The following is a 191,101-nucleotide window of genomic DNA, read 5'->3' as shown; positions in this document are numbered from 1 at the left end:
TAACAAGTGACTGTGGTGTCAATCGCATATATTAAGCCACTTTTTCACGCCACGGTTCCTGATTTTTGACCATGGTATTGAGCACCACAATCATCTTTCGCATGCAGGCAACGACGGCCACTTTTGGAATCTTCCCCTGGGCCTTCAAGCGTTCGTAAAAGCGTTTGAAAACGGGATTGCACTGAATGGATGAGAGCATGGCCATGAACATCACGGTTCGGACTCTGGGGCGCCCACCTCGTATCCTCCGTTTGCCATTGAGCTTGCCGCTGTCTCGATTGATGGGTGCGACACCGACCAGTGCGGCGATCTCCTTTCGGTTCAGAGAGCCGAGCTCCGGCAGCTCACTCAGGAAGGTGTAGGCGAGCACTTTTCCGACACCGGGCACACTGGTCATGATGTCCATTTTGGTACGCCAGTGATCCACTTTGGCCACTTCCTGCTCGATTTGTCGGGTGATCGTTTCAATCTGGCTCTGCAGCATCCTGAGTAAGCTTTTAATGGATCGGTGAAGGGGTTTTGGCATGATCTGGAGACGGTTTTTCTCCATGGTGGACATCTCCATAAGCTGAGCCCGCCTGGCCAATAAGTCTCTGATCTTTTGTGATGTTTTGTCCGGGATAGGTCTGAATTCCGGCTTGAGTGTGGCAGCATATTTGGCAATCACCTGGGCATCAATACGGTCAGTTTTGGCGAGCACGCCGATGGCCTGAGCGTAACGTCTGACACTGGTGGGATTGACGACTATGATCGGTAAGCCTGCCTGATTGCAGGCCTGAACCAGGGCATGCTCATGGCGCCCTGTGGCCTCCACCACGATTCGTTCAATATCGTAGTCCTTGAGGATCTTCACGAACCGACGAATGTGGGCTTCGCTATTGGGAATTGAATAAAACTGTCCGGAAGGATGGAGAGCGATATCAAGGTTGGCTTTACCAACGTCGACACCGATATTCAGTGAAGTTTGGATTTCTGTGGTGTTCATAATAAGCTGACTCTGCCTTGCTATACGGGCTCGAGGCCCCGATGACTGTACGAGTTATCGCTTGAGAGTCATGCAGCGCTACGCACTTGTTACCGGTCTCTCGAATGAGGAGCCTGCCAACATCGAGCTGCTGCATGAAGGCCCCCAGCGGCCACTGGGGGTGGGCCTCAATTTACCCAAACACGGCAGAAATTATCCATACAAGGCCAGCCACAGCGACGGCTTTTCCGTTGCGGCTTCGCCTCCACTACAAAGCCGCGCGTGCTGGCGGCGTTATGGGTTCAAAATGTTGCCAACCAAGACTGCTCTGGTTATTTTGTCTGTAAGTTTCCTGTTGTCAGGGTGTGTCGGGATTCATGCAGGATTTGGATTGGAAGAGGGGCCGGAATTAAGTGCTGAGGATTTGTTGCGAGGCGCGCGCCTTTGCCATTTAGAGATAGAGCGTGAAAGCCAATTAAAGCCTGAAAGGTTGCGCTCTCACTTCAGAGACGTAGAAGTCGAAAGTTATAAATCAAAGACTGTCTACAGATTTAATAAAATAAAATATACTAATATGTTAGCGATTAGTGCCGGGGTAACGATTCCTTTATTCTATCATGAGGAAGATTATCAATGTGAAGCAATATACTATAAAAATAAAGATCCGGTTTTTAGGAACTATGAGGAGCCTTATAAATTGACCGGTTTTATATGTGGAGTATATACAGATAATAGTTGGGCATTTCAAGCCGGCTGTGTAAGTGACTACTTTCAGCGCTAGGAGGCACTGGTAGCCCCATAACAAGCGACTGTTGTCGAACGCACCTACGCTAGCGCTCCGGTGCGCCGCAAAGCCAAGACGTTAAATCCTTATCAATATTGAATCCGACGGCTGCGAAAATCTTTGGAATTTCGTTTGAAAAGTACAGGCAGAGCAGGAAGCTATGAAGCGTGTCAGAGAGATTGCAGCAGTACTTGGCGTCTTTATACTTTTGGGGCCGATTTTCGGCGGGCTCACTGTGTTTTCTCTAGCCTCTATCGTCGGTGATGTCCAAAATGAAATGTTTCTGTTTGTGATTGTCTTTTCCTATTTCTTTGGACTAGCTCCAGCAGCGTTGACAGGATTATTGTTTTGTTTTGGCCTGTACAAATTTACGGAAAAGGAATCTGATATTAGTATCCGTCGTGCAGCTTTTCTGGGGTCTTGTTCCGGATCCATCGTAGCACTTGGCGGTATATTTTTATTTGGTTTTGGATATAGCTCACTATCTAGAATTGAAATTGAAGTAGCGATATGTGTTATCGCAACACACTCCATTGCCGGCTGCCTGTGTGGTATTTTCAGCCGTGATTCATGGTCAACTAACAGGAAAATCCGACTTGTTGACTCTGAGCCACTGGAAGGCTGAAGCTGCACATAGTTCTAATTTAACAAGGTGGTTAATGGGACGCCAACTACGCTGCGCTCCGTTGGCGCCTTTTACCACTGGCGTTAAATTAATCCTAGAGTTATTAGTTTTTTTCGACCTAGAGGAATCAAGCATCAAAAGCTTCGCAATTATTTCGATTTTTTCTCTTTAGGATTTATTTCTGCATTTTTTTCAGCAGTATAATTATGAGGAAAATATTGTAGAAGATGACACATGGCTACTTTACAACCCATTGAGAAGAACAATGGTTAAATTGCTAGATTATGCAAAGTCTTGCAGGCCTAACCCCGATATTGAAATTTGGTATAGCCTACTTAATTCAAGCACCAAAGATCTTTATGAATGGCATATGGATCGTATAAAAAGTATATTTGTTTGATACCACAGATTACATTGAACCTCATAAAAGCGCTCATGAAAATTACGTTCACTACATTGATAATATTGAAAAAATTTACGCGCACTGCGAGTTTTAGTCTTTAACATGGCCGCTTTTCAGAGCTACGATCCCGCGGTTAAAGGCGAATATCTCTTCAGATAGGAACGAAGCGCCTATTGGGTCAGCCGACCGCTTCGCAGATGGCCTCGGCATCGTTGTCGTCGTTCTTGCTGCTCTTGCGATAGGGTGCCACGATTCGCGGTGCAATAATTCGAACGTCATGGCCGAGCCTGGTCATCTCCCGCGCCCAGTAGTGGGCGCCCGAGCAGGCTTCCATGCCGATCAGGCACGAAGGTAATTGTGCGAAGAACGGCAACAGCTTGAGTCGATTCACCCGTTTGCGAACCACGACCTTGTTGTGTTGGTCGGTGCCATGAATACTGAACACAGTTTTCGCCAGATCAATGCCAATGGTTGGAACATACATGATGACTCCTCCTGCTTTTGATTCAAGATGTCGAACACCTTCAATGCGGCACATGGATGCCGTGGGAGCAGGGGGAGTCCATATCATTCATTAAGAGGCGGGTAGTAGATGCAACAATCGCAGATTATGGAAGATAAGATTATTTCAGCAGTAAAAGACTTTGCTGACTCGATAAACTCGGGGAGCAAGGTCGTTGCTGACATGTCTTCACTAATAGATGTGACGGATAAGTTGCCTCTTTCGAGTTTTGACTACTGGGAGCGATTGATTCGTTCCGAGTTTTCTTCAGCACTAAGAGAATCAAACGCTCCGAAGTGGAAGGCATGGTCAAAGACTAAAGCATTGATAACTTGGATTGATCTAATTAGCTGGGATGGTTACAGGCGAGAAAAAGCTCTACGAGCCCTGTCGGGGGAGGCACCCAATACATTCTTTTTCTCTCTTGCTGTCCGCAGGCTTAATGATTGGGTGCCTCAAGTTCGTAAGGCCGCAAGGGACAAGCTTCCTGAGATAGCAAGATCGACTGATCCTAAATATGTTGTTGAAGCGCTGTGTGTTGCACTTTCCAATTGGAACTCCTGGGGCAGGATCGAAGAAGCGGATAAAGAGGTGCTTCTTCAAGTCATTTGTGAAGAGGAAATAGCAAAGTCGCTTAGGTCTAAGTTGGTTTTATCAGCTTCTGGGCCTATGCCTTCGCTCTTTTCTCAGCTTGGTCGCACCCCGATACTTGATGGGAAAATTGAAGGAATAGCTGGTTCAGCTATTCAGCCTTGCGTTCGAGCTAAAGCATACCGTAGCTTATTTGAAGGGCGAGTTGTATGGATGGAAGGCCGGAAATGGGAGTGGACCGATATACGATATTGTGAAGGCCGGCTGAAGCCTATCGTTGCTGAACGAAAGTTGAATATTAAAACCCCACTAATCGAATTGCTAAAAAGATCATCTGAAGATCCTTCATCTATCGTTAGACGAGTTTCAGCAGAGATTCTGATACGAGAGCTAGACAGTCTAGGTTCTGTAACTAGGGCTTTTGCTGAGCGATTTGCGTTAGACAAATCTCACCCTGTATCTGAGAGGGGTGAGTTCGCATTAAAGAAACTGGAAGAAGCGGAACGTGCCAATGCCTCTTAGCAAGGTCAAGCACCATCGCGCACTTCGTGCGCTGGACCTCGCTACGCTCGGTCGGTGTTGGCAGCGTTAAAACCAGAAAGCAGGACGTCGTATGCCAAGGATGACACCACACCCAATTTTCCAGCTGATTCTGTCCGCTTCGTTCGTATTCCCCGGACTTGCACTTGCTGGACAAGCTAACCCTGACGACTACATCGGCAGTAAACAGTTGGTCTTGGAAGTCCGATACTGTGAATGCGAGGCCACCAAACCCGATAGTCGTCCATCCGATTTATTACCGGGTTTTCTGGAAGAGTCGAGTATTTTGAGGGTAGCTGTGGCCGCCGAAGATAAGGGCTTTGCTTCGTCCCATGAAGTTTCAATCGGTTTTGAGTTCAGTCGAATCAAAAACTCATCCGGTAAACTCAAGTTCAACTATGCTGGCACATATACCACACGTAGCGGGGATAGTTCGGGCCAAGGGCAGCTCTTGCTGGAGAAGGGTCAATGGGTAAACCTGTTTGGCTCGCTTCACGAGAGTGAAGCCGGGTCGCGCCATGCCAATGTCGCGGTGCGGCTGGTCGAGCCAGATGGTTCCTGATGGCGCTATGTCTACCGACCAGAACGGAGGAACAGATGAAGTCCATTACGACCTCGCTCATGTTTGTCGGGGAGCAGGCCGGGAAAGCCGAGGAGGCAATCAAGTTCTATACCTCTTTATTTCCAGGTTCAGAGATCACCGATATTCAGCGCTACGAAGCTGGTGAGCTCGAACCAGAAGGTTCTGCCAAGATGGCTCGGTTTACGATAAGCGGTACCGAGTTTATGGCGCTGGATAGCCACCTTGACCACCGGTTCAATTTTACACCCTCCATGTCACTGTATGTTGAGTGTGAATCGACGAGCGAAATTGAGGCGGCATTTCGGGCCTTGGCTGAAGGTGGCTCCGAGCTAATGCCTTTGGATAATTATGGTTTTAGTCAAAAATTTGGGTGGTTGAAGGATAGGTATGGGGTGTCCTGGCAGCTCAACCTGTCGAACCAGAATGGCGGCAGCATCAACACATAGCCAAGTTCAGCACTCTGTAGCCTCCGGCTGCCGGACGCTCGCAAGCTCGCGCCGGTTATTGGGGCGTTATACATGAGAAGGAACTCTGATGAGCCTGAAAAATCACTTTGAATTGCTAGCCGCCTACAATCAGTGGATGAACTCGAAGGTTTATGAGGCTGCGGGACAGCTCTCTGCAACCGATCTGGCCAAAGACCGTGGGGCCTTTTTTGGCTCCATCCTGGGTACCCTGAATCACATCCTCGTTGGTGACATCCTCTGGCTCAAACGGTTTGCTACCCATCCGTCCTGCCTGCACTCGTTGCGGGAGGTCGCTGATCTCCAGAATCCGACAAGCCTGGATCAAATACTCTTTGACGATCTTGGTCGCTTATCTGACCAGCGCATCTGGCTGGATCGCCAGATTATTAACTGGATAGCCGAGCTATCCGAAGGCGATCTGGATTTCGTTCTCAGCTACCACGACATCAAAGGCATTCCTGCCAGAAAACGGTATTCGAGCCTGGTTCTTCATTTTTTTAATCATCAAACGCATCATCGAGGGCAGGTTTCTACCTTGCTATCACAGGCGGGAGTGGATATCGGGGTTACTGACCTGTTGGCTCAAATTCCAGAGGAGACTCATCTATAACCAGCCGCTGTTGCCGGACAATTTTTTCACTGCTGGGCCGACCGAGGCCCCACCGGTTGGGCTGGCGAATGGGTACCCCGATTTCCGCACGCGCCTGTATAGATGCCGGATCAGGCAGGCCTTGGCTCCGGTGGATTACGTCGACATTGCTGGTACCACCGGGCACTGGCGGCAATAACCGCCTCCATCGGGGGGCGCGCCAACCCTTGTTCCCGCAGAAAAGCATCGGTGCTTGCGGTGTCAAAGCGGGTGGGTTGGATAAAGTGCAGGGCCTCCGGCCAGGTGTTCATCAGCCGCGGCAGACCGGGCAGGTGTAGCAGGGCGGCGAGTACCGGAATCGGCAGATGGCGCTGGGGCGCCCGCCGGCCCAGCAAGTCGGCTGCGATGGCGAGCATACCCTGCAAATTAGGCGTGGTCGGGTCCAGGGCCAACAACCGTTTCGGGGCGTTGTCACTGGTGGCGGCAACTGCAATCAGTGACGCCAGATGATCCACAGCCACCAGGGGCAGCCAGTGGTCGGGACTGCCCGGGATCATCGCCATGCGCCCCCGGGCCAGGTTGTCGAGCAAGGCAAACAGTGGCTGGCTCGGATCCAGAGCGCCTGTGTGGCTGTGGCCGGCGACAGTGGCGGGTTGGACTTCCACCACGTCCAGATCGCTTTCAGCCGCCAGCGCGCGTACCCGGATTGCCGCTTCCAGTTTGCTGGCCTCATAACCGCCGGCCCGACGGTAAACCCGCCGCCAGTTCACCCGTTCAGGGTTATCGTCGTTGATTCCCAGTCGCAGCAGGTGATCTTGGTTTTCCAGCATGAAGCCGCTGATAAACACCAGGCGGCTGTGGTGACGCCTGGCCAGCTCGGCCACCGCCAGGCTGCCGGCTACATTGGTGCGATGGGCCGTGGCAGGGGCTAGCTGCCAGGCAAAGCGGGCCCCCAGATGAATGATGACCCGGGAAGCGGGCAGGTCCTCCGGCAGGCCCAGGCCGGGCAGATCCAGATCCCCCTGCACGGCATGTAGGCGGTCGCCCTGCCCGCCCAGGGCATTCACCTGTCGGCGCAAGATCGGGAGCTGACTCTCAGGTTGGCGCAATACGGCACACAGGTCGTGACTACGGGTTAACTGGGCACAGACATGGCGGCCGATAAAGCCTGTGGCGCCGGTGATGAACAGGGTCATGGCAGGTCTCCTTGTTAAGGTCTGCCACCACGTTAAAGGGTAGAGTATGCTCTAAGGTCAACACCCGGTTGAGGGAGTATTATGCAGATTGCGGAACTGGAGCAGCGCACTGGGGTGAACCGCCACACCCTGCGCTATTACGAAAAGGCCGGCCTGCTGCAGGAAGTGGAACGGCGCGGCAACAATTACCGGAACTACCCGGAAAAGGCGGTGGAGCGGGTCGCCATGGTCCGTCAGCTCAAGGCGTTGGGCTTTTCCCTGCGCGAGATTCGAGAGGTGCTGGATGCGTTGCGCAGTGACAGCATTGATTGTGAACAGGGCGCGGTGCTGATGGCGGAAAAAAAGGCGGCGGTAGAGGGCAGGATTCGCGAGCTGAAACAGGTCAGCGCCCTGCTTGGCCGTGAACAGCAAAGGCTGGAAGAAAGCGCGGCGGCCTTACGCGAAAGCGGGCGCTGCAAGTAACCAACCGCTTCAGTTCGTTCAACACTCCCCCCGGGTATACTTCGGGCTTCCACCCATAACCAAGGAACAAATCCATGCCCCTGGCTGAAAAAATCTGTCTGCCGCCCTGGATGACGGGCGCGTTTATGGTGTCGCTGATCGTCGAGGAAGTGGGCGGCGCGCTGGTACTGGGCACCGGTGCCATGTTGGGGATCTGGGGAGGCTAAAGGCTTACTTTCCCGACTCGCGGGACTGACCGCGAATGGTGTGGCCCCAAGCCAAGGGATTGGCCTGGATACACCGCTACCATGCTCAGCCCAACCGTCCGTTTCCGACGAACACAGGCTGTATCAGACAGAACCATGACTCCAGAAGAACCACGAAGCTCATTTGTTACCTCCCTTATTGAAGAACAGGCGCCCCAGGAAGTCCTGCAACTCGGCCTGGGTGATTTTGACCTGACGCTGTCGGTCTGCCGTGCGCTTCGTGCCCTGGATAATTCAGCGCTGACACTGCTCACCCCCAACCTTCTTCAGCACTCCGAGTTTCTCAAAGAGACCCGGAAACGGAACGTGGAAACGGTGATGGATCTGGTCGAGCTGAACCGAACGCCCGCCGATGAAGTGCTTCCGGATTTCTATTTCCAGAACCGAGCCATCAATCTGGCCATCATTAACGAAGTGGGTCCATTCGATCAGGCACTGGTGGCCATTTACTACGTCGACAAGATGTTCGTGTCCCGGGGCACCCTGATCATTAACAATGCGGACACCCCGGTGATGAGGAAGCTTTGCCGTTACCTGGTGACCGAGCGTGAATACACGCTTCTGCGAACCCTCGATGGTGTAAAAAACGGATCAGCCCTCACCCGCTTACTTCGCCGCCAATTCAATAAGGCTCCCAGGGTTGTGCAGGACACCGTTAATACCCTCATCAACCCCGACCTGCTCATGCTGGATGACGATCCAGAACTGCAGGGGTCGATGATCGCCCTGACAAGACGTGCGGAGGAAGGCGAGATCGATATGGACTTCGATACCCTGCTGGAATCCATCATGAGTGAGTAAGCCGGGGTCGGCACAACACCTGAAGTGTGCAAACGACGTCACGCGATTGCATGGCAGCGGGCCGGGCGATGGGCTAAGCTCTTGTTTTATCGTTTTTTGGCAAGATGCTGATTAACACCGGGGATACAGGGAGGAACCATGAAACCACGGATCAGTATGATCACTCTGGGTGTGGATGATCTGCCGCGTTCGATCAAGTTCTACGAGCACGGCCTGGGCCTTCCTAGAATGGATTCGCCACCTGAAGTGGCATTTTTTACCCTGAACGGTACCTGGCTCGGCCTGTACGGGCGTGAAGCCCTGGCGGAAGATGCGTCGGTGTCGGGGCCTTCTGAAGGGTTTGCGGGGTTCAGTCTGGCGCACAATGTGAGCTCTGAGCACGAGGTAGACCAGGTCATGGCTCAGGCGGTCGCAGCGGGTGCCGTTGTCACCAAGCCTGCCCAAACAACGGATTGGGGTGGCTACGCCGGTTATTTTTCTGACCCCGATGGTTATCTCTGGGAAATCGCACATAACCCGCTGTTTTGGGTCGGGCCTTCGGATGAGTAATAGATCAATATAAGGGAAAACTTTTGGATCTGGATGAAATAGTTCGACAAGCCGGCGACGAGCGATCAGCAATCGCTCTGAAGGGGTTGCTTCAAAGATTCTTAGACCCGGCCTTTGGAGCCTTGCCAAAGTCAGAGATTGAATTGCTCGTATTGAACGCTCTGGAAGAAGTAGGGGCAATTTCATCTGAGCCCGGGGTATATGAGCTCGTATCGAAGCTTCGTGTTACAAGAACAAAAGCCCGTAAATTAATCTACGAGAGAGAGCTGAGAAGGCTTTCAGTGTCGGAACTGGATTCGCGAGTAAAGAATCTTCTCAAGCGCCCAATTATTCAGAAGTCTGGCGACCAATTCGTTCTAGAAATTGAAAACCCGCTGATATCTGACCATTTACGATCCAAAGTTCAGTTACTCGGCCACGTTTCAGACGGCTCTTTCTCTCCCAGCATCGTCAAATTGCCCCTGGACGCAGTCGTTGCACTGATCGAACTGTACATCCCTGAACATGAACGCCAGGCGGTTAAGGAAGCGCTCATCGCGGCTGGAGCTCCAGACAAGTCCTTTAAAGGTGTGTTGAAAGCTGTCCTCAAAAAGGTTGCTGGTAAAGTCGCATCAGACACCGGGGAGGCATTGCTGGAAAGCGCATCGGAATATATGTCGCCTATTGTTGATGGAGCTGTCGACGGGCTCACAGAGAAAATTTCAGAAGTTTTTCCTGTTGAAGGTGAGAATGGTGGCTAACACGGCCAGCCTGTACGCTCCAGCGAAGCAGACCAGGACACCAAGGCCGCTGGATGGCTGTTCTGCGCAGCATGATTGAAAGCGCAAAATGAAGACGTCACGCGATTACATGACAGTAACAGGATAGATGGACTAAGCTGTTGTTCTGCCTGGTTTATGGGCATGACGCTCGTGAGCGAAAAGTCGTAATAATCAAGCGGTCAGCTTTCGCGATATCGAAGCGTTCTATCTAATTGCTGTCAGGAAACCACAATGACTCTACGAACTCTCCCCTTTTGGCTCGTTGATGTATTCGCTAACCAGCCATTGTCAGGCAATGGACTGAGTGTGTTCTTGCTTGATGACGATTTGCCCAAACATGTCATGCAGAGCATTACTCAGGAAATGCGACAGTTCGAAACAATTTTCCTGCAGCGGACCGATCAATCATCAAAATTCAATGCTCGGATTTTCACAATGGAAGAGGAGCTTTCCTTCGCCGGACACCCAGTCATCGGGGCGGCAGCGATGCTTCATTCTGAGTTCTTCTTGACGGAAGATGAGGTTCGCCTTGAGTTTGTCATTCATGGCCGGAGCATCAACTTGACTAGCCGTCGCCAAGGTGAGTCCTATGTCGCAGAAATGGATCAAGGAACTGCAACCGTTAATCCCCCGATTCCAGCGGAAAGAAATGAAGCCTTTTTAGAGGCGCTGAATCTTTCAATCACTGATCTGGCTCCAAAGCTTCCGTTACAGGTAGTTTCAACGGGACTTCCTTACCTAATCGTGCCTATAACTTCCAACCTTGAACGCGCCCGGATCGTTGCTTCTGACTTTGAGGATTTGTTAGCGACAGTGGGTGCCAAATTTGTTTACGTCTTGGAAGTAAACGAACTCGAAGGACGTACCTGGGAAAATAATGGTAGTGTCGAAGATATCGCCACTGGCAGTGCGGCAGGGCCGGCAGCGGTGTATTTGGTTACACATGGGCGCGCACCCGTAAATGATACCCTTGTTTTGGCGCAGGGACGATTTCTGCATAGGCCAAGCGAGCTTTATGCGACTGTTCAGGCAGGCTCTGAATTGAACGTGACCATAAGGGGTAAAGTCTGTTTGGTTGGCAATGGAACGCTACGACTTCCTAACCAATAGTTCCATTACGTTCCGGGTCTGACGGCCCTCCACCGGACAGCCTGGTCGCCGCTTCCGAACGCTTCGCGCTTGGTTTCCAAGGCACAGATGTATACAGGGAAAGGTTTAAATGAAACTTGATAAGTCACTCTCGATAGCGTTGTTTATGTTCTTATCCGGGTGCTCGCTCTTTACGATCAGTGGCCGACAGGCATATGTGGAAAATCGTTGTGAGCAAGATACTTCTGTTAGCACCAGAGGCCTGAACCACTGCCAGGATGCGGCCAGCATGAATACCTATCACCAGGATTACGAAACCTATCAAAGGGAATACGAGGAACTGTCGAATTAGCCCTATCCCGTTCGACTATGAAGTGCACCTCAAACAACAGGAGCTCATATCATGTCGGCTAACAAGACTGCACTTCCAACTATCGGTACGCTCGAAGACTGGCACAAGGCCCGCCAGGCACTCCTCGTCAAGGAAAAGGAACTGACCCGCGCCCAGGATGCACTGGCCGCCGAGCGCCGCAGACTGCCGATGGTCCCTGTCGAAGACCACTTCACCTTCACCGGGCCGGAGGGGGAGGTTTCGCTGGTTGACCTGTTCCACGGCCGCCGGCAACTGATCGTTTACTGTGCCATGCTGGAGCCCGGCGCAGCGCCCTGCCAGGGCTGTTCAATGGTCATGGACAACATTGGCCACAATATTTCACACGTCAACGCCCGGGACACCACCTTCGTGTTCACCTCACCGGCGCCGCAAAGCGAAATCACCGCCCTGCAGAAGCGGATGGGCTGGGACACGCCCTGGTACACGGATCACGGCCGCCGCTTCGCCGACGCTTTCGATGCGGGAAAAGGGTTTGCGGTGAACGTGTTCATTCGTGATGATGACAACCGTGTATACCGCACCTACTTCACCACGGATCGCGGCGGCGAGCTGTTCGACACCAATTTCCGGTTGCTGGACCTGACACCCTATGGCCGCCAGGAAACCTGGGAAGACTCACCCGAGGGCTGGCCACAGACCCCGCCGTTCGAGTGGTGGCGTATGCACGACGAATACGATACATAACCAGGGATCTCCGATTTGCCCGAGCTAAAGACCGCCGGCCTGTTTTTCATCACGGCCATTGCTGAAATCGTTGGCTGTTACCTGCCGTACCTCTGGCTGCGCGAAGGCAAGACCATCTGGCTTCTGGTGCCAGGGGCTTTGAGCCTCGCCGCCTTTGCCTGGCTGCTGTCATTGCACCCGACTGCCGCTGGCAGGGTGTATGCGGCCTACGGCGGCGTCTATATTTTTACCGCAATACTGTGGTTATGGGCGGTGGACGGCATTCGGCCAACGGTCTGGGATTTCGTGGGCTCATCGGTGGCCATTCTGGGTATGGCGATTATTATGTTTGCACCACGCAGCACCTGATAGGACCCCGCTGAATGATCACTTTTCGTACTCTTACCCTGCTCTTGATGACTTCCGCATTTTCCCTCACCCATGCGAGTCCGTTGCTTGAAGTCGTGAAAACGGTAGAACAACGCCTGGACGCCCGCGTAGGGGTCACCCTCTACGATTCTGCCACCGGAGAAACCTGGGACTATCAGGGCGATGCTCGTTTCCCCATGACCAGCACCTTCAAAACCCTTGCCTGCGCAGCGCTGCTGGCGCGGGTGGATGGAGGGACGGAGGACCTCGATCGACGAGTCACGTTCAACAAAGACGATCTGGTCACCTACTCTCCAGTGACCGAGACGCGCACTGGGGAGCCTGGCATGACACTGGGGGAGATATGTGAGGCTACTATGGCCACCAGTGACAATACGGCGGCCAATCTTGTACTGAATGCCATCGGCGGCCCCGGCAGTGTGACCGGGTTTGTTCGCGATCTGGGGGATAAGATTACGCGGCTGGACCGAACAGAAACCACCCTCAACGAGGCCGCGCCGGGTGATCCGCGAGATACCACAACACCCAATGCGATGGTGGGCAACCTCCGCAAACTCGTGCTGGGCAATGCCCTGGCTACTGATTCCAGGGATAGGCTAATAACCTGGCTCAAGGGTAACCGGGTAAGTGATAACTTACTCCGGTCCGCACTCCCCCGGGACTGGCAAATTGGAGATCGTTCGGGCGCCGGAGGCTACGGCTCACGCTCCATTGCTGCCGTGCTTTGGCCACCCAACCGCGAGCCTCTGGTACTTGCCATCTATATCACCGAAACCGAAGCATCATTCGATGAACGCAATAAGGCCATTGCGGAGATTGGGAGCGTGATTGTAAAGCTCCACTGAACACACCTGGCCCCTTTTGCCAAACCGGTGTGACGGTGGCAGGATAACCGCTTCCTGATTTTGTGCTAGAGGGCGCCATGAATCCGACCATTGAACTTCTCAAGTCACACCGTTCGATCCGTAAGTTCCAGGATCGGAAGATTCCCCGCGAGCTGTTCGAGGAGCTGATTCGTGCCGGCCAGAGTGCCGCCACATCCAGCCACGTGCAGGCTTACTCCATTATCCATGTGGTCAAACCGGAGAACCGTGAGGCCCTGGCGGAGTTGAGTGGTGGCCAGCGCTATGTGGCAGAGTGCTCCGATTTCCTGGTGTTCTGCGCGGACATGAAACGGGCCACGGATGCCGCCGAACGTGCCGGTGCCGAGGTGGTTCGCGGTATGACCGAGCAACTGCTGGTAGCCAGTATCGATACTGCACTGGTCGCCCAGAACATCGCGACAGCAGCGGAATCCGAGGGGCTGGGCCTGTGTTACATCGGCGGCATCCGCAACAATCCGGCCGAGGTGAGCGAATTGCTGCGCCTGCCGGATCATGTCTACCCGGTGTTTGGCATGTGCCTGGGCTATCCGGACCAGAATCCGGAGGTCAAGCCGCGCCTGCCGCTGGCGTCAGTCCTCAAGGAGGACTATTACCAGGATGAGCGCGACCCGGAACTGGTGGCGGAATTCGACGCCACCATGCGCACCTATTACCACGTCCGCACCGGGGGCAATAAGGACACCAACTGGTCGGAACAGCTCAAGCCCCTGTTCACCTCCAAGCTGCGCCCCCATATGCGGGACTTCTTGCGTGGCAAGGGCTTTAAAATGAAATAGCACCGGTGGCCGGGACTGATTAACCGGGCGCTCCCACCAGCGCCCGGTATACGTCCACCATGGCCAGGGTCACCGCTGTGCGGCTGCGCACCGCCGCGTCCCGGGTGGCGGTGAACTCCTGTTCCGCCGTCAGTACTTCAAAGTAGCCGATAAAGCCTTGCTCGTAACGGGTGCGGGCCAGTTCAACCGCTTTCTCCGCATCGGTCATGGCATGCTGCAGGCGCCCTTCCCTTTCCTGTGCACGCTGGTAACGCACCAGTCGAGTCTCCGCTTCCTCCAGCGCTTCCAGTACGGCTTGCTGATAGCTGGCCAGTGCCGCGCGGCTGTCGGCGCCGGCGGCCTCGATGCGGGCCTTGACCTTGCCGTGGTCCAGGAAGGTCCAGTCGATGCCCAGGGCGACACGGCGGGATTCCGCCGGACCGGTGAACAGGTCGCTGGTGTCGGCGGCAACGGAACCTATCAGCCCTCTCAGGGTAAAGCGCGGAAACAGGTCGGCGGTAGCCACGCCAATACGGGCGGTGGCAGCGGCCAGACGGCGCTCCGCAGCGGCAATGTCCGGGCGACGGCGCAGTACGTCCCCGGGGCTGTCCACGGGAATGACCGGCAAGGCTTCAGGGAGTTCGGCCGGAGGCGACAGTGTCTCCACCAGTGCCATCGGCGGCTGGCCGGTCAGCACGGCGATGCGATGCATGGCCGCGCGGATGCCCGCCTGCAGGGTGGGCAATTCAGCGCGGGTACGTTCCAGTTGGGCACGGGCACGCACCTGATCAAACTCGGTGCCCCGGCCTGCCCCTACCCGCGCCTCGACAATGTCCAGGGACTGCTGTTGCAGTGCCACGCTCTGCTGTGCCACCCGATACTGCTGTTGCAGGCCCCGCAATTCGAAGTAACTGCTGGCCAGTTGCCCGGCCAGGGCGACCTGTACCGCACCCAAGTCGGCACCGGCCGCTTCCAGTTCCGCCTGTTGCGCGTCGGTGGCGCGGCGCAGGCGTCCGAACAGGTCCAGTTCCCAGTTGGCGGCCAGACCGGCCTGGTAACGTTGCACCCGTTCCGGCCCTGCGCCCGGGGGTGACTGCTCTATGTCCGCCAGGTATTGCTCGGCGGCGGAGGCACTGGCGGTTACGCTGGGCCATTGCTCCCTTTCGGCGCCGTACAACAGGGCAGCCGCGCGCTCGTAGCGGGCCACGGCCCCTTCCAGGGTGTGGTTGGCGGTCAGGGTCCGGTCGATCAGTTGCGCCAGCAAGGGATCATCAAAACCCTGCCAGAAGCGTTGCTGATCAACACCGGCACTCGCTTGTCGCCCTTGCGAGAAGGCGTCCGGTTCCGGCGTGGCTGGCGCCTGGTAGTCCGGTCCCACGGCGCAACCGGCTAGCAGCGCCAGCGCGCCGGTCATGGTGAGTACTTTAAGCATGGCTACCTCCCGGCACAGCATCTTCATCTTCGTCCTCGTCGCAAATCAGGGTGGAGGTATGGTGACTCTTCAGGCGATGACTGCCGGAGAGCTTGCGCAGGGCCACGTAGAACACCGGCGTCAGGAACAGGCCGAACAGGGTGACCCCGATCATGCCGGCGAACACCGCGGTGCCCAAAGCCTGGCGCACCTCAGCGCCGGCACCGGTGGCCAACACCAACGGCACCACGGCGGCGGTAAAGGTGATGGAGGTCATGATGATGGGCCGCAGCCGCAACCGACAGGCCTCCAGCGCCGCTTCCACCACGCCTCGCCCCTGCAGTTCCAGCTCGCGGGCGAATTCCACGATCAGGATGGCGTTCTTGCAGGCCAGGCCGATCAATACCACCAGCCCCACCTGGACGAAGATGTTGTTGTCACCACCCCCGAACCAGACACCGATCAGCGCCGAGAGCATGCACATGGGCACGATGAGGATCACCGCCAGCGGCAGCGTCCAGCTCTCATACAGCGCCGCCAGCACCAGGAACACCAGCAGGATAGCGAGTGGGAACACCACCAGCGCGGCGTTGCCCTGGGTGGCCTGCTGATAGCTCAGGTCCGTCCATTCGAAGTCCATGCCCGCGGGCAATGTCTCGTTTGCCAGTGCGGTCAGGGTGTCCATGGCCTGCGCCGAAGACAGTACCCGTGGGTCCGCTTCTCCGGCCAGGTCGGCGGCAGGATAGCCGTTATAGCGCAACACCGGGTCCGGTCCGAAGCTCTGTCGGATATCCACCATGGAGCCAATGGGCACCATCTCGCCCTGCTCGTTGCGGGTACGCAGGCGGGCGATGTCCTCCACGCTGTCGCGGTAGGGGGCATCCGCCTGGGCAATCACCTGCCAGGTACGGCCAAAACGGTTGAAGTCGTTGACGTAGGTGGAACCCAGATAGGTCTGCAGGGTAGCGAACAGCTCCGTCAGCGGCACGCCCTGGGCCTTGGCCTTGAGCCGGTCCACTTCCGCGTCCAGCTGTGGCACGTTGGCCTGGTAGCTGCTGATGGGATAGCCCATGCCCGGGGTCTGGCTGATGGCGCCCTGGAACTGGTTCACCGCGTTCTGCAGGGCACCGTAGCCCAGGTTGCCCCGGTCTTCGATGAACAACTGGTAGCCGGAACCATTGCCCAGCCCCAGGATCGGCGGCGGCATGAAGGAAAACGCAAAACCTTCCTTCAGCCCGCTGATTTTCTGGTTGATCTGGGCGTTAATCTCCCCCGCGCTCAGGCTGCGCTCATCAAACGGCTTGAGGGGGAAAAACACCACTCCGGTGTTGGACGTGTTGGTGAATTGCAGCGCATTCAGGCCCGGGAAGGCCACGGCGTTGGCTACACCTTCGGTCTCCATGGCGATATCGGTCACCTGTTGCAGCAACTGGTCGGTGCGCTCCAAAGAGGCCCCTTCCGGCAGTTTCACCCCGGCCATCAGGTACAGCTTGTCCTGAATGGGGATGAAGCCCGGTGGCACCGCTTTGAACATCAGCCCGGTGCCGGTCAGCAACAGCGCATAGACCACAAACACCGCGCCACGCCGGCGCAGGGATCGGGACACGCCACCCTGGTATTTCTCCGCGCTGGCGTTGAAGAAGCGGTTGAAGGGCCGGAACACCCAGCCGAACAGGAAATCGATACCCCTCTGCAGGCGATCCTTGGGAGCGCTATGAGGCTTGAGCAGCATGGCCGCCATCGCCGGTGACAGGGTCAGCGAATTGATGGTGGAAATCACCGTGGAAATGGCGATGGTCACCGCGAACTGCCGGTAGAACTGGCCGGTCACACCTGAAAGGAAGGCCATGGGGATAAACACCGCACACAGCACCAGGCCGATGGCGATGATAGGGCCAGACACTTCCTTCATGGCCTGGTGGGCCGCCGCCAGCGGGCTCCGGCCTTCCTCGATATTACGCTCAACGTTTTCCACCACCACGATGGCGTCGTCCACCACGATGCCGATGGCCAACACCAGCCCAAACAGGGTCAGGGTGTTGATGGAGTACCCCAACAGGTAGAGCGCGCCGAAGGTGCCGATGACTGACACCGGTACCGCCAGCAGCGGAATGATGGACGCCCGCCAGGTCTGCAGGAACAGGGTGACCACCAATACCACCAGCAACACCGCTTCGAGCAGCGTGGCCACTACCGCCTTGATGGAATCACTGACGAAGATGGTGGTGTCGTACACCGCTTCATACTCGACACCCGCGGGGAACCGGTTGGCCAGTTCGTCCATGGTGTCGATCACCTCATCACGGATGTCCAGGGCGTTGGCCCCCGGGGCCTGGAACACACCAATAGCCACGGCGTCCTTGCCATCGAGTTGGGAGCGCAAGGTGTAGTCACCAGCCCCCAGCTCCAGCCGGGCGACGTCTTCCAGCCGCAGAATTTCGCCGTTGTCACCACGCTTGAGCACAATGTCGCCGAACTCTTCCACAGTTTCCAGCCGGCCACGGGCGTTGATCAGGGTCAGGAAGTCGCTGTCCGGCACCGGCTCGGCGCCGATCTGGCCGGCGGATACCTGGACGTTCTGCTCACGCATGGCACGGACCACGTCGCTGGCGGTCAGGCCGCGGGCGGCAATCCGGTCCGGATCCAGCCAGGCGCGCATGGCGTAGTCACCGCCGCCAAAGATCTGGGCATCCCCTACCCCCTGGATACGGGCCAGCCGGTCCCGTACATGCAGCCGGGCGTAGTTGCGCAGGTACAGGGTGTCGTAGGTGCCGTCCGGCGACGTCAGGTGAACCACCATCAGGAAAGTCGGTGACTGCTTCTGGGTGGTCACGCCCTGACGGCGTACCGCCTCCGGCAGCCGCGCCTGCGCCTGACTGACACGATTCTGCACCCGCACGGTGGCATCTTCCGCATCCGTGCCGGGGCGGAAGGTAACGGTCATCTGCAAGACACCGTCAGAACCGGCCACGGACTTGAAGTACATCATGTCCTCGACACCGCTGATGGCTTCCTCCAGCGGTGTCGCCACGGTTTCTGCAATCTCCTTGGGGTTGGCGCCGGGATAGACCGTGCGCACCACCACCGAAGGCGGCACCACTTCCGGGTACTCACTCACTGGCAGGTTGGGGATGGAGATCACCCCGATGGCGAGAATGATAATGGACAGCACCGCCGCGAAAATCGGCCGGTCCACAAAGAAGCGCGAGACATTCATTGCACAGACTCCCCGGCTACCGCAACCGCGGGGCCCTGACTGGCATCCGGTTCCCTCATGGCAACCAGTTGCGGCTTGACCTCCATGCCGGCGCCAAACACTTTCTGAACACCGTTGATGATTACCCGGTCACCGCTGTTGAGGCCTTCCCGGATCACCAGCAGATCCTCCACCTGATGACCGGTGGTCACCTGCTTGGGAGCAACCTGGTTGTTTTCGTCCACCACGTAGACGTATCGACGGTCCTGATCGGTCAGTACCGCCTTGCGGTTGACCAACAGTGCACGGTCCAGCTCGGCCACCGGCATTTCCACCCGGGCAAACTGACCGGGCTTGATCCGACCACCCGGATTGCCTAATACCGCCCGGTATTGCAGGGTGCCGGTACCGGGGTTCAGCCGGTTATCGACAAAATCCAGCAAGCCCTGGTATTGGCGGCCGTTGTCACCCAGGGCAATGCGCACATTACGGGGCTGGTCATTGGCCAGCAGCTGCTGGCTGCTGAATGCGGCCTGTTCATCGGCCTCGAAATAGACGTGCACCGGGTCCACTGACACCACCGTGGTCAGCAGGGTCTGGTCCGCGTTGGCCAGGTTGCCACGGGTCACCAGCGCCCGGCCGGCACGGCCACTCACCGGCGCGGTAACCCGGGTGTATTCCAGGTCCAGCTCCGATGTATCCAGTGCTGCCTGGGCGGCTTCCACCCGGGCGCGGGCACTCATCAACGCGGCGTTGCGCTGATCGTATTCCTCCTGCGAAATGGCCCGGCTCTCCAGCAACGTCTTCGCGCGGCCAGCTTCACTCCTGGCCAGTTCCAGCTGGCTCCTGGCCAACGCCAGATCGGCACGGGCCGCCTGCGCACGGGCCTGATAGGGGCGGGGGTCAATCTGGAACAACAGGTCACCGGCCTGCACCAGCTCCCCTTCCTCAAAGGCTACCTCGTGAATGTAGCCGCTGACCCTGGGCCGCAGGTCCACAGTTTCAGGTGCTTCCACGCGCCCAGTGAACGATTCCCAGAGAGTCACCGGCTCCACAATGACTTCCGCCACATCCACCTCCGGTGGTGGCGGCATCGCCATCGCCTCGTCACTCTGCACATCGCATCCGGACAGTAACACTGTCATCATTACCAGAGCCGGGACCAACACCCGGCCAGGTCCTTTGAAGTTTTTTCCGGTCAGACGTTCCATGATTCCTAGCTCCGCAGTCAGGGGCGCCTTGTGAGCGTTCCCGTTAATCAAGAGATCCGGTCAGATCGCTTGTTAGGTCGGTTGGGGTAGAGGTTTTTCGACATGAAACGGTATATTTCAGTCCCTCTTCCCCGATTGGTCGTCTAACATAAGGAGTGTTGAGTGCAGGAGGGTATCGGGTTACTGCGGGAAGCTTGCCCGATTCTGCCAATGTACCTGTAACCCACACCGCCGGGGCCCAGGGAGCGGGAGAATGACCGTTCGATTTCCATAGTATTTCGCGTCGGTTACAGGCTTTCGGTGTTTTTACCTGGGTTTTCGCACCGGTTGCCGGTTTCTGCGCAGTGATTGCCTGATTCTGCAGAACCTGCTCAAAGGGCATACAGTTCAGGTTTCGAAGGATTATACTGCCGCGAAAGGGAGACGCGACGATGACTGCCACCATTCCTGAGTTTGCCACCAACCTCGCTCTGAACCTGCAGCAGCAACTGGCCCGGGTGGCCGGTCGCTGGACATCACAGCAAGGGATACAGAGTTCCGCCATTGATGGCCTGGAGCTGATTCGTTGCGACCAGCCCTCCAATTGCGGCTCCACCGTCTACGAGCCGTCCCTGTGTTTCGTGATTCAGGGCACCAAGACTATTCTGTTGGGTGACCGGGAAATTACTTATGCACCGCTGACCTATCTGGCCAGTTCCGTCCATCTGCCGGTTCTGGGCAGAATTGTCGACGCCACCCCGGAGCATCCCTACCTGGCGGTGAAGCTCACCGTGGAACCACAGGAAGTGGCGGATCTGGTACTGGAACTGGGCGACAAGGCCCCACCGCTGGATCACCATGGCCCCTGCCCGGAAGTGGAGTGTGGCCTGTGTATTTCGTCGATGGACGAGCGGATGCAGAGCGCGCTTTACCGACTGCTGAGCCTGCTCGATTCCCCCGGAGACATCGCCATACTGGCGCCATTGGCCCGCCGGGAAATCATCTACCGGGCCCTGATCGGAGACATGGGCTCACGCATGCGCAAGTTTGCTGCCGCCGATTCCCAGGCGCACCGGATTTCCACGGTCATTTCAGCGTTGAAGGATCACTACGCAGAGCCCCTGCGTATCCGCGAATTGGCGGACGCGGCAAACATGAGCGAGTCCACCCTGTACCATAGCTTCAAACAGGTCACCCGCATGTCACCGCTGCAATTCCAGAAGAAACTGCGCCTGCACGAAGCCCGGCGCCTGATGCTGGCCGAAGGCCTGGAAGCCGCCACCGCCAGCTATCGGGTCGGCTACGAAAGCCCCTCCCACTTCAGCCGGGAGTACAGCCGCCTGTTTGGCGCACCGCCCAGGGCGGACGTCACCTTCCTGCGCGGGGAACGGAGAGCGCCCGAACCCGTGTAACCGGCCGCACTCAGCCGTAGAACAGCAACGGCACGAACGCCACCAGCACCAGGGATATACCCATGGCAATCAGTGGCATGATGATGCGTTCATGGCGCTGGTAGAAAGTGCCGCCTTCTTGCTGCGCCGCCAGCACTTCCGCTTCGCCGACCACCTGTCGGGTCAGCAGGTGGTTCAGGGCCACCGGCGGGCTCAGGTAGCCCAGTTCGAAGGCCACCAGGGTGACCATCCAGAAGTGAATGGGGTGGATCCCGCTGCTGTAGGCGATGGTGGACACGGTGGCGGTCACCAGGATGACGGCGCCAAAGGCGTCCATGATCATGCCAAGGATCACCAGGATGACAACCATCAGCAGCATTGCGGACCAGGCGCTGTCGAAGGCCTGGGGGAAGGCTTCCATTAGCTGGGAGCGCTCGATAACACCGCCAATACTCACGGACAGCCCAAGCAACAGCAGCAGCGCCCCGATCTCGGCGGTGGTGTCGTTAGTGGCTGACCGCAGGCTGCTTTCCAGGCCCTGGTGCGGAGGCCCCTCACTGGCGCGGCGCGCGCTCTTCTTCAGGGTCACGTGCTCGAACAGCAGTATCGCCAGCATGATCACCGGCAACAGGCGCGGCGCCGAAAACTCGTCCATCTTGACGTCCAGGGCAAAACGGTAAAGCAGCACCACGCCGGCAATCACCAGGGCGTAGGGAATCAGTGGTCGCAGGGCCTGCATCATGGCCGGGAATGCCTCAGCGGACGGTGCCAGATCAAACTTGCTCTGGCGGTTGACCGTCAGCGCCACGGTCATGAACATCATGGCGGTCAGCACGAACACCCAGATACCCCAGCCAAACAGCTCGTCGGTGGTCACCTCCCGGTTAAGATAGGCGATGACTACCACCAGCAGACAGGGGCGTAGCACCACCCCCAGGGAGCCGGACATAGCGGTGGCGGCCAGGGCCAGGTGCCGGCGCGCGCCCGCGGCCCGCAATTCGCTGTAGATTACTGCCCCCGCGGCGATAACGAAAATGCCTGAGGCGCCGGTATAGGCCGTCGGTACCGCCGCCACCAGCACGGCAACCACGGCCAGCATCTCCGGCGGCATCCGCCACGGACGAAACACGTTGAAGACCAGTGTGGCCAGCCGTGTCTGCTTGAGCATCATCCCTACCCAGACGTAGAGCCCGACATTCAGGAACATGTCCGCCAGCTCCATCATCTTGCCGAGATAGATGCCGATGCCGGAGGCATGCCCGATCAGGGCAAAGTAGGTGCCCGAGATCAGACACATCAGGGTATACAGCGGTACCGCCAGGAAAGCCTTGTTGAAGCTGCCGCCGTCCTTCAGGTCATCGGGTACCCGGAACAAACGGTACAGGCTGGCAAGGGTTAGACAGGAAAAACCGATGATCCACAGGTTGTGGAGGAGCAGCGCTTCCGGTGACATGGAGGTGTCGCTGCCCAGGCTCGATTGCCGGAAAATCACGCTGGAGCCCAGCAACATGGCGTTGGCGATGGTCTGCAGAGTATGGGATACGGTGTAATCGAGCCGGGTTTCCATGGCCCGCATGGCAATGTGGTGGCGTGTCAGGGTTGCGGTCACCGCGCACAGCATTACCAGGATCACCAGGATGTAACGCTGGGATTCCAGGCCGAACGCAATCAGGTCGGCAATGAATAACTCAACGGCACGAAAGGCCCGGACACCGGGGGTCAGTTTGTCCTTCAGGTTCTCGTAGCTGGCGAAGCTGGCCTGGCAATCCGCCACCGACCGCTCGATGGCAAGGCGGACATCCGCCGGGTCTTTCTCCTGTTCACCCAGCAATGCCGCCATGGGGTTTTCGGAGCCACCCGGCTCGGACAGCTCCTGCTCAACAGCGGCCTCAATATCGCGGTTGGGATCACAGGTCGGCTGGACCAGGTCGGAGCGAAGCTTGTAGTAGCCACCCCACATCTGCTCCCCTGCCCCCAGCATCTGGTTGTGAATATCACTGCTGGTGGAAAACAGCACCACCGCCAGCAACAGCAGACACGCGGGCAGAGAGGAAAACCACTCCAGCCCGGTACGACGAAAACCAACCTGGGACATAACGGCGCGCCCTGAAGACATCATGGGTTAAAGCAGATCATCCAGATCCATGGTTTCAACGTCTTCCGGCTCGTCATCCCAGAAGGTGCCCAGGCGGCCCATCGGCGTTCGATGGCCGGTGTTCTCAACCCACAGGCGATCGGAAATGGCCACAATCATCTGTGTCGACATGGCATCGACGAAGGCCCACTCCTCGTTCGAAGGCGTTTCCTCAATGGACTCCGCATGACTGCGGATCACGTCACGCAGACGCTCATTGTCGCCCTTGTTCATGGCAGCAATCGCGTGGAAGACATGGCTGAGGCGAACACCCGCTTTTTTACCCTGCCGGTCGGACATCTCCAGCCGCTCGAAGGCGTTCTCGCCCTCTGGCATGGCCCCGGGAATCATCGCCCAAATGGTCGCTCGAAGCGCCATCGGCGCGCCCCACCACTTGTCACTATCCAGACAGCTGGTTGCCCTGCCTACCATAGAGCCCACATTCTTGGGCACACCAATAGCGGAGGTGGATTGGATCTCGGCGTTCAGCGCCTGAAGTCCTGACAACAGGCCCGCCATGTAGATGAATTCGTCCAGGTCGTCATCGAAGTCGGGGCACTCGCCATTACCGGGCTCGCCGTAGTATGCATTGTGATGCTGCCAGCTACGGAAATAGCGCTTGGCAGCCAGGGCGTGAGCACGCTTCTGGCGGATCATCGCGTCTTCAGCGGCATTACCATCCATGTTACCCAGGGCAGCCAGTCCGGTCAGTTCGTGTTCACGGGCCTGCTCATCGGCACAACCAGCGGCCGACAGATACAGCATCACCGCAAGCTGGTCCGGCTCATTGGTTACCCGACCAAACGACATCAACAACGGAGCGGTTGTCTCACTCATGGCGCACCCCATGGCCAGATCATCGGTGCTCAGCAGATAGGGTACGGTATGGTTTCGGGAGAACCCCTGAAGAACATCACCGGTGGTCTTGTAAACCATGTGGTTCACTACCCCACATCCGCTCAGGGCGACGCTGGCAACCACTGCCGCGGTCACGCCACGCAGCTTTGCGATGCCGGGCAACCACTGTCCCGCAGCTTTCTGGAAACGTTTCATAACTTCTGCACCTTCTTTTTTGTTTTCAGAGCAATCGGGCCGCCCGGACCACCGCTTGCGAAGCGTTACCGTTTGTAACCGGGCACGCATTATGGCGGACAAACCTCTGTTTTTATGAGAACCGCACCGCAAATGAACACGGTAAAACGCTATCCTTTATCATCATGGGTTTGCACATTGCAGCCAAACCCACTATAGATTTGTTCAGCCTGCGGCTGGCTTGCCGCCGGTTTGACACCAAAAACGACAACAAGGAGTACCCGATGCGCAAACCTGAACTGGCAGCCGCCATTGCCGACAAGACCGGCCTGACCCGCGAGAAAGCCAGCGAGGTCATTACCGCCGTGACCGACCAGATTTCGGCGGCGGCCTCCAAAGGCGAAGACACCACCCTGATCGGATTCGGCACTTTCAACATCCGCACTCGCGAAGCCCGCGACGGACGCAATCCACAGACCGGCGCCACCATCAAAATACCTGCCAGCAAGACCGTCGGGTTCAAGGCCGGCAAGGCACTGAAAGAGGCGATCAGCTAAGCTGACCGGGCCCGCGAGTGCGGGCCTTCACCCAATCCTCAGGAAGCACACTCAGACCGGGAGCCATCCACCCGGCAACGAATCGCCTTCATCAGCTTGATCGCACGCTCGTCGTATACGTCGTCCTCAAGCAGGGACAACCGCACCTTGCGCAGCATCTTGTCGTATTCCGCCACGTCTTCCTGCGGGGGATGCATCCACACATCTTCCGGAATTTCGGCTTCGGCCTGGGCAATGATCTCGTAGGCCTCATCGATGCGTTTGATGGCCTGGTCGCGAACCATCTGACCTGCGTCATCCGGGAAACGGTCACGATGGATGATGACCTGGAAGTTCATGTACGCCAGCGCATACTTGAACACCCCGCCGTCGGGATTCACGCCCTTGTACAGCTCCAGCGGGGCGTAGGCCACGGCCGGAGCATAGGCCAGATCCACGCTGCCGTTATTAAACTTGCCGGCGAAATTGGCGGAATTGGACCCCACCACGGACGCACCCACGTGGCGCACCATGCGCACCGACGCGTTGTCAAAGTCGAGCGTTGCGATACGCTTGCCCTGCAGCTCTTCCACTGAGTCGATGGAACGATCACGGGTATGCAGATACACCGCGCCGCCGGGGAACACACCCGCCACTTCGTAGGGACCGTCAACCAGGAACTGGCGGGCCTTGGGCTGGCTCAGGGTGTTGTAGAGCAGGCGCATCTCCTCTTCGCCGGGGACCGCACCCATGGCTTCGAGAGTACCGGTGAATTTGTTGAATTCACGGGCGCGCGTGCCCGTCAGCAGGACGGCATCGCACTGGCCGGCCTTGAAATCTTCGGCGGCCACTTTTTCATCCGTGTAGGCACGCAGGTTGAGCTTGATACCCTGCTTCATGGCCTCGGGCTGGAAGGTTTTGGTGATGGCGAACAGCGGACCGTTGGCACCGACCGGGTCAAAGACACAAAAACTTCGTTCGATTATGGATTCTTCGGCCTGACTGACAGGCGCCAGAAACAGACTGGCACACAGGGCGGCAGCGGCTGCCACCCGTTGCGGGAGGTTAGCTGATTTCACGGGGATAACTCCTGAATTATTATTGTCAGACGGCGGGCACATCCTGTTGTACCCGTACATCGTGAGACCCTGACCTGAGATTAGGTCGGGTGTCACAAGAATACGTTGGCACAGGTGCCTGCCTTCAAGGGCTTTTCAGCAACAAGGTGAGAATCTGTGATGGGCTCGACAGAGGCGGGGCAACCTCTGCCGCATTTCCTTGCCGGGGCAACCAGGTCAGAGCACGCCTGGGCCCCAGGCAACGCGACCCTCGCAGAGGGTCAGCTTGACCACGCCGGGAATAGCTTCATCCATCACCGGCGCGTGGCGGCCACCCGACACCAGGCTGTCCTCCCCCGGGGTCCAGGTTGCGTCCGGATCAAAAATACACAGGTCCGCCGCCTCGCCCTGCGCCAGGCTGGCCGACCGCCCGAGGATAGCCGCCGGTCCGGTGGTCATTGCCCGCAGCAACGCGGACCGGGTCAGTTCACCACGTGCCACCAGCATCAGCCCCATGGACAGGGTGCTCTCGATGGTGGACAGGCCCGGTTCGGTCGCTCCCAAAGGCGCCTGTTTGGCGGCAGAATCGTGGGGCTGGTGCTGGCTGACAATGGCATCAATCACACCCTCACGGACACCGGCCAGCAGGGCCTGGCGATCGGACTCGGCCCGCAATGGCGGGCGCAAGTGGAAACGGCTGTCAAACCCGGACAGGGCGTCTTCGGTGAACAGCAACTGGTGCATGGCGACATCGGTGGTGACGGCGATGCCGCGACGGCGGGCATCCGCGACCATTTCCACACTGCGCGCCGACGACAGCTGGCTCAAGTGCAGGCGCACACCGGTTTCCTCCGCCAGCAACAGCATTTCCATCACCGAGGCGGTCTCCGCCACTTCCGGAATCCCCAGCAGGCCAAGGCGTGAGGCTACCAGGCCATCGTGGGCATAACCGTCCGCCGCCAGCGCCTGGTTCTCCGGACTGAACATCACCGTCAACCCGAAGGTTTTGGCGTAAGCCATGCAGCGACGGAGAATGCGCGCATTGCGCACACCACGGCCACCGTTACCCAATGCCACGCAGCCGGCGGAGGACAGGCCCGCCATATCGCTGAGCAGCTCCCCTTCCAGACCCCGGGTCACCGCGCCTACCGGCAGTACCCGGATCGGCGAACGGGCGTGGGCTCCGTCCCGGATCAGATGGGTGACCGCCCCGGAATCATTGACCGGTGACGTCTCCGGTGAGGCGCACACCGTGGTGAAGCCGCCGCGTGCCGCCGCGCGGGTTTCCGAGGCGATGTTGCCTTTCTGCCCGTTGCCAGGCTCCCGCAGGTTGCAGCACAGATCCACCAGGCCCGGCGCGACAATGCTGCCGGCGGCGTCAAAGATCTCATCGGAGTTGACGGTCTCGGCTGCCTTGCCAACAGCGCTGATCACACCATCCGTGATCACAACGGCCGCCTCGGTCAGCTCGTCACTCCCCGGCAGTACCAACCGGCCATTGATGATTTTCAGGGATAGTCCAGGTGTGTTGTTGGTTACCGTCACGCCTGCTCCCTCCCGGCCTGTTTCTGGTTGCGTTCTGAAACCTGCCCGCCCATCGCCATGGACATCACCGCCATACGGATGGCGATGCCGTTGGTGACCTGATTCAGGATCACCGACTGGGGGCCATCGGCCACGGCAGATTCAATTTCCACCCCACGGTTGATCGGCCCCGGGTGCATCACAATGCATTCGGGATGGGCCAGCGCCAGCTTGTCCTGGCTGAGGCCATAGAGGCGATAAAATTCCCTCTCGCTGGGCAGCAGTGCCCCTTCCATCCGCTCTCTCTGAAGTCGCAGCATGATCACTACGTCCAGATCCTTCATGCCTTTTTGCATGTCGTACTCCACAGTGCAGCCCAGGCTTTCCACGTCCCGGGGCAGCAGCGTGCCCGGAGCGATGACCCTGACTTCCGCCGCGCCAAGCTCGTTGAGGGCGCGGATCTGGGAGCGGGCCACGCGGGAATGCAGTACGTCGCCAACGATGGCCACTTTCAGGCCCTCAAAGCCGCCCTTGTGCTGGCGGATGGTGAGCATGTCGAGCATCGCCTGGGTGGGGTGGGCATGGCGACCGTCACCGGCGTTGATGATGGCGACGCCCGGGGTCACGCTCTCGGCGATGAAGTGGGGCGCACCGCTCTGAGAATGGCGCACCACAAACATGTCACTGGCCATGGCCTCCAGGTTGAGCAGGGTGTCCGACAGTGATTCGCCCTTGGAGGTGGCCGAGGTGCTGATATCCAGGTTGAGTACATCGGCGGACAGCCGCTTGGCCGCCAGCTCGAAGGTGCTGCGGGTGCGGGTGCTGGATTCGAAGAACAGGTTCACCACCGTGCGCCCCCGAAGCAGCGGTACTTTCTTGATGGTGCGTTCGCCCACTTCAATGAAGGAATCGGCGGTATCGAGAATGTCAGTCAGCAGGGCGCGATCGAGCCCGTCGAGGGTCAGGAAGTGCCGCAGCTGGCCATCCGTGGTCAGCTGCAGGGATTGGTTTGGAGCTTGGTCTACAGTCATGGGTCGCCTGTTCGCCTGTTCACGAGAGAGTTTCGCGGTGGTTACTGCCCGGTTTCCTGCAATTCGATGCGCAGCGGATCGGGGCCGCGGAGTTTTACCCGCTGATGACTTTCCAGCGCCAGGACCTTGCCGGTGACATCCGGCTGGATCGGCAGCTCCCGGGCACCGAGATCAATCAGTGTGGCAAGAATGATACTGGCCGGGCGGCCATAATCGAAGATCTCATTCATCGCCGCGCGAATGGTGCGCCCACTCATGATGACGTCGTCAATCAGGATGATGTCGCGGTCCTCGGTACTGAACGGCAGGCTGGAAGGCTTCACCTTCGGGTTCAGGCCAATACGGCTGAAGTCGTCCCGGTAAAAGGAGATGTCCAGTTCGCCGTAGGGCTCTTCCAGCTCCAGACGCTTCTTCATGACATCGGCGAGCCAGACGCCGCCGGTACGAATACCGATCAGCGCCGGGGATTCCACGCCCCGGTCGGCCATGATGTCACGCAATCCGGCCTCCAGCTCGTCCAGCAACCGGTTCATATCAAGCAATGCGGTCATTATTCCCTCACTTAACGCCACCGGCTGTGTCCGGCGGGATTTACTGCTGGTGAAACCAGGTTTCCAGGATCAGCACGGCGGCGCGGTCATCCACGCCGTGGCGACCGAAATCGCGGCTGCCGCCACCGGCCATCACCTCACCCTTGGCTTCAAAACTGGTCAGGCGCTCGTCAACCATTTCCACCGGCACGTGAAAGCGACCGTGCAAGCGTTTGCCAAACTTGCGGGCGCGGGCACACATGTCGTTCTCGCTGTCGTCCATGTTCAGGGGCAGGCCGACCACCACGAGGTCCGGCTTCCATTCGTCCAGCAGCTGGCCGATGACGTCCCAGTCCGGAATGCCATCCCGGGCCGGCAACAGGGTCAGGGGCTGGCCGGTGCCCAACAGCTGCTGGCCGGTGGCCACACCGATGCGACGGGTGCCAAAATCAAACGCCATAACCCGGCGGTTACCTGCCTCAGGCATGGCCGATGGACTCGCTCAACTGGTTCAGGTCAATGCCGATCAGCTTCAGCACCGCCTCGTACCGCTTGTCCCAGGGGGTGCGGAACAGAATATCGGTATTGGCCGGGCAGGTCAGCCAGGAGTTACTGCCCAGCTCGCTTTCCAACTGCCCCTCTCCCCAGCCGGCATACCCCAGAGCCACCAGGAATTCTTCCGGCCCCTCTTCACAACCGATGCCTTCCAGGATATCCCGGGAAGTGGTGAGCATGACGTCATCGGTCACCTGGGCGGTGTTGTGCCAGGTAGTGTCGGGTGAATGCAGGACAAAGCCGCGCTCAGGCTGCACCGGGCCACCGCTGAAGACCGGCAGGTCCAGTTCGCCGCCTTCCATGTCCAGTTGCTCGAGGATTTCCCCCAGGTGAATGTCCAGGGGGTGGTTGATCATCAGGCCCAGGGCGCCGTCGTCGGAATGTTCGCACAGGTAGATCACCGCTCCGTGAAAGCGCGGATCCTCAAGGTAGGGAGACGCCACCAGGAAATGGTGACGCAAACTGTTGGGAGAGTGTTTTGATGCCGTCATCCCGATGTCAGCCCCCGTCGCTGGAAAGACCAGGTTCGAATGATTTCAAGCTCGTCGACCTCCTCTCTCATGCTGTCCGGGAACGGCGCGAATGGTGCGGCCATGCGCACGATGCGGATGGCGGCATCATCCAGCACGGTGCTGCCGGAGGATTGCAGAATGGCGACTTCTTTGATTGTGCCATCCTTTTGCAGAGAAACCAGCATTCTCAGTGTGCCATAGATACCGGCCCGCCGCGCTTCCGTTGGATAGTTGATATTGCCGACCCGCGTCACCTTGGTGATCCAGTTCTGGACGTACCAGGCATTGCTTGAGCGCAGAGTAGACGCCGCCGTTACCCTCATGATGCGGGGCTTCTTGGCGTAGGCCTGACGCTGGGCATCAAACCGGGCTTCGAGGCTGGCAATTTCCAGGCTGCGTTCCATCAGACTCTTTTTCTCACGCACCGGCAGCGGCTCTTCCGTCGGTTCCACCGCTTCGTCCGGCTCCCGGATCTGGCGACTGGACGCCGAATCGGTTTTTACAGTCTCGCGATCCTGCTGCTGCACCGGCTCGGTCCGGGACGGCGGCTCCGGCTGAACCTCGGCAATGTCCGGCTGACTGACGTCCGTCGGCTGCGGCGAGGTCATTTCCTGCGCTTCCTCCTCGGTCCCGCTGCCCTGCTGGCTGGTCTGGGCCAGGAAGTCGGCCTCGTCCGGATCGGTTTCATCGTCAAACTGCGACAGGGTGATTTCCATGGTTTGCGCGGAAGAGCGCGGCGACTCCGGCGCGAAGGTAATCCCCAGGACAATCACCGCGTGCACGGCCAGCGCCATGAACAGGGTAAAGGAAAACCGGTCGAAATCACTTACCTGCGCTGCCATTGTTACTTCAACCGCTTCTCGATGGCATCCATCAGCTGCCCGGAAATATCAATACCGAAGGCCGCATCCAGTTCACGGATACAGGTCGGGCTGGTGACGTTGATTTCGGTGAGGTAGTCACCAATCACATCCAGACCCACAAAAATCAGCCCCTTCTCCTTGATGACCGGCGCCACCCGTTCACAGATTTCCCGGTCACGGTCGGTCAGTTCACGACCTTCGCCACGGCCGCCGGCCGCCAGGTTTCCGCGATTCTCGCCCTGGGACGGGATCCGCGCCAGCGCGTAGGGCACAGGTTCGCCGTCAATCAGCAGGATGCGCTTGTCGCCGTTGCTGATTTCGGGAATGAACTTCTGGGCCATGGCCTGGTGGGCACCGTAGTGGGTGAGGGTTTCGATGATCACCCCCAGGTTGGCGTCGTTTTCCTTGACGCGGAAGATGGAACGGCCACCCATACCGTCCACCGGCTTCATGATGATATCGCCATGCTCGGCGTAGAATTCACGGAAGCGGGTGGAGGACCGGGTGACAATCAGCGGCGGGGTCAGGTCCTCGAACTGGGTGGCGAACAGTTTCTCGTTGCAGTCACGCAGGGTCGCGGCGGGATTCACCACCAGCGCGCCCTGCTGTTCGGCGGCTTCCAGAATGTAGGTAGCCATCAGGAATTCCCGGTCCACCGGCGGATCCTGGCGCATAAGGATAACGTCCAGGTCGCCCAGCGCACGGTCCTGGGAAGCGCCGAAGGCGTACCAGTTCTCGGGGTCCATGTGCACCGTCAGGTCACGGGTGTGCGCCCTGGCCTGCCCGCCCTTCAGGTACATGTCCGGGAGCTCCATGTACTCAATCTGCCAACCGCGTTTCTGGGCCGCCAGCAACATCGCCAGCGAGCTGTCTTTCTTGAAGTGGATCTTCTCGATGGGGTCCATCACGATCCCGAGTCGGACTGTCATAATGCCTCTTGAGCTCCAGGGTTAAAAACACGAACCGGTCAGCAGAGCGAAGGATAGATTAAGTGCTATGCTGTGAACACTGATGGTATTGTACCCGAGCTTTGAATGCATCCGCAGAAATCCGGGGTGTATAACGTGACGTTGCGGGCAGAAGTACATTTAGTCACAAAGTTGTGCTTTTTATCCGGCCATCGATCCTCTATAAATGAGCGGGATTTATAGAAGAACCCCAAGGTTTGTGTTAAAAACCCCGTTTAAAATAACGACAGTCGCAGAGCGCAAGGCAGTTGGACAATGGATGACAACTTCGAGAATCTGAAGATTATGGTGATCGACGACAGCAAGACCATCCGTCGCACCGCAGAAACCCTTCTGAAAAAAGTCGGCTGTGAGGTCATCACCGCAACTGACGGCTTTGACGCTCTGGCGAAAATCGCCGATTCCCAGCCGGACATCATTTTTGTCGATATCATGATGCCCCGCCTGGACGGCTATCAGACCTGCGCACTGATCAAGAACAATTCCTCTTTCAAAAAGACGCCGGTCATCATGCTCTCCAGTAAGGACGGTCTGTTTGACAAGGCCAAGGGCCGTATTGTCGGTTCTGATCAGTACCTGACCAAGCCGTTCAGCAAGGACGAGCTGCTCAACACCATCCGCCAATATGTACCCCAGGCGGAACAGTAAATCAGCCGAAGCAAAGAACTATTGAGGAAACCATGGCCCGCATTCTGATTGTTGACGACTCCCCCACCGAGGTTAAGAAAATCTCAAGCATCCTGGAAAAGCACCAGCACGAAGTACTGACTGCTGATAACGGTGCTGACGGCGTAGCCAAGGCCCGCGCTGAAACTCCGGATCTGGTTCTGATGGACGTGGTCATGCCAGGACTGAACGGTTTTCAGGCCACCCGCCAGCTGACCCGTGCTCCGGAAACCGCTTCTATCCCCGTGGTGATCGTGACCACCAAGGATCAGGAAACCGACCGTGTCTGGGGTACCCGTCAGGGCGCCAAGGGCTACCTGGTCAAACCTGTCAAAGAAGATGACCTGATCAAAACAATCAACAGCCTGATTGCCTGATCCCCAACCTTGGAGTACGCATGTCCGCCCAGGCCGCCCCTTTTGCCGTTCTGACGGATATCGCCCAGCGCAGCCGGTCCATGGCGGCCGGCCTGCCGGAACAGCAGGAAGCCGTTGAACTCTGGAATGGCATCGGCTTTGTTCTGGCGGGCGAACGCTATGTGGCGCCCATGGGTGAAGTCACCGAAATCCTTCATGTCCCCCGGTTTACGCACATTCCGGGGGTTCAGCCGTTCATGATGGGGGCCGCCAACGTTCGTGGCCGCCTCCTTCCCCTTGTCGATCTTGCCGGCTTCTTTGATGTCCCACGCTCGTCCCGCAGTCAGCGTGAGCGCCGGGTACTGGTGGTGGAACAGGGTGATGTGTTCAGCGGCCTGGTGGTCGACAGCGTATCCGGGATGCAGTATTTCGCACGGGACAACTTCGTGGCCTCGCCCGGCGATGTCCCTGCGAACGTTCAGCCGTTTGTTAACGGTGGCTATGAACGGAACGAAGAAGTCTGGAAAGTGTTCTCCGCCGCCGACCTGGTGGAAGACGAGCGATTTCTGGACGTTGCGCAGTGGTAAGGGTGATGACCATGGCAGGAGCGTCATCCCTGCAGCCCATGCACGCAGAAGAAAACTTGCCAATATAATGAAAAGGCCGGGAGCCAGAAAATGAAAAACAGAGCCGGAAGATTCAGTATGGGACAGGGAGGCAACAAGCTCGTTGCCGGCCTGATTGCCGCACTGATTGCACTCACCGTCCTGCTTGTTGTGGTCCTGTTCATAATTAACAAGGACAGCCAGAACGATCAGGAATACATCGCCCACGCCTCCGAGCTGCGGGTACTGTCACAGGAAATCGCGAAGAACGCGACGGAAGCCGCAGGCGGTACCGCCGAGGCCTTCGACCAGCTGCGCCGGTCCCGTGATGAGTTCCAGCAACTGTGGTCCTACGTGGTTGACGGTAACCCGGAAACCGGCCTGCCTCCCAGCGAGTTTGCCCGGGAAAGCAGCGTTCAGGCCAACTGGGACGCGGTTCGTGAAAATGCCGACAGTATCCTGTCCACACGGGACGCGGTCCTAGGCCTGCATGAAGTGGCACGAACCCTGAACGAAACCATCCCCCAGCTGCAGGTTGAGTACGATGACATTGTACAGATCCTGCTGGACAACAACGCCCCGGCGGAACAGGTGGCACTGGCCCAGCGCCAGTCCCTGCTGGCCGAGCGTATCGTTCGCTCTGTAAACAACGTACTGTCCGGTGACGAAGACGCGGTTATCGCCGCTGACCGTTTCGGCCGTGACGCCAGCCTCTTTGGTCGCGTACTTGAGGGCCAGATGAACGGCAACCCGGCCATGGGCATCTCCCGCGTAGATGACGAAGACGCCATCTACGGCCTGGAAGCGGTGGGCGAGCTGTTCGAGTTCGTTTCCCAGAACGTTGACGCCATCCTTGAAGCTTCTCCCGACCTCTTCAAGGTGCGTACCGCGGCCTCTGACATCTTCCAGAACTCCCAGATCCTGCTGGACGACATTTCCGTCCTGGCCAACAAGTTTACCGGGCAGGCCGGCTCCCGCCTGATCGGCCCGACCCTGGCCTTTATCATCCTTGCCGGCATGGTCGGTATTGTTGTCCTGATCGGCGTGGTGCTATACCGCGAAGCCCAGGAGCGTCTGGCGACCACCCAGGAACAGAACGAGCAGAACCAGAACGCGATCCTGCGGCTGCTGGACGAACTGGCCGACCTGGCAGATGGTGACCTGACAACTGAGGCCACGGTCACCGAGGACTTTACCGGCGCCATTGCGGACTCCATCAACTACGCGATCGACCAGATGCGCGGTCTGGTACAGGCGATTCGTGGCACAGCGGTACGGGTTGCCTCGGCATCCCAGGAAACCCAGGCCACGGCCATGCACCTGGCCGATGCTTCCGAGCACCAGGCCCAGGAAATTGCCGGCGCCTCTGCGGCGGTGAACGAGATGGCGGTGTCCATCGACCAGGTATCCTCGAACGCGGCTGAATCCTCCGCGGTTGCGGAGCGGTCGGTTGCGATCGCGAAGAAAGGCGCGGAAGTGGTACAGAACACCATCCGCGGCATGGACAACATCCGTGAGCAGATCCAGGAAACGTCCAAGCGGATCAAGCGTCTGGGTGAATCTTCCCAGGAAATCGGTGACATCGTATCGTTGATCAACGACATCGCCGACCAGACCAACATCCTGTCCCTGAACGCCGCTATCCAGGCCTCCATGGCCGGTGACGCGGGCCGGGGCTTCGCGGTGGTTGCGGACGAGGTTCAGCGCCTGGCGGAACGCTCCTCTGCGGCAACCAAGCAGATTGAAGCGCTGGTCAAGACGATCCAGTCGGATACCAACGAAGCGGTTATCTCCATGGAGCACACCACCGCCGAGGTGGTCCGTGGCGCCCGTCTGGCCCAGGACGCGGGTATCGCCCTCGAGGAAATCGAGAACGTATCCATGTCTCTGGCGGAACTGATCCAGAACATCTCCAACGCTGCACGTCAGCAGTCGTCTTCGGCAGCGCACATTTCCAACACGATGAACGTTATCCAGGAAATCACCTCCCAGACCTCCTCCGGTACCAACGCGACTGCGAAGTCGATCGGTAACCTGGCAGAAATGGCGTCCGAGCTGCGGTCCTCCGTTGCCGGCTTCACCCTGCCCGAGGAAGAAGGGGCGGAACAGCAGGAAGAGGAAGACAGCGACGTCCCGGTGGTGGGCTGATCGAATTTCCGAGGCGACTGACGGTTTATGGCTGAAACACGCGACGACCGCTCACCTGCCGAGGGCGTCTGGTCCCTGCGCCGGCTTCCGGAAATGGATGAGGCGCAGTTCAACCAGTGGCAAACATTGCTGGAACAGCGGACCGGAATCACTTTGGCTTCCGGTCGCCGATCCTTTCTTGAGACCAATCTCGGGATCCGGATGCGGGAAATCCGCTGCGACAGTTACCAGGCCTACTACGAAAAAATCGTATCCGGGCCCGATGCCATTGTGGAGTGGGCAACCCTGGTTGACCGCCTGACCGTTCAGGAAACCCGGTTCTTCCGGGACCCTGATGCCTTCCGGTTCGTCTCGGACTTTGTCCTGACCCGGCCAAGGGAGCAGCTGAAACGGCGACCACTGGAAGCCTGGAGTGTCGGCTGCTCCAGCGGGGAAGAGCCCTACACCCTGGCGATGATTCTGAATGAATGCATGACCCAGTTGGCGCTGCCACCGCTGTTCGGGGTAACCGGATCGGACATCAGCAAGCCAGCCATCGAAAGGGCCCGCAAGGGCGTGTTCAATTCCCGCAAGCTGGCGGGCGTGAACAACGATCTCAAGGCCAGGTACTTTCGACCGGCGGAACGAAATGCCGTGGAAATGGCCGAAAGTATCCGGGAACGGGTGTGTTTCACCCAATTGAACGTGCTGGACCTGAACGAGGCTCCCATGCACGGGATGAACATTATCTTCTGCCAGAATCTGCTGATTTATTTCCGGCGCTGGCGTCGGCGAGAAATCGTGAAGCGGCTTGCAGAAAGGCTGGCGCCCGGGGGGTTGCTGGTCCTGGGCCAGGGAGAGCTGACCGACTGGCAGCCCCCTGGCTTACAGAGGGTACCCTCGGAACATGTGCTGGCGTGGATCAAACGCCAGACTGACGAAGAATAACCGGAGTGGTTATGGGCAATCACCATGACAGCATCGCCCTGGACTGGGTTCGGGGCGAAATACAGGACACGCTGACCCAGGGTCAGCAGGCACTGGAAGCGTATGTCGAAAACCGCGACGATACCGCGCGTCTGCGCTTCTGCCTGAACTACCTCCATCAGGTGCATGGCACCCTGCAGATGGTGGAGTTGTATGGCGCTGCCCTGCTTACCGAAGAAATGGAAAAACTCACCCAGGCGGTACTGAACGATACCGTCGGGAGCGTGGACGACGCCGTTGAAGTGCTGATGCAGGCCATCCTGCAACTGCCCCAGTACCTGGAGCACCTTGCGACCAGCAAGGACGATTTCCCCATGGTGCTGCTGCCACTGCTGAATGACCTGCGGGCCGCTCGTGGCGAGTCCCTGCTGTCAGACACCTCCCTGTTCAAGCCTGACTTGAGCCGGTCACAGCAGCGGGCCGCCAGCAATGCGTCACAGCGCCTGCAGGATCCGAAGGTGCTTGGTCATATCCGCAAACTGCGCCAGATGTACCAGTTTGCACTCGCTGGCGTGGTCCGCGAAGCGGATCTGGATGCCCACTTCGATTACATGCAGAAGGTTCTGCAACGACTGATCCGGCTGTGCCAGACAACCCCGAGGGGCGAACTCTGGAAAGCGGCCTCGGCGTTCGTGGAAACCCTGCAAAACCGTATCAACCCGGTGAACACCGCGGTCAAATCCCTGCTACGGGAACTGGACAGCGAGATCCGCCGACTGAGCGACGAGCATGTCGACATCCTTCAGCAGCCGATCCCGGAAGCCCTGTTCAAGCATCTGCTCTACTATGTCGCACGAGCCCGCGATCTGGACACGCCCCGGGTAGCGGAGTTGCGCAAGGACTATCACCTGGAACAGGCGCTGCCGTCGGAAGACGACGTTGATGCCGCCAGGACCCGGGTCTCCGGTCCCGGTCGCGAAGCCATCCACTCGGTAGTCAGCGCCCTCAACGAGGAACTGGCCAAGCTCAAGGATCAGCTCGACCTGTTTGTAAGGGCGGAGCTGAGGCAGAACGATGAGCTGGAAGACCTGTTGCCGGGGCTCAGGCAAGTGGCCAATACCCTCGCAGTGCTCGGCCTCGGCATCCCCCGCAAGGTGGTGACCGACCAGATCGAGCTGGTGGAACGCTTGTCCAGACAGCCCAAGGCTGTCGACGACGGCACTCTGATGGACATTGCCGGGGCGCTGCTTTATGTCGAAGCGAGCCTGGCAGGTCTGGACAGTGACCGTTACCAGGAAACCCACGAATCCGACGATGGTGAACAGGTCATCAACCTTGGCAGCCGTGAACTCGGTGAAGCCAGTGGTGCGCTGTTAAGGGAATCGAGAAACACCCTGGAGCAGGTGAAGACCGCCATCGTCAATTTCATTGCATCCCAGTGGGATGTCCGTGAAATCGAACATGTTCCCGGCCTGTTACACAGCATCCGCGGTGGACTGGGGCTGATTCCCCTGGAGCGCGTGGCCGACATGCTGGGTTCCGCCGAACGCTACGTCACCGATGTGTTATTGGGTGGCAAGCAGGTACCGGACTGGAAACAACTGGATACCCTCGCGGATGCGGTAACCAGCATTGAGTATTACCTGGAACGTCTGGCGGAAGGCATCGGCGAGAACGACAGCATTCTGCACGTCGCCGAGGAAAGCCTGGTGTCCCTGGGCTTCCCCGTGGGTTCCGAGCCAACCTGGCAGCAGCCGTCGGAGGAAGATATTCCGGTGGTCGACAGCGAGGTGACCGCCCCCGAAGAAATGCCACCGGCCGAAGCCAAAGGCTCCGACGAAGAACTGCTGGATGATGAGATTCTCGGTATCTTCGTGGAAGAGGCGGAGGAAGTCCTGCAGACCATCCACGAATTCTATCCGCGTCTGCGCCAGAACCACGATGACCGTGAAGCACTGACGGAAGTGCGCCGTGCGTTCCACACCCTCAAGGGCAGCGGCCGCCTGGTCGGTGCCACCAGCATTGGCGAACTGGCCTGGTCCGTTGAAAACCTGCTGAACCGGGTGATCGACCAGACCATCAGGCCCAACGACGACCTGTTCGCCCTGATCGACGACGTGAACGCCCGCATTCCGTCACTTATCCGCGAATTCCGCGAAGGCCAGTCCGGCGGTGACGTGGTTGAGCTGATCGAACGTGCCGAGGCCATGTCCACCACCCGCAAGACCGACGACGATTCCCCGGCCCCGATCGAGGAAGAAGCGCCGGAGATACGATTGGCCTCGGAGCCACCGGTGGATCACGTTGCCGCTGACGACACCGCCGACGATGACGACCTGATCGATGACGAAATCCTCGAAATCTTCATCGAAGAAGCCGGTGAGGTCCTCGACACCATTCGGGAATACCTGCCCATGCTGCTACGCCAGCATGATGATCGTACCGCGCTGTCGGAAGTGCGTCGCGCCTTCCATACCCTCAAGGGCAGCGGTCGCATGGTGGGTGCACTGGTCGTGGGTGAACTGGCCTGGTCCGTGGAAAACATGCTCAACCGGGTGATTGACGGCAGCATTTTCATGAACGATGACATTGCTGTTCTGCTCGAGGATGTCACCGCAACCCTGCCCGCTCTGGTGGAAGACTTCGAGAAGCGCCAGACACCCAGTCGTGATACCGCGCCCCTGGAAGCGCGCGCCAACTCCCTGGCCAACGGCGAGATTCCGGATGCAGCGGCAATGCCCGTATCCGACCCGGCAGAAACCGCCGATGCGGATAGCACAACGGTCGACACCGAATACGATGACTCGGGCGTGGATCCGGTGCTGCTCGACATTTTCGAGAGCGAAGCCGAAACCCACCTCCAGACTCTGAAGGCATTCCTGGAAGGCGCCGGTGACAAGGCCTCCGTCGCCTACACCGATGATCTTTCCCGCGCCCTTCATACACTCAAGGGCAGTGCACACACGGCGGGCATTGGCCCGATTGCGACCGTGATCACGCCACTGGAACGCTTCGTCAAGGAATCCCGCGCGCAGAACAAGCGAGCGGATCAGGAAATCGTCGGACTGATCGCCGAGGCCTGCGACTTCCTGACCCAGGGGCTCAGCCAGTTACGACAGGATCCACAGGCCCCGCTGGACGGCGCCGACGATTACCTGCAGCGCCTTGATAGCATCACCGCGGAAACCCTGCGCAGCCACACCAGCGTGGATAACGAAGCGCCCCGGCAGCAGCCCGCGCCACAACTGGTTCAGCTGTTCCTGAATGAAGGCCTCGACATTCTGCTGGACGCCGATCGCATTCTGGACGATTGGGCTGCGGATCCGCAGAACACATCCGCCGTCGATAAACTGGGCGCCGAACTGCACCAGTTGACCGAAGGCGCACAGGAAACCGGCCTGACCGATGTGGCCGGCCTGTCCGACGCCCTCGGCCAGACCTATGAGCGTGCCGGTTCCCCGGATTTCACACCGGATGCAGACTTCTTCACCACCGTGCGCGCTGCCCACGAACAACTGATCAACATGATGGATCAGGTGGCTGCCGGGCTGGCGACGGAATCCGGCGAGGAACTGATTGCCGAGCTGGCAGCATTGACCGCCGACCTGAGCGAATCCGGCGAAGCCCGGCCTGATGCGTTTGAGCAGGAATTCACCGGCGACCTGGAAGAAATTGACCTCAGTTTCGACATGGAGGAAGAGGAGCGTCCCGCCGGAGACAGCGAGCAGCCTCCGCTGGTGGAAACCGACGAGGACATGGACAACGAACTCGCGGAGATCTTCCTTGAGGAGGCCCGCGACCTGATCAACAGCTCCGCCGACACACTGCACAACTGGAGTGACAACACCGGCAACCTCGATCTGCTGAGGCTGCTGCAACGTGACCTGCACACCCTCAAGGGTGGTGCGCGGCTGGCGGATATTCCGGCGGTGGGGGATCTGGCCCACGAACTGGAAAGCCTGTTCGAAGGCCTGAGCGAGCAACGACTGTCCATTACCGACGAACTGTCGGATCTGCTGTTCCGCAGCCATGATCGCCTTGCCGGCATGGTGGATGCGCTGGAACAACAGGAGTCACCGCGCCCGGCTCCGGACCTGATCGGCGAGATCCATGCCTACATGGACAACACCCGCGGGTCCCGCCCGGTCACCGACGTCAGCACACCGACCGAGGACGACGACCAACCGCTCCAGGCCGTGCAGGACGAGCCGGAACCGGAAGCCACCGATCTATCGCACCTCGATCCGGAACTGGTGGGCATCTTCCTGGAAGAAGCCTATGACCTGATCAATTCCACCGGCAGTGCCCTGCACAGCTGGAGCGAGGATCCGTCTGACCGGGCGATCGCCGCGGAGCTGCAACGGGATGTGCACACCCTCAAGGGCGGCGCGCGCATGGCCGGCGTTGATGCCATTGGCGACCTGACCCACGTACTGGAAGACCTGTTCGAGAAAGTCGCTGAAGGCCAGCTGGCGGCCAGCAATAGCATGAACGACCTGCTGTTTGCCTGCCATGACCGGCTGGCCCAGATGGTCGAACAGGTCGCCACCCAGAAGCCCTGCCCGCCGGCTGACGAGCTGGTCGCTGAAGTCAAGGCGATCCTCTCCGGCAAACCGGTACCGTCCCGCCAGGACGTGACCGATGCGGCGCCATCCGAGGCCCCGGACAGCGTGACCGAAGCCCTGCCAGAAGCCACCGACGACGAGCTGGTAGGCATCTTCCTGGACGAGGGGCTGGAAATTCACGCCGCCGTCAGCGAGTGCCTGGCGCAGTGGCGGGATGAGCCAGACGAACTCAGTGGTGTGACCCAGCTTCAGCAGGAACTTCATACCCTGAAGGGCGGCGCCCGCCTGTCCGACGTCGACCCCATTGCCGATCTCGCGGAAGCCTGGTCCGATGCCCTTGATCCGCTGATCAGCGGCGCCAGCAACCAGGCCACACTGCTGACACTGAGCGATCAGGCGCTGGACAGCCTGAAAACCATGCTGAACAGCCTGGAAGAAGGCGGCAAGCCAGACCCCGACCCGAAACTGGTGCAGGCCCTGCAGGACGCACACCGGGCAGCCGCGGACGAAACGCCCGTGGAAACGTCCCCGGCAACCACGGACGAAGACGTTGATCCTGAAGTCCTGGACATTTTCCTGGAGGAAGCCGGCGAGATCCTCGACCAGTTGGAACAGCTGCTGGAAGACTGGCGCAAGGAACCGGCCAACCACCACTTCAATCAGGAAGCCCAGCGCGCGCTGCATACCCTCAAGGGGGGCGCTCGCCTGTCACAGCTGAGCGAACTGGGTGACAAGGCCCACGCCTTTGAAACCCGACTGATCGACCTGGGTGGTAACGCCCCGGACGACCAGACCTGGCAAACCATTACTGATGATAACGACGCCATCGTGGCGCTGGTCAACCGAATCCGCGATGGCGTCGGGCAAGGTGGCGCCGTTCCAGCGCCGGCACCCGAGAAGCCGGATGCCGAAGAAAAGCCGGTGGCTCCCGCGGCCGAACCGGCTCCGGCGCCCGAGAAACCGTCTCAACCAGCGCCAGCACCAACGCCGCAAAAGTCAGCGGCCAAGCCCCGCAAGAAAGCGACCGATGTGCAGCGCGCGGCCCAGGAATCCATCCGGGTATCGGCGCCGTTGCTGGACGAGCTGGTTAACCTGGCGGGCGAAACCAGTATTACCCGTGGCCGTCTCGAGCAGCAAAGCAGCGATTTCAGCCACACCCTGGATGAAATGGCGGCCACCATCGAACGTTTGCGCGAGCAGTTGCGGCGGATGGAAATCGAAACCGAGACCCAGATCCTGTTCCGAGCGGAGAAGGAGCACGGACCGGACTACGGCGACGATTTCGACCCCCTGGAAATGGACCGCTATTCCTCCATCCAGCAGCTGTCACGGGCATTGACCGAGTCCTCTTCGGACCTTGCGGACCTGCGTGAGACCCTGTCCGACCGGGTACGGGATACCGAGACCCTGCTGGTACAGCAGTCCCGCATCAACACGGAACTGCAGGAAGGTCTGATGAAGACCCGCATGATTCCGTTCGCTTCCATGGTTCCCCGCCTGCGACGCATCGTGCGCCAGATCAGCGGCGAGCTGGGCAAGAGAGTCGAGTTCGACGTCCGCAACCCGGAAGGGGAAATGGACCGCAACATCCTCGAACGTATGATTGCGCCGCTGGAACATATGCTGCGTAACGCCCTGGACCACGGCATCGAAACGCCGGCTGATCGCAAGAAGTCGGGTAAGCCGGAAACCGGTGAAGTAACCCTGTCACTGACCCGGGAAGGCGGTGATGTGGTACTGCGGATGATCGATGACGGCGCCGGCATTCCCTCCAGCGTGATCCGCGACAAGGCCATTCGCCAGGGCATGCTGTCGGCGGACGAGGACCTGAGCGATCGGGAAGTCCTGCAGTTCATCCTGCAGCCGGGCTTCTCCACCGCCCAGCAGGTAACGCAGATCTCCGGCCGCGGTGTGGGCATGGACGTGGTCGCCAGCGAAATCAAACAGCTGGGCGGCAGCCTCGATATCGACTCCACCGTGGGTCGCGGCACCACCTTCACCGTGCGCCTGCCCTTTACGGTGTCCGTCAACCGGGCCCTGATGGTGTCCACGGGCGAGGATTTCTACGCCATCCCGCTAAACACCATTGAAGGTATTGTGCGGGTCAGCACCTACGAGCTTGAGGAATACTACAAACCGGACGCACCGCTGTATGAGTACGCCGGCCAGCAGTACCGGCTGCAGTACCTGGGCAACCTGCTCAACAGTGATCACCATCCGAAGCTCCAAGGCCAGGCCCTGCCGTTGCCGGTCATTCTGGTTCGCGGCGCGGAGCAACCCATGGCCCTGCAGGTGGACAACCTGATGGGTAGCCGGGAGATCGTGGTGAAATCCCTGGGGCCGCAGTTCAACTCGGTGCGGGGCGTGTCCGGCGCTACCATTCTCGGTGACGGTAACGTGGTGGTGATCCTCGATCTGCCGGCGATGATCCGTTCCGACATCCTGTCCGAGCGCCAGCGCCTGGCCAGCATGGAGAAAGCCCGCGAGTCCGCCCGCTATGAACAGCGCGAAACCGTGGTGATGGTGGTGGACGACTCGGTGACCGTGCGCAAGGTGACCTCACGCTTGCTGGAACGCAACGGCATGGAGGTCATCACCGCCAAGGATGGTCTCGACGCCGTGGCACAGCTACAGGATCACCGCCCGGACATTATCCTGCTGGATATCGAAATGCCCCGGATGGACGGTTTCGAAGTGGCCAGCTTTGTGCGCCATGACGACAACCTGCGGGACACCCCGATCTGCATGATCACCTCACGAACCGGTGAGAAGCACCGCGAACGGGCACTGGCTATTGGTGTCAATGAATACCTCGGCAAGCCATTCCAGGAAACCGAGCTGCTTGACACCATTATCCGGCTGACCGGGAACCAGTGATGGCCGGCCTGTCGCCAGGCCGGCCAAGCGTCGGGATCGTTTCGGACATTGTCCTGCAGCGCCACCGCCTGCAGGCGGCCACGTCGAAGTTTGGTCTCGACGTGTGCTTTTCCGGAGATCCCGATCGCCTGCAGGATTACCCGGAATTTCCGGATGCCAGCCTCTGGCTGGTCACCCTGGAGGATGAAGCGGATCACCCGGTGCTGTTTGACCATCTGCTGGAAAACACTGACGCGCCCGTGCTGTTCGGACTGGACCCGGCGCCAAGGCCCGGCACCACGGACTATTTCCGTTGGGAGCAACGGCTGCTCGGCAAGCTGGAACAGCAACTGGGCCACCTGGAAGAACTGGATTCGGAAGCCAGCCTGGAAGAGCTCGCCGAACAGTCACCAACGGATGCGCCCCAGCTGCCCCATTGGATTCCGGCGGCAGCCCCCGGCTCCATCGCGGAGCAAGTCTGGATACTCGGCGCATCCCTGGGTGGGCCCGCAGCGGTCAAAAGCTTCCTTGACCACCTGCCACCCGGCCTGCCCGTGGGCTTTATCTACGCCCAGCATATCGATGGCAATTTCACCGATGTGCTGACCCGCGTACTCGGCCGCCATGCCCACTATCAGCTCAAGGGCGCGGAGCCCGGTCACCGGGTTCGCAATGGCGACGTTGTGTTATTGCCGGTGGAACGGGAGTGGACGCTGAACACCGAGGGCGCGCTGGTCGAGAAGGAATCACCCTGGCCCGGCCCCTACGGCCCTTCCATCGACCAGGTGCTGCTGAACGTGGGTGATCATTACGGCAGCCGCTGCCATGCTATCCTGTTTTCCGGCATGGGCAACGACGGCGCCATTGCCGCCCCCCTGCTGAAAGCCTATGGCAGCAAGATCTGGGTCCAGGAAAGCAACAGTTGCGGGAACAGCTCCATGCCGGACTCGGTGGCCGCCACCGGCTGCGCATCCTTCGTCGGCACGCCCGAACAGCTGGCCCGGGAACTAGTCAAAACGATTGAAGAATCCTGCCTGCTCAAGGGCCGGCAAAAAAGGGATTCCGCCTGAGGAAATGAGTGATGAGCGATAACAGTCAAACCCTCTCCTGCGTCATGATCCCGATGAACGGCAGACAACTCCTGTTACCCAACGTATCCATTGCCGAGGTGGTGGATTACGCCAGTTCCGATGCCGGCGCCAACACGCCGGAGTGGCTGGTAGGGCACCTGAACTGGCGGGGACTGGACCTGCCGGTCATTTCCTACGACGCCGCCAACGGCGCCACCCTGACCATTCCCGGCGACAACCGCGGCCGCATTGTGGTGCTCAATACCATTGGCAATGAACATCGGCAGGTTCCGTTCATGGCGCTGGTAACCCAGGGCATCCCCAGCCAGGCGCGCCTGAGTGAAGAGCAGATCCGGAAGCTGGATGGTGAAGCCGGTCCCGCCGACCTGATGCAGGTTGAGGTGGAAGGCGATATCGCCTGGATTCCGAATCTGGAGTACCTGGAATCACTGGCCGCTGAAGTCGCTCACTGAGCCGATTCGAAACTTCAGTGATTTGTCGGATTACGCTTTGCTAATCCGACCTACAAAGCGTTGGAATCTGATCGGGCGGACATTTCATCGATACCGGGGCATGGTACTGGCGTTTGCAAATGTTATAATGTTGCAAATTCTCCAGGACAGTGGCCATGCCGACCAGCGCTCTTCCCTATCGCCCGCACAATCACGATGCCTGTGTAGCCCAGGCGCTGGCGGATGCCCGCGCCATCTGCCAGCAACAGAATGCCCGCCTGACGCCCACCCGTGAACGGGTGCTGGAGCTGATCTGGCAATCCCACAAACCCCTGGGCGCCTATGATGTACTCGCCGAGCTGGCGGAAGACGGCCATAACGCCGCTCCACCCACGGTCTACCGGGCGCTGGATTTCCTGCAGCAACATGGCCTGGTCCATCGTATTGCGTCACTGAACTCATTTGTTGGCTGTACCCATGCCGGCAAGCACCACAACGGCATGTTCCTGATCTGCCGCAGTTGCGGCAATGTGCTGGAACTGACCTCTCCGGAAGTGGCCCATGCGGTGTCCACGGCAGCCTCTGCCGAGGCCTTCCAGCCACAAGACGTGATGATCGAGATCGCCGGACTCTGCCCCGGCTGCCGTACGGACGCCCACCATGACTGAACCGCTGGTAACCCTGGAACGCGTAACCGTTGCCTTTGACGACCGCCCGGTGGTGGACCGTGTGGACCTGACAGTCCATCGCGGGGACATCATCACCATTATCGGGCCTAACGGCGCCGGCAAGACTACCCTGATCAAGGCCGTGCTTGGTATCCAGCGAGTCACCGAGGGGTCGGTTAATCTCGCCAGGAACCTGACCGTTGGCTACGTTCCCCAGCATCTGACCCTGGAATCCACCCTGCCACTGACCGTCAAACGCTTTATGGCGCTCAGTGGCCGTTCCCGGGGCGAATGTCTGGCGGCACTGGAAAAAACCGGTGTAGGCCACCTGGTCGATGCCTCCATCCATCACCTGTCCGGCGGCGAAAAGCAGCGCCTGTTACTGGCCCGCGCCCTGGCTCGCAAGCCAGACCTGCTGGTACTCGACGAGCCGGCGCAGGGCGTGGACATCAACGGCCAGGCCGCGCTCTACGACCTCATCCGTCAGCTACGGGACCAGCTTGACTGCGGCGTCATCATGATCTCCCATGACCTCCACCTGGTGATGGCCGCCACCGACAAGGTGATCTGCCTCAATCAGCACATTTGCTGCAGCGGGTACCCGGCGGATATTTCCCACGATCCCGCGTTTATCGAAACCTTTGGCCAGCCGGTGGCGGAGAGCCTGGCGGTGTACCACCATCATCACAATCACCGCCACGACCTGCACGGCGATGTGGTATCCGGGGTGATCACGGACGACAACCACCAGGAGTGCGATCATGCCCATCATTGATGCCATACTGGACGACTTTTTCTGGCGGGCGCTGCTCGGTGGTCTTGGCGTCGCCCTGGTGGCGGGACCGCTTGGCTGCTTCGTGGTGTGGCGCAAAATGGCGTATTTCGGCGATACCCTGGCCCACTCCGCGCTGCTGGGCATTGCCCTGAGCTTCCTGATCAGCGTTCCCCTCAACGTTGGCGTAATCATTACCTGCGTGGTGCTCGCGATTGCCCTGGTACTGCTGGGCCGCAGCCATACACTGGCGACTGACACCCTGCTGGGCATTCTGGCCCACAGCGCGCTGGCCATCGGCCTGGTTACCCTCAGCTTCATGCCTGATGTACGGGTCGACCTGACCGGCCTGCTGTTCGGTGACCTGCTGGCCATGAGCCGCAATGACCTGGTGTGGATCTACGGTGGCGCCCTGCTGATTCTGTTGCTGTTGGTGACGCTCTGGCGCAGCCTGCTGATGAGCACGATCCATGAAGAACTGGCACGGGTGGAAGGCATTCCCGTTGAACGCCTGCGGCTGGTGCTGATGCTGATGTTCTCACTGGTCATCGCGGTGGCCATGAAAATCGTCGGTGTGCTGCTGATCACCGCGTTGCTGATCATCCCCGCCGCCACCGCCCGGCGCCTGGCGAAAAGTCCGGAACACATGACACTGCTGGCGATCGCGTTTGGTTTCGTGGCGGTTGGCGGTGGCCTGACTCTATCCTGGCACCTGGATACGCCCGCCGGGCCGTCGGTGGTCGTCACCGCATTCAGCGTGTTCCTGCTGATCTATGGTGGCGCACGACAGGCTCAGGCCTGAACCCCGGGTTTCCCTAAGGTGCACCGTTGGTCTAAAGTGTAAGTCTGCGGGTGTGTACCTCCATCCACCCCCAGATCCTTACGATCGCCAGACGGACGGAGCCATGGAAAGCACCAGTCTCAACAGGAGTCCGGGACAATTCCTGCGTTCACTGTGGCGCCCCTTCCTGTGGGTGCCACTGGTGGTGCTGATTGCGGGCCTGACCGTCACCGCCTTTACCGCCGAGCAGCTGGCAAACCACACCCGAATTCTTGCGGGACACGCCTATCGCGCCCAGCACGACGCCCTTGTCAGCCACCTGCACGCCCGGGCTGTCGCCCAGTCTCCCGAGCGCCAGGTAGAACAATGGCTGGCGTCGGTGTTTTCCCCACCTTATCCCAACCTGTCGGCGATACGGGTGGACACCCTGGAGCGCCACACCAAGACGCCTCTGTTTCAATCCGGCCCCCTTGTGCCGCTGAACAGCTCGGGCTCGCTGCGCTCGGAAATCAACCTGGAGAATCACCACTGGCTGATCACCACCATGCCGGATAATACCTTGTTCCGGCAGCAGGCCGACAAGGCGCGACTGGTCACCTGGGGAGCCGGCGCGCTGATAACCGCCCTTGGCGTGGCGCTGACGCTGTTGCTGTGCGCGCGAATCCACACACTCCGCAACCAGGTGGACCAGCAACAGCTGGCCACGGAAAAACTGGATCAGCGGCTGGGTAATATTCAGGTGGAAAAATCGATCCTGCGCCAGGCACTGAACGACAGCGAGCAACGCAGCCGCGACCTGGTGGCGCTCTCCGGCGCGATGATCGGGGAACTGGATGAACAGGGCCGCGTTGGTTTCATATCGGCCAACGTCGCCGACTGGCTGGAACGGGCACCCGCCGACCTGTCGGGAACCCCCTTTGAGGAACTGGTCGCCCCCGACAATCAACCCAATTTCCGCAAGGCCCTGGCGGCGGCTCGCAGCGACAAGCAGATGCAGAGAATCGATCTGGCATTGCTGACCGCCGACCACGATGGCAACACCATACCGGCCACCCTCCGCATCCTGGCCCTGCAGGACCCGGTTCACGGCCACACCGGCTACCGCATCAGCGCCACCTAAAGGGCCTTGTGGGAACCGTCACACAGGGGAGCTGTGCCCGTCTGCTTGCAGCCACAAAACCAGATCCACTCCTTTTTCTCCGCGACATATTTTATCGGGGTGAAGCCGGTCCCCTTGTGGGAACCATCGCAAAATGGCTGGGACTGGCTTCGCCCACAGGCGCACCAGAAATAGGTCTTGCCTGCCTCGACCAGAACCGAGCAAGGCGTTGTCCTGGGAATTTCAGGCTTTGCAGAGGCCATGGAAGACTCCTCGTCATTGATGTCACTTCCTCTGGCAGTATAGCCACAATGCGCAACACCGCTGCCAACAGAGGTGGAATAGCGAGGTCCAAACAAGGGCTGGTGGGGTCGCAGAGTCAAAAAATTCAAAGAAACCACCGTTTCTCCTTTTTGACTCTGCGACCCCACCAGCCCGAAACTCCAATACAATAGCGCTACCCGCCGCAGCCCAACCCAAAGAGGGCAAACCTAAAGCGGCCGAACCACCTCAGCCAACCGCCCGGAGGAAACCAACTCCATAAACTCATCCCCCAACCGGTCACTCTCGGCAATCGCCTTACGCCAGGACCGCTCACGTCCTTCATCATCGCCAACGTATTTCTCGAAATCCTTCCGGTCCGGCAGCTTGCGATCCGGCAACGACTCCAGGTACTCCGGTGAAGGCGCCACCAGCAACACATCCTGAAGACGAGTCGCATCGCCGCGACGCCAGGGCAGCGTCTTGTCGAACCAGCCCGGTACCACCTTGTCGGTGAAATGCGGATAAAGAATAATTCCCGGCTGTTCGTAGGGCAGATCCAGGTGATAATCCAGCAGCCCACCATCGCGGTAGACCCCCTCCGGCGCACCGGGGATATTGCGCACACCGGACATCACCATCGGAATGGACGCCGACGCCAACAGCGCAGGCAGTAAATTGTCACGGGTCAGTGCCACTTCATGGCTGGGAAAATCCACCAGCTTCGACACCGGCGCTTTCAGGCGGGCATCGTGAATGATGCCGCGCTCCATAAAGCGACCCAGGTGACGCCGGCTCACCATGTTGGCGCTGATCGCATTCATCAAACCAAGGCTCAGCCTGCCCCGGGTATCGTGCTCCAGCATGCCCCGGCTGCGCACCACAACCACATTGAGTCGATAGAACGGGTGATTCAGCAAATAGTCCTCATGACCACCCAGCAACTCTTCCAGAAACAGGATGCTTTTCCGGCTCACTTCGGCAGTACTCACGCCCTTGGCAAACCGTTGTGAGGTATAAAGATCGGCCAGCCGCGCCAGTTGGGCCTTGGGATCATCAGTAGAGGCAATGGCCGCAAAGCGCCAACTGCCAATGGACGATCCGATGAGCGAACGCTCCTGCGGGACAGCAGGCAACCAGTCTCCGAAGATGGCTTTGTCCAGCCCCGAGATACCCAGGGCTTTAGGGCCACCGGCGGCGCCGGGGATCACATGGACATCGTCCGCCGACAGAGGTTTATCGTGCAGTCGCTGCAGGGCTCGGCGACCGGCCCGGATAGTCAACGCGGGCGATCGGGTATGTATGGCGGTCATGACGGCTCCCTCCTGAAAACCCAGCGAGTTTATCGAACTGTCGGGCTGTCAGCCAGAGAAGACACCACCTCAATCCACTCAATCTAACCCACCTTGCAACACACCGTGCTAGACTTTCTGAAGTCCGGTCATGGAAGCGGGCTCCATAGAACACAACAGCAGGAGTGGGCTGTGAATCCATTTGCATCGTCGGACACATTGGCCGCCAACCCGACTCTCGCGGTCCTGGGTTTTAAACGACAACTGGTCTACCACCTTCATTTCTGGTCCTTCATTGCCGTTGCCCCACTGGTCATGGTGCAGTGGAATCATGGCAACTATCTGCTATCCGCACTGCTGATACTGTTCTGCATCAATGCCCTGCTGGTCATCGCGCTTCTCCGTTTCCGCAACGTCTATTTCCTGAAAGGGCGCCTGTTTCCATTACTGGCGGTTATATGCGCCGCCTATTCCACCACCATCAACGGCCATGCCGGCCTCTACTGGGCCTACCCCGCCGCGACAGCTCTGTTTTTCCTGCTACCACTGCGGGAAGCAGCCGTCTGCAACATCCTGTTTGTTACCGTCATGGCTGTGGTGTCGTTTCTCCAGTTCCCGGAAGCGGATTTCTGGCGTATCACCTTTTCCCTCGGTCTCACCTGCCTGTTTGCGATGATCTTTGCCTGGCTGGTGGGTCGACTTCATGAGGAACTCACGCGCCTGGCGACAACCGATCCGTTGACCGGCTGCCTAAACCGGTCGCAACTGGCGGACATCCTCAACGGGCAGATCCAGATGCGGGAACGGTATGAGCGGGTATCCAGCCTGATTTTGCTGGATATTGACTACTTCAAGACAATCAACGACCAATGGGGGCACCTGGCCGGCGACACAGTGCTGACGGAGTTGTCCGTAAGGATGCGCAGGCGTCTGCGGGAAAGTGACCAGTTATTCCGGATCGGGGGCGAAGAGTTCATGCTGGTATTACCGGAAACCCGCCAGCGGGACGCCGATACCCTGGCCCAGGAACTGCTCACCTGCATCAGCGCTCGCCCTTTCCTGGACGATATCAGTGTCACCGCCAGTGCCAGCGTAGCGGAAGTCGTCAAGGGTGAAACCTGGTCGGTGTGGCTGAATCGCGCCGATCAGGCGCTGTACCTGGCAAAATCCCGGGGCCGCAATCAGGTGGCCAGTGCGCCAAGAACCTTAGATGTATCCGCCCGCCCCGATGACGATCACACCGCAATGATCGCCGATAGCGGACGTTAAATCCGCTTGCGAAAATCCCGGTAAGCCGAGAACACATCCCACGGGCTTTCAAAGTGCGGGTAGTGGCCGATGTTTCGCAAACTGACGACATCCGCATCCGGCACCAGCTCCCGGTAGCGCCTTGCCATGGCCGCGCCCGACACCGGGTCCGACACGCCGGAAATCAGCCGCATGGGCTGGGTTGCGTTCTGCAACGCGCCAACCCAGCGATTGCGGTGGCAACGTCGCTCTTCCATGAAATGAATCAAGTGGTGCAGGATGCCCCGGCCATTGTTGTAGGTGAGCAACTGCCAGAAATCGTCCATATCCTGGTGATCCGGCGGATTGGCCGACCCCAGTAACCGGCGAAAATTGCGCTCAAAGGTGCGACGGTTCAAACCACGGCTTATCAGGCCGCCCAGGGGGCTGCGCAACAGTTTCTGGATAAGCAGCGGGCTATGGACTTCCGGAAACAGCGCGCCATTAAGAAAACAGACACTGGCAATGCGGAACGGTAACGAGCCTTCCTGCTCCCTGGCCAGAAGCTCCTGGGTCACGCTGTCACCGTAATCGTGAGCAAGCAGATGCACCCTCTTCAAGCCCAGGCCGGCAATCCAGCCCTCAAACAGATCTGCCTGGTCCTCAATGCTGTAGTCATAACGCACCGGTTTGTCAGAGAACCCGAACCCCAGCATATCCAGCACCAGCACGTTGTATTGCTGGGTCAGCATCGGCCACATCCGGTTCCAGTCCCAGCTTGCGGTGGGAAAACCATGGAGCAATACCAGCGGTTCTCCCTGCCCCGCCATGCGACTGAATATGGCGTGGCCCTCATAGCTGAACCACTTACCGCCCTGTTGCCACCATTCCAGCGTTCCAGCCTGTTGTTTGCCCCGGGAAGCCGTTGCGTGTCCGGAGATCACCTGATCCATGTCCTGTTCCTGGAAAGAGTTTGCAGCTTAAAACTGTAGAACAAACCGGTGCGGGCCGCCATAGCCACTGATCGAATTTGCGGGCGTCATCCGGGTCATCAGTGGTCTTTTGTGGACGGGTCCACGTAAACCATGGAGATAAACGACGATTTCCCTTAAGCTTCGCCCTGAATCAGACACAGAATACCGGAACCGATTATGAGCAACTCTCTGGAAGATTTGGCCGGCCACTACCGCGATATCATCAATGGTCTTGGGGAAGACACCTCCCGTGAGGGCCTGATGGACACGCCCAAGCGCGCGGCCAAAGCCATGCAGTTCCTGACAAACGGCTATCAGCAGGATCTGGGTGAACTGGTCAACAATGCCGTCTTCGAGTCCGCCATGGATGAAATGGTGATGATTCAGGACATAGAGCTCTACAGTATGTGTGAGCACCATATGCTGCCGTTTATCGGCAAGTGCCATATTGCCTACATGCCACAGGGCAAGGTGCTGGGGCTGTCCAAGTTCGCCCGCATTGTCGACATGTACGCACGCAGGCTGCAGATCCAGGAAAACCTGACCCGGGAAATCGCCGAAGCCATTGAAACCGTCACCGGTGCCAAAGGTGTGGCCGTGGTGATCGAGGCCCAGCATATGTGCATGATGATGCGCGGCGTGGAGAAACAGAACTCCCGCATGAAAACCTCGGTGATGCTGGGTCAGTTCCGCAAATCCCAGGCGACCCGAACCGAATTCCTGCAACTGCTCAGCCACCGGGACTGATCCCATGTCGACCGCTCCCGTAGCCGTGGTGACCGGCGCCGGACGCAGGCTTGGCTACGAGATCAGTGCAGCGCTGATCAAGCGTGGCTACCGGGTGTTTGCCCTGCACCGGACCCCCACCGACGACGTGGACCACCTGGTTCGCGAGGGCGCGACGGCGCTACAGGTCGACCTGGGGGATCCCGAAGCCCTGCAGGCCCGGATTGACGAGATTGCCCGCGACACGGCCAACGTCAGCCTGCTGGTGAACAACGCCTCCACGTTTGAGAGCGACGCTGAAGATCCACTGGAACGGGCGGCTCAGGCTGCCTACCTGTTTCAGGTAAACAGCACGGCTCCCATGCAACTGATGCACGGTCTGTCAGTCCCTCTGGAACAGGCAGCCCTGGCGTTCGGGCGGCCGTCACTGGTCGTCAACATAACCGATATTTTCGCGGAGCGCCCGAATCCGCTCTACAGCGCCTACTGCGCGTCCAAGGCAGCCCTGGCCAACCTGACCCTGAGCTATGCCGCCCTGCTCGCCCCTGATGTACGGGTAAACGCTATTATGCCCGGGCCGATCCGCTTTCTTCCCCGCCACACCGACAGCCAACGGCAGCAGGTGCTGTCAGAAACCCTGCTGGCCCGCGAAGGCGGCTTTCACAGTGTGGTTCTCCAGTTGCTGGCCCTGGTGGACAACGATTTCATCACCGGCGCCCAGATTCCGGTGGATGGTGGCCGGCGCCTGGCCCAGGGTATGGTCAGCCACGTCAAGGGAAACCCGGACTGAGCCATCATTGCGACCGTCAAACAGGTCCCGGTAATAGGGCTCATCAATGTCCGAGCCCGCGAAGCGCCCACTCTCGCTGTACTCCAGAATGTCCACGTCGATGGTGCGGTCCTTGCAGCTGCTGAGCGGGTCGGAACGGTCCCGCCCGAAGGACTCCTCCAGCTGGTTGAGTTCACACTTCAGTTGTTGCGGGGACAACGGGCTGAAGAGCACCGCCAAGGCGTTGAGGAACGAGCGCTCGGTGTCGATGCCCCGGGGGCGGGTGTGGATCACCGGCGACAGCCACAGGGACCCATGGGTATTCAACAGCCTTTCGACCGCCCTGGCCAGGTTGTGTTGCGGTTCAATGTTGCTTCCAAGTCCACACAGGTACCACATGACGGCGTTATCTCAGTAGCTTTCGAATATAGGCACCTACCAATACGGTCACCAGCAGCACTCCGATCATGGATTCCAGGGTCACCAGCATGGAAAGCAGGCCGGTGGCCGGCGGGGCCGGCTCACTCCACTGGCCGTAGAAGCTGCTGATAAAGCTCTGCAGGCTGAGCATCACCGCCTCGCCGGAGCCGACGCCAACGGCCATATACAGCAGCGAGAATATCACCGAGACCATCAGCGCCGTCGCCAGAACATTCCGCAACCGGATGCCCCACCCGAAGACGCCACCGAGCAGGAAGCGACGGGCCCGGCTGGTTTCCTTGTGGTGGCGCATGTGGAAAAACGCGTGATCCTCCTCCCGCAGATGACCGGTGGCGGACATCCAGTTCTTGAAGCGGGTGTAGGCTTCCGCCAGCTGGCGGCGGTCTTCCCGGTCGGGACGAGGCAAACGGGCCCTGGCCAGCAGACCAAAGGGCGGGGGTGTCGTGGATCGCCGGGCGGGGCTGGTCCCGTACACCAGTGACACCGGATCAAACCAGGCCTGTTCCGCGTGAAAGCGGGCCATCTCGATGCTTGGGGTGCCCTCCCCGGGCGCTTCCAGCTCCAGCATCCAGGCCTGGCCCACCGACGACCCGACCAGACTGCAACGCCCCCGGAGCCGGCGACCGGTCATCCGCAGATGGCGGCCCACCAGGGTATCCTCGATAGCAATGCCGGTGTCTTCGTCCACCACTACGACCCGGTCCAGCCAGAGGTCGGCCGCGAGTTCGCAGTTGTCGACCAGGATCGAATCCGCGGTGACGTTTGTCAGGCGTAACTGGTTCAGGTAACTGCGACGGATCTCGACACCGCCGGAGACGGTATAGCCTTCGAAAAACAGTCCTCCCTCAAAGCTATTCCGGCTCAGTTGTTCGGCGTGGTAGCTCTGCCGTCCGATGTAGACACCGCCCAGGGCGGGCTGATCGTTGACCGGCGCTTCGTCCTGCACGGCCATCAGTTGCACCGGCGCCTCGAAACTGCCGTTCAGCGCCAGGCAGCCGCTCAGGGTCATTTCGTTGAGCCAGAGCATGTCATCACTACCACGGGTGCCGAACTCCATCAGCACGGAACAGGCCCGGATACCACGGAAGGAAATACCGCCGGCGCCACTGAAATCACAGTCGAACATCACCACGCTGCCATCCAGGTGGGCGGATTTCAGGCTGAAATGATTGTTGAACTGGCAGTTAAGGCACCACAGGCTGCCCTGAAACCGCGCACGGAGCCAGCGGAAATCACCCGACACCCGGCAATTGATCAGTACCACCGATCCGGCAATGTCCAGATCCGGCTGTTCCGAGCCATCCAGCACCGCATTGGCAATCACCACCACACCTTCCGCCGCACCGATGGCGGCAAGGAACTCAGCGCCGGCAAGGTGGCGTGGCTGATCCGCTGGCAGCTCCAGGCCGTGGCCGTTTACTTCCACCGTTGCCGTCTCGCAGGAGTCCAGCACCTCCCGCACCACCAACGTCTGGCCATCCCGACGATCCCGTCCGAGGCGAACCTGGAACGCCTGACCCACCGTGACTGCCGGGTACCCGGCCCTCTGGAACGGGCGCCAGTGGCTGTAACACAGCGCCTGATCCTCGGTCACCAGCACCAGAAAGCGCCCCGCCTTGAGGTCGGAATGGATGATCCGGGCAACCATTACGTCGTCGGTCAAAGGGCAAACTCCTGTCCCTGCTGCGCAAAGCCGGCAAAGTCCCGTTCCACCTCCGCCCGGTGTTGCTCGAAAGTGTCCTCGTAGCTCATCAGGTACATACGTTCACGCACGGTTTGCGAATAGTTTTCACGGAGTTCGCGAACCGACGCATGCACCGGATTCCAGTCTGACAGGGTGGCGTCATGAAGAATGGTTCGGGGGGCATACCTGGATACCAGCTCGGGAATCGGACGGGTATCGCCACTGAATAATAAATGCTCGTTCAGTACCAGGCCATAGGACGGTTTTTCCGGGGTATGACGGTTCTGGAACGGCCGTAAACGGACTCCTTCGAATTCAAAGGACTGGTCATCCAGCAGGACCACATCGAAAAAATCCGCCAGCTCGGCCGGGCCTTCCCCTACCTGGCCCATCACCCCCTTGAGGGTGTGTTCCCACAGCTCTTCATAAACACCGGGAGGAAGGTACAGAACGGGCTTGAAGCCATAACGGAAACGGCACTCGTACCCCAGACGCTCCAGGCCGAAACAGTGATCTGCGTGGGCATGGGTGATGAAAATAGCGTCCACGTCCGCCAGGGTCAGGCCCCGATCCCGCAACGCGAATTTGATGGTATAACCGGCATCGATCAGCAGGCGACGACCACCGGCCTCCACCATGGCATTATTGTTCCAGTGATCAATCGCTTCGGAGTGGCCAACTCCAAGCATGGTCAAGACTGCCATACTCTGGTCCTTTGTGAGTTACCGGGCGCATCAGACGGGAGAGCACCTTGAACAGCGATCCTATTACATGCAAGCCTTGGCGATCAAAGACCTATAGTATCATCCCCGGACACCGGCGACCGATGACCGGCCGACAACACAAACCGCAACCAGGGTTTACACAGCCATGCCAAGCCAGACACCAGAAGCCATTCGCGCTATCCTGACCAGCATCCGGACCATTGCCCTTGTCGGCGCGAGCAACAAATCCCACCGCCCCAGCCACGAGGTAATGGCTTACCTGCAGGGTCGTGGTTACCGGGTCATTCCGGTGAACCCGCGGCTCGCCGGCCAGCAGCTTCTTGGGGAAACCGTGTACGCCGACCTCAAATCCCTGCCCGAGCCGGTGGACATGGTGGAACTTTTTCTGGCGCCGGAACGGACCGGACCGGTCATCGACGCGGCCATTGAATTCAATATTCCCGTGGTGTGGATGCAGGTTGGCGTAATCAACGAACAGGGTGCCCGGAAAGCGGAGGCCGCCGGCCTGACGGTGGTCATGGATCGGTGCCCCAAACAGGAAATCCCCCGGCTCGGAGTACCGCCCGTCTCCCGAGGGTAGGCCCAGTGTCACGGCGGCCATTCCGCCCGCCACCGCTGCCCTTAATGACCTGTTCGAACCCCCTGCCTTCTGCCATAATCGGGTCAAACAATCCGAGTACTGGCAGCGCCATGTGGTTCAGAGAGCACCTGACCGGAGTAACGTGTGGAAAAACCTGAATCCGTGACAAACAAAGTCGTCAGGGGGCTGCTGCACCCTGTTGTTCCGGTACTGATTCTGATTTTTTTCCTCGGCATTGCCTCCGTCCTGAAATACGGCCTCGACAGGCAGGACGAGCGCCAGATCAACAGCAACCTGACCAATGAGAGTCAGGCCATGGCCAACAGCCTGGAGCGGGAATTCCTGGTTCACGTTGAGGCAGTCCGCCGCATGGCGCAGCGGCTCGAAGCCCGCCCGGATATGACGGAAGAACTCTGGAGCCAGGACGCCAGGAACTACCTGGACGACTTCGGGGTCTATCAGGCTCTGGAGTGGATTGACCGCGAGTTCATCATCCGCTGGCTGGAACCCCTGTCCGGTAACGAAGAGGTAGTGGGTTATAACGTGGCGTTTTCTGCCGAGCGGCGGGCAGCGCTGGAAGCGGCACAGGCCAACGGCACCATTGATATTTCCGGGATAATCGACCTCCGGCAGGGCGGCAAGGGCCTGGTGATCTACGTTCCGGTCTATGCGGGTGAGCGCAACAACGGCTTTATTGCCGGTGTCTTCCAGATGGACACCCTGGCCCGCCACCTGCTCACCAACCGGGTCCTGGACGCCTTCTATGTCCGGATTTCCGATGACGACGCCCCGGCCTACGAACTCAATACCGGCGGGGAATATGCTCGCAATTACGCCCACACGGTGGATGTCGATCTGCCGATGCTGGGCTGGTCACTGACCGTTACCCCGACCACCGACTGGGTCAATAGCCGGAAAAGCATCTGGCCCTGGACCACGTTTATCTCCATTTTGTTCATGGGAGTGCTCACCAGCCTCACCACCCTGCTGGTGCAGTTGGTCCTCAAGCGTAATCGTGCCCTGCTGAAGACCCGCAAGGAACTGGAGTTCGAAATTGACCAGCGCAAGGCGGCGCAACAGGATCTGGCCCGACTGGAATCCACCGACGCCCTCACCGGTCTGGCGAACCGCCGTTTCTTCATGGAAGACCTCAGCCATACCCTCAGCATTGCCGACCGGCAAATGCGCCAGGTCGCACTGGTGATGCTCGACCTCGACCGCTTTCAGATGCTCAATGACACCCTTGGCCACCAGTTCGGGGATGAGCTGCTAATCAAGGTTTCCGAGCGCCTGAACAGCCTGAGCGACGAAAAAGTCCTGGTGGCCTACTCTGGCGGGGATGAGTTTATGATCTGCCAGCAACACGTTGATAGCCTGGACGATGTCATTCATCTGCTGGGGCAGATCAAGCAGTGTTACGCCGAGCCCTTCGAGGTTCAGAATGAGGCCCACTACATCACCGCAACCATGGGCATCGCCATTTATCCCCAGAGCGGGCTGGATACCGATACCCTGCTGCGCAACGCCGACATTGCCCTGTACCGGGCCAAGGAACAGGGGCGCAACACCTACCAGTTCTATACCGAGGGCATGCAGGAACGGGAAGTCATGCGCCTGGAGCTGGACAAGGATCTCAGCCACGCCCTCGCCAACGACGAGTTTGTGCTGCACTACCAGCCCCAGGTTAATCTGGCGGGTGCAGAAATTCTCAGTGCGGAAGCGCTGATACGGTGGCAGCACCCCCGGCGCGGGTTGCTGCCACCAATGGAATTCATCCCACTGGCGGAAGAGAGCGGGCGCATCACCGAAATCGGCCGCTGGGTGGTCATGGCCGCGTGCCAGCAACTGGCCAGATGGCAGGGCACGGCGTTCGAGCACCTGAGGATTGCTGTCAATCTGTCCGGGCGTGAGTTGGACGATGAGCACCTGGTGGATCACATCAGGGAGGCCCTGGAGACCCATAATGTGCCACCGGAACGGCTTGAGGTAGAGCTGACCGAGGAAATCTTCATTCAGAACATCGAACACAACCTCAACCAGCTGTCCAGGCTCCACCAGCTCGGTGTGAGCCTGGCCATCGATGATTTTGGGGTGGGGTATTCATCGCTGGGCTATCTGCGTGACTTCCCGGTCGACCTGCTGAAGATCGACCGCTCGTTCATTACCGAGGTCACCGAGCGTCACGATGACGCAGTGATCACCCGAGCGGTGATCAACCTGGCCCACAACCTCGGCATTCAGGTTGTCGCGGAGGGTGTGGAAACCATGGATCAGCTGACTTTCCTCAAGGATCATCACTGTGACCTGGCCCAGGGCTACCTGATCAGCCGACCGGTTCCTGCCGCTACGCTGGAAAAGGCTCTCACCGAGGGTACCATGGTGACCGGCGTGCCGGTGGATACGCGCATATAGTCAGCCTTTTTAACCATCGCATCTGACCAATTTCCAGCAAGGTAAGACACCATGACAAGCCAATACCTGACCCCGGAACAAGACCGGAAAATCCGCCAGTGGGAGCGCTGGAACCGGAATTATTTTATCTTTGCTTTCGTGGCGCTGACGATCATTCTGGTGTTCAGCAGTCAGTTGGGCTTGTCCAGTGGCGAGAGCTGGGGGCCGCTCGGGGTGCTGATCGCGGCTCTGATCACGCCGATTATTGTGCTTCAGTTGCGGCTGGCGTGTCCGGCCTGTGGTCACAAGATTGGCTGGCAGGCGAAGCTGATGGCGCCAGACCAGTGCAAACACTGCGGTACATTCCTTCGCGCCAAGGGGCAGTAACCTTCCTACCTTAAAAAAACCTTTGACCTGTGAGTTGCTCACAGGTTTTAGGCTATCCTTAAATTCAGGTTTCGGTGATTGCCGCATCGGCGTGGGAAATCCTTCCGAAAACCGCTGTTAATACGTCCCTGTACGCTTGCTCTCCGCCATCCCTGGCTCCGAGCATTTTCGGAAGGATTTCCCACGCCGACGCTACGCAAGCTTTACGCTGCCCGAACCTGCGATTTATCAAAACTGTATGGGAAGGTCCGCCATGAAAGTCAAAGACATTGCTGAGGCCGCCGGCGTAAATCCGGATACCGTGCGGTTCTATACCCGGGAAAACCTGTTGAAGCCGACCCGCAATCCGGACAACAACTACCAGCAGTTCAATGCCGAGGATCTGCGGCGGCTGCGGTTTGCCCGCAAGGCCCGGAAGCTGGGGTTCTCGCTGCCGGAGATCCGGCAGATTCTGGATCAGGCGGACGATCATCATTCGCCGTGTCCGATGGTGCGGGACGTATTTCAGCAGCGGCTGGCTGAGGTGGAACGGGAGATTCGCGAGCTGCAGGAGCTGCGCAATCGGATGACCTCGGCGTTGGTGGCATGGCAGGACATGCCGGATGGTACGCCGGATGGCCACACCATTTGCCGGTTGATCGAACACTGGGAAGAGCCAACGCCCTCTGACGGGCAGGCGATCAGGTTGAGGAGTAACAACGAATGACGGACGCACCTGTGCTACAAACCATGCTCAGTATTTCCGGGGCCTCGTGTCAGAGCTGTGTAAAGAAGATCCGCACTGCCCTGGCACCGCTGACCGGCGACGGGGAGCTGGTGGAAGTGGACCTCGGCAAACAGACGGTAGCCCTGCCGGAAGGCGTGGATGCCGCCGAGGCAGCGCGGATTGTGACAGAAACCGGTTACCCCGCGGAGCCTGTTAGGGAGTCATCAGAATCTGCCATTGGCTGCGCGGACACGACTGAAGACGGCAATAACAACGGTGGCCAGATGGATCATCCATCCAGGGATACCGCCGGGACAGTCGCCAAAGGCGTTCAGGCAGAACCGGCGGCCACCGCAAACGGGCAGATTCACCTGGCCGTGGCCGGCGCTACCTGCGCGTCCTGTGTTAATACTATCGAGAAGGCCTTGATGTCGGTGTCCGGCATCAACCATGCCCATATGAATCTGGCGGACAACACCGCCACTGCCAGCGGCAAGGCCGATCCGGCGGCGCTGATCAAGGCCGTGGAAAGCGCCGGGTATGGCGCCCGTGTGATTGAAGACGAGGACGAGGCCGACGAACGTCGGCAGCAGGAGGATCACAAACAGTATAAGACCCTGCTGGTCAAAATGGGCATCAGTCTGGGTCTGGGCGTGGCGCTGATGGTCTGGGGCATGGGCTTTGGCTCGATGATGGTGACCGCAGACAACCAGGTCACCTGGATCAACCTCGGCATTCTCACCCTGGGCGTAATGATCGCCACCGGCGGCCACTTCTTCGTGGGTGCCTGGAAAGCCCTCCGCCACCATAACGCCAACATGGATACCCTGATTGCCCTGGGTACCGGTACCGCCTGGCTCTATTCCATGGTGGTTGCCAGTGTACCGGATGCCTTGCCGGAAATGGCGCGCCACGTCTATTTTGAGGCCTCCGCGATGATCATCGGCCTGATCAATCTGGGCCAGGCCCTGGAATTGCGGGCCAAGGGCAAGACCTCCGAGGCGGTTCGTCGCCTGCTGGATTTGCGGGCAAAAACCGCGCGAGTGATTCGCGATGGCGAGGAACAGGACATTCCGGTGGAAGACGTCCGTAAAGGCGATCATATTCGCGTGCGGCCCGGTGAGAAGCTGCCCGTGGACGGCGTTATCGCCGAAGGCAGCACCCGCATTGATGAAAGCATGCTCACCGGCGAGCCCATGCCGGTCAGCAAAGGCGAAGGCGACGAAGTCTCCGCCGGCACCCTCAACACCCACGGCTCCATCATCTACGAAGCCACCCGCGTGGGCAGTGACACCGCCCTGGCCCAGATCATCAAGCTGGTGAAAAAGGCCCAGGGCTCGAAGCCCGCCATTGGTCGCCTGGCGGACAAGATCTCCTCGGTGTTCGTGCCCAGCGTGATGCTGATTGCCGTGATCGCGGCGCTGGTCTGGTACAACCTCGGACCGGAACCGGCGGTGGTGCACATGATGGTGGCTGCAACCACCGTTCTGATCATCGCCTGCCCCTGCGCCCTGGGCCTGGCCACGCCGATGTCGGTGATGGTGGGCGTGGGCAAGGCCGCCGAATACGGCGCACTGATTCGCCAGGGTGATGCCCTGCAGACCGCCGGCAAGGTGGACCTGGTGATTCTCGACAAGACCGGCACCATTACCGAGGGTCATCCAGCTGTTACGCGGATACACGCGAGCGATGAAGATGAGCAACGCTTACTGGCGCTGGCGGCAGGCCTGGAACAGCATTCCGAACACCCGCTTGCCGAGGCCATCCTGGGCAAAGCGGAAGAGGACGGTGTGCAGCCCGAGAAAGTCACCGGCTTCGAAGCGCTGAACGGTAAGGGGGTTCAGGGCGAGTTCGACGGCCAGCCCCTGCGCCTGGGCAACCGTCGCTGGCTGGAAGCCGAAGGCCTGTCCGTCGATGCTCTGGCCGACGCGGCCGGGACCATCACCGAGGAGGCCGGCACGCCGCTGTTCCTGGCACTCGGCCAGGACGTGCTCGGGGTCATCGGCGTGGCGGATGCCATCAAACCGGATTCCAAGGCCGCCATCCAGCGCCTGCACGATGCCGGTATCCGCGTGATGATGGTGACTGGAGATGTGGATGCCACCGCCAAAGCCATTTCCGCCAAGGCAGGAATCGACGACTACCGCGCGGAAGTGCTTCCCGAAGACAAGGCCGAAGTAGTCAGCGCCATGCGTGGCAAGGGCTACACCGTGGCCATGGTGGGGGACGGCATCAACGACGCCCCGGCACTGGCGGCCGCCGACGTCGGCTTTGCCATCGGCACTGGTACCGACGTCGCCATTGAAAGCGCCGCCATCACGCTGATGCGCGGCTCCCTGCACGGCGTGCCCGATGCCATCGAGATTTCCCGCGCCACCGTTCGGAACATCCATCAGAACCTGTTTGGCGCCTTTGTGTACAACTCCATGGGTATTCCGGTCGCCGCCGGCCTGCTCTACCCTGTGTGGGGCATACTGATGAGCCCGATCCTGGCCGGCGCCGCCATGTCACTGTCGTCCGTAACCGTGGTCACGAATGCCAATCGCCTGCGGTTGTTCCGAACCAGCCAACAACCCGGCGACCACCAGCAAGAGGAGCGGAACTGATGAGCACACTTCTGGTCAATGCCGGAGGGTTGGTATTGATGGCGGCCATCGTCTGGTGGTTCTGGCTGTCACCTTCTTCCGCCGGCGCCGCCAACGACGATCACAGCCATCATCACTGAGGAAACAGACATGACTCTGCGTAAAAAAGCTCTCGGCCTCACCGCCGCCTTCGGACTCAGCGCCCTGGCCAGCAGCCCGTTGCTGGCCGCAGATGAGGCAGAAAGTATCCATGTGTACAAATCCCCCCACTGCGGCTGCTGCAGTGACTGGATCGACCATCTGGAAGAAAATGGCTTTGACGTCACTGCCACTAACACCGACGACTTGGGCAAAATCAAGGCCGAGGCTGGCCTCCTTGCCGGACTGGGAAGCTGCCACACGGCGTTTGTCGGTGACTATGTGATCGAAGGCCACGTTCCGGCGAATGACATCAAACGCCTGCTGTCCGACGCACCCAAAGCAACTGGCCTGAGTGTTCCGGGCATGCCGGCCGGCTCACCGGGTATGGAAATGGGCGACCGGAAGGACCATTACAAAGTCATCATGTTTAACGAAGATGGCCAGACCCGGGTATTTTCAGAGCATAACCAGTAAGGGTATGACGGGCTTCCGGCGTCGGCTTGCCTGCCGCTCCGCGTGACCCGGGATTGAGCAAGAGGTCTGACGCGTCCGGTCATAACCGGTATACTCCGCCCCTGACATTCATTATTCGCCAGCCAGGTCCTGTTCATGCTCAATGCCGACGCCCTCAGCCAGTTGCGCCAGCTGAAAACCGACATCAAAGAAAACAAGGTGGTCTTTCCCGGCACCGTCAAAGCCACCAACGGACGTTTCGGTTTCGTAGTGCTGGATGAGGGCCGTGACGTGTTCCTGCCGCCGGAGGAAATGCAGAAAGTGCTGCCCGGTGATCGCGTCAACGTCACCGAACAGGAAGGTGACAAGGGTAAAACCCAGGGCGTGGTGGACGAGCTGCTGGACAGCAACCTGACCACCTTTGTCGGCCGTTACCTGATCAAGGGCAAGGGGCATTTCGTGGTACCGGAAACCCCGGGTATCAACCGCTGGATCTTCATTCCACCGAAAGAGCGGATGAACGCCGGGCAAGACGACTTCATTTACTGCCGCATCCACAAACACCCCATCAAGGACGGCAAGGGCCAGGCCAAGATCCTGAAAGTGCTGGGCAAACCCGGCGACACCGGCATTGAGCGCGCGCTCACGCTGGCCACCTTCGATTTGCCGGATGCCTGGCCGGACCCGGTTCAGCAACAGGCGGACGCCCTCAGCGAGGCGACCATCGAGACACGCGCGGGTGATCGTGAGGACCGTACCGATCTGCCCTACGTCACCATCGACGGCCCCGGCACCCAGGACATGGACGATGCCCTGCTGGCCGAGCCCAACGCCACCGGCTGGAAGCTCTCCATCGCCATCGCCGACCCCACAGCGGTGATCGAGCCCGGCAGCGCGGCGGAATCCGAAGCCTTCCGGCGGGCAACCGCCATCTATTTCCCGGGCGAGCCGCTGCCAATGCTGCCGGACAGCCTCAGCACCCGCCTGTGCTCACTGATGCCTGAGGTGAACCGCCTGGCCCTGGTCTGCGATCTGCAGGTCAACAACGACGGCAGCCTGGGTGACTACAGCTTCCACAAGGCAATGATCCAGTCCAAGGGCAAGCTCAGCTATGAGCTGGTATCCAACCTGATCGAAGGCCGCGAGGACGACGACATCAAGGCCCTGCCGGACGCCGTTGCCAACAGCCTCGACCAACTGCACCAGGCCGCCACCGCCCTGCGCAAATGGCGCAGTGAGCACGCACTGCTGAGTGCTGACCGCCCCGAATTCCGTCTGCGGCTGGACGAGAACAAGCGGGTGCGGCTGATCGAGCCGTCAGTGCAGAACGAAGCCCACCGACTGGTGGAGGAATGCATGGTGGCGGCCAACCGCTGTGCCGCGGATTTCCTCAGTCAACAAGGCAAAGGGCTGTTTATTCAGCATCCGGGCCTGCGTAACGACCGCGCCGACAATGTCCGGGCGCTACTCGAAGGCTACGCCCCGGATCTGTCCGCGGTGGATGCCACCTCAGCCGAGGGCTTCCGGGAACTGATGAAACGCACGGAAAACCTGGACGCCGAGGTACCGGTCAAGGCCATCCTCTCCCGCCAGCTCGCACGTGCGGAACTGGCATTCGAGGCAGCGCCTCACCAGGGCATGGGGCTGCCGGCCTACACGACCTTCACCTCGCCCCTGCGCAAGTTCAGCGACTTTTATGTGCACCGGCTGATCAAGGCGGCGCTGTGGCAGGAGCCTCTGGGCGAACTCACGGACGAACAGCTTGCAGCACTGCAGGCCACCCAGATCAATGCCCGCCAGGCCGCCAACAACCTGGAAAGCTGGCTCAAGAGTGATTTCGCCAAATCCCTGGGCTCCGACCCCATGACTGGCGTGATCAGCCGTACCGTGCCCGCCGGATTCTTCGTACGCCTGGACGCCAACGGCCTTGAGGGCTTTGTCAGCTGCCGCACCCTGGATGGCAAATACAGCTTTGATCCCATCACCCTGCGCCTGATTCATAACAAGAACGGTCGCATTTTCCAGCTGGAACAGCCGGTCACCGTTACCTTCGCGGATGTGGACGAGGAACGGAAACAGATCAACTTCAAGCTGGTGAGCGCGGAAGAAATAGCAACGGACAAGGGCACAGACAGCAAAACCACCGGGGCTTGAAAAACCGGGGCGACGGGCGCATCGTAATTGGTAGGAGTTTATTGCACCGACGGAGGTGATCTCCCATGCCCATCAGCCCCGATGAGTTCCTGAAAAAGTACGGTTTCGACGAAGACGACGAGGAGCGGGACCACAGCCTGCGCCATAACGCCATAGAGCACGCCAAGCACCTGCGCCGCCCCCATGCCGGCACGCCCCACGACTGGGAAGAATGGGAGCGTTACAAGCGGGAGCATCCCGATGAGGTCGAAGACGATCAGGGCTGATCACTTCGACCCGACCCCGTTTTATTCCCCGCGACAATCCCGCCCGCGCTCAGGTTTTACAAAGTTTGACACCTGAGAGCATGTCTTTCTTTTCCCTATTTTTCGAAAAACTATTTTAATTTCAATTAGTTATATTTGATGACATCCAGGGCCGGGTTAGCCATATACCCTGTTTAGGGGATTCCGTAACCGCCAGCATGAAGTATCTGTAATGCAACAGGAGAACCGCGTCACAAAATTTGACGCGGTCCGGATACACAGCAACACAGCGGACGGAACGATGAGCAATAAGAAGTCACTACTCGGCGTTATCATACTTTCAACAACTCTCACTGGCTGCCTGGCGACAAACCCGGCCTATATGGGCGGCTCCATGGCAACCGTCAGTCAGGCGGAACTGCAATCCTCACCTCAATTTACCGATGAGGAACTGCAACAACGGCACCAAGCACTGCGCACAAGCTTCCAGCAATTCCGGGCGTCTCCGGACAGTTACTTTGATACCACTGATGCCATCGACTGCGAACTGAACACCGCCGGGCAATGGATGGTGACCCATGGCAAATCCGAGGCTGAAATCAAAGCCATACAGGCCCGCCACGGCGAACAGTTTGAGATGGAGCAAGACACCCGCATTGAATCTGTGAAACTTCTCGAGGGCGAGTGCGTCAATGGCATGCCTGAGGGACCGTTCGTTGGCGTTGGCAGTTACACCCAGACCGTCACCACCGATGCCAGCAGTTCGACAAGCAAAGCAAAGGTACGTACTGAAGCCACTGCCAACAGCGGAGAACTTGAGGGTGAAGCGCGTTTCCTGACCCGCCAGAATTCCGCCAGTTCCTATAACGGTCAGACGGTGAACATCCAGACCCTGACAGCAACCTCCGGCGTCTTTAAAGCAGGCGTCGAATCCGACACCCACCTTATCCTGACTGCCAACCCGGCAGCCAACACCACAACGACCCTGGTTCGCAGGAACCAGCAAACCGCCATGGGGCCGCAAGCCCGGGTCGACAGTTACATGGGCAGCCGGCTCACCAGCTCAACAAACATGCTGAATGATGTCACTCACGGCTGGATGACCAACTACCTGCTCCCCGAGGGCCAACGCAGAACCTGTTTCCAGTATGGCGAAATGGTGGATGACGGCGCCTGCTCCGGCATGACCATGCCCGCTATCGCCGCCAAACCCATGTCCGATGACCTGCTGACCAAAATGGTGCGCCGCGACAATCAGGGTGAATACATGAGCCCGTACACCTCCGATGGGGTTCTGGCTGAATGGGTCAATATCGGCACCAACGCCAGCATGGGCAGTACCGTTGGCTCCGGTGTTGGTGCGGCTGCCGGCAGCATGGTCGCTAATCAGGTACTGGACTCGGTCCCGTTTGCCGGGCTGATAGGCGGCATGATCGGCTCCCAGATGGGCGAGGACGCCGGTCGTGAGGCTGCCATTTCCGCTTCCGGCGGCTGGGAAACCATCCGCGACTCTTCCGACATGAGCTTTGATTCCCTGAGGGACATGGCTGTGTACCTGACGCAGAAATACGGTCGGGAGCCGACTTATGGCGACGCCATGCAAGTAACCCTGCAGGTATACCCGGAACTCGAGGGCGCCCTGGCAACAGCCTACTGATTAACACCGGCGGAGCTCCTGCTCCGCCGGTTCCCTGATTCATCTGACTGGAGTTAATTTATGCGTTCCATCTCCCCATTTGCCAAGGCAGCGGGCCTGGCATTGTCGGTTTCCCTGGCGGCGGGTTGCGCCAGCAATATTGATAACACCCGTGGCGAGGCGACGGTGTATGAAGATGCCTCCACCACCGGCAAGGTTGGCGGTGTCGGCATTGAAAGCCAGGACATTGTCGCGGTTACCGACGAAATGATGCGCGACATGCTGGCCAACCGGATGCTCGCCGGGCGTGATGTCCCGCCGCGCATCATCATTGATAACGAGTACATGCGAAACGAAAGCTCGTCGGTGATCAACACCAACATGCTGACGGACCGTCTGCGCATTGAGCTGAACCGCGCCGCCAATGGCCGCATGATTTTTGTCGGCCGTGAATACGCCGGCATGGTCCAGAAAGAGCGCGACCTGAAACGGGATGGCGCCGTGGATGGCGGCACGATTCGCGAAACCGCCGCCCAGGCCGGAGCGGACTATCGCCTGGCGGGTCGGATTACCTCCCTGGACGCCTCTGATCGCAGTGACGGCACCCAGTCTCGCTACAGCCAGCTCACCTTTGAAATGGTGGATATGGAGCTGGGCACCATCGTCTGGAGCGGGCTCTACGAAATGCGCAAGGCGGGGCGTGATGATGTGGTTTACCGCTAGGAACCGACCGGCACTGCTGGCCAGCGCAATCCTGTCGATGTCGCTGGCGGGTTGCGCCACCGGCCCCAAGACCTACGACCGCGCGAGTCTCTCCGACGAACAGGAGCAGATCATCGCCAGCAAACCCGCCGTGCTTCAGGCGGACTTTCGCAATCTCTATGAGGAAGGCCGCCGTAACGAGGTGCTCAACCTGATGGAGATTGGCCTCAGGGCCTATCGCGCGGGCCATATCGACGAGGCCAGGCGGGCGCTGGATCGTGCACGGGTCAGCATCGAAAGCATCTACGCTGGCGATGATGCTGCCCGCAAAGCTCGCAGCGTCTGGTATGAAGAAGCCGAAAAGGACTTCAAGGGTGAACCCTACGAGCGTTCCATGGTGTACCTCTATCTGGGCCTGACCTTTCTGGAGCAGGGAGACTACGGTAACGCCCGTGCCAGCTTCATTGGCGGCCTGCTCCAGGATGCCTTCGCCGAGGAGGAACAGAACAGCGCGGATTTCGCGGCGCTGATCTACCTGGCCGGCTGGGCGGCCATGCAGATGGACAGCAACAAGCTGGCGGAAGAGCATTTCGAGGAGCTGAAGGCGTTTCGCCCGGACGCCCCCATTCCATCGGAAGAACACAATGCATTGCTGATTGTGGAAACCGGCCACTCCCCCCGCAAGCTGGGGGACGGTGTCGGCCACTATCAGCTGGTTTATCGCCGCGGCAAGAACTTCCCGGATTTTGGCGCCCAGTGGCAGACCAATGACGGCTGGGAAACGGTCTATCCCATGGAGGATATCTATTTCCAGGCTTCCACCCGGGGCGGTCGCGCCATTGACCGCATCGTGGAAGGCCAGGTCCAGTACAAGGAAACCACGCGGGACGTTGGCACCAACCTCAGTGCCGTGAGCCAGAACAACCTACTGGCTGGTGCCAGTGCCGCGGCCGGGGGTGTGATCGGCGCCGGCTTCGCCGCCATCAGCCTGGTCAGCGTGGCGGCCCAAGGCATGTCCGCCTCCGCCAACGTGCGCGCCGACATCCGCTACTGGGAAGCCTTGCCGGACACCCTGCACATCATTCCGGTGACCGCAGAGCCCGGCCAGCAGGTGACGGTGCGCTTCCTGGACAAGAACGGCGAGCCTATCCCCGGCCTGACCGATACCACTGAATTCCACTTCGACGGCCGTGGCCAGGGACTGGCGCTTGCCACGTCCCGGCGGCCCTGACAGGCAAAGGAGAAACCCCATGTTTCGAACACTGATTGCAATGACCGCCGCAACCACCCTGTTGGTGGCCGGCTGCACGTCCATGCCCAGCAGCTCCACCAAACTGGAAGGGCGCACCGCCCCCGTAGAATACAACACCGTGGTGTTCACCGATTACGATCTGAGCCGCACCTGGAATGAAGGCATCATGGGAAGCGGACAAACCTATCGCCTGTCGGTGGAGAACCATGGCCGTCGCCGCACCGAAACCGGCACCACCGAAGTGTTTGCGGTTCTGCGCAATCACACCGACTACGACTACCGCATCGAGGCCCGTACCCAGTTCTTTGACCAGGATGGCGTACCGGTGGACGCCAAACCCACCTGGCAGCGCTCCACCATTCCCGCCAACAGCGTGAGTGCCTATAAGACCCTGTCCACCAGCACCCAACCGCTGAAGTACCGGGTGGAAGTCAGGGAGCTCAAATGATGAAACGACTCCTTGTCGCGGCCATGACGGCCAGCCTGTTACCACTGGCGGCCCAGGCTGCCAGTGACCACGCCCCAGCACCCATGAAAGCGGCGCCTCAGAAACCCCTGACAGCAGACGACCTGATGAACGAGGCCAATGCCTCCCGGCGGTCGGAGTCGGCCGACAGCATTCTTGAGCGCTTTCAGCGGGGTATGGGCCAGAACAATCCCAGAATGGCGGTCTTCTGGAACCGGGAGTTCAACGATCAGGTCAGTGACTGGGCCAGCCGCCGCCGGGTGGTCGTGTCCGGGGCAGGCAGCCTGCGGGGTGAAGTTCCTGAGGGCGATGTGAATCTGGATAGCGACTCCCGCGCTGCGGTTCAGAGCGAAACACGTTCCAGCAGACGTTCTGGCCCCGCCGCACCTGCCTTTGACCTGCAAAGCGGTTTTGTCTCCCAGCTGAACCGCGCCGGGGTCAAAGTTGTCGACCGTGATGCCATCATGCGCATTACCGACAACGCCCTAGAGGATGGCACCTTCGAGCGTCTGTCACCGGACCAGGCACGGCTGGAAATGCGCGCCCTCGACCAGCACGCGGATTACCTGCTGGTACTCAGCGAAGTGGCCTCCGATGACTTCCAGATCCGCGTTCTGAACGTCAAAGACGGCTCGGTCCGCACCATGGTCAGCTCCAACGGCATGCCGCCGGAAACCGAGGAAGACCGCCGCTGGATTGCCACGGAGAACGGTTTCGAGAAACGCGAGAAGCGCTTGTCCATGCGGGATGTGGGGCAGGAATTGGCATTGCAGACTCTGGCGGAATTATAAAATCGACGACTTCCCGGATTTCGGGCCTGCAGTCAGCCGCGAGTGAACAGAGCACAAGCTGATGCCTGTCTGGCGCTTTCGGACCGAATCCAAGTGTTTTTCGAGAACAGCTATTATGATCAAACGCTACATAAAGACAGCGGCATGTTTGTGCCTCACATTGACGATGATGTGGCTTTCGGGCTGCACGACGCCAAATATGAAACTGCAAAATGCATTTATTGGCGAACAGGATATTGGATTGGCAAGACAAGCGCTCGCGGAAGGCGCTGACCCCAACATGGTTTTGTACGACGGCGTTCGTCCTCTACACAAAGCTTTCATTGCTGACAAAGAAGCCTTCATCCGGGGTACTGATAACGACGGCTTTAATAAAGATCTCTTCGAACTTCTCACCTCATACAATGCGAACCTATCCATTAGTCTCGTAGAAAAAGGCGACTTACCCGCAATTTTCTTCGCCAAAACCCTCGAATCCGTGGAGGCCCTCGTGGCCGCTGGAGCCGACGTCAAACAGCGAACCTCTCAAGGTGAGACGGTTCTTCACCATTCGGCATCAATGACGCCCGCTGCCGTGGAACGACTGATGGAATTGGGCGCTGATCCTCACCTGAAAGATAAGCGTGGCGTCTCCGCGATTGACGTCGTCATTTTCGTTCGTGACTCGTCAAAAGAGCGTCTGGGCCAGCTCATCGAAAAAAATTCAGTCACCTTCGCGCAAAGCCAACGCAGACGTGCAATTCGTCTGGAGAGGATTCTGGCACTCATGGAATCGCGAGATTTCGACGAGACTCTTATAGCCAGAGAATACCCTCCTATCGATGACAATAGGCTGGAGCTGGCAAGCAAAAATATTATTCCGGACAATTCAGGAAAGTTTCTGTCCCCCTATACCAGCGACGGAGTCACTGCAGAATGGGTCAATCAGGCAATTAACGCAGGAATAGGGGCCCAGATTGGCTCAACGACTGGTGCAGCTACCGCGGGATCGATCGCAAGAGAACTGGGGGAAAGCTTCGCAGTCGTGGCTGTCGTGAGCATGGCTGGCTCGGCGATTGGCGAGGCTATTGGACGCAGTGCCGCAATAGAAACCTCTGGGGGCTGGGAGCATATCAGAGAGACGTCCGACATGAGCTTTAACTCAATTGAAGATATGCGGCGCTATCTTGAATTGAGGCATGGTAATGACGAGAACTATGAAGATGTTTTTAATGCTACCTCACAGATATATCCCGAACTCGCTGATTAATTCATTACTCCGTAATTTCCCTACTTCCTGTCAGGTCAGAGGACAAATTACTCATGGCACTCTCTGTTAAACATATTGATCAGCGAATCCTGCTGGCACTGCTGGTTGTCTCGGTTTTATTAACTTCGGGGTGTGCCACCCGCACTAACAATAAACTCCACAACGTTCTGATTGATGCGATTGTTTCGGATCCAGATCTCAATGCTGCGGAGCAGGCATTGAAAGAAGGTGCCGATCCTAACTCAACGAATTACAAAGGAGACCGGCCACTTTATGCAGCCTTTGGAAGCTCGGCCCTCTACAACGATTTCAACCAGAAGCTGTTTGACTTGTTAGTGTCCTATGGCGCCGACGTATCTTTGAGCGTCAAGGAAGGTGAGGACATGCCGGCATTGTTCGCCGCAACTTCCTACCCGGCAGTCAAAGCCGTCCTTGATGCGGGTGGGGACATCAATCAAAGAAACGCCAAGGGTGACACAGCACTCCATCATCCCGTTTTCTTTAAATCGCCCGCGGCCATCAGGTTATTAATAAACCGCGGAGCAGATCCAACCTTAATGAATGATAAAGGTCTGTCAGCGATAGAGGCTGTCACTATCAGAAGGGATTCTCACAAACAGGCGTTAACGGCTTCTGAGCCAAATTCATTCCAGCAAGCAAACCATTATCGAAATGTTTCGATTCGGATGGAGAAGGTTCTTGCAGCCATGGAACGGCGCGATTTCAATGAGGAGCTCATCGCCAGGCAATATCCACCAATTGACGACAACCGGCTGGAGCTGGCCAGCGAGGCCGTCATCAATAACAACTCAGGTGAATATCTGTCGCCGTACACCAGCGACGGTGTCACTGCCGAGTGGGTCAACCAGGCCATCAACGCAGGGATCGGTGCCCAGGTAGGAACAGTTGCCGGGGCTGCCACCGCCAGTGTCGTTGCGGAACAGTTCTCCGACAGTTTTGCAGCGGTTGCGCTGGTGGGCATGGCAGGATCCGCGATCGGCGAGGCCGTGGGCCGGCGGGCTGCGATCGAAGCTTCCGGCGGCTGGGAGCACATCAGAGCCACATCCGACATGAGCTTCAACTCACTTGCTGATATGGCCCGATACCTCAGGCTGAAGCATGGCAACGACGAGAATTTTGACGAGGTCTTCACCGCAACCAAACAGGTGTATCCAGACCTCGCTAACTGATTAAACGCTGTCAGATTCACCCAGCATCACAGACAGGCGTTCATCCTTGGCTCGCCACTGGTCGGCGAGCCAATCCTTCACGTTCCTGCGATGCTCCGCATCCGTTGAATAATCCCGCCCCTTCAGGTGTTCCGGTATGGTCGCGGTGTGGATCTCCATTTTCACTTCCCCTACCCGACCACAGATGAAATCCCAGAAGCTGGGCGCTCCCCCGGGGTAGGCAATGGTGACGTCCACCAGCGTCTCGATGGAGTCGCCCATGGCGTCCAGCACGAAGGCAACGCCGCCGGCCTTGGGAGTGAGCAGGTGGGTGTAGGGGGATTTCTGCTTGTCATGCTTGGCCTGGGTGAACCGCGTGCCTTCAACGAAATTCATGACACTGACCGGGGTATAGCGGAACTTTTCGCAGGCCTTGCGGGTGGCCTTGAGATCTTCACCACGCTTCTCGGGATGTTTGATCAGGTAGTCCCGGGTGTAGCGCTTCATGAACGGGAAATCCAGCCCCCACCACGCCAGACCAATCACCGGCACCCAGATCAGCTGCTGCTTCAGGAAGAACTTCAGAAACGGCGCGCGGCGATTGAATACCCGCTGCATGGCGAAGATATCGACCCAGCTCTGGTGGTTACTGAGCACCAGGTACCAGCTTTCCCGCTGCAGATTCTCCGCGCCTTTCACCTCCCAGCGGGTGCCATGGGTCAGTTTCATCCATCCGGTGTTGCAGGCCACCCAGGATTCGGAGATCCAGATAATGACGCGGGTGCAGAGCACGCGGAAGCCCTGGTGTGGGATGACCAGTTTCAACAGCGCCGGTATGTAGAGCAGCAGGCACCAGAACAGAGTGTTGATTCCCAGCAGGATGGAGCTGAGGACGCCGATAATGGGAGCAGGCAGAAAGCTGAGCATGGTGGTCCTGTTTTGGTTGTTGTTTCCAATGGGGTGCAATCATATCAACCAGAATGGTGATTGGGCAGTGGCCCGAAGTGACCGGTCTGCCCTGACTATGTGACGGTGATGCCATAGCTCAATTCAAATTGCAGCGGTAGCCTTCACGAAAACGCCAAGTATCAACGTGAGTTACGAATCCCACTATGGACATCCCCATGCCAAACCTCTTCAAATCCATGGCTGACAAAGCGTCGGGGCTCACCCGGCAAACGGCCCTGTACGCCGGCAATGCCTTCGACCGTGTTTTCCGCGCCGCCAGCTTGGTGCAGGCGGGGCAAACGCCGTTTGAAACGCTGTATACCGATGGACTGGTCAGTCTGCGGTATTACCCGCCGCTGGAGGAGGATTTTATCGAGCTGGATGGCGAGACCATTGCGGTGGAGCGCACCGCTCACAAGACGCCGATTGTGATTGTGCCGCCACTGGCGGTGAATATGCTGATCTACGACCTGTTTCCCCAGCGCAGTCTGGTGCGCTTCCTGCGGGCGAAAGGATTTGAGGTGTACCTGATCGACTGGGGCATCCCGACCCGTCAGCACAGTCACTACAATCTGCACACCTATGTCGCGGAGTTTTTGCCGGCCTATCTGAACCGGGTACGGGAACACAGTGGCGAGCAGGAGTTGTCGCTGCATGGCTGGAGCATGGGCGGCATGTTTACGCTGTTTTACTCCGCCCTTAGCAAGGATCAGCACATCCGCAATGCGGTGGTTCTGGGTTTGCCCATCGACAGTCACGCGTCCGGCCTGATGGGGCTGATGTACCAGCGGGTGGCGGATGTCGCGGATTTTGTGCGCAAGCGCACCGGTTTTCGCATCCACGATGTCAAACCCCACTGGTTTCACACACCGGGCTGGGCCAATACCATCGGTTTCAAGCTGACCAATCCGATCGGCAGTGTGATGGGGTACTGGGAGCTGATTGTGCGGCTGGGTGACCGGGAGTTTGTCAGTAACCACGCGACGACGTCGGCGTTTCTCGACCGGATGGTGGCATACCCGGGCGGGGTTATTCAGGACACGGTGGTGCGGATCTGGATCGACAATCAGCTGTCGCAAGGTGAAATTCAGATTGGTGAAGATGTCGCCCGCCTGGAAAATGTGAATGCCAACTTACTGGCCATCGCCGGTCAGGAGGACACTCTGGCGACACCCGGTGCGGCCAAGCGGGTGATGGATCATGTCAGCTCTGCTGACAAGACGTTCCGCGTGGCGCCCGGCGGGCATATGGGGATTCTGGCAGGCAGCAAGGCGCCTCGGGAAAGCTGGCTGGAACTGGCAGAATGGTTGGCGGAGCGATCTGACTGAGTTTTCATCGTCCGGGTTAGCCGGCAGGGTGCTACTATTAGGGAAGGAAAACTGAAGACACCCTGACCGAAAAGGAAGGATTCCATGCCCCCGAAGTCAGAGGAAACAAAAACCGATTCCGCTCCCCAGGCCGAACGTAAACAACTGGTTGCCATCGCCCGCGACATTGTTCGCAGCGACGGTATGGCCGCACTCACTCTCGAAGCACTGGCGGAGAAAAGCAATACGCCACTGTCGACCGTCGAATCCCTGTTCAGTGACAAACCTGGTCTGATCCGTGCGCTCTACGAGGCCTGGGTGGAAGAATGGCAACGCAGGCTGATGGCAGCCCTCCCCGAGACACCGCCGGAAGCCATGCTGCGACAGGCTGCCCACATCTACCGTGAACTGGCCTGCTCCGATCGCGCCCTGTTCCTGGCGGCCAGCACCCCCATTGCCATTGAGGCCGACCTGTTCGGCGTATTGTCCAGGTCGACCGCGTTTGAGCTGTTTGCCAACTTCCTAAAGACTGGCATGGCCGAGCGCCGATTCCGTGTCACCGCGGATCCCGATGCCACCGTCCGTACCCTGTGGGCCGTGGTGCATGGCGCCGTGCTGCTGGAAATCTGCAGCGGCGACGACGAACTGACCGGCAAGCGGACGCTGGATGAGAGCATCAACCTGATGACCCGGGGGCTACAGCGCTGACGGGCTCCGGAATTCCTTTCTAGAGGTGCTTAAGGGCCGCGGGCAGCTCTGAAAGACTGTTTATTACCGCTGACGGCTCTATGCCCCAGTCTTCAAAGACTTTGTTGGTATCTCTCTGCACCCAGACCGCTTTCAAGCCGGCGGCTCGTGCGCCAATCACGTCCCAGGCATTACTCGATACCAGACATAGCGGTTCGTCCCAGGCTCCCGTTGCCCTTCTGGCATAGGTGTATACGGCCGGGTCAGGTTTGAAACTCTTGATATCGTCAACGGAAACCAGGCCTTCGAACTGATCCAGCAGATTATTATGGCCCAGTACTTTTTCCAATGCCGGATAGCTTCCGTTAGAGAATGCGAACAGCGGATAATCGCCTTTCAGGGCTTTCAGTGCAGGCAATGCATCATCAAACGCCGGCAGGGACAGATACGCGGCCATCAACTCATCCTCTCGCTTCCCGGCCAACGGCAGATCGTGAGTGGCCATGGCGTACCGCAGGGCTTGACGAGTGCAAACACCGAAGTCCTCATAGACCCGCATCAGGCCTTTGCGGAAGGAGAACTCCAGTTGTTTCTCCCGCCAAAGAGCGCTGACGGCCTCTGCGCTTTCACCAGCGTCCTGTTTTAACAGATCCGCCATGCCCATGGGATCGACCAGCGTGCCGTATACATCGAACGCAAGTTTGAGCGTCATGGTGCCTCCTGACATTATTGAGCGATCACTCACCATACACTAGTTCAGGGATCCTACTTTGTGTATGCGACCAGGGTGTAAGTGGATTACACTGCGATCCATGAACGGCATCGATACATTAAACCTCGACACTCGCTCCCTGAGCACCTTTCTGACGGTGCTTGATGAAGGCAGCGTTTCCCGCGCGGCCATTCGCCTGGGGGTCAGCCAGTCGGCCGTGAGTCACACCCTGGACCGGTTGCGCCAGTCACTCGGGGACCCGTTGTTTGTAAAGTCCGGACGCGGCATTGCGCCGACCCAGTACGCGCTGCGGGCGGGGCCCCATATCCGCCAGATACTGGATGACCTGCAGTCCCTGTCCAGCGGACCGCCGTTCACGCCCGCGACCGCGGAGTTCACCTTCACCATCGCCGCCAACGATTACCAGCGTGATCTGCTGTTACCCGGGTTGGTCAGTACCCTGCGGCGGGAGGCTCCAGGCATTCGGCTGCAGGTGATTCCCTCCGGCATTCCGACTGCCGACATGCTCCGCAAGGATGTCTGCGACCTGATCATCTCGCCCCACGCCCCAGAGGCGACGGATATCATGCAACGTGGATTGATGGCCGACCGTATGGTGGTGTTCTACGATCCGGATTACCGCGAGCCGCCACAGGACACGACGGAATACCTCAAGGCGGACCATGTGTCCCTGTTGTTCGCCACCGGTGAAAAGCCGGCTCTGGAAACGTCACTGAACACCCGCGGGCTGACCCGGCGCAATGTGGTCACCGTGTCCAATTTCTCAGGTCTGCCGGAATTCCTGCGTGGTACCGATATGCTGGCTACCGCACCGGAACGTATGAGTAATCACTTACTCAGGGGCTTCGCTTCGGTTCCCCTGCCCTTCGACTTCAAACCTTTCACGCTGCTGATGCTCTGGCACCGCCGCAACCAGAACGACCCCGCCCACCGCTGGCTTCGCAACCAGGTCAACTCCGTGGCGGCGACGATGAATGGTCTAAACGAATAATCAATCGATTTCGTTCATACGTTGTATGAAGCGATAAGCCGTTATCCCTGAGACGCACGGGCGTACACTTCCCTGACTCCGAGTAGGTCGCAGGTAGTGGGGAGGGGCTTTCCGAAACACGCTGTAAATACATCCATGTACGCTCCGCTCCGCCATCCATGGCTCCGCAGGGTTTCGGAAAGCCCCTCCCCACTACCTGCTCGCTCACTTTCAGAACAGACCGAGAAACTTCATGCTTGCGCTGACCAGTGTCTGGACAACGATATTACTTGCTGCCGCTGTAGCCCTAGGGCCGCTGGCCACCGATATGTATCTGCCAGCGCTGCCGCAGATCGGCAGCGATTTCGGCACAGGTACCGATCAGGTACAGCTCACCCTCAGCCTGTACATGATGGGATTTGCACTGGCGCAATTGGTTTGCGGCCCGCTGGCCGACCGCTTTGGCCGCAAACCGATTATGATCGGGGGTTTTCTGCTATTTGCCCTCGCCAGCATTGGGTGTGCCTTCGCCACCAATATCGAAACTCTGATGCTCTGCCGCTTCCTGCAGGCCCTCGGCGGCTCCGCTGGCCCGGTACTGGGCCGAGCCGCGATTCGTGACATCTACACGCCACGTGAGGCTGCACGCATCATGGCCATCCTGGCCAGCATCATGGCTCTGGCGCCAGCGATTGCACCGACCATCGGCGGGTTTATGGTCTCCGGCCTGGGCTGGGCCTCCATTTTCATCGTACTGGCCGGCTATGCACTGATCATGGCCGTGGTGGTGGCCTTCGGCATTCCCGAACCCATGCGCCCGGAATACCGCCAGCCCCTGCGGCTGTGTAGCCTGCTGCGAAACTACCGCACCATCGCGACGGATATCAGCTTTCTCGGCTACACCCTGACCAACGCGCTGATTTTCTCCGGCCTGTTCGCTTTCCTGTCCGGATCGTCCTTCGTGCTGATCGATTTCCTGGGCGTGGAGCCCGAGCACTTCGGACTCTTCTTCGCCTGCATCGTGGTGGGCTACGTCACCGGCAACCTGAGTGCCATCCGCCTCGGCAGCCGGCTGGTACCGGACCAGATCCTGGTACGGGGTCTCACCATCGCCCTGGTTGGTGGCGCGATCATGGCCGGCCTCGCCGTAGCCGAAATTTACAGCGTCTGGGCGGTCATCCTGCCCCAGGCCCTGTTCATGGTCGGCGTCGGTATGGTCCTGCCCCAGACCATGGCCGGCGCCATGGCCAACTTCCCCCACATGGCCGGCTCCGCGTCCGCGCTGTTCGGCTTCACCCAGATGGCCGTCGCCGCTCTGGCGGGCATACTCGTTGGTCACCTGCACGACGGCACTTCCCTGGTCATGGCCACCATCATCGCCGCCAGCGCCGCCGCAGCTCTGGCCAGCTACCTGCTACTGGTTCAGCGACACCCCGCAGTTGGTTTTGAATCACAACCAGTATCGACGCGGTAGTCAGAAGAAAAAAGAGTGCAACTCCCAAGATCGGGATCGGCCAGGACAGCCCTGCCCAAAACTGTGCGGAGCCATGGATGGCGGAGCCCAAGCGTCACAAGGATGTGCCGAAGGAGCGTGTTTTGGGCAGGGCTGTCCTGGCCGATCTTTCCCAATGTTGAAGAGTTTTCAAAACTTGCCATACAGTATGGCGGAGATGCAAAGTCACCCAATCTGAGCTAAACAGAGTAAGCTGTCCTAGCAGAATCCAGACAACAGGAGCATCGCAATGAGCAACGTAACCCTCGATGGTAACCCCATAGAAGTCAGCGGAAAATTCCCCACACCCGGCGACAACGCCCCGCCCTTCACCCTGACAAGCAGCGGCCTGGAAGAAGTCAAACTCGAAAACTGGGCCGGCAAACGCAAAATCCTCAACATCATCCCCAGTATCGACACCGGCGTGTGCGCCGCATCCACCCGCAAATTCAACGAAAAAGCCGGCAGCCTGGACAACACCGTCGTCCTCGTCATCTCCGCCGACCTGCCGTTCGCAGCGGGCCGCTTCTGTGGCGCCGAAGGAATCAAGGACGTCGAAACCCTCTCCACCTTCCGCAACTACAGCTTCCAGCAGGACTATGGCGTTGCCATCCAGAGTGGCCCCCTGGCCGGTCTGTGTTCCCGCGCGGTGGTAGTGCTTGATGAAAGCAACAAGGTATTGCACAGCGAGCTGGTCAGTGAAATCAAAAACGAACCGGATTATGACGCAGCCCTGAAGGTACTTTGATCCTGTTCAGTGTCGGGTTACGCTTCGCTAACCCGACCTACCGTCACTTCAAAGACCTGATCCGAGCACCAGACCACCCGTGAGTACCCCACCCGACAACACCACCCTCGCCCGCCAGCTGTTTTCCATGACCTGGCCCATGCTGTTCGGGGTGCTCTCACTGATGACCTTCCAGTTGACCGACAGTGCCTTTGTGGGTCAGCTGGGGCGTGATCCACTGGCCGCCCTTGGCTTTACCGTTCCCATGCAGCAACTGGTCAGCGGCATGTACGTTGGCCTGGGCATTGCGACCACGGCCATCATTTCCCGTACCCTCGGCCAGAACGACGAACTCAGGGCACAGCGACTGGGCGGACTGGTGATTACCGTGGGTGCGTCCCTGGCGCTGCTGCTGTGCGCGTCGGTCTGGTTGCTACAAACCCACATCCTGACCCTCCTCGGCGCGGAGCAGTCGCTGCTGCCCGTCATCAACGAATACTGGGCGCCCTGGCTGGTGTCCGCCTGGACAGGCGCCATGCTCTACTTCGGATACAGCATCTGCCGCTCCCATGGCGACACCAAGCTGCCGGGCTACCTGATGATCGCCACCAGCCTGCTCAACATCGCGCTGGATCCGCTGTACATCTTCGTTTTTGGCTGGGGGCTTCCCGGAGCAGCCTGGGCAACAATTACGGCCTTTGGCATTGGTGCTCTGGTCATCTACCCGATCCTGTTCCAGCGCCAGTGGATCAGCTTCCAGTTGCGGCAACTCAGCCTTGGCAAGGCACTGAGGCAACTCAACGGAATCATGGCGCCGGCCATGGTCAGCCAGCTGATGCCGCCAGCCTCGGCCATGTTAGCCACGGCCCTGGTGGCGGGATTCGGGTCTGCCGCTGTCGCCGCCTGGGGGCTGGGAACCCGCCTGGAGTTTTTCTCGATCGTGGTGGTGTTGGCGCTGACCATGTCCATGCCGCCGATGATCGGGCGCATGCTGGGGGCCGGCGACATCGGACAGATTCGCAAACTGGTGCGGCTGGCTGTGCGTTTCGTGGTTGGCTGGCAGTTGGCCATTGGCCTGATCTGGGTATTGGCCTCCGGCCTGGTGGCGCAGCTGTTTAGCAGCGATGCCGAAGTGCAGGAGGTGCTGGGCAACTATCTGGTGCGGGTGCCACTCAGTTACAGCGGGCTGGGCGTCTGCATGCTGATGGTGTCGGTGTGCAATGCCCTGGGCCTGTCACTGAGAGCCTTACTGGTTTCCACGTTACGGCTGTTCGTCTGTTTTCTGCCGCTGCTGTGGATCGGGGCGCAGCTCAGTGGCCTTACCGGCCTGATGAGCGGTGCCTTGGTGGGCAATCTGATGGCCGGCGCGATGGCTTACACCTTCTACCGCGCCGGCATGGCTAAACTCCAGCGATCAGGCGAAGCGTGAACGGAAGTCTTCAGGCATTGGCACAACAGCCTTACGCTGGTAGTTGAAGAACACAAAGCCGTACTTGGCCAGTGCTACCGGTTGGCCGCTTTCGGCTTTGCTGACGCGGAATACGAAATCGCCCCCGTACTTGTTGAAGTCCATAAGCCCAACCTCAAATCGCAGCATTTCCGGGAAAAACGATTCGGACTGGTACATGGTGGCCAGGTCAGTAACGATGATCCCCACGCCGTTGTGATCAGCTTCCTGGATGCCGTACTTCACCAGGAACTGGGCCCGAGCTTCCGAGAGCATGGAGATCAGGGCGTCGTTGCCCAAATGATTAGCGCCATTGATGTCGGTGATTCTGACGGGCATTCTGGTTTCAAAGCAGAAGACATCATCCGGGAAAGAGAGCTTTATACGGGCCAAGTTCAAGATCCTGCTGAGAGAAAATTTCAGGGAAACGCCATGATACTTGGTTGCAGCCTTGCCATCACCCCAAGACAGCAAGTCGAACATTGGTTATCTTGAATTAGTTATTGGCGGCCCGCACCGACGCTGGATGAAAGAGGTTGGGAGGCTGCTGTCAAAACTGTGCGGAGCCATGGATGGCGGAGCCCAAGCGTCACATGGATGTGCCGAAGGAGCGTGTTTTGACAGCAGCCTCCCAACCTCTTTCCCGCACCCGGGCCTGACAAACGAGACACAAACGGACATTCTATGGATATTCGCCCTGCTGCCACGCTGGTTCTGACACGCGACACCCCTGAAGGTCTCCAGGTGCTGCTTTTGCAACGCACCTGGGAGGCGGTTTTCATGCCCGGTTATTTTGTGTTTCCCGGCGGCGCGGTGGATGAACAGGAACCTCTCGGTCGCGAACACGCTCTTGGCCCGGCTGATTCGGAAATCAGTCAGACCATGAGTGTCGACGAAGGCGGCGCCGATTATATGCTCGCGGCGGTGCGCGAGTGTTTTGAGGAGGCCGGCATTCTGGTGGCAATGGATGCCGACGGGGCGACGATTGGGGGAGACCATCCGGTTCATGGCGAGCGTCAGGCGCTGTTCAGCGGACAACGGTCTCTGGCGCAGTTGTGTGCGCAGCACGGGTTGGCGATTCCGCTGGATCGGTTGGCGTATCTGGGGCACTGGATCACGCCTCCGGGACCGCCGCGGCGGTTTGATACCCGGTTTTTTGTGACTGTCGCACCAGAAGGCCAGGTGGCCAGCCATGATGGCGTGGAGACCATTGATCATGTGTGGATCAGTCCTGCCCTGGCGTTAGAGGAACACCGCAATGGTGAACGTTTGCTGGGGCTGCCGACGATTCGCACGCTGCGGGTGTTGAGCAGCTTTGATAACGCGGACGCAGTAATGCGCTATGCCCATGCCAATCCGCCGGAGCCTTACCCGGATCAGCCATGGCCGGCGCTGAAGAAGGGCAAGCCGGTGATGCTGGAACCCGGTTCGCCGGCCTATGACGAGGCCGCCAAGCTGGACCCGGAAGGGGAAGGTTCGACCCGGGCGGAGATTGTGCCCGGGGAGCCGGTGGAGATCGCCGCCGGGGTGATCCGGTTGACAGCGCCCAACCCGGGGATGATGACCGGGCCGGGTACCAATACCTATCTGTTCGGCCATGAACGGTTTACGGTGCTGGATCCGGGGCCGGACGATGAAACCCACATTGAGCGCATCCTGGAGCTGACCGGCGGAGTGATTGATCAGGTGGTGGTGACCCATACCCACCGGGATCACTCCCCGGCCACCGCGGCGCTGAAAGCCAGAACCGGATGCCGGGTGTTCGGGTTGCCGGCGCCTGCTGGTGCATCCCAGGATCAGACCTTCGCACCGGACGATGAGCCGGAACACGGCGATCTGATCGTTACCGACGCAGGCATTCTGAAGGCGATTCATACGCCCGGTCACGCCTCAAACCATATCTGCTACCTGCTGTTGGATCAGGAACTGCTGTTTTCCGGGGATCACATCATGCAGGGGTCCACGGTGGTGATTAATCCGCCGGATGGGGATATGAAGGCGTACCTAGAGGCTTTGTACGATTTGCTGGCCGAACCGGTCCGCTATATTGCGCCGGCGCACGGTTTCCTGATGGGGCAACCGGAGGCGGTGATTGATTACCTGATCACCCATCGGCTGGCGCGGGAGCACAAGGTGGCCAAGGCCCTGAAGCAGCTTGCTCCGGTGACTCTTAAGGATCTGACGGCGACGGCTTATGATGACGTGCCGCAGGCTATCCATGGGGTTGCAGCGCGCTCGGCGCTCGCGCACCTGCTGAAACTGAAAGCGGATGGCAAGGCCGCGGAGAAAGGTGATCACTGGTCTGCCATCGGCAGGAGGCAATGAAAAAGCCCGGCGTTGCCCGGGCTTGTCGCTTCCACCTATTTTTTGGCGATGATGTAGACGGCGTGAACGATGCCGGGAATGTAACCGAGAAGGGTCAACAGGATGTTGATCCAGAAGTGCTTGCCGATACCCACCTGCAAAAAGACACCTAACGGCGGTAACAAAATCGCAATCAAAATTCGCAAAAGATCCATACAGTTTACTCCCTTCAGCACGTATAAGTGTCACATGAACGCAAAATGTTGCCTGTAGATCTACTACATAGGCCATTTTGCGGAAATGCACAAAGATTTCATGAAGGTGGCATTAAACCTTTGTCACAGCCGTATTCATGATAGCAGGGGCGCTTTATCCTAGAGGCCGTTTTCGCCGCCGGATCTGGGAGCTGTCCCGATTGGCTGCCGACCTGAGAGGAATTATGCTGTTTAACCGGTTCAAAAACCTGACATTCATCGGCCTGTCACTCGGTGCTCTGATCACCGTGCATCCCGTTTTGGCCGATCAGAACGGAGAGGCCAAGGAAGTCCTGCTGGCAGAGCTCGCAGAGGACGAGAGCGTTGAGGATGTGGAGAACTCCGAGCCCCGCAAAAGCTCACGGGCCGGGTCTGCAAGCGAAAAAGCAGCACAGAGGGACGATCAGGAGGATACCCGTCAGCCGGAGTCTGCTGGGACGGAAAGCAAGAAACCCAAAAAGGTCGCCCCCAACATTGATCTCAAAGAGATCGCTCCCGTCCCTGAGCCGCCCAGGGAAGAAGAGGTCAGTGAATCTGCCGGGGATTCCCTGGAACCCGGCGGGGCCGATGTAAAAATCGAAGTCGCCGATGGCTCAGGCAACGCGCCCGACACTTCGGAAGCTGACAGTAAAGCGGATTCTGAAACAGCAGAACCGGAAGCGGCCAGTACTTTCGAGCTGCTGGGATCCAAAGTCCGTCCTGGCACCTCCACGCGCCTGGCATGGTCACCGAACATACAGATTGCCGGACTGTCGCAGCCTACACCGGTGCTGGTGGTCAATGGCGTCAATGCGGGCCCCACTCTGTGCCTGACCGGCGCGGTTCACGGTGACGAGCTCAACGGCATCGAGATCGTTCGCCGCACGGTCTACGACCTCAACCCCGAGAAACTCTCCGGCCGGGTTGTAGGCATTCCCATCGTCAATCTGCCGGGTTTCCAGCAAGGTACCCGCTACCTGCCGGATCGCCGTGACCTGAATCGCCATTTTCCGGGCAGCCAGGATGGCAGTCTGGCAGATCGCATTGCTCATTCACTGTTTGAGAGCGTGATCCGCAAATGCGACATGTTGGTGGACATCCACACCGGCTCACAAAAGCGCACAAACCTGCCTCAGTTGCGGGCGGACATGAACAATCCGGATGTGGCAGCCTTCACCCGTGGCTTTGACCGCATGGCGGTGGTCCACAGTTCAGGCTCCTCCGGCATGCTACGCACGGCGGCGGTGGAAGCCGGTATTCGTACCGTGACCATGGAAGCTGGCGAATCTCACCGCATTCAGGAACATCAGATTGATGCGGGCGTAAACAGCCTGACCAGCCTGCTGGAAAAGGAAGGCATGATTTCCCGGATGTTCGTCTGGGGAGACCCGGAACCGGTTTACTACGATTCCAACTGGATCCGCGTGCCAAACGGCGGCATCCTGTTCAGTGAAGTGGATCTCGGCGCCCGTGTTTCCGAAGGTGAGGTTCTGGGCTATGTGGCCGACCCTATCACCAACGCCCAGCACCCTATCCGGGCGGCCAGCAACGGTCGCATCATTGGCATGGCCGTGGATCAGGTGGTGATGGCCGGCTTTGCGGCCTACCACGTTGGTACGGAGGCAGAAGTTCCCGGCGAATAGTATGCTACCGGCTTCCGACGTTTTCGAACGACAACAGGAGCTGGCGTGTCTATTCATTCCCCGAAGCCAATATGGCTGGCCTACGTTGGGCTGGTACTGACACCGTTATTCTGGGCAGGCAACGCTGTGGTTGCCAAGGGTGCGGTCGACAGCATCCCGCCCTTGTCCATGTCATTCTGGCGATGGGTGATCGCCCTGGCGGTTATCCTGCCCTTCGGCCTCCCGGGCGTGTTGCGCCACCGTCAGGTTATCCGCCAGTACCTGGGGTCCATGCTTATACTGGCCACCTTCAGCGTGGCAGCGTTCAACTCGCTGCTGTACTACGCCGCCATCACTACCAGTGCCACCAACATTGCCCTGATCAACGCCACCATTCCCATTTTCATTGCCTTGCTGGCCTGGCTGCTCCTGGGTGACCGGACCCGCCCGGTTCAGCTACTGGGCATCCTGTTGGCCGTGCTGGGAATACTGACGGTCGTCGCCCGTGGACAGTTGTCGGTGCTTACGGAACTCGGGGCCCAGCCCGGGGATCTGATCATGGTGGCTGCGGTTTTCAGCTGGGGGCTGTTCTCTGTGCTGCTCAGACGGCAGGCGGTGCCCCTGCCGGCCCTGGTATTCCTGACCACCCAGATCGCCCTGGGCACACTGGTTATATTGCCGTTCTATCTGATAGAGCTGATGTTCTTCAAAGGGGGGTTCGAAGTTGGTCGCGCCACGATCACGCCATTATTGTATTTTGCCTTCTTCCCCGGAATCCTGGCGTACGCATTCTGGAATCACGGCGTGCATCGGGTGGGGCCTGCAAGGGCGGCCATGTTCATGTACCTGACGCCGGTGTTCGCATCGATACTGGCGGGGGTCTTCCTGGGGGAACGGCTGGGGCACTTTCACATCATTGGCGGGCTGTTAATACTGGCAGGACTGTTTCTTGCGACACGTAAAGTGCCCTCAAGCTAACCCGGAGTCAGGGGAATGGTCATCCCCCTGACTCCAACGGAACGTCTGAGGAACCTGTTCGTTCAGCCGGCGTTACGACGGGCACGCAGCCCAATACCAAGCAAGCCCAGTCCCAGCAACGCCAGGGTGCCCGGCTCGGGAACCTGTGACGCCTTGGCAATCAGCTCGATTTTGGCCTTGACCTTGGCACCGTATTTCTTGCCCTCATGCAGGCCAAAAAGATAGCCTTCATTGAATACGGCATCAAACAGGGTGACCCGAAGATGGCCATCGCCCTGGGCGCCAAAGAACAGATCCAGTGAACCGTCCCAGGTGAGTACCCCTTTCTGGAACAGGCCTCCTACCTTGTTCACCCCCACGGTCTCACCATCGATCGATCCGAACAGCACATCGGGCGAAGTGAAACTGAAGTCCACCGAGATCGGATAGGCAACTTCGTCGTCGTCCCCTACATCGGATTCATTGGTCCAGATCTTGAACAAGCTGAAATACTGGCTTTCCCCTTCGCCAAGATTGAACGTGAAAGGATTGTCAGCAATATCTGCGGAGTTAACCACCAGACCCGGATCGTCCGAGTTGAGATTGACGTCATAGCTAGCTGTTATCTGCGCCGCACTTGCCAGTGTTGGGAAAAACAATACGACGGCCAACAACGTGACCAGTGTAATTCTTGGCATACTTGCCTCCCTGGGTTTCCCCATATTCCGTTAATGAGTACCACCCAAAACAAAAGCATCGGCAATGCCAGTTTCTGTCTTTCGCTTTAAAACCAGACGCCTGTGTATTCCTGTAAACCCCACGACAACTGTGGTCGTAAAAAAAGCTGACAAGTCTTCAGGGCACACCCGACTGCTTACCGGAAACGCCGGATGACAGCCGCTTCGATGCGCTCCAGTGCCTGCTCCAGGAGCGGCCGGGGACATCCAATATTCATCCGCATGAAGCCGCGCCCGTTGTCGCCGAAGGTCGCGCCGGGATTCATACCAATGCCCGCGTCCTGCACAAAGAACTGTTTCAGCGCTTTGTCATCCGGTGTCAGCCCACGGCAATCCAGCCAGAGCAGGTAGGTTCCTTCCGGCACCGTCATGGTCACTTCCGGTATCCGCTGCGCCAGAAAGTCCGCCACATAATCGCGATTCTGCTGAAGGTAAGGCATCAGCTCGTCAAGCCAGGGACCACCATGCCGGTAGCCGGCTTCAAAGCCGGTGATGCTGAATGGATTGCATTGCCCCATGTGAAGGGAATCGAAAACTTCCTTCATTGCTCGCCGTCGGTCAGGATCAGGAATCACCAGCGCCGACAGCCCAAGTCCCGGCATGTTGAAGGTCTTGCTCGGGGCAACCGCCGTTACCAGCGCATCGCCGGCTTCCGCCAGGCGGGCAAGCATGCAATGCGTCGGCTTGTCCGGATACACCAGGTCACAGTGAATCTCATCGGACAACACCACCAGGCCGTGTCGGCGGGCGATATCCAGCACAGCCCGCAGTTCCTCATCCGTCCACACCCGGCCTACGGGGTTGTGGGGGGAACACAGCACCAACAGGCGAGCATCGTCACGGGCGGCGCACTGTTCGAGGTGTTCAAAATCCATAGTGTAACGTCCGTCGACACAGTCCAACGGATTTTCAATCACTGTCCGGTCGGTCCGCTTTACTGAACTGAAGAACGGCGGGTAGACCGGCGGCTGAATGATGACTCCCTCACCAGGCTCGGAAAATGCCAGGCACGCTGCATGAAGGGATGGCACCACGCCGGGCGCCATGAGGATCCATTCCCTTTCAATAGTCCAACCATGGCGGTCCCTGTACCAGTCGATCATCGACTGATACAGGGAATCAGGAAACAGGGTGTAGCCGTATATCGGGTGTCGGGCCCGGGTTTCCAGGGCCCGGGTGACCGCCTCCGGTGCCGGGAAATCCATATCCGCCACCCACAGCGGAATCACATCCTCCTTACCAAACACGGCCCGGCGGGCATCGAATTTTACCGAACAGGTCTGTTCGCGGATAACGGACTTGTCGAAATCTATGGGCACGTGGCGCTCCGATCAGTCATGGGGACGGGTTAATGGTCATCATTCTGTGGCAGGAGTCATGACCACCGCAAGCCGTCGCATATCAGAGACATGACCGGTCCGTCTGCGGGTTTAAAGCTTTGGTCGAAGATTCACAGGTTTTCCTTGCCGAACACGGCCAACACTTGCGAACCTAACGGTTTATTGTCCATCGGCTGACCCATAACCCCTGTCGGAGCCTTCGAATGATTGGTCAGATCCTGTCCACGATGTTGCCGGTTTTCCTGATTGCCGGATGTGGCGCACTGTATGGCCGTTATCGCACGCCCGATATCCAGGGATTGAACACCCTGAACATGGAACTGTTCGTCCCCATGCTGGTGTTCGCGGTCCTGGCAGACCAGCAGGCACCACTGCAGGAATACACCAGCCTCGCACTGGCAGCCACCGTGGTGGTACTGGGTTCCGGCATTATCCTCTACCCCCTGGCCCGGGTGCTGAACCTGGATCTGAAAACCTTCCTGCCCCCGATGATGTTCAACAATTCCGGCAACATGGGCATCCCGGTACTGGTGTTCGCCTTTGGTGACGCAGCCCTGCCAGCCGCCATCGTGCTGTTTATAGTGGAGATGCTGCTGCACTTTACCGTGGGCCTCTACATGCTGGACCCGCACACCTCCATCATCAAACGGCTGCGCCTGCCCGTTGTGTTTGCCAGCATTGCCGGCCTGGCCGTCAATTTCGGCGGGGTGCCCATGCCACAGTGGCTGCTGGAAACCCTGAATATGCTCGGTGGCGTATGTATTCCACTGATGCTGTTTACCCTCGGCGTGCGTATGCTGGATGTGGATTTCAGCGACTGGAAACTGGGCATGCTGGGCGCCATTGCCTGTCCGGTCTCGGGTCTGATTCTCGCCTGGCCGATGATTGCCATACTGGATCTTCCGGGCCTTCAGGTGGCCGCCCTGTGGGTGTTCGCGGCTCTCCCGCCAGCGGTTCTCAACTACATGGTGGCAGAGCAGTACCAGCAGGAGCCTCACAAAGTGGCGTCACTGGTGCTGCTCAGCAACCTCGGCAGTCTGGTGGTGATGCCCATTGTACTGGGGCTGGTGTTTGCGGCCGGCTATGTATGATCTTCAGGCCAGAATCCGTTTTTGTTGCTTGCAACTGCCCAGTCTTTGATCGATGGTAAAGGAAGCTTCGTAATAACTGCTCAAATCTGATTGATTTCATTCGTGATACGGAGGTCTGCCCATGAGCGTCCTGCTCCTTCTGATCAGTGCACTGGTCCTGATTTATCTTGGCATTGGTGGCCAAACCGCCGCGGCGGTGATGGTCATCGCCACCGTCGTCGGTTTATTCCAGGATGGCTGGCACCTGCTCAGCATACTGTTTGGTGGTGGTTTGCTCGCCCTGGCTCTGCTGTTGGTTTTCCCCGGTGATCTCCGCCTCGACAAACTGAGCCGCCCACTGCTGGGCTGGGTGCGAAACCGCCTGCCGAAGCTCTCCGAGACGGAATCCGAAGCGCTCAAATCCGGTTCCGTGGACTGGGACGGCGAACTGTTCTCCGGCCAGCCGGAATGGTCAAAGCTGCTGGACGCCAAGCCTGCCCACCTCACTAGCGAAGAACAGGCGTTCCTGGATGGACCGGTGGAAAAACTCTGCGGCATGCTGGACGACTGGAAAATCACCCATGAAAATTACGACCTTCCGGACAAGGTCTGGAAGTTCATCCGCGAGAACGGCTTTTTTGGGCTGATGATTCCCAAGGAACAGGGTGGCAAGGGCTTCTCCCATACCGCCCACTCCGAAATCGTGATGAAAATTTCCACCCGCAGCGTGTCCGCCGCCGTCACCGTGATGGTGCCCAACTCTCTGGGCCCGGGCGAGTTGCTGATGGAATACGGCACAGATACCCAGAAAGAACACTACCTGCCCCGGCTGGCCGGAGGCGAGGAAATTCCCTGCTTTGCCCTGACCTCCCCGGTGGCCGGCTCCGACGCCGGCGCTATCCCCGACAAGGGCATCGTCTGCAAGGGGCAATGGAACGGCGAGGAAGTGCTGGGCCTGAAAGTTACCTGGAACAAACGCTACATCACCCTGGCGCCGGTGGCCACGCTGATTGGCCTGGCCATCAAGGTGTATGACCCGGACAGGCTGATGGGCGATCAGGATGAAATCGGTGTGACCTGCGTGCTCGTGCCGCGTGAAACCGAAGGCGTCAACGCCGGCGCCCGTCACCTGCCGATGAACACTGTGTTCATGAACGGACCCACCTGGGGCAACGACGTGTTTATCCCCATGGAGCAGGTTATTGGCGGTCAGGACATGCTCGGAAAAGGCTGGACGATGCTGCTGGAATGCCTGTCGATTGGTCGCTCGATATCACTACCCGCCCTTGGTACCGGCGCGGGCAAAGTGGCCAGCCTCGCCACCGGTTCCTACGCGCTGACACGGGAGCAGTTTGGCCGTTCCATCAGCCAGTTTGAGGGTGTTCAGGAGGCTCTGGAACCCATTGCCGGCTACACCTACATGATGGACGCCGCTCGCCTGCTCACCTCCGGCATGCTGGACCGGGGCGTACGCCCATCGGTGCCGTCAGCCGTGCTGAAATACCGCAACACTGATCTGATGCGAGAAGTGATCAACCACGCCATGGACGTGGTGGCCGGGCGTGGCGTCATTACCGGCCCCCGCAACTTCCTGGCCCGCGCCTACCAGGCGGTCCCCATCGGCATCACCGTAGAAGGCGCCAACATCCTCACCCGCAGCCTGATGATCTTTGGCCAGGGCGCGATTCGCTGCCATCCGTTCATCGTGGAGGAAATTGAAGCCGCCGGCATGGAAGATGAGGACAAGGCCGCGAAAAAATTCGATGGCATTTTTTACCGCCACATTGCCCACACCACCCGTAATGCCCTGCGGGCGTTTGTTCTGGGGCTGACCCGTGGCTGGCTGGAGCCGGTGCCACGCCAGGGCGACATCCAACCCTGCTACCGCCAGTTGGCCCGCTTCTCCGCCGCCTTCGCGCTGTTGACCGACGTCACCCTGCTGACGGTCGGTGGCGGCCTGAAAGCCCGTCAACGACTGTCCGGACGCATGGCGGACTGCCTGGTGCATCTGTACTACGCCACTGCTGTGATCAAGCAATGGCATGAGGAAGGCTACCCGGACGACCAGCGGCCACTGGTGGAATGGGGCCTGAAAACCTGTCTGCGGGACCTGCAGGACTCCATGCGCGAAGCCATCATCAACTTCCCGGTTCCGGCGCTGCGCTGGCCATTGCGGTTGCTGGTGTTCCCACTGGGCGCTACCGGCCTGAACGGACCCGATGACACGCTCGGCACCACAGTCGCCAACATCATTGTGAAGGATACTCCGGTGCGTCAGCGCGTCAGCCGCGGGGCGTACATCAACACCGATCCGGACGATCCCCTGGGACGGGTACTGAACGCCTATCGCCTGGCCAATGAAACCGCCGAGATGCGTAGCCGGCTCCATGAAGCCATTCGCAACCGCAATGAGGACGAGGTGGATGGTATTGCCCTGTTAATGGGCCACCAACGCAAGGAACTGGTGGACTGGGCCTGCGAGCAGGGCGTTATCAAGGAGGAAGAGTGTGACAAACTGCTGGAAGCACTTGAAGCGCTATACGACGTGATCCGGGTGGACGCCTTCGAGGGCGATGGCCTGAAAGCTCTCGCGCGTTGCGCCAAGGGCAAACGCAAAGTCGTCGAGCGGCCACCCAGGGAAGAGGATTAACCAGGGAAACGTTCTGGCTTCTGAAGGAAGGAAACGAAACACTCGGCGAATGTCGGCACACACAAATGCCCCACCGGATTAACGGGTGGGGCATTTGCATTACTGAGTGTCGGCTTAGCGGCGGCTCATCCGTTGGCCACGCCCAATTTTATACCTACCCTGCTCTGCTGCCGATCGGCTTCCGCTGCCCGCAGTTTCTCACCGCGATATACCAGGTACTCACCAATGGCGAGAGTGATCAGTACGCCAGCGCCAACCTGCAGGGCGAACGCGGTGTCCAATGGTTCGCCGGGAACCCAGAAGAACAACAGGATGGACATCCCCAGAATGGCAATACAGAGTGTGGAAAGCGCGTAACCCATCGCATCACCACCCGGAATTTTGAACGGCCGTGGATGATCGGCATCACTGATACGCAACTTCAAAAACGCGAGGTGCATGGCGATATAGGGTAATAGGAAAATGATGGCACTGAACGAGAACAGGGTCCAAAACAGGTCTTCAAGATTATTGGCCATAAAGCCATAGATCACCATGATCGACGAGCTGATCGTACCGGTCAGAATGGCGGCGCCAACAGGGCTTTTATGCTCCTTGCTCACCCAGCCAAAGATCTCGGGCATCTCTTTTGCGTCGGCCGCTTCCGCCGCCGCACGGTTACCGCCGAGGGTCCAGGTCACCATGGTCGAGAACAGCGTAAATAACGCCATCCCTCCGATCATCAAAGCGAAGGCGTTGCCGAGCTCGCTCCCCCCAAACAGTTCCTGAAGCGTAACCGCCAGGATATCGACCATATCGACATCATCGGCCGGAACCGCGGCGAGCACACCCGCCGTACCGAAGATGTAGAAACCTGCCGCGCAGAGGCCAGCAGCCAGCATCGCACGAGGTATATTGCGTTCGGGATTGATAATCTCGTCACTCTCGGCGCTGATCAGCTCCATGCCCAAACACCCATAAACCACGACCGGCAGGTACACCAGGCCGGCTTGCAGATCGTCCATTGCCGTACCGAAACTGATGTCGTTAACGAAGCCATGCTCCAGGCCGTACGCAATACCAGTACCACCCAGGGTCAAAATAACCGCAAACTTGGTCAACGTACCGATATTCGGAATCCACTTGCTGTAACTGAGGCGGATGCAGTTAGCCCAGGTTGTCAGGGCGCACATACCGATTCCAAGGCCGATCTGTGCCCACAGACTCATGTCGGGGACAAACAGTGCAGCAAAGATGCCGGAGAACATGATGTAAACCGCCGGCATCCACAGTGCGATATTAATCCAGTATTGCCAGGTGATCCGTGCCGCCCAGCGGGTGTTGAAGGCATCGCGTACCCAGGCGTAGATGCCGCCCTGTTCCGGGTAAGAAGTGCCCAGTTCGGCTGTGACCAACGTATTCGGGATCAGAAAAAGGACGATGACAACCAGCCACCAGAAGATAGCCGCAGGACCAACAGCCGCGGTCATGGCGATCTGATCAATCAGCAGAACCGCAGAGACGGCGTAGAGCGTGACGTCCACCGCAGTCAACGTTTTTTTATGACTCAAGGGCTTACTCATAGGGCACCACCTTATTTATTTTTGTCTACTATGGCGCCATTTTCACCTCCCCCCGCCCCCTGATATATACCCTGTTGGGGGGGGGTAGCCGAATGACCCACCTGAACAGGGTATGGTGAGCGCAGCAGGATGTTTCTAGTGTGATGACCAACATCACCAGAAAAAGCCGGCCCGAACTTAGTACCGGCAACCTATTGCAGCAAGGAGTTCGACCATGTCCGATAAAACGTTTTATGCCCCAATGAGCGGCAACGAGATGCCCCGCTTCGGCGGGCCCGCAACCTTTATGCGCCTGCCTGCGGTCGATCTCTCCGAAGAACTGGACGCGGCATTCATCGGCGTACCCTTTGACATCGGCACCTCCAACCGCCCCGGCGCCCGCCTGGCTCCCCGCGAGATCCGTGACGAGTCCCGCATGCTGCGTCCATTCAATGTATCCACCGGCGCCGATCCGTTCAACAGCCTGACCGTCGCTGATATCGGCGACGTACCAATCAACACGTTCAACCTGCAAAAAAGCATCGATATCATCGAAGCGTTTTACGACGATGTATTGGGCTGTGGCGTCGCCCCGCTGACAATGGGTGGCGATCACACCATAGCGCTGCCGATTCTGCGTGCACTGAGGAAGAAACACGGCCCGATCGGCGTGATCCATGTCGACGCGCACGCCGACATCAACGATCACATGTTTGGCGAGTCCATCGCCCACGGCACCCCATTCCGCCGCGCGGTGGAAGAAGGACTGCTCGACGGCAACCGCGTCGTACAGATCGGTCTCCGCGGCACCGGTTATTCGGCCAACGAATACGACTGGTCGCGTGACCAGGGGTTCCGCGTCGTCACCGCCGAGGAATGCTGGCACAAGTCATTGACCCCGCTGATGGAAGAGGTGCGAGAGAAGATCGGCGGCGGTCCGGTCTATATCAGCTTCGATATCGACGGGCTTGACCCTGCATTTGCACCGGGCACAGGCACCGCTGAGGTCGGCGGCCTGACCGTGATGCAGGGCATCGAGATCATCCGCGGCGCCCGCGGGCTGGATATAGTCGGCGCCGACCTGGTTGAAGTCTCGCCACCCTTTGATATGAGCCGCAACACCTCGGTGGTGGCCGCCAACCTGCTCTACGAGATGCTGTGCGTGCTACCCGGGGTTCAGTACAGCAAGCGATAAACCACGCAAACGCAGGCCCTGCCTGCGTTTTTTTCTGTCGCCCAAAGCAGCCAACTTTACTCAACATTCGCACTCTCTCTCACGCTCTACCCTGTTCAGGTACCTACCAAACGAGGGTATTCAATCCCGCCTTACCGTTCAGCAAACTGGTTACATAGCGCTATCAGCGCGATTCCTGAGAAACACAACAAATGAGTGTGACCATGAACGGATTAACGGATGCCCAAAAGGCTTTACTGAGAACAAAGTTCTTTCCCTACTGGTTAGATCACGCCGATGCACCCAAGCCTGAACCGTCACTCAAGGGCAGCACCCAGTGCGATCTGCTGATCGTCGGCGCTGGCTTCACAGGGCTCTGGGCCGCCGTACAGGCAAAAGAGAACAACCCCGAACGTGATGTGGTTCTGATCGAGGCGCAATGCGTTGCCATCGGAGCCTCAGGTCGCCCCGCGGCCATACTGTCGACCTCGGTTATGCATGGCCTGGACAATGCTCAGCGCCTGTTTCCAGACGACATGGACGAACTGGAGCGTCTGGGCAAAGAAAACCTTGACCATTTCCGCGGAACGATCGAACGCTACAACATCGACTGCGATGTCGAATGGGGTGGCGAGCTCACCGTCGCCATCGGTGAAGATGGCCTGGACGACATCAAAAAAGAGTACAAACTCTACAAGCGCTACGGCCACGACGCCTACCTGCTCAACCAGGACCAGGTTCAGTCTGAGGTCAACTCACCGCTGTTCTCCGGTGGACTCTGGTCCAAGAGCCGTAGCGGTACGGTCCACCCCGGAAAGCTGGCCTGGGGCCTTAAGCGCGTGGCGAAAGAACTCGGCGTGAGAATCTACGAATACACCCCTCTGTGCGATACCCGCGCACTGAACCCGGGTGTAAAGGCGGAAACCCCCGAGGGCCTGATCAGAGCCAACAAGGTGCTGCTCGCTACCAACGCCTTTGCCATCAGCGGTAGCAAGATCCGCAAACGGGTCGCTGCGATCCGCGACCGGATCGTTGTCACCGAGCCGCTCACCGATGAGCAGTTGGCCAGTATCGGCTGGAAGCACCGTCAAGGCATCTACGACACCCGCACACAGCTTAACTACATGCGCCTTACCGCCGACAACCGGATCCTGTTTGGCGGTCGGCTGGGGTACTTTTACGAGAATGATACCGACCCGAAAGCGGACAAGACGGCAGAGAACTTTGTCCCCTTGGTCGAAAACTTCTACAAGACCTTCCCGGGTCTGCGCGGCATCAGTTTCAGCCATGCCTGGAGCGGTCCCATCGGCCTGACCACACGGATGGCGGTGCACTTCCAGCGTTACCACAACGGCGACATGGTCTACGCGGGTGGTTACTCCGGTTTCGGCGTCACCGCTACCCGCTTCGGCTCAAGGGTCGGACTGGATATACTCGATGGGAAGGACACGCCCGAGAGCAAACTGGGATTTGCCAGCACGCTGCCGGGCTACATCCCTCCCGAACCGTTCCGCTGGATCGGCGCGAAGATTACCATGTACGCGCTGGATACGGTTGATGCCAAGGGCGGCTGGCGGCATTTGTGGATTCGGCTGGTTGAGAAGATGGGCTTCCCGATCACGCAAAAGGAATTGGGCTGACATCCCAATCGCCTACCACCAACAGCCGGGCCCTGGAGCCCGGCTTTTTTGACTCCGCGACCCCTTTGTTCCAGAGGAACAGAGCGCGCATAAAATGCCGGCTTGGTAGTTCTCCCATAGGATCGCAGGACCATCCAGCTAACTCTGGGTGCGGTTCGAACTGTACGAAGTCACGAATAGACACAAAGTCAGTGAGCGTGGTTTATAATATCAAGTTAGATTGATTATCGAGGCACCCTCACGGGTGCTGGAAGGCTATACTCGTATATCTGCATAATAAACCTATGAATAAAAAACAGTTTTCTATTATTCAATATGTTACCGATGCAGATATCGTTACTGGTAAGGCATTGATTCTAAATAGGGTTCGAAAAAATGGGGAACATCATTCCACCTAAAAAACTATAAAGGATGATAGGTTATGAAATACGACTCGAAAGAATGGCACGAACAAATAGGGTTAGTAATAGACGCAATTGGTTCAAATAAGTTCCCAGACGAGCTAATAAGAGCGATAAAGAAAGTAGTTCCTTACAATCAAATTGTCATAATTTGCTACAAAAACGACGTTGCCCCGGTGTTTTGGCATTCTCAAGTACCAGAAAACAGAAAAGCAGCAGTCATCAATCAATACTTGAATGGATGCTACCTACTTGACCCTTGGTATCATGCATTTTTAAAAGGAATGAATGATGGCCTATTCTTTCTAGAAGATGTTGCACCAGATGACTTTTTTGTAAGTGAGTTTTATCGTGAATATTATCGCGAGATCAAAATTGAGAATGAAGCGGTATTAAATATAAATCTAAGAAGGGATTTACAAATTCAAATATCGATGGGAATAATGGAGAAAGAAATCACCCAAGAAACCAGAAACAACCTATCAATAATATTTCCTTTTATAAAATATTCAGCTATAAAACACTGGGCCCATCATCCTAATTTAGAAGCGCAAGAAAATTCTTCTATAATTCACAGGCACGTTTCATACGTATTCAATAATTTTGGCCAGAATGTTTTGTCAGACCGTGAGAGGGAGGTAGCCCTGCTAATAATACGCGGCTATTCCTTCAAAGCAATCTCTGATGTTCTTGGCCTTGCTTTCGGAACAGTTAAGGTTCACTGCAAGAATATGTACAGAAAACTGGAAATAAACTCACAATCGGAACTTTTTTCTCTATTCATTGATGAAATAAACGCTTCAAGCCCCGAAAACTCTTAATCGCTATGGCTCGCCAGGTTAGCGAAACGCCAGGCGAACCTGACGAGTACGCGTATGAGTTTAAAGAACCGAAAACCCGTATTTCATTCCATATGCAATGAGACTCCGGAATCAAAGCTTGAATCGACCCATTTAGGCGGATTGATTCTTTCAAGTTGTGGTTTGACAATGTCAATCACTGCTTGTTGATGCGGCAATAGATCCTGCTGCCCCCATTGGGCGATTTCCTCGCCAAGTCTATCAACAACGCGACTCTCCAAGCCGCTCAAGGCTTCTATTGTTGCAAGACCACAAAAGGGTACATAACTTTCTGAATATCCACCCTCATGGACAAAGACCATATGTCCTTCACAAAGGTTATCAGCAACCGTAAGAAGCCGATTAGTCATCTCGCGAAAGCATTGGCTGTTGAGAATCATAGGACCCAGTGGGTCGAGTGCTGCGGCATCAAATCCACAAGCCACAACTATCAGCTCTGGTTTAAATTTTTCCAGTGCCGGAATCACAACTTGATCAAGAGTTGCATAGTATGCCCCTATCCCACTTCCAGCCGGCAAAGGAATATTGAGGTTATAGCCTTCTCCTTCTCCTATACCGATCTCATCAACCCCGCCAGAATTTAATGGGAAGTTATTTTCGTGGTGGATTGAGATAGTCAACACATCATCATTATCATAGAACGCGTCTTGCGTCCCATTGCCATGATGGACGTCCCAGTCAATCACAGCAACTCGACGCACTATGTCTTTGGACTGGGCCGCCTTTATTGCAATCGGAATATTCCCTAACAGGCAAAAACCATATCCTTCATTGGCTCTGGCATGGTGCCCAGGAGGCCTGCCTAAAGAGTACGCATTATCGACCAGGCCGGTCATCACTGCCTCAATGGCGTGTATCGCCATGCCTGCTGATTGCCGCGCTATATCAAAGCCACCCGGAGCAAACGGGGCTCCGTCACTTACATCCTCACTGCCCGTCGCATTCAATCGTTGCAAACTTTCAATATACTCAGAGGTATGAAAGCGAATGAGATCTTCAATCTCAGCGGGTTTTGCTTGCAAGGATACCAGCCCATCGCTAACACCACTCACTTCTAGCAGATTTCGGAGCCGCCTCTTTGTTTCTGCATTTTCAAGAGCCTTATCCGGCTGAAAAAATATCCCAGCATCATCATAAATGGAACGATTTCCCGGATCGTGCCACATACAAATTTCGTGATATAAAAATCCGGTTTTCCTTTTCATTTCAGACCCACCCCTATTGGTTATACCCACGCTAATACAACAAAAATCACAGTTGCGATCGTTGCTGCGATCGTGGCATACGGAAGTTGCGTGATTGCATGGCTGTATGGGCTACACCCCACACCTTTTGAGGTAATTACAGTGGCATCACCGAAGAAACAGGCGTGGCTACCAAATACACCAGCAGAGACAAGCGCGCCCATAGTCAAGAGAATATCTGCTTCTATTGCCTGCGCTAACGGGAAAATTATTGGCAGTGCAATCGCGTAAATGCCCCAGAAAGACCCAGTAGCAAAAGTAAGTGCCGAAAGAACAACAAAAGTAATCGCAGGCAGCCACATCCCATTCATGAAGGGGACGACTTGGTCCAGGACAAATGGCGACAACCCGATCTGATCATTCACATGCTGGAGAACAAAAGAGGCAATTACAATACACATCGGCTGGATCATCGAACTGAAACCATCCAAGATCTGATCGACCAAACCTCCAAGCGAGTCAAGCCTTTGAAGCATAAAAAGCGGAACGGTGAAAATGAGAGCAAACACCACACCATTAAGCGTGTTGTAGTCGAAATACCAGGTTCCGAGCATGAATGCTAACAGAGGTAATACGAAGTTTCGGATTTTGGGATTAGCTACTGATCGAACTTGAAGCGATTCGCCTTGGCAAAAAATACCGTTAGCAGCGTCTTCTTCAGCTTTTTTCATAGCACCCAGGGTAGGGATAAATCCCTTGCTGACAATGGGGACCATCAGTACGGCCACCCATGCATAGATCATATAGGGCACAACCTCAATATACCCCTCAAACCCAGAACCCTTCGGGAATACACCATTCGCTTCAAAAAGACCAATAATGAATATTGCCCAAGTTGATATAGGAACAAGAACACACATGGGCGCTGCAGTTGAGTCGACTACATAAGCAAGCATCTGACGTGATATTTTGAACTTATCGCTCAGCTTTTTCATCGAAGTACTAACAGCCAAGGCATTCAGATAATCATCAACAAATATTACAACACCCATTGCCCAACTAGCGAGCAACGTGTGCGAGCGACTCTTAGTAAAACCGCTCACCCAGTCACTAAATGCCTGAGTTCCACCCGAGTAATTGAGGAGAGCTATCAGGCCACCCACCAAAAATGTAATGGTAATAACCCATGCAGTAATGCCATCGCTCAAAACAGCAATATTCGTGTCAATCAGACTTTGAAAAACTGCCGAGGGGTCAATGAGAATAAATCCGGTTACACTTCCTAACAGTAATGACTCAATGGAACGGTGCGTGAGAAGAGCACAACACAAAACGGTTACGACAGGCAGCAATACAAACCACCCATAGTTCCCATCAATTACAACGCTGTTTCCGTAAAACGCAACCCCGACTGCAAAAATGGCAGCCAGCAACTTTAAAATAATGTTAAAGTTGAAATGCGTGCTTGAATGAGCTATTTCAGTACTATTCATATGCATCACTTTATTGTTCTAAATCAAAATAGGCACCGGGATTAAAAGACAAAAATCCGATGTACCAGGCCTTTTTAAAATCTTCCAGCGCCCGTTAGAAGTATTTGGAAACGGACAGGAGCAGAGTATCTTGATTTGCCAAATGACCACTACTTACTTCGTAATTGCCATCAATAGTTGTATCCAGATATGCGATCTCGACATCGACTCCACCAATATTTTTAAGAAATCCTAAAGAGTAATCAGCATATTCGTCGAGACTTAGCGTCATTGGATCATCATACACTTCACCAAATGATGCTCCTGCATGAATCTTAAACACTACATTGCGAGGAAGATCTGCAGTGTAATTAATTTCAACATATTGGTTATTGTTTTCGAGATTCAGATAACTGTCAGCATACCAATACGCTAGACGAAATCCTTCATAATTTAAGCCTAGACCAATCTCTGCAAAATTCTGGTCGATATCATCTCCCGGATACTGGTAGTAGTATAGCGTTGCGTCATAAGTTAATTTTTCTCCTACCCCTCCGGTATATCCTGCCCAAACATCGAACTCGACACTGGCGCCATCATCGAATGCGCTGTTGGTAGGAAAAAAATCTACATTACTAGCCCAGGTTCCAATATAGGCTCCGCTCTCATGGAACCAATCAAAGCCACCTTGAACCGCCACTTGTTCGTTGCTTTGGGAAATCCCCCGATAGCGATAATCAGTAGCTAAAGTCACGTTAGCACTAATGTCTGCATGGACGGCCTCAGAGAACACGAAGGTGCAGAGAAGGGAAAAAGCGAAAATGTTGGCGTTCTTCATAGTAATCTCTTCTTGTTTGGGTTGTCGTGCAAATTTCATATTTAGCGTTACATGGCAAACGGAAATAGGCGATACCCTCATTTCATTAGCGGGAGGGACCGGTATGGCAGGAGTGGTTTCTGAATCTGCAAAACCCAATGTTCAATCAGACCGTCAAGCCGAATCGAAGAACCCTTTCGGATGTGGCAACTGGTTAATCGGCGCCAAGATTACGATGTACGCGCTGGATACGGTTGATGCCAAAGGCGGCTGGCGGCATTTGTGGATTCGGCTGGTTGAGAAGATGGGTTTCCGATCACGCAAAAGGAATTGGGCTGACTCCGCGACCCTTTTGCTCCAGAGCAACAGAGCAAGCCATAAAAAAGGCCGGCGTGATCGTTCTGCAATGGGATAGCAGAACCACCAGGCCGGCCGGAACAGGCAGCTGTGCTGCCCTTCAGCGCTTAGAAACTTCTGGAAACTGTCAACAGAACCGTTTGGTCGTTGCGGAACGGGCCAGTATCGATTTCCTGATCGCTGTCCAGATCGTTAAACAGGTAGGCGAGTGACAGGTCGAGACCAGCGAGGCTGGTGGAGGCGCCAACCGAGAAATCGCTGTAGTCACCGATATCAATCTCGTCCCAATAATCGCCAAAGCTATGACCGGCGTGGAGGTCCAGAGACACCTGGTCGGTCACGGCGTAGCTGTAGTCCAGCGCGACGTAGTGTGCCTCCTCACTCAGATTGACATAGTCGTTGGCGAAGGCGTACTCCAGTTTCAGGTCACCGTAATAGAAGTTCAGGTCTACTTCTGCGTAGTCTGCGTCGGCTGCGTCATAACCCGGGTAGGTGTAATAATACAGGGTCGCATCCCAACTCATCTTGTCATTGATTTCGGCCCAGTAGCCGGCGTACCAGTCGATTTCCAGATTAGCGTCGTCGCCAAAATCGACGTTGCTACCCCAGATGCCGGCATAGAGACCGTTATCGAGGGCCACGTCGATGCTGCCCTGCACCGCTGCGTCACCGGCCGTTTGCGAGATACCGCGGAAACGGTAGTCATTGGTGAAGCTGACAGTGCTCGAAAGCTCGGCTGCCGTGACGGCAGAGGAAAGTAACAGGCACGCCGGTGCCATCCACAATGATTTCATAGGATTCTCCTAGGTGTTGTTTTTAGGTTTGGGGGAGTAAAACCGGGGGCATTGCCCCCCGGGGTTAGGATTAAGAGCAGGGTTATTCCAGGATTTCTTTGCTACGGTGCTGGCGACGCATCTGGAACACCGCGGCAATCACCCCGACCGCCACGGTCAGAATCATCAGCGTGGCCAGGGCGTTCACCTCCGGACTGACGCCCAGGCGGACCTTCGAGAAGATCACCATCGGTAGCGTGCTATCGCCCGGGCCGGAGACAAAGCTGGCGATGACCAGGTCATCCAGTGACAGGGTGAAGGAAAGCAACCAGCCCGAGACGAGAGCCGGCGCGATCAACGGCAGGGTCACCAGGAAGAACAGCGAGGCAGGCCTGGCGCCCAGGTCCATGGCCGCTTCTTCCAGGGTCTCGTCCAGTGATACCAGACGCGACTGCACAACCACGGCCACGTAGGCCAGGCAGAAGGTGGTATGGGCGATGATCACGGTGCCGGTGCCGCGCCCGGAGGGCCAACCGAACATCCCCTCCATGGCCACAAACAGCAGCAACAGGGACAGCCCGGTGATCACTTCCGGCATAACCAAAGGCGCGGTCGTCCAGCCCGACAGAATCATCTTGCCGCGGAAGCGACCGAACCGGGTCAGTACGAAACCGGCCAGCGTACCCAGTACGACCGCCAGCGTGGCGCTGATGACGGCGATCTTCACGCTCACCAGCGCGGCGTCAATAATCTGGTCGTTTTTAAACAGCTCGGCATACCATTTCAATGACCAACCACCCCATACCGTCACCAGCTTGGACTTATTGAAGCTGTAGATGATCAGGGCAATGATCGGCGCATACAGGAACACAAAACCCAGGCCGGCGGACACATTCAGGAAGGTTGAACGACGTTTCATCAGGCGGCCTCCCCCTGTTTTTCGGCGTTGTTACGGATCAGCATGATCGGCAACACCAGCACGATCAGCATCACCGTCGCGACTGCCGAAGCCATGGGCCAGTCCCGGCTGAGGAAAAACTCGTCCCACAATACCCGACCGATCATCAGCGTATCGGAGCCGCCCAGCAGCGCCGGAATGACGAACTCGCCCACCGCCGGAATAAACACCAGCAAGCAGCCGGCAACGACACCGGGCAATGACAGCGGCAGGGTGATAAGGAAGAAGGTTTGCGCGGGCTTGCAGCCCAGGTCTTCCGCTGCCTCAAGCAGGACCCCGTCGAGCTTTTCGAGCGCCGTATAGAGCGGCAACACCATAAACGGCAGGTACGTGTAAACGATGCCGATGTAAACGGCGATATCGGTCTGCAATATCGTCAGCGGAGTGTCGATCAGGCCGATGCTCATCAGAAAGTCATTGACGATGCCGTTCTTCTGCAAGATCCCCATCCAGGCGTAAACCCGGAGCAGAAACGACGTCCAGAACGGCAGGATCACCAGCGACAGTAGCAACGTCCGGGTTGTGCCGTGGCTGCGGGCAATCAGATAGGCCATCGGAAAGCCGATCAACAGGGTGAAGAAGGTGGAGATGGCGGCGATTTTGGCCGAATTGAGGTAAGCCGCCAGGTAGAAATCATCCTCGAACAGGTAGCGGTAATTGTCGAGGTTGATGCTGATCTCTAGCAACGCCTCTTCCAGATCGAGTTCGAACAGCGACGTGTAGGGCGGAATCGCGATCGCCGTCTCGGCAAGCGAGATTTTGAATACGACCAGAAACGGGATAAAGAAAAACACCGCCAGCCACAGACCCGGAATCGAAATGACCGCATAGCGGCCAAACTTGATCTGCCCGAGGCGCTCGAGAATCCGAGCCCTCAGTGAAAGCCCTGTGAGCCGGACTGATTCAGCAATAGTACTCATGACGTCAACACCACGCTGCTGTCTTCGTCCCAGGACAAGTAAACGAGATCATCCCAGGTGAATCTCTCGGCTGCGGCGCGCATCAGATTCGGCTTGGTCACTCTCACTTCAAAACCGTTATCGAGCCTGACCCGAAATAACGACAGGCTGCCCATATAGGCGACGTCTTCAATATTGCCGCGTACACAGTTGTCGCGCTGTTCGGGGTCCTCGTGGCTGATATTTATTTTCTCAGGGCGTACCGCAACACTGACCCCCTGGTTAGCGGCACAGTTGATGCCGTGGTTGTTGGAAAGCGTGGTGCCGGCGTCCCGTGAATCGATCCGGACAGAGCCCGGCGTCTTCTCAACAACTTTACCCTCGAACAGATTCACCGAACCGACAAACTCGGCCACAAAACGACTGTTCGGATATTCGTAGACTTCATGGGGTTCGGCGGTCTGGATAATCTGGCCCTGATTCATCACCCCAATCCGGGTGGCGAGGGTCATCGCCTCTTCCTGGTCATGGGTCACCACCACAAACGTCACACCCAACTCATACTGGAGGTTGATCAGCTCAAACTGGGTTTCTTCACGCAGTTTTTTATCGAGTGCGCCCAGCGGTTCATCCAGCAGCAGCAGTTTGGGCCGCTTGATCAGCGACCGCGCCAACGCAATCCGCTGGCGCTGCCCACCCGACAACTGGTTCGGCTTGCGCTTGCCCAGATGGCCCATCTGCACCATATCCAGCATCTGCGCCACGCGCTGTTTGGTTTCTGAGCGGCTGACGCCCTCGCGACGTAAACCGAACGCGACATTTTCGGTGACGGTCAGATGCGGAAACAAGGCATAGGACTGAAACATCATGTTGACCGGCCGTTTCCACGGCTGAATGCCCGAAGTATCGACACCATCGATCAGGATGCGTCCGCTGGTGGCCGTCTCAAATCCGGCCAACATCCGGAGCAGCGTACTCTTGCCGGAACCGGAGCCGCCCAGCAGGCAGAAAAGCTCGTTTTTGTAGATGTTCAGCGAGATGTTGTCGACTGCCGTAAAATCGCCAAACTTTTTGGTGACGTTTTCGATCTTCACAAAAGGCTCGGCACCTTCCTGGCGCCACAGTGGCACTGAAGCGCCACTGTCAGCGCAAGCTTCCGCCTGCTCCGGTTCAATTGCCGTATATAAACTCATGCTCTTTCCCCTGGAAGTTATTCCGCTGGTGACGAAACCAGCGGCTTGCGCGCTGGCTCGCCGCCGGAATGACAGTGTTCACCGTCCGGTTTTGGTATTGGACCAGGAGCGGTTCAGGATACGGTCGAACTTCGGTGTATGCGCATTCTGCGTAAACAGCTTGGCCTTGACGTCTTCCGAAGGGTAAATGCCCGGGTTGCTGCTGACCTCTTCATCGAGCAGCGGCATAGCGGCGACATTGGGTACCGCGTAGTAGACGTAGTTGGAGATACCGGCCGCCGTGTCGCCTTGCAGCACAAAATCGATGAACTTATGGGCGGCATCCGGGTGCGGGGCATCGGCAGGGATGGCCATCACGTCGAACCAGACCAGGGTTCCTTCGGAGGGAATGGAGTAACCCACATTCACGCCCTGACCCGCTTCTTCAGCACGCCCTTGTGCCTGCAGTACGTCACCGTTGTAGCCCACGGCAAGACAGATTTCGCCGTTGGCCAGGTCGGAGATGTATTTGCTGGAACTGAAGTATTTAATGTGGGGGCGCACGCTCTGCAGCATCGCCTCGGCTTTCTTCAGGTCGCTTTTTTTCTCACTGTTGGGATCAAGCCCCAGGTAGTTCAGCGCCATGGAGACAACTTCGGCAGGGGAATCCAGCATGGCGATGCCACAATCAGCCAGTTTGGCCGCGACATCCGGGTTAAACACCAGATCGAGGCTGTCGACAGGGGTGTCGCCCAGACGCTCTCTGACCTGATCGACGTTGTAGCCAAGACCGATCGTGCCCCAGGCGTAAGGCACGCTATGCTTGTTGCCCGCGTCGTAACGGGCCACCTTTTCCAACATCACCTGATCCAGATTGTCGTAGTTGGAGAGCCGGGACTGATCAACTTCCAGATAGATATCGGCCTGGACGTGCCGCTCCAGGAACGCGCCGGCCGGCACCACCACGTCATAGCCCGTGCCGCCTGACATCAGCTTGGCCTCAAGCACCTCGTTGGAATCGTAGACGTCGTAGTTGACTTCGATGCCGGTCTTTTCGGAGAACGCTTCAATCGCCTCTGGCGCAATATAATCCGACCAGTTGTAGATATTCAGGACCTTGCTTTCGTCGGCCAAAGCCGCACCGGATGTGACACTGACAGAAAGCGCCAGGGCGGCGCCAAGTCGGTTTTTTGTTATAGGCATAATTCTCTCCTGTCGGGTTGTGCGATTCCCTCACGGATGGGGAACGCTTTTAATCATTAGCATGGCTATCTTGACTCCCCACATACCCTTTTAAGGGTAGTGGGCAGGGAAACCAGCCCCTACCCTCAAGAGGGTATGGCGCGCCCGACAGCGCAATGAGTAGCCTGTACCGCTACCAGATTCCTAGCGGAGAGCGACAACATGGAACAACTAAAAGATTGGCAGCAGCTGAGCCAGCGCGCCCGGCTTCACGGTGATTGCTATATCGACGGCCACTTCCGGCCCGCCGAGAGCGGCGAACGTTTCCCTTCGATCAACCCGGCCACGGAACAATGCCTGGTTGAGGTTGCCAGCGGCGACCGTGCCGATATCGACCGTGCCGTCCAATCCGCGCTGGCCGCCTACCAGGCCGGCAGCTGGTCCGAGGCCGCACCGGCCCAGCGCAAGCAGGTTATGCTTCGGCTCGCTGACCTGGTCGAGCAACACGGCAACGAACTGGCTCTGCTGGACAGTCTGGACATGGGCAAGTCGATCCACGAAATGGTCAACGTCGACCTGGCGGAAGCGATCGACTGCATTCGCTGGACCGCCGAATGTATCGACAAGGTCTATGGTGAAATCGCTCCGACGGGCAAGGAAACACTGGGTCTGATCAGCCACGAGCCCGTTGGGGTCGTCGGCGCCATTACACCGTGGAACTTCCCCCTGTTGATGGCCGTGTGGAAGCTCGCGCCAGCGCTCGCCGCCGGCAACTCCCTGGTGCTCAAGCCGTCCGAGAAGAGCTCGCTCAGCATCCTGCGCCTTGCAGAGCTGGCCACGGAAGCCGGCCTCCCTGACGGTGTGTTCAACGTCGTGACCGGGTATGGCCACACGGCAGGAAAAGCTCTGGCCATGCACCACGACGTCAGCGTACTGGCGTTCACCGGTTCGACCCGCGTCGGTGGCATGCTGATGGAGTATGCCGGCCAGTCCAATATGAAACGCGTGTGGATTGAGGCCGGGGGCAAGTCGCCGATGGTGGTTTTCGACGACTGTCAGGATATCGAGTCTGCGGCAGAAGCCGCCGCTGCGGCCATTTTCTCGAACCAGGGGGAAGTCTGTATCGCCTGCTCGCGCCTGTACCTGCAAAACGGTATCAAGGCACGGTTCCTTGACGCCCTGGTCGAAGCCACTGCAGCCTACCGGGTTGGTGATCCGCTAGACCCGGATACCCGCATGGGACCGCTGGTGGACAAGGCGCAACTCGACACCGTCAGCCGCTACATCCAATCCGCCATCGATGAAGGTGGCCGGGTACTCTGCGGCGGCCTACCTGAGTATGTCGAGGGCAAGGGCTTCTACGCCAGGCCGACCATCATCGTCGACGCCCATAACCAGATGACGTTCGTCCGCGAGGAGATCTTCGGCCCGGTACTGGCAGTGTCCGGGTTTGAACAGGAGGACGAAGCGATCCACCTCGCCAATGATACGCCCTACGGCCTCGCCGCATCGATCTGGACCGATAACCTTTCACGCGCACACCGGGTCAGCCGCAAGATCAAGAGTGGCATGGTCTGGGTCAACGGCTGGGGCGAAGGCGACTGCACGATGCCGTTCGGCGGCGTCAAGGCCTCGGGTAACGGCCGGGATAAATCGCTGCACTCGCTGGAGAAGTACACCGACATCAAGAGTGTCTGGATCAGCCTCTGATCGGATACCCGGTCATCACTCAACCGTGCAGTTCGCGCAGGATCTCGATGAAGAGTTCGCGGGCGCGGCTGCTCTTGCGGTGGCTGCGGGTAACCGCAGCCAGCCCCAGCTCGTAGCCCTTTTGCTTGGGCAGGAGCCGACGTAACTGTCCGGCATCTACATAGGGCTGCACGTACTTGTCCGGCATAAAACCGATATAGGCGCCAGACAGGATCATCGCCAGGCGGGCTTCGTAAAAATACGCGATGGCCGACTTGTTCATGTCCGCCAGTTGCTCCCCCACCTCCGCACTCGTCTGTACGCCGGCATGGACCACCTTGGAAGCCAGTACCTGTTGCTCGAATGATTCGTCCTCGACGGCATCGAACAGCGGGTGGTTGTGACTGCAGTACAGATGGCACCGGTCATAGTAGAGCGGGCTGTAATCCATGCCCTCAAACTGACGGTGAAAGGGGACAAAGCCGATATCGGCTTCGTCGTTGAGTATCATCCGCTCGATTTCCGTCAACGCCCGCACATCCAGCAACACGTTGACCTCCGGAGCCTCCTGCGAAAACTTCGCGATCGCTTCGGCAAGTTTGGCCTCGGTATCGAGACAGACAGTATCACTGGCAATAATCTTCAACTCACCGGTCAACGCGACGTGCAGGGCATCGATGCCGGCACGGAAGGTTTCGAGTGACGAAAACAGCTCCTTCATCAGCTCGTAGACCTCGATGCCCTCTTCGGTCAGGGCGAAACCGGCGCGCCCGCGTCGGCAGAGCTTCAGGTTCAGCCGTTGCTCAAGGTTGGCGATATGAATGCTGATCGTTGAACGGCCGATATTGAGCTCGGTCTCAGCCGCCGCAAAGCCGCCGCACTCCACCACCGACTTGAACACCCGCAACAGGCGGATCTCATAGTCCGCCACCTGCCCCAGCTTGACGCCCAACGTCTTCTTCAATTGTTTTACCCCAATCAACGTTTACAAATAAAGATGAACATTTATCACACTATAGTAGTCGCCCTATGATTGCTAACCAATAGCCCATTCCGGCAATGACACAGCAATGGAAACACAACGGGGGACCGCCATGAGTCTGACAATCAACAACGCCGCGCTGTTTCAGCAGCATGCCTTTATCAACGGCCAGTGGTGTGACGCTGAGACGGGCGACCGTTTCGACGTTACCAACCCAAGCACCCTGGAAAAAATCGCCGACGTGCCCAACCTGGGAGTGGCGGAAACCACGGCCGCGATCGATGCCGCCGACCAGGCACTGCCAGCCTGGCGGGCACTGACCGCCAAGGAGCGCAGCGCCCGCCTGCGTGCCTGGTACGAGCTGATTATGGCCAATCAGGAAGACCTGGCCAAACTGATGACCAGTGAGCAGGGTAAGCCGCTCGCCGAAGCCCGCGGTGAAGTGGCTTATGGCGCCTCGTTTATCGAATGGTTCGCCGAAGAAGCCAAGCGGGTATACGGCGACGTGATCCCGGCCCATGGCCCCGACAAACGCATTGTCACGCTCAAACAGCCTATTGGCGTGGTCGCGGCGATCACCCCGTGGAATTTCCCGATCGCAATGATCACCCGCAAGGCAGGCCCGGCACTGGCTGCCGGCTGCACCGTCGTGGTCAAGCCCGGCGAGCACACGCCCCTTTCGGCGTTGGCGCTGGCCGAACTAAGCCGCCAGGCCGGCATCCCGGCTGGTGTGTTTAACGTCGTCACTACGCTGAAGTCTCCTGTCGTCGGGAAAGTCCTGTGCAACGATTCCCGCGTGCGCAAGCTTTCATTCACCGGATCGACCCCCGTCGGCAAACTGCTGATGCGTCAGTGCGCCGAGACCGTCAAAAAAGTCTCCCTGGAGCTGGGCGGCAACGCACCCTTTATCGTGTTCGACGATGCCGATCTGGACGCCGCGGTTGCCGGCGTCATGGCCTCCAAGTTCCGCAATGCCGGTCAGACCTGCGTGTGCACCAATCGCATCCTGGTGCAGGACGGCGTCCACGACCGCTTTGTCGAAAAACTCAACCAGGCGGTGGCAAAGCTCACGCTGGGCGACGGTTTCGGTGAAGGTGTCACCACCGGTCCGCTGATCAATGCAAGCGCGGTCGCCAAGGTCGAGCGGCTGGTAGGCGATGCGCTCGCCGCCGGCGCCGAATTGAACCAGCCAAGCGGCAAGGGCGAACTGAACGACAACTTCTACGCCCCGGCCGTGCTGACCGGCGTGACCACCGACATGGTGATCGCCAACGAAGAGATTTTCGGCCCTGTCGCGACGGTATTCCGATTCAGCGACGAAAACGAAGCGGTCCGTATCGCCAACGACACCCCGTTTGGCCTGGCAGCCTACTTCTACGCCCGCGACATAGGCCGCGTATGGCGGGTCGCCGAGGCCCTGGAGTACGGCATGGTCGGCATTAACGAAGGGCTGATCTCGACCGAAGTCGCTCCGTTTGGCGGTATCAAGGAGTCCGGCATCGGCCGCGAAGGCTCCCGCTACGGCATCGAAGACTTTGTCGAGATCAAGTACCTGTGCATGGGCGGCATTTGATCCGCTCGTCGCCCGAGTTCTTCACTAAATAACGAACAACTGAGGTTAGCTCCATGAACAATGCATCTCTGCAACAGCGCAAGGACAACGCATTCGCCCGCGGTCAGGGTACCCTGACCCATGCTTACATCGAGAAAGCCCGTAACGCCGAGTTGTGGGACGTGGAAGGTAAACGTTACATCGACCTGGGCAGCGGTATCGCCGTGGTCAACACCGGCCATAACCATCCCAAAGTTCAGGCGGCTGTTCAGGCCCAACTGGAAAAGTTCAGCCACACCTGCGTTATGGTGACCCCGTACGAGTCTGCCGTTGAACTGGCCGAAAAGCTGAACGACGCCGCTCCGGGCGACACCCCGAAAAAGACCGTCTTTGTCACCACAGGCGCGGAAGCGGTCGAAAACTGCGTCAAGATTGCCCGTGCCCATACCGGTCGCAGCGGCGTCATTGCGTTCCAGGGCGGCTTCCATGGTCGCACCAATCTGACCATGGGACTGACCGGCAAGATCGCACCCTACAAGGCCGGTTTCGGACCGTTCCCGGGTGAGATCTACCACGCCCCTTACCCTAACGAGTACCACGGGGTCTCCACAGAGGATTCACTGGCCGCGCTGAACATGCTGTTCACCTGCGATATCGAACCCAGCCGTGTCGCTGCCATCATCATCGAGCCCGTTCAGGGCGAGGGTGGCTTCTACCCGGCCCCGCCCGCGTTCATGCAGGCGCTGCGCAAGCTGTGCGATCAGCACGGCATCCTGCTGATCGCCGACGAGATCCAGACCGGCTTCGCGCGCACCGGTAAGATGTTCGCCAGCGAATACGCCGGTATCGAACCCGACCTGATGACCATGGCCAAAGGGATTGCCGGAGGTTTCCCGATCGCCGCGGTGGTCGGCAAGGCCGAGGTTATGGACTCACCGCTACCCGGCGGCCTGGGCGGCACCTACGGCGGCTCACCCATCGGCTGCGCGGCGGCCCTGGCCGTTCTCGACGTGATCAAGGAAGAGCAACTGTGCGAGCGTGCCGTCCACGTGGGTGACCGTATCGTCGAGCGCCTGCACGGTCTGCAGACCAAATACCCGCAGACGATTGGCAACATCCGCAACCTCGGCGCGATGATCGCCATGGAGCTGGTCAGCGACGGGGACGTCAATCAGCCCAATGCGGAGCTGACCAAGGCGCTGGTCGGTGAGGCCGCCAGGCAGGGACTGGTTCTGCTGTCCTGTGGTATCCGTGGCAATGTCATCCGATTCCTGCCGGCACTGACCATTACCGATGCGCTGATCAGCGAAAGCATGGACCTGCTGGAGCAGACGTTCGACGCCCTGATGTAGGCCCGAACGCTCAACACTCTCTGAAATCAGGAGCCGCGCCGCGGCTCTTGTCCTTACACAATTCTGTTATGGCACTGTGAGGGTATTGCTATGTCTGAAAACAACCAAAACAACCAGATTCTGAATCAACCTGCGGTCTCGGAAGATAACTGGGCGACGCGCCTGATCGAGACTGGAGGAGCCCTGGCGACCCCGTATCAGCAGGCATTCTCCAGTGCCTACCGCGAACATGTGGCGCCTGCCCAGGCGGTTGAGGATATCCGTTTAATCAACGAATTGAACGAGCCCGACCAACTGACCAGCAGCTTTGCCCAGAGCCACCACCCCGACCCGAGACGGTTTCGTTTCCGCCTGATCAGCCGGGCGGATTCACTGTCCCTGTCAGACGTGGTGCCGATCCTGGAAAACCTGGGCGTCAAGGTCATCGACGGCTATCCGTTTGCCGTCAACCGCGCCGACGGTTGCCGCTTCTGGATTCACGACTTCACGCTCTGCGCCACAGAAGCTGTCGAGCTGGAGCAGGCCCAACCGCTGTTTCGTGACGCTTTCCACCGCATCTGGCACAACGCTGCCGAGAACGATGAGTTCAACCGCCTGGTGCTGATGGCCGGCATGGACTGGCGCCAGGTCGCCTTGCTGCGCGCCTATGCCCGCTACATTCGCCAGATTCGTTTCGGGTTCAGCCAGCCGTTCATTGCCGACGTGCTCTGTCGACACATCAACATCAGCAGACGGTTGGTGACCCTGTTCGAGCAGCGCTTTGATCCCCGACAGGATGATGCCGCATCCGCCAGTGAAACTACCCGGCAACACATCGTGGATGCACTGGAGCAGGTCGAGAACCTCGATGAGGACCGTATTATCCGGCGCTTCCTTGAACTGATCCTCGCCACGTTGCGCACCAACTACTTCCAGCCGACCCCGGAGGGGAATCTCAAGGACTACTTTGCCTTCAAGCTGGATCCGTGCGCCATCAGCGAGCTGCCGCTGCCGCGTCCCAAGTACGAGGTGTTTGTGTACTCCCCCCGGATGGAAGGGATCCACCTGCGTGCCGGTAAGGTCGCCCGTGGCGGGCTGCGCTGGTCCGACCGCAGCGAAGATTACCGCACCGAAGTCCTGGGCCTGGTCAAAGCGCAACAGGTGAAAAACTCCGTCATCGTGCCCATGGGCGCCAAGGGCTGCTTCATCGCCAAACAGCTGCCGACCGATGGCAGCCGGGAGCAGCTGCATGCCGAGGGCGTTGCCTGCTATCAGACCTACATTCGTGGCTTGCTGGACATCGCCGACAACCTGCTTGAAGGGAAGGTCGTCCCCCCCACCGCCGTCGTTCGTTACGACGATGACGATCCCTATCTGGTGGTCGCGGCGGACAAGGGCACCGCAACCTTTTCCGACATCGCCAACGAGATCGCAGCTGAGTATGGCTTCTGGCTGGGCGACGCTTTCGCGTCCGGGGGCAGTCAGGGCTACGACCACAAAGGCATGGGAATCACCGCGCGTGGCGCCTGGGAATCGGTCAAGCGTCATTTCCGCGAGCGCGGGCTGGACAGCCAGCGTGACGCATTCAGCGTCATCGGTATCGGCGATATGGGCGGTGACGTGTTCGGCAACGGTATGTTGCTGTCAGACACCCTCGAGCTGGTCGCGGCATTCAACCATCAGCATATTTTTGTCGATCCCTATCCGAACGTGGCGGCAGCGTCAGCAGAGCGGCATCGCCTGTTTGCCCTGCCCCGCTCCAACTGGTCCGACTACGATACATCGCTGATCTCCCAGGGCGGCGGCGTCTTCTCACGCAAAGCCAAGCGGATCGCCATCACCCCGCAGATGCAGGCGCGCTTCGCAATCAGCGCCGACGAGATGACGCCGGACCAGTTGATCAGCGCCCTGCTGAAGGCACCGGTCGACATGCTCTGGAATGGCGGCATCGGCACCTATGTCAAAGGCCGGTCTGAAACCCACGCCGAGGTCGGCGACAAAGCCAACGACAATGTCAGGGTCAACGGTAGCGAGCTTCGCTGCCAGGTCATCGGAGAAGGCGGTAACCTGGGCCTGACCCAGCACGGACGCATCGAGTTTGCCCTGGCAGGCGGGGCCTCCAACACGGACTTTATTGATAACGCCGGCGGGGTGGATTGTTCCGACCACGAGGTCAACATCAAGATCCTGCTCAATGCCCTGGTGGCACACAACGAACTGACGCTGGAGCATCGCAACAGTCTGCTGCGACGTATGACCGATCAGGTGTCCGAACTGGTCCTGAAGAACAACTACCGGCAGGTGCAGGCACTGAGTCTCGCCGAGCAGGACGCCAACGAGGCACTGGATGAATACATCCACCTGATCGACGATCTGGAAGCCAGCGGCAAGCTGGATCGGCAGTTTGAAGCGCTGCCGGAACGCAAGACCCTGTTTGAGCGCCGCGAACAGCGCAAGGGGCTTACCCGGCCAGAGCTGTCGGTGCTGATATGCCATGCCAAGATCGAGCTCAAGCGCGCCTTGATCGATTCCTGGGTGACCGAGGATTGCCGTTTTTCCAGGGCACTGGAAAGCGCTTTTCCGGCGCTTCTTGTTGAGCGTTATCCGGACGCGGTGCACAACCACCAGTTGCGACGGGAAATCATCGCGACCCAGATCGCCAACGACCTGATCAACCGCATGGGCATTACCTTTGTCTACAACCTGCACAAGGCGACGGGCGCCGATTACGCCCAGATCTCTGCGGCGTACCTGATCTCGTGCGAACTGTACGGTATCGATCAGCGCTGGAATGAAATCGAGGCGCTGGACAACCAGATCGCCAGCGATATTCAGCTCGCCATGATGCGTGAATTGCGTCACCTGGTCAGTCGCGCCAGTTGGTGGTTGTTAAGCCGTCGCCGACACGACCTTGACCTGCACAACTGTATCGCCAGTTACCGTCCCGGCATCAACCAGATGCTGGCCGGCATCGAGCCGCTCAAGCAGGCAATTCCGTCCCGGGATCGCTGGCAACAGCATTTCCAGCGCTACACCGAAGCCGGGGCCCCCGAATTGCTGGCGGCGCAGTGTGCCGCCAGCAATGGTCTGTACTGTCTGCTGGACATTGTCGAAGCGGCCACTGAGTTGGGGCGGGAGCTGCACGACGTCGCCGCGGTGTATTTCCAGCTCGGTGAGCAGTTGAATCTGCCATGGCTGGACCATCAGATCCGCACCTTCAAGGCAAACAACCACTGGCAGGCGCTGGCGCGAAACAGTTACCGGGATGATCTGGACGCCCAGCAACGGACCCTGACGCTCAGTGCGTTGCGCCATCGTGGCGCAGACGAGCTGCCTGCCACGGTCGTCCAAAGCTGGTCGGAAAAACACGCCCCCTTTGTTCGGCGCTGGCAGGCCCTGCTGGATAACATTCAAAGCCACCCAGCCACCGATTGCGCGATCTTCACTGTCGCCATGAACGTGCTGTTTGAGCCGAGCTGAAGCAAGCTAAACGAGGCACAAAAAAACCGGGGTATCCGCCCCGGTTTTTTTGTGCCTCTTCTATAGCAGGTGGGGCTATACCCCCTTGAACAATCGTTTGTGGATCACCCTTGTCGCGAAAAAGACGGTACCAATCACGACTGGCACCGCAGCGCCCAGCAGTAGCTCACGGTCGTAGACCAGCCCCGAGGCCTGACCGGCCCCCAGGATCAGATCAATCAACTGGATGGCGTAGTAGCTGATCGCAGCGACAGAGAGCCCCTCGACCGTTTGCTGTAGCCGAAGCTGGACCCTGACGCGACGATTCATTGTTTTCATCAGGTCCTGATTCTGCTCCTGCACGACGAGCTCGACCCGGGTTCGCAGCAGCTCACTGGCACGGGCAACACGGCGTGAAATACTTTCCAGCCGATTTTCCACCGCCCGGCAGGTTTTCACCGCCGGACTGATGCGCCGACGAAGGAACGCCCCGACCGTCAGATGACCGGAGATTTCCTGTTCCCGCAACTCCTCCATTCGCTGGCGGATCACGTCATAGTAGGCCCGCGTCGCGGCAAAACGATAATTACTCTGGGTACGGAGATCTTCCACCCTCGCCGCCATCGACGACACCTCCGCCAGCAACTCCCGGTCGCTAACGGACAGGTTGGCCTGGGCGATCCTGGTGGTCAGCAGCTTGAGCTGCTGGTCCAGCTGCGTCAGAACCGCGTTGACATCCTGTGCCAGCGGCAAGCCCAGGGTCGCCATCAAACGATAGGTTTCCAGCTCAAGCACCCTCTGAACCAGTCGTCCGCGCTGAGCTGGCGTCAACTCGTCATCACAGACGAGGAAACGGCCAAAACCGTCCTCGTGAAGCTTGAAGGAGGTCCAGATCTGGGAGCGCCCGGCACTGGTCGCACTGCCAACCGGGAGCATGTGGTCAAAAACCGGCGCAAGGGATTCGCTGCTGTTTCCGGCCGACGCGCCTTCAACCTCGACGTGGACCGCTGCGACCAGCTCACCCGGTAAAGACGACAGCCAGTCTCTCGGCACGGCATCGATGGCATTTTTCTGAAAAGGCGCCTCACGGCGCGCTGTCTGACGAATAAAGGTGTAGGTCGAGAACTCCATGTGCCGTTCCCAACGCAGACTGAATAAACCGAAATCCTGGTGAAAACACGGCATGGAATCGGTCGGCGCAACGACCCCGAAACGATCACACAGGTCGGCAAGAAGCGCCTGCTCCCGCTCCTGCAGCTTGCCACCGTGCTGGATGGCCAGATGAGAAAGCTGCGCCGGATTCTCCAGCAGGTGAAACGGTCGATTATGCAGTTCACTGTACAGCCGCTCACGCATCGGGTGCAGACGCCAGCCAGCAAGTACAGGTCGGGACTTCGGGAACGAATCCGTGTCATTGGCCCTGGAAGTTATTGGAACCTCATTCATTCTCTCCTCCGCTTATGCCAAGCGACATCAGAGCATGAGTAGCACGTCATCTGCCGACAGAAAAAAAGGGGGTGACCGTGTGAGAAACGACCACCCCCAAAAGGTGACACAAAGCAATAACAGAAACCGGAAGCCCAACCTGGCTGAGCGATTCCGGCCATTGCAGTGTCCCTCATCAGCAGAATGGCTTAAATATCAAACATTCCATGCTTGCTTTCACGGCTATCAAACAATGGAGAAAAGAACCGGCTGCTATACCCTGTTGAGGGAATGGCCAGCAGAGATAAGATGGCGCACAATGGTGCTAACAAAAACAGACAGGGAGTAGGCATGGCCCCTCCTCAATCTCAGCTATCACGCTGGAGCGAAGCCGTAGGCGCGCTGTTCCAGCAACTGGACAGTGACGAATTTCCTCGCTATCTCGTCAACGCCATCAATGAGGTCGTGGAGGTAGAGGGTGTGTTGCTGGCGCTGGAAAGACGCGGCGAGATTCCTTCGCTGCTCTACGAGCAGGATATTCCCGACGCTCTTCGCAAATCTCACATCGACAGTTATTTTTCAGGTGCCTACCTGCTGGATCCTTTCTGCATCGCTTTCTCCGATGGTTTGCCTCCCGGTTTCTACCACCTGTCGGAGATAGCACCCGACGATTTCTACCAGAGCGATTATTACCGCACCTACTACAAGGAAGCTTCGCTGCTCGACGACGCCTATTTCCTGATCGCACCCAGTGAAGACGTACAGCTTTCCCTCGGCATTGGCCGCCTGGAGCCACATCCGCCCTTTACCCGGCGCGAGCTGGATCGATTGCGCTCGCTGAATCCGGTTATCCAGGGCGCAATGCTGCATTACTGGCAGTCAGTCATCGAGCCCCGCCCACGCACCGAGCCGATCACGTTGCGGTCACAGGTGGAATCGGCATTCCATAACTTCGGTCGATCGATCCTGACCGAGCGCGAACGCGAAGTCGCTCTCCTGCTGCTGCGTGGTCACTCGTCCAAGTCAGCAGCACAGAAGCTCGATATCTCACCGGACACCGTACAGATGCACCGTAAGAACCTGTACGGCAAACTGGACCTCTCCTCCCAATCGGAGTTGTTCTCCCTGTTTATCGCGGCACTCTCTCATGCCGACCACCGGCTCGATGAGGACCCACTGCGGACTTATATGCAAGGCGGCACTTGAGCATCACGGAAGATGCGGACCACCCGATGCTCGGTCGGAATGTGGTCATCGTATCCCGGATATCGCGCTTCTTTCGTGGTCGGAAGCGCACCCTGAGTTCAGGATATCGATTGGGAGTCGAATGCCAGGAGGTCACGCCAGGCTTTCAGCAGAAAGCTCGGGCGCCATGGCCCATTCAGTGGGATAACAGGCTCTCTATAGTGAACACATGAGGATCATCGTCACCCAGATGGCGCAGAGCCTGGGCAAGTTTCAACAGGTATTCGTCGTTGCGACCACTGGGGCCGGCCGCGCGGGCAATCTGATGGGCGATATCCGCTTCTGGCGCGTGCCCCAGAAACGCCTCGTTATCCTCAGTGGCAATGTAGACCAGACCCTGCTCCTGGCTGCCATCATCAAAGGTCATGGCGGTACTGAAGCGCAGATAGCCGTTCTTCTCACGGTGATCCAGGTGCTCAAAGACATCCGGAGACACCCGATATGCCATTCCCTTGCACCTTGCCCCAGGCTGTTTGATCAGCGTCACTACCCGCCCCGGCGCCTCCAGGGTGCCCCGGTGGTCATGGGAACCCTGCCAGAAACGGCGAACCCAGCCTTCAATACTTGCCGGCCGCTGCTCCAGAAAAGGGAAGTCCACTTTGTAAATAAGCGACCCGTAACCGAACAACCAGACCGATGACACGCCATCAAAGTTCTGCCGGGTGCGATTGCGCTCAATGGTGTTAACACTCATAACTTTGCTTGCGAGGCCTTTTCCGGGGTTAAACAGTCGCTCTAGCCATCCAGCTAATACTCTTCACTCGCGTACTTTACTATTATGTCGGTACGTTTGTTATCTCCGGTTCACGGTAACGCTTATGCTCGCCTTCCTGATAACCAGATCCAGGCAGCCACGCCAATGGCTGTGTTGTTGCTTCCTGATGCTCGGGCTTACAGGCTATACCAATGCGGAGCCCCGACAATACACGGTGGTGGTCCAGGACATCGATTATTATCCAATCTACCGTGCCGATCCGGCCAACAATCGTTATTCCGGCTACATGGCGGACCTGATGGAAGCCTTTGCCGATCATGCCGATATCGAGTTCACCTATCACGTCCGCCCCATCCGCAGAATGACCCACGAATACACCGCCGGAGCGTACGATTTCGCCATACCGGACAACCCCAACTGGAACGGGCCAGAAAAACGCGGCATTTCAGTGATCTATACGAAACCGCTACTGACCTTCGAGGACGTCATTTACGTGGCCGCCGGCAAAGCTCACATGGAGCCTGACGACATGCGGGACTTTGGCACCATCGACGGCTTCACGCCCTGGAAATTCCAGGACAGGATTGACTCAGGGCAGGTGGAACTGAAAACCGCAAGAAGACCGTCCAACCTCGTCAGAATGGCGCTGGCCGGTCGGATTGAGACATTCAACCTGGCGGCGCCGGTGGCGAGGCATCAGTTTGAGGTACTCAATGTTGGCGACCGTCTGGTGCCCGCCCCCAGGCTGATGCAAACCAGAGCAAGCCATTACCACCTGTCTACCCTGAAACACCCTGAGATTATTGCGGAGTTCAATCAATTCCTGACGGACCGCCAGGCGCTCGTTCAGTCCCTGCAACAGCAATACGGGCTGGAGAAACCCGCCACCATCAGCCAACGGACGCAATAAACCCGGCAATACCCGTGAGTACAATTTCAGCCGCCATGGCGGACAGGATCAGGCCACTGATCTTGGACAGGATGTTCAGACCCGTTTTACCCAGAGCCTTTTCCAGATACCCCGACAGGTGCAAAAGCACGGCCAGAATCACCAACCCCGACACCAGCCCCAGCAGGCCACCGGCCAGTTCCGGCACGGCTTTCAACTCCGCGCCATAAACCATGATCGCACCAATGGTGGCCGGGCCAATCATCACCGGGATCGCCAGGGGAACCACCGCGACATCATCACGATCCTCCTCGGGCAGGCCCGTGGCGTGATTGCGGGTACCGCTGGTAACCAGGCTGATGGCTGTCAGGAATAACAGGCTGCCGGCACCAATGCGGAAGGAGTTGAGGGTGATCCCGATAGCGCTGAACAACAGCGGCCCGGCAAAGAACAGAATCAGCCCCAGAACCAGTGCCGACACCGTAGAGCGGCGAATGATGGAACTCTTTTCAGTCGCTGGCAGCCCCCGCGTCAGCGCCAGGAACATGGTCACCACAAAAAAGGGCGCCAGCAGGAACAGAAAGCGAATGGTGCTGCTGATGTAGGTGGAGAAAAACGTCTCAAGCATTCCGGGCATTCCAACGAGTCATGAAAGCCGGTAAGCATAGCTTGCCACAGCGTTTTTTGCCGTACGGAAGTGAACGTATGACACTCTTGTAAAACGCTGTCCGATTACCCCGCCATGGGTGTCACGTAGCTGAAGCGCTTGCGATACTGCTCCATGGTGCAGCCCACGGTCCGCTTGAACAGTCGCCGGAAAGAACTGGCATCTTCATAACCCACACCCCAGATAATCCGGGCGGTCTGCTCGCGGCTCGACTCCAGCTTGTGCTTGGCGGCTTCAATACGCAGGTGCTGGAGATAGCCAATGGGCGTCTCTCCGGTCGCTTCCTTGAACCGGCGTTTGAAGGTTCGTGTGCCGAGGCCAGCAACCTCGGCGACATCATCGATAGTGAGTGGCTCGGAATAGTGCTGCTCCAGCCAGGTTTGTGCCTTGCGGATGGCATCGTCCTTATGGGCCTTGCGGCTGTAGAACGCCATGTAGGGCGTCTGTTCCACCCGACGGCCGTCCAGCACCAGCATCTTGCTGCAGGCCAGCGCCACCGATGGTGACGCAAAGCGTTCCACCAGGTAGACGCACAGATCCATAAACGCCGTCGCCCCACCGGCGCAGATAATCTGGCCGTTATCCACCAGCAGGTGCTCTTCCTCCAGCCGTATGCGGGGATAGCGGCTGCGAAACAGCGGCGCGGCGCGCCAGTGGGTGGTGGCAACCTGATTATCCAGCAAACCCGCCTCCGCCAGCACAAAGCTGCCGGTGCATACACTCGCCAGCACAACTCCCCGCTCAAAACCCTGTCGCAGCCAGCCGTGCAGAGGGATGGCCGGCGCCAGTGTGCGCTCCACCCGCTCGGCACTGACCGCCGCCTCCACGGAAGAACCCACCACAATCAGGTCCGGCCGGAAGTCTTCGCGACAAACCGTTGGCGTAACCATGGCACCGCTATAACCACGCACTGGCTCGTTGTCCACCGTCACCACCTGACAGTCGAACAGGGGTTCATTGTGATTTGCCGGGACACGACCGCAGTAGTTGGCCACGGTAAAGAAATCCATCAAACCGTGCACTCCGGAGGCATGGCAGTTGGGCAAGGCAACGATTGCAATGTTCATGATGGAAGTGGCCCTTTTCGCACTTTATATGTCAAATATGACACTCCTGCTGGCCACCCGCAAGCCCTAACCTGATCCTGTCATCCACCAGAGCACGAAGAAGGATTTTCTCCATGACCTCACAACTGAATACACAGTCTGAAATCTTTCACCCTTCCGCCACTCCGACAAAGGCGCCGACCAATGTCGGGCTCTCCGCCACGCGGCTGGCGCTGCAATTGTATGCGCGGGTATCGCCCCAGAAAGCCGGGCGACTGGTTAACCGGATGGCATTCAGGCCATCCCGACTGCCCATGCCCACCCGCTACGAGCATTTGCTGGACAACACCGACAGCTATACCCAGCTTCAACATGGCTCACGCACCATTCCGGTGTACTCCTGGGGTCAGGGCCCGGTGATTCTCGGCGTTCATGGCTGGGCCGGGGCCGGCATCCAGTTCGGCGCCTGGGTCGACCCACTGGTGGAAGCCGGTTACCGGGTGGTGCTTTTCGACGCGCCGGCCCATGGCCGCGCCCAGGGCGAAAGCACGAACCTGTATGAAATGGCCGAAGTCATCGCAAAGGTGGCGGCCAGTGTTGGCCGGGTTCACGGAATACTGGCGCATTCCATAGGCTGCATCGCCGTGGCCAGGGCCATCACGGACGGACTTCAGGCCAATTACGTGGCAATGCTGGCGCCGCCGGTCAGCCTGACCGCGGTCATGGAGAACCTGGGCAGGCAATTGGGGCTGAGTCCGGAGGTGCTGTCCGTTCACCTGCAGCTGATGGAGGAGCGTTTTGGGGCATCGGTGTGGGACCAACTGGACCTTGAGACTCTTTCCCGCTCACTCACCCAGCGGGGCCTGATCGTCATTGATGACGACGACACGTCCATTTCGCCGGAAGAAAGCCAGCGAGTTGCCGAAACCTGGGACAAGGCGGAGGTGTTGCGCACCAGTGGTCTGGGTCACAACCGCCTGTTGTGGAGCCCGATGGTTGTGGACACCGTGCTCAGGGATCTGGGCCGGCCTGTGGACACCCGCTGATTGCGCCTTCGCGCCGGGCCGTTTAAGGTTTCGCACAAGTACCGTTAACTGACATGGAGTCCCGCAATGCAACTGTCCGACCCGAAACTGCAACAAACGCCCCGGGGCCGATTCGCCTGGCGGGAAGGCGGCAGCCCCGAGGGCCAGCCACTGGTGATGATCCATGGCTGGCCGGAGAGCTCCTACTGCTGGGAGCACGTGGCGGCACACCTGAAAGCGGGTTTTCGCATCATCGCTCCGGACCTGCGGGGACTGGGCGACAGTGAACGATCCCCGGAAGTGGAGCATTATCGCAAACAGGAGATGGCGCAGGATGTGATCAGCCTGCTGGACAGCCTGGGCATCGGCGACTTCCAGCTAGTGGGCCATGACTGGGGTGGCATTGTCGCCCAGGAAGTGGCCCTGGCCATCCCTGATCGGGTGCGGCGGATGGTGATCATGAACATTGCGATCATTAACAACCTGAAGGGCAATCAGGAAGTCATTGAGAAGGTCCGTTCCGGCAGTGGCGCCGCCTACTGGTACCAGCACTTCATGCAAACACCGGGCTTGCCGGAAGCCATGGTCGCCGGCGCCGAAGAGACCTGGTTGGGACATTTCCTGCGCACCTGGAACGGTGAACCCTTTCCGCAAGACGCGTTCGACGAATACGTGCGTACCTTCCGGATTCCGGGCACCCCCGGTACCAGTTCCAACTACTACCGAACCTTTCGCGACGACGCCAAACGCTGGGCCACCACGGCGGGCCATCGCTGGCCGATGCCATCCATGTATGTTTATGGCAACAAGGACAAGGTGATTATCCCGGAATACCTCAATCACATTGAGGAATGTTTCGAGTCCGTGCGAGTGGAGCAGGTGGAGGCGGGGCACTTCCTACAGGAGGAACAGCCGGCCGCGGTGGCAGGCTGCCTCAACGATTTTCTGCAAACCGAGTAAAGTGCTAGCGGGTCGGGCTGACGTACACCCAGTTGGTGCCCACGTTATCGCACACAACGATGTCGCGATTGATCACCATGCACAGGGAAAGGTCGCCCGGCAGCTCATCGTGATCACGGGTGTCTACCGCCAGGTTTTTCTTGTCCTGTTTAAGCAGGGAAAAGGTTTGTTCCATGCGTCGGGCAAAATCGACACCGCCGTCTTCCATGGTGTGGAAAGCGTTATGGAAGGCGGTAAAACTCATGGTGCTGGCGCCCAGGCCGATGTCCACCATTTTGGGGATGTAGCGGTCGTAGGCATCTGACAGATAGCGCCGCACTGCCTCCTCGTCATTGCGGTTGCCTTTGAACGGGCCAAGCCCGAGGCGGTTGTTCGACGCCAGAACACCGTCTGTCAGCTTGCTGTTGGGCTGGTTGGTCACCAGATCGAAACGACGTTGTGGGCAGGCAATGCGTTGGCCCTGAAGGCGGCACTCCGTCAATTGACCCTGGGGTTGCGACTCAGCTTCAGGCTCTGAATCCGCAAGCTCCCAACCGACCTGCGAGGGTTGGCCACCTGGCGCTGCCGAGGCACCGACGTCTGGCACTTCCAGCCCCAGACGCCCGGCGGGGCGGCGCAAAAGCAACGCCTGCACCTGTGGATCGTTGCGTTTGAAATCTGTTGGGGAAGGCAACCCGGCACCCCCTCCTTCGCGGACGACCTGACAGTACAGCTGCTCCAGTTCCGTTTTCGCGCCTTCCATGCAAGTACTCTCGGCACCATGGGCAAAACCAATGCAGGCGCCCAGCGCCAGCAGGGCCAGCCATCTAGTCGTCATCACGCTGCCCCAAAGCCAGGCGCGCCATCAGGTCTTCAACCCGGCGAATGGTCTCGGCATCCCCCTTCTTGCCCGTCAGCACCACCTGGGATCCGATGGTGGCCACATACATCAACAGCGCCAGATCCCGTATTCGCTGGGGATCACTGCTCAGACGCTGGTACAGCTCGCAGTTCTGATTGATCCGTGCTTCGTCCACCTCGGTCACCAGCTCCGCCGCATAGTCATTCCGACGGGCAAAATCCCGCACCGCCAGCTCCACCTGAAGGCGGCGAATGTTACGGGAGGCATCGGTGAGCAGAAGCTCCAGAATCTGCTTTAGCTCGGTTTCCACATCCCCGCCTTTGGGCTTCCAGTACTGGAGTTCGTGAAGCCGCCGATCCCGCCAGCGGTCGAGAAAGCTGACCACCAGATCCTCATGGTCCTTGAAGTGCCAATAAAAACTGCCCCGGGTGACACCGAGTTTTTTCGACAGTGTCAGCACCCGCAAGTGGCTAAAACCGCCAGAAGCCACCTCCCCGGCGGCGGCGTCCAGCCAGTCGTCACGGGTCAGTTGCGCTTTTGCCGGCGTCTTGCGGCTGGTACGTCGGGGCTGTCGGGTGTCGGTCATTCGGTGATCAGATCCTGCTGCTGGCGATGTCGGGTGCATTCTACATGAACAGGCTCAACAAATTTTAAACCGTTGACCCTGCCCACAACATACATTAGTGTATGGACCAACAATACACCAGTGTATGGAGATTTCAACGCGCGTCTTCATGCCAACGATCAACCCGATTCCAGTATCAGGGAGCTGCCCAAATGAGTACCGCCCATTACGATCTCAACGGCGCCATTGCCGTTATCCGACTCGACAACCCACCCGTCAACGGCCTGGGCCTGGCCCTGCGACAGGGCATTGTCAACGGCATCCGCCAGGCGGAAGCCGATGACGCGGTGAAAGCCGTTGTGCTGATTGGTTCCGACCGCGCTTTCTCCGGCGGCGCCGACATCAGTGAGTTTGGTTCCTCCAAAGCCACCGCCGAACCCAACCTGAACACCGTCATCAACTACGTGGAAAGCAGCCGCAAGCCGGTCATTGCCGCCATCAGCGGTGCCTGCATGGGCGGTGGTCTGGAACTGGCCCTGGGTTGCCACTACCGCATCGCCAAACCCGATGCCCAGATTGCCCTGCCGGAAGTGAAACTGGGCCTGCTGCCCGGCGCCGGCGGCACCCAGCGTCTGCCCCGGGTGATCGGCGCGGAACATGCCCTGAACATGATTGTGTCCGGCAGCGTGGTGCCTGCGAAGCAGTTCAAGGGTAGCGCCCTGTTTGATGAGATCGTTGATGGCGAACTGCTGGACGCCGCCATTGCCTACGCCACCAAGGTCGCCAATGAAAACCTGCCACTGAAGAAAGTGCGGGACCTGAAGGCCAAACACCCCAATCCGGAAGGCTTCTTCATGTTCACCCGTAACACCGTGGGTGCCATGGCGAAGAATTATCCGGCGCCGCTGAAGTGCGTGGACGCGGTAAAGGCCGCCGTTACCATGCCTTTTGACAAGGGTATGGAAGTCGAACGCGAAGCCTTTGTGAACCTGATGCAGACCCCGGAATCCCGCGCCCTGCGCCACGCGTTTTTCTCCGAGCGCCTGACCAGCAAAATTGCCGATGTGCCCTCCGATACTCCGGTGCGTGACATCCAATCCGTGGGCGTGATCGGTGGTGGCACCATGGGCACCGGCATCAGCATTAACTTCCTCAATGCCGGTATTCCGGTGACGCTCGTTGAGATGAAACAGGAAGGCCTGGACCGCGGCGTGGCCGCCATTCAGAAAGTCTACGAAGGCCGGGTCAAGAAAGGCCGTATGAGCGAGGACGACGCCAAGGCCAAGATGGCACTGCTCACCCCGTCCCTCACCTATGACGACCTGAGTGACGTCGACCTGGTCATTGAAGCCGTCTTTGAAGAAATGGGCGTGAAGCAGTCCGTGTTCGAGAAACTGGACGAAGTGTGCAAGCAAGGCGCCATTCTGGCCTCCAACACCTCGACCCTGGATCTGAACAAGATCGCCAGCTTCACCAAGCGCCCGGAAGACGTGATCGGCCTGCACTTCTTCAGCCCCGCCAACATCATGAAACTGCTGGAAGTGGTTCGCGGCGAGAAAACCGCCAAGGACGTACTGGCCACCGCCATGAAGCTGGCCAAGGTGATCAAGAAGACCGCCGTGGTCTCCGGCGTGTGCGACGGCTTTATCGGCAACCGCATGATCAACCAGTACCAGCGCGAAGCCCTGCTCATGCTGGAAGAAGGCGCCAGCGTGCAGCAGATCGACAAGGCCATCGAGAAATTCGGCTTTGCCATGGGCCCGCTGCGCATGGCCGACTTGGCCGGCGGCGACATCGGCTGGGCCATCCGCAAGCGCCAGTACGAAGAAAACCCGGACATGGTGAAGATGGTCGTCGCCGACCGCCTCTGTGAAATGGGCCGCTACGGCCAGAAGACCGGCGCCGGTTTCTACCGCTACGAGCCGGGCAACCGCAACGCCCTGCACGATCCGGAAGTGGACAAGGTGGTGGACGAAGTCCGCGCCGAGCTGGGCATCACCCCGCGCAAGATCAGCAACCAGGAAATCGTCGAGCGTTGTGTGTATGCGCTGGTGAACGAAGGCGCCCAGATTCTGGACGAAGGCATCGCCCAGCGCGCCTCCGACATCGACATGGTGTACCTGACCGGTTACGGCTTCCCCGTGTTCCGCGGCGGCCCCATGCATTACGCAGAGGAAATCGGGCTGCCCAACGTGGTTCGCGCCATGCAGGCCTTCACCGAAGACCGCCACACCCAGCCAGGCTTCTGGAAGCCGGCGGCGCTGCTGGCCAAGCGCGCTGAAGAAGGCAAGGGTTTCGACGCTAAATAACCGGTCCACGAATTGATACGGGGCTGCCTACAAACCGCAGCTCCGACCTGAGGAGAATTGTTATGTCCAATGATGTTGTCATCGTATCCACTGCCCGCACGCCCCTGGCCAAATCCTGGCGCGGCGGCCTGAACATGACCCACGGCGCCACCCTGGCGGGCCACGCCATCCAGCACGCGGTCGAGCGCTCCAAAGTCGACCCCAACGAAATCGAAGACGTGCTGATGGGCTGCGCCTTGCCCGAAGGCTCCACCGGTAACGACGTGGCCCGCATGGGCGCCATCCGTGCCGGCCTGCCGGTGTCCGTGGCCGGCGCCACCATCAACCGCTTCTGTTCATCCGGTCTGCAGGCCATCGCCATGGCGGCGCACCACATTGCGGTGGACCGGGTTCCGGTGATGGTCGCCGGCGGCGTGGAATCCATCTCCACCGTGCAGGCGAACGTTAACCAGAACTACTTCATGGAACCCTGGCTGGCGAAGAACAAGCCGGAACTGTACTGGTCCATGCTGGACACCGCCGAAACCGTGGCCAAGCGCTACGGCATCAAGAAAGAAGACATGGACGAATACGGCGTACGCAGCCAGAACCTGGCCGCCCAGGCCCGTGAAGACGGCAAGTTCGACGACGAGATCGTACCCATCACCACCACCATGGGTGTGGCGGACAAGGCCACCGGCCAACTCAGTAGCCAGGAAGTGACCGTCAGCCAGGACGAGGGCATCCGCCCGGGCACCAACTTGGAAGGCGTCAGCAAGATCCGCTCGGCAATGGAAGGCGGCGTGGTCACTGCCGGCAACGCCAGCCAGTTCTCCGACGGTGCTTCGGCCTGTGTGCTGATGGACAGCAAGGTGGCCGAACAGCGCGGCGCTACCCCGCTGGGTATCTTCCGTGGTTTCGCGGTTGCCGGTTGTGAGCCCGACGAAATGGGCATCGGCCCAGTCTTCGCCGTTCCCAAACTGCTCAAGCGCGCCGGCCTGACCGTCGACGACATCGGCCTGTGGGAACTCAACGAAGCCTTCGCCGTTCAGGTGCTCTACTGCCAGCGCAAACTGGGCATCCCGATGGACCGCCTGAACGTCAACGGCGGCGCCATCGCAGTCGGCCACCCGTACGGCACCACCGGTTCACGCCTGGTCGGCCACGCCCTCATCGAAGGCAAGCGCCGTGGTGTTAAGTACGTCGTCGTTACCATGTGCGTCGGTACTGGTATGGGTGCTGCCGGGTTGTTTGAGGTTGCCTAAGGCCTTTTTTGCCTGAAGCTTTGGGGGAAGCGCCTGTTGGGTAGGGTGTTCCGAAACACGCTGTAAACACGTCCGTGTGCGCTTGGGCTCCGCCATCCCTGGCTCCGCACAGTTTCGGAACACCCTACCCAACAGCCGCCCATAGCTTTGTGCAATGGCAGACCATTACAGACTCCGAGCCTAGGGCGGTTATTGCCCAAAGCCGATTGCGAAAGCAGGCACGAACAGACTCGAAGCGTCGGCCGGGTATCACCTTTCAAAACTGTGCGGAGCCAGGGATGGCGGAGCCCAAGCGTCACATGGATGTGCCGAAGGAGCGTGTTTTGAAAGGTGATACCTGGCCTGCGCCGCTCCCGGACTTAAAGACGCGCTATCCCAAACTCTAAGGTGGCTCCGAAACAAGGAGCCAACAACCTCAGCCAACAGAAGAGGTGCTCCATGGATCTGAATTACACCCCGGAACAAGAGGCGTTCCGCGCTGAAGTTCGCCAGTTTCTTGAAGACAGCCTGCCGGACGACATCCGCGAACGGGTGCAGAAACGGCTGCGCCCGGACAAAGCGATGACCGAGCGCTGGCAGAAAATTCTGTTTGATAAGGGCTGGGGTGCCTCCACCTGGCCAAAGGAATTTGGCGGGACCGGATGGGATCCGATTCAGCAGATTATCTTTGAGGAAGAATGTGCCCTTGCCGGTGCGCCCCGCCAACTGGATTTCGGGCTGCGTATGGTTGCACCCGTGATCATGACGTTTGGTAGCGATGAACAGAAACAACGCTTCCTGCCGGGCATTCTCAGTGGTGAAGACTGGTGGTGTCAGGGCTATTCCGAGCCCGGTGCTGGGTCCGACCTGGCGTCGCTGCGTACTTCCGCAAAACGCGAAGGCGACCACTACATCGTCAACGGCCAGAAAACCTGGACCACCCTGGGCCAGCATGCGGACTGGATCTTCTGTCTGGTGCGGACCAGCAATGAAGGCAAGCCGCAGCAAGGTATTTCGTTCCTGCTTATTGATATGAACACCCCGGGCATTGAGGTGCGGCCCATCATCATGCTGGACGGTGAGCATGAGATTAACGAGGTCTACTTCGACAACGTGAAGGTGCCGGTCGAGAACCTCGTCGGCGAGGAAAACAAAGGCTGGACCTACGCCAAGTTCCTGCTGGGCCATGAGCGTACTGGCCTGGCCAATGTGGGGCAGTGGAAAGCGTTGATGAAGCGGCTCAAGGAAGTGGCACGGCAGGAGCAGGACGGTCAACGGCCATTGATTGAGAACACCCGTTTCCGCGACCGCCTGGCACAGCTGGATGCCGAGCTGCGCGCCCTTGAGCTGACGGTTCTGCGGGTACTGACAGACAAGCGTGGCCCCGGTCCACAGGCGTCGATTCTGAAGATTCGTGGCACCGAAATCGGCCAGCAGCTGTTCGAAATGTTGATGGAAGCGGGCGGCCAGGACGCCATTGCCCATATTCCGGAAGCGCTGGAACTGGACTACAACGGACCACGTACAGGCTCAATAGATGCCACGCCCTCTGCGGGCGATTATTTCAACATGCGCAAGCTGTCGATCTTTGGCGGATCCAACGAGATCCAGCGCAACATCATCGCCCAACTCGTGCTTGGTCTGTAAGGAGGCGTTATGAATTTTGAACTGACCGAAGAACAGCAAATGCTGAACGATTCCCTGCGCCGCTTCGTGACCAACGAATACGGTTTCGAAAAACGAGGGGACATCATCAAATCCGGACAAGGCACCGATTCCGCCACCTGGTCAGCCCTGGCGGAGATGGGACTGCTCGGTTTCACCTTCCCGGAAGACTATGACGGGCTGGGCGGCAATGCCATCGACACCATGGTGGTGATGGAAAATGTTGGCCGCGGACTGGTAGTGGAGCCCTATCTGGCGACCGTCGTATTGGCCGGTGGACTGATCCGGGATGCCGGTAACGACGTCCAGAAAGCGGACATCCTGCCGGGCATTGCCAGCGGTGAGCGGCTACTGGCCCTGGCCCACAGCGAGCCGGGTGCACGCTACAACCTCAGCCATGTGCAGACCACTGCCCGCAAGGATGGCGACCATTTCCTGATCAGCGGCCAGAAAACCGCCGTGCTGCACGGTGGCCAGGCGAACCAGTTGATTGTCTCCGCACGCACCAGTGGTGGCGTGAACGATGAATCCGGTTTGTCCCTGTTTCTGGTGGATCGCGGAGCGAAAGGCGTCGAAGTGGACGACTTTGCCACCCATGATGGCCACCGCACGGCCGATATCAGCTTCAGCAACGTCACGGTCAGCGCCGACAACCTGATTGGCACCCTTGATGAGGCCTTCTCCGCTATTGAAAAGGCCGTGGACCTGGGGATTGCGGCGCTGTGTGCGGAAGCCGTTGGTGCCATGGAAGCGATGAACACCGCCACGCTGGAATACATCAAGACCCGCAAACAGTTCGGCACACCCATCGGCAAGTTCCAGGTGTTGCAGCACCGTATGGCGGACATGTTCATCCAGACCGAGCAGGCAAAAACCATGGCGATTCTGGCCGCCAGCGAAGCGGACTCCGATGACCGCGCCAGCCGCCGGGAAGCCATCTCCATGGCCAAGACCCTGGTCGGCCAGGCCGCGCGTTATGTGGGCCAGCAGGGGGTGCAGCTGCATGGCGGTATGGGCGTGACCGACGAGATGGTCGCCGCCCACCTGTTCAAACGCCTGACCCTGATCAACCTGCTGTTCGGCGATGCCGATCACCATCTGGCGCAAGTCAGCGACGGCCTGCTGGCCAAAACCGCCTGAACCATCAAGGAGACAACCATGAGTGTAAAACAACTACTGGATCTGACCGGCAAGGTCGCCTTTATCACCGGCGGCTCCCGCGGTCTGGGCCTGCAAATGGCCGAAGCCCTGGGGGAACTGGGCGCAAAAATCGCCATCAGTGCCCGCAAGCAGCACGAGCTGGATGACGCCAAGGCACACCTGGAAAACCAGGGGGTTGAGGTGGTGACTATCGCAGCGGACCTGTCCGATCTTGAAGGCATTCCCGCCGTGGTGGATCAGGTGGTCAACCAGCTTGGCGATATCGATATCCTGGTCAACAACGCCGGCGCCACCTGGGGCGCACCAGCAGAAGACTACCCGGCAGAAGGCTGGATGAAGGTGATGAACCTGAACGTGAACGCCGCCTTCTTCCTGACCCAGACCGTGGGCAAGCGCTGCATGATTCCCCGCAACACCGGCAAGGTGATCAACATCGCCTCCATTGCGGGCCTGTCCGGCAACCCCGAAGACATGAAAACCATCGCCTACAACACCAGCAAGGGCGCCATGGTGAACTTCACCCGCGCGCTGGCGTCCGAATGGGGCCATCACAACATCAACGTGAACGCCCTCTGCCCGGGCTTCTTCCCGTCGAAGATGTCCCAGGGGTTGCTGGATGCCCAGGGTGACAAAATGCTGGAGCGCATTCCGCTGAATCGCTTTGGTGGCGAGGAAGATCTCAAGGGCGCCGCCGTACTGCTGGCCTCCGAAGCCGGGCGGCACATTACCGGGCAGTGCCTGGCGGTGGATGGCGGCACGCTGGTCAGTTAAGGGTGCTCGTTTAGCCTGTTAAAGGCACTGACTGACCTGTTCCGGGTCCAGATTGCCGCCGGTAATGATCAGAACCGTGGTCTTCTCTGGTTCAGGCGCAACCTGGTTTTCCAGTAACGCCGCCAGGCCAACGCTGGCGCCGGGCTCGACATAGAGCCTTGCCTCAGTCAGTAGCCGCCGCGTGGCCTCCCGGATACCCGCTTCGGTAACCGTCACAATCCGGTCCACCACCTGGCGGGAAGCCGCGTAGGTGCAATCTCCCACCACCGCCGGCGCCAGGCTGGCGGCCCAGGTATCCACCGAGTCGAGGCTGGCACTGGCATCCTGCTTTTGCCAGGCGTTAAACATCGTGGCCGCACCTTCCGGCTCCACGCCGATCAGCTCCACCTCCGGCCGCTGCGCCTTGATGGCCAGCCCCAGCCCGGAAATCAAACCGCCACCGCCAATCGGACACAGCACCCGGTCCACATCCGGTTGTTGGCGCAGCAATTCCAGCCCAACGGTGCCCTGCCCTGCCATGATGCGGACATCATTATAGGGGTGAACCAGAGTCAGCCCTTTTTCGTCCCGCAATTCGTGGCACAAGGCCACGGCCTGCTGAATACTGCCTTGAACAATGACCTCGGCACCCAGCGCCCGGGTACGACGAATCTTCAACGGGCTGGAACCCTCGGGCATCACCACCGTGAGCGGTACGTCCTGCATGGCGGCCGCCCAGGCGAGGCCAACAGCGTGGTTGCCCGCAGAGACTGTCACCAGGCCAGCCTTGAGTTCGTCTTCGCTGGCGGTCAGCAGCCAGTTCAACGCACCACGAACCTTGAAGCTGCCGGTGCGCTGAAGGCTTTCGCACTTCAGCCCGAGCGACTGGCCCATGGCGGCATCCAGATCAGGAATATTCAGCAGTGGCGTTTCGCCCAGGTGTGGCCGAATGCGCTGTTCCGCCTCCAGAATCTGGGATTGGCCTGGAAGAGTTGGACTGGTCATGGCGTGCTCTCCTTTGCTCCCTTTTTACAAACCATGATGCAGGCAAGGCTTTCTATCAAGCCTTTGGTAAACTAATCGGACAATAGCGACTTCGGGGCGCATGCCCAAGGAGTCGTGAATAGGGAAGAAAACTTCCAGGGAACAGGGAAAACCATGCTTTTCATTCAGTCGCTGGCCATCGCTGTGATGCTGCTCCAGCTTGATGACCCGCTATCTTCGAAAGCCCATCCGCTGGTTGAGCAGACCACCGCACAACAGACCAACCGGGCCCACCCCTACCTGCTGGGTATTGATGCTCCACCTGAGCAGGCTCCGATCGATCTGGGCAAGAGTATCCTGGCCTATTCCCGGGAACAGGATCAACTCGAAGCAGACGACCCGTTCACCACGGAGCAGGCCCCCTGGCCAGATTATGAGGCCCTGCCCAGGCCCGAAGGCGCCCTTTTCTGCCGCTGGTCCGATGCGCGTTGTGGAGTGCGGGTGCTATCGTCCTGGAATGAGACCCCGCCGCTTTCCCAGGTCGATAGAACATTACTCGACCGCTATCGCACCTTCATGGCCATGGATGGTTTCCAGTCGCTGACCAAACCATCGGCCCACGAACCTATGCCCAGATTCCACTACCTGCTCAGCGGTCACCGGCTTATGATGCTGCAAGTCATCCGGGATGCTGCGCTGGACGACCCCGCCAAGGCTGTGCAGCTTCTGACAAGCACACTTGCCAGGGTACGCGCCCAGTTAGCCCGGGCGGATACAATCGTTGGCAAAATGGCTTACCTGGCTCTGATGTCAGAGAACCTGGATGTACTCTCAGCCATACTTGCGCGACATGGCTATGAACTGGCGCCCACTCTGCCCCCCATGACCATGTCCGAACGGGATTTCGGTCTTGCCATGGCACGAGAGTTTGCCATGGTGTATTACCTGTTCCAGTCCATGGACCGGCACCCTCAGTTCTTTGATACCTTAAGCGAGAATACCTGGACACCGGGTTGGTGGGTTCGCATGGTTTTCAAACCCAACATGACCATCAATTCCGTGCTACCCGTCTATCTGCAGGCGATTGAGCTATCACGACTCCCCCCTGAAGACTATCTGGAAAAGATTACGGACATTGCTGAAAACGAGGTCAAAGCTTCCTGGCTGCGTAATCCGGCAGGAAGCATCCTCGCCAGGACGGGAGGCCCGCGATACGAGCGCTACGTGGCGGAAGCCTTCAACATCCACGGTAAGCTCAGTCTGTTGAATCAGATCATTGCCCTGGGAGGCGTTCCCGGCGATCTACAGCGGTTAAAGAATCCGCTGTCACGCACCGGTAACGGGGTCTACTGGTCCGATAACGGCAGGAAGTTGTGTCTGGAAGGGCCCGGTGAGGACGAACGAAGGTTTAGGTGCCTTTACGTGATACCCAATATGGGCAAATGAATGCCCATATTGGGTAGCATGCCGGCCAGGGCACTTACAACGCTGGAGCGGCCTCGCCCACTTCTACAGCCTCTGGCTCACACACATACTGCGCCGCATCAAATCGCTTTGTCTGCTGGCGGAACTGCCAGGTGAAACCCGGCCACAGGGTGGTGTTCTTGCCGTTTTCATTCACGTACCAGCTCTTACAGCCAGTCTGCCAGACGGAGTCGCCAAGTTTGGCGTGGATGGAGGCGTTGTATTTGCTCAGGGCGTCTTCCTTCACTTCCACGCTCTTCCAGCCGTGCTTCTGCATTTTCTTCAGAGCATCCAGCACGTACTGGATCTGGCTTTCGATCATGTACACCATGGAGCTGTGGCCGAGGCCGGTGTTGGGGCCCATCAGCATGAAGAAGTTGGGGAAGCCGTTGATGGTACTGCCCTTATAGGCTTCCGCGCCTTCTTTCCAGGCGTCCAGCAGGTCCTGGCCGTTGCGACCATAGACCATGCCGGCCGGGATCGGGTCCTGGGCCTTGAAGCCGGTGCCGTAGATGATGCAGTCCACTTCCCGCTCGTTGCCGTTGTTATCGACAATGACATTACCGCGCACTTCACGGATGCCGTCGGTGAGCACGTCCACGTTGTCCTGGGCCAGTGCCGGGTAGTAGTTGTTGGAGATCAGTACCCGCTTGCAGCCGAAGTGGAAATCCGGGGTCACTTTCTTGCGCAGTTCCTTGTCCTTGATCTGGTTGCGGATGTGGCGACGGGCCTGCAACTCACCGATCTTGAGGATGCGCGGGTTGCCCACGAAGCCCAGTACCCGCGCTTCCAGGGTCCAGTAGATGCTCTGGCGGAAGGCGTTCAGGGTCTGCGGGAACTTGCGGAACATCAGTTTCTCCAGCGGACGGATCTCGCGGTCCGGCTTGGGCACGATCCACGGCGGGGTACGCTGGTACAGGTCCAGGTGACCGGCCTCTTTGGCCACTTCCGGGACGAACTGGATCGCAGAGGCGCCGGTACCAATCACTGCAACCCGCTTGCCTTTGAAGTCGTAGCTGTGGTCCCAGTCCTGGGAGTGGAAGCTCTTGCCGGTGAAGCTCTCGATACCCTTGATGTGCGGGTAGGCCGGGGTGCTCAGGCCGCCCATGCCGGAGACCACAACATCAGCCTTGAAAGAGCTGAACTCTGGCAGGTCTTTATCTTTGCGATCCAGTTTGTCGCCGGGGTTGAGTCCTTTTTCCTGCATGTAGGCCCACAGTTTCGGGCTGTCGCAGGTTTCGACGGTCCAGCTCTGGGTCTTTTCGTCAAACTTTGCACCGGCCACGTGGGTGTTCAGACGCACGTGCTTCATCAGGTCGTATTTTTCAGCACACTGACGCAGGTAGGCCTGGATTTCTTTTTGCTGGGCGAACATGCGGCTCCAGTTCGGGTTTTGTTCGAACGAGAAGGAGTACAGGGCAGACTGCACGTCACAGGCGCAACCCGGGTAGTGGTTTTCGTGCCAGGTGCCGCCGACATCGTCGCTTTGCTCAAGGATCACGAAGTTGTCATATCCGGCTTCTTTGAGCTTGATGCCCATGCCCAGGCCGGAGAATCCGGTGCCGATGATGGCAATTTGTGCTGACTGACTCATAACTCTACCTCGTTGTTCGCTGGCCCATTGGCCTTGCCTGTTGTTGTCTGTTTCGCCATGATGATTGACGGTATACACATGTATACACGTCTCGGTAGACAGCTGTATACTCCGCTTCATCTAGAAACGGTCTATTGGCCTTACGTGACAACTGATTGTCCTGTCTTCCGGGCTTCCGGACTTCGCGGGAGGGTCTGGTTGGGCGGGCAGGGCTTCCGAAAACCGCTGCGAGTACGTCCNATGTACGCTTGCTCTCCGCCATCCTTGGCTACGAGCATTTTCGGAAGCCCTGCCCGCCCAACCAGACCATTAACTTTGGGTGGAAATCGCATGAACGTTTTAACCGGTGGGAAGCTGAAGCTGGTACAGGCTGGCCTTCGTCTGATTACCGAAAGCCGTAGCCTGACATCATTGGGACTTCGGGAACTGGCCCGCGAGGCGGGGCTCAATCCGAATACCTTTTACCGTCACTTCAAAAACCTGGACGAGTTCGGGCTGCAGGTGCTGGGATACATCGCCGCAGACATGAAGTCCGGCGTGCGGGAGCTCCGGCAAATGGCAGAATCTTCGGAGCAGGCTTCCCACGATACCGTCGCGTTTGTGTACCACTACTTTCTATCTAATCCTTCAGCGACCACCGTCGCGGTGCGGGAACTCCATGGTCCTTCTCCGCTGTTGCGCAAGGCCCTGGAAGCTCAGCTCAATGCCAGTGCCCGGGAAATGGCGGAGGATATTATCGAGCGGCAACTGGTCAGTGCCGTGCCGCCGGAAACCATTCACGAAATTTCCCGCATGACCATTCGCTACATTCTGTTCCGGGCCATGGATTACATCGAAAAACCGGAGCAGCGGGAGACCATTCAGCAGGAAACAGAGCGTTTTATTAACCGGCAGTTCCGGGGCGCCATGTTGGATAACCTGTCCCAGGATGAGATCGAAAAACTGGTGAACCAGTCCTCCTGACGGGTGAAGTAACTTACCGTTTTTTTGGGGTATTCCGGGCAATTCCGTCAACTTGAACTAGTATGTGGGTATCCAGACAACTGGTTCATCGGGCAACCCGGAGGACATTCCAACAATGAAAATAGGTATCCCCAGAGAAATCTTCAAGGATGAGCGGCGGGTAGCAGCCACACCACCGTCCGTTCACAAACTCGTTGGCCTTGGTTACGAGGTTGTTGTCGAAGCTGGCGCTGGCGAGGCCGCCAATTACTCGGATGAAGCCTACGAAAAAGTGGGGGCGGCGATAGCGGCCGATACCACGTTACTGTGGCAGGAAGCGGACTTTATCCTGAAGGTTCGCGCCCCCATGGAAAACCCCGCCCTGAACAAGCATGAAGTGGACTTGATGAAAGAGGGGGCGTTTCTGGTCAGCTATCTCTGGCCGGCGCAGAATCCGGAGCTGCTGGAGAAACTGGCAGCCAGGAAGATTACTTCGTTCGCCATCGACAGTCTGCCCCGCATCAGTCGCGCCCAGAAGATGGATGCCCTCAGCGCCATGGCGAATATTGCCGGCTATCGGGCGGTGATTGAGGCAGCCAACAACTTCGGGCGTTTCTTTACCGGGCAGGTGACGGCAGCAGGCAAGGTGCCGCCGGCCAAGATCATGGTGATCGGGGCCGGTGTGGCGGGCCTCGCTGCGATCGGCGCCGCCAACAGCATGGGCGCTATCGTTCGCGCCTTTGATACTCGTCTGGAGGTTAAGGAACAGGTCGAGAGTATGGGTGCCGAATTCCTTGAGCTGGATTTTGGGGACGAGGAAGGCAGCGGCAGTGGCGGCTACGCCAAGCAGATGAGCGATGAGTTCATCAAGGCGGAGATGGCGCTGTTCGCTGAGCAGGCTAAAGAGGTGGACATCATCATCACCACCGCGCTGATTCCCGGCAAGCCTGCACCGAAACTGATCACCGCCGACATGGTGAAATCCATGAAACCCGGCAGCGTGATTGTCGATCTGGCGTCCGAGCGCGGCGGCAACTGCGAACTGACGGAGCCGGGCAAGGTGGCCCATCACCACGGCGTGACGCTGATCGGCTACACCGACCTGCCCAGCCGCATGGCCAAGGTGGCCAGCGATCTTTATGCCACCAACCTGGTGCACCTGCTCACTGAACTGACCCCGGAGAAAGACGGCGAGCCCCAGGTCAACATGGAAGACGATGTCATCCGTGGCCTGACGGTGGTGCGGGAGAACGACATTACCTGGCCGCCGCCCCAGCCAGAGGCGCCGGTCAGCCCCAAACCGGCGCCGGGCACGGAGGAGCCGTCGGCTGCCGACAAGGCCGCGGCAAAGAAAGACGCCCACCGCCGCAGCCTGATTGGCAGGAGTGCCCTGCTGATCGTGACGGCCCTCGCGCTCTATGCAGTTGGCGCCCACGCGCCGGAAAGCTTCCTGCAACACTTTACGGTGTTTGTGTTGGCCTGCTTTATCGGCTGGCAGGTGATCTGGAACGTGACGCCGTCCCTGCACACCCCCCTGATGAGTGTGACCAACGCCATCAGCGGCATCATTGTGATCGGCGCCATTCTGCATCTGGCCCAAGCGGAGAATATTGCCGTCGGCATTATGGCCTTTGTCGCGGTGCTGATTGCCAGCATCAACGTGGGGGGCGGCTTCCGGGTCACCCATCGCATGCTCAAAATGTTCCGCAAGTAGGAGGCGCCCGATATGAGCACAGGATTGGTGAGCGTGGCCTACGTGGTCGCAAGTATCTGTTTTATCCTCAGCCTGGGCGGCCTTAGCCACCAGGAATCCGCACGGCGCGGTAACCTCTACGGCGTCGCCGGCATCATCATCGCGGTGGGGGCCACCCTTGCCAGCGTGGGTGACGGCGGCGTTATCGCTATTGTGATTGCGGTGCTACTTGGCGCCGGCATTGGGATTCCCATCGCCAACAAGGTGGAAATGACCCAAATGCCACAATTGGTCGCCCTGCTCCACAGCTTTGTCGGTCTGGCAGCCGTGCTGGTGGGCTTTTCCGGCTACATCGAACCGCTGATTGCAACGGTCGGAGCGGAACACACCATCAAACTGGTGGAGGTGTTTGTGGGCATCTTTATCGGTGCAGTGACCTTCACCGGTTCGCTGGTAGCCTGCGGCAAGCTGGACGGGCGCATCGACAGCAAGGCCCTCACCCTGCCCGGCCGGCACCTGATGAACCTGGTGGCGGTTATCGCCTGCGTGTTGCTGGGGGCCTGGTTCCTCGGTACCGACAGCATGGCATTTGGCCTGATCTCCCTGGTGCTAATGACCGCCATTGCCTCGGTGCTCGGCATTCACCTGATCATGGCCATCGGCGGGGCCGATATGCCGGTGGTGGTGTCCATGCTCAACAGTTATTCCGGGTGGGCTGCCGCCTCCATCGGCTTTATGCTGGGCAACGACCTGCTGATTGTAGTGGGTGCCCTGGTGGGCAGCAGCGGTGCCATCCTCAGTTACATCATGTGCAAGGCCATGAACCGGTCGTTTATCAGTGTGATCCTCGGCGGTTTTGGCCAGACGACAAGCAGCGCCAGCGCTACCGATCCGGACCAGACGGTGTACGAATCCAGTGCCGATGAAGTCTGCGAGGAACTGCGCAACGCCGATTCCGTCATCATCGTGCCCGGCTATGGCATGGCGGTGGCCCAGGCTCAGAACGGAGTCAGCGATATGACCCGGATACTGCGTGAGCGGGGCGTGAACGTGCGATTTGGTATCCACCCGGTGGCCGGCCGTCTGCCCGGGCACATGAACGTGCTGCTGGCGGAAGCTCACGTACCCTACGACATCGTGCTGGAAATGGACGAGATCAACGCCGATTTCCCGGAAACCGACGTGGTGCTGGTGATCGGCGCCAACGATACGGTGAACCCGGCCGCCGCCGAGGATCCCGGCAGCCCCATTGCCGGCATGCCGGTACTGGAGGTATGGAAAGCGCGGCAAGTGGTGGTTCTCAAGCGGGGCATGGCCACCGGTTATTCCGGTGTCGAGAACCCGCTGTTCTTCAAGGACAACACCCGTATGCTGTTCGGTGACGCCAAGGAAAGTATCGACAAACTGGTAGGAGGGTTGCGGGGCTGATCGATCAGGCCTCTGCCACTCTTGCTAAAACCGCTCAATCTGCCGGGACTGACTCTGGCTGTCCCGGCAGCCCGGTTCGATCAGATCGCGGCAGAAGCGCCTATCAACTCGGCCTGCTACTTATCCACCAAGGTTGCGGACAAGCATGATGGGGCCGGTCAGAGAGATCCCCCAGGCGAACAGGGCCAGCAGGCCATCCCTCGAAATCATGGTCAGGCCAAATAGCACAAGGGCTACGCCGGCAATACTGGAGCTGAACGGGACAACTTCCGTTGCCGGCATCACCACGGCAATCACCATACAACCCAGCGCCATCGCATAAAGTCCGGGCCCCTTGACCAACAGGGTAAGCCGCGGGCGGATCAGGCGATCAATCTTTCTGGCGGGCGGGCGCAACAACGTCAGTCCCTGCAAGAGCTTCTGGCGTGCCACCTTCCGCTGCACCAGCCAACCCGGTAACCAGAAATGCTGTCGTCCCAGCAAAACCTGTCCCAGGGTCAACAGGGTCAGCAACCCCATCAGCGTCGGTATTCCCGGCACACCGCTCAGCGGTGTAACCAGGATGAGCCCCACCAGAAGCACCACGGGCCCGAACGTTCTGCGCCCTATGGCATCCATCATTTCCCCGATGGACACGTGGGAACGGTCGGTCACCACGGCCTCCAGCCGGTCCAGTAACTGTTCTATATTCGCCGGGTCACTCTGGTCATCCATTACCCCAGCCTCCCGAGTCCTGGCGCCTATTCGGTGGTGTTATAAACGTAGGATGCCACCGTTCCGTCCTGATTGAATCGCACCACCAGGTCCGTTGTTTCGGCGTCACCAAAGGCGGACCAGCGGTACTTGCCGTATGTCCAGGTACGCTTGCCATCCTCAACACCGGTGCGCCAGGGCTCGCCAAACATGTCCTGAATATCCGCCCGGGTGGTTTCTCCGATTTCGATCTGGTCAACATTGTGGGTGGCAAAGTCCTGGCCGACGGTGGCACAGCCGGCAACGGTTAACGACAAGACAACCAGAATCATGGCAGAAAAAGATGCAACGGGCCTCATGATATATCCTTTTTTTGATGATCAGGCCGTCAATCATACGGGTTTTGAAACAAGGTTAAATTACAGCACAGACAGACACAAAAAAGCCCCGGCGGCTGGCCGGGGCCCACGTCAACGCGTCATACAATCAGTAAAGCTTGGCCAGTGACTTCTTGGCAAACGCCTCCACTTCGTGGATGCGGCCTTCCTTCACCTTGACCAGCCATTCCGGATCCTGCAGCAGGGCACGACCAACGGCGATCAGCTCGAACTCGTGGTTATTCATACGCTCCACCAGTTCGTCAATGCCGGCCTGCTCCACCGCTTCTTTCTTGCTGGCGAAGGTGCCGCTGATGAAGTCTTCGGTCAGGCCCACGCTGCCAACAGACATGGTCGGCTTGCCAGACAGCTTCTGGGTCCACCCCGCCAGGTTGAGGTCGGAGCCTGCGAATTCCGGTTCCCAGAAACGGCGGGTCGACGCGTGGAAGATATCCACACCGGCGTCCACCAGGGGCTTCAGGAACTGTTCCAGCTCCTCCGGCGTATTGACCAGTTTCGCCTCGTAATCCTGCTGCTTCCACTGGGAGAACCGCAGCATAATCGGGAAATCCGGGCCTACGCGGTGGCGCACGGCTTCGATGATTTCCACCACAAAGCGCAGACGGTTTTCCATGCTGCCGCCGTACTCATCGTCACGCTGGTTAGTGCCTTCCCACAGGAACTGGTCCAGCAGGTAACCGTGGGCACCGTGGATCTCGACACCGTCGAAACCAAGCGCCTTGGCATCCTGGGCGGCGTCGGCGAAGGCATTGATCACATCGTCAATGTCGCCCTTGCTCATGGCCTTGCCGTTGGGCTTGCCCGGCGCAAACAGGCCGGATGGGCTGTAGCCCGGCACTTTCGGATCTGGTTCCGTGCCTTCCTTGCGCACCGCGCCCACATGCCACAACTGGGGGAAGATAGCGCCGCCGGCTTCATGAACCGCATCAACAACGTCCTTCCAGCCGGCAAGGGCTTTGTCGCCGTGGAAAAACGGCACGTTCGGGTAACCGTTGGCGCCGGGATGGTTCACCGTGGTGCCTTCAGTGATCAGCAGTCCCACGCCACCTTCGGCGCGACGACGGTAATAGTCCACCACTTCCTGACTCGGCGCATTGCCTGGCGAGAAATTGCGAGTCATCGGTGCCATGGCAACGCGGTTGCGCAGGGTCAGGTTATGGATTTCGAAGGGGTCAAACATAGGACCAAGATTCATGCTCATAGTAGATCGCAACCTCATTAATCTGGTTTCTTTATGCAACCCTATTTAATCTGGTTTTAAAATGCAACCCTATTAGGTAGACTTCCCGATATGGCCAGAAAACGTTTTGATGATTCCAGTTGCTCCGTCGCCCGTGCCCTGAATGAAGTGGGGGACTGGTGGTCTCTGCTTGTGGTGCTGCACGCCATGTATGGCACCCGTCGCTTTGTGGACTTCCAGCAGGAACTGGGCATTGCCCGCAACATCCTCTGTGACCGTCTGGCCCGATTGGTGGACAACGAAGTCCTGAAAAAAGTGGATGTGGGCGAACACGGCTCCCGCTTCGAGTACCGTCTGACCGAGAAAGGCCGTGACCTGTTCCCGATCGTGATTGCCCTGCGCCAGTGGGGTGACAAGTGGAACCCGGCGCCGGATCAGGCGCCGCTGGATCTTCGGGACCGTGAAACCGGCCGCACCATTCGCCCGGTGGAAGTCCAGGATGTCGATGGCAAACCGCTGACGGTTCGTGATGTATTCGTGCCGGACGGCAAAAAGAAGACCGGCTGACAAGCCGTCTTCCCCCTCACCTGTCATTTTATTGAGTTGAATCAATCTCTCAGCGAACACTCCGATACCGGGCGCGTAGACTTGCGCCATATCAAGTTTCCACTCGCCATAGTCCTTAACCTGTCGCCATCGACTATTCAGGTTCAAGGAGATGTCCATGTCCCGTACGTTCACCTTCAGTGTTATGGCTGCCGGCATTCTGGCAGCAGCCCCTGTTGCTCAGGCCTATGAGGCCGGTGATTTCATGTTGCGGGCCGGCCCCGCCCACGCAGCCCCGGATGACTCCAGTAGTGACCTGGCGTTTTCAGGGAAAGGCCCGCAGGCCGGCCAGGATCTGGCGTTGCCGGGTACCGGTGTGGCCGTCGATTCCAACAGTCAGCTCGGGATCACGGCGACCTACATGATCACCTCCCACATTGGCGTTGGCGTTCTGGGAGCCACTCCATTCAAGCACAACATCAGCGGTGCTGATGGCCTGGACGGCGTTGGCAAGCTGGCGGAAACCAAACACTTACCACCCACACTGACCCTTCAGTATTTTCCCATGGACAGCGCATCCCGGCTTCAGCCATACGCTGGCGTGGGTGTTAACTACACCACCTTCTTTGAGGAAAAAACCACCAATACGCTCAATGCCGTGATTGATTCCGTGGCACAGGCAAACTTCGGCACCCCTGCAGGCACTGTTGACGGTTCGAAACTGGATCTGGATGACAGTGTTGGCGTTGCCCTGGAGCTGGGCGTTGATTACATGCTGGACGAGCATTTCGGGCTGAACGCAGCCATTTGGTGGGTAGATCTTGAAACTGACGCCACCATCACGGCGCTGTCCGGCGACACGGAAGTGGGCGAGATCACCACGGACGTGGAAATCGATCCGATGGTTTACATGGTGGGCTTTACCTACAAGTTCTGATCCCCGTGCCCGCCGGAAACCTCACGGTCTGTGGGTTTCCGGCAGGTACGTTCTCTTGTGCGGGGCTTCGGCCCCGCCTTTTTATTGCAGCAATGCCGGGGGCCGGTTACGCGCTTTGGCGAGCCGGTGAACGCCGGCCCTGACCACCGCCGCCGTTCTGGCTGCGGCCGCCACTGCGACCAGCCGGCTTGGAGCCAAAGCTGCGGCCATTGCCGGCCGGTTTGCCGTTACCACCACCGTTACGATTACGGGCACGGCTCGGATCGGCCTTGGCTTTGGGCTTGAGCGGCAGGTTGTTGGTCGGCTCGAAGCCTTCCACGCTCTTGCGCGGCAGTTGCTTCTTGATCAGCCTTTCGATACCCGCCAGCATCTTGCCTTCATCGGCACTGACCAATGACAGCGCGTGGCCACTTTCACCGGCACGACCGGTACGGCCAATACGGTGAACATAATCTTCCGGCACATTGGGCAACTCGAAGTTCACCACCTGGGGCAACTGTTTGATGTCGAGGCCACGGGCCGCGATATCGGTTGCTACCAGCACACGCACTTCACCCTGCTTGAAGTCCGCCAGCGCACGGGTGCGGGCACCCTGTGACTTGTTGCCATGGATCGCCGCAGCGGTAATACCGTCGCGCTCCAGTTTCTGGGTCAGGCGGTTGGCGCCATGCTTGGTACGGGTAAACACCAGCACCTGCTCCCACGCATTGTCACGCACCAGCTTGCTCAGCAGGGCGGTTTTCTGGCTCTGGTCTACCGGGTAGACGGACTGCTTGATGCTTTCCGCCGCGGTATTACGGGCCGCGACTTCCACCTGAACCGGGTTATCCAGCAGGCCCTTGGCCAGGGTGCGAATCTCGTTGGAGAAGGTGGCGGAGAACAGCAGGTTCTGGCGTTTGGCCGGCAACAGCGCAAGAATCTTGCGGATGTCACGAATGAAGCCCATGTCCAGCATGCGGTCGGCTTCGTCGAGCACCAGGATTTCCACTTCGTTGAAGCGAACGGCGTTCTGCTGGTACAGGTCCATCAGCCGACCCGGTGTTGCCACCAGTACGTCCAGACCCTTGCGCAGCTTCATCATCTGCGGATTGATTTTCACGCCACCGAAAACCACAGCGGCCTTGGTGGGAACGTATTTGCTGTACAGGTTTACACTGTCGTGAACCTGAGCCGCCAACTCACGGGTGGGCGTCAGGATCAGGGCACGGGGACCCTTGCCGGTGCGCGGGTTCTCACCAATGCGCTGCAACAGCGGCAGGGTAAAGCCGGCGGTTTTGCCGGTGCCGGTCTGGGCGGCAGCCATCACATCCCGGCCAGAAAGCACGGCAGGAATTGCCTGGGCCTGAATGGGAGACGGGGTATCATAACCCTGATCGGAAGTGGCACGGACCAGCTGCTCGGACAAACCGAGTGAAGAAAAACTCATATTGGATCAACTCTTGATTGTTCTGCCTCCACGACCACCGTTCTCGGCGAATGCGGGCAGATGCCATGAAAATTCATGGAATAATAGACGACTACGGTCACGCGCCGTTAACGGGGTGACGTCCTCTGACAGGTCGTATCGGATAGGTCGCAAAGGGCACAGGGCCGGAAACTGCGGAAATCCTTAGAGGCAGGATGCAGGCACGGTAACAGAGGGTCCGGAAAATAGCCATAGGTGCTTTTCATAACTTTTTATAATTATTTACTCTGCAGATGCGCTAAACCGTTCTCCCCCGATTGGGCCAAACTGGCGATTGTACAGCCGACAATCCCCACCTCGTTGAATTCAAAGTGATACATTCAGGTTACGGGTTCGTAACCAGACACGTCACTTACAACAAGAGAGGTCTTCAATGACTCCGACCCTGAAAATTGCATTGGTCGCCCTGACCGCTACTGCCCTTGTCGGTTGCGGCCAGAACGACACTTCCAGCGGAACATCTGCCAAGCAACTGGCGCCACCGGAAGAAACCGGCGTGCTGGAAGTAGCCACCCGCAATGGGTCCACGACCTACTACCTGGATCGTCACGAAAATCCCATCGGCCCGGAACACAGCCTGGTCACCCGCTTTGCCGAGAGTAAAGGCTGGCAGGTGCAGTGGACCATGCATGATTCCACCTCTGATGTACTAAAAGCGCTGGAATCCGGAGCCACCCATCTTGCCGCAGCCGGTTTGACACACCTGCCCTCACGGACAGAACGCTTCACCCAGGGCCCGGCCCACACCGAAATTACCGAACAGCTGGTGTGCCATCGGGAAATGCGCCCGCTTCCCCGCAAGCCCGAGGCTCTGGCTGACGTAGGCATTACGGTGACAGCGGATTCAAGCTACGTTGAAACCCTGAACAGTCTGGCAACGGAGCATGAGGGCGTCGAATTCAAGGAGGACGACGGTCGGACAACCGAAGTATTGCTGTCTGCGGTTGCAGAGCAATCCCTCGATTGCACCGTGGCTGATTCCAACATTGTTCAGGTCATGCGCCGCCACTTCCCTCATCTTGAAGTAGCGATGAACCTGAGCTCCGGCAAGAACCTGGGATGGTACCTCCCGGCCGGGTCCGAGGAACTGGCAGGCAGCGCCCGCGAATGGATGAACAGTACCGCCGGCGATGAAGCCATCGGTTTTATGGAAAGCCGGTATTACGCTTACATCGGCGAGTTTGATTTTGTCGACCTGAGAGCACTGAACCGCCGCCTTGAAGAGCGGCTTCCCAAATTTGTCACTCACTTCGCTGACGCGGAAGCCACCACCGGGATGCCCGCTGACCTGCTGGCTGCGCTGTCCTACCAGGAGTCTCACTGGGATCCCGCTGCGGTATCCGCCACCGGGGTTCGGGGCATCATGATGCTGACCAAGAATACCGCGCAATCCCTGGGCGTCACCGACCGCCTCGACCCGGTGGCCGCCATTGACGGCGGTGCGCGTTACCTGGCCGATCGTCATCGCCGCCTGCCGGATACCATTCCGGAACCAGACCGCACCTTCCTGGCCCTGGCCAGCTACAACATCGGTCGCGGTCACTTGCTGGACGCCCGCCAACTGGCGCGGGACCTGGGCAAAAATCCGGATTCCTGGGATGACATGAAAGAAGTGCTGCCCCTGAAGGCCGACAAGCGCTACTACCCCAAAACCCGTTACGGTTATGCTCGGGGATATGAACCGGTTCACTACGTGCAGCGCATTCGTAACTATCGGGATGTGATCAGTGTTGCCTTTGACGACGGCTAGCCCGGGCGTTAGCTGACAAAACCCTTGAGGATCTTCTCCCAGCGTTCGTAGATAAAGAAGTGGCCCCCGTCGGGCAACAGGGTCAACTCGCTGTTGGTGAGCCATTCGTCCAGGCGAATGGCCTGCTGCACGTCCACCTGGCCATCCTGGTGGCCGTGCCATAGATAAACCGGAAGATTCAGCTGGTCCGGTGAGAGATCGGGGGTACGGGCCACGGCCTTAAGATCCTCCACAAACCCTCCGGAGCCGCGACTGCAGGACTCCGCCATGGCCCGCACATACTGGTCCCGGGTTTCCGGGTCTTCCAGCAGCCGCCGGTCAGCGTCCGATCCCAGATGCTTGCGGGGATTCCGCAGGATACTCCGGGCCATCTGGTTGAGGATTTTTTCCGCCAGCGATGGCGCTTTGTCCGCCAACGTCACAGCCAGGCGAAACAGCCCCTTCAGCGGACGCCCGCCGGGATCGGTCTGGGGCGGAGCCAGGGCAGACACCAGCCCCAGCCTTTCAACACGCTCACCCAGGTGGGCCGCACAATGCAGCGCCAGAAAGCCGCCCAGCGAATACCCCAGCAGCAGGAAGCGATCCAGCTCCAGGTGATCCGCCAGCGCCGCCACGTCCTCAGCCAGGTGGTGGGTGGTGCGATCCTCCAGGGCATCGGATCGGCCATACCCCGGCCGGTCTGGCACAATCAGCCGCAGGTTGAGGCGATGGAGGACGTCCAGGCTACCGGGCACTTCCAGGCGAGACCCGCGCACACTGTGGAAAAAGATAATCGGGCGTCCGCCCGGCTCGCCATACTGGCAATAGGACAGCGTTCGCCCGTCCGCTGTCTGGAAGTAACGAGTTTCGATTTCATCCTCGCGCTGCCAGGACGCGGTGCGATCGGTCATCTCCGGCAGGCTGTTGCCGATCGGGGCAAGTCCGGACAGAATCAGCGACACCAGCTCCGCCTGACGGCTGGTGTCGGTCTTGCGGAAAATGGACTTGAACTGGCTGCGCACCGTATGTTCCGACACACCACGGCGTTCTGCCATTTCACTCAACGACAGCCCCTCAATCAGGTGCCGCGTGAGAGACGCTTCCGCCGAGCTCAGGCCATAGAGATCGGCGACCGTGGCCTCGTTCACCAGATTGTTGATGTCAGGATTGGAAATGAACAGCGTGACAACGGAAGCGTCCTGTCGCTCAGACTCCCGCACCACATCCGCCGGACACACCATCAGGGATACCGCGCGCGCCGCACTATGGTCGTTGAGCATCAGGGTGTGACTGGTGCCCGCCCGCAAAGACTGCTGGATGGACTGATGCAGAGTACGGTGGTGTTCGCGGTTGTTGATCCGAACGCGCCCGCCATGATTACCGAGAATGCCACTCTCGCGCAGGCTGATGTCGGCCTGACGGTTCATGGTCAGGATATTGAGGCCATCATCCACCAGAGCGATGCCCACCGGTAACATTTCCAGGGTCTGCCCCAGCAGATCCTGGGCAGTCTCGCCCTGGCGCATCGCCTGCTCCATCTCCAGCGCCTGACTGATATGGGGCAGCAGCTCATCCATGATCCGGCTACGGGCGTCACGATCCCGATAGACCGGGTCCTCATCGAACGGATTGGCGGTTTCCTTCAGGGCGCTGACCAGCTCCGGCCAGCGCTCCCGGTCCTGTGCAGCCTGGTAAACCAGCAGCGCCAGCTCTGAGGTGGTAAACGGTTGTGAAGACATGGCTCTCTAATAGATCTTCGCAGCACCCTCTGGTCGGCTCTTGAACCGCTTGTGCAGCCACAGGTACTGGTCCGGAAACTCCCGAATGGTGGATTCGATAAAGCGGTTCCAGGTTTCGGCATCCCGGGTTTCGTCCTGGCCGAAGTCTTCCTGAATGGGGGAAAACTCCACGCGATAGCGACCATCAGGCAACCGCAAATGGCTGACACAGAGCACAGCCGCACCGGACTCCCGCGCAATATAGCTGGGGGAAGTGATGCAGCCGGCATCCACGCCAAAAAACGGCACGAAAAGCTCGGTCTTGCGACCGAAATCCTGGTCACAGGCAAACCACACCTGGCCGCCATCCTTAAGGAACTTCATCATCCTGGGCAGCTGGCGCTTGGAAAACGAGCGAATATTGAAGTGACGGCGCCGGCCTTTTTCGATCATACGATCAATGACGGGGTTATCGTTGGGGCGGTACATATACCCCGGCTTGTCCAGTTTGCAGGCAATCAGCGGCAGGGCGAAATCAAAAATGCTGTAGTGGGCGCCGATCAGCAGGACACCCCGGTTTTGCGCCTTTGCCTCCTCCACGTGCTCCAGCCCGTGTATTTCCGTGCTCTCGCAATAGCTGGACATGTCCCGCCACCAGGCGTGGGTACTTTCCAGAAAGCCACGGGTACAGGCGATAAAATTATCCTGCACCAGTTGCTCCCGGTCATCCTCGGCCAACTCGGGCAGACAGGCAGCGAGGTTGGTGTGGGCCACCCTGGAACGGGATTTCAGCTTGCGCTCCAGAAAACACCCCAGGCGCTTGCCAAAGCGCTGCTTGACCGGCATTGGCAGCAACGACAGCAGGTACAGCGTGAAGACAATCAGCCAGGAGGACCAGTAAACCGGATGCCACAGAGACTTGTTTTTCTTTCTGGCCGTTTTCGACATACATCAATAGCCTTTACTGCAATTAATAAGGCCAAAGAGCCTGACATATTCCCGCACCGACTTACAGATGCTTTAGGTAACCGGGCCCGCAGGCCCGGTAAGCCATTATGAGCCGAACAGCGCCGACCGCAACGGTTTCAGGAAGCCGGTGGAGCTCTCCGACGCGTCACGGGAGAGCTCGCCATCAAACTCCAGGTAGCCATCCTCGATGGGATCAAAACGCAGGATCTTCACGTCCTCCAGATAATTCTGTGAGCCTTTCCACGGGCCGTGAGTCCCCTGCTTCGGCAGCCGATCCTCCGCGCGCTTGATATAGCCGGAGCTAAGGGCGCCCAGAATGGTATCTTCACCAAGGCTGTTCTCGGTATCCCGCGGAACCACCACACGGCTACCCTTCTTGTCCATGTGATTGATCAGGCGGCACAGGTATTCAGCGGCGATATCCGCCTTCAGGGTCCAGGAGATGTTGGTGTACCCGAAGATCATGGCGGCATTGGGTATGCCTTCCACCAGCACGTTCTTATAGATGATCTTGTCCTTCATCACCACTGTCTCGCCATCCACCGCCGGCTTGATACCACCGAGCATCTGAATATCCAGGCCGGTGGCCGGAATGATGATGTCCGCTTCCAGCTCTTCACCGGATTTCAGGCGAATACCGGTTTCGGTGAAACGCTCGATGTGGTCTGTGGCGATAGAGGCCTTACCGGACTTCAGCGCCTTGAACAGATCGCCATCCTTGACCACGCACAGGCGCTGATCCCACGGATTGTAGTCCGGCGTGAAGTGGCGCATGTCCGCCTTACCGTTCACCTGATGCTTGATCACGCTCAGGAACAGCCGGCGCATGGCCTTCGGACTCTTGCGGGAACGCTCGTACAACAGGCGCGCGATGGAGATGTTGCGGGCGCGGGTGATCTTGTAGGCCGCTTTGGCGGGCAGCACTTTCTGCAGGCCCAGGGTCACCTTATCGGTAGACGGCAACGGCATCAGGTAGGTGGGCGACCTCTGCAGCATGGTGACGTGCGCCGCCTCCTCCGCCATAGTCGGCACCAGGGTAATGGCGGTGGCGCCACTGCCGATCACCACGACTTTCTTGCCGGCATAGTCCAGATTCTCGGGCCAGTGCTGGGGGTGAACCACCTCGCCCTTGAAGTTCTCTTCGCCGGGGAAGTCGGGCTTGTAGCCCTTGTCGTAGTTGTAGTAACCGGTGCAGCCCACCAGGAAACTGGCGGTGAAGGTTTCGGTCTCGCCGCTCTCTTCCCGCTCGGCGGTCACCGTCCAGCACTTGTCGGCACTGGACCAGTCCGCGGTTTTTACCGCCAGACCGTATTGAATGTGCTTGTCGACGCCGTTTTCCTCGGCCGTTTCTTTCACATAATTTTTGATGGAGGCGCCATCCGCCAGCACCTTGCCACCGGTCCACGGACGGAAATTGTAGCCGAAGGTGAACATGTCGGAATCGGAACGGATGCCCGGGTAACGGAACAGGTCCCAGGTACCGCCCAGAGACTGGCGGCGTTCGAGGATGGCGAACGATTTGCCCGGACACTCGCGGTTGAGGTGGCACGCCATGCCAATGCCGGAAACGCCGGCGCCGATAATCAGTACATCAAAATGTTGTTGGCTCATGGTAGCGGCCTCGCTCCTGATAAAATCTTTCTGGCCCTGTCCCTTAAAATATGGGTTCGGGCCAACCATGATCCAACGTTAGCGATTTACGGCAACCGGTGAATTGGCCAATCTCCCGGTTGCCGGGTGTTCAGCGGGCCAGTCGGGGATCCCGGCCTATTCGTCCACCTCCATCTGGAAGCCGCCATAAATCAGCCGCTTGCCATCGAAAGGCATGGGGTTGACGTCGGCCTGCAGGCGCGGATCTTCCATCACCTTTGGCATCGCGGCGTTACGCACTTCCTTCGACGGCCAGGTGATCCAGGAAAACACCACCGTTTCCTCAGGCTGACACTTCACGGCCATCGGGAAGGAGGTGACCTTACCCTCGGGCACGTCGTCCCCCCAACACTCCACCAGGCTCAGGGCGCCGTGCTCCTTGAATACCACCGCAGCGTCCCGGGCATGCTGGATGTATTTTTCCTTGTTGGCGGTTGGCACCGCGGCTACAAAACCATCCACATAGGTCATGTTCCAATCTCCTGTCTGATTGTCCGCTGGCTCCATTCAGTCCTTCGGTGGCAGGTCCCGCACCGGACGAACTTCAATACTGCCCAGGCGCGCCGGCGGAATATGGCTTGCCAGTTGCAGCGCCTCGTTCAAATCCCGGGCCTCCAGCAGATAGAACCCTGCCAGCTGTTCTTTGGTTTCAGCGAAGGGACCATCCGACATCAGAACCTCGCCATCCCTGACCCTCAAGGTGGTGGCACTGCCCACCGGCTGGAGCGCCTGGCCGGCCAGGAATTTACCCTTGTCAGCCAGATTCTCCACACAACGGATGCACTCCTGATTGAGGTCATGCCACTGCTGCTCGGTCATGTCATTGATGATCTGTTCCCGGTAGTAAACCAATGCCACGTATTTCATGGGGGGTCTCCTTTGTCTTGTCCCGTGTCCTTGTCGTCCGCCGGTCGGTGATTTCGACACCGAACGGGAATTTTATTGCCCGCCGCCCCGCCCCATCTCGGATAACCGCTTCTGAAGAAAACGCTTTTCCTGGGCCTGGTTTGCCAGCGACAACGCGCGTTCGTAGGCCACCCGAGCCTGCTCTCCATGCCCGGCACGTCGGTGCAGGTCGGCCAGGGCGGCGTGAAACAGGTGGTAGTTCTGGATGGCTTTGTGGGAAGACAGACCCTCCAGCAGAGCTACGCCGGCTTGCGGCCCTTCCAGCATCGCCACCGCCACGGCCCGGTTCAGGGCAACAACCGGCGTCGGCGAACGTTGGTAGAGCAAATCATAGAGACCCGTGATGTCGTGCCAGTCCGTCTGCTCAAAACTCGCTGCATCGGCGTGGGCGGCGGCAATTGCGGCCTGCAGGGTGTAGCCGCCGGCCGGCGACTGCCCCAGCGCCCGCATCAGCCATGCCTTGCCCAGGCGGATTTCGTCCTTGTCCCACAGGGTCCGGTCCTGGTCTTCCAGCGTCACCAGTTCGCCATGCTCATCCACCCGGGCCGCCTTGCGGGCGTCCTGCAGGCGCATCAGGGCAATCAATCCGAATACTTCGCCGTTCGGAAGCAGCACTGCAAGCAATTCCGCAAGGCGGATGGCCTCGGCGGTCAGACTGGCGTCGATCAACCCCTCCCCTTCGGTGCGGGCGTAGCCTTCATTGAACATCAGGTAGATAACATGGAGGACTGCCCCAAGACGCTCCGGCAGGCGCTTGTCGTCGGGGACTTCGTAGGGAATGCCCGCCTCGCGGATTTTGCGCTTGGCACGGACAATCTTCTGGGCCAGCGTGGTGGGCTTCTGTAACAACGCCCTTGCCACCTGTTCCGTGGTGAGCCCACAGACCTCCCGCAGCGTCAGCGCCAATTGCGATTCCACCGCCAGCGCAGGGTGACAACAGGTAAAGATCAGCCGCAACTGGTCATCCTGCAGGGACGAATCCGCCAGGTCCGGGGTGTCGGATTCGTCCATGGTCCGAGCCAGTTCGTCGGCGTGGAAGCGAACGGTCTGTCGCCGTCGGATCTGGTCAATGCCCCGGTTCTGGCCACAGCGAATCAACCAGGCCAGCGGATTATCCGGCGCTCCCTGGTCCGGCCACTGCTGGGCGGCGGCTGCAAACGCGTCCTGCAGCGCCTCCTCTGCCAGGTCAAATTCCCCCAGCAAACGGATCAGCGTCGCCAGCACCTGCCTTGAGTGCTGGCGGTAAAGAACGTCCAGATCCAGAGCATCCATCTCATTGATCCAATAGCTGACGATAAAGTTATTGGGATAAAACTATTGAATAGTGTCGTACATCTTTTGGCAGGTTGTCGTGCGCGGATTCATTAAATCGACATTACGAACGACGATCAGACTCTCCGCCCAGCAGCGGCTCTATTACATCCGGATACTTTTTCTTCAGGCGATGGAGGCGAATAATGGTGATGATGTTGGTCACCAGCACCATGCCCTCGGCCAAGGTTCCACCCACCGAGCCAATCACGATGTTATTGAGCATCCATGACAGTGCCGCCAGCCCGAGCACAATCCGCAACGATATGCCCCGCAACATGAACATACCCACCGTACCCAGAACTGCGGCTGTCAGTGGAAAGACATCCGTCGGTACCCGCCAGGTCACCGCAGCCACCAGAAGGTTGACCGCCAGAATCACCGTCATGATGCGCCAACTGCCCAGAAACTTACGCGCCAGGGCAATCCGCAGGATCACCAGCACCGTCAACGCCGCTGCGGTCCAGCTTTGAAAGAACGCGAACATCAGGGCGAAGGCAACGTTGGCGGAAATCAGCAGCACCATCAGCCGGTCGTCATTCCTGTTGGCAAATCCGGCAACGCAGAAGCCCAGGGCAATCAGACCGCAGACCTGCCCCAGCATGGCGGCCAGGGACATGTCGGCAAAGAATCCGATCATAACCCCTCAGCCAACCGGCGAATCAACTCACCGGCTGGCACTTCCCGGCAACCGGACGCATTTTGCCCGGACCACAGGGGTGAAAAATCACCGGATCCCGCCCCTTCAGCCTTTGCTCGCAAGGGTGCAATGGCCGATGTCGCCAGGGGAAACGCCGGAGCAACCCCGGACATCGGGCCAAGCTCACGCATCACCCGGTTCATGATGCCCCGGGCGGGCCCACCAGAGAATAGATTGGTCAGGGCGGTGTGACGGGCTTGCGGGCTTTTCAGTGCCTCCCGATGGACCGGGCGTGTAGTGGCTTCCGGGCACAGCAGGAATGCCGTGCCCAACTGGACTCCGGCGGCCCCCAGATCCATGGCCGCACGGATGCCCCGGGCATCGGCAATCCCGCCAGCAGCAATAACCGGGCAGCGCACTGCTTCGATAACCTGCGGCAGCAGCGCAAATGTACCCATCTGGGTGGACAGGTCCCGGGTCAGGAAGATTCCCCTGTGACCGCCCGCCTCCAGCCCCTGGGCAATGATCGCATCCACCCCCCGTTCGTCCAGCCAGACCGCCTCTTCAACCGTGGTTGCGGTGGAAATGACTTTGGCGCCAGTGGCTTTTACGCGCTCCAGCAAGGTGTTCTCGGGTAGCCCGAAATGAAAACTGACCACCGCCGGCCTATAGGTCTCCACCAGTTCGGCAGCTTCCTCGTTAAACGGAGTGCGGCCACCGCCAGCGGGGATGGCTTCCGGATCGATACCGTACTCCAGGTAGTATGGCGTCAGCGCTTCCCGCCAGGCCCGTTCCCGGGCATCATCCGGCTCGGGCGGCTTGTGGGCAAAGAAGTTCACATTGAAGGGTTTGGCGGTACCCGCCGCCAGCGTTTCCAGCTCGGCGCGCAAGGCATCGGCACCCAGCATGGCGCAGGGCAGCGACCCCAGGCCGCCGGCGTTGGACACCGCCAGGGCCAGTTCACTGCCCTGAACCCCCGCCATCGGCGCCTGGATGATAGGTAACTCGATTCCCAGAAGTGTCTGCAGCGTCATATCCATTACCCCCTCTCCCTGAAACCCTCCCAGACTGCCACAATGCCCACAATTGAGCCACGGCATTGCCTGTGCCAAAGCGATCTGATTCTAAACGTATCTGATTTGTAGCTATTTGTACCGCAATTGAAAATTCGCCACATGGCTGACAACCGTTGTGCTATTGGTTAGGCGATCAAGCAACGTCAATAAAGGAAAATGGAGAAAAGTGACCAATGGAACTAAGTAAAAAGATCGGATTGATCGCTCTGGGCTGCGCTTTCACATTGAACGCTCACGCTGCTTCGCCCTGGGAGAACAGGATTTATGTAAGCGGGGGCGTTGGGTACAACACTTTTGACGTTGACGATGAACTTGAGTTCGATACCTACGGTTTAACAGGTAAATTTGGCATAAGATTCACACCGTATTTAGGGGTGGAAACCCGGCTGGCTGTTGGTGTCACGGAAGATAGTTGGACAATACCGGATGGCACTACTCTGTCTGGCGACTACAAAGACATCGATGTGACCCATGAATACTCAATTGGCCAGTATGTTGTGCTGGGTTACGCCAATGAGTCCAGTTTCTACCCTTACGTCTCCCTTGGCTACGCCGCATCCGGCGGAAAACTCGAACTCAACCCGGTAACCAAAGAAAATCGGAATGACGAAGCTCCGAAAGTAAGTGAGTCGCTGGATGACTCAGACTTCTCATACGCCTTCGGTTTCAACCTGGTCATTCAGCAAGATTTAGCCGTGACTGCCGAATACATTTCCTATCTGGACACTGATGACGCGGACTTAAGTGGCTTCTCCGTTGGATTGACTCGCCAATTCTGATCGGCCCGGGTTTAAAATGTCCGCTCCGAACAGCGGACATTTCCAGGAGGGCAATCCGATCAGATTAAGAATTCGGCCAATCTGTTTGTCAGAATTCATCATTGATGAATGCGCCGTCATTGCGCAATCATCACAAGATACCATCGCCGGATGCGACAAATGGACCAGTACCTGAAGCCTACCGAGTTTTTTGACTACGATGATCCCAAGCTGGGCTTATGGATTCGTCACCAGTTGCAAAATGTGCCGGATGATCCTGTCGAACAGGCGAAAGCCCTGTACCTGGCGGTACGGGACACCGTGAGCTACAACCCCTACGTGTTCCAGACGGATCCCGGGACGTTCAGCGCCAGTTACGCACTGGAAAGCGGCGAAACCTACTGCATTCCCAAAGCGGTGCTGCTGGGTGCGGCGGCGCGTTCCGTTGGCATTCCCAGCCGGCTGGGCCTGGCGGATGTGCGCAATCATTTATCCAGCCAGAAGCTGATCGATTACCTGCAGTCCGATATCTTCCGCATGCACGGTTTCATTGAACTGTACCTCAATGACCGCTGGGTCAAAGCCACCCCCGCCTTCAACGCCCGGTTATGCGAGCTGATGGACGTGGAGCCACTGGAATTCGATGGCGTTAACGATTCCATTTTCCAGGAATACACCGAATCCGGCGAAGCCCACATGGAATACGTCAATGATCACGGCGTGTTCGACGACGTTCCCCACGAATTTATCGTGGACGGAATTCGGGCCGCCTACGGGCACCTGTTTGCGCGGGATGACATTCAGCCTGAATTCTCAGGCAGTCTCGAAGACGATGTGTCGGAAGGCTCTACCCAGCCATAGCCCGGAGCTATAAAAAAGGCAGGCCATGGAGGCCTGCCTTGCTCTCATCAGGAGTTCCGGACGATCAGGCTGCCTGATCGTCCTCATCTTCAGCCGAGTTGCGGATCAGGAAGTCGAAGGCACTCAGTGCCGCCTTCGAGCCTTCACCCATCGAGATCACGATCTGCTTGTAGGGCACGGTGGTGGCGTCGCCAGCCGCAAACACGCCAGGAATGGACGTTTCATTGCGGTCATTGACGATGATTTCACCATGCTGACTCAGCTCGATATCACCTTTCAGCCACTCGGTGTTGGGCACCAGGCCGATCTGGACGAACACGCCTTCCAGCGCCACGTGGTGACTCTCACCGGTGTTGCGGTCGGTGTACTGAAGGCCATTCACCTTGCCGTTCTCACCGGTGATTTCGGTGGTCTGACCAGAGGTGATGATCTCCACGTTCTTCAGGCTGCGCAGCTTCTTCTGCAGCACCTCGTCCGCCCGCATTTCCGCGCCGAACTCGATCAGGGTGACATGGCCGACGATGCCCGCCAGGTCGATCGCCGCTTCCACGCCGGAGTTGCCGCCGCCAATCACCGCCACGCGCTTGCCCTTGAACAGCGGGCCGTCACAGTGCGGGCAGTAGGCCACACCCTTGTTGCGATATTCTTCCTCACCGGGCACGCCCATCTGACGCCAGCGGGCGCCGGTGGACAGCACCACTGTGCGGGATTTCAGCGATGCGCCATTGGCCAGGCGAACCTCATGCAGGCCACCTTTCCGGCTGGCCGGGATCAGCTTCTCGGCGCGCTGCATGTTCATGATGTCCACATCGTATTCAGTGACATGCTGCTCCATGGCACTGACCAGTTTCGGACCCTCGGTATAGGGCACGGAAATCAGGTTCTCGATGCCCATGGTATCGGCGACCTGGCCACCGAAGCGCTCGGCGGCAATCCCGGTGGAGATACCCTTACGGGCAGCGTAGATGGCCGCAGCCGAGCCAGCCGGCCCCCCGCCAATGACCAGTACTTCAAAGGCGTCTTTGCCGTTGATCTTTTCGGCTTCGCGGGCATCGGAGTTGGTATCCAGCCTGGCCACAATTTCTTCCAGCGTCATCCGGCCCTGGCCGAAGTTCTCGCCGTTCAGATAAACGCTCGGCACCGCCATGACTTCGCGCTTCTCGACTTCGTCCTGGAACAGGGCACCATCGATGGAGGTGTGCTTGATCTTCGGGTTCAGCACGCTCATCAGGTTGAGGGCTTGCACCACGTCCGGGCAGTTCTGGCAGGACAGGGAAAAATAGGTTTCGAACTCGAACTCGCCGTCCAGGGACTGAACCTGCTCAATCACCTCTTGGGAGGCCTTGGACGGATGGCCGCCCACCTGCAGCAGGGCCAGCACCAGCGAGGTGAACTCGTGGCCCATGGGAATGCCAGCGAAACGCACTCCAATATCGGTGCCCACACGATTGATCGCGAAGGAAGGGCGACGCACATCCGGATCTTCCTCGGTGCGCAGGCTGATCTTCTCAGACATGGGCTCCAGCTCTTCAAGGAGCTCACGCAGCTCCTGGGACTTCTTGCTATCGTCATAGGCGGCAACCAGCTCGATCGGCTGCTGCAGCTTATCCATATACGCCTTGAGTTGTTCCTTGATGCTGGCATCCAACATAGTCGTGCTTCTCCTTTAGAGACTGAAACTGGGTTTCTGAAATTGAAACGGGTCAATTAATATGAGATGCAATGAAGATACGGACTGGCAAGCCAATGCTCAAATTAATTGCCCCAAACGGTTTGATAGGACTTTGCTATGCCCTTTCAGTGGATGCTTCCCAGGCTTGACCAATAGCGAATACCCAACGGCAGCTTGTCAGCGTATCGTGTAACAAGGACACCGAATAACCACTCTCTGGTACTCAGAATAGGCAACGCATGTTTCTAGATCGTTTCCACACCGTCCAGGACGGGCACGTACATATCTCCGCCCTGCAGGCCAGTCAGTTCGCCAAAGAGATCGCGGGAGACTTCAACCCTATTCATGATCCGGATGCCCGCCGCTTCTGCGTTCCCGGGGACCTGCTCTTCGCCATCATTCTGGCCCGTTTCGGGCTCTCGGAAAACATGACGTTCAGATTTCGTAGCCTGCTGGGTGCCGACGTGCCCTTACGGTTTGTGGAGACCGAAAGCGGTATTAACGTTTGCGATGACGCCGGCAAGGTCTATATCGAAGTGACCCGCAGTGGCGCCCGCACCGAGGACCAGCAGCTGATCGAGGATATTACCCGCGCCTACGTGGCCGCCTCCGGCAAGAACTTCCCCCATACCCTGAAACCGTTGATGGAGTCGAACGGGGTGATGTTCAATCCCGATCGCCCGATGGTCATGTACGAGAGCATGAGCCTGGCCCTGAACAATCTGGATCTGCCGTCGCCGGACCTCGAACTGAGTAACGCAACGCTGGATGCGGCCGGAAAGCGGGGCAACGTTCTGCTGGAGTACCAGCTGACCGCAGACGGCAAGGCCGTGGGCGAAGTTACCAAACACCTTATACTGAGCGGCCTGCGGCCTTACTGCCCGGATGCCATGGCCGGCGTCATCGAGGAGTTCTATCGCCTCAAGGCCCGTGGCACTGCGGTTTCCCCAGACACAAAAAACCCCGGATAATCCGGGGTTTTCTGCTCTTGAGCTACTCTCGGGGAGGAGCTTAGATCTTGCCAACCAGGTCCAGGGAAGGCGCCAGAGTTTCCTCGCCTTCTTTCCACTTGGCTGGGCATACTTCGCCCGGATGGTTACGAACGTACTGAGCGGCTTTCACCTTGCGCATCAGGTCGTCCGCGTCACGGCCGATACCTTCAGCAGTGATTTCCATGGCCTGGATAACGCCATCCGGATCGATCAGGAAAGTGGCACGGTCTGCCAGGCCCTGGCCTTCACGCATCACACCGAAGTTGTTGGTGATGGTGCCGGTTTGGTCGCCAACCATGAAGTAGTTGATCTTACCGATGGTCTCGGAAGCGTCGTGCCATGCCTTGTGGGTGAAGTGGGTGTCAGTGGAAACAGAGAACACTTCCACGCCCAGCTTCTGCAGCTCTTCGTACTTGTCTGCAACGTCGCCCAGCTCGGTCGGGCATACGAAAGTGAAGTCGGCCGGGTAGAAGAAAAATACGGACCACTTACCTTTTACATCAGCTTCGGAGATTTCAACAAACTCGCCCTGCTTGAAGGCAGTTGCGTTGAACGGTTTGATCTCGCTGTTAATCACGCCCATTTAAGATAACTCCTGTTGGTTCGTTTGCGTGTTGATTAAAGTACGGGGACAAAGATACGGGTTTTCGACGCTTCGTCAAAATTGATTATTTCCAAACGACAGATAGGCATTACCTATCCATTGAACCTCCGGGCCAGTGTACCTGTCCCCCGAAGCGTCACAGCAGCCGCTCCAATCCCCTGAAACGACTACTGCTTCCCTTTATGGGGCTTTAACCGGCAAGTTCAATCTTACGGAAGTCGAGAATATTCTCTTTCGGTGACGCTTTGATGGCCATCACTTCCGCCCGCTTCTTCGTCAGGATGTAGGCAAAGCAGGCAAAGTACAGGGCGATAACCAGAGCGCCGACCCACTGAATCTTCAGGAAATCCAGCTGGAACAGCATGGTCAGGCCCACCATCGCCAGGAAGTTGAACACCACGTAGTTCGCCCGGCCCAGGCGCTCGGCGGTCATATTCAGGTTGTCGGTGTAGAGCCGGATCAGGGAGTCCAGTGAGTTCACCACCATCAGCACGCCCACGGTAATCATGGCCAGGTTGGTGAACGCCGCGATCTCAAGACTTTCGGCGTGATAATGGTAAAGCACCGAGAACCACACCCCGATGGCGATGGACGGCACCACCAGCATGGCGAGCAACAGTTGCCAGGTGCGGATACCGCTGACGAAACGGGCGGTGAATTGGCCAATCATAATGCTCCAGGCGAACCACCAGAACAGGTAAAACTCGTGGTAGTCATTGATCGGCAAAGCAAATTGGTGGATGTTGGTGAAATACTCACCCAACAGTCCGGCAGTGCCGAGGAAATCCCCAGGGGAGCCCGCGCCCAGCACGAACGCCCGGAACCACATGCCGACGATCAGGGCAATGAACAGCACACTGGAGCCCAGGCTGAGAATACGCACGTACTTGATCTTGGAACTGGAGTAGACCGCCAGGCCAATCGCGGCAAACACAATGAAGTAGAACGCCGGCACGACGGACTCACCGTCACCGAGTTGCGGGAGGTACCAGGGCAGGTTCACCAGCAATAGGTAAGCGGTAAACGCACAGGTGCCGATGATCACCACGTTGTTGACGATTTTCACCAGCGGAATCTCGAAGAACTGCACCCGCGGTTCAATGATCGCGAAATAGAAGCAGGTCAGGAAATAGAAGCCCCAGATCAGGAAGGCCCAGAAGCCAAACTCAATGGCCAGGGGGTTGGCGAAGCCGTACTCCGGACTTGCCGACAGATCGCCGTAACCACCAAATTCGGTCAGCGGGAACATGATCAGCCCCACATCCAGCCCGGACGTGAACAGGATGGCGATAAAGGTGAAAGTGCGAACTGGCGTTACGCCAATGCACTGGATGTCCCACCACTTGTACAGAATCAGCACAATGGCGGCGAAAGTGAAAATCAGGCCGGTGGATAACCAGAGCGTCATGCGCTGCACCTCCGGTTATCTTTCATCATTTTAGTGAACAGCATGGGTGTTCCTCCTCTACTTTGTAAGCGCTGCTTATTTCGAATCGGACACAAACCCAGGACTTGCCTATCCGGCGCCCGGAAACGGCGGGATGCCGTCGCGCTGATAGGGAAATCCTGAGGGCTTGCAAAACCCCGGGCACATTGCACGCCCGGGTGGGGGATGACGGCGCGCTAACTCAGAGCGCGCTTTGCCTGTCCCGGTCGCTGCCGCCCCTGCCACTGGTCATCCATCACCACAGGCGCGTCAGAAGGTTGCAGGGGCTCCTTGCCCCGGATCAGATCGGCTGCCCGCTCGGCCACCATAATGGTGGGCGCGTTCAGGTTGCCGTTGGGAATAGTCGGGAAAATGGACGAGTCCACCACCCGCAGGTTTTCAATGCCGTGAACCCGAGTGTGCGGGTCCACCACCGCGAGCTCATCGATGCCCATCTTGCAGGAGCATGATGGGTGATAGGCGCTTTCCACCGCCTGGCGAACAAAGGCATCAATTTCCTCGTCGCTTTGCACCTCGACACCCGGCTGGATTTCCGTACCACGGTACTCATCCATCGCCGGCTGGCTGATGATTTCCCGGGTCAGGCGGACACAGTCGCGGAAGCCTTCGCGGTCGGCCTCATGTTCCATGTAGTTGAAGCGAATGGTCGGCGCCTGCTTCGGATCAGCGGATTGCACATGCACAAAGCCGCGGCTTTTCGGCTTGTTATGACCGATATGGAGCTGGAAACCGTCGCCCGCAAAGGCTTCCTTGCCGTCGTAGCGCATGGCCGCCGGCAGGAAGTGGTATTGCAGGTCCGGCCACTCGACCCCCGCCTTGGAGCGGATAAAGCCGCAGGATTCAAAGTGGTTGGTGGCGCCGAGGCCGTCCTTGCGCAGAATCCAGCGCACGCCGATTTTGAGCTTGTTCCACCAGTCCAGCTTGCCGTTGAGGGAGACCGGCTGCTTACAGCGGAACTGGAAATAAAACTCCAGATGGTCCTGCAGATTCCCGCCCACGCCCGGCAGCTCGTGCTGTACGTCGATGCCGGCATTTTCCAGTACCTCGCGCTTGCCGATACCGGACAGCTGCAACAGATGGGGGGAGCCAATGGAACCGGCGGACAGGATCACCTCTTCCGCGGCTTTTGCCTCATGAATCTTGCCGGCCCGCTCATAGCGCACGCCGGTGGCGGTCTTGCCGTCCTGTCCATCCAAAAGCACCTTGTGCACCAGAGCATGGGTCACCACCGTCAGATTCGGACGCTCCATGGCCGGGCGCAGGTAGGCGTTGGCGGTGGACCAGCGGCGACCGTTCTTGACGGTCATGTGCATGGCGCCGAAACCTTCCTGTTGGGCGCCGTTGTAATCCCCGGTCTCGAAATAGCCGGCATCCGCACCGGCCTTGATGAAGGCCTCGTAGAGCGGGTTCTGCATATTATTGCCGTTATTCACCCCCAGCGGGCCCTTGTCGCCCCGGTAGTCATCGCCACCAAAGGCCCAGGTTTCCGCTTTCTTGAAGTACGGCAATACCTGCCGGTAATTCCAGCCCTCCGCACCTTCAGATTCCCACTCGTCGAAATCCCGCGCGTGGCCACGAACGTAAACCATGCCATTGATGGAGGACGAGCCACCCAGCACCTTGCCCCGGGGGCAGTGCATGCGGCGATTGTCCAGGTACGGCTCCGGCTCGGTCTCGAACTGCCAGGCGTACTTTTTGGTGTTCATGGGAATGGACAGGGCCGTCGGCATCTGGATAAAGATGCTCTTGTCGCTGCCGCCGGTTTCCAGCAGCAGCACCCTGTGGCGCGCGTCTTCGGTGAGACGGTTGGCCAGTACGCAACCAGCCGAGCCCGCACCCACAATGATGTAGTCGTATTGATTTTCTGTCATACGCGTTCTCCTGTGTGGCCAGCGGGATTAAAACGGGGCGTCGAGGTCTTCCATCCCTACATACACCGATTTGATCTGGGTGTAGTGGGAAATGGTCTCGCGCCCGTTTTCGCGGCCGATGCCGGAGAGTTTGTAGCCACCGACCGGCATTTCCGCCGGGGAGGCTCCGTAGCTGTTGATCCAGCAGATACCTGCCTGGATCTGGTGAATCACCCGGTGAGCGCGGCGGATGTCGTTGGTGAACACGCCGGCAGCCAGACCGGTGTCGGTGTTGTTGGCCCGGGCAATCACCTCGTCTTCCCCGGAGAAAGTGAGCACTGACATCACCGGGCCAAAGATCTCTTCCTTCACGATGGTCATGTCATCGGTGCAATCGGAGAAGATGGTGGGCTCCACGAAGTAGCCGCCTTTGGAATCCTCCGGATCAAACGCCCGGCCGCCGTGGCTCAGGGTGGCGCCTTCGGCGATCCCTTTGGCGATATAGTCCAGCACCAGATCCCGGTGTTTGGCGGAAATCAGCGCGCCGTAGTTGGTGTCCGGATTCATCGGGTCACCCGGTTTGATGTTCTTGCGGGTGCGCTCCAACAGGCGATCCATAAAGCGCGGGTAGATATCCTCATGAACAAACACCCGGGTACCGTTGGTGCAGATCTCGCCCTGGGTGTAGAAGTTGCCCACCATCGCGGCGGAGATCGCATTCTCAAGGTCCGCGTCGTCAAAGATGATCAATGGGGACTTGCCGCCCAGCTCCATGGTCACGTCCTTCAGGGACGATGCCGCAGCCGCCATCACCTTTTTGCCGGTGCCCACTTCGCCAGTGAAGGATACCTTGGCGATCTCGGGATGATGGGTCAGCCACTGGCCGACGTCTGCCGCACCCTGCACCACGTTGAACACGCCCGCCGGCACGCCTGCCTCGATAAAGATTTCCGCCAGCTTGACGGCTCCCATCGGGGTTTCTTCCGACGGTTTGAAAATCATCGCGTTACCGCAGGCCAGCGCCGGAGCGGACTTCCAACAGGCAATCTGGATGGGGTAGTTCCAGGCGCCAATGCCCGCGCAGATGCCCAGCGGCTCGCGGCGGGTGTAATAGAAATCACCGCCCAGATCCTGCTGATTGCCCTCAATGGACGGAGCCAGGCCGGCAAAGAATTCGATGGCATCAGTGCCGGTGACCACATCCACGGCTTCCGCTTCCTGCCAGGGTTTGCCGGTGTCCTTCACTTCCACGGCCGCCAGTTCATCATTGCGTTCGCGAAGCAGTGCCACGGCCCTGAGCAGTATTCGACTGCGCTCAATGGCGGTCATCGCCGACCATTCCGCGAAGCCGGCGCGGGCGCTCTCGATGGCCGCCTGCTGGATAGATTCATCGGCCACTTCTACCCGATAGATCACCTGGCCGTTGGCAGGATTCACCACCGGGAAAGTTTCGCCGGAGCTGTTGGCCAGAAAGCGGCCATGGACAAAGTTTTGAACAACGGTTTCGGATGTGGACAGTGACATAGCGGGTAACCTCAATCTGATGACTTCGTGGTCTTGTGAACCGTGTGTCAGGCGCTTGCCTGCGCCAGCGTCTCGTGAACGAATTTCTTGCAGAGCCGCTCGCCGGCCTCAAAGCTCTCGAGCGGGTCCAGACTCAGTGCGCTGCGCAGCCAGAAGCCGTCAATCAACGCCGCCGTTTGCCGCGCCGCTTCGGTGGCGTCTGCCGCTGGCAGCACCCGGGCAAAGGAATAGCGCAGGTTGCTGTACAGCCGCGCGTTGTTGATTTGTTGCAGCCGCTGGAGGCCGGGCTCATGCATGGAGCGCGCCCAGAAGCTCAGCCAGGTCTTGGCGGCCAGCGCCGAGCGCTGGAATTCAGAAAAATTGGACTCAATAATGCAGTTTAGCCGCTGTTCCGGGGAGCCGTCGGTCTTCGCCATACGCTCCCGCAATTCCCTGCCCAACTGATCCAGCAAATAACGCAGTGCCGCTTCAATCAGGCCCTGCTTGCCTCCGAAATAATGACTGATAATGCCCGAGGACATCCCCGCCCGTTTGCTGATGCTCACGATGGTGGTGTTCTGCATTCCCAGCTCGGCGATGGACTCCATGGTGGCGTCGATCAACTGCTGCTTTCGTGTGTCTTTAACTCCAACAATCGGCATGGCGGCTTCGCTGTTTTCCGGCTCACATTTTATTAATTGAACGTTCAATTAAAATAAAGGCTACAGAAAAGAAGGTGGGGTTTCAACTTTGGGGCGGTTAGAAATTGAACAGGTGGGGTCGGATTACGGCTTCGCCTAATCCGACACACACGGTCATTTCTTCAGCCGATAATTGGGATCGGTCCAGCATTTCGGCAAGGCTTCACCGGAGGGAAACCCCAGCTCCGACTTTTCATAGAACTCCGGATCCTGGGCTTCCTCACCGTACTGCATACTGCCCTTGATGCGGGTTCTGTGGGGATCGAACAGGGCCGGGATATCCAGCACTTCAATTAAATGGCCAGTGTATTTTTCTGCCACAAACATAGCGCCCTCCTGTCTCTACCAGAAGCTTAGCCCCAAAACCGCAAACAGAACAGCGATTACGCCAGTCTCGCCGTGGCCCGGGGCTTGCGGAACAGCACGTAGTTACCAAGGATCGCCAGGCAGGCCCCCGCCAGCGCGGTACCGCTCCAGACAAACCCTTCCAGCCAGGTCGACACACTCAGGGCCACCACCGGGAACAGGACTGTGGCGTAGCCGGCCTTGTCAGCGCCCAGCTCACGGATAACGGTGATGTAGCTGAAAAACGCCACGATCGACCCGGGAATCGCGAGGAACAGGGTCGCGCCCCAGAACGTTGCACCCTGCGGCATCTCCCATTCAACGCCACTCACCAGGCACCAGATGCCCAGCGCAACGGCACCGTAAAACATCGCCCAGGCATTGCCGGCCAGCAAGGGAATGTTTTCCTCGCGAACCTTCAGGCTGAGCAGGTTCCCCAGGGAAAACCAGAAGGTGCCCGCTGCCGCAAACAGCAGCGCTGGCAGCGCGGCGTTGCCTATCTGCAAATCGTGCCAGAACAGCAGGGCGACACCGGAAATGCCCAGTGTCACCGCCGGATAGATGCGGGGATTGGGACGAATGCCCATGAACAACCACCCATTGAAGGCGTTGAACAGGGCCACCAGGGAAAACACCACTGCCAGCAGGCCACTGGTCATGTTTTCTGCGGCGCGATAGATCAACAGGAAATTGATGCTGTTCAGCGTTAGCCCCTGCAGCGCCAGCCAGCCATGCTGTTTGACGGTCAGCCGTGGCAGTCGCCGCAACAGTGCCAGCCCGCCAAGGGCCACCGCAGCGGCCAGAACAAAGCGGTAGAACACCGAGATATCCACGGCAGCGGATTCGACCTGCAGCCGAATGGCTGTCCAGGTGAGCCCCCAGATCAGAACGGTCAGGGCATAATGAGCACTGATGGGCATGGCAAGACGCTCCTCAATTCAACAGGGACTCCGGAGCATAGCCCGGTCAGTAACCCGTGACTTGTCAGATCCTGTCAAAGGGTGGAAGATTCTTGCGGTAGTGAGGGATAAAGGTGAGGAGACATCAGGAGCCGAACGGAATGGCCACGAGCCGAGACGAAACCAGGGACATTGTCCATGCGCTGACCGCAGCCGGCGCGGCGCCCCGCCGTGTGCTGGAACTGAACGACGGCCGCGCCCTTGCCCACTGGCACAATCACCATGGCGAGGCCCGCTATGAGCGCCCCCGTCATCACGCCCTCAGCATCTACACCCGCGGCGGCGAGCACACCACCCGGCAGGTGAACGGCCAGGCCGTCAGCCATGGTTTTCCCGGTGCGGTCTGCCTGTTTCCCGCCGGCAGCCAGTCGCTCTGGCGCATCAACGGCCCGTTCGAATTCCTGCATTTTTACTTCACCGACCAGGACCTGCACCGCTGCGTCGAACGCACCTGGGACCGGGAGCCCCTGGCCCTGCAACTCGGCGAACGTTACCAGATTGAGGACGATATGATCGCCCAGGCCGGACGCCTGTTGGACATGAGTGAATGGGAATCCGCCAGCCAGCCTCAGGCAATGGATCACCTGGCACACTGGCTGATCGTGCAGATCGCCGGCCGTTATGGCGCCCACACCCTTCCGGAGCCGACCGCCAGCGGGCGATTTTCCCGTTCGCAACAACGTCAGCTGACCCATCGGATTGACGAATCCCTGGGCCAACCCCTGGATTTGGCCACCATGGCCGGCTGGCTCAACCTCAGCCCCTACCATTTCGCCCGCCTGTTCCGCGCCAGCTTTGGGCTGGCGCCCTACCAGTACGTTCAGGAACAGCGACTGCTGCGGGCACGACGTCTGCTACAGAATCCATCCGCCAAGATCATCGCCGTCGCGCTGGCATGTGGCTTCGGCGACCACAGTCAGTTTTCACGGGCATTCAGGCGTCGATTCGGCCAGTCGCCCTCAGACTATCGCCGTCAAGGGTAGCCGCCTCTCACACAACGCCAGCCAGCTCACGAAGATGGTCAAGCTCTTCCCCACCAATAATCACTCCCTGCGCCATGGCCTCCGCCCGCCGCAGGTAGCGCCTTTCCCCGGGCTGTCGGGGCTGGCCCGCCCATACCATTTCCTGCACCAGGGTTTCGGTGCGTTTGGCAAAGTCGCCACCCGCGCCCCTGGAAGGATCAATGACAATCACCAGTTCCCCGGTCCAGGGGGTTTTCGCGCCCGGATAGGGTGACCAGTCGAACTCGAAAGAGAAGTTTCCGCCGGTCAGCGCCGCCGCCAGCAATTCCACCATCATCGACAGGGCAGAACCCTTGTGGCCGCCGAAAGGCAGCAGCGCTCCACCATTGAGGATCGCGGCCGGATCGGTGGTGGGGTTGCCCTGGGCATCCACGCCACAGCAGTTGGGCAGGCTTCTGCCTTCCCGCGCGGCGATCTGCACGTCACCGTGGGCGATGGCACTGGTGGCCAGGTCAAACACCAGGGGATCCGCTCCGGCCCGGGGCGCGGCAAAGCTGATGGGGTTGGTGCCGAACAGAGGCTTTTTACCACCGAAGGGCACCACGCAGGCCATGCTGTTGACGAATGCCAGGGCCACCATACCCTCCCGTGCAAAGGGCTCCACATCCGGCCACAGCGCCGCGAAATGATGGGAATTACGAATCGCGAGCATGGCAATGCCATTGGCCCGAGCCTTCTTCAGCATCAGGTTGTGGGCGGCCTCCAATGCAGGCTGTGCGAACCCGTTGCAGGCGTCCACGACGACAAATCCCGGCGCAACGCTCTCCACTTTCGGGACCGCCTGGCCGTTTACCCAACCACTTCTGAGGGTCGACAGGTAACCCGGTATACGAAAAACCCCATGGCTGAGCGCACCGTCCCGCTGGGCGCTGGCGCAGTTATGGGCCAGGGTGCGGGCCACCGCCGGCGAGGTGCCGTGGTGTTCGAAAATCGTTTTCAGCAACCCTTCCAACTCGTGGAAAGGAATTCGAGTGTCGTGTTCTGAAGCCGCCACTTCAGGTCCTCTCGTCGTCAGAAAAAGCACCCAGGTGAAACTCGATGGCCTGATCCACTTCATCCATGCCACAGACCCGGGGATCGGGGACCGACCCGCCTGCCAGCACCTCCAAGACCGAATGCACCCCACGTGACAGGGATTCCGTGTTGTATCCCCCTTCCAGGACAAACACCAGCCGACCATCACAATGCCGCCGGGCCAGGGTCTGTATTACCCCGGTCATGGCGGCGAAGCCCTCATAGCTGACATTCATTGCCAGATCGAACCAGTGGGCATCAAAGCCCGCTGAGACCAGGATCAGATCCGGTTTGAAGTAATCCGCTGCCGGCACTACGATCTCCTGCAGCGCGCGGAAATACGCCACATCGCCGGCTCCGCCGGGCAGTGGCACGTTCACAGTGGTACCTTCACCGCGACCGGCACCGATATCCTGCAGTGCGCCCGACCCCGGATAGAACGGCGCTGCCCGATGCAGATCAATAAACATCACGTCGGGATCGGCCCAGAAAATATCCTGGGTGCCATTGCCATGATGAGCATCCCAATCCAGGATCAACACGCGCTCGCAGCCCAGTGTCACCTGAGCATGGGCCGCCGCAACCGCAACGTTGTTGAACAGGCAGAATCCCCTCGCCCGCGCCGGTTCGGCATGATGCCCCGGCGGGCGTACCATTGCGAACGCGCTCTCCGTCTGGCCCGCCACCACCGACTCCACTGCAGCTATGGCCGTGCCCGCAGCCACCTCTGCCGCTTCAACACTGCCTGGCGATACCGCGGTGGTGTCGACATCCAGCCAGGCACTTTCATCCCTGAGGGAGAAAATATCGTCCAGGAACGACATGGTGTGAACACGGGCCAGCTGCTCCCGGGTGGCGGCCTGCCCCGCCGCGAACGCCACCCCGGGAATAGGCTCCCGTTTGAGCAGATCCATGATCGCATCCAGGCGTCCGGGATGTTCGGGGTACTTCCATTGCACATTGAGGCCGGACAGGATCGTGCGAATTCGCTTATCCAGACGTCCGGGCAGAAAAGCGGTATTCACATCCGGGAAGTGATTGAGAACCCGCTCATCGTAAAACACGGTGACCACCTTCCGTTCCGTCACAAGGTCCTCCGTATTTCCAGTTCATGAGGTCGCTGCCCTGCATCCAACGCAGGGCCCTGAGCAAAGCATAGTCGCAAATCCCGAAAACACATCCCTCAGGCCGTGGACTTTCCAGTGATAAACCGGGGAAAAGCAAAAATCCGAACAAGCATTCGCATTATTGTCCTTGCAGCCCCACCGAAGGGGGAGACCTGCCGCTATCACCGCTCCCTGCGCGCCCCCGGGTTCCGAATTGAACCCGAACAATTAGTCGCTTTAATCTCTTACCCTGACAAATGCTTTAGCCACGCGGCTCACAACAGTGACCACGGCACCCAAGGAAACCATCATGACCTCAGCAACCGCCGAAAAACTCGACTCCGTGACAACACCACCGGAGACGCCAAAGGCTGACGTGCCCATCCGCCACATGAAGTTCGATTTCAACGCCAGGGATGCCGACCCCAACTTTTACGTGAACACGGAACTGGCGTCCGCCTACTTCGAAGCGTTGTCGATCTTTCTGACCTATGGCGAAGATCTGGTGATCGAGACCGCCCGTTACCATCGCGATTTCCTGACCGACCCGGTGCTGAAACAGCGGGTAACCTCCCTGATCGGCCAGGAAGCGCTGCATTCCAAGGTGCACGAGGAGTGGAACGAAGTGCTGAAGGAGCACCGGTTTCCGGTAACCTTCTACCGTTTCCTGGCCGAGAACGTCTTCAACTACGGGTTCCGGCGGTTTCCGCAACCCCTGCAGCTCTCGCTGATGGCCGGCATTGAGCACTTCACCGCCGTACTGGCGGAATTCATGATGAAGCACGAAGAGAACTTCTTTCACAGTGAGGACGAGAAGCAGCGTGGCCTGTGGATGTGGCACATGCTGGAGGAGTCCGAGCACAAGGACATCGCCTACGATGTTTTCCAGCAGCTCTCGGGCAACTATGCGTTGCGCGTCAGCGGGTTTGCACTGGCCCTGATCACCATCTGGTTCCTGGTTCCCTTGGGCGGCGTACTGATTCCATTCATCCGCCGGCCGCGCAACCTGATCAGCCTGCGGTTCTGGAAAGATGCCAAGCGCAGCCTTGATCTGCTGATCGGTCGCGGGGATGGCGTCTATGGCAGCACCCTTGGCCATGTCTTCGATTACCTGCGCCCGGGATTTCACCCCAACGACCACGATACCTCCGAGTATCTCGCCTACTACAAAGAGCGTCTGCTCAATCCCGAGACCGGTCTGCTGACACCTTACCTGCTCAAGGAAATCGTCCCGCCGGTGCGGGCGTAATTCCCGCACGGCAGGCCCTTAAAACCACAGAATTCAAAGACGGTCACAACACATGGCAACTTCAAACACCAACGCCTCCGCCGCGGACACTGTCTACGACACCTTTATTGTCGGCGCGGGCATTTCCGGGCTGGCCACGGCGATCAAGCTGAAGAAAACCGGCTACCACAACTTCAAAATCATCGAGAAGGCCAGCCGGGTCGGTGGCACCTGGCGGGAAAACACCTACCCCGGCTGTGGCTGCGATGTGCCTTCATCGCTCTATTCCTACTCATTTGCCCCGAGCAGCAAGTGGAGCAACCTGTTTGCCAAACAGCCGGAAATTCTGGATTACCTGGAAAACGTCAGCGACGACTTCGGCATCACCCCGCTGATCGAGTTCAACAACGAACTGAACCGCGCCGCCTGGGACGACGAACGCCACCTCTGGCGACTGGATACCAGCAGCGGTCAGTACCTCTCCAGAACCGTGGTCTTCGCTACCGGTCCGATCACCGAATCAAAGATCCCGGCGATTCCGGGTCTGGAAAGCTTCAAGGGCGAGATGTTCCACTCCGCCCGCTGGAACCACGATTACGACCTGACCGGCAAGCGTGTTGCCGTCATCGGCACCGGCGCCTCGGCGATACAGTTCGTGCCCCGTATCCAGCCCCAAGCGACGGAACTCCATGTTTTCCAGCGCACAGCCCCCTGGGTGCTGCCCAAGCCCGACATGCAACTGGGTGACACCAGCAAGCAGGTGATCGACCGGTTCCCGGCGATCCAGGGCACCTGGCGCAAGGCCGTCGCCGGTTCTCTGAATGTGATCAATTTCGGCCTGCGTAACCCGACCTTCCTCAAGCCCGTCAATGTGGCCGCCAGGCAGTTGCTGAAGCTGCAGATACGGGACCCGGAACTGCGCAAGGCGGTGACCCCGAATTTCGACATCGGCTGCAAGCGCATCCTGTTTGCCAACGACTATTACGACGCCCTGCAGGCCGACAACACCTCGCTGATTCCCAGCGGGCTGGTGAAAGTGGAAGGTAATACGGTCATCGCCGCCAACGGCGAACGCCGCGAAGTGGATGTGATCATCTGGGGCACCGGGTTCGACGTTTCCCACCCGCCCATCGGCAACAAGGTGTTCAACGCCAACGGGGAACGCTGGGCCGACCTGTGGAAGAGCAGCTCGCCGGAGGCGTACCTGGGCACCACACTGGAGAATTCGCCAAACGCCTTCCTGATCCTGGGCCCCAACGTGCTGGTGTATGACTCATTTATACGGCTGGCGGAGGCACAGCTCGACTACATCATTGACGGGCTGTGGAAGATCAGGGAAAAGCGGATCAGCAAGCTGAGCATCAAACCCTCGGTGCTGAAACAGCACAACCAACGGGTCCAGAAGAACCTGCAAACCACCGTCTTCAATGCCGGCGGCTGCAGCAGCTACTACCTGGACCAGAACGGCCGCAACTTCGCCGCCTGGCCCTGGTCACTGAGCGCCCTGAAGCGCCGGCTGAACGTATTCAGGCTGAAAGACTACGATGTAGAGTTCGCCGGGAAGGCCAAAGCTCACGCTGTATCTGACCAACCCTTAAAGCGGGCACCGGTTCAGGAAGAAGTCTCCAGTTTGTCCTGAGTGCGGAACTCGAAATCGCTGGCGTCGTGCCGCTCATGGAGCTGGCTCGACGGCTCGCCCCAGGCCCGGTTGACCATACGGCCACGCTGCACCGCCGGGCGCTTGGCGATCTCATCCGTCCAGCGAACCACGTTGGTGTAGGTATGGGCTTCCAGGAATTCCGCCGCTTCGTAGACCTTGTTCTTGACCAGCGCCCCGTACCAGGGCCAGATCGCCATATCGGCAATGGTGTATTCATCGCCGGCAATGTACGGTCGGTCCGCCAGCTGGCGATCCAGCACATCCAGTTGGCGTTTCACTTCCATGGCGTAGCGATTGATCGGGTATTCGTATTTCTCGGGGGCGTAGGCATAGAAATGACCAAAACCGCCACCCAGCATCGGCGCACTGCCCATTTGCCAGAACAGCCAGTTCATACACTCGGCGCGACCGGCAACGTCTTCGGGCACAAAGGCGCCAAACTTCTCGGCGAGATACAGCAGAATCGACCCTGATTCGAACAACCGCACCGGCGGAATGGTGCTGTAGTCCATCATCGCCGGAATCTTGGAATTCGGGTTTACCTCCACAAAGCCACTGCCGAACTGTTCCCCATCGTTAATCCGGATCAGGTGGGCGTCGTACTCCGCCCCCTCAAAACCAAGGGCCAACAGCTCTTCCAGCATCACCGTCACCTTCACGCCGTTGGGTGTGGCCAGGGAATACAGCTGCAACGGATGCTTGCCCACCGGAAGCTCTTTGTCATGGGTCGGGCCGGCAATGGGACGGTTGATATTGGCAAACGCGCCACCGCTGGCGGACTCCCATTTCCAGACTTTGGGTGGGGTGTAGGTGTTATCGGTCATACATCGGCCTCTTCTCGAGATGTGGATGAATAACGGTCACTGTACCGGAAAACACGATGGTGTCACGGGCAACCGTCCGGCAATGCATGCCACCAGCCCATCTACGCCTAATGGCTTACTCAATAAGGTGGCCGATTGTCGCGGCCTGGTCTAAGTTAACCGGGATTAAACAGTGCCATAAGAACAACCGTTCCGACCAACGAGTAAGGACACCGTTATGAATAAGCGCCAGTTCCTGAAATCCGCCACGGCGATGCTTGCCGCCGCGACCCTCGGGGTTTCCCTCACTGCCCGGGCCGAGGGGAACTACATCATGGGAACCGCAACCACTGGTGGCACCTACTACCCGGTAGGGGTCGCGATCTCCACCCTGATCAAGGTCAAACTTGAGCCCACCCAGAATATCTCCGTGTCTGCCATCAGCTCCGCCGGCTCCGGCGAGAACCTGAAGCTGATGGACGAGGACCAGATCCAGTTTGGCATTCTCCAGGGCCTCTACGGCGCCTGGGCGTGGGGTGGCAGTGGTCCGGTACCCAAGGCTTATAAAAACCTGAGGTCCGTGTCCATGCTGTGGCAGAACGTGGAACATTTCGTGGTTCGCAGCAAACTGGCCGACAGCGGCACCATTGCCGACATGGCAAACCTCTACGGCGAGAGCTTCTCCATCGGCGCCCGGAATTCCGGTACCGAGGGATCAGGCCGCTTCATTCTCGGCAAGCTGGGCGTTGACCTGGAAGCCATGGATATGGCCTATCTCGGCTATGGCCCCAGTGCGGATGCCCTGCAGAATGGCAACATCGACGGCATGAATATTCCAGCCGGGGTGCCGGCTTCCGCAGTCACCCGGGCCTATGCCAACATGGGTAATGACATCACCACCCTGAATTTCACCGCAGAGCAGCTGGCCCAGGTGAACAGCGAATTCGAACTCTGGTCCCCGTACGAAATCCCGGCGGGCACCTATCCCAATCAGGACGAGGTGATCAACACCATTGCCCAGCCCAACATCCTGGCGGTGCGGGATGATGTCTCGGAAGAAGATGTCTACCAGATCACCAAAACCATCTACGAGAACCTGCCGTTCCTTAACAATATCCACGCGGCCACCAAGGCCATGGCGCTGGAAAAGGCCATTGTCGGCCTGCCCATGCCACTGCACCCCGGGGCGGCACGGTTCTACAAGGAACAGGGCATCGAGATTCCGGACCGTCTGATCGCGGAATAGGGGCACGTACCTGAGTGAGTAACGCAGCCCCCGACCAGGATCCGGAACTAGACAGCCGGCTGGAAAAGATCCGCGAGGAAAGCCCAACCGAGGCGCCCGAGCGGTTGGATCACCCGGTCATTGGCCGGGTGATTTTTGTGCTGGCCATTGGCATTGCCCTCAGCCATCTCTGGTTCAATACTTTTTCCACGCTCTCAGAGCTGTGGACATCCGCCCTGCATTTCGGTCTGTTTGGCCTGCTGTGTGCCCTGGCCATGCCCATGGTGCGCAGCGACCGGCCCGGTACCCGGCGGCTGGTGTTCTCGGTTGACCTGGTGCTCGGACTACTGGCCCTGGGCTGTGCCCTCTACCTGATCGGGTTCGAGGATGCGCTGTACGACCGCGGGGTGGTGTTCTCCACCGCTGACTGGGTCGTGTCCATCCTTGCGGTAGTGCTGGTGCTGGAGTTCGCCCGCCGCACCACCGGCTGGTTTATCCCCTGCCTGTGCATCGTGGCGCTCACCTACGTGGCCTGGTGGGGCCAGTACGTGGAGGGCATATTCAATTTCCCGGGGCTGACCTGGGAAACGGTGCTGTTTCGCTCCTACATTGGTGGTCAGGGCATGCTGGGCTCCATTGCCCGCATCTCCTGGACCTACGTGTTCATGTTCATCCTCTTCGGCGCATTCCTGGTGAAATCCGGCGCCGGGGACTTCATCATCGACCTGGCCCGCTGCGCCGCTGGCCGCTTTATCGGCGGCCCCGGGTTTGTGGCGGTGTTTTCGTCAGGCCTGATGGGCTCGGTGTCCGGCTCCAGTGTGGCGAATACCGTGTCCACCGGGGTGATCACCATTCCGTTGATGCGCAAGGCGGGTTTCCCGGCCCGGTTTGCTGGCGGCGTGGAGGCCGCGGCATCCACCGGTGGCCAGCTGATGCCCCCGGTCATGGGTGCCGGGGCCTTTATCATGGCGTCCTACACCCAGGTGTCCTACGTCACCATCATCGGCGTGGCGGCGCTGCCGGCGTTGTTGTACTTCCTCTCCGTGGCGATGTTTGTCCGCATTGAGGCCAAACGCAGCCATGCCGTCAAACTGGAAGATGAGGACGCCGATAGCTTTGCCCAGGTCCTCAAGGGAGGCTGGCATTACCTGTTGCCGCTGGTCATCCTGGTGGCCGCGCTGATCTACGGCTTTACCCCGACCTACGCCGCCGGTATTGCCATTATCTCGGTAGTGGTGGCGTCCTGGCTGACCAAAAACCCGATGAAGCCAAGGGACATCCTGGACGCCCTTGCCCAGGGCAGCCGCAACATCATGACCACCGCGATCCTGCTGATCACCGTGGGGCTGATCGTGAATGTGATCTCCACCACCGGTATCGGTAACACCTTCTCATTGATGATTACCGACTGGGCCGGTGGCAACCTGCTGATCACCATCGCGCTGGTGGCCCTGGCATCCCTGATCCTGGGCATGGGGTTGCCGGTCACCGCCGCCTATATCGTGCTGGCCACCCTGTCGGCGCCAGCCATCTATGGCCTGATCGCCCAGAGCCAGCTGCTCGAGTTGATGGTCAGCGGTAACCTGCCGGAGGAGGCCAGGGCCATCTTCATGCTCACCGCGCCGGACAGCATGAACCTGCTCAATGCCCCCATGGATATGGCAACCGCCACCCAGTTGCTGGCGGATGTGCCGGACACCTTCAGCACCCAGCTGCAGGAACTGGCGCTGTCGCCCCATGTCCTGACCATGGCACTGGTGTCGGCCCACATGATCATCTTCTGGTTGTCCCAGGATTCCAACGTGACGCCGCCGGTCTGTCTCACCGCGTTCGCGGCAGCGGCCATCGCCGGCACCCCCGCCATGCGCACCGGGCTGACCGCCTGGAAGATCGCCAAGGGCCTGTACATCATCCCGCTGCTGTTTGCCTACTCGCCCCTGGTGTCGGGTACACCGGCCGAGGCCATCAAGGTGTTTACCTTTGCGCTGTTCGGGATTTACGCGATTGTTGCCGGCATGGAAGGGTATCTGGAACATCGCCTGTCCTGGTGGCTGCGACTGCTGATGTTCCCCGTAGGCGCGCTGATGTTATGGCCCCATGGCATGATCTGGATCGACCTGGCCGGCCTGGTGGTCTTCCTGGCGTTGCTGGTCTGGAGTGCCCGGCGGGGTATGGGCATGCCGCACGCCGCCACGGCCTGAGTGACCCATCATGAGTCTTCCGGAGATCCTGGCCCTGGTGGCCATTGGCGGTGTGGCGGGTTTTATCAACGTGCTGTCCTCGGGCGGGTCCATGCTGACGCTGCCGCTGCTGATGTTTCTCGGGCTGCCCGCCCAGATTGCCAATGGCACCAACCGGGTGGCGATCACCCTGCAGAGCATCACGGCGGTAGGCAGTTTTTTCCGGGCCGGTCACCACAATCTGGCGGTCAGCATCCGCCTGTCCATCCCGGCAGTGGCCGGTGCCCTCCTGGGTGCCTGGACAGCCACCTGGATTCCCCGGCAAATCTTCGAGGGCGTGCTGATTGCCGCCATGATCGGCGCCTCCATTTTCATGCTGCTGCCACAGCCGAAGCTTGATACCCGCCCCCTGACGCCGGAGCGGCTGGGCATTCCCGAATACCTCGCGCTTTTCCTGATTGGTCTCTACGGTGGTTTTATCCAGGTCGGGGTTGGGGCGCTGTTCGTTGTGGTTCTCTACCGCATGCTGAAGATCGACCTGCCCCAAGTGAATGTCATCAAGGTTTTCATCATTCTGATCTACACCCTGCCCGCCCTGGCGATCTTCGCCTTCAACGACCAGGTGTTCTGGGGCATGGGGCTGGTGCTGGCACTCGGGAACATGGCCGGCGCCATCGTGGCGGTGCGGGTGAATATGGGAGTCCGTGGCGCGCAGTGGATCAAGTGGCTGACCCTGGTGATGGTGGCGATCATTCTGGTGCGACTGATCTGGTAAGCATTGTGCGCTCGCCCCGGTCGCGAAAAACCTGGGCCAGGCGCTCAACCCCTGGGCCGATGGCTTCGCTGTCCGCGAAAATCAGATAAAAATCAGCCAGACGTTCACCACCACGCAATGGCAGGGGCTTCAGAACGCCCGCTTCCAGTTCGTGGCGGATCTTGTCCGCTGCCAGCCAGGCAAAACCATACCCGCGGGATACTGCACCAATCAGGGTCGCCATGTTGGTGACCGTCCACCGCTGCGCCACATCCACAGTATGGGTTTTGTCGCTGCGCTTAACGGAGGTATCGCGCACAACAACGTGCCGGTGCTTACGCAGGTCACGCAGCGACAATTCACGCTCAAGCTGGTGCAGGGGATGATCGGGATGCGCGACCGGGACAATGCTCGCACTTCGCTGCAAGATTTCACCGCGATAGCCCGGCGGGACCTTGGGCAGAATCGCCAGGTCGACCTTGCCTTGCTGCAGGAGTTCCGCGCCGCCATCGAGTACTGTTTCGTACAGATTGACCCGGGTCTGGGGACTGATTTCCCCGAATGCATCAAGACACTCAAGCGTTAGCCAGGTCGGGAACAGTACCTCCACCGCTATCGCAATTTCACTCTCCCAGCCTGCGGACGCCCTGACAGCTGCCCGCTCCATGCCCAGGGAATCCTCCAGCAACTGACGCGCCCGCTGGTAAAGCATTTGGCCGACCGGAGTCAGCACCGCTTTCCGCCCCTGCATGGAGAACACTTTCACATCCAGTACGTGCTCCAGCCTCTGCACTGCATAGGTGATGGATGACTGGCTCTTGTGCAGCGCCTCGGCAGCCTGGACGTAGCCCCCCGCGTCAACAACGGCGACCAGGCTGCGCCATTGCTCCAGGCTGATATGCGGAGTAGGGGTTGGTTTGGCACTCATACATCATCTCATTCGATGGTTTTAAGCCATTATTTACATTTTTATATCGAATCAATCAATGCTGAAATACTGACTGTCGATCATCATCCTATTGGAGGGGACAGCACCATGAGCACCTTACTGAAGATCCAGAGCAGCATCTTTAATGGCCAGGGGCAGTCATCCGCCCTCGCCACCCGCTTCGCCGAAGAGTGGCTGGCAAAGAATCCGGACGGGAAAGTCGTCACACGCGATCTGACCCAAGACCCGGTTCCGCACCTCAGCCTGGACCGCTTCCAGGCATTCATTACCAAACCGGATGAAATGACCGGGGAACAACGCCGGATCGTTGCCTACTCGGACGCATTGATTGAAGAAGTGAAGAATGCCGATGTGATCGTGCTTGGCGTGCCGATGTATAACTTCAATGTGCCATCCATACTACACGCCTATTTCGACCACATAGCACGCGCTGGCGTCACATTCCGCTATACAGAGAATGGCCCCGAAGGGCTGATTACCGGAAAGAAGGCCTACGTATTCATCAGCCGTGGCGGAATCTACGGTGAGGATCACTCCCAGACCAGTTTCCTGCGTGAGATTCTGGGATTCATTGGCATCATCGATGTGGAGTTCATTCACGCCGAAGGCCTGGCGCTGGACGAAAGCCACAAGGCTAAAAGCCTGACCGCAGCGGAGAACCGCATCGGCCAGTTGCTGAGTGCTTAAAGGTGAAGGGGGGCAGCGCCATGAAAAACACAACACACGGTTCATTGGCCTGAACTGAGTGACTGCCCCGCTGCCCCTTTCCGGACCCACCTCCCCCCATCATCAGGCCCCGAGCGAGTCTTCCTCAACCTCGGCACCGCATGTGGCCTGAGCCCGTTCCGCGAGCATTTCCAGTGCCTGCTGTGGCAACTCCAGTCCGAACAACTCCCGGAGAAGGTCGGGCATCGTCGCTGGTTGAATGGAGCGTTTTTCCGGCGGCTCGCCCGGACGGAAAACTTTCAGCTCACAGTCGGTCAACGCATACCGGACATCTCCACCATTACGCTGCGCGACAATCCGACGCACGAAGGGTGACTCCGCGCGTGTCGCTACATTGTAGTTGTGTTCTTCGTAATCCACCCGGTAATAGGGCTCCTCGCTGAACTGGTAGAGATTGAACCAGCCATCGTTCCTGAGATAGCGCAGCAGCCATCGGCCAGCGTCGGTCCTCTCCAAACGATAAGTCCAGTGGTCATGGGAAATCTCGACCCCGTCCTTCAGCTGGATGGGTTCCCGAGGCCCGGTATTACCGACGCCGACATCCACATGCCAATCAGTTCCATCGATCCTGACATTGAGGCATGTGTGGCCAATAGCGGTCAGTTCACGTTCATCGGCCCCCATCAGCATGCGCGCACTGCGGCCAGTCACATGGAACCCGAGCCGGTCCAGTACGGTAGCAAACAGGATATTCTGCTCATGGCAGTACCCGCCGCGACGACGGTAAACCAGCTTGTCCTGAAGGCTAGCCAGGTCAAGCCGGATCTCCCCGCCGGTGATAACATCCAGGTTCTCGAATGCAATTGCGTCCAGATGCGCCCGCTGCAAGTCGCGGAGGGTTTTCTCGGTTGGCTCGGTTGACCCCTGATAGCCAATCCGTGCCAGGTACGCTTTCAGATCGAGCAATTCCGATTCCCAAAGCCCCTCGCGGGCACTTCCAGTGATCAACGCAAGTCCGGTTTGCCCGGGTACATGTTCGCTCATGGCTCCACTCCTATGTATTGAATTACGGTGGCCATAAGCGTAAAAGTTAAAGTTAACTTTAAGTCAAGAGCTGATTTCAAAATGCGTCACGCCAACCCCAAACAGACAACACTGACCATCGGAGACGTCGCCGATCGCGCCGGCCTGGCAACGTCTGCCCTGCGCTTCTATGAATCCCGTAAGTTGATCAAGAGCACCCGAAACGCCAGCGGTCACCGCCGCTATGCGCGGGACGTGCTCAGGAGGGTGGCTATCATCAAGGTGGCCCAGCGGGTCGGTATCCCTCTGGAGGAGATCGCGGAGGCACTGTCGTCGCTACCTGACGGCCGTACACCTACCGCGTCCGACTGGCAGCGGCTGTCGGATGCGTGGCGCAACAGCCTGAGCGAACGCATCGACAAGCTGAGCAAGCTACGGGATGAGCTTGATGGTTGTATCGGTTGTGGCTGCCTGTCGCTGAAGAGCTGCCCTTTGCGCAACCCCGCTGATATCGCGGCGGAGGAAGGACCAGGAGCACGACTGTTCGATACAAACTGAAGGTGAACGGGTGGCCGGTGGAAGGCCGTCTTTCAGGGCGCAGTATTATGCATCATTCATTGACCTTTCTTTTCGCAACTCGGTTCGCCAGCGAACAGACCATGCGAAGCCAACAATCTACCCTGAACTGAGAAGAAGCAAAGGAGTCGCCTCCGCAAGAAGTTATACAGCGCGCCACACGGAAGGCAAACAAGCGCGATTTCGGATATGTGAAAAGGAGTATCTACTCGTGAACAATATCGTCTACATCGTCGGTGCAGTAGTTATCGTGGTAGTGATTCTTTCCTTTCTTGGTATTGGCTAGGACTTCGCTATTACGGATATTCTCTAGAGACCCTTAAGTGCCTGCGATTGCCATGCATTCGCAGGCACTACTTCCACGCGCTTGTCGAGTGGAGTGCCTCGTTAGCATCAGCTATCTGATACTGGTTAAACACTTGAACGCCATGTTGGCGTAGCAAAGCGGCTGTAACCCCCATACCGGGAGTTTTTCTACCTGAGAAGCTCCCGTCGTAAACGGCTGAACTTCCGCAGGAGGGGCTAAATTCTGCAAGTACTGCAATTTTGATATTGAACTTATTGCATAAATCCAAAGCAATAGAGGCACCAGCTAAAAAATCACGAGTTACCGTGCCCCCATCTTTTTCAACAACATCAGCTTCGCCTTTTAACACATTGTCTCCATTGCCTTTGAAAATCTCCGCTGGCCTCCTGGGAATACTCATCCCTGCCTCGACTTCGGGGCAGACAGAAATAACTCGCCCCTCAGATAGCCACTGCTCAACAATCTGACCAGTCACGGCAAGGCTTCCACCATCATATCGAACCCTTTTCCCTAAGAGGCAGGCACTCATTAACACTTTTCTCAAATCACTAGCCTCCAGTACAACGCGAAGCGCACCGGCGGCCTTTATGGAGCAAAGCGGAGAAAAGGCCGGCCGAGTGCCGAGTATTGTTAGCTGATAAACTCAGACATTGCCGAATCACTGGCAGAACCCTCTGCAAGCCCAGCCTTTACACCAGCTCTATTGCGCTCCGGGTGGTTTTGGCTTGCCTTAACCTGTCCTGTGAGAGTTTCAATTCTGATCTCGATACCGACGATGGCTTTAACCAAACGACTGGTGAACTCGGAAGGAGCATCATCTACAGACCATGGATTTTCTCTACTGGACTCGTGAAGATCCGTTAACTGATGAAGATGCTCTTTCAGCCAGGCGTGCTCCTGAAAGATCAAACCCTTGCCTTGCGCATGGACAGCCAGATAGTTCCATGTTGGAACAACCCGACCCGTTTCCGCTTTGGTTTCATACCAGGATGGTGATACGTAGGCATCCGGCCCCTGAAAAATCGCAAGAACCGAAGCACCGTTCTCAATTCGCTGCCACACAGGATTCACACGAGCCACATGGCATCTCAGCGTTCCAAGTGGGTGGTCTTCGCTGCAACTGAAATGGAAGGGCAGGTGATTTGCGTCGATACCATCACTGTCAGCAACCACCAGCACACCAAAACTGTATTCCCTGATGTACTGCTGAAGTTTGTCCTGGTTTTCTTCTCTAAAATGGCTAGGGACTAGCATTTTTCTATCTCTCTCGGGGGGTATTGATACAGATAACGCTAGCCGTCGCTGTGACTGGCATGGTTACGTCTATTCAGCCCAGCACAGTTGGCGGCAAATAAATGGTGAATTCATTCAAAGGCTCGATGAGCACGCTGTATGGGGTGCGCTGTTCTGACTCTGAAACAATTCCAAGATTGGATAGCAGTCGAAACTTTGCTGATTTCAGAGTCGCTGGTTTCACCTGCAACTCCTTGTGCCAAACCCTATAAGTACCAAGCTTGCCATCCCTACGATAATAAAAGCCAGCAAGGGGGTGAGTCAGGTAAACCAGAGCGGACTCTGAATCAGGAAACCCTGGGAAATCGAAAGTGTCTTCTTCTGATTGGCTCAGTTCAACAGCCGCTTCCGCCCATTCTGACTCTGTGGTCATCTCATACTTTTCATACAGGCCCGTGCATTTGTTGAGTCTGCAATCGAATCTAACCTTTCCGGCATGCCAGGGCAGATTCCACAGGTATCTGGGTACTAGAAGAGTCCATGAATCCAGTGTGGTACCAAGAAACCAAACGCATCGTTCACCTGTCTTCTTATCGATAATGTATATGCGATAGTTGGTTTGGCCCATCGTGAATTTTGGGAACGGTAAAACCGCCGACGTAAAATCAACATCCACGAATGGCACGACCGATATCAGTCCCAGCGTTTGTCCATCAACCTGAATAGTGTCTAACTGGAACCTATCTGGGAAAACGCCGCTAAACCTGTCGGCAGGGACAGCATACGTAATTATGGCGAAGTGCTTTAAGCCGCATAGAACGTCGATGCCTTTAGGCTTTGGCCTCTCCGTCACACAATCTTCGAATTTTCTGAATTCCTGCAAAGTAATATCCTGAAATTTAACGCTGGCGCACCGGGGACTTTGACGCAGCGACAAGGGCGTCCGAGTGCAGCGTTTGGTTAACTGGTTTGCGTAGTATTGAGGAATGCCAACTGCCAGCCCGCTACACCCTCTCTCGCAACGGCATCTTCTTCCCCAACGAACGAAATGCAGGGCTTTCATCCGCAAGATTCTGACCCATGGCTGGACCGCCGTTCCTTGGCGACCAGCATATAGGAAGCCTAGAGCGAGCCCATTAGAACCAAAGCCTTAACCTCCTCGGCCGTGAGCGCACCGCTGTACAGGCGTACATCATCCACCCGACCGCCTAGAAAGGGGTCGGCCTCAAACTGGGAACGCCCCAGCCAGGCTTGGTCGAGCACACCCAGTTGGGCGGGGGTCGGTCTTATTGACTCATGGCGAGCGACCGCCTCGCCATTAACGTAGAGCACGGCGGTTTGCCCGGACAGGGTGATGGCCAGGTGCATCCATTCCCCGATAACCGGCGATCCGCCACACAAGCGATCGTCCAGACTTATATGGTCGTGCCCTTTCCCCACTCCGAGCTTGGTGATGATAAAACACACCTGCTCGCTGTCATTGTACGGCACCAGAGTCATGAATCGCAGGGTATCGGCACCGATATCAAACAGCCGTTGCCATGGCTTGGCCTCATCCAGGTTGACCCAGCCCGCCATCGTGAAATCACTCAGATTGGAAAACAGACTTGAATCGAGTTCGACGACATCATCGACACCATCCAGAACCAACGCCTGCCCCAGGACACCATTGGCACTGTTTTCTTCCAGGTTGTCGAAAGTCAGGTGCAGCAACAACTGATGCCCCGCTGTCACGGCGACGCGGTTCGACGGCTCGCTTTCTCCCTCCGGCGAGATGGCGGTGACCTGATAGAAATATTCTTTGCCGTCCTGAACATCGATATCAGTATGCGTCAGGAGTTCTTCGGCGCCTCGTTCGGCGATCACGTCGTAGGGCCCCTCCGCCGCTTCGGCGCGTTTCAGTCGGTAACTTTCCGCACCCGTCGCGCCCCACCAGGACAGCACGATCTCACCGCTCAGCACGGTCGAGGTCAGCCCACGCGGCGCTCCGCCCGGTGGAAAGGGATCCCGCGATTCGGTCAGCGTACCCCAATACGGTTGATCGGCCCCATTGCCGCGGTACTCGGGCGCTAGCTTCTCAGCCATTTTCCTCGACCAGGGTGCGGCGATGCCCAGGCGGTTTTCATACTGGTTGACGATCAGCGCCCAACCGGGCCGTAAATGGCCACGCGGCCAGCTCGATATGACCGTGTGATTGACGTTGACGCAGTTGTTGTAGGGCTTGAAGGGAACCTCTTCCATCAGGTTGTACTTGGCGATGTATTCGGACATCGCCAATAGTTGGTAGTTGTTGTAGGCGAACAGGTCGTCCCCCTGGTTCAGGGCCATCTTGCCGATCACGCCGAACAGGGCCATGCCCAGCGTTGTATGACCCTGGTCGCGACCGCTTTCCTGATATTGCCCCATGTTGCCCGGGTGTCTATAGACCATCAGGTAATCCAGAGCGCCGTTGCCTATCCCCCCGTAGAAGTAATCCAGGCCTTCCCGGTAGATGTCTTCCCGGTCCGTGAAAATTCCGATGGACATGATCGAGGCAATGTTGGCCAGATCCCAGTTGGCCCAATAATAGGAATTACAGGTACCGTTATGACGATTGAGGAAATCTTTGCTAACCGGATAAAACAGGTTTAACAGCATGTCGGCAAAGCGCTGCTGGTCCGCCTCGCTCCAGCCATCGTATGTCCGCAGGATGTCCGCGACGTTTACCAGTTGATACGTATAAAGTCCGATCAGGGCTCTGTCGTGGCCGCTGACGCTCTTCAGATCAGATGCCCATGCATTCAAGAAGCGAACCGCCTGGTCGGCATAGGCCGTATCGCCACTGATCTTCCAGCGGATCACCGAGGCATGGGACGCCCAGATATCGCCAAAGAGTTGCGCGAAGTTTTGATCGGGGGCGCCTCGTATTAGATGTTCCAGCGTCCGGGGATACCGGCCCAATCTGGAGTACCCGTCACCGATAAACGCCTGCCAGCCAGACAGCCAGGGCTCCTCTTCCCCGGTCACCTTGTCACGCATGCGGTCGAAGTCCGCATCGGTGCTCAGGACACCGGGGTGCTTGAATCCTTCATCAGGGAGCGGTGGTGTTTCCGGCTCGGTGGGGAGCGGTGGTGCTTCCTGCTCGGTCGGCGTATCGTCGGCACTGGTATTGGCCAGTTCGTCGGGCGTCCCGGAAGAAGTGTCGTAACATCCGCTGAGTAAAACACACACCAAAACCATTAACTGCAGGGGGACCAGCGAACGGCAGGAACTAAGGTAGGACATCAAACCATCACCTTTCATCTAATTGAACAAACTTCCGTGGTAAATGTTTTTTCGGCGACCCGTGTCCGGTTACATCCGCGACGAAAACCACCATTTCAAAACATCGGCTGATACGCGAGCTTCCGTACATGACCTTGTTCACTACTCAATAATAAAAAAAGCGGCTAAAACTAGCATACGACGATACAGCGTCATAACGATCTGTATTTATTTCGAGGATTAGTTCACGTTATTTGCGAGGTTAAAAATCTCATCCAATCACAGATAAGCAAGTAAATTCGATGTTGGACGAAGCCGCTACGCGGCAGAGGTCTAAGTCATCTGTACTGCTCTGAGTTCCTTCCATTTCGGGAGGGTCTCAGCTTGACTAGTGCCTGTCACTCTCTCCGTGGGTAACTCGGGAACCTAACGCCGCCATAACTGGATTTTGTAAAGCGCAGCGTAACAAAATCCCATGTTTATAACTTTTTTAGATTGCAAGACTCCGTTGCTCGAATTGCCGAGTTCAACTCATTGAATTCATAATTCCAATCATTATTCCATTTTATTTCTTCGCTGGGATGATTGTCTTTTGCTTTCTTGATAAACATTTTCCTCTCAACTAAGGCTGCAATGATTTTTTCTTGGCTAATATCTGACATATAGCAAGGTACATAGCTTGCCCCAGAATTCCGTCCTCCTAATATAGCAATAACTGCTCGTGATGTGCTTGTTTCATGGAGAGTGCTTAAAAGTATATCTAAATTTTCCTCTAGACTGTCAATGTGAAGATAGCCTTTATCTCCATTATCAGTGTAAAAACCAGATAGCCAGTATGCTGAGCGCATTCTAACCTTTTTTGAGTGATTGGATGATGCTATAGAAATTAGTGCTGGTATGTATTGATCAGGCGTATAGCCCTCAATAGCTTTATTCATGGGTATATGCCAGCGGGGCTCAACAGATATAGCCTTTATAATTGAATCTTCAAGATTTATGGAGTCACCGGAATTTGAAAAATCAGGCATTAAGTAGAATGATATTAAAACCAGAAGCCTTATATAAATCATGAGAATATCAAATATGTAATGCGAAGCACACCGACGCCACGCGAGTGGCCTCCGGTGCTATGTATTGTTAAGGGTTCGGTCACCCGGTTACAAATGCAAACCGAAGATCGAATACTTACTTTCGATACTGCCGACCAACTCAATCTATGCAAACAACGTGTCATTTTAACGCTCAGGGAATTGCCATCCGCTACAATTACCGGCGTCGTCCGAGCATGCCTCAAAAACCGCTACGGCAGAAAAAAATAGAAGTAACGAGGACGTCACAATAGATAACGCTTTTAGTCGAAAGCTGTCCTTGCTGCCACGCCAAAGTTTGATTGATGCTCTCAAACCACCGATGAAGAACGCAACACAGATATAGGCAATGAAGCCCTTAATGATCAGTTCTGTAAAGCCAGCAGGACCGTCACCACGAATCACTGTTGCACTTCTCAAAATCGGCGCCAGGAGAGAAGCATTGATTGAATTGTAAATAAAGCATACGAATACGCTTCGGTGCTTGTTTTCGCTATCGGATTCGCCCATACCAACCCTTAACGCCCAGTTCAGTGGCGGGCCGCGCAGCGGGCTGTCCGCTGCAACTGGTTGTTATCCGGGGTCATGAAACGCGACACGGAGCTAACCGACATCTTCGAGGAAGCCAAGTACGCGCTTGGTCAGCAACGCCGCTGCGCCCTCGTCGTACGATGCGAGGCTGCTGTCGGCGAACAGGTGCGCCTCCCCCGAATAGAGGAAGAGTTCGGCCGCAGCGTTAGTGTCGACAATGGCTCGGGCCGTATCGAGGTCTCCTTCTTCCACGAAGAACTTGTCACGGTCCATCCCGTGGATCTGGACCCGAACTCCGCGAGGCCAAGCTTGGCCAAACTCCAAGGGCGGGACACATGCATGAAACAGGAGCGCACCGACCGCGCCAGCGCGGGTCTGAGCGAGCTTCTGCGCAGGCAACACGCCGAGCGAGAAGCCAGCGAAGACGAGATCACGGGGCAGCCCTTCCGCAGCCTCAACGCCGCGCTCTATGAACGTGCCGAACCCAATTTTCTGGGCGTGTGAAACGCCCTTCCCCAGATCATCGAACACAAAGCCATTATACAAGTCCGGGATGTGTACGGTGTGACCCGCCCGTCTTAGGCTATCGGCGAACTCGTGGACTCCGGATGTCAGTCCTTGCGCGTGATGAAACAGAAGTACCTGCGCCATGTTTGATTCCATTCCTTGTCAATCGTTGGACTACGTGTCGATCACTGCGGGTGCATCAACGGTATTGATCCACATAACGAATGATATGGACTCCCCCTCCTCCCAAGGCATCCGTGTGGCACGAATTGTTAGAAAAACCAAGGACACCCATTCTGGGTGCAGTCAACATAGTGCTGCAACTCCTCGACCCGCCGGACAGTGAAGTAAATCTCGCATTCCATAACTTTTGCATTCTGAAGGCTTGCCGACTCAAACTGATCTTTTACGACCGAACACTCGCTTTCGCGGAACCTCATCCACTCTTCACTTGCAGATAATATTTGTTCCTTGAGGCCAGAGTTATAGACAAGCTCGATTCTCTGATCGCGTAGATGGTTTCTTCGTATTTCAAGCTCCTCGCCAATTTCTGCAAGGCAACTTTCTTGACCCAAACGGCTTTGAAGGTCCCAGCAAGACCGGACGCCCTCTGCTATAGACGTAGCGTCATTCTCAGCAAATGCCGAAACGGAAACTAGCAATAACCACGCGACACTGGATGCTTTCATAATTTCTAACGAATGATATGGACTCCCCCTGCTCCCACGGCATCCATGTGCCACATTGAAGGTGTCGACATCTTCAATCAAAAGCAGGAGGAGTCATCATGAATGTTACAACCATTGGCATTGATCTGGCGAAAACTGTGTTCAGTATTCATGGCACCGACCAACACGGCAAGGTCGTGGTTCGCAAACGGGTGAATCGACTCAAGCTGTTGCCGTTCTTCGCACAATTACCTCCTTGCCTGATCGGCATGGAAGCCTGCTCGGGCGCCCACTACTGGGCGCGTGAAATGACCAGGCTCGGCCATGATGTTCGGATCATTGCACCCCGGTTTGTGGCACCGTATCGCAAGAGCAGCAAGAACGACGACAACGATGCCGAGGCCATCTGCGAAGCGGTCGGCCGACCCAATATGCGCTTCGTTCCCATCAAGACCGAAGACCAGCAAGCGACGCTCTGCCTGCATCGAATTCGCCGTGGGCTGACCAAGGAGCGCACCGCGCAGATCAACCAGATTCGCGGGCTGTTGGCCGAATTCGGTCTGATCATTCCCCAGGGGCGCTATGCCGCTCGGCGGCGGGTTCCTGAAATCCTGGAGAATGCCGAAAACAGCTTACCCATGCTGGCACGACGCTTACTCAATAACATCAACCAGCGCATTCTTCAGCTCGATGAAGAGATCCTCGCCTATGACCGGGAAATCGAAGCCATGGCCCGGCGCAACGAGCAGGCCAAACGGCTGATGGCCATTCCAGGCATTGGACCACAAACGGCCACAGCCATATTGGCCAGTGCGCCCGATCCCAGGCAGTTCAAAAGCGGACGACACTTTGCCGCCTGGCTGGGGCTGGTACCCCGACAATATTCAACCGGTGGCAAAGTCCGACTTGGGCGGATCACCAAGCGCGGGGACAAATATTTACGAATGCTGCTGATCCATGGCACCCGGGCGGTGATAGCCAAGCTCGCCGACAAGAACGATCGGCTCAGTGGCTGGGCCAGGGACTTGGTCG

171 protein-coding genes and 2 pseudogenes are annotated in these 191,101 nt (G+C 58.4%); 95 read left to right on the top strand and 78 right to left on the bottom strand.

Annotation, left to right across the window (positions count from 1 at the left end):
• Positions 1–31 precede the first annotated feature (31 nt).
• A complete protein-coding gene (locus tag ACJO3M_RS00890) occupies positions 32–985 on the bottom strand; it encodes an IS110 family RNA-guided transposase (RefSeq protein ID WP_406998860.1) in 954 nt (317 codons plus the stop codon).
• A gap of 70 nt (positions 986–1,055) precedes the next feature.
• Here ACJO3M_RS00890 and ACJO3M_RS00885 point away from each other — a divergent pair, with 70 nt between their 5' ends.
• Both ACJO3M_RS00885 and ACJO3M_RS00880 read left to right on the top strand, forming a co-directional pair.
• The gene (locus ACJO3M_RS00885; protein ID WP_406998859.1) at positions 1,056–1,745 is read left to right on the top strand and encodes a hypothetical protein; all 690 of its coding nucleotides are present in this window, start codon (positions 1,056–1,058) and stop codon (positions 1,743–1,745) included.
• A gap of 163 nt (positions 1,746–1,908) precedes the next feature.
• Positions 1,909–2,373, top strand: a complete 465-nt coding sequence (locus tag ACJO3M_RS00880; RefSeq protein WP_406998857.1) for a hypothetical protein — start codon at positions 1,909–1,911, stop codon at positions 2,371–2,373.
• A 587-nt stretch (positions 2,374–2,960) separates the two neighbouring features.
• Here ACJO3M_RS00880 and ACJO3M_RS00875 read toward each other — a convergent pair.
• Positions 2,961–3,260 (bottom strand): annotated as a pseudogene (locus ACJO3M_RS00875) (IS110 family transposase); the annotation flags it as partial.
• A 108-nt stretch (positions 3,261–3,368) separates the two neighbouring features.
• Between ACJO3M_RS00875 and ACJO3M_RS00870 the strand changes: the two are divergent.
• The 4 genes from ACJO3M_RS00870 (at position 3,369) to ACJO3M_RS00855 (ending at position 6,069) form a co-directional block, all read left to right on the top strand.
• A complete protein-coding gene (locus ACJO3M_RS00870; RefSeq protein WP_406998855.1) occupies positions 3,369–4,391 on the top strand; it encodes a hypothetical protein in 1,023 nt (340 codons plus the stop codon).
• Between the two features lie 91 nt (positions 4,392–4,482).
• Positions 4,483–4,971 carry a hypothetical protein gene (locus ACJO3M_RS00865; RefSeq protein ID WP_406998854.1) on the top strand — a complete coding sequence of 163 codons (489 nt, stop codon included), beginning with the start codon at positions 4,483–4,485 and terminating at the stop codon, positions 4,969–4,971.
• Positions 4,972–5,006: 35 nt separating this feature from the next.
• Positions 5,007–5,438 carry a VOC family protein gene (locus ACJO3M_RS00860; protein WP_406998852.1) on the top strand — a complete coding sequence of 144 codons (432 nt, stop codon included), beginning with the start codon at positions 5,007–5,009 and terminating at the stop codon, positions 5,436–5,438.
• 88 nt (positions 5,439–5,526) lie between these two features.
• Positions 5,527–6,069, top strand: coding sequence for a DinB family protein (locus ACJO3M_RS00855; protein WP_406998850.1), 543 nt, complete (start codon positions 5,527–5,529; stop codon positions 6,067–6,069).
• A 110-nt stretch (positions 6,070–6,179) separates the two neighbouring features.
• On the opposite strand, the gene ACJO3M_RS00850 is transcribed toward ACJO3M_RS00855, so the two are convergent.
• On the bottom strand, positions 6,180–7,244 hold the full coding sequence (locus ACJO3M_RS00850; RefSeq protein ID WP_406998848.1) for an SDR family oxidoreductase: 1,065 nt from the start codon (positions 7,242–7,244) through the stop codon (positions 6,180–6,182).
• A gap of 81 nt (positions 7,245–7,325) precedes the next feature.
• Here ACJO3M_RS00850 and ACJO3M_RS00845 point away from each other — a divergent pair, with 81 nt between their 5' ends.
• The 10 genes from ACJO3M_RS00845 (at position 7,326) to nfsA (ending at position 14,258) form a co-directional block, all read left to right on the top strand.
• A complete protein-coding gene (locus tag ACJO3M_RS00845) occupies positions 7,326–7,706 on the top strand; it encodes a MerR family transcriptional regulator (RefSeq protein ID WP_406998846.1) in 381 nt (126 codons plus the stop codon).
• A 74-nt stretch (positions 7,707–7,780) separates the two neighbouring features.
• Entirely contained in the window at positions 7,781–7,912 is a 132-nt protein-coding gene (locus tag ACJO3M_RS00840) for a hypothetical protein (protein WP_406998844.1), read from the top strand.
• A 135-nt stretch (positions 7,913–8,047) separates the two neighbouring features.
• Positions 8,048–8,752, top strand: coding sequence for a hypothetical protein (locus tag ACJO3M_RS00835; protein ID WP_406998842.1), 705 nt, complete (start codon positions 8,048–8,050; stop codon positions 8,750–8,752).
• 138 nt (positions 8,753–8,890) lie between these two features.
• A complete protein-coding gene (locus tag ACJO3M_RS00830; protein WP_406998840.1) occupies positions 8,891–9,301 on the top strand; it encodes a VOC family protein in 411 nt (136 codons plus the stop codon).
• Positions 9,302–9,324: 23 nt separating this feature from the next.
• The gene (locus ACJO3M_RS00825) at positions 9,325–10,041 is read left to right on the top strand and encodes a hypothetical protein (protein WP_406998838.1); all 717 of its coding nucleotides are present in this window, start codon (positions 9,325–9,327) and stop codon (positions 10,039–10,041) included.
• Positions 10,042–10,293: 252 nt separating this feature from the next.
• Positions 10,294–11,172 (top strand): PhzF family phenazine biosynthesis protein, encoded by an 879-nt coding sequence (locus ACJO3M_RS00820; RefSeq protein ID WP_406998836.1) that lies wholly within the window; start codon positions 10,294–10,296, stop codon positions 11,170–11,172.
• A 382-nt stretch (positions 11,173–11,554) separates the two neighbouring features.
• Positions 11,555–12,229, top strand: a complete 675-nt coding sequence (locus tag ACJO3M_RS00815) for a DUF899 domain-containing protein (protein WP_406998835.1) — start codon at positions 11,555–11,557, stop codon at positions 12,227–12,229.
• A 15-nt stretch (positions 12,230–12,244) separates the two neighbouring features.
• A complete protein-coding gene (locus ACJO3M_RS00810; RefSeq protein WP_406989484.1) occupies positions 12,245–12,577 on the top strand; it encodes a YnfA family protein in 333 nt (110 codons plus the stop codon).
• A gap of 14 nt (positions 12,578–12,591) precedes the next feature.
• On the top strand, positions 12,592–13,443 hold the full coding sequence (bla, locus tag ACJO3M_RS00805; RefSeq protein WP_406998834.1) for a class A beta-lactamase: 852 nt from the start codon (positions 12,592–12,594) through the stop codon (positions 13,441–13,443).
• Between the two features lie 77 nt (positions 13,444–13,520).
• A complete protein-coding gene (gene nfsA, locus ACJO3M_RS00800) occupies positions 13,521–14,258 on the top strand; it encodes an oxygen-insensitive NADPH nitroreductase (protein ID WP_406998832.1) in 738 nt (245 codons plus the stop codon).
• Between the two features lie 19 nt (positions 14,259–14,277).
• On the opposite strand, the gene ACJO3M_RS00795 is transcribed toward nfsA, so the two are convergent.
• The 3 genes from ACJO3M_RS00795 to ACJO3M_RS00785 are packed head-to-tail and all read right to left on the bottom strand — an operon-like array spanning position 14,278 to position 20,055.
• Positions 14,278–15,669 carry an efflux transporter outer membrane subunit gene (locus ACJO3M_RS00795; RefSeq protein ID WP_406998830.1) on the bottom strand — a complete coding sequence of 464 codons (1,392 nt, stop codon included), beginning with the start codon at positions 15,667–15,669 and terminating at the stop codon, positions 14,278–14,280.
• Positions 15,662–18,865 carry an efflux RND transporter permease subunit gene (locus ACJO3M_RS00790; RefSeq protein ID WP_406998828.1) on the bottom strand — a complete coding sequence of 1,068 codons (3,204 nt, stop codon included), beginning with the start codon at positions 18,863–18,865 and terminating at the stop codon, positions 15,662–15,664. The genes ACJO3M_RS00795 and ACJO3M_RS00790 overlap by 8 nt, the downstream gene beginning before the upstream one ends.
• Positions 18,862–20,055 (bottom strand): efflux RND transporter periplasmic adaptor subunit, encoded by a 1,194-nt coding sequence (locus ACJO3M_RS00785; RefSeq protein ID WP_406998826.1) that lies wholly within the window; start codon positions 20,053–20,055, stop codon positions 18,862–18,864. The genes ACJO3M_RS00790 and ACJO3M_RS00785 overlap by 4 nt, the downstream gene beginning before the upstream one ends.
• Positions 20,056–20,486: 431 nt before the next feature.
• On the opposite strand from ACJO3M_RS00785, the gene ACJO3M_RS00780 reads away from it, so the two are divergent.
• Entirely contained in the window at positions 20,487–21,446 is a 960-nt protein-coding gene (locus ACJO3M_RS00780) for an AraC family transcriptional regulator (RefSeq protein WP_406998824.1), read from the top strand.
• Between the two features lie 10 nt (positions 21,447–21,456).
• Here the strand turns inward: ACJO3M_RS00780 and ACJO3M_RS00775 are convergent, their stop codons facing one another.
• Both ACJO3M_RS00775 and ACJO3M_RS00770 read right to left on the bottom strand, forming a co-directional pair.
• Positions 21,457–23,520: a TRAP transporter large permease subunit gene (locus ACJO3M_RS00775; protein WP_406998823.1), complete on the bottom strand. Its 2,064-nt coding sequence runs from the start codon at positions 23,518–23,520 to the stop codon at positions 21,457–21,459.
• A gap of 27 nt (positions 23,521–23,547) precedes the next feature.
• Positions 23,548–24,612 carry a hypothetical protein gene (locus tag ACJO3M_RS00770; protein ID WP_406998821.1) on the bottom strand — a complete coding sequence of 355 codons (1,065 nt, stop codon included), beginning with the start codon at positions 24,610–24,612 and terminating at the stop codon, positions 23,548–23,550.
• Positions 24,613–24,875: 263 nt separating this feature from the next.
• Between ACJO3M_RS00770 and ACJO3M_RS00765 the strand changes: the two genes are divergently transcribed.
• A complete protein-coding gene (locus ACJO3M_RS00765) occupies positions 24,876–25,148 on the top strand; it encodes an HU family DNA-binding protein (protein ID WP_406989494.1) in 273 nt (90 codons plus the stop codon).
• A 38-nt stretch (positions 25,149–25,186) separates the two neighbouring features.
• On the opposite strand, the gene ACJO3M_RS00760 is transcribed toward ACJO3M_RS00765, so the two are convergent.
• The 8 genes from ACJO3M_RS00760 to gshB form a co-directional block, all read right to left on the bottom strand.
• Entirely contained in the window at positions 25,187–26,206 is a 1,020-nt protein-coding gene (locus ACJO3M_RS00760; RefSeq protein ID WP_406998819.1) for a putative solute-binding protein, read from the bottom strand.
• Between the two features lie 216 nt (positions 26,207–26,422).
• Positions 26,423–27,676 (bottom strand): dihydroorotase, encoded by a 1,254-nt coding sequence (locus ACJO3M_RS00755; protein ID WP_406998867.1) that lies wholly within the window; start codon positions 27,674–27,676, stop codon positions 26,423–26,425.
• Positions 27,677–27,726: 50 nt separating this feature from the next.
• On the bottom strand, positions 27,727–28,740 hold the full coding sequence (locus ACJO3M_RS00750) for an aspartate carbamoyltransferase catalytic subunit (protein ID WP_406998817.1): 1,014 nt from the start codon (positions 28,738–28,740) through the stop codon (positions 27,727–27,729).
• 41 nt (positions 28,741–28,781) lie between these two features.
• Positions 28,782–29,291, bottom strand: coding sequence for a bifunctional pyr operon transcriptional regulator/uracil phosphoribosyltransferase PyrR (gene pyrR / locus ACJO3M_RS00745; protein ID WP_406998815.1), 510 nt, complete (start codon positions 29,289–29,291; stop codon positions 28,782–28,784).
• A gap of 40 nt (positions 29,292–29,331) precedes the next feature.
• Positions 29,332–29,757, bottom strand: coding sequence for a Holliday junction resolvase RuvX (gene ruvX / locus ACJO3M_RS00740; RefSeq protein WP_406989498.1), 426 nt, complete (start codon positions 29,755–29,757; stop codon positions 29,332–29,334).
• The gene (locus ACJO3M_RS00735; RefSeq protein WP_406989499.1) at positions 29,750–30,316 is read right to left on the bottom strand and encodes a YqgE/AlgH family protein; all 567 of its coding nucleotides are present in this window, start codon (positions 30,314–30,316) and stop codon (positions 29,750–29,752) included. The genes ruvX and ACJO3M_RS00735 overlap by 8 nt, the downstream gene beginning before the upstream one ends.
• Entirely contained in the window at positions 30,313–31,179 is an 867-nt protein-coding gene (locus ACJO3M_RS00730; RefSeq protein WP_406998813.1) for a TonB family protein, read from the bottom strand. The genes ACJO3M_RS00735 and ACJO3M_RS00730 overlap by 4 nt, the downstream gene beginning before the upstream one ends.
• Before the next feature lie 2 nt (positions 31,180–31,181).
• Positions 31,182–32,129, bottom strand: a complete 948-nt coding sequence (gshB, locus tag ACJO3M_RS00725) for a glutathione synthase (protein WP_406998812.1) — start codon at positions 32,127–32,129, stop codon at positions 31,182–31,184.
• Positions 32,130–32,423: 294 nt separating this feature from the next.
• Here gshB and pilG point away from each other — a divergent pair, with 294 nt between their 5' ends.
• The 12 genes from pilG to ACJO3M_RS00665 all read left to right on the top strand — a co-directional run bounded on the left by pilG (position 32,424) and on the right by ACJO3M_RS00665 (position 49,133).
• Positions 32,424–32,816, top strand: coding sequence for a twitching motility response regulator PilG (gene pilG, locus ACJO3M_RS00720; RefSeq protein ID WP_008175635.1), 393 nt, complete (start codon positions 32,424–32,426; stop codon positions 32,814–32,816).
• A 32-nt stretch (positions 32,817–32,848) separates the two neighbouring features.
• On the top strand, positions 32,849–33,211 hold the full coding sequence (gene pilH, locus ACJO3M_RS00715) for a twitching motility response regulator PilH (RefSeq protein ID WP_406989502.1): 363 nt from the start codon (positions 32,849–32,851) through the stop codon (positions 33,209–33,211).
• Between the two features lie 20 nt (positions 33,212–33,231).
• Positions 33,232–33,777 carry a chemotaxis protein CheW gene (locus ACJO3M_RS00710; RefSeq protein ID WP_406998810.1) on the top strand — a complete coding sequence of 182 codons (546 nt, stop codon included), beginning with the start codon at positions 33,232–33,234 and terminating at the stop codon, positions 33,775–33,777.
• A gap of 90 nt (positions 33,778–33,867) precedes the next feature.
• A complete protein-coding gene (locus ACJO3M_RS00705) occupies positions 33,868–35,943 on the top strand; it encodes a methyl-accepting chemotaxis protein (RefSeq protein ID WP_406998808.1) in 2,076 nt (691 codons plus the stop codon).
• Positions 35,944–35,970: 27 nt separating this feature from the next.
• Positions 35,971–36,870 (top strand): CheR family methyltransferase, encoded by a 900-nt coding sequence (locus tag ACJO3M_RS00700; RefSeq protein ID WP_406998806.1) that lies wholly within the window; start codon positions 35,971–35,973, stop codon positions 36,868–36,870.
• A gap of 11 nt (positions 36,871–36,881) precedes the next feature.
• Positions 36,882–44,291: an Hpt domain-containing protein gene (locus ACJO3M_RS00695; RefSeq protein WP_406998804.1), complete on the top strand. Its 7,410-nt coding sequence runs from the start codon at positions 36,882–36,884 to the stop codon at positions 44,289–44,291.
• A complete protein-coding gene (locus ACJO3M_RS00690; protein ID WP_406998802.1) occupies positions 44,291–45,340 on the top strand; it encodes a chemotaxis protein CheB in 1,050 nt (349 codons plus the stop codon). The genes ACJO3M_RS00695 and ACJO3M_RS00690 overlap by 1 nt, the downstream gene beginning before the upstream one ends.
• Before the next feature lie 11 nt (positions 45,341–45,351).
• A complete protein-coding gene (locus ACJO3M_RS00685; protein WP_406998800.1) occupies positions 45,352–45,813 on the top strand; it encodes a chemotaxis protein CheW in 462 nt (153 codons plus the stop codon).
• Positions 45,814–45,968: 155 nt separating this feature from the next.
• Complete coding sequence (locus ACJO3M_RS00680; RefSeq protein ID WP_406998798.1) at positions 45,969–46,460, top strand: Fur family transcriptional regulator; 492 nt, start codon at positions 45,969–45,971, stop codon at positions 46,458–46,460.
• Positions 46,453–47,235: a zinc ABC transporter ATP-binding protein ZnuC gene (gene znuC / locus ACJO3M_RS00675; protein WP_406998796.1), complete on the top strand. Its 783-nt coding sequence runs from the start codon at positions 46,453–46,455 to the stop codon at positions 47,233–47,235. Before ACJO3M_RS00680 ends, znuC begins: the two co-directional genes overlap by 8 nt.
• Positions 47,222–48,034 (top strand): zinc ABC transporter permease subunit ZnuB, encoded by an 813-nt coding sequence (gene znuB, locus ACJO3M_RS00670; RefSeq protein ID WP_406998794.1) that lies wholly within the window; start codon positions 47,222–47,224, stop codon positions 48,032–48,034. Before znuC ends, znuB begins: the two co-directional genes overlap by 14 nt.
• Before the next feature lie 103 nt (positions 48,035–48,137).
• The gene (locus tag ACJO3M_RS00665) at positions 48,138–49,133 is read left to right on the top strand and encodes a PAS domain-containing protein (protein ID WP_406998792.1); all 996 of its coding nucleotides are present in this window, start codon (positions 48,138–48,140) and stop codon (positions 49,131–49,133) included.
• Here the strand turns inward: ACJO3M_RS00665 and ACJO3M_RS00660 are convergent.
• Together ACJO3M_RS00660 and ACJO3M_RS00655 are read right to left on the bottom strand one after the other, a co-directional pair.
• The gene (locus tag ACJO3M_RS00660; RefSeq protein WP_406998790.1) at positions 49,130–49,375 is read right to left on the bottom strand and encodes a CDGSH iron-sulfur domain-containing protein; all 246 of its coding nucleotides are present in this window, start codon (positions 49,373–49,375) and stop codon (positions 49,130–49,132) included. The genes ACJO3M_RS00665 and ACJO3M_RS00660 overlap by 4 nt on opposite strands.
• Positions 49,376–49,603: 228 nt before the next feature.
• Positions 49,604–50,686, bottom strand: coding sequence for a patatin-like phospholipase family protein (locus ACJO3M_RS00655; protein WP_406998788.1), 1,083 nt, complete (start codon positions 50,684–50,686; stop codon positions 49,604–49,606).
• Between the two features lie 171 nt (positions 50,687–50,857).
• Between ACJO3M_RS00655 and ACJO3M_RS00650 the strand changes: the two genes are divergently transcribed.
• Entirely contained in the window at positions 50,858–51,934 is a 1,077-nt protein-coding gene (locus tag ACJO3M_RS00650) for a GGDEF domain-containing protein (RefSeq protein ID WP_406998786.1), read from the top strand.
• Here the strand turns inward: ACJO3M_RS00650 and ACJO3M_RS00645 are convergent.
• The gene (locus ACJO3M_RS00645) at positions 51,931–52,845 is read right to left on the bottom strand and encodes an alpha/beta fold hydrolase (protein WP_406998784.1); all 915 of its coding nucleotides are present in this window, start codon (positions 52,843–52,845) and stop codon (positions 51,931–51,933) included. The two genes, ACJO3M_RS00650 and ACJO3M_RS00645, sit on opposite strands and share 4 nt — an antisense overlap.
• A 198-nt stretch (positions 52,846–53,043) precedes the next feature.
• Here ACJO3M_RS00645 and folE point away from each other — a divergent pair, with 198 nt between their 5' ends.
• Positions 53,044–53,613, top strand: a complete 570-nt coding sequence (gene folE / locus ACJO3M_RS00640) for a GTP cyclohydrolase I FolE (RefSeq protein ID WP_406998782.1) — start codon at positions 53,044–53,046, stop codon at positions 53,611–53,613.
• 4 nt (positions 53,614–53,617) lie between these two features.
• Positions 53,618–54,382: an SDR family NAD(P)-dependent oxidoreductase gene (locus ACJO3M_RS00635; RefSeq protein WP_406998780.1), complete on the top strand. Its 765-nt coding sequence runs from the start codon at positions 53,618–53,620 to the stop codon at positions 54,380–54,382.
• Between the two features lie 84 nt (positions 54,383–54,466).
• On the opposite strand, the pseudogene folK reads toward ACJO3M_RS00635, so the two are convergent.
• The 3 genes and pseudogenes from folK to ACJO3M_RS00620 form a co-directional block, all read right to left on the bottom strand.
• Positions 54,467–54,760: pseudogene (gene folK, locus ACJO3M_RS00630) on the bottom strand (2-amino-4-hydroxy-6-hydroxymethyldihydropteridine diphosphokinase); the annotation flags it as partial.
• Between the two features lie 7 nt (positions 54,761–54,767).
• On the bottom strand, positions 54,768–56,465 hold the full coding sequence (locus ACJO3M_RS00625; RefSeq protein ID WP_406998778.1) for a hypothetical protein: 1,698 nt from the start codon (positions 56,463–56,465) through the stop codon (positions 54,768–54,770).
• On the bottom strand, positions 56,462–57,190 hold the full coding sequence (locus ACJO3M_RS00620; protein ID WP_406998777.1) for an MBL fold metallo-hydrolase: 729 nt from the start codon (positions 57,188–57,190) through the stop codon (positions 56,462–56,464). The genes ACJO3M_RS00625 and ACJO3M_RS00620 overlap by 4 nt, the downstream gene beginning before the upstream one ends.
• 166 nt (positions 57,191–57,356) lie before the next feature.
• Between ACJO3M_RS00620 and ACJO3M_RS00615 the strand changes: the two genes are divergently transcribed.
• The 15 genes from ACJO3M_RS00615 to ACJO3M_RS00545 all read left to right on the top strand — a co-directional run bounded on the left by ACJO3M_RS00615 (position 57,357) and on the right by ACJO3M_RS00545 (position 74,139).
• A complete protein-coding gene (locus ACJO3M_RS00615) occupies positions 57,357–57,791 on the top strand; it encodes a CoA-binding protein (RefSeq protein WP_406989522.1) in 435 nt (144 codons plus the stop codon).
• 144 nt (positions 57,792–57,935) lie between these two features.
• Complete coding sequence (locus ACJO3M_RS00610) at positions 57,936–60,203, top strand: putative bifunctional diguanylate cyclase/phosphodiesterase (protein WP_406998775.1); 2,268 nt, start codon at positions 57,936–57,938, stop codon at positions 60,201–60,203.
• Between the two features lie 51 nt (positions 60,204–60,254).
• Complete coding sequence (locus ACJO3M_RS00605) at positions 60,255–60,569, top strand: hypothetical protein (protein ID WP_406998774.1); 315 nt, start codon at positions 60,255–60,257, stop codon at positions 60,567–60,569.
• Positions 60,570–60,822: 253 nt separating this feature from the next.
• Positions 60,823–61,275: a MerR family transcriptional regulator gene (locus ACJO3M_RS00600; protein ID WP_406998772.1), complete on the top strand. Its 453-nt coding sequence runs from the start codon at positions 60,823–60,825 to the stop codon at positions 61,273–61,275.
• Complete coding sequence (locus ACJO3M_RS00595) at positions 61,272–63,881, top strand: heavy metal translocating P-type ATPase (protein ID WP_406998770.1); 2,610 nt, start codon at positions 61,272–61,274, stop codon at positions 63,879–63,881. Before ACJO3M_RS00600 ends, ACJO3M_RS00595 begins: the two co-directional genes overlap by 4 nt.
• Before the next feature lie 129 nt (positions 63,882–64,010).
• Positions 64,011–64,475 (top strand): DUF411 domain-containing protein, encoded by a 465-nt coding sequence (locus tag ACJO3M_RS00590; RefSeq protein ID WP_406998768.1) that lies wholly within the window; start codon positions 64,011–64,013, stop codon positions 64,473–64,475.
• A 135-nt stretch (positions 64,476–64,610) separates the two neighbouring features.
• Positions 64,611–66,608, top strand: a complete 1,998-nt coding sequence (locus tag ACJO3M_RS00585) for a ribonuclease R family protein (protein ID WP_406998767.1) — start codon at positions 64,611–64,613, stop codon at positions 66,606–66,608.
• Between the two features lie 65 nt (positions 66,609–66,673).
• Complete coding sequence (locus tag ACJO3M_RS00580; protein ID WP_406998765.1) at positions 66,674–66,874, top strand: hypothetical protein; 201 nt, start codon at positions 66,674–66,676, stop codon at positions 66,872–66,874.
• Between the two features lie 280 nt (positions 66,875–67,154).
• Positions 67,155–68,510 carry a hypothetical protein gene (locus tag ACJO3M_RS00575; RefSeq protein ID WP_406998763.1) on the top strand — a complete coding sequence of 452 codons (1,356 nt, stop codon included), beginning with the start codon at positions 67,155–67,157 and terminating at the stop codon, positions 68,508–68,510.
• Positions 68,511–68,570: 60 nt separating this feature from the next.
• Positions 68,571–69,212, top strand: coding sequence for an LpoB-related protein (locus ACJO3M_RS00570; protein ID WP_406998761.1), 642 nt, complete (start codon positions 68,571–68,573; stop codon positions 69,210–69,212).
• Positions 69,193–70,422 carry a COG3014 family protein gene (locus ACJO3M_RS00565; protein WP_406998759.1) on the top strand — a complete coding sequence of 410 codons (1,230 nt, stop codon included), beginning with the start codon at positions 69,193–69,195 and terminating at the stop codon, positions 70,420–70,422. Before ACJO3M_RS00570 ends, ACJO3M_RS00565 begins: the two co-directional genes overlap by 20 nt.
• Positions 70,423–70,441: 19 nt before the next feature.
• Complete coding sequence (locus ACJO3M_RS00560) at positions 70,442–70,891, top strand: YcfL family putative periplasmic lipoprotein (protein ID WP_406998757.1); 450 nt, start codon at positions 70,442–70,444, stop codon at positions 70,889–70,891.
• On the top strand, positions 70,888–71,700 hold the full coding sequence (locus ACJO3M_RS00555; RefSeq protein WP_406998755.1) for a hypothetical protein: 813 nt from the start codon (positions 70,888–70,890) through the stop codon (positions 71,698–71,700). The genes ACJO3M_RS00560 and ACJO3M_RS00555 overlap by 4 nt, the downstream gene beginning before the upstream one ends.
• A gap of 115 nt (positions 71,701–71,815) precedes the next feature.
• A complete protein-coding gene (locus tag ACJO3M_RS00550; RefSeq protein WP_406998753.1) occupies positions 71,816–72,949 on the top strand; it encodes an ankyrin repeat domain-containing protein in 1,134 nt (377 codons plus the stop codon).
• A gap of 53 nt (positions 72,950–73,002) precedes the next feature.
• Entirely contained in the window at positions 73,003–74,139 is a 1,137-nt protein-coding gene (locus ACJO3M_RS00545; RefSeq protein WP_406998751.1) for an ankyrin repeat domain-containing protein, read from the top strand.
• On the opposite strand, the gene yihG is transcribed toward ACJO3M_RS00545, so the two are convergent.
• Positions 74,140–75,045, bottom strand: a complete 906-nt coding sequence (gene yihG, locus ACJO3M_RS00540) for a 1-acylglycerol-3-phosphate O-acyltransferase, YihG family (protein ID WP_406998749.1) — start codon at positions 75,043–75,045, stop codon at positions 74,140–74,142. It abuts the gene before it with no gap.
• 197 nt (positions 75,046–75,242) lie between these two features.
• On the opposite strand from yihG, the gene ACJO3M_RS00535 reads away from it, so the two are divergent.
• Together ACJO3M_RS00535 and ACJO3M_RS00530 are read left to right on the top strand one after the other, a co-directional pair.
• Positions 75,243–76,394 (top strand): alpha/beta fold hydrolase, encoded by a 1,152-nt coding sequence (locus tag ACJO3M_RS00535; protein WP_406998747.1) that lies wholly within the window; start codon positions 75,243–75,245, stop codon positions 76,392–76,394.
• A gap of 84 nt (positions 76,395–76,478) precedes the next feature.
• Positions 76,479–77,081 (top strand): TetR/AcrR family transcriptional regulator, encoded by a 603-nt coding sequence (locus ACJO3M_RS00530; protein ID WP_406998745.1) that lies wholly within the window; start codon positions 76,479–76,481, stop codon positions 77,079–77,081.
• A 19-nt stretch (positions 77,082–77,100) separates the two neighbouring features.
• Here ACJO3M_RS00530 and ACJO3M_RS00525 read toward each other — a convergent pair whose 3' ends face one another.
• A complete protein-coding gene (locus ACJO3M_RS00525) occupies positions 77,101–77,772 on the bottom strand; it encodes a haloacid dehalogenase type II (protein ID WP_406998743.1) in 672 nt (223 codons plus the stop codon).
• A 100-nt stretch (positions 77,773–77,872) separates the two neighbouring features.
• Here ACJO3M_RS00525 and ACJO3M_RS00520 point away from each other — a divergent pair, with 100 nt between their 5' ends.
• The 4 genes from ACJO3M_RS00520 to ACJO3M_RS00505 all read left to right on the top strand — a co-directional run bounded on the left by ACJO3M_RS00520 (position 77,873) and on the right by ACJO3M_RS00505 (position 82,411).
• Entirely contained in the window at positions 77,873–78,784 is a 912-nt protein-coding gene (locus ACJO3M_RS00520) for a LysR family transcriptional regulator (protein ID WP_406998741.1), read from the top strand.
• A gap of 232 nt (positions 78,785–79,016) precedes the next feature.
• Positions 79,017–80,237 carry a Bcr/CflA family multidrug efflux MFS transporter gene (locus ACJO3M_RS00515; protein WP_406998739.1) on the top strand — a complete coding sequence of 407 codons (1,221 nt, stop codon included), beginning with the start codon at positions 79,017–79,019 and terminating at the stop codon, positions 80,235–80,237.
• 268 nt (positions 80,238–80,505) lie between these two features.
• Complete coding sequence (gene tpx, locus ACJO3M_RS00510; protein WP_406998737.1) at positions 80,506–81,003, top strand: thiol peroxidase; 498 nt, start codon at positions 80,506–80,508, stop codon at positions 81,001–81,003.
• 127 nt (positions 81,004–81,130) lie between these two features.
• Complete coding sequence (locus ACJO3M_RS00505; RefSeq protein WP_406998865.1) at positions 81,131–82,411, top strand: MATE family efflux transporter; 1,281 nt, start codon at positions 81,131–81,133, stop codon at positions 82,409–82,411.
• On the opposite strand, the gene ACJO3M_RS00500 is transcribed toward ACJO3M_RS00505, so the two are convergent.
• Positions 82,397–82,822: a thioesterase family protein gene (locus tag ACJO3M_RS00500; protein WP_406998735.1), complete on the bottom strand. Its 426-nt coding sequence runs from the start codon at positions 82,820–82,822 to the stop codon at positions 82,397–82,399. The genes ACJO3M_RS00505 and ACJO3M_RS00500 overlap by 15 nt on opposite strands.
• 291 nt (positions 82,823–83,113) lie before the next feature.
• On the opposite strand from ACJO3M_RS00500, the gene ACJO3M_RS00495 reads away from it, so the two are divergent.
• Entirely contained in the window at positions 83,114–84,754 is a 1,641-nt protein-coding gene (locus tag ACJO3M_RS00495; RefSeq protein WP_406998733.1) for an MBL fold metallo-hydrolase, read from the top strand.
• A 35-nt stretch (positions 84,755–84,789) separates the two neighbouring features.
• Here the strand turns inward: ACJO3M_RS00495 and ACJO3M_RS00490 are convergent, their stop codons facing one another.
• Positions 84,790–84,948, bottom strand: coding sequence for a YqaE/Pmp3 family membrane protein (locus ACJO3M_RS00490; RefSeq protein WP_144777495.1), 159 nt, complete (start codon positions 84,946–84,948; stop codon positions 84,790–84,792).
• Positions 84,949–85,172: 224 nt separating this feature from the next.
• Here ACJO3M_RS00490 and ACJO3M_RS00485 point away from each other — a divergent pair, with 224 nt between their 5' ends.
• A complete protein-coding gene (locus ACJO3M_RS00485; protein WP_406998731.1) occupies positions 85,173–86,609 on the top strand; it encodes a succinylglutamate desuccinylase/aspartoacylase family protein in 1,437 nt (478 codons plus the stop codon).
• A 45-nt stretch (positions 86,610–86,654) separates the two neighbouring features.
• Positions 86,655–87,566: a DMT family transporter gene (locus ACJO3M_RS00480; protein WP_406998729.1), complete on the top strand. Its 912-nt coding sequence runs from the start codon at positions 86,655–86,657 to the stop codon at positions 87,564–87,566.
• Between the two features lie 62 nt (positions 87,567–87,628).
• Here ACJO3M_RS00480 and ACJO3M_RS00475 read toward each other — a convergent pair whose 3' ends face one another.
• Positions 87,629–88,243: a PEP-CTERM sorting domain-containing protein gene (locus ACJO3M_RS00475; RefSeq protein ID WP_406998727.1), complete on the bottom strand. Its 615-nt coding sequence runs from the start codon at positions 88,241–88,243 to the stop codon at positions 87,629–87,631.
• A gap of 176 nt (positions 88,244–88,419) precedes the next feature.
• Complete coding sequence (locus ACJO3M_RS00470) at positions 88,420–89,601, bottom strand: MalY/PatB family protein (protein ID WP_406998725.1); 1,182 nt, start codon at positions 89,599–89,601, stop codon at positions 88,420–88,422.
• Between the two features lie 224 nt (positions 89,602–89,825).
• On the opposite strand from ACJO3M_RS00470, the gene ACJO3M_RS00465 reads away from it, so the two are divergent.
• On the top strand, positions 89,826–90,713 hold the full coding sequence (locus tag ACJO3M_RS00465) for an AEC family transporter (RefSeq protein WP_406998723.1): 888 nt from the start codon (positions 89,826–89,828) through the stop codon (positions 90,711–90,713).
• Between the two features lie 121 nt (positions 90,714–90,834).
• Positions 90,835–93,342 (top strand): acyl-CoA dehydrogenase, encoded by a 2,508-nt coding sequence (locus ACJO3M_RS00460; RefSeq protein WP_406998721.1) that lies wholly within the window; start codon positions 90,835–90,837, stop codon positions 93,340–93,342.
• Between the two features lie 125 nt (positions 93,343–93,467).
• On the opposite strand, the gene ACJO3M_RS00455 is transcribed toward ACJO3M_RS00460, so the two are convergent.
• A complete protein-coding gene (locus tag ACJO3M_RS00455; RefSeq protein WP_406998719.1) occupies positions 93,468–94,904 on the bottom strand; it encodes an APC family permease in 1,437 nt (478 codons plus the stop codon).
• 214 nt (positions 94,905–95,118) lie between these two features.
• On the opposite strand from ACJO3M_RS00455, the gene speB reads away from it, so the two are divergent.
• From speB to ACJO3M_RS00440, 3 genes are all read left to right on the top strand, one after another.
• Positions 95,119–96,078, top strand: coding sequence for an agmatinase (speB, locus tag ACJO3M_RS00450; RefSeq protein ID WP_406998717.1), 960 nt, complete (start codon positions 95,119–95,121; stop codon positions 96,076–96,078).
• A gap of 203 nt (positions 96,079–96,281) precedes the next feature.
• Positions 96,282–97,697 carry an NAD(P)/FAD-dependent oxidoreductase gene (locus tag ACJO3M_RS00445; RefSeq protein ID WP_406998715.1) on the top strand — a complete coding sequence of 472 codons (1,416 nt, stop codon included), beginning with the start codon at positions 96,282–96,284 and terminating at the stop codon, positions 97,695–97,697.
• A gap of 421 nt (positions 97,698–98,118) precedes the next feature.
• Positions 98,119–98,919, top strand: coding sequence for a helix-turn-helix transcriptional regulator (locus ACJO3M_RS00440; protein ID WP_406998713.1), 801 nt, complete (start codon positions 98,119–98,121; stop codon positions 98,917–98,919).
• A gap of 83 nt (positions 98,920–99,002) precedes the next feature.
• On the opposite strand, the gene ACJO3M_RS00435 is transcribed toward ACJO3M_RS00440, so the two are convergent.
• The 3 genes from ACJO3M_RS00435 to ACJO3M_RS00425 form a co-directional block, all read right to left on the bottom strand.
• Positions 99,003–100,163, bottom strand: a complete 1,161-nt coding sequence (locus ACJO3M_RS00435; protein WP_406998711.1) for a histone deacetylase-like amidohydrolase — start codon at positions 100,161–100,163, stop codon at positions 99,003–99,005.
• 20 nt (positions 100,164–100,183) lie between these two features.
• Positions 100,184–101,635: a Na+/H+ antiporter NhaC family protein gene (locus ACJO3M_RS00430; RefSeq protein ID WP_406998709.1), complete on the bottom strand. Its 1,452-nt coding sequence runs from the start codon at positions 101,633–101,635 to the stop codon at positions 100,184–100,186.
• 94 nt (positions 101,636–101,729) lie between these two features.
• The gene (locus ACJO3M_RS00425) at positions 101,730–102,452 is read right to left on the bottom strand and encodes a TorF family putative porin (protein WP_406998707.1); all 723 of its coding nucleotides are present in this window, start codon (positions 102,450–102,452) and stop codon (positions 101,730–101,732) included.
• A gap of 103 nt (positions 102,453–102,555) precedes the next feature.
• On the opposite strand from ACJO3M_RS00425, the gene ACJO3M_RS00420 reads away from it, so the two are divergent.
• The gene (locus tag ACJO3M_RS00420; protein WP_406998705.1) at positions 102,556–102,846 is read left to right on the top strand and encodes a hypothetical protein; all 291 of its coding nucleotides are present in this window, start codon (positions 102,556–102,558) and stop codon (positions 102,844–102,846) included.
• 49 nt (positions 102,847–102,895) lie between these two features.
• On the opposite strand, the gene ACJO3M_RS00415 is transcribed toward ACJO3M_RS00420, so the two are convergent.
• From ACJO3M_RS00415 to ACJO3M_RS00395, 5 genes are all read right to left on the bottom strand, one after another.
• Positions 102,896–103,582 (bottom strand): TorF family putative porin, encoded by a 687-nt coding sequence (locus ACJO3M_RS00415; RefSeq protein WP_406998703.1) that lies wholly within the window; start codon positions 103,580–103,582, stop codon positions 102,896–102,898.
• Positions 103,583–103,664: 82 nt separating this feature from the next.
• Positions 103,665–104,480: an ABC transporter permease subunit gene (locus tag ACJO3M_RS00410; RefSeq protein WP_406998701.1), complete on the bottom strand. Its 816-nt coding sequence runs from the start codon at positions 104,478–104,480 to the stop codon at positions 103,665–103,667.
• Entirely contained in the window at positions 104,480–105,439 is a 960-nt protein-coding gene (locus tag ACJO3M_RS00405; protein ID WP_406998699.1) for an ABC transporter permease subunit, read from the bottom strand. The genes ACJO3M_RS00410 and ACJO3M_RS00405 overlap by 1 nt, the downstream gene beginning before the upstream one ends.
• Positions 105,436–106,611 carry an ABC transporter ATP-binding protein gene (locus ACJO3M_RS00400; protein ID WP_406998697.1) on the bottom strand — a complete coding sequence of 392 codons (1,176 nt, stop codon included), beginning with the start codon at positions 106,609–106,611 and terminating at the stop codon, positions 105,436–105,438. Before ACJO3M_RS00400 ends, ACJO3M_RS00405 begins: the two co-directional genes overlap by 4 nt.
• Before the next feature lie 78 nt (positions 106,612–106,689).
• Entirely contained in the window at positions 106,690–107,796 is a 1,107-nt protein-coding gene (locus ACJO3M_RS00395; protein ID WP_406998863.1) for a polyamine ABC transporter substrate-binding protein, read from the bottom strand.
• Between the two features lie 198 nt (positions 107,797–107,994).
• Between ACJO3M_RS00395 and ACJO3M_RS00390 the strand changes: the two genes are divergently transcribed.
• On the top strand, positions 107,995–109,482 hold the full coding sequence (locus ACJO3M_RS00390) for an aldehyde dehydrogenase (RefSeq protein ID WP_406998695.1): 1,488 nt from the start codon (positions 107,995–107,997) through the stop codon (positions 109,480–109,482).
• Between the two features lie 19 nt (positions 109,483–109,501).
• Here ACJO3M_RS00390 and ACJO3M_RS00385 read toward each other — a convergent pair whose 3' ends face one another.
• Positions 109,502–110,425: a LysR family transcriptional regulator gene (locus ACJO3M_RS00385; protein ID WP_406998693.1), complete on the bottom strand. Its 924-nt coding sequence runs from the start codon at positions 110,423–110,425 to the stop codon at positions 109,502–109,504.
• Positions 110,426–110,555: 130 nt separating this feature from the next.
• On the opposite strand from ACJO3M_RS00385, the gene ACJO3M_RS00380 reads away from it, so the two are divergent.
• The 3 genes from ACJO3M_RS00380 to ACJO3M_RS00370 all read left to right on the top strand — a co-directional run bounded on the left by ACJO3M_RS00380 (position 110,556) and on the right by ACJO3M_RS00370 (position 116,806).
• Positions 110,556–112,016 carry an NAD-dependent succinate-semialdehyde dehydrogenase gene (locus ACJO3M_RS00380; protein WP_406998691.1) on the top strand — a complete coding sequence of 487 codons (1,461 nt, stop codon included), beginning with the start codon at positions 110,556–110,558 and terminating at the stop codon, positions 112,014–112,016.
• A gap of 53 nt (positions 112,017–112,069) precedes the next feature.
• The gene (gene gabT, locus ACJO3M_RS00375; RefSeq protein WP_406998689.1) at positions 112,070–113,347 is read left to right on the top strand and encodes a 4-aminobutyrate--2-oxoglutarate transaminase; all 1,278 of its coding nucleotides are present in this window, start codon (positions 112,070–112,072) and stop codon (positions 113,345–113,347) included.
• Between the two features lie 90 nt (positions 113,348–113,437).
• A complete protein-coding gene (locus ACJO3M_RS00370; RefSeq protein ID WP_406998687.1) occupies positions 113,438–116,806 on the top strand; it encodes an NAD-glutamate dehydrogenase in 3,369 nt (1,122 codons plus the stop codon).
• Between the two features lie 75 nt (positions 116,807–116,881).
• On the opposite strand, the gene ACJO3M_RS00365 is transcribed toward ACJO3M_RS00370, so the two are convergent.
• Positions 116,882–118,231, bottom strand: a complete 1,350-nt coding sequence (locus tag ACJO3M_RS00365) for a DUF3422 family protein (protein ID WP_406998685.1) — start codon at positions 118,229–118,231, stop codon at positions 116,882–116,884.
• 330 nt (positions 118,232–118,561) lie between these two features.
• Between ACJO3M_RS00365 and ACJO3M_RS00360 the strand changes: the two genes are divergently transcribed.
• On the top strand, positions 118,562–119,416 hold the full coding sequence (locus ACJO3M_RS00360) for a response regulator transcription factor (protein ID WP_406998683.1): 855 nt from the start codon (positions 118,562–118,564) through the stop codon (positions 119,414–119,416).
• A 175-nt stretch (positions 119,417–119,591) separates the two neighbouring features.
• Here the strand turns inward: ACJO3M_RS00360 and ACJO3M_RS00355 are convergent, their stop codons facing one another.
• Complete coding sequence (locus tag ACJO3M_RS00355; protein ID WP_406998681.1) at positions 119,592–120,149, bottom strand: gamma-glutamylcyclotransferase; 558 nt, start codon at positions 120,147–120,149, stop codon at positions 119,592–119,594.
• Between the two features lie 124 nt (positions 120,150–120,273).
• Here ACJO3M_RS00355 and ACJO3M_RS00350 point away from each other — a divergent pair, with 124 nt between their 5' ends.
• Positions 120,274–121,080, top strand: coding sequence for a substrate-binding periplasmic protein (locus tag ACJO3M_RS00350; protein ID WP_406998679.1), 807 nt, complete (start codon positions 120,274–120,276; stop codon positions 121,078–121,080).
• Here the strand turns inward: ACJO3M_RS00350 and ACJO3M_RS00345 are convergent.
• Positions 121,061–121,687: a MarC family protein gene (locus ACJO3M_RS00345; RefSeq protein ID WP_406998677.1), complete on the bottom strand. Its 627-nt coding sequence runs from the start codon at positions 121,685–121,687 to the stop codon at positions 121,061–121,063. The genes ACJO3M_RS00350 and ACJO3M_RS00345 overlap by 20 nt on opposite strands.
• Positions 121,688–121,791: 104 nt before the next feature.
• Positions 121,792–122,793, bottom strand: coding sequence for a GlxA family transcriptional regulator (locus ACJO3M_RS00340; protein ID WP_406998675.1), 1,002 nt, complete (start codon positions 122,791–122,793; stop codon positions 121,792–121,794).
• 113 nt (positions 122,794–122,906) lie between these two features.
• Between ACJO3M_RS00340 and ACJO3M_RS00335 the strand changes: the two genes are divergently transcribed.
• Both ACJO3M_RS00335 and ACJO3M_RS00330 read left to right on the top strand, forming a co-directional pair.
• A complete protein-coding gene (locus ACJO3M_RS00335; protein WP_406998673.1) occupies positions 122,907–123,818 on the top strand; it encodes an alpha/beta fold hydrolase in 912 nt (303 codons plus the stop codon).
• 66 nt (positions 123,819–123,884) lie between these two features.
• A complete protein-coding gene (locus ACJO3M_RS00330; protein ID WP_406998671.1) occupies positions 123,885–124,757 on the top strand; it encodes an alpha/beta fold hydrolase in 873 nt (290 codons plus the stop codon).
• Positions 124,758–124,761: 4 nt separating this feature from the next.
• On the opposite strand, the gene ACJO3M_RS00325 is transcribed toward ACJO3M_RS00330, so the two are convergent.
• Both ACJO3M_RS00325 and ACJO3M_RS00320 read right to left on the bottom strand, forming a co-directional pair.
• On the bottom strand, positions 124,762–125,574 hold the full coding sequence (locus ACJO3M_RS00325; RefSeq protein ID WP_406998669.1) for a hypothetical protein: 813 nt from the start codon (positions 125,572–125,574) through the stop codon (positions 124,762–124,764).
• Positions 125,564–126,184 carry a TetR/AcrR family transcriptional regulator gene (locus ACJO3M_RS00320; RefSeq protein ID WP_406998667.1) on the bottom strand — a complete coding sequence of 207 codons (621 nt, stop codon included), beginning with the start codon at positions 126,182–126,184 and terminating at the stop codon, positions 125,564–125,566. Before ACJO3M_RS00320 ends, ACJO3M_RS00325 begins: the two co-directional genes overlap by 11 nt.
• 191 nt (positions 126,185–126,375) lie before the next feature.
• Here ACJO3M_RS00320 and ACJO3M_RS00315 point away from each other — a divergent pair, with 191 nt between their 5' ends.
• The 5 genes from ACJO3M_RS00315 to ACJO3M_RS00295 all read left to right on the top strand — a co-directional run bounded on the left by ACJO3M_RS00315 (position 126,376) and on the right by ACJO3M_RS00295 (position 133,292).
• On the top strand, positions 126,376–128,472 hold the full coding sequence (locus ACJO3M_RS00315) for a 3-hydroxyacyl-CoA dehydrogenase NAD-binding domain-containing protein (RefSeq protein ID WP_406998665.1): 2,097 nt from the start codon (positions 126,376–126,378) through the stop codon (positions 128,470–128,472).
• 62 nt (positions 128,473–128,534) lie between these two features.
• Positions 128,535–129,716: an acetyl-CoA C-acyltransferase gene (locus tag ACJO3M_RS00310; RefSeq protein WP_406998663.1), complete on the top strand. Its 1,182-nt coding sequence runs from the start codon at positions 128,535–128,537 to the stop codon at positions 129,714–129,716.
• A 438-nt stretch (positions 129,717–130,154) separates the two neighbouring features.
• On the top strand, positions 130,155–131,342 hold the full coding sequence (locus tag ACJO3M_RS00305; RefSeq protein ID WP_406998661.1) for an acyl-CoA dehydrogenase family protein: 1,188 nt from the start codon (positions 130,155–130,157) through the stop codon (positions 131,340–131,342).
• Positions 131,343–131,351: 9 nt separating this feature from the next.
• Positions 131,352–132,500: an acyl-CoA dehydrogenase family protein gene (locus ACJO3M_RS00300; protein ID WP_406998659.1), complete on the top strand. Its 1,149-nt coding sequence runs from the start codon at positions 131,352–131,354 to the stop codon at positions 132,498–132,500.
• A gap of 18 nt (positions 132,501–132,518) precedes the next feature.
• A complete protein-coding gene (locus tag ACJO3M_RS00295) occupies positions 132,519–133,292 on the top strand; it encodes an SDR family oxidoreductase (protein ID WP_406998657.1) in 774 nt (257 codons plus the stop codon).
• Positions 133,293–133,310: 18 nt separating this feature from the next.
• Here ACJO3M_RS00295 and ACJO3M_RS00290 read toward each other — a convergent pair whose 3' ends face one another.
• The gene (locus ACJO3M_RS00290) at positions 133,311–134,276 is read right to left on the bottom strand and encodes a threonine ammonia-lyase (protein WP_406998655.1); all 966 of its coding nucleotides are present in this window, start codon (positions 134,274–134,276) and stop codon (positions 133,311–133,313) included.
• Between the two features lie 153 nt (positions 134,277–134,429).
• Between ACJO3M_RS00290 and ACJO3M_RS00285 the strand changes: the two genes are divergently transcribed.
• Complete coding sequence (locus ACJO3M_RS00285) at positions 134,430–135,701, top strand: hypothetical protein (RefSeq protein WP_406998653.1); 1,272 nt, start codon at positions 134,430–134,432, stop codon at positions 135,699–135,701.
• 34 nt (positions 135,702–135,735) lie between these two features.
• Here ACJO3M_RS00285 and ACJO3M_RS00280 read toward each other — a convergent pair whose 3' ends face one another.
• The gene (locus ACJO3M_RS00280) at positions 135,736–137,313 is read right to left on the bottom strand and encodes a flavin-containing monooxygenase (RefSeq protein WP_406998651.1); all 1,578 of its coding nucleotides are present in this window, start codon (positions 137,311–137,313) and stop codon (positions 135,736–135,738) included.
• A gap of 330 nt (positions 137,314–137,643) precedes the next feature.
• Here ACJO3M_RS00280 and ACJO3M_RS00275 point away from each other — a divergent pair, with 330 nt between their 5' ends.
• The 3 genes from ACJO3M_RS00275 to pntB all read left to right on the top strand — a co-directional run bounded on the left by ACJO3M_RS00275 (position 137,644) and on the right by pntB (position 141,376).
• Complete coding sequence (locus ACJO3M_RS00275; protein WP_406998649.1) at positions 137,644–138,276, top strand: TetR family transcriptional regulator; 633 nt, start codon at positions 137,644–137,646, stop codon at positions 138,274–138,276.
• 115 nt (positions 138,277–138,391) lie between these two features.
• Positions 138,392–139,969: a Re/Si-specific NAD(P)(+) transhydrogenase subunit alpha gene (locus ACJO3M_RS00270; RefSeq protein WP_406998647.1), complete on the top strand. Its 1,578-nt coding sequence runs from the start codon at positions 138,392–138,394 to the stop codon at positions 139,967–139,969.
• Between the two features lie 12 nt (positions 139,970–139,981).
• Positions 139,982–141,376 (top strand): Re/Si-specific NAD(P)(+) transhydrogenase subunit beta, encoded by a 1,395-nt coding sequence (pntB, locus tag ACJO3M_RS00265; RefSeq protein WP_406998645.1) that lies wholly within the window; start codon positions 139,982–139,984, stop codon positions 141,374–141,376.
• 120 nt (positions 141,377–141,496) lie between these two features.
• Here pntB and ACJO3M_RS00260 read toward each other — a convergent pair whose 3' ends face one another.
• The 3 genes from ACJO3M_RS00260 to ACJO3M_RS00250 form a co-directional block, all read right to left on the bottom strand.
• On the bottom strand, positions 141,497–142,090 hold the full coding sequence (locus ACJO3M_RS00260) for an exopolysaccharide biosynthesis protein (protein ID WP_406998643.1): 594 nt from the start codon (positions 142,088–142,090) through the stop codon (positions 141,497–141,499).
• A gap of 26 nt (positions 142,091–142,116) precedes the next feature.
• The gene (gene bamE / locus ACJO3M_RS00255; protein WP_406998641.1) at positions 142,117–142,428 is read right to left on the bottom strand and encodes an outer membrane protein assembly factor BamE domain-containing protein; all 312 of its coding nucleotides are present in this window, start codon (positions 142,426–142,428) and stop codon (positions 142,117–142,119) included.
• A 127-nt stretch (positions 142,429–142,555) separates the two neighbouring features.
• Positions 142,556–143,668, bottom strand: a complete 1,113-nt coding sequence (locus ACJO3M_RS00250) for an NADH:flavin oxidoreductase (protein WP_406998639.1) — start codon at positions 143,666–143,668, stop codon at positions 142,556–142,558.
• Positions 143,669–143,758: 90 nt separating this feature from the next.
• On the opposite strand from ACJO3M_RS00250, the gene ACJO3M_RS00245 reads away from it, so the two are divergent.
• A complete protein-coding gene (locus ACJO3M_RS00245; RefSeq protein ID WP_406989594.1) occupies positions 143,759–144,214 on the top strand; it encodes a winged helix-turn-helix transcriptional regulator in 456 nt (151 codons plus the stop codon).
• 157 nt (positions 144,215–144,371) lie between these two features.
• Positions 144,372–145,130 (top strand): OmpW/AlkL family protein, encoded by a 759-nt coding sequence (locus tag ACJO3M_RS00240; RefSeq protein WP_406998637.1) that lies wholly within the window; start codon positions 144,372–144,374, stop codon positions 145,128–145,130.
• Positions 145,131–145,236: 106 nt separating this feature from the next.
• On the opposite strand, the gene ACJO3M_RS00235 is transcribed toward ACJO3M_RS00240, so the two are convergent.
• Positions 145,237–146,556 carry a DEAD/DEAH box helicase gene (locus ACJO3M_RS00235; RefSeq protein ID WP_406998635.1) on the bottom strand — a complete coding sequence of 440 codons (1,320 nt, stop codon included), beginning with the start codon at positions 146,554–146,556 and terminating at the stop codon, positions 145,237–145,239.
• Between the two features lie 412 nt (positions 146,557–146,968).
• Between ACJO3M_RS00235 and mltF the strand changes: the two genes are divergently transcribed.
• Positions 146,969–148,345: a membrane-bound lytic murein transglycosylase MltF gene (gene mltF / locus ACJO3M_RS00230; protein ID WP_406998634.1), complete on the top strand. Its 1,377-nt coding sequence runs from the start codon at positions 146,969–146,971 to the stop codon at positions 148,343–148,345.
• Between the two features lie 8 nt (positions 148,346–148,353).
• Here mltF and ACJO3M_RS00225 read toward each other — a convergent pair whose 3' ends face one another.
• The 8 genes from ACJO3M_RS00225 to ACJO3M_RS00190 form a co-directional block, all read right to left on the bottom strand.
• Positions 148,354–150,063 carry a bifunctional helix-turn-helix transcriptional regulator/alpha/beta hydrolase gene (locus ACJO3M_RS00225; protein WP_406998632.1) on the bottom strand — a complete coding sequence of 570 codons (1,710 nt, stop codon included), beginning with the start codon at positions 150,061–150,063 and terminating at the stop codon, positions 148,354–148,356.
• Positions 150,064–150,069: 6 nt separating this feature from the next.
• Positions 150,070–150,990: a lysophospholipid acyltransferase family protein gene (locus ACJO3M_RS00220; protein WP_406998630.1), complete on the bottom strand. Its 921-nt coding sequence runs from the start codon at positions 150,988–150,990 to the stop codon at positions 150,070–150,072.
• Positions 150,991–151,095: 105 nt separating this feature from the next.
• Entirely contained in the window at positions 151,096–152,622 is a 1,527-nt protein-coding gene (locus ACJO3M_RS00215) for a flavin-containing monooxygenase (protein ID WP_406998628.1), read from the bottom strand.
• Between the two features lie 156 nt (positions 152,623–152,778).
• On the bottom strand, positions 152,779–153,132 hold the full coding sequence (locus ACJO3M_RS00210) for a DUF1428 domain-containing protein (protein WP_406998626.1): 354 nt from the start codon (positions 153,130–153,132) through the stop codon (positions 152,779–152,781).
• 36 nt (positions 153,133–153,168) lie between these two features.
• Positions 153,169–153,528, bottom strand: a complete 360-nt coding sequence (locus tag ACJO3M_RS00205; RefSeq protein ID WP_406989603.1) for a YciI family protein — start codon at positions 153,526–153,528, stop codon at positions 153,169–153,171.
• Between the two features lie 72 nt (positions 153,529–153,600).
• On the bottom strand, positions 153,601–154,839 hold the full coding sequence (locus tag ACJO3M_RS00200; protein WP_406998624.1) for an RNA polymerase sigma factor: 1,239 nt from the start codon (positions 154,837–154,839) through the stop codon (positions 153,601–153,603).
• Positions 154,840–154,942: 103 nt separating this feature from the next.
• On the bottom strand, positions 154,943–155,518 hold the full coding sequence (locus tag ACJO3M_RS00195) for a YgjV family protein (protein WP_406998622.1): 576 nt from the start codon (positions 155,516–155,518) through the stop codon (positions 154,943–154,945).
• Positions 155,515–156,552 carry an NAD(P)H-dependent flavin oxidoreductase gene (locus ACJO3M_RS00190; RefSeq protein WP_406998862.1) on the bottom strand — a complete coding sequence of 346 codons (1,038 nt, stop codon included), beginning with the start codon at positions 156,550–156,552 and terminating at the stop codon, positions 155,515–155,517. The genes ACJO3M_RS00195 and ACJO3M_RS00190 overlap by 4 nt, the downstream gene beginning before the upstream one ends.
• Positions 156,553–156,767: 215 nt before the next feature.
• Here ACJO3M_RS00190 and ACJO3M_RS00185 point away from each other — a divergent pair, with 215 nt between their 5' ends.
• A complete protein-coding gene (locus ACJO3M_RS00185) occupies positions 156,768–157,373 on the top strand; it encodes a porin family protein (protein WP_406998620.1) in 606 nt (201 codons plus the stop codon).
• 159 nt (positions 157,374–157,532) lie between these two features.
• Complete coding sequence (locus tag ACJO3M_RS00180; protein WP_406998618.1) at positions 157,533–158,213, top strand: transglutaminase-like domain-containing protein; 681 nt, start codon at positions 157,533–157,535, stop codon at positions 158,211–158,213.
• A gap of 64 nt (positions 158,214–158,277) precedes the next feature.
• Here ACJO3M_RS00180 and ahpF read toward each other — a convergent pair whose 3' ends face one another.
• Positions 158,278–159,864, bottom strand: a complete 1,587-nt coding sequence (gene ahpF / locus ACJO3M_RS00175; RefSeq protein WP_406998616.1) for an alkyl hydroperoxide reductase subunit F — start codon at positions 159,862–159,864, stop codon at positions 158,278–158,280.
• Between the two features lie 260 nt (positions 159,865–160,124).
• Here ahpF and ACJO3M_RS00170 point away from each other — a divergent pair, with 260 nt between their 5' ends.
• Entirely contained in the window at positions 160,125–160,856 is a 732-nt protein-coding gene (locus ACJO3M_RS00170) for a DUF3581 domain-containing protein (RefSeq protein WP_406998614.1), read from the top strand.
• A gap of 40 nt (positions 160,857–160,896) precedes the next feature.
• On the opposite strand, the gene ahpC is transcribed toward ACJO3M_RS00170, so the two are convergent.
• From ahpC to ACJO3M_RS00135, 7 genes are all read right to left on the bottom strand, one after another.
• Positions 160,897–161,460, bottom strand: a complete 564-nt coding sequence (gene ahpC, locus ACJO3M_RS00165) for an alkyl hydroperoxide reductase subunit C (RefSeq protein ID WP_406989613.1) — start codon at positions 161,458–161,460, stop codon at positions 160,897–160,899.
• 211 nt (positions 161,461–161,671) lie between these two features.
• Complete coding sequence (locus ACJO3M_RS00160; RefSeq protein ID WP_406998612.1) at positions 161,672–162,889, bottom strand: BCCT family transporter; 1,218 nt, start codon at positions 162,887–162,889, stop codon at positions 161,672–161,674.
• 215 nt (positions 162,890–163,104) lie between these two features.
• Positions 163,105–164,799, bottom strand: a complete 1,695-nt coding sequence (gene betA / locus ACJO3M_RS00155) for a choline dehydrogenase (RefSeq protein ID WP_406998610.1) — start codon at positions 164,797–164,799, stop codon at positions 163,105–163,107.
• Between the two features lie 27 nt (positions 164,800–164,826).
• Entirely contained in the window at positions 164,827–166,302 is a 1,476-nt protein-coding gene (betB, locus tag ACJO3M_RS00150) for a betaine-aldehyde dehydrogenase (RefSeq protein ID WP_406998608.1), read from the bottom strand.
• 47 nt (positions 166,303–166,349) lie between these two features.
• The gene (gene betI, locus ACJO3M_RS00145; RefSeq protein WP_406998606.1) at positions 166,350–166,943 is read right to left on the bottom strand and encodes a transcriptional regulator BetI; all 594 of its coding nucleotides are present in this window, start codon (positions 166,941–166,943) and stop codon (positions 166,350–166,352) included.
• 153 nt (positions 166,944–167,096) lie between these two features.
• Positions 167,097–167,309: an acetyltransferase gene (locus ACJO3M_RS00140; RefSeq protein ID WP_406989620.1), complete on the bottom strand. Its 213-nt coding sequence runs from the start codon at positions 167,307–167,309 to the stop codon at positions 167,097–167,099.
• Between the two features lie 56 nt (positions 167,310–167,365).
• Entirely contained in the window at positions 167,366–168,247 is an 882-nt protein-coding gene (locus ACJO3M_RS00135) for a DMT family transporter (RefSeq protein WP_406998604.1), read from the bottom strand.
• Between the two features lie 140 nt (positions 168,248–168,387).
• On the opposite strand from ACJO3M_RS00135, the gene ACJO3M_RS00130 reads away from it, so the two are divergent.
• The gene (locus ACJO3M_RS00130; protein ID WP_406998602.1) at positions 168,388–169,269 is read left to right on the top strand and encodes a helix-turn-helix domain-containing protein; all 882 of its coding nucleotides are present in this window, start codon (positions 168,388–168,390) and stop codon (positions 169,267–169,269) included.
• Between the two features lie 7 nt (positions 169,270–169,276).
• On the opposite strand, the gene ACJO3M_RS00125 is transcribed toward ACJO3M_RS00130, so the two are convergent.
• Together ACJO3M_RS00125 and ACJO3M_RS00120 are read right to left on the bottom strand one after the other, a co-directional pair.
• Complete coding sequence (locus tag ACJO3M_RS00125) at positions 169,277–170,365, bottom strand: Ldh family oxidoreductase (protein ID WP_406998600.1); 1,089 nt, start codon at positions 170,363–170,365, stop codon at positions 169,277–169,279.
• Positions 170,304–171,410 (bottom strand): histone deacetylase family protein, encoded by a 1,107-nt coding sequence (locus ACJO3M_RS00120; protein WP_406998598.1) that lies wholly within the window; start codon positions 171,408–171,410, stop codon positions 170,304–170,306. Before ACJO3M_RS00120 ends, ACJO3M_RS00125 begins: the two co-directional genes overlap by 62 nt.
• Positions 171,411–171,738: 328 nt before the next feature.
• Between ACJO3M_RS00120 and ACJO3M_RS00115 the strand changes: the two genes are divergently transcribed.
• Together ACJO3M_RS00115 and ACJO3M_RS00110 are read left to right on the top strand one after the other, a co-directional pair.
• Complete coding sequence (locus tag ACJO3M_RS00115) at positions 171,739–172,677, top strand: metal-dependent hydrolase (protein ID WP_406998596.1); 939 nt, start codon at positions 171,739–171,741, stop codon at positions 172,675–172,677.
• 52 nt (positions 172,678–172,729) lie between these two features.
• A complete protein-coding gene (locus tag ACJO3M_RS00110) occupies positions 172,730–174,295 on the top strand; it encodes a flavin-containing monooxygenase (protein WP_406998594.1) in 1,566 nt (521 codons plus the stop codon).
• On the opposite strand, the gene yghU is transcribed toward ACJO3M_RS00110, so the two are convergent.
• Positions 174,268–175,140 (bottom strand): glutathione-dependent disulfide-bond oxidoreductase, encoded by an 873-nt coding sequence (gene yghU / locus ACJO3M_RS00105; RefSeq protein WP_406998592.1) that lies wholly within the window; start codon positions 175,138–175,140, stop codon positions 174,268–174,270. The two genes, ACJO3M_RS00110 and yghU, sit on opposite strands and share 28 nt — an antisense overlap.
• A 217-nt stretch (positions 175,141–175,357) precedes the next feature.
• On the opposite strand from yghU, the gene ACJO3M_RS00100 reads away from it, so the two are divergent.
• Genes ACJO3M_RS00100 through ACJO3M_RS00090 form a run of 3 tightly spaced genes read left to right on the top strand, consistent with a single transcriptional unit; the run spans position 175,358 to position 179,299 of the window.
• The gene (locus ACJO3M_RS00100) at positions 175,358–176,365 is read left to right on the top strand and encodes a TAXI family TRAP transporter solute-binding subunit (RefSeq protein WP_406998590.1); all 1,008 of its coding nucleotides are present in this window, start codon (positions 175,358–175,360) and stop codon (positions 176,363–176,365) included.
• A 14-nt stretch (positions 176,366–176,379) separates the two neighbouring features.
• Complete coding sequence (locus ACJO3M_RS00095; protein ID WP_406998588.1) at positions 176,380–178,545, top strand: TRAP transporter permease; 2,166 nt, start codon at positions 176,380–176,382, stop codon at positions 178,543–178,545.
• 10 nt (positions 178,546–178,555) lie between these two features.
• Entirely contained in the window at positions 178,556–179,299 is a 744-nt protein-coding gene (locus tag ACJO3M_RS00090; RefSeq protein ID WP_406998586.1) for a sulfite exporter TauE/SafE family protein, read from the top strand.
• On the opposite strand, the gene ACJO3M_RS00085 is transcribed toward ACJO3M_RS00090, so the two are convergent.
• The gene (locus ACJO3M_RS00085; RefSeq protein WP_406998584.1) at positions 179,274–180,206 is read right to left on the bottom strand and encodes a LysR family transcriptional regulator; all 933 of its coding nucleotides are present in this window, start codon (positions 180,204–180,206) and stop codon (positions 179,274–179,276) included. The two genes, ACJO3M_RS00090 and ACJO3M_RS00085, sit on opposite strands and share 26 nt — an antisense overlap.
• 108 nt (positions 180,207–180,314) lie before the next feature.
• On the opposite strand from ACJO3M_RS00085, the gene ACJO3M_RS00080 reads away from it, so the two are divergent.
• Positions 180,315–180,914 (top strand): FMN-dependent NADH-azoreductase, encoded by a 600-nt coding sequence (locus ACJO3M_RS00080; protein WP_406998582.1) that lies wholly within the window; start codon positions 180,315–180,317, stop codon positions 180,912–180,914.
• 102 nt (positions 180,915–181,016) lie between these two features.
• Here the strand turns inward: ACJO3M_RS00080 and ACJO3M_RS00075 are convergent, their stop codons facing one another.
• Positions 181,017–181,937, bottom strand: a complete 921-nt coding sequence (locus tag ACJO3M_RS00075) for an arylamine N-acetyltransferase family protein (RefSeq protein WP_406998580.1) — start codon at positions 181,935–181,937, stop codon at positions 181,017–181,019.
• An 81-nt stretch (positions 181,938–182,018) separates the two neighbouring features.
• Here ACJO3M_RS00075 and soxR point away from each other — a divergent pair, with 81 nt between their 5' ends.
• Positions 182,019–182,474: a redox-sensitive transcriptional activator SoxR gene (gene soxR, locus ACJO3M_RS00070; RefSeq protein WP_406998578.1), complete on the top strand. Its 456-nt coding sequence runs from the start codon at positions 182,019–182,021 to the stop codon at positions 182,472–182,474.
• 371 nt (positions 182,475–182,845) lie between these two features.
• Here the strand turns inward: soxR and ACJO3M_RS00065 are convergent, their stop codons facing one another.
• The 7 genes from ACJO3M_RS00065 to ACJO3M_RS00035 all read right to left on the bottom strand — a co-directional run bounded on the left by ACJO3M_RS00065 (position 182,846) and on the right by ACJO3M_RS00035 (position 189,545).
• Positions 182,846–183,343 carry a 2-thiouracil desulfurase family protein gene (locus ACJO3M_RS00065; RefSeq protein ID WP_406998576.1) on the bottom strand — a complete coding sequence of 166 codons (498 nt, stop codon included), beginning with the start codon at positions 183,341–183,343 and terminating at the stop codon, positions 182,846–182,848.
• Between the two features lie 86 nt (positions 183,344–183,429).
• Complete coding sequence (locus ACJO3M_RS00060; RefSeq protein WP_406998574.1) at positions 183,430–184,053, bottom strand: FMN-binding negative transcriptional regulator; 624 nt, start codon at positions 184,051–184,053, stop codon at positions 183,430–183,432.
• A gap of 73 nt (positions 184,054–184,126) precedes the next feature.
• The gene (locus tag ACJO3M_RS00055) at positions 184,127–184,915 is read right to left on the bottom strand and encodes a YqjF family protein (RefSeq protein ID WP_406998572.1); all 789 of its coding nucleotides are present in this window, start codon (positions 184,913–184,915) and stop codon (positions 184,127–184,129) included.
• A 239-nt stretch (positions 184,916–185,154) separates the two neighbouring features.
• Positions 185,155–187,296 (bottom strand): LamG-like jellyroll fold domain-containing protein, encoded by a 2,142-nt coding sequence (locus tag ACJO3M_RS00050; RefSeq protein ID WP_406998570.1) that lies wholly within the window; start codon positions 187,294–187,296, stop codon positions 185,155–185,157.
• A gap of 458 nt (positions 187,297–187,754) precedes the next feature.
• Positions 187,755–188,213: a hypothetical protein gene (locus tag ACJO3M_RS00045; protein ID WP_406998568.1), complete on the bottom strand. Its 459-nt coding sequence runs from the start codon at positions 188,211–188,213 to the stop codon at positions 187,755–187,757.
• Between the two features lie 297 nt (positions 188,214–188,510).
• Positions 188,511–188,873 (bottom strand): hypothetical protein, encoded by a 363-nt coding sequence (locus ACJO3M_RS00040; protein ID WP_406998566.1) that lies wholly within the window; start codon positions 188,871–188,873, stop codon positions 188,511–188,513.
• Positions 188,874–188,966: 93 nt separating this feature from the next.
• Positions 188,967–189,545 (bottom strand): dienelactone hydrolase family protein, encoded by a 579-nt coding sequence (locus ACJO3M_RS00035; RefSeq protein ID WP_406998564.1) that lies wholly within the window; start codon positions 189,543–189,545, stop codon positions 188,967–188,969.
• A 640-nt stretch (positions 189,546–190,185) separates the two neighbouring features.
• Between ACJO3M_RS00035 and ACJO3M_RS00030 the strand changes: the two genes are divergently transcribed.
• Positions 190,186–191,101 (top strand): IS110 family RNA-guided transposase (locus ACJO3M_RS00030; protein WP_406998562.1); only part of this gene is annotated, 916 nt, incomplete at its 3' end.

Origin of the sequence: Marinobacter alkalisoli (assembly GCF_045449795.1) — a bacterium.
GTDB lineage: Bacteria > Pseudomonadota > Gammaproteobacteria > Pseudomonadales > Oleiphilaceae > Marinobacter.
This window is presented reverse-complemented; position numbering and strand designations above follow the sequence as displayed.

Coding starts and splice junctions, on each gene's coding strand:
- ACJO3M_RS00435 (WP_406998711.1), bottom strand. CDS start 100,163: ATGAAAAGGAAAACCGGATTTTTATATCACGAAATTTGTATGTGGCAC.
- ACJO3M_RS00345 (WP_406998677.1), bottom strand. CDS start 121,687: ATGCTTGAGACGTTTTTCTCCACCTACATCAGCAGCACCATTCGCTTT.
- ACJO3M_RS00290 (WP_406998655.1), bottom strand. CDS start 134,276: ATGACCAGTCCAACTCTTCCAGGCCAATCCCAGATTCTGGAGGCGGAA.
- ACJO3M_RS00260 (WP_406998643.1), bottom strand. CDS start 142,090: ATGGATGACCAGAGTGACCCGGCGAATATAGAACAGTTACTGGACCGG.
- ACJO3M_RS00855 (WP_406998850.1), top strand. CDS start 5,527: ATGAGCCTGAAAAATCACTTTGAATTGCTAGCCGCCTACAATCAGTGG.
- ACJO3M_RS00400 (WP_406998697.1), bottom strand. CDS start 106,611: ATGAGTTTATATACGGCAATTGAACCGGAGCAGGCGGAAGCTTGCGCT.
- ACJO3M_RS00215 (WP_406998628.1), bottom strand. CDS start 152,622: ATGAGCCAACAACATTTTGATGTACTGATTATCGGCGCCGGCGTTTCC.
- pyrR (WP_406998815.1), bottom strand. CDS start 29,291: ATGACCGCATTGCTTGATATGAACCGGTTGCTGGACGAGCTGGAGGCC.
- folE (WP_406998782.1), top strand. CDS start 53,044: ATGAGCAACTCTCTGGAAGATTTGGCCGGCCACTACCGCGATATCATC.
- ACJO3M_RS00645 (WP_406998784.1), bottom strand. CDS start 52,845: ATGGATCAGGTGATCTCCGGACACGCAACGGCTTCCCGGGGCAAACAA.
- ACJO3M_RS00495 (WP_406998733.1), top strand. CDS start 83,114: ATGGATATTCGCCCTGCTGCCACGCTGGTTCTGACACGCGACACCCCT.
- ACJO3M_RS00365 (WP_406998685.1), bottom strand. CDS start 118,231: ATGAATGAGGTTCCAATAACTTCCAGGGCCAATGACACGGATTCGTTC.
- ACJO3M_RS00605 (WP_406998774.1), top strand. CDS start 60,255: ATGACAAGCCAATACCTGACCCCGGAACAAGACCGGAAAATCCGCCAG.
- ACJO3M_RS00485 (WP_406998731.1), top strand. CDS start 85,173: ATGCTGTTTAACCGGTTCAAAAACCTGACATTCATCGGCCTGTCACTC.
- ACJO3M_RS00660 (WP_406998790.1), bottom strand. CDS start 49,375: ATGGCCTCTGCAAAGCCTGAAATTCCCAGGACAACGCCTTGCTCGGTT.
- ACJO3M_RS00420 (WP_406998705.1), top strand. CDS start 102,556: ATGGCAGGAGTGGTTTCTGAATCTGCAAAACCCAATGTTCAATCAGAC.
- ACJO3M_RS00575 (WP_406998763.1), top strand. CDS start 67,155: ATGAGCAATAAGAAGTCACTACTCGGCGTTATCATACTTTCAACAACT.
- ACJO3M_RS00870 (WP_406998855.1), top strand. CDS start 3,369: ATGCAACAATCGCAGATTATGGAAGATAAGATTATTTCAGCAGTAAAA.
- ACJO3M_RS00305 (WP_406998661.1), top strand. CDS start 130,155: ATGGATCTGAATTACACCCCGGAACAAGAGGCGTTCCGCGCTGAAGTT.
- yghU (WP_406998592.1), bottom strand. CDS start 175,140: ATGACCGATAACACCTACACCCCACCCAAAGTCTGGAAATGGGAGTCC.
- pntB (WP_406998645.1), top strand. CDS start 139,982: ATGAGCACAGGATTGGTGAGCGTGGCCTACGTGGTCGCAAGTATCTGT.
- ACJO3M_RS00225 (WP_406998632.1), bottom strand. CDS start 150,063: ATGTCTTCACAACCGTTTACCACCTCAGAGCTGGCGCTGCTGGTTTAC.
- ACJO3M_RS00580 (WP_406998765.1), top strand. CDS start 66,674: ATGCCCATCAGCCCCGATGAGTTCCTGAAAAAGTACGGTTTCGACGAA.
- ACJO3M_RS00850 (WP_406998848.1), bottom strand. CDS start 7,244: ATGACCCTGTTCATCACCGGCGCCACAGGCTTTATCGGCCGCCATGTC.
- ACJO3M_RS00795 (WP_406998830.1), bottom strand. CDS start 15,669: ATGCTTAAAGTACTCACCATGACCGGCGCGCTGGCGCTGCTAGCCGGT.
- ACJO3M_RS00050 (WP_406998570.1), bottom strand. CDS start 187,296: ATGTCCTACCTTAGTTCCTGCCGTTCGCTGGTCCCCCTGCAGTTAATG.
- ACJO3M_RS00380 (WP_406998691.1), top strand. CDS start 110,556: ATGAGTCTGACAATCAACAACGCCGCGCTGTTTCAGCAGCATGCCTTT.
- znuB (WP_406998794.1), top strand. CDS start 47,222: ATGCCCATCATTGATGCCATACTGGACGACTTTTTCTGGCGGGCGCTG.
- ACJO3M_RS00790 (WP_406998828.1), bottom strand. CDS start 18,865: ATGAATGTCTCGCGCTTCTTTGTGGACCGGCCGATTTTCGCGGCGGTG.
- ACJO3M_RS00245 (WP_406989594.1), top strand. CDS start 143,759: ATGGCCAGAAAACGTTTTGATGATTCCAGTTGCTCCGTCGCCCGTGCC.
- ACJO3M_RS00430 (WP_406998709.1), bottom strand. CDS start 101,635: ATGAATAGTACTGAAATAGCTCATTCAAGCACGCATTTCAACTTTAAC.
- ACJO3M_RS00110 (WP_406998594.1), top strand. CDS start 172,730: ATGGCAACTTCAAACACCAACGCCTCCGCCGCGGACACTGTCTACGAC.
- ACJO3M_RS00560 (WP_406998757.1), top strand. CDS start 70,442: ATGTTTCGAACACTGATTGCAATGACCGCCGCAACCACCCTGTTGGTG.
- ACJO3M_RS00100 (WP_406998590.1), top strand. CDS start 175,358: ATGAATAAGCGCCAGTTCCTGAAATCCGCCACGGCGATGCTTGCCGCC.
- ACJO3M_RS00735 (WP_406989499.1), bottom strand. CDS start 30,316: ATGACGGCATCAAAACACTCTCCCAACAGTTTGCGTCACCATTTCCTG.
- gshB (WP_406998812.1), bottom strand. CDS start 32,129: ATGACAGTCCGACTCGGGATCGTGATGGACCCCATCGAGAAGATCCAC.
- ACJO3M_RS00090 (WP_406998586.1), top strand. CDS start 178,556: ATGAGTCTTCCGGAGATCCTGGCCCTGGTGGCCATTGGCGGTGTGGCG.
- ACJO3M_RS00270 (WP_406998647.1), top strand. CDS start 138,392: ATGAAAATAGGTATCCCCAGAGAAATCTTCAAGGATGAGCGGCGGGTA.
- ACJO3M_RS00325 (WP_406998669.1), bottom strand. CDS start 125,574: ATGACGACTAGATGGCTGGCCCTGCTGGCGCTGGGCGCCTGCATTGGT.
- ACJO3M_RS00570 (WP_406998761.1), top strand. CDS start 68,571: ATGCGTTCCATCTCCCCATTTGCCAAGGCAGCGGGCCTGGCATTGTCG.
- ACJO3M_RS00525 (WP_406998743.1), bottom strand. CDS start 77,772: ATGACGCTCAAACTTGCGTTCGATGTATACGGCACGCTGGTCGATCCC.
- ACJO3M_RS00600 (WP_406998772.1), top strand. CDS start 60,823: ATGAAAGTCAAAGACATTGCTGAGGCCGCCGGCGTAAATCCGGATACC.
- ACJO3M_RS00680 (WP_406998798.1), top strand. CDS start 45,969: ATGCCGACCAGCGCTCTTCCCTATCGCCCGCACAATCACGATGCCTGT.
- ahpF (WP_406998616.1), bottom strand. CDS start 159,864: ATGTTGGATGCCAGCATCAAGGAACAACTCAAGGCGTATATGGATAAG.
- ACJO3M_RS00180 (WP_406998618.1), top strand. CDS start 157,533: ATGGACCAGTACCTGAAGCCTACCGAGTTTTTTGACTACGATGATCCC.
- ACJO3M_RS00700 (WP_406998806.1), top strand. CDS start 35,971: ATGGCTGAAACACGCGACGACCGCTCACCTGCCGAGGGCGTCTGGTCC.
- ACJO3M_RS00130 (WP_406998602.1), top strand. CDS start 168,388: ATGGCCACGAGCCGAGACGAAACCAGGGACATTGTCCATGCGCTGACC.
- ACJO3M_RS00205 (WP_406989603.1), bottom strand. CDS start 153,528: ATGAAATACGTGGCATTGGTTTACTACCGGGAACAGATCATCAATGAC.
- ACJO3M_RS00135 (WP_406998604.1), bottom strand. CDS start 168,247: ATGCCCATCAGTGCTCATTATGCCCTGACCGTTCTGATCTGGGGGCTC.
- ACJO3M_RS00615 (WP_406989522.1), top strand. CDS start 57,357: ATGCCAAGCCAGACACCAGAAGCCATTCGCGCTATCCTGACCAGCATC.
- ruvX (WP_406989498.1), bottom strand. CDS start 29,757: ATGCCTGAGGCAGGTAACCGCCGGGTTATGGCGTTTGATTTTGGCACC.
- ACJO3M_RS00320 (WP_406998667.1), bottom strand. CDS start 126,184: ATGACCGACACCCGACAGCCCCGACGTACCAGCCGCAAGACGCCGGCA.
- pilG (WP_008175635.1), top strand. CDS start 32,424: ATGGATGACAACTTCGAGAATCTGAAGATTATGGTGATCGACGACAGC.
- ACJO3M_RS00240 (WP_406998637.1), top strand. CDS start 144,372: ATGTCCCGTACGTTCACCTTCAGTGTTATGGCTGCCGGCATTCTGGCA.
- ACJO3M_RS00080 (WP_406998582.1), top strand. CDS start 180,315: ATGAGCACCTTACTGAAGATCCAGAGCAGCATCTTTAATGGCCAGGGG.
- ACJO3M_RS00505 (WP_406998865.1), top strand. CDS start 81,131: ATGACCTGGCCCATGCTGTTCGGGGTGCTCTCACTGATGACCTTCCAG.
- ACJO3M_RS00340 (WP_406998675.1), bottom strand. CDS start 122,793: ATGAACATTGCAATCGTTGCCTTGCCCAACTGCCATGCCTCCGGAGTG.
- ACJO3M_RS00765 (WP_406989494.1), top strand. CDS start 24,876: ATGCGCAAACCTGAACTGGCAGCCGCCATTGCCGACAAGACCGGCCTG.
- ACJO3M_RS00045 (WP_406998568.1), bottom strand. CDS start 188,213: ATGAATAAAGCTATTGAGGGCTATACGCCTGATCAATACATACCAGCA.
- ACJO3M_RS00565 (WP_406998759.1), top strand. CDS start 69,193: ATGATGTGGTTTACCGCTAGGAACCGACCGGCACTGCTGGCCAGCGCA.
- ACJO3M_RS00185 (WP_406998620.1), top strand. CDS start 156,768: ATGGAACTAAGTAAAAAGATCGGATTGATCGCTCTGGGCTGCGCTTTC.
- ahpC (WP_406989613.1), bottom strand. CDS start 161,460: ATGGGCGTGATTAACAGCGAGATCAAACCGTTCAACGCAACTGCCTTC.
- ACJO3M_RS00285 (WP_406998653.1), top strand. CDS start 134,430: ATGCTTTTCATTCAGTCGCTGGCCATCGCTGTGATGCTGCTCCAGCTT.
- speB (WP_406998717.1), top strand. CDS start 95,119: ATGTCCGATAAAACGTTTTATGCCCCAATGAGCGGCAACGAGATGCCC.
- ACJO3M_RS00890 (WP_406998860.1), bottom strand. CDS start 985: ATGAACACCACAGAAATCCAAACTTCACTGAATATCGGTGTCGACGTT.
- ACJO3M_RS00040 (WP_406998566.1), bottom strand. CDS start 188,873: ATGGGCGAATCCGATAGCGAAAACAAGCACCGAAGCGTATTCGTATGC.
- znuC (WP_406998796.1), top strand. CDS start 46,453: ATGACTGAACCGCTGGTAACCCTGGAACGCGTAACCGTTGCCTTTGAC.
- ACJO3M_RS00060 (WP_406998574.1), bottom strand. CDS start 184,053: ATGCTAGTCCCTAGCCATTTTAGAGAAGAAAACCAGGACAAACTTCAG.
- ACJO3M_RS00475 (WP_406998727.1), bottom strand. CDS start 88,243: ATGCCAAGAATTACACTGGTCACGTTGTTGGCCGTCGTATTGTTTTTC.
- ACJO3M_RS00555 (WP_406998755.1), top strand. CDS start 70,888: ATGATGAAACGACTCCTTGTCGCGGCCATGACGGCCAGCCTGTTACCA.
- ACJO3M_RS00425 (WP_406998707.1), bottom strand. CDS start 102,452: ATGAAGAACGCCAACATTTTCGCTTTTTCCCTTCTCTGCACCTTCGTG.
- ACJO3M_RS00310 (WP_406998663.1), top strand. CDS start 128,535: ATGTCCAATGATGTTGTCATCGTATCCACTGCCCGCACGCCCCTGGCC.
- ACJO3M_RS00275 (WP_406998649.1), top strand. CDS start 137,644: ATGAACGTTTTAACCGGTGGGAAGCTGAAGCTGGTACAGGCTGGCCTT.
- ACJO3M_RS00775 (WP_406998823.1), bottom strand. CDS start 23,520: ATGTCCCAGGTTGGTTTTCGTCGTACCGGGCTGGAGTGGTTTTCCTCT.
- betI (WP_406998606.1), bottom strand. CDS start 166,943: ATGCCGATTGTTGGAGTTAAAGACACACGAAAGCAGCAGTTGATCGAC.
- ACJO3M_RS00350 (WP_406998679.1), top strand. CDS start 120,274: ATGCTCGCCTTCCTGATAACCAGATCCAGGCAGCCACGCCAATGGCTG.
- ACJO3M_RS00665 (WP_406998792.1), top strand. CDS start 48,138: ATGGAAAGCACCAGTCTCAACAGGAGTCCGGGACAATTCCTGCGTTCA.
- ACJO3M_RS00820 (WP_406998836.1), top strand. CDS start 10,294: ATGACTCTACGAACTCTCCCCTTTTGGCTCGTTGATGTATTCGCTAAC.
- ACJO3M_RS00405 (WP_406998699.1), bottom strand. CDS start 105,439: ATGAGTACTATTGCTGAATCAGTCCGGCTCACAGGGCTTTCACTGAGG.
- betA (WP_406998610.1), bottom strand. CDS start 164,799: ATGACAGAAAATCAATACGACTACATCATTGTGGGTGCGGGCTCGGCT.
- ACJO3M_RS00635 (WP_406998780.1), top strand. CDS start 53,618: ATGTCGACCGCTCCCGTAGCCGTGGTGACCGGCGCCGGACGCAGGCTT.
- gabT (WP_406998689.1), top strand. CDS start 112,070: ATGAACAATGCATCTCTGCAACAGCGCAAGGACAACGCATTCGCCCGC.
- ACJO3M_RS00085 (WP_406998584.1), bottom strand. CDS start 180,206: ATGAGTGCCAAACCAACCCCTACTCCGCATATCAGCCTGGAGCAATGG.
- pilH (WP_406989502.1), top strand. CDS start 32,849: ATGGCCCGCATTCTGATTGTTGACGACTCCCCCACCGAGGTTAAGAAA.
- nfsA (WP_406998832.1), top strand. CDS start 13,521: ATGAATCCGACCATTGAACTTCTCAAGTCACACCGTTCGATCCGTAAG.
- ACJO3M_RS00770 (WP_406998821.1), bottom strand. CDS start 24,612: ATGAAACGTTTCCAGAAAGCTGCGGGACAGTGGTTGCCCGGCATCGCA.
- ACJO3M_RS00830 (WP_406998840.1), top strand. CDS start 8,891: ATGAAACCACGGATCAGTATGATCACTCTGGGTGTGGATGATCTGCCG.
- ACJO3M_RS00840 (WP_406998844.1), top strand. CDS start 7,781: ATGCCCCTGGCTGAAAAAATCTGTCTGCCGCCCTGGATGACGGGCGCG.
- ACJO3M_RS00300 (WP_406998659.1), top strand. CDS start 131,352: ATGAATTTTGAACTGACCGAAGAACAGCAAATGCTGAACGATTCCCTG.
- ACJO3M_RS00880 (WP_406998857.1), top strand. CDS start 1,909: ATGAAGCGTGTCAGAGAGATTGCAGCAGTACTTGGCGTCTTTATACTT.
- ACJO3M_RS00845 (WP_406998846.1), top strand. CDS start 7,326: ATGCAGATTGCGGAACTGGAGCAGCGCACTGGGGTGAACCGCCACACC.
- ACJO3M_RS00655 (WP_406998788.1), bottom strand. CDS start 50,686: ATGACCGCCATACATACCCGATCGCCCGCGTTGACTATCCGGGCCGGT.
- ACJO3M_RS00160 (WP_406998612.1), bottom strand. CDS start 162,889: ATGACGCTCTGGTTATCCACCGGCCTGATTTTCACTTTCGCCGCCATT.
- ACJO3M_RS00685 (WP_406998800.1), top strand. CDS start 45,352: ATGAGCGATAACAGTCAAACCCTCTCCTGCGTCATGATCCCGATGAAC.
- ACJO3M_RS00410 (WP_406998701.1), bottom strand. CDS start 104,480: ATGAAACGTCGTTCAACCTTCCTGAATGTGTCCGCCGGCCTGGGTTTT.
- ACJO3M_RS00465 (WP_406998723.1), top strand. CDS start 89,826: ATGATTGGTCAGATCCTGTCCACGATGTTGCCGGTTTTCCTGATTGCC.
- ACJO3M_RS00535 (WP_406998747.1), top strand. CDS start 75,243: ATGCCAAACCTCTTCAAATCCATGGCTGACAAAGCGTCGGGGCTCACC.
- ACJO3M_RS00140 (WP_406989620.1), bottom strand. CDS start 167,309: ATGTTTGTGGCAGAAAAATACACTGGCCATTTAATTGAAGTGCTGGAT.
- ACJO3M_RS00490 (WP_144777495.1), bottom strand. CDS start 84,948: ATGGATCTTTTGCGAATTTTGATTGCGATTTTGTTACCGCCGTTAGGT.
- ACJO3M_RS00035 (WP_406998564.1), bottom strand. CDS start 189,545: ATGGCGCAGGTACTTCTGTTTCATCACGCGCAAGGACTGACATCCGGA.
- ACJO3M_RS00360 (WP_406998683.1), top strand. CDS start 118,562: ATGGCCCCTCCTCAATCTCAGCTATCACGCTGGAGCGAAGCCGTAGGC.
- ACJO3M_RS00785 (WP_406998826.1), bottom strand. CDS start 20,055: ATGGAACGTCTGACCGGAAAAAACTTCAAAGGACCTGGCCGGGTGTTG.
- ACJO3M_RS00620 (WP_406998777.1), bottom strand. CDS start 57,190: ATGGCAGTCTTGACCATGCTTGGAGTTGGCCACTCCGAAGCGATTGAT.
- ACJO3M_RS00200 (WP_406998624.1), bottom strand. CDS start 154,839: ATGGATGCTCTGGATCTGGACGTTCTTTACCGCCAGCACTCAAGGCAG.
- ACJO3M_RS00335 (WP_406998673.1), top strand. CDS start 122,907: ATGACCTCACAACTGAATACACAGTCTGAAATCTTTCACCCTTCCGCC.
- ACJO3M_RS00355 (WP_406998681.1), bottom strand. CDS start 120,149: ATGAGTGTTAACACCATTGAGCGCAATCGCACCCGGCAGAACTTTGAT.
- ACJO3M_RS00415 (WP_406998703.1), bottom strand. CDS start 103,582: ATGAAATCATTGTGGATGGCACCGGCGTGCCTGTTACTTTCCTCTGCC.
- bamE (WP_406998641.1), bottom strand. CDS start 142,428: ATGAGGCCCGTTGCATCTTTTTCTGCCATGATTCTGGTTGTCTTGTCG.
- ACJO3M_RS00885 (WP_406998859.1), top strand. CDS start 1,056: ATGCAGCGCTACGCACTTGTTACCGGTCTCTCGAATGAGGAGCCTGCC.
- ACJO3M_RS00190 (WP_406998862.1), bottom strand. CDS start 156,552: ATGACGCTGCAGACACTTCTGGGAATCGAGTTACCTATCATCCAGGCG.
- ACJO3M_RS00730 (WP_406998813.1), bottom strand. CDS start 31,179: ATGGCAGCGCAGGTAAGTGATTTCGACCGGTTTTCCTTTACCCTGTTC.
- ACJO3M_RS00370 (WP_406998687.1), top strand. CDS start 113,438: ATGTCTGAAAACAACCAAAACAACCAGATTCTGAATCAACCTGCGGTC.
- mltF (WP_406998634.1), top strand. CDS start 146,969: ATGACTCCGACCCTGAAAATTGCATTGGTCGCCCTGACCGCTACTGCC.
- ACJO3M_RS00695 (WP_406998804.1), top strand. CDS start 36,882: ATGGGCAATCACCATGACAGCATCGCCCTGGACTGGGTTCGGGGCGAA.
- ACJO3M_RS00195 (WP_406998622.1), bottom strand. CDS start 155,518: ATGATCGGATTCTTTGCCGACATGTCCCTGGCCGCCATGCTGGGGCAG.
- ACJO3M_RS00590 (WP_406998768.1), top strand. CDS start 64,011: ATGACTCTGCGTAAAAAAGCTCTCGGCCTCACCGCCGCCTTCGGACTC.
- ACJO3M_RS00460 (WP_406998721.1), top strand. CDS start 90,835: ATGAGCGTCCTGCTCCTTCTGATCAGTGCACTGGTCCTGATTTATCTT.
- ACJO3M_RS00585 (WP_406998767.1), top strand. CDS start 64,611: ATGCTCAATGCCGACGCCCTCAGCCAGTTGCGCCAGCTGAAAACCGAC.
- ACJO3M_RS00250 (WP_406998639.1), bottom strand. CDS start 143,668: ATGAGCATGAATCTTGGTCCTATGTTTGACCCCTTCGAAATCCATAAC.
- ACJO3M_RS00235 (WP_406998635.1), bottom strand. CDS start 146,556: ATGAGTTTTTCTTCACTCGGTTTGTCCGAGCAGCTGGTCCGTGCCACT.
- ACJO3M_RS00780 (WP_406998824.1), top strand. CDS start 20,487: ATGACTGCCACCATTCCTGAGTTTGCCACCAACCTCGCTCTGAACCTG.
- ACJO3M_RS00280 (WP_406998651.1), bottom strand. CDS start 137,313: ATGAGTCAGTCAGCACAAATTGCCATCATCGGCACCGGATTCTCCGGC.
- ACJO3M_RS00705 (WP_406998808.1), top strand. CDS start 33,868: ATGAAAAACAGAGCCGGAAGATTCAGTATGGGACAGGGAGGCAACAAG.
- ACJO3M_RS00390 (WP_406998695.1), top strand. CDS start 107,995: ATGGAACAACTAAAAGATTGGCAGCAGCTGAGCCAGCGCGCCCGGCTT.
- ACJO3M_RS00815 (WP_406998835.1), top strand. CDS start 11,555: ATGTCGGCTAACAAGACTGCACTTCCAACTATCGGTACGCTCGAAGAC.
- ACJO3M_RS00125 (WP_406998600.1), bottom strand. CDS start 170,365: ATGAAGTGGATCAGGCCATCGAGTTTCACCTGGGTGCTTTTTCTGACG.
- ACJO3M_RS00210 (WP_406998626.1), bottom strand. CDS start 153,132: ATGACCTATGTGGATGGTTTTGTAGCCGCGGTGCCAACCGCCAACAAG.
- ACJO3M_RS00445 (WP_406998715.1), top strand. CDS start 96,282: ATGAACGGATTAACGGATGCCCAAAAGGCTTTACTGAGAACAAAGTTC.
- ACJO3M_RS00075 (WP_406998580.1), bottom strand. CDS start 181,937: ATGAGCGAACATGTACCCGGGCAAACCGGACTTGCGTTGATCACTGGA.
- ACJO3M_RS00690 (WP_406998802.1), top strand. CDS start 44,291: ATGGCCGGCCTGTCGCCAGGCCGGCCAAGCGTCGGGATCGTTTCGGAC.
- ACJO3M_RS00115 (WP_406998596.1), top strand. CDS start 171,739: ATGACCTCAGCAACCGCCGAAAAACTCGACTCCGTGACAACACCACCG.
- ACJO3M_RS00455 (WP_406998719.1), bottom strand. CDS start 94,904: ATGAGTAAGCCCTTGAGTCATAAAAAAACGTTGACTGCGGTGGACGTC.
- ACJO3M_RS00710 (WP_406998810.1), top strand. CDS start 33,232: ATGTCCGCCCAGGCCGCCCCTTTTGCCGTTCTGACGGATATCGCCCAG.
- ACJO3M_RS00295 (WP_406998657.1), top strand. CDS start 132,519: ATGAGTGTAAAACAACTACTGGATCTGACCGGCAAGGTCGCCTTTATC.
- ACJO3M_RS00520 (WP_406998741.1), top strand. CDS start 77,873: ATGAACGGCATCGATACATTAAACCTCGACACTCGCTCCCTGAGCACC.
- ACJO3M_RS00865 (WP_406998854.1), top strand. CDS start 4,483: ATGCCAAGGATGACACCACACCCAATTTTCCAGCTGATTCTGTCCGCT.
- ACJO3M_RS00440 (WP_406998713.1), top strand. CDS start 98,119: ATGAAATACGACTCGAAAGAATGGCACGAACAAATAGGGTTAGTAATA.
- ACJO3M_RS00550 (WP_406998753.1), top strand. CDS start 71,816: ATGATCAAACGCTACATAAAGACAGCGGCATGTTTGTGCCTCACATTG.
- ACJO3M_RS00220 (WP_406998630.1), bottom strand. CDS start 150,990: ATGTCGAAAACGGCCAGAAAGAAAAACAAGTCTCTGTGGCATCCGGTT.
- ACJO3M_RS00750 (WP_406998817.1), bottom strand. CDS start 28,740: ATGACTGTAGACCAAGCTCCAAACCAATCCCTGCAGCTGACCACGGAT.
- ACJO3M_RS00330 (WP_406998671.1), top strand. CDS start 123,885: ATGCAACTGTCCGACCCGAAACTGCAACAAACGCCCCGGGGCCGATTC.
- ACJO3M_RS00835 (WP_406998842.1), top strand. CDS start 8,048: ATGACTCCAGAAGAACCACGAAGCTCATTTGTTACCTCCCTTATTGAA.
- ACJO3M_RS00595 (WP_406998770.1), top strand. CDS start 61,272: ATGACGGACGCACCTGTGCTACAAACCATGCTCAGTATTTCCGGGGCC.
- bla (WP_406998834.1), top strand. CDS start 12,592: ATGATCACTTTTCGTACTCTTACCCTGCTCTTGATGACTTCCGCATTT.
- ACJO3M_RS00530 (WP_406998745.1), top strand. CDS start 76,479: ATGCCCCCGAAGTCAGAGGAAACAAAAACCGATTCCGCTCCCCAGGCC.
- tpx (WP_406998737.1), top strand. CDS start 80,506: ATGAGCAACGTAACCCTCGATGGTAACCCCATAGAAGTCAGCGGAAAA.
- yihG (WP_406998749.1), bottom strand. CDS start 75,045: ATGCTCAGCTTTCTGCCTGCTCCCATTATCGGCGTCCTCAGCTCCATC.
- ACJO3M_RS00170 (WP_406998614.1), top strand. CDS start 160,125: ATGTTTCTAGATCGTTTCCACACCGTCCAGGACGGGCACGTACATATC.
- ACJO3M_RS00315 (WP_406998665.1), top strand. CDS start 126,376: ATGAGTACCGCCCATTACGATCTCAACGGCGCCATTGCCGTTATCCGA.
- ACJO3M_RS00860 (WP_406998852.1), top strand. CDS start 5,007: ATGAAGTCCATTACGACCTCGCTCATGTTTGTCGGGGAGCAGGCCGGG.
- ACJO3M_RS00515 (WP_406998739.1), top strand. CDS start 79,017: ATGCTTGCGCTGACCAGTGTCTGGACAACGATATTACTTGCTGCCGCT.
- betB (WP_406998608.1), bottom strand. CDS start 166,302: ATGTCACTGTCCACATCCGAAACCGTTGTTCAAAACTTTGTCCATGGC.
- soxR (WP_406998578.1), top strand. CDS start 182,019: ATGCGTCACGCCAACCCCAAACAGACAACACTGACCATCGGAGACGTC.
- ACJO3M_RS00545 (WP_406998751.1), top strand. CDS start 73,003: ATGGCACTCTCTGTTAAACATATTGATCAGCGAATCCTGCTGGCACTG.